The following is a 225,025-nucleotide window of genomic DNA, read 5'->3' on the forward strand; positions in this document are numbered from 1 at the left end:
CTCGAAGACTTGCGCACCTACACGCGGCACCTCATGAGCCGCATGGAAGCCGACCTGGGCACGGGCCTCGATTGGGTGGCCGTCAACCACTGGAACACCGACAACCTGCACACGCACATCGTGGTGCGCGGGCGCGACGACACCGGCAAAGACCTCATCATCGCCGGCGACTATATCGCCCACGGCTTCCGTCACCGGGCCGCCGAGCTGGCGACGGAATGGCTGGGGCCGCGCACCGAACTGGAGATCCAGCAGACCTTGGGGCGCGAGGTGGAACAAGGGCGATGGACGAGCCTCGATCGCACTCTGCAACGGGAGGCGGGCGAGGATGGCCGAGTGCAGATCGAACGCTTCAACGAACCGAAGTTGCAACGCCAGCGCCTGCTGCTGATCGGCCGCCTGCAACGCTTGCAGCGCCTGGGCTTGGCCGACGAGATGCAGCCCGGCACCTGGGCCATTCATGCCGATGCGGAGAAGACCTTGCGCGCCCTGGGCGAGCGTGGCGACATCATTCGCACCATGCAGCGGGCCATGCGCGGCGAGCCGCGCGAGCTGGCGGTGTTCGAGCCGGGCGAGGATGGCCGAATCATTCTCGGCCGCGTGGCCGCGAAGGGGCTGGCCGACGAGCTGCGCGACCGGGGCTATCTGGTCATCGACGGCGTGGACGGCAAGGCCCACTACGTTGCGCTCAATGCCCGCGACGAGCTGGCGAACTACCCGACCGGCGCCGTGGTGGAGGTGAAGGGATCGGCCGACGTGCGTGCCGCCGACAGGAACATCACTGCTCTGGCGAGCGGTGGCCTGTACCGCACCGACCATCACCTGGCCATCGCGCAGGGGCAGGCAGTGCCGGGCCGTGATCCGCAGGAAGTCGTTGCGACCCACGTCCGCCGGCTGGAAGCCCTGCGCCGCGCCGGCATCGTGGAGCGCGTGGCCGAGGGGCTATGGAAGGTGCCGGACGATCTGGCGGAGCGTGGCCGCCAGTACGACGCACAACGGCTGGGTGGTGTCGCCGTGGAGCTGAAATCGCATCTGCCGATTGAGCGGCAGGCGCGGGTGATCGGCGCGACCTGGCTGGATCAGCAGTTGATCGGCGGCGGCAAGGGGCTGGGTGACCTGGGCTTTGGCGGCGAGGCCAAGGACGCTTTGCAGCAGCGCGCCGACTTCCTGGCCGAACAGGGGCTGGCCGAGCGGCGAGGACAGCGTGTGATCCTGGCGCGCAACCTGTTAGGCACACTGCGCAATCGGGAACTGGCGCAGGCTGCAAAGGACATTGCCACCGAAACCGGATTGGAGCATCGCCCTGTCACAGACGGCCAACGCGTCGCCGGCATCTACCGGCGTTCCGTCATGCTCGCCAGCGGGCGCTACGCCATGCTCGATGACGGCATGAGGTTCAGCCTGGTGCCATGGAAGCCGGTGATCGAGCAGCGGGTGGGGCAGCAGATTGCCGCCACGGTGCGCGGCGGTGGGGTGTCATGGGAGATTGGTTGGGCACGCGGGCCGTCCATCGGATATACGAGCCCCTAAGGTCGGAGCGAGTGTTCGAGAGGGTCATGCGATTGAACGAAGGCGGCCACCGCCCGGCTTTCCCGCCGCGACCGGTGCGTGATGAAGCGAAAGTCTCGGGGCGACAACTCATAGTTCAGCCGCACAACCTGCCCTGTGGCCAGCCGCGACGTCGCAGCCAGATCGGACACTGCTGCAATCAGCCCGCCGGGGCCCCTACCGCTTCCAGCGCCGCGCCATTGGACGGCAGCACCAATCGCACAGTGAGCGCGTCCAGATTCAGTCCGTGACGCACCAAGCATCGTTTCACCAAACCGATGACAGATGAAACACAGCAGTGTCTGCATGCGCTGGTGACTCGCCGGAGGCAGCATGTGCGCTTGCAAGTCAGTGAACGTCAGCGCAAGTACACCTCTCACGGAGATGTGCAGCCGGGAATCATTGAGTTGATGAACAATCTGAAGCACCACGTTCATGACATCGATGCGAGGATCGCAGCACGTTTTTCCAAGCATCAAGCCAATCTGACGAAGCTCTTGCAGAACGTCAAAGGCGTTGGGCTGGCGACGATGGTGCGCTGATTTCCGAGCTTCCAGACCTGGGCCAGCTGAAGGCCAAGTAGATATCGCTGGTGGGTGGAGCGCCAATGAATTGGACTCGGGCCAGTCACGCGGAAAGCGCATGATTTGCGGTGGTCGGACAGCAGTGCGCAGCGCTCTCTACAAGGCGGCAATCGTGGCTATGCGGCACAACCCTGTGTCCCAAACCTGGTATGAGCGGTTGGTGGCAGTAGGCAAGCCCAAGAAGGTCGCCATCGTGGCTTGCATGCGCAAGCTGCTGAATATTCTGAATGCCATGGTGAGAACCGCCAGGCCCTGGAAAGAAGGGCCGCACCTGGGCGCACCGATGCTGAGGGTGGCCTTGTGTCACATGAGGCCGAGTGGACTCCATCCCTCATGGTGGGTAGGCAACCCAGCCCTTGAAGGTGAACGCGCAATAGAAAAGGTCGATGTCCGTGAATCCAGCCTCGCGAAGCAGATCGACATCCTGCTGCGGTGAAAGCACTGGCAGCCGCTCTTTTATCGCCGTGATGCTGCCTTCGGCCTGGACCACGGGCACACCGGAGGCTGCCGCAAACGCCGCATTGCGCGAAAGCCATCTGTCCCTGGCGGGATCTTCGCAAGGAAAGCTGTGATGCGCGACGACAAAGGGCGCACCGGGCTTGAGCCGCAGGTGCATCTCCTGCAACGTCTTCAGGCGCTCAGCTGGTGGCAGGAAGTGCAGTGTCAGCAGGCAGGTCGCGCCATCGAACAGCCCCTTAGGGGCGCTGTCGATATACCCTTCGTGCAAGCGCACGCGAGGCGCCATCGGGCCCAGGGTCGTGCGGGCGAGTTCGAGCATCTCTGCGGAGGGATCGACGCCGTCAAAGTGCCAGCCGGGCTGCATTTCGGCAAAGGCCTTCAACTCCAGCCCGCCGCCGGCGCCGAGCACCAGGATGCGCGCGTCGGTAGGCGCGCGTTCGGCCAGTAACACACCTGCCATCCGGTGCAGATCCCGAAGGCCCGGTACGATCCTTGCGGTCCTGTCTGCATAGCCTGATACAGCCGTCGGGTCGGAGAACGGCGTCATCGAGCGCGGCCTTCCGATTGCACTGGGGCAATGGTCTCGGGCCAAAGCAGAGAGCGGTGGACCTGGGCTCCTGCCATCGCGCCGTTGCCCACGGCCAGCGATACCGAATGGGGTGCCCGCGCGACGTCACCGCAGGCAAATGCGCCAGTCACCGAGGTCTTGCTCTCGGCATCGGTGCGAACCTGGATACCCATAGGCGTCTCTTCCAGCGCACAGCCCAGCGCTTCAGCCAGGGAATTCGAAGGAGAGGTGCGCGTCGCTGTGAACAGGCCAGTAAATCGAAGTAGATGCCCATCGGCCATCACCACATCGGCATGCCCTTCGATCCTGTCGATGGGCGCTTCTTCGATCGTCACGCCCCGGCGCTCCAAGGTGGACCTGGCCTCTAGACTCAGTTCCACAGCGCCGTTGACGAGCAAGGTCACGTCGCCCCAGTCGGTCAACAGTTCGGCCTGGTGAATGGACATCGGGCCGGCGCCAACGATGCCGATGTGACCCTGACGGAGTTCATAACCATGGCAGTACGGACAATGGAAGATTGCCGTGCCCCAACGCTCCCCGAGGCCCTGCACGGCAGGCAACTGGTCGGCCACGCCGGTGGCCAGCAGGATGCGGCGGCCTTGGTGCGATACGCCATCGGACGTAGTGACAGTGAATTCGTCCACCTGCCCTGTAACGGCTTCGGCCCGGCCCTCAAGCCAGGAGATCGTCGGATAGGCTTCGAGCTGGCGGCGCGCGTTCGCCGCGATCTCGCCGGGGGGAACGCCATCCTGGCCGAGAAACCCGTGTGAATGGCTGGCGAAGCGGTTGCGCCGCTCGCCCGCATCGATCACTAGCACGGATCTGCGCGCCCGCACCAGTTGCAGGGCTGCAGCCATTCCCGCATAGCTCCCACCGATGACGATGACGTCGTGGTGCATGGTCAACTCCTTTTGCGTCGCACCGCCGCATGCCGGCGCGCAAAGTCAGCGGCCAGATCGGCGAGGGTAATTTCCGAAAACCGCTTCAGCAGCAGCGCCTCGGCTTCGGCAAAGGCGCCTTCGAGCGCGGCATTCACCGCCTGCTCTACCAAGCACTCCGGTGTTTCGTTGCGGTTGCCGATAGCAAACATGGCCGGCTCGCCCAGCGCTTCGTGCAGCTGGCGGAGGGTGACGGAGCCAAGGTTGGCATGGATGCGCCATCCACCCGCGTGGCCTCGATCCGAAGTCACGATGCCAGCCTCTCGCAGATATCCCATGGTGCGCCGGACGACAACAGGGTTGGTGCCCAGGCATTGGGCCAAGGTTTCGGAGGTGATCGGCCCATCCTGCTCGGCCATGTGTAGCAGCGCATGCAGGACAGAAGACAGGCGGCTGTCACGTTTCATGTAACTAATGATGTTTCATATCAGGCCGCGTGTCAACGCGAGGCTGCAATGGAACGCCTATCGAGCCGCACGCTTGACATTCAAGTCAGTTGCTGAAGCCTCCAGCCCTGGCGAGCCTGCGCGGCGTGTCCGGCATCTACCGGCGCAACTTCATGCTTGCCAGTGATAGTTACATCGTGCTCGATGACGGCCGGGGTTCAGCCTGGTGCCGTGGAAGCCCGTGATTGAGCCGCGACTGGGGCAACAGATCTTCGCGGTGTTGCGCGGAGCAGGGTGTCCTGAAAGTTTGGCCGACAGCGCGATCCTTCGGTTGGTTAAAGAGTCCAAAGTGGGTGAGAGTGGAACTGCAGAGGAATTTTTGGTCCGCCGAAGCTCATTCGTCCGATCCCACTGAGGTCTTCGTTAGCCAATCACGAGGGGACATTCCTACCTTGGCCGAGAATGCGCGCGATAGTGCCGAGGGGTTCGCATATCCGAGTTCTTCAGCCAGGACCTTGATGGGTTGGCCTTCGCGCAGTCTGTTCTGCGCTAGCGCCATACGCCAGTCGTTCAGGTAGTCTGCCGGAGTTTGACCTACCACCTCGCGAAAGGTGTTGGAAAACGCCGTGCGCGACATGCCGGCACATTCAGACATACGCTCCACCGACCAAGGCTCACCCGGAGCATCGTGCATGGCGACCAGAGCACGTGCCAAACGCGGATCCGACAATCCGGTGATGAAGCCAGGACGCACACCCGCTTCCAGCGGATGGTCAAGCAACCAGCGAATTAGCTGGATCACAACCACCTCGAATATCCGATCGACCAGCAACCGCTGACCGCAGCGCACTCGATCAGTCTCAGCAAACAGCAATTCAAGCGCCAAATCCAGACCCGACACTCGCGCCAGTGGCAACGCGATCAAAGGGGGCAGCGCTCGTGCGAGAGGGTTGTATAAGCCACCGTCGAAGTGCAACCGCGCGCAGGTGAAATCAGAGCCCTCCACGGGGGCGTTGTGGAAGCGATGAGTGAAGGGGCGCGGATACAGCAGCAGGGTCGGCTCGTCGAAGTGCATCGACTTGGGCAAATCGCGCGCACCCGGGTGACTCACCTTCAACTGGCCACGACGTAACACGTGCAGATAACCATGTCCCTCGCAGGCGTCGAAGTGGTTGAGCCCGCACAGTGCGCCGGAATGATGCAACTGGGCCTGCACCCGGAATCGTTCGAGGATGCCGGAAAGACGGTCGATAGAAGGAGAGGCTTTCATTGAACTAAATGGTATGTTTTATGAACAAATTGATCCCAATCATACATTCAGACCACCCATACTACCTACATCAAATCACTCTCCAGAAAGGGAAGTCCATGAAATCGCTGAAATTACCCCTCCTCATCGCCTCGCTGCTGACCGGCTTCGCCGGTGGCGCAGCCGCCCACGATACGGGCCACCTTAGCGGTCTTGCCACTAAGGCTAGCAAAGCCGTCAAGGCGTCCTTTGACATCGTTCATACCAAGATTTCCACCGAAGGTAACGTCGCCATCTTCCACATTGCTGTGTCCGGCAAGGCCGGTGCCAGCCGTCCTGCCAAGTCCGGCAAACTCGCCGGCAGTTCGGTCTTCTCTTACGTCTGGCCGACCAGCTTGGACCCGTCCGTGATCGGCTTCGAGCCGAAGGCCGGCATCCTGGCGTTCGCAGTCACTTCCCACCCCGACTTCGACGACACGCCGCTGTTCGACGAAAACGGCGACGGGAAGCTGGACAACGATGGCGACCTCTGGCACTCGCACTGGGTGGTCCTGCAGCCGGACCCGGCCTGCGGGAAGGATGCCTTGAAGGTGGTGGACATCCCCGAAGGCGCCAAGCCTCGTGTGCCCAAGACTTGGCCGGGCCTTCCCATCCTGATCGACAGCCCGGGCTGGAGCCCGACGTTCAAGGGCGGGACCGTCGAAGTGCGCGTGCCGTTCGATGACATCGGCGCGGTCGAATCGGGTGCTTTCGACGGCGTGACGGCTGCGCTGCGCGTAAACGCCAGCGTGCACAGCCCGCTGCTTTGCGTTGCAAACGTCTTCAAGGTCGCATCGGGCGACCTGTCGCTACCCGGCAAGGTCAACAAGTAACACGTATCTATCCAACTTCCTCTCTTCACTTCAACCTGACATCCTTAAGGAAATCGATATGTCTCGCGTAAACATTCAAACTCAACACATCCCCGCAGCAAGCCAGCCCCTGCTGGCCCAGATCAAGCAAGCCTTCGGCACCACACCCAACATGTTCACGGCCGTGGCTAACTCGCCTGCTGCCTTGCAGAGCATGTGGGCCGCCTTTGGCGCATTGGGCAAAGGTACTCTGGGCGCCAAGCTCGGCGAGCAGATTGCCGTGGCCGTCGCTAACCGCAATCGCTGCGAATACTGCCTGGCAGCCCATACCGTGCTCGGCCAGAAGGCCGGTGCGTCTTCCGCCGAAATGTCCGCTGCCCAAGTCGGCCAATCGGGTGATACCAAGACCGCTGCGGCCTTGGTCTTCGCCCTGAAGGTGGTTGAGCAGCGCGCCCAGATCACGAATTCCGATGTCGCGACCCTGCGGGAGGCTGGCTTCGGCGACGAGCAGATCGTCGAGATCATGGCGCATGTCGCCCTGAATCTCTTTACCAACTACATCAACGTCGCCTTGGATATCCCAGTCGACTTTCCGAAGGTTGCTCTCAAGTGATCTGCAGTAAGCCTCACCCAGCAATGGGTGAGACTCGCTCGCATGCGAGGCGTTGACGTCATGCCCTAGGGACCCTCTGCACGAATCCACGCCTGATGTGCTTGCAAGGGCCTGAAGCCCAGACAATACAGACATGAAGCAAAGCAGCCTGGGCCTGAGCAACACAGTCAAACGCACCCGCAAGCGCGAATTCCTGGATGCGATGGAACTGGTCGTTCCCTGGGCTGAACTGGTAGCGCTGATACAGCCCCACGCACCCGAGGGCGGCAGGCGGGGTCAGCAGCCCTTTGCAGTGCAGACACTGCTGCGCATCCACTTCATGCAGCAGTGGTTCAAGCTCAGCGATCCGGCCATGGAAGAAGCGCTGCATGACGTGCCTGCGGCACAGCTCCTTGACCGGCAGGCCAGCCTCCGCCTCACGCAGGAACCCGATGATTTGTTCTTCGGAAAAGCGCTTCTTCACGTCCAATCTCCTTGATGGGGGGGATTGGACTCCAGATCGTTGCGCTACTCAAAACTGGGGGGACGTCGGTGGATGGTAAGCGTCCGACCGCCGCCGTCTTGCGTTTGAGTGCTCAGCGTGGCGCGTTGATCTCGTCGGCGAATTCGCCCTCGTCCCATGCTTTGCCGATGGCGGCATCCAGGCGTACCAGCAGTTGATGCAGGGTTTCGTCCTTGCGCTTGCGCAGCATGGCCAGACAGGTGTGGTCGTCGTTGGCGATGGCCACACAGCCGACCGGGCGCATGAGGCCCAGGGTGATCTGGCCTTCGGTCTGTATCAGTGCGTTGAGGTGTTCGAGTGCAGCCAGCGGGTCGCTGGCCGGGTCGGGTTTCACGCCGCTTGCCTGTGCAGGGCGCGCGCTTCGGCTTCGATGTTCCATGGCAACAGTTCCTCGATGCGATTGATCGGGTGGTCCGCAATGCGTGCGAGCACTTCGCGCAGATAGGCCTCCGGGTCCAGCCCGTTCAGTTTGGCCGAGCCGATCAGGCTGTAGATCGCGGCCGCGCGCTCACCTCCGGCATCCGACCCGGCAAACAGATAATTCTTGCGCCCCAGAGCGACGCCGCGCAGCGCGCGTTCGGCCGCGTTGTTGTCGATCTCGATGCGCCCGTCGCCGGCATAGCGCACCAGCGCCCGCCAGTGGTTGAGCGCGTACTGGATCGCCTCGCCAATGCCGGATTTGCCCGACACGCGCCGTCTCTGTGTGGTGAGCCAGTCGTGCAGCGCATCGAGCAGCGGACGAGCGCGCATCTGGCGCGCTTCGCACCTGACCGGCGGTGGCGCACCGCGCACCGCAGCTTCGACGGCATACAGGGCGCCGATGCGCACCAGCGCCTCTTCGGCGATGGGCGAGTCGTGCGCGCGCACGAGATCGAAGAACTTGCGTCGCACATGCGCCCAGCAACCGGCTTCCTGCATCCGCCCGCCGGCGTACAGCGCATCGAAGCCAGCGAAGGCGTCCGCCTGCACGATGCCGCTGAAGTCGCGCAAGTGCTCTTGCGGATGCGCACCGCGCCGGTCCGGCGAGTAGGCGAACCACACCGCGGGCGCAGCCGTGCCGGCGGCCGGCCGGTCGTCGCGCACATACACCCACAGCCGCCCGGTGCGCGTGCGTCCCCGGCCCGGAGCAAGCACCGGCAAGGGCGTATCGTCGGCGTGGATCTTCTCGCCTGCTCTCACGTAGCGCGACAGCACCTGCACCAGCGGAGCGAGCAGATCCGCCGTGGCGCTCACCCAGTCGGCCAGGGTCGAACGCTCCAGCCGCACACCCTCGCGCGCGTAAATGGCGCTTTGCCGGTACAGCGGCAGGTGGTCGCAGTACTTGGCGGTGAGCACGTGGGCGAGCAGCCCGGGGCCGGGCAGCCCGCCCATGATCGGCCGGCTGGGGGCGGGCGCCTGCACGATGGCCTCGCACCGACCGCAGGCAAACTTCGGGCGCACGTGGCGCACCACGCGGAAGCGGGCCGGGACGTACTCCAGCTCTTCGGACACGTCCTCGCCCAGGTGCTTGAGAGCGCCGCCGCATTGCGGGCAGCCGCTGCAGGTTGGCAGATGTTCCATGCGGCTGCGCGGCAGGTGATCGGGCAGCCGGTTGCGGCCGGGGTGTCGCGGGGCGGATTCGATCGGGATGACCTCGGCGAGTGCGGCGAGATCGACTGATGCGCCACGGGCCTCGCCGTCTTCTTGCTGCGCCGTACTCAACCCGAGATCAAGCTGGCCGCAGAGCGCGCCCAGCCGCTCCGAGCGGCGGCCGAACTGTGCGTGCTTGAGCTTGGCGACCTGCAGCTTGAGCCGTTCGATCTCGGCCAGACGCGCATCGAGCAGATGCTTGAGCAGCATCGGGTCGTCGGGCAGTGCGGCTACCTGCGCCGACAGTGCCCCGGAGTGGGCGTCGCGGCGGGCGTCGGTGTCGGTGAAGGGGGAAGCCGCAGGCATGCGGCGCAGTCTACGCGATCAATCGCGCTGTGAACAGGAGGCACGCGCTGGGCGAACGGGCGGGGCGTGGAGCGCCGGAAATGGCTCAGGCAGCCAGTTCGGGCGCGCTCCTGCGCGGGGTGCGCCAGTCAATCCCCTCGAGCAGCATGGACAGTTGCGCCGCACTCAGATGCACGGCGCCATCGGCCGCCTGCGGCCACACGAAGCGACCGCGCTCCAGCCGTTTGGCCAAGAGGCACATGCCGTCGCCGTCCCACCACAGGAGCTTGACCCGGTCGCCGCGCCGGCCGCGGAAGATGAACAGGTGGCCACTGAACGGGTCCGCCCCCAGGCGCTGCTGCACCAGAGAGGCCAGCCCGTCGAAGCCGCGGCGCATGTCGGTGGCACCGGCCGCCAGCCAGATGCGCGTGCCCGATGGAATCAGCATCGCGCGGACAGGCGTTCGAGCACCTGCGCCAGCGTGTCGGCATCGGGCCGGCCTTCGATGCGCAGCCGAACCGTGCCGAACTCGACCGTCAACACGCCGCCGGGCGCTGCCGTGCGGATGCGTTCGACCGGCGCGGCACAACGGTCCGTTGCCGGCGAGCGCATCGGCGCATCGATGCGTACCGGCAGCAGCGCCGGCTCATCGTCCCCGAGCAGACCGTCCCGATACAGCGTGCGCCACAGAAAGACCTGGTTGGCGTTGATGTCATGATCGCGCGCCACACGCGATACCGACGCGCCGGGCGCAAACGATGCCTCGACCACAGCGCGCTTGAACGCGACCGGATGACGCTTGTAGGGGCCGCGCTTGTACGCACGTCCAGTGCGGGGATTTGTGTCCATGATCTCCTTTGTGGACACAACATTGAGGTGCCCAGGTGCGGGCGATCATTGCGCGCAGGGTCGGGGAAGGGAAGGCGGTGGCGGTCGGACGCTTACGGTGGATGCCACGCTGATTGCGGCGCCCACCTCCACCAAGAACGAAGGCAAGGCGCGAGACCCCGAGATGCACCAGAGCAAGAAGGGCAACCAGTGGTACTTCGGCATGAAGGTCCACATTGGAGTGGATGCGGATTCGGGCCTGGTGCACACGGTGCGGGGCACCAGCGGCAACGTAAGCGACGTAGTCCAAGCCAACAGCCTGCTGCACGGGCAGGAGACGGACGCCTTTGGCGATGCAGGCTACCAAGGGGTGGACAAGCGCCCCGATGCCAGGCAAGCCGTGTGCTGGCACGTAGCCATGCGCCCAGGCCTGCGCCGAGCGCTAGACAAGCACAAGCCTCTTGATGATCTGATCGGCCAGTTGGAGCGCACCAAGGCGCGCATTCGGGCCAAGGTGGAACACCCCTTCAGGGTGCTCAAGCAGCAGTTTGGATATGTGAAGGTGCGCTACCGTGGCCTCAAGAAAAACACGGCGCAGATCGTCACCCTATTCGCGTTGAGCAACCTGTGGATGCCCAGGCACAAGCTGCAAGCCATGGCACAGGTGCGCGTGCAAGGGGCGTAATGCCCACGCAATCGGGCAATTGCTTCCCTAGGAGGCGCTTGGACAGCGTTTGGACGCCTTGCCGGGGAAGGCTTTATCTCACAGACAAGCGTAGCTCTCTTCCAAGTGATTCGTGCAGACCTTCCCTAGGAGATCGAAGCCAGCGATTGGCTGAACACGGACAAGCCACTTAGCCTGCGGCGGCACGCCCAGCCCTCGATGCACTTCCCGGTGATACACGCCGGCGATGGCGTGTCCCAACCACCGCTCGACTTCCTCCAGGGTCATCACCGCGCTCTTGGAGGGATCGAGGTCGCCCTTGGTCTGCACGTTGGAGAAGGTCGTTCCCGGCAGCAGGTGGACCTTGCCCATCATCGTGCCGATCAGCCGTTCGATGTGGCCCCCGTAATGCGGCGCCGCGGCGACCTGGCGAGTCAGTCATTCCGCGACGTCGCGCCGCTCGGCCGCGTTCCCGTTCTCGAACTCCCGGATGGACAGCGCATCACCGAATCCGCGGCCATCCTCTTCTACCTCACACGAGACACGCCTTGGTCGCCCGAGGACAGGCTGGCACAAGCCCAGGTGATGAGTTGGCTATCCTTTGAGCAGGAGGTTCACATGAAGCCGCTAGCTCTGCTGCGCCTCCATCTGGCGCTCAGGCGCGACGGCGATGCTGCCAGCGCCGAGTTCGTGAAGCTAGCCCAGGAGGCTCGCTCAGCGCTTGCGTTGCTGGAGGGGCAATTACTCCGTCAAAGAGAAAATTCCTGGGTTGCAACGTCCACACAGCCAAGCATTGCAGACGCGGCCCCCAGGGCGGGCTGTTCTCTGCTCAGTTCCCACCCGAGGTGCGATACAGCGGTATTTCGATCGCGGTTCAGGTTTCAGGTTCCATTGGCGGCGGTCTGGCTCCTCTGGTCGCGACATCGCTGCTTGCCTATGGTGGCGGCGACGCGCGCTACATCGTGTGGTACCTGACTGCTCTTGGCATCGTCGCGATCGTCAGTTCGCTGTTCAAGCACGACCCATTGCGCTTCGCCCTTCCCACAACGGGTGGCTTGAGAGGCCAAGCATGAAGCACGAGCACATCGACTACTACTTCTGGATGAACTCGGACTGGGCCTAACTTGGTGCTGATCGCCTGGAGGCTTTGGCGACACGTCAAGGTGTCAGCATCCCGTACATGCCCGTGGATTTGCCCAACGTGTATTCCCGGACCGGGGGCGTGCTGCTGGGGCAGCGGTCTCAGGATCGGCAGAACTACCGTGTGACCGAACTCCAAGGCTGGTGCCGGAAACTGGGCATGTACGTGAACCCGCGCCCCAAGTTCATGTGCCCCAATGCTGAACTAGCCTCTTGCCTCGTGATCGCGGCTGATTTGCAAGGGTTGGCGGTTCTTCCCTTGTACAAAGCCATTCTGCGAGCCGAGTGGGTCGAGGAGCGCGACATATCTGCAGAGGAAACCCTGCGCGATGTTCTGGACGATCAGGATCTGGACAGCACAACGCTGCTGAGCCGAGCGAAAGCCGCTGAAATTGTTCAACGGTATCGGAAATACACCGACCAGGCCGTGAGCGCTGGGGTGTTTGGGTCTCCCTCATATGTCTATCGTGGCGAACTGTTCTGGGGTCAGGACAGGCTGGACATGCTGGAGGAAGCGATCGCCGGCGCCTGATGACGGCGAACCGTCCAGTGACTGAGCTTCACTTGGTCACTGGGCGTTCGATTCAGCTCATTGGCTCTTGGCAGTGTAGGCCGCCACGAGCTTGTCGAGGAAGGCAAACAATTTCTGGTTCATGGCGTCATAGTCGTTGGCACGTAGGGCTGCGGGCTGCTGCACGAAGCGGTGTGCGGTCAGCGTCGCCAGTTCGCGTTCGGATGCCTCGATCAGCAGTTCGATCACCTTCGGCGTGAATTCCATGTGGCACTGGAAACCGTACACGAGATCGCTGTATTCGACGATCTGGCATGGGCATCCTTCGCTGTATGCAATAACCTTGGCACTGTCGGTCAGACCGGGCATGTCGCTGTGCCAGTGGCCGACCTCCAGGGTGTCGCCGAAGTGAGCGAACTTGCCGCTCGCTTTCCCCTCGGCCGTGAGCGTGATGGGAAACTTGCCGATTTCCTTCTCAGGGCTGCGCACACATCGACCACCCAGCGCCTCGCCGAGCAACTGTGCGCCCAAGCAGACGCCGATGACGGCCTTTCCCACAGCAACACATCGCGCGATCAGCGCTTGCTCGGCCCTGGAGTCAAAATGCGGGCATTCCTCTACTGTGGTCGAGGGTGACTGCGGCCCCCCCATGACCACCAGCAGGTCGATGTCGTCGATGGACTGAGGCAGCGGCTCATGAGCGTAGACGCGAGAATAGCTTACCTGGTGGCCGCGTTCCCGGATCCAGGTTTCGTAGGCGCCTGGCGCCTCAAACGATTCGTGTACGACAAAATGGACTTTCATGATTCACCTTTAAATGGATGGGGAACTTATCGGGCAAGCACGATCCACGTCGCTTGCAGCAAAAGCAAGGCAAGCGCAGCACCGGCATACGGCAGCAGCGTGAGGTAGACGGCGCGCTCCTGGCCCATTCCGTGAGACAGGCTTGCCGCAATCGACATCCTGACTGGAGAGAAGAACCCCATCGAGGTGCCCGCCACGTGTTGGAGGGCAGTCACCATGGGAACGCTCAGGCCGGCCTGCATCGCCAGCACGACCTGCGAAGGCATGAACAGGCTGTTCGGGGCGTTGCCGCTATTGGTGAGGATGCCGAACAGGCTGGCCAGTATCGGCGTCGCCAGCACGGCCCCTTCGTGCAGCGTGGCGAACATGCCCTCGGCAAACGCGCGCGATATGCCCGCTGCGGACAGCACTTCCGCCATCATGGCGAACAGGAAAACCGCCAGGACGGCGTGCTTGCCGGTGGCCCATGCTGCACGCGCCTCATGGCCGAGCAGGTGGCCTTGCCCGCGGATCAGGCCGGTGAGCACACCGCCGACCAGCAGCCATGCCCCCGCGTGGAAGAGGGGCATCCATGCCGGCAGATCCTCGAAAGGCGTGACCGTCCAGGCAGAGCGGAGCACGTCTCGCAGAGGAGGCAGCAAGCGAGTCGAGACCAGCCCGCCGATGAGCAGGGCATAAGGCAGCACGTTTCGCACAGTCGCTCCCAGCGAGCGTCCATCCACGGGGCCATCCACCAGGTAACGCAGGACGATGAGCGGTCCGTAGACGGTCATCAATGCGGTTTCCGGCCCCAGATGGAAGCTTGCAGGAGCGAGCAGCGCCAGCGCCGCCGCGATCCAGGCTGCTTCCCGTGCACATTCGGCGATGGGGGCGCCGAATCCCGCCCGCCGGGCGGTTCGCCAGAACAAGGGCAGCCACACCAGCATCAGCAAGGTGACCGGCACCATCGCGTACAAGCCCAGTTGCGTTGCCGGGATGCGCGCATATGCGGCCGCAAGCATGGTTCCGCTGCCCATCGCTCCCCAGGGGATCATGGTCTGGCTCAACAAGGCAAAGTTCATCAGGTGGCGAGGGGCAATGCCGAGGCAGCGTACCAGCGCGACGGTGCCGAGCATGCCGACACCGAATCCCGTTGCGGACTCGGCAAACGGGCCGACCAGGAAGCAGGCGAAGAACAGCAGGCGGCGCTGCGCGAGCTGCGTCATGCCGGCGTTCGCCCCTGAATCACCTACATCATCGCTGGGCGTGGCCGTCGTGTTGCGGGCCGCCATCTGCCAGAACAGCAATCCACCCAGGATGTACGGCGCGATCGTTGCTCCGATCCACAGCCCACGCGCCAGCGATCGCAGCAATGGCTCGGGCCCGAATGCCACGGGCCCCGTCAGCGTCGCTACGGGCACCGCGATCAGCAAGCCCATCATGGCGGCCCACGTCGTATTGAACCGGCCGCTGCCGATCGCTGCCACGACGGCCAGTGCGGGCAGCGACCATAGGAGATATGACATCCCTGTCCCCCGGAGCTGCTTTACAAGCTCACGCCATGTATCGGCACGGCGCCACCTTTGACCGGGGCCCGCTGGCCGAGGCCAGAGTTAACAGTCCTCGTCCGTTGATATCCGAATGTACGGCGCCAGCCGTTAATGCTCGCCGACGCCAAGGAGTATGGCCGCCTCATGGCGTGACTTCCGGTGCGCACGCGTCCCCGACACAGCCCCGGGTCGCGGCCGCGGGAATGGACGTAGAGGGCGCCGCACCAACGGACACTGCCTTCTCCTCGAGAACCAGCTCCGCGATTTGCGCACCCAGCTCCAGATCGCCAATCCGGCCGAAATGGTGATGCCGAAGCCGGCCCTGGCCGTCGATCAGGATCAGCGTCGGCGTGCCCTGCATGTGATAGGCGCGCATCGTGCGCGGCAGACCGCCACGACCGTCCGGCTGGTCTACGCCGACAGGGAACCCGACCCGGTACTCGTGCAGGAAAGCCTGCAGCGAAGTCGGCGTCATAGCGTCATGGTGTTCGAAGACCGTATGCAACCCGACGACAGCCACCTGAGACGGCGAGAACGCATGGGACACGCGATCAGCTTGTGGCAGGCCATGTGCCACGCAGCCCGGACACAGCATCTGGAAGGCTTCCAAGACGATCACCTTCCCTCGCAGGCTTTCTAGGGTCAGCGGTTGTTGTGTATTGAACCAGCGCTCCACTTCCCAGGAGGGCGCTCTTTGTTGAATCACCTGGCTCATGTCGTGTTCCTGTGTATCTGCAAGATGTATCCGGCAGCCGGTTGGTGTCGGATATGTGGAGCTGAAGACGCCATGCCGGATAGCCTGCCCTGAGCTTTGCGTGGCTCACAGCCAATCAAGCTGAAGCGTGCAGCCATGAGATAACTTCAGCCGCGTTTCGATCGGGAGGAAACACCGGATAAAACACCTTACGAATACGGCCTCCCTCGACGATGAGCGTAATTCGCTTGAACAACTCCAAGCGGCCGACCCTGAACGTCGGGAGCCGCAGCGCTTGTTTCAATCGCAGCGAGGCATCGCTCAAGAGCTCGAATGGAAGATGCAATCGCTCCTGAGCTTCGCACTGCTCGGAGGATGTCTGCGCGCTAAGTCCCAAAACACTGGCACCAAGGGCCAGCAGTTCCTTTTGGTGATCCCGGAAGCCACATGATTGCGGGGTGCATCCGCGCGCCCCGGGAATGCCATCCCATCCTTCTGGCGAAGGCACGTCGGGCCGGCTGGTCATGGGGTACACATAAATGACCCACATACCGATCAGTGTGCTCAAGTCGACACGAGCCCCGTCAGTGCTCTCAAGCGCGGTACTTGGCAGGTGTGAGCCTTCCAGGTGAGCCGCTGCGCCATCATCGCTGAGCCTGGGTAGATTTTCAGGAAGTCGATTGAGGTCAGAACTACTCATAGGATCGGTATGTCGTCGATGGTTTCCCGAAGTTCAGCTAAACAGCTTCGGATGCGAACAGACGACTCGAAGCGTCTTGGACAGCCGACAAGCGACTCCGGGCGTCGAAAAATGAAAACCCTCCATGGTTCTTATGGCCTGTACGAAGTGGACAGAGCACGCGCAAACGCGTCTGCTGCCTGCTCATCCATGGTGGAAACCGTAATGCGCAGCCCGTGCGCCGGTGCCTGCACGGCAAAGGCTTCGCCACCGCGCACCAGCCAGCCGCGCTGAGCCAGTGCAAGTACCGTCTGATGGCTATCGCCCGGCAGCGGTACCCACAGATTCAGGCCATCGGCAGGTGAAGTGACGGCGATGCCTTGCACACCAAGGGCGGCCGTCAGCAGGTCCCGGCGCCGCGCGTAGTCCTCGCGGGCCTGGACAAGCTGCTTGGCAACCTCCGGCGATGACAGGCAGGCGACGACGGCATCCTGCAACAGGTGGCTGACCCAGTTCGTGCCCGGCGCCAGGCGCAGGCGCAGCCGCTGAGCGGTCTGTTCATCGCTGGCGACAAAGGCAAAGCGAAGATCGGGGCCAAGCATCTTGGACACCGAGCGCACCAGCGCCCAACGCTTGGCCGACGGCGGAATCACGTCGTGGTAGCCGGTGGCCGCCAGCAGCGAGAAATGATCGTCTGCAATGACCAGCACATGGGGATAGCGCGCCAGCACTGCGCGCAGCTTGCGCGCGCGCGCCGCGCTCAGGCTGCACCCGGTTGGGTTGTGTGCGCGCGGCGTCACGATGACCGCTTGCGCACCCTGAGCCAACGCCTGCTCCAGCCCTTCGACGCTCATGCCCTGGGTATCGACGGGCACGCCTACGGCTTGCAGACCCGCGATGCGCAGCGTGTTGACGCTGCCGATGAAGCACGGATCTTCGACCGCCACCTTATCGCCCGCCACAAGGTATGCCGTCAGCAGGCGCTCAATCGCGTCCACCGCACCGCTCGTCAGGCTTACTTCGAACTGCCCCGGGCAGTCGCCGGTCAGCGACTGCCGTGCCAGGACTTCCATTTCCGGGTCAACGGTCGCCTCGCCATACAGACGCGGGCGATAGGGCTTGCGCGTCAAGGCCGCGCCAATGTCGGGCAGCCAGACCGGGTTGGGATTGCCGCTGCCCAGGTCGGCCAACGGCGAACCGAGCAGCAGTCCTTCCTGCTCGCCGGGGTCGGGCTGCTTGCGGATGAACGTGCCCAACCGCCCCTGCGTGACCGCGATCCCGGCCGCCGACAGCCGTTGGTAGGCCATCGACACCGTGTTGCGGTTGACGCCCAGCGTGGCCGCCAGATCGCGTGTCGTGGGCAGTTCCTGGCCTGGCTTGAACGAGCCAGCCTGTGTCAACGCACGGATGCTGTCGAAGATCTCTGCAGCGGTTTTCCCGACAATTTCCATGATGATCTAGGACGTGATAAAGTTTGGCATAGGACAATGATACACGGGACCGACAACGCTAGCACCCTCTTGAGCGCGACAGGTTTCCCGGGAAAGAGGCTGATCTGTGAACACTGACATCTCCTTGGAGACCTCCACCAGACATGACCAGCATGGGCGCTGGCCGCAGGCGGAATCGGTAGAGGATTTCCGCCACAACCTGGCAGCGGTTCATGCGCGCATTGCGGCCGCCTGCCAGCGCGTCGGGCGCGATCCGGCCGGTGTGCGCCTGCTGCCGGTCAGCAAGACCAAACCCGACGCGAGCTTGCGCATGGCCTACGCTGCCGGCTGCCGCGTGCTGGGCGAGAACAAGCCGCAGGAGGCTTATCGCAAATGGGAGGCCATGCAGGACTTGACCGACTTGCAGTGGTCGGTCATCGGCCACCTGCAGACCAACAAGGCCAAGCTGGTGGCGCGCTTCGCCAGCGAGTTTCAGGCGCTGGACAGCCTGCGCGTGGCCGAGGCGCTGGAGAGGCGTCTGCAAGCCGAGGGGCGCGGGCTGGACGTGTTCGTGCAGGTCAACACGTCGGGGGAAGCTAGCAAGTACGGGCTGCCACCGGACGAGGTGGCCGCGTTCCTGCGTGAGCTGCCAGCGTTCCCAGCACTGCGCGTGCGCGGCCTGATGACGCTGGCGCTGTTTTCAGCCGAAGCCGAACGGGTGCGCGAGTGCTTCGTGCTCCTGCGTGGTCTGCGCGACCGGCTGCGGCAGGAGGCCCCGGACGGGATCGGCCTGGATGAATTGTCGATGGGCATGTCCGGCGACTACGAGATCGCCATCGAAGAAGGCGCGACCGTCGTGCGCGTCGGGCAAGCCATCTTCGGTGCGAGGGCCACGCCGGATGCCTACTACTGGCCGTCGGCCGGAGACGGAGAGCCGACTTGATCCAGCCTACCGCCGCCAGCGCCGAGCCTGCGCCATCGCTCCGCCCGCTGCCTATCGACGTGGTTTCCATCCAGTCGCAGGTCGTCTATGGCCGGGTCGGCAACAACGTGGCCGTGCCCGCGCTGCAAGCGCAGGGACTGACCGTTGCCGCCGTGCCCACTGTGGTTCTCAGCAATACGCCGCACTATCCGACGATCCACGGCGGCCCTGTGCCTGCCGCTTGGTTCGAGGGCTATCTCCGTGACCTGTCCGCGCGAGGCGTGCTGCCTCCGCTTCGGGCGATCCTCACCGGTTACCTCGGCGGCCCGGAACAGGCGCAAGCGCTGGGTAGCTGGATCGGCCAGGCGATGGAAGTGCAACCCGCCTTGCGGGTCGTGGTTGATCCCGTGCTCGGCGACCATGACCACGGCGAATACGTCAGTCCAGGCATGGCCGATGCGTACCGCCGCCATCTGCTGTCCCTGGCCGATGGACTGACACCGAACGGCTTTGAGCTGGCACACCTCACCGGCATGGCGGTGAATAGAGTCGAAAGCGTGGTCGCCGCCGCACGCACCTTGTTGACGGGTCGAACCCAATGGGTCGCGGTGACAAGTGCCGCGCCGGACACCTGGGCGCATGACGAGATGCAGGTGGTGCTGGTTACGCGCACCCAAGCCGAGGTCATCCGGCATCCACGTATCGACGCCACCTCCAAGGGGACGGGCGACCTGTTCTGCGCCACCTTGACCGGGTATTGGCTCAACGGAGCCAGCGTACCGCAGGCGACCGCCCAGGCGTGCCGCCAGGTTGTACGAGCACTGCGCCATACCCAGCAAGGCCAATGCGCCGAACTGCTTTTCCCACCGATGGCGACCCGTCAAGACGATGGCCAGCCACAGGCGCACGAGCGTGATGTCCGCCAGTTTACTTACCAGATCGGAAATGGGGATCTTTCCATGCAGCCTGCGGCTTCACACCTGATGCGGGCCTACGCCCGCCAGCCAGTTTCATTCGTGCGTGGCAGCGGCGCTCGGCTTTGGGATGACCAGGGCGTGGAGTATCTAGACGCCATCGCTGGCGTTGCAGTCACCAGCCTGGGCCATGCTCACCCTGAAATCTCGGCGGCCATCGCCCAGCAGGCGGGGACGTTGCTGCACACCTCCAATGTCTTCCGCATTGACTGGCAGGAGCGGCTGGGGGAGCGGCTGTGTGCCTTAACGGGTATGCAAAGAGCTTTCTTCTGCAATTCCGGCGCCGAGGCCAATGAAACCGCGCTCAAGCTAGCGAGGCTGCACGGCCATCGCAAGCAGGTTGCGAACCCCAAGATCGTTGTGATGGAGAACGGTTTTCACGGCCGCACCATCGCCACGCTTTCCGCCACGGGGAACCTCGCAAAGCAAGGCGGCTTCGAGCCGCTACTGCCCGGCTTTCTGCACTTGTCTTACGACGATATTGAAGCGGTTCGGCAGGCAGCCGAGCAATCGCCTGACATCGTGGCGGTACTGATCGAGCCGGTACAGGGTGAAGGCGGCATTCGGGTCGCCAGGGCCGACTACTTGCGCGAACTCCGGGCATTGTGTGACCAGCATGGATGGTTGCTGATGCTGGATGAAATCCAGACCGGAATGGGCCGCACGGGCGCATGGTTCGGTTATCAACATGCGGCCATCACGCCCGACGTGATGACGGTGGCGAAGGCGTTGGGCAACGGCTTTCCCATCGGCGCCTGCCTCGCACGCGGCGCGGCGGCCGACCTGTTCTCGCCTGGTCAGCACGGCTCGACTTTCGGCGGTAATCCGCTGGCCTGCCGGGTGGGCTGCACGGTGCTGGATCTTATGACCCGCGATGAACTGCCGAGGCGCGCCGCTGTATTGGGGGCGCGCTTGCTGGACAGCCTGCAAAAGGCGCTGGGCGGTCACCCGAACGTCAACGCCATCCGCGGCCAGGGGCTGATGGTCGGCATTGAGCTGGACAGGAACTGCACAGAACTGGTTGGTCGTGCACTGGCAGAGCAACGCCTGCTCATCACGGTCACACGCGGCAGCGTCATCAGGCTGCTTCCACCGCTGATTTGCGATGAGATGCAGATCGACGACATCGTGGTTCGCGTCGCGCGCCTGTTGGCATCGAATGTAGCGAAAAACGCCATCGTGGAAGCTGCCGCACAAACAATAGTGGGCAGATGACATACAGGCCAGTCATGCCCGAAGCCCAAGTATTCCAAACCATAGGATGCACCCATGTACGACACCTCGCTCACTCTCATCGACTTCGACCCCGAACTGGCTCAAGCCGTGCAGCATGAAGAACGCCGGCAGGAGGATCACGTTGAGCTGATTGCCTCCGAGAACTACGCCAGCCCGCTGGTAATGCGCATCCAGAACTCGGTGTTCACCAACAAGTACGCCGAGGGCTACCCCGGCAAACGCTACTACAGCGGCTGCGAGTATGTGGACGTGGCCGAACGCCTCGCCATTGAGCGGATCAAGGAACTGTTCGACTGCGACTACGCCAATGTCCAGCCCCATGCCGGCGCCCAGGCCAATGCCGCGGTATTTCTGGCACTGACCAATCCTGGCGACACGGTGATGGGCATGAACCTCGCCCAAGGCGGCCACCTTACGCACGGCAACCCGTCCAATTTCTCCGGCCAACACTACAAGATCGTTCCCTACGGACTTGATCCTGAAACGGGATTGATCGACTACGACGAGATGGAGCGCATCGCGCTGGAGACTTGGCCGAAGATGCTGATCGGCGGCTTCTCTGCATATTCGCGCCACAAGGACTGGGCGCGCATGCGTGTCATCGCCGACAAGGTAGGGGCGATCTTTTGGGTGGACATGGCGCACGTTGCCGGCCTGGTAGCGGCGGGCGAGTACCCGAATCCGCTGCCCCATGCCCATGTAGTGACCAGCACCACCCACAAGACCCTGCGCGGCCCGCGTGGCGGCATCATTCTCGCCAAGGGGCAGGACGAGGACTTCTACAAGAAGCTCAATTCCGCCGTGTTTCCGGGCATACAGGGCGGCCCGCTTATGCACATCATCGCGGCCAAGGCGGTGGCCTTCAAGGAGGCGCTACGCCCGGAGTTCAAGGCCTACCAGCGCCGGGTAGTGACCAATGCCCGAGCGATGGCCGCCGTGCTCCAGCAGCGTGGCTACAAGATCGTTTCCGGCGGCACCGATAACCACCTGATGCTGATCGACCTGTCCGCCAAGCCATACACCGGCAAGGATGCGGACGCTGCGTTGGCCGATGCTTACATCACGACGAACAAGAATTCGGTGCCCAACGATCCGCGCTCGCCCTTCGTCACCTCGGGATTGCGAATCGGCACGCCCGCCGTGACCACGCGTGGCTTCGGGGTGCCCGAGTGCGAGCAGCTCGCGAGCTGGCTGTGCGACGTGCTGGATGCACAGGAGGCTGGCGGTGATGCCCCAGCGGCGGTACGCGATGCGGTGCGCGAACAGGTGGTGGATCTCTGTCGCCGCCATCCCGTGTACCGCTAAACGGACGCCCGATGCATGGAACTGCGACACCTGCGATGCTTTTTGGCTGTAGCCGAAGAACTGCACTTCGCCCGAGCAGCGGAGAAGTTGCATATTGAGCAGTCGCCGTTGTCGCGTGCCATCAAGGAACTGGAAGAAGAACTTGGCGTGGTGCTGTTTGCCCGCACAACGCGCTGCACGCGCCTAACCCGAGCCGGCAAGCTATTTCTGGAGCATGTGCCGCGAGTATTTGCCGCCTTGCAGCAGGCCCGCGACAGTGTGAAAGCTGCTGCCAATGGTTTTCACGGGCAGTTGCGCATTGCACTGTCCGATGGGATCACGCCGTCGCGCCTCCCTGCACTTCTTGCGCTATGCCGACAAGAAGAACCAGAGATCAAAATCCGCTTCTTCGAGGTGCCGCTGTCGCAGCAGATCAAGGGGCTGCATGACGACCTGTATGACGTCGGGTTCGCACAGTCAGACGAGGTTGGTGATGGCATTGCCGCTATGCCTGCATGGAGGGATGCACTCATGGTTGCGGTGCCGGCCCGGCACCCATTACTGGCCCACAAGCGCATCCCCTTGGACGAGCTGCTGCGCTATCCGCTTGTCCTGTGTGACCCACAAATCTGTGAAGGCCATGCCAAGCATGTCGAGCGAGTGTTGCGCCGTACCGAAATGGAGCCGCTGATCGCGGAACGAGTGGCATCCGCCGACCTGATGATGGCGCTGGTGGCGGCAGGCTTTGCGCTTGGACTGGCAGGTGCGGCGCACATTGCTGCCAGCCGTGAACCTGGCGTAGTGGCCCGGCCTCTGGCGGCGCGCGTACCGCCGCTGACCACTTATTTGCTGTATCCCGAAAGTGAGCCGCTGGAAGTGCTAGAACGATTTATTGGGCGCGTACAGGCGATCGAATCCCTGGAATCTCCCAGGCCTATGCGAGGCCGCTGTTCTGACATATCGGAGGAACCCGCATCATGAGGAAGATACTTCCGCTTTTACTGGCTGCCGCGTTGACTGCTTGCGGCCCGTCCGAGATGCCTCAGAAGGCCGACACCTCGGAAGCGAATATCCCAACGGTGGAAGAACTGGCGGCCAATCCTGAGCGGCTCAAAGAGCTGCGCCAGCAATGCAAGACCGACCGCCCGAAGCTGGGCGACGTGCTGTGCAACCGGGTGGCCGAGGCCACGCGCAAGCGGTTCTATGGCGGCGGCGAAACGCCGTACACACCACCGAAGGAACCGCCTAAGTTCTGATCGTTGGCGGTTCGCCGAATCGCCTTAATTTTTTGCTCGATACGCCGCAATGCGCCCGCGCTTGCGGCGTTTTTCTTTGGCTCGCCGTCGTACTCATTCTGTCCTTTTGCTCGACCTTTCTGCTGAAAACGGTCTTTGACCGGCACTGGCCCGGCACCGATCCTGACGCCTGCGGCACGCCTTTGTGCCGCTCTTTCCATGAGGAATCAGCTCAGGAGAAATCGGAGGCCAGGTCATGCAAGGGACGAACGTGCTGTTCGGTCAGATCGCCGTCGTATTCGGCATCGTGATCGCCGGCGTGTGGGGCGCCACACAATGGACAGCAGCCGCCCTTGGCTATCAAGTACGCCTTGGCTCGCCCTGGTTCGACTTCCTTGGCACGTCGATCTACCACCCCTGGAAACTGTTTGAGTGGTGGTTCTTCTTCGGGGCCTATGCACCGGAAGTATTCGACACCGGCGGCGCCATCGCCGGCGCCAGCGGCATGGTCGCCGTGGGCGTTGCCATCGCCATGTCGGTCTGGCGCTCGCGCCAAGCGCGCCTCGTCACCACCTACGGCTCTGCGCGCTGGGCTAACGGGCAAGACATTCGCAAGGCGGGCCTCACGCAACCAGCCGGCGTGTTCCTCGGCCAGCACGATCACCAATACCTGCGGCATGAAGGCCCGGAACACGTCCTGACCTTCGCGCCTACGCGCTCGGGCAAGGGCGTGGGCCTCGTGGTGCCGACGCTGCTTTCCTGGCCTGCATCCGCCGTCATCCACGACATCAAAGGCGAGAACTGGCAGATCACCGCAGGCTGGCGCTCGCGTTTCTCGCATTGCCTGCTGTTCAACCCGACCGATGCGAAGTCGGCGGCCTACAACCCACTGCTGGAGGTACGGCGCGGCGCGCATGAGGTGCGCGACGTACAGAACATCGCGGACATTCTGGTCGATCCCGAAGGCGCGCTGGAGAAGCGCAACCATTGGGAAAAGACTTCGCACGCGCTGCTGGTCGGTGCCATCCTGCATGTGCTCTACGCAGGCGAAGACAAGACGCTGCGCGGCGTCGCCAACTTCCTCTCCGACCCGGCCAGCCCGTTCGAGCTGACCTTGCACCGGATGATGACCACGCCGCACCTCGGCGATGGCCAGCATCCGGTCGTCGCATCGGCGGCGCGTGAAGTCCTCAACAAGAGCGACAACGAACGCTCGGGCGTGCTTTCCACGGCCATGTCGTTCCTCGGCCTGTACCGCGATCCCACGGTGGCCGAAGTCACCTCGCGCTGCGACTGGCGCATCGCTGACCTGATCGCGGCCGAGCATCCGGTGTCGCTATATCTGGTGGTGCCGCCTTCGGACATTTCGCGGACGAAGCCGCTCATCCGCCTGATCCTCAACCAGATCGGCCGGCGCCTCACCGAATCGCTCGATGGCTCCGACGGCATCGAGCGCCGCCACAAGCTGCTGCTGATGCTCGATGAGTTCCCGGCGCTGGGGCGTCTGGACTTCTTCGAGACGGCCTTGGCCTTCATGGCGGGCTACGGCATCCGCAGCTTCCTCATCGCGCAGTCGCTCAACCAGATCGACAAAGCCTACGGCCAGAACCATTCGATTCTGGACAACTGCCACGTTCGGGTGACGTTCGCGACGAACGATGAACGCACGGCCAAACGCATTTCCGAGACGCTGGGCACCGCGACCGAGCTGCGCGCGCAGCGCAACTACGCGGGCCACCGGCTCGCGCCGTGGCTGGGCCACCTGATGGTGTCGCGCCAGGAAACCGCGCGCCCGCTGCTGACGCCGGGCGAAGTGATGCAGCTTCCGCCTGACGAGGCCGTGGTGATGGTGTCCAGCGTGGCGCCGATCAAGGCGAAGAAGTTGCGCTACTACGCGGACGCCAATTTCAAGCGTCGCGTGCTGCCACCGCCCACGCTGGCGGACGGGCAGTACGCCGACGCGCCGCCACTGCGCCCGGACGACTGGAGCGCGCTGGCGATTCCTGCTGTACCTGTCGCACTGGCCACCTCTCCCGTGGATGACATGGGCAGCGCCGATGACGACGGCCCGCGCCGTCAGCCCGAACTCTCCGAAACCGTCGCCTACGACCCTGAGCTGGCCGCGCCACTAGCCGACCTCGGGTTGCTCGATGACGACGACGCACCGCTTCCCCTCCCGCGCCAGCTCGATCCAGCCATGCAGCGCACGGCCCGGCTGGCTTCCCTCGACCCCAACGACGGAATCGAGCTATGAGCCAATACCGCCTGAATCTCTTTATCCAGCCTGAGCACGCCAAGCGCCTGGACGAACTGGCCGCCAAGAAGGGCGTATCCAAGTCGTCCATCGTCGCGGCGGCGCTCGCATCGTGGCTGTCGCCCGATGCTGCCGACCAGCGCGAGGCGGCCATTGCCAAGCGGCTTGATCGCCTGTCGCGCCAAGCCGAGCGCATGGAGCGCGACCAGAACATCGCCATCGAAACGCTGGCGCTGTTCATCCGCTACTACCTGACCGTGAGCACGCCGGTTCCCGAGGCGCACCAAGACGCGGCACGCGCGCAGGGCAAAGCGCGCTTCGAGCAGTTCACCGAGCAGCTTGGCCGCCACCTGCTGCGGGGCCGCAGCCTGGTGCGCGACGTGGTGGAGGAACTGCATCCCGACCCGATGCGGATGGAAGACGCGGCGGCAGCCGCGCAAGCGCAGGAGCGTGCATCATGAGCGCCGTTCCGCAGTCCATGAGTGCCACGTCGCTCGACCGCCGCATCCAGATGCTGCGCACGGCGATGGGGCCGCTGATCGCCGCCGCGCTCGAAGACCCAGACGTGGTGGAGGTGATGCTGAATCCTGATCGCACCCTTTGGGTGGATCGGCTTTCCAGTGGACGCGCGCCGATGGGCGTGGAACTGCCCGAGGCGGACGGCGAGCGAATCATCCGCCTGGTCGCGGCCCACATTGGCGCAGAAGTCCATCGCGGCCAGCCGCTGCTGTCCGCCGAGTTGCCCGAAACGGGCGAACGCTTCGAGGGCATCTTGCCGCCGGCAGCGCCGGGGCCGGCCTTCGCGCTGCGCAAGCGCGCCATCGGGGTGATTCCGCTGGAGCGGTACGTCATCGACGGGATGATGACCAGCGCGCAAGCGGGCTTTCTCGTTCGCGCCGTGCGCGAGCGGCAGAACGTGCTGATCGCCGGCGCCACCAGCAGCGGCAAGACCACGCTCGCCAATGCTTTGCTCGCCGAAATCGCCGCCACCGGCGACCGCGTGCTGGTGCTCGAAGACACGGTGGAGCTGCAATGCACGGTCCGCGACCACGTTCCTCTGCGCACCCGCGCAGGCGTGGTGTCGATGACCGAGCTGGTGCGCTCGTCCATGCGCCTGCGGCCTGATCGCGTCGTCGTTGGCGAAGTGCGCGGCGCCGAGGCACTGGATCTCATCAAGGTGTGGGGCACAGGCCATCCGGGCGGCATCGCCACGATCCATGCCGGCTCCGCGCTCGGCGCTCTGCTGCGCCTGGAGCAACTGATTCTCGAAGTGGCGGTGAACCCGCCCCGTGCGCTGATCGCCGAGGCGGTCAACGTAGTGATTCACATCGCCGGGCGCGGGCGCAAACGCCGCATCGAGAACATCGCCCGCGTCGTCGGCTTCGACGGCGTGGGCTACCAACTGGCGGATGCACTGGAAACGCCGTTTCCGGAGCTGCCGCCACTTCCCGATGCCGCACCCGCTGCGGCGACTTCCCCATCCCCTGACTCACTTGGAGAACTGCCATGACGCAGATGACCATTCCTGCTTTCCGTATTTCTGCAAATCCGGCTTTGCGTCTTGCGCGGCTGCGCTGCCTGGCCCGCCCTGCGGGGCAAGGGCTGCTGCTGGCCGCGCTACTGCTGTTCCTGGCCGGAACCGCGCAGGCCGCCGGTTCCTCGATGCCGTGGGAAGGCCCGCTGCAATCCATCCTCGAATCCATCCAGGGGCCGGTGGCGCGCATCGTCGCGGTCATCATCATCATCGCCACGGGCCTCGCGCTCGCCTTCGGCGACACGTCCGGCGGCTTCCGCAAGCTGATCCAGATCGTCTTCGGTCTGTCCATCGCCTTCGCAGCTTCGAGCTTCTTCCTGTCGTTCTTCAGCTTCTCCGGCGGGGCCGTCGTATGAGTGCCCCGGACACCTTCGCGGACGGCTTCGAGGTGCCGCTGCATCGCTCGCTGACCGAGCCGATTCTGCTTGGCGGTGCGCCGCGCACCGTTGCGATCGCCAACGGCACGCTGGCCGCCGCTGTCGGCCTGGGCCTGCAACTGTGGATTCCGGGCGTGGTGCTCTGGGTTGTCGGCCATTCGCTGGCGGTATGGGGCGCGCGCGTCGATCCGCAGTTCATGCAGGTCTTCGCCCGGCACATCAAGCACCGCCCGCTGCTGGACGTGTGAGGGGAGGACGCCGCGATGCTGAACCTCGCCGAATACCGCCAGCGCCCGGCCTTGCTTGCCGACTGGCTGCCCTGGGCCGGGCTGATCGCACCGGGCGTCGTCTTGAACAAGGACGGCAGTTTCCAGCGCACGGCCCGGTTTCGCGGGCCTGACCTCGACAGCGCGACGCAAGGCGAGTTGATCGCCACGTCGGCGCGCTTGAACAACGCGCTGCGTCGCATGGGATCGGGCTGGGCGCTGTTCATCGAGGCCGAGCGCCGCGCCGCCGCCGACTATCCGCGCTCGGAGTTTCCCGAGCCGCTTTCGTGGCTGGTGGAGGAAGAACGCCGGGCCGCCTTCGAGGAATCGGGCAATCACTTCGAGAGCGGCTATCACCTGACGCTCGTGTACCTGCCACCCGAGGAATCGCACGCCCGCGCGGCGGGGATGCTGTACGAGAACCGGCCTACCGACGGCGTGGACTGGCGCGAGCGGCTGCAAGCTTTCGCCGCAGAAACGGATCGCATCTTTGACCTGCTCGACGGCGTGATGCCGGAAATCGCCTGGCTGGATGACAGCCAGACGCTGACCTACCTGCACGCCACCATTTCGACGCGGCGCTACCGCGTCGGCGTGCCCGAAGTGCCGTTCCACATCGACGCGCTGCTGACCGACTCCGCACTCGTCGGCGGCCTGGCGCCCATGCTGGGCGACCAGAACCTGCGCGTGGTGTCGGTGCGGGGCTTCCCGACCTCGACCTGGCCGGGGATTCTGGACGACCTCAACCGCCTCGACTTTGCCTACCGCTGGAGTACGCGCTTTCTCTGCCTGGACAAAGCCGAGGCGGAAAAGGAACTCGCCCGCCTGCGCCGGCAGTGGTTCGCCAAGCGCAAGAACGTCATCGCTCTGCTGCGCGAAACGATCTTCCAGCAGGAAAGCCCGCTGGTGGATACCGACGCCAACAACAAGGCGGCTGACGCCGACGCCGCCTTGCAGGAGTTGGGCAGCGACCAAGTTGCCTTCGGCTACCTGACGGCGACTGTCGCCGTCATGGACGCGGACGCCGCCGTGGCCGACGAGAAGCTGCGCATGGTGGAGCGCGTCATCCAGGGCCGGGGCTTCGTCACCATCCCCGAAACGCTCAACGCCGTGGATGCGTGGCTGTCGTCCATTCCGGGCAACGCCTACGCCAACGTGCGCCAGCCCATCGTCTCGACGCTGAACCTGGCGCACATGATGCCGGTGTCGGCGGTATGGGCCGGCCCGGAGAAGAACGACCATCTCGACGGCCCGCCGCTGATCGTCACGCGCACCGATGGCGCGACGCCGTTTCGCCTCGTGACGCATATCGGCGACGTGGGCCACACGCTGGTCGCAGGCCCGACCGGCATGGGCAAGTCGGTCTTGCTCGCCACGCTGGCGATGCAGTTCCGCCGCTATCGCGGCTCGCGCATCTACGCGTTTGACATGGGCCGCTCGATGCGGGCCACCATCCTCGGCCTGGGCGGCGAGCACTACGACCTCGGGACGGATGGCGAAATCGCCTTCCAGCCCTTGGCACGCATCGACCGCGAAGGCTACCGCACCTGGGCGGCAGAATGGATCGAAGGCCGCTTGCTGCATGAGGGCGTGGCGGTCGGCCCCGACGAGAAGGCGGCTATCTGGTCGGCGCTGGGAAGTCTCGCCGGTGCGCCGGTGGAGCAGCGCACGATGACGGGACTTTCCGTGCTGCTGCAATCGAACACGCTGCGGCAGGCGTTGTCGCCCTATGTGCTGGGTGGCGCGCACGGCAAGCTGCTAGATGCCGACCATGACCGCCTCGGCATGGCCGACGTGCAGTGCTTCGAGATGGAGGAGCTGATGCACAGCAAGGCCGCCGTCATGGCCGTGCTGCATTACCTCTTTGCGCGTTTCGATGAACGCTTCGACGGGGCGCCCACGCTGCTGATCCTCGATGAAGCGTGGCTGTTCCTCGATGACCCGGTGTTTGCCGCGCGCATCCGCCAGTGGCTCAAGACGTTGCGCAAGAAGAACGTCTCGGTGATCTTCGCCACGCAGAGCCTCGCCGACATCAAGGATTCGAGCATCGCGCCCGCGATCATCGAGAGCTGCGCAAGCCGCATCTTCCTGCCGAACCCGCAGGCCACCGAGCCGCAGATTCGCACGATCTACGAGGGCTTCGGCCTCAACAGGCGGCAGATCGAAATCGTTGCCACCGCGCAGCCCAAGCGCGACTACTACTACCAATCCCGTCTCGGAAACCGTCTGTTCGACCTCGACCTGGGGCCGACGGCGCTCGCCTTCGCAGGCGCGTCCACGCCGCAAGACCAGCGCGACATAGACCGCGTGCTGCTGGATGTCGGCGTGCCCAGCTTCGCTGGCGCCTGGCTGCGCCATCGCGGCCTCGATTGGGCGGCCGACCTGCTGCTCTCGTTCCCCGGCCTCGCGCCGGGTTTCCTCCGTACCGCTGACCACCTATTGGAGAACCAGCCATGAAGATCCGTGCGCTTTCCATTTCGCTTGCTGCCGCACTGTCGCTGACGACATTGACGCCTTCACCAGCATTGGCCTGGCGCATCGTCTTTGATCCGACCAACTATGTGCAAAACACGCTGACCGCGATCCGCACGCTGGAGCAGATCAACAACCAGATTCGTCAGCTCCAAAACGAAGCGCAGATGCTGATGAACCAGGCGCGCAACCTCGCCAGCCTGCCGTCCAGCGTGGTGAACCAGTTGCGCGCCAACCTGGCGACGACCGAGCGGCTGATCGCCCAGGCCAGAGGCTTGGCCTACGACGTGACGAATCTGGATCGGGAGTTCGCACGTCTGTATCCCGAGCAATACGCCACCACCGTCAGCGGCGACCAGATGTACCGTGACGCGCAGGAGCGTTGGCGGAACACGCTCAACGGCTTGCAGACCACGATGCAGATGCAGGCGCAGGTGTCGCAGAACCTGGGCGAAGACGAAAGCGTGCTGGCCGATCTTGTCGGAAAGAGCCAGTCAGCCCAAGGCGCGCTCCAAGCCATGCAGGCCATGAACCAGTTGCTGGCCTTGCAGGCCAAGCAGTCGATCCAAGCGCAGCGGCTTCAGATCACGCAAGACCGGGCGGCCTCGCTGGAGCTGGCGCGGCAGGCGGCGGCCACGGAGCGCGCCCGCGAGGTGCGGCGACGCTTCCTGGGTGACGGCACGCCATACACGCCGCAGTCCGTGAATTTCTACGGCAACTGACGGAGGCCGCCATGCGATGCGTCCTCGTCCTGTGTACCGCGCTGCTGGCCGCTTGCGGCGAGCAGCCGGTCGGCCACCTTGCAGATGCCCTGGCCGCCGATCCAGTGCGGCTCAAGGCGTTGCGCGAGCAATGCACGGCCCATCCACGACAGGTCATGCAGGCCACGGGCGAGGACGCTTGCCGCGCCGCCGCCGAAGCCTTCCGGCAGCGCTTCTTCTCCGGCCAGGCTCGGCCGGATGAATACCAGACGCTGGCCGACTTGCCGCCGATCCCGCCGAGCTTCGAGGAGCCGGCCGATGGCGTGGCGCCCGCAATGCCACCCGAACCGGAGGACACGCCATGAATGACGTGACCATCATCGACCAATTCCTCAACACTTTTGCCGCTTATATCGACTCGGGTTTCGGGCTGCTGCGGGGCGAAGTGGCGTTCCTCACTGCCACGCTGATCGTCATCGACATGACGATCGCCGGGCTGTATTGGGCCATGAGCCATGCCACCGGCCAGGGCGAGGACGTGATCGCCAAGCTGCTGCGCAAGGTGCTCTACGTCGGCGCCTTCGCCTACATCATCAACAACTTCAACTGGCTGGCGAGCATCGTCTTCCGCTCGTTCGCGGGATTGGGCATCACCGCCACCGGCTCGGCCATCACGATGGAGAACTTCTTGCAGCCGGGCCGGCTGGCGAAAACCGGCATTGACGCCGGTGCGCCGATCCTGGAGCAAATCGGCGAGATGGCGGGCTTTCCCGAAGTGTTCGTGAACCTCGACCCCATCGTGGTGATGTTCCTCGCGTGGCTGGTCGTGGTCTTGTGCTTCTTCGTGCTGGCGATTCAACTGTTCATCACGCTGATCGAGTTCAAGCTGACCACGCTCGCGGGCTTCGTGCTGGTGCCGTTCGCGCTCTGGAACAAGACTTCGTTCCTGGCCGAAAAGGTCTTGGGCAATGTGGTGGCCTCCGGTGTCAAGGTGCTGGTACTGGCCGTGATCGTCGGTATCGGCTCGGGCTTGTTCGCTCAGTTCCAAGTCCATCCCGCCGAGCCATCTATTGACCACGCGCTGGTCATCATGCTGGCCTCGCTCACCTTGCTGGCGCTCGGGATCTTCGGCCCCGGCATCGCCACGGGCCTCGTCTCCGGTGCGCCACAGCTCGGCGCTGGCGCAATGGCCGGTGCTGCTGTCGGCGCTGCCGGCACGGCCGTCGCCATCGGCGCCGCCGCGACGGGCGTGGGTGGCGCCGTGGCTGCTGGTGCGCGCATGGCCCCGGCTGCCGCCAAGCTGGCCGGTAGCGGTGCGCGCGCCGCCACGTCGGCGGCCAGCAGTGCGAAGTCGGCGTTCCAGGCCGGTTCCGCCGCCGCTGGCGGCGGCGCAAAGGGCGCGATGGCGGGCCTGGGCAACGTCGCCAAGACCGGCGCGCAGGCAGCCGGGCGAGGCGCTGCATCCCGCGCTTCCGCTGCCGGGCAGCGAATGGCCGCTCCCTTCCGCGCTGGCTGGAATGGCGCTGCTGCCGCTGGCGGCGCGGGTGCGGCATCCGGTCAGGGTGCCGCAGGCGAGGCCGCATCCGGCGCCGCTACGGCGCAGACACAGGAACAGCCCGCTTGGGCCAAGCGCCTGCATCGCCGCCAGCAACTCACCCATGCCGCGACCACCACCGCCCACGCACTGCGCGGTGGCGATGGCGGCGGCTCCGGCCAGGGGCCGAGCCTGCGCGATTCCGATTCATAAGGAGAACTGACCATGCGATTCAAGAAACCGCAGGTGCGCTACGCCGACACGCCGCAGCCTGCCACGCCGTACCAAGCTGCCGGCCAGGTGTGGGACGAGCGCATCGGCTCGCCGCGCGTGCAGGCGAAGAACTGGCGCCTGATGGCCTTCGGCTGCCTCACGCTCGCGCTGTTGATGGCCGGCGGCCTGGTATGGCGCTCGGCGCAGTCCTTCGTGACGCCCTACGTCGTGGAGGTGGACAACGCGGGCCAGGTGCGCGCAGTGGGCGAAGCCGCCACGCCATACCGGCCCAACGATGCGCAGACCGCGCACCACATCGCGCGCTTCGTGACGCTGGTGCGCTCGCTGTCCATCGACCCCATCGTCGTCCGCCAGAACTGGCTGGACGCCTACGACTACACGACCGACAAGGGCGCGGCCGTGCTCAACGACTACGCACGGGTCAACGACCCGTTCGCGCGCATCGGCAAGGAGTCGGTGACGGTGCAGATCACCAGCGTCGTGCGCGCCAGCGACACGTCTTTCAACGTGCGCTGGACGGAACGCCGCTACGTCAACGGCGCCGCAGCGGGCTTGGAGCGGTGGACGGCCGTGGTGTCCATCGTGCTCCAGCCGCCGCGCACCGAAGAACGCCTGCGCAAGAACCCCCTGGGCATCTACGTCAACGGCCTGTCGTGGAGCCGCGAACTGGATTCTTCCGAAGGAGCCAAGCCATGAATGATCTTTTCCGTAAATCCGCCTTGCCGGTGATCTTGCTTGCCCTGACGGGCTGCGCCACGCAGGGCAAGCCATCGCCGACCATCTCGCTCGATGAGCCGGTGCAGGCCCAGCCGCTGCCCGAGCCACCCGCGCCGGTGGAGGTGGTGGCCGTGCCCGAGGTGCTGCCGATGCCGGCGCAGTTGAAGCCATTGCCCGAAGCCGAGGACGCCAAGCCCACGCCGGAGCCAGCCGACGAGAAGGTGCGCGTCTCGCGCGCCAATGCAGAGGCCCGCGTCGCGCCCACGCGCGAGGGCTACGTCAACGCAATTCAGGTGTGGCCGTTCACCGATGGCGCGCTCTATCAGGTCTATGCAGCCGTGGGCCGCGTGACCGTGATTTCGCTCCAGCCGGGCGAGGAGCTGGTGACGGTGGCCGCCGGCGATACCGTGCGCTGGATCGTGGGCGATACATCGAGCGGCAGCGGTGCCGACCTGCGCGTCAATGTGCTGGTCAAGCCGATCCGCTCGGGCCTCAAGACCAATCTCGTCATCACCACCAACCGCAGGACGTACCTGCTGGAGTTGGCTTCGACGGAAAAGACGTGGATGGCGTCGGCTTCTTGGGAGTATCCGCGTGACCGGATGCTGGCCTTGCAGCGCCAGGCGCAGGCGGCCAGCGCCGCCGCGCCGGTGGACTCCGGCTTGTCGCTGGAAAACCTGCGCTTCCGCTACGCGGTCAGCGGTAGCAACCCGCCGTGGAAGCCGCTGCGCGCCTTCGACGACGGGCAGAAGGTCTATATCCAGTTCCCCGCCGGCATCGCGCAAGGCGAGCTGCCGCCGCTGTTCGTGATCGGGCCGGAAGGCGACGGGCAACTGGTCAACTCCCGCTTCCGCTCGCCGTACTACATCGTGGATCGGCTGTTCGGTGCCGCCGAACTGCGCCTGGGCGGGGACAAGGGCGACGTGGTGCGAATTGAGCGCACGGACGGCGTTGCGCGGAGGAACTGACCATGAGCCAAGACGACACCCCCGACCTCGCCACGCCGCAGGCAGGCAAGGTCGCGCCGGAAGCGGTGGCGCTGCGCGCCCAGCCGCGCCCGGTCACTCGCCTGAACCGGCGCACGCTGGCCATCCTCGTCGGCGGCCTGTCGGTCGCCGTCCTTGGGGCCACGATCTGGTCGCTACAACCGCAGCGACGCAGTGCGGGCGAGCAAACCGAGCTTTACAACGTCGATCGCGTCTCGAAATCCGAAGGGCTGGATGCGCTGCCGACGGACTACTCGAAGCTGCCACCAGCCTTACCGCCCGATGTGCCCGAGCTGGGGCCGCCGTTGCCCGGCGACCTTGGCCCGGCCATCGTCGCTTCGCAGCAGCCGGTGACGCCGGGCTATTCGCCGCCAGGCCATGATCCCGAAGATGCCTTGCGCAAGGAGGCGGACGCGGCGGCGGCCTCGTCGGTGTTCTTCCGCTCGGGCGGCCAAGGGCAGACCGCCGCCACGGTCGCGCAGGCAGCGCCGGGGGCTGCAAGTACGCTTGCGGCCTTCGATCCGCTCGCTGCTGGGCCTGCCTCGACGGCGGCCCAGCCCGCCGACCCGACCGCCGTGCAGAACCGGCAAGACCAGAAAGAGGCGTTCCTGAAAGCCGGTTCTACGGAAACCCGCAATTCCGGCAATCTGGCGCTGCCCGCGTCGCCGTATCAGGTGATGGCCGGAACGGTGATCGCCGGTGCGCTGGTGACAGGCATCAAGTCGGACTTGCCGGGCGACGTGATCGGCACTGTGACGGAGCCGGTCTATGACACGGCCACCGGCAAGTTCCTGCTGATACCGCAGGGATCGCGCATCCTCGGGCGTTACAACAGCCAGGTCAGCTACGGGCAGAGCCGCGTGCAGGTGGTGTGGAACCGCATCATCCTGCCGGATACGTCATCGCTGACGCTCGACAACCTCGTGGGCACCGGCCCGGCCGGCTACGCGGGCTTGGAGGATGACGTGGACTGGCACTGGAACCGCATCTTTGCCGGTGCGGTGCTGACGACGCTGCTTGGCGTCGGCGCAGAACTGGCCGCGCCGGAGAACGGCCAGGACGGCAACCGCATCGTCATCGCCGGGCGTGACAGCGCGCAGGACAGCATCAACCAGGTCGGCCAGGAGATCACCCGGCGCAACATGAATATCCAGCCGACGCTGACCGAGCGGCCGGGCCTGCCGGTGCGGATCATCGTCAACCGGGATCTGGTGCTGCGGCCGTACCAGCCCCTGTTCTTCAATCGTGGAGCTTCCCAATGAGTGCGACCAAGAAGCTGCGGCTCGGGCCGCTGCCCAAGACCGAAAGCGTCAAACTGACCTTTGCCTGCCCGGCCAGCTTGAAAGCCGACCTCGACCGCTACGCCGCGCTGCACGCGCAGGCGTATGGCGAGGCGGTCGATGCCGTGACGCTGATCCCGCACATGCTGGAGGCGTTCATGGCGGGGGATCGGGGATTCAAGCGCACACAGCCCAAGAACGGAAAAGCCGCCCCTGCGTGAACAGGGGCGGCTCTGGATTGGTGCCCGAGGCCGGAATCGAACCGGCACGCCTTTCGGCGAGGGATTTTCTTACCACTTCGACTTTCGCCGCCGCCCTGCTCAACGCAGGGCGTTCGTGGTCTGGAGCACGCCTTCACCATAGCCTTGCGGCCGTAGGTGCCCGCCGTCTGCTCTCTACACCTTCCCAAGCTGTAGCTTGGGCTTGGCTCGGCGTTGGCTCGGATGCAAAAGCATCCAGGGCGTTCGCCGACTTTGACGGGCTTCACTTCGGGCGTTTCCCCCCGAAGGCTCAAATTGTTCAAGTCCCTTGTGTCTACCGATTTCACCACTCGGGCGTAGTGCTCAACACACTAAAAACACCTACCTCCATCTACTGGCGCCTAGCTGGCCCCTGGCCGTCAAACCTAGCTGCAAAGCCACAGCTCGGATGCCCGCAAACCGTTGTCACTATTGACCTTCTGGCTCGGTAGTTCTAGCAGGAAGGACTTGACAAAACAGATTTTAAGTCCGCAGTGTCTACCAATTTCACCATCGGGGCGCCAGCCACCGAGTGCGTGTTGCCCGGCAGCGTAACCCGGACGTCGCCGCAGAGCAACGTCCCATCGAACAAGAGCAACGCAATCACTGAAGATTGGATGATTGCGTTGCACCAAGAAAAAAGGGAAGCCTGAGCTTCCCTTTGAATTTGGAGCGGGAAAAGAGTCTCGAACTCTCGACCTCAACCTTGGCAAGGTTGCGCTCTACCAACTGAGCTATTCCCGCATTTTGCATCAACACTTCAGTGCATCAGCAAGAATTAAATTATAACACAATTTTTGAATTTCTGCGAAATTTCAAAAATTTTTCCAACTCTCTGAAGTAACTCAAGTCACTTCAGCAAGTCAGCCGCATCCTGGAGGCGCGGTCCGGAGTCGAACCGGACTAACCGGATTTGCAATCCGGGGCATAACCGCTTTGCTACCGCGCCAGAAACCACTGCCTTGGCAAAAAAGGGAAGCTGATGCTTCCCTTTTTTGGAATTTGGAGCGGGAAAAGAGTCTCGAACTCTCGACCTCAACCTTGGCAAGGTTGCGCTCTACCAACTGAGCTATTCCCGCATTTATCGAAGCCTTACATTCTACAACGTTTGCTGCGATGGGATGAATTGTAGCGCATTTTTTGGAGGTTTTCGAAAAAAACTTCAGTGCTTCAAAGAATCGTTACTGACTGCCGGAGAAGTTTTGTCTGCCGTCACTGCAGTAACTGCAGCCTCCTCGTCTGACAAGGGGACAGGCTTGCGCTCCAGCGCCACCTCAAGAACCTTATCAATCCACTTCACAGGAATGATCTCGAGTCCGCTTTTCACATTCTCGGGAATCTCCTGCAGATCCTTGACGTTCTCTTCCGGGATCAACACGGTCTTGATGCCGCCACGCAAGGCCGCCAGCAATTTTTCCTTCAACCCGCCAATCGCCGTAACTTCACCGCGCAAGGTGATCTCACCCGTCATGGCAACATCTCCACGAACAGGAATGCCTGTGAGGGCGGAGACAAATGCAGTGGTCATTGCAGCACCTGCGCTCGGGCCATCCTTCGGCGTGGCGCCATCCGGCACGTGGATATGAATGTCCCGTTTTTCAAACACTTCATCCTTGATGCCCAGCAGCCGGGCACGGCTGCGCACAACCGTTCGCGCAGCCTCCACGGATTCCTTCATCACATCACCCAGTGATCCTGTGCGAGTAATGACACCCTTGCCTGGCATGGTCGCAGCTTCGATGGTGAGCAGGTCGCCACCCACCTCGGTCCAGGCCAATCCGACCACTTGGCCGATCTGGTTTTGCTGCTCAGCTCGCCCGTAGGTGTACTTGCGCACACCCAGGTAATCGGGCAGGTTGTCTTCCGTGACCACCACCTGGGGCGTGAGCTTTTTCAGCTGCAAGCCCTTCACCACCTTGCGGCAGATCTTGGACAACTCCCGCTCCAACGACCGCACACCCGCCTCACGGGTGTAGTAGCGAACCATGTCGCGCACCGCAGCTTCGGTAATCAACAACTCTTCGTCCTTGACTCCGTTGTTCTTCAGCTGCTTGGGCAACAAATAGCGCATGGCAATGTTGGTCTTCTCGTCCTCGGTGTATCCCGACAAGCGAATCACTTCCATCCGGTCCAGCAGTGCAGGAGGAATGTTCATCGAGTTGGACGTCGCCACAAACATCACGTCGCTCAGGTCGAAGTCAACCTCTACGTAATGGTCGCCAAATGTGTGGTTCTGCTCAGGGTCCAACACCTCCAGCAGTGCGCTGGATGGATCGCCTCGGAAATCAGTGCCAAGCTTGTCAATCTCATCCAAAAGGAACAGCGGATTGCGCGTTCCCACCTTGGACAAGCTTTGGAGCACCTTCCCAGGCAAAGCCCCGATGTAGGTGCGCCGGTGCCCGCGAATTTCGGCTTCGTCCCGCATACCGCCCAGCGCCATGCGTACGTACTTGCGCCCAGTGGCTTTGGCAATCGACTGTCCGAGCGAAGTCTTGCCCACCCCTGGAGGCCCCACCAGACACAGAATAGGCGCCTTGACCTTGTCGACGCGTTGCTGCACAGCAAGGTATTCAAGGATGCGGTCTTTGACTTTATCGAGACCAAAGTGGTCTTCGTTCAAGACACCTTCGGCGTTGACCAAATCATGCTTGATCTTGGTCTTTTTAGCCCAAGGCAAAGCTGTCAACACATCGATGTAATTGCGCACGACCGATGCCTCAGCAGACATGGGAGACATCAGCTTGAGCTTTTTCAATTCAGCTTCTGCCTTCTTGCGAGCCTCGGCAGGCATCTTGGCGAGCTTGATCTTCTTCTCAATCTCTTCGATGTCCGCGCCGTCGTCGCCCTCACCCAATTCTTTCTGGATGGCTTTGACCTGCTCATTCAGATAGAAGTCGCGCTGGTTCTTCTCCATCTGGCGCTTCACGCGCCCACGGATTTTCTTGTCAACGTTCAGGATGTCGACTTCACGATCAAGCTGCTCGAACAGATTCTCAAGGCGAGCCTTCACATCGGAGAGGTCCAGTACCACCTGCTTGTTCTCAAGCTTCAGAGGCAGATGGGCCGCAATGGTGTCGGCCAAACGGCCCGGATCATCGATGCTGGCGATCGACGTCAAAATCTCGGGTGGGATCTTTTTGTTCAGTTTGACGTATTGGTCAAACTGCTGCATCACTGCTCGACGCAAAGCCTCAATTTCACTCGACTTGGCTTCGTCAGCAGCAGGGGCAACTGGCGTCACCGTAGCGTTGAAATGGGTTTCTGCATCCTCTATGGAGGAGACCAAGGCACGCTGCTGGCCTTCCACCAGCACCTTGACGGTGCCGTCGGGAAGTTTGAGCATCTGCAAAATGGTCGAGACACAGCCGACATCAAACATATCAGACACCGAAGGCTCGTCTTTGGCGGCGGCCTTCTGGGCGACCAACATGATGCGCCGCTCGGCTTCCATGGCCAACTCCAACGCCTTGATGCTTTTGGGTCTTCCCACAAACAGCGGGATAACCATATGGGGAAACACCACCACATCACGCAAGGGCAACAGTGGAAGGTCAAGGGGGGTGGCTGGGAGGGGGGTATGTCCGGACATGGAAATCCTCAGTTAACTCTGTGGAATATGGTCCACATATGGGGATTTTCAACCCTTGCACGCAGCCGCACTGGCGCAAGGGTTGCTGAAAGAAAGGGCTGCTGGGTGCAAGCCCGTACCGGGCATCTCAGGCCTTCTTGGCCGCTTCGCGGTACACGAGAAGCGGCGGCTTGTTTTCTTCGATGGTTGCCTCGTCAACAACCACTTTCTCAACATTGCTGGTGTTGGGCAGGTCAAACATGGTGCCAATGAGCGATTGCTCCAGGATGGATCGCAAACCGCGCGCACCCGTCTTGCGTGCCAACGCCTTGCGCGCAATTGCCTTCAAGGCCGCTGGGCGAATCTCCAACTCCACACCTTCCATGGAGAGGAGCTTGCTGTACTGTTTGACGAGCGCGTTCTTGGGCTCTGTCAGGATCTGCACCAGCGCGTCTTCGCTCAACTCAGCCAGCGCCGTCACCACCGGCATACGGCCTACCAGCTCAGGGATGATGCCAAACTTGATCAGGTCTTCAGGTTCGATCTCCTGGAAGACATCCGTCAGCGACCGCTGCTTCTTGCTGCGCACTGCTGCACCAAAACCGATGCCAGAAGCTTCGGTACGGTTTTCGATGACCTTTTCCAAACCGGCAAAAGCGCCGCCGCAAATGAACAAGATGTTGGTCGTGTCGATCTGCAAGAAATCCTGGTTGGGATGCTTACGGCCACCCTGGGGAGGCACGCTCGCCATCGTTCCTTCAATCAGCTTGAGCAATGCCTGCTGAACGCCTTCACCAGACACGTCACGGGTGATGGACGGGTTGTCAGATTTGCGAGAAATCTTGTCGATCTCATCGATGTAAACGATGCCACGCTGGGCACGCTCCACATCGTAATTGCAGCTTTGCAGAAGCTTCTGCACGATGTTTTCTACGTCCTCGCCCACGTAGCCAGCCTCGGTCAGCGTGGTGGCATCGGCCATGACAAAAGGCACATCCAGCATGCGCGCGAGTGTCTGGGCCAGCAAAGTCTTGCCAGAGCCCGTGGGGCCAATCAGCAAGATATTGCTCTTCGAGAGCTCAACATCGTCCTTGAGCGCCTTGTCCTTGTGACGCAAACGCTTGTAATGGTTGTACACGGCCACAGCAAGCGTTCGCTTGGCTACGTCTTGGCCGATCACATAGTTGTCAAGATTGGTCTTGATCTCAGCCGGTGTCGGCAGGTCACTTCGCCCATCCTTGGACAACTCGCCCACCGGCAACTCATCACGGATGATTTCATTGCAAAGGTCAATGCACTCATCACAGATAAAGACCGAAGGACCAGCGATCAGCTTTTTGACTTCGTGCTGGCTTTTACCGCAGAAGGAGCAGTAAAGGGTTTTTTCGCTGGAGGAGCCTTTTTTCTCGGCCATGGGGCAATGCCTTGTTACGGAAAGTTGTCGGGATGATAACCAAATAAAAACGGCGTCTTCCCCAAGGGAAAACGCCGCCCAGTGTGCTACCGGGTTCAGGCGCGCTGGCTGATCACCTGATCCACCAAGCCGTAATCCTTGGCTTCATCGGCAGACAGGAAATAGTCGCGCTCAGTGTCGCGCTGGATCTTCTCCAGCGGCTGACCTGTGCGTTCGGCCAGGATTTTGTTCAGTTGCTCACGGGTCTTGAGAATTTCACGGGCGTGGATCTCAATTTCAGTGGCCTGCCCCTGCATACCACCCAGAGGCTGGTGGATCATGACCTTGGAGTTGGGCAGTGCAAAGCGTTTGCCTTTGGCACCTGCTGCCAACAAAAAGGCGCCCATGCTCGCAGCCATGCCGGTGCACAGCGTTGACACATCGGGCTTGATGAAGTTCATCGTGTCGAAAATCGCCATGCCCGCGCTGACAGAACCGCCAGGCGAGTTGATGTAGAACGAAATGTCCTTGTCAGGATTTTCGCTCTCGAGGAACAGCAACTGCGCCACCACCAGATTGGCAGTCTGGTCGTTGACAGGCCCTACCAAGAAAATCACGCGCTCCTTGAGCAGGCGCGAGTAAATGTCATACGACCGTTCACCACGGCCAGACTGCTCGATGACCATGGGGATCATGCCCAGGCCTTGTGTTTCCAATGCGCTCATGTTTTCTCCAGTCAAGCAGGTACTGTACCCAGAAATGAATTGGGGCCTGTGCGCAAAAGCACAAGCCCCTTGGTTGGCATTACCGCCAGCTCAATTCCGTAGGAAATGGCCAGCAGCAGGGCTTCAGCCCTGGCCCATCAGTTCGTCGAACGACACGGCCTTTTCAACCACCTTGGCCTTGCTCAGCACGAACTCGGTCACGTTGTTTTCGATCACCACGGCTTCCACTTCTGCCAGACGCTGGCGGTCACCGAAGTACCAGCGCACCACGTCTTCAGGCTTCTCGTAGCTGGCAGCCAGCTCGTCGATGTGGGCCTTCAGTTGCTCAGGCTTGGCTTGCAGTTCGTTAGCACGCACCAGCTCAGCAACAACCAGACCCAAGCGCACACGGCGCTCAGCCTGGGGGCGGAACACGTCTTCAGGGATTTCTGCCTTGTCGGCGTCCTTGATGCCGCGCTGCTTCAGCTCGGCACGGGCACCTTCCATCAGGCGGGCGATTTCGGCTTGCACGCTGGCGTTGGGCAGATCCAGCTCAGCTTTGGCCACCAGAGCGTCCATCACGGCTTGCTTGTTGCGAGCCAGCAGGCGGAACTTGACTTCACGCTCGAGGTTCTTTTTGATGTCTGCGCGCAGGCCTTCGACGGAGCCGTCAGCAATGCCCAGAGACTTTGCCAGGGCGTCGTTCACTTCAGGCAGGTGAGCAGCTTCAATCTTTTTGACGGTGACCAGGAAATCAGCAGTCTTGCCAGCCACTTCCTTGCCGTGGTAATCGGCCGGGAAAGCCAGCGGGAAAGTCTTGCTTTCACCGGCCTTCATGCCGCGCACAGCGTCTTCAAATTCCTTGAGCATCTGGCCTTCGCCCACCAGGAACTGAAAGCCTTCGGCCTTGCCGCCTTCAAAGGGTTCGCCATCGATCTTGCCTTCGAAGTCCACCGCCACGCGGTCACCGTCTTGGGCTGCTGCGTCCAGCGCGCGCTGGGCGAAGCTGCGGCGCTGCTTGCGCAGGATGTCGATGGTCTTGTCGATAGCGGCATCGGTCACTTCAGCCGACAGCTTTTCCACTTCGGCATCCGACAGATCGGCGATCTTGACTTCAGGGAACACTTCGAAAACGGCGTCGAAAGTAACTTGACCTTCAGGAGCGCCTTCTTTTTCCGTGATACGGGGCTGACCCGCCACGCGCAGCTTGGCTTCGTTGGCGGCCACGGCAAAAGCCTCGCCCACCTTGTCATTCAGCACTTCGTACTGAACTGAGTAGCCATAGCGCTGAGCCACCACATTCATGGGCACCTTGCCAGGACGGAAACCGTCCATCTTGACCGTGCGGGCCAGGCGCTTCAGGCGCGAGTCCACTTCAGCCTGGATCAAGGTAACGGGCACGCTCAGCGTGATCTTGCGCTCGAGCTTTTCAAGGGTTTCAACAGTAACGGCCATGGCTATTCCTCTTATGAATGTGGATCGTGCTGGCTGCAGCGCAGCAGCGCCGTGTTCCGCAAAGTCTCACATGGATGGTGCGCGGGGGGGGACTCGAACCCCCACACCATTGCTGGCGTCAGGACCTAAACCTGGTGCGTCTACCAATTTCGCCACCCGCGCGGTTCTACAAACAAACAGGCGGCAAGCACGGCTCGCCGCCTGTGTGAAATCGGTCAACCTTCTATTTTACCCTGATGTGCGGGGCGGCTGACCGAATCCTTTCTTCAAAATACTTCAGGCTCCGGGCGACGCACCCTGAACCACGCCGCGTACATCGCTGGCAAAGCCAGCAAAGTCAGCACGGTGGCAACCACCAAACCACCCATGATGGCCACGGCCATAGGGCCCCAGAAAACGCTGCGCGACAAGGGGATCATGGCCAGCACCGCCGCCGCGGCAGTGAGCACGATGGGGCGCAGACGGCGGACGGCCGACTCCACAATCGCGTCCCACGCAGGCACGCCGCGTGCACGGTCTTGCTCGATCTGGTCGATGAGGATCACCGAATTGCGCTGGATCATGCCCATGAGGGCAATCACCCCCAGCAACGCCACAAAGCCAAACGGACGGTTCAGCAGCAGCAACGCACCAGCCACCCCGGCCAGCCCCAGCGGGCCGGTCAGGAAGACGAGCATCGCGCGACTGAAGCTGTGCAGTTGCAGCATCAACAGCGTGAAGGTAATGAACAGCATGATCGGAATGCCTGCCGCAATCGACGCAGACCCCTTGGAGCTTTCCTCCACGGCACCAGCCACTTCAATGCGATAGCCGCCCTGCCCTGCCGCATGCCAGCGGGCTTCGATCTCGCGCAGGCCGGGCAGCAGAGCGGCCGTCACCGTGGCGCCCTGCATGCCTTCGGTCACATCCCCCTGCACCGTGATAGCGTAGTCGCGGTTCTCGCGCCACATCACACCGGGCTCCCAGGTGAACACAGGCTTGGCAATTTGCGTGAGCGGGATGGACTTGCCCGAGGCCGTAGGCAGATAAGCGCTACCGATATCGGTAATGGCGTTGCGCTCGTCCAGCGGCTGGCGCAGCACGATGTCGATGAGCTTGTCACCCTCGCGGAACTGCCCGATCTGCGAGCCGGCCAGCATGATCTTGGCGGCCTGGGCGATGGACTGGCTGCTGACCCCCAGCGCACGCGCCTTGTCCTGGTCCACCTCCATGCGCAGCACTTTCACGGACTCGTTCCAGTTGTCGTTCACGCCGCGCATGTCGGGGCTGGCGCGCAGTGCAGCCTTCACCTCGTCAGCACGCTCACGCAGCACCACCGGGTCGGGACCCATCACGCGGAACTGAACGGGGTAGGCCACGGGCGGGCCGTTGGGCAGCAATTTCACGCGCCCGCGCACTTCAGGAAATTCCTGTGCCAGCAGCGTGGGCAGCTTGATGCGCAGCGATTCACGCACCGCCAGGTCCTTGGGCAAGACGATGAACTGCGACACGTTGGTTTGCGGCAGCACCTGGTCCAGCGGCAGATAGAAACGCGGCACACCCGAACCCACCCAGGTGGTCACGGAATTCACGCCGGCTTCGGTCAGCAGACGCTGCTCCACCCGCTTGGTGACCTCTTCGTTGCCCGCAAACGATGTGCCTTCAGGGAACCAGACTTCCACCATGATTTCGAGACGGCTGGAATCCGGGAAAAACTGCTGCTGCACCTTGCCCATGCCCACAATACCCAGGGCAAAGGTCAGGGCCGTGAGGCCAATGGTGATCCAGCGGTGCTGCACGCACCAATCCACCAGCCGCCGGAAGGCGGTGTAGAACGGGCTGTCAAACACCTCGTGCGGGTCGTCGGTGATGCCCTTGTTGGCCTGGGCGGCCTGCACATGGGGCGGCACCTTGAGCAGCAGCGTGCCCAGGTAAGGCACGAAGTACACCGACACCACCCATGACAGCACCAGCGAAATCACCGTCACGGCAAAAATCGCGAAGGTGTATTCACCCGTCATCGACTTGGCAATGCCAATCGGCAAAAAGCCAGCCGCCGTGATCAGGGTGCCCGTCAGCATGGGCATGGCTGTCAGCTCATAGGCAAAGGTGGCGGCGCGCACCTTGTCGTAGCCCTCTTCCAGCTTCAGCACCATCATTTCGACGGCGATGATGGCGTCGTCCACCAGCAGGCCCAGCGCAATGATGAGCGAGCCCAGCGAAATCTTGTGCAGGCCAATGCCCCAGTACCACATGGCCAAAAAGGTCACGGCCAGCACCATGGGAATGGTGATGCACACCACCAGGCCGGGCCGGGGGTCGATGTACCAGCGCTTCCACAGCGGGTGGTTGCCAGGGCGCTTGTGCAGGCCCAGGCTGATGAAGCTCACGGCCAGCACGATGACCACGGCTTCGATCAGCACCTTCACAAATTCGTTGACCGATGTGGACACGGCCTTGGGCTGGTCTTGCACATTGACCAGCTTGACGCCCGCTGGCAACGAGTTGCCGATGCGCTGCGTGGCTTGTTCCAGCGCCTTGCCCAGGGCAATGATGTCGCCACCCTTGGCCATCGAGATACCCAGCGCAATCACCTCACGCCCCTGGTGGCGCACCTTCACGGTGGACGGGTCTACGTAGCCACGCTTGACCTCTGCAATATCGCCCAGGCGGAACTGCGCACCCGACGGGCCGCGAATCGGCATGGCCCGCAGGTCTTCAATGGCGTTGAACTGGCCGCCCACACGCACCTGCACCTGGTCCAGCGGGGTCTGCACAGCCCCGGCCGACTCCACGGCGTTTTGCTGGCCCAGCTGGGCCAGCACCTGGTTGAAATCCAGCCCCAGCTGCGACAGGCGCTTTTGCGAGATTTCGACAAACAGCTTTTCGTCCTGCACGCCGAACTGCTCGACCTTGGCCACATCGCGCACGCGCAGCAGTTGCTGGCGCACATCGTCGGCAAAGGTCTTCAGCTCTGCGTAGCTGAAGCCTTCGGACTCCAGCGCGTAGATCACGCCATACACATCGCCGAACTCATCGTTGAAGAACGGGCCCTGCACGCCGGTGGGCAGCGTGTAGCGCATGTCGCCCACCTTCTTGCGCACCGTGTACCAGATATTGGCCACCTCGTTCGGGCGCGATGAATCCTTGATCTGGAAGATGATCTGCGACTCGCCTGGCTTGGAGTAGCTGCGGATCTTGTCGGCGTAAGGCACTTCCTGCAGCGTGCGCTCGATCTTGTCGGTCACCTGCTCGGCCACCTGCTGCGCTGTGGCGCCAGGCCAGTAGGTGCGCACCACCATCACCCGGAAGGTGAACGGCGGGTCTTCGTCCTGCCCCAGCTGGAAATAGGCCGCGAAGCCCAGCAGCATCAGCACGACCATCAGGTAGCGCGTGAGCGCCGGGTGGTCGAGCGCCCACTTGGAGAGGTTGAACCCCTCTTTTGGTTGGTTCTGGCTCATGGTGTGCCTTACTTCGCAGCGGGCTGGGATGCACCGCTTGCTACTGAATCAGTAGCTGCTGGCGCTTGATTCACGGGCGCTACAGCCGTTTTTGGCTGATATACCGTTACCTTCTGCCCTGGTGAGAGCACATGCACCCCGGTGGCCACCACCTGCATGCCAGGCGTGAGGCCGGAGGCCACCACGGCGTCGTTGCCATCAGCAGTGGCAATCTGGATGACCTGGGACTTGACGGTGCTGGTGGCAGGGTCATACACCCACACCGCGGTGGACTGCCCTTCCTGGCGCAAGGCCGTGGTGGGCAGCTTGATGGCGGGGGTGCCGGCATGGCTCAGCGCCTTGGGGGTGACGTACACAGTGGAGCCCAAAGCCGGCGCTTCGGCGCGATCGATGGCCACCTTGACCTGGAAGGTGCGGGTGGCAGCGTCGGCACTGGCGGCCACTTCGCGCACCTTGCCCGTCAACGTCTTGCCATTGGCCCAGCCACGCACGGCCACTTCCTGGCCGGGGGCCATGGCGGCCACCTTGTCCTCGGGCACGGCAAACACCACATCACGGGCGCCGTCCTGGGCGATGCGCACCACGGGCGCACCTGCCGCCACCACCTGGCCTGGCTCAGCATCAATGCCGGTCACCACGCCAGCCGCATCGGCCACCAGCCGCGTGTAGGCGGCCTGGTTGCCTTGCGAGGCCAGTTGGGCCTGGGCCTGGTCCAGCGTGGCCTGCGCGGCCTTCAGGGCGGTGTCGCGCCGCTCCAGCTCGGCACCGCTGATGAAATTCTGGTCTTTCAGCGCTGCGTAGCGCTTGTAGTCGGCCGCCGCCAGGTCGCGCTGGGTGGTGGCTGCAGCCAGCTGCGCGCGGGCGGCCTCCGCCGCCAACTGGTAGTCCTTGGGGTCCAGCTGCGCCAGCACATCGCCAGCCTTCACGCGCTGGCCCAGTTCGGCCTGGCGCTGCACGATCTTGCCGCCCACGCGAAAGCCCAGGCGGGACTCCACCCTGGCGCGCACCTCGCCTGCATATTCGAGCTGCGACTCCAACGCACCCACGCCCACGGTCATCAACTTGACGGCACGCACGGGCTCCTGCGGCGGCGCAGGCCGCGAACAAGCGGTCATCAGCGCCACTGCGCCCAGAAGCGTGAGATACCTGTGAAACCCGTGAAATGGCCGCGAAGCGGAAGGTGTACGCATGGAAAATCCAGTGATGAAAAATGGTGCGACCGGGCGGTGCAAGTTGGACTGCCCCTTGCTCTGCGCCCAGGCCAAAGCCGATGAGCCCCTCCCCCGGCAAATCACGCGATAGGGCACGACAACACAGTCGTGCACGCCACAGCGATGGACCGGCGCGACAGGCGCAACCGGGAACCACCCCTTGTTTCGGGGCTGCAAAAGCGGTGATTTATTCAGGAGAGAGGCCTTCAACCAGCCCTGGTCAGACAGTGCCGAAACAGCTACTGACTGACCGGTTAGTAATCTATGAGAAGGCCCGGGCATTGTCAAGCGACAATCCACGCCGCCATGAATCCTGAAAACCGCTCTTCCCCTGCCCCTTCTGCGACCCCTTTGGCCGCCCCAGCGGCCCAGGCCGCAGCGGCAGTCACGCACTATGAGAATTTTCCGGTGGCGTCGCTGCTGTGCCCGCCCCGCCTGCGCCCGCCCATTCGGGCGATCTACGCTTTTGCACGCACCGCCGACGACATTGCTGACGAAGGCGACGCCCCGCCAGCGCAGCGCCTGCAAGACCTGGCAGCGTTCGAGACCGACTTGCAAGCTGTCGCCCGGGGGCACGCACCATCGGAGCGTTGGGAGACGGTGTTTCTTCCGCTGCGCGCCATGATCGAACAGCACCAGCTGCCTGTGAACCTGCTGGCCGACCTGCTCAGCGCCTTCGCCCAAGACGTGGAAAAGACGCGTGACGCCGAGGGCTACGCCGACCGGGCAGAGCTGCTGGACTACTGCCGCCGCTCTGCCAACCCGGTAGGCCGCTTGCTGCTGCACCTGTATGGCGTGAGCGATGCCCAGGCACTGCAGCAAAGCGACGCCATCTGCACAGCCTTGCAGCTGGCCAATTTCTGGCAGGACTTGAGCGTGGACATTCCGCGCGGCCGCCACTACCTGCCCCGCGCCGACTGCGCGGCCTACGGCGCCTGCCAGGCCGAGCTGCTGGCACGCCAGACCACGCCGCAGAATGCGCGGCTGATTCAAGACAGCGCCGACTGGGCACGGGCCCTGATGGTGCAAGGCGCGCCCCTGGTGCACCGCCTGCCCGGTCGCATGGGGTGGGAGCTGCGCCTGGTAGTGCAAGGCGGCCTGCGCATTCTGGACAAGGTGGACGCCCTTCAAGGCGGCAGCCTGCACACCCGCCCCCGCCTGCATGCCCCGGACTGGATCGTGATGCTGGCCCGCGCCGTGGCAATGTAAGAAAGATTTATGCCCCACAACGGGCGCTAACCCGCCGGCTTCAAGCGCCCGAAAAATTCAAGTCAAATCAGGCTCTAGCGCTTTATCCAAAAGCGCCAGCAGCTACATTTTTAATAGCATCATTGATGATTGGCAGACAACCCAGCACGCCAGCCAACCTGGCCTGCCTTGCCGCCACCGGCATGAGGGGCAGGGATTCCGCGCGTGCGGCGGCAGCACGGCGCCGCTAGCCTTGGCAGAACCACAACCCGAACCACGGCCTCGCACCACCATGTCCGTCAGCGTCTTCGACCTTTTCAAAATTGGCATCGGCCCCTCCAGCTCCCACACCGTGGGCCCCATGATTGCTGCGCGGCAGTTCTCATGCCACCTGCAAGCCACCGTGGGGCTGGCGGCAGTGCACCATGTGGTGGCCGAGCTGTTTGGATCGCTGTCCGCCACGGGTATAGGGCATGGCACCGACACCGCTGTGATGCTGGGCCTGGCAGGCCACGAGCCTGACACCATCGACCCCGACCAGATCGCGCCCACCGTGGCCCAGATTCGCAGCAGCCAACGCCTGCCGCTGCTGGGCGAACACAGCATTCCCTGGATCGAGAAGGAACACATGCTGCTGCGGCGCAAAAGCCTGCCCCGCCACCCCAACGGCCTGTGTTTTCGTGCCTTTGACGCGCAGGGCCAGGAAATCGCCGTGCGCGAGTACTACTCGATTGGCGGCGGCTTTGTAGTGGACGAGCAAGGCCAGCGCGTGACCAACCCCGGCGCAGCAGCTGCTTCCGGCAGCCAGGGCCATGGCCAGGGGCTGCCCTACCCTTACAGCACCGGGGCAGAACTTCTGGCGCAGTGCCGCGCCACGGGCTTGAGCATGGCCCAGGTCACTGCCGCCAACGAGCAGCACTGGCACAGCGCCGACGAAGTGCAACGCCAGCTGCTGCGCATCTGGCAGACCATGGCTGGGGCCGTGCAACGCGGCTGCGCGGCCACTGGCACTCTGCCCGGCCCCATGCATGTGCGCCGCCGCGCGGCCGAACTGCACCGCAACCTGAGCAGCCACCCCGAGGCCGCGCTGCGCGACCCGCTATCGATGCTGGACTGGGTGAACCTGTACGCCATGGCGGTGAACGAGGAAAACGCGGCGGGCGGCCGCGTGGTCACAGCACCCACCAACGGTGCCGCCGGGGTCATCCCCGCAGTGCTGCACTACTACGTGCGGTTCCTGCCCGGTGCGAACGATGCGGGCATTGCCACCTTTTTGCTCACTGCGGGCGCCATCGGCATCATTTACAAGGTCAACGCATCGCTTTCGGGTGCCGAGGTGGGCTGCCAGGGCGAGGTGGGCGTGGCCTGCTCCATGGCCGCGGGTGCCCTCGCCGCTGTGATGGGCGGCACGCCCGAGCAGGTGGAAAACGCCGCAGAAATCGGCATGGAGCACAACCTGGGCATGACCTGCGACCCCGTGGGTGGGCAGGTGCAAATACCCTGCATTGAGCGCAACGCCATGGGCGCCATCAAAGCAATCAACGCCGCCCGCATGGCCCTGCACGGCGATGGCCAGCATGTGGTGTCGCTCGACAAGGTCATCAAAACCATGATGCAGACCGGCGCCGACATGAAGAGCAAATACAAGGAGACCTCGCGCGGCGGGCTGGCCGTGAACGTTGTGGAATGCTGACGGTGCGCAAGCAAGTTTGCGCACGGTAGGCCCTGAGGCAATCACGGTGGGGGGATGGATGCTGCAACGCACAAAAGGCACGTCCTTTTTACCCACCTTTCCCCCTGCTCAAGCATGTCAAACCCTTCCAAACTGCGCCAGTGGGCCTTGATGGCCGCCCTCAGCCTGGCCGCCGTGCCAGCCCTTGCACAAGACACCATTTCACGTATTGCCAGTTCCAGAGAGCTGCGTCTGGGCCACCGCGAGAAATCACTGCCCTTCTCGTACAAAGACAGCGCCTCTGGCAAGGTACAGGGCTACACGGTGGACATCTGCCTGCAGATCTTTGAAGAGATCAAAAAAGAACTGAAGCGCCCCGACCTGCGCGTGAATTACCTGCTGGTGGACGGCAAGAACCGCATCACCGACGTGAAAAACAACATGGTGGATCTGGAATGCGGCGGCACAGCCAACACCGCAGCACGGCAGAAGGAAATTGCTTTCAGCCACCATATCTTTGTGGCGTCTTCGGCATTTTTGGTGCGCAAAAGCTCCAACATCAAAACGCTGGACGATCTGCAGGGCAAGAAAATCGCCGTGCAGGGCAAGACCACGAACGAAAACCTGCTGCGCGCCAATGAGCGCACCTTCAACCGCAAGTTCAACTACGTGCTGGTGGAAAGCACTCTGGACGCCGTGAACGCGTTGGCCAAGGGCGAGGCCGATGCCGCCTTTGCAGACGACGCAGGCATCTGGATCCCGCTCACCCGCCTGGGCAAGTCCATGGATGACTACCACTTCCTGGAAAAACGCCTCTCTGTGGAGCCCTACAGCATTGGCCTGCGCAAGGACGACCCCAAGTTCAAGGAGCTGGTGGACCGCGTGACCCGCCGCATGATCCAGAACGGCGAGATGGCGGCCTTGTACAAAAAGTGGTTCAGCTCCGAACAAGGCACCCTGCCGATCAGCATCTTCATGAAAGAAGCGCTGCGTCGCCCCAGCGACATCGGTGTAGAGCAGATCGCGTTCTAAACCCCGCATGCCCTCGCCAGGGGCCGGGCAAAGCCCCTGGCGCGCAGATTCTCGGGTGCGGGCCACACAGCGCGTGGGACAATCGCGCCCCATGACTCCGGAACAGTACGTCCAACAAAAAGCCGTTGCCTCAGGCAGCAGCTTCTATTACGCCTTCTTGTTCCTGCCCGCGCCCCGGCGCGCAGCGATTACCGCGTTCTATGCGTTTTGCCGCGAGGTGGATGACGTGGTGGACGAAGTGTCTGACCCCGGCGTGGCCCGCACCAAACTGGCCTGGTGGCATGCAGAAGTGGCCAAGGCCTTCGGCGGCCAGCCAACCCACCCGGTCATGCAGGCATTGATGCCGCACACCCGCGATTACGGAATTGAGCAACGCCATCTGCAGGCCGTCATCGACGGCTGCCAGATGGACCTGGAGCAAACCCGCTACCTCGACTTTGCAGGCCTCAAGGGCTATTGCCACCTGGTGGCAGGCATTGTGGGCGAGGTGGCTGCACGCATTTTTGGCCAGACCGACGAGCGCACCACCCAATACGCACACACGCTGGGGCTGGCGTTTCAGCTCACCAACATCATCCGCGACGTGGGTGAAGACGCCATGCTGGGCCGCATTTACCTGCCCGTCAGCGAGCTGCAGCAGTTTGATGTGAAGGCGCACGAAATTCTGAAGCGCACGTATTCCGACCGTTTCACCGCCCTCATGCGCTTTCAGGCCGAGCGAGCGCACCGCCTGTACGACGAGGCGCTGGCCCTATTGCCCGACGCAGACCGCCGCGCCCAAAAGCCTGGGCTCATGATGGCCAGCATCTACCGCACCCTGCTGCGCGAAATCGAACACGACAACTTCCAGGTGCTGCACCAGCGCATTCGCCTCACGCCCCTGCGCAAGTTCTGGCTGGCATGGAAGGTCCAGGCCCTGGGGCGCATGTGATGCGCGTCGCGGTGGTGGGGGCCGGCTGGGCCGGCATGGCGGCAGCGGTGGCGTTGACGCAGGCAGGCCACCACGTCACGGTGATGGAAGCCGCTCGCACCCTGGGCGGGCGGGCGCGGGCCCTGCACACCGTGGATGCAGCAGGCCAGCCCCTCGTGCTGGACAACGGGCAACACATCCTGATTGGTGCCTACACCGAAACCCTGCGCTTGATGCGCACGGTGGGCGTGGACGTGCCCAGCGCCATGCTGCGCCTCCCCCTGACCTTGACCTACGCCGACCGCAGAGGCCTGGAACTGCCCAACCTGCCGCCCCCCTGGGATGCGCTGGTGGGCGTGGCGCGGGCACGCGGCTGGAGTTGGACCGACAAAGTCGCGTTGCTGCGCACCTGCGCCAGCTGGCAGCTCAAGGGCTTCCGGTGCGATGCGCGCTGGTCGGTAGCGCAGCTGTGCGAAAGCCTGCCGCAGCGCCTGCTGCAGGAGTTCATCGAGCCCCTTTGCGTATCGGCACTCAACACCCCGGCGCACGAGGCCAGCGCGGAAGTGTTCTTGCGCGTGTTGCGCGACAGCCTGTTCAGCGGGCGCGGTGGCTCGAACCTGCTGCTGCCGCGCACCGACCTGGGTGCGCTGTTCCCCGATACCGCCGCGCAGTGGCTGCAAGCCCAGGGGGCGGCGCTGCACACGGGGCAACGCGTGGCGGGCCTGGCGCGCACCGCTGATGGCTGGGACGTGGACGGCACACGCTTTGACTCGGTGGTGCTGGCCACCCACAGCACGGAAGCCGCCCGCCTGGCGCAAGCGGCCCACGGCAGCCTTTCCCAAACCGAACAAGGCGAAGCCGCCGAGTGGATCCATGTAACCCAAGCACTGCGGTTCACATCCATCGGTACGGTGTACGCACAGGCCTCTGCCACAAGCCTCCCGAATGGGTCTGGGCACACTGAGGAAAGTCGCCATACCCTGAACCAGGCAATGCTGGCCTTGCGCCCAGGCCCCGAGCAACCCGCACAGTTTGTGTTCGACCGCGGGCACCTGGGGGGGCCTGCCGGTTTGCTGGCCTTTGTGGTCAGCGTCAGTGAGCAAGACCGTTCCACGCTTGAGGATCAGGTAGTGCGCCAGGCCCAGGAACAGCTGGGCCTCAAAACCCTGCGCCCCCTCCAAACCGTGGTGGAAAAACGCGCAACCTTTGCCTGTACCCCAAGGCTGCGCCGTCCAGGAAATCGCGTGCTCTCAGGCCTGTGGGCCGCAGGCGACTACACGGAAGGCCCCTACCCAGCCACGCTGGAAGGCGCCATCCGCAGCGGCCTGCACGCAGCGCAGCAAATCACAGGCCTGCGCCACTGAAAACGACCCGCTTGGCGGGCTAATCCTGGCGCGGTCGCAAGCAGTCCAACCGACCAGAGCGACCTTGATACGCATCAAAAATCGTCGATCTGGATACCGAACGGGGCCCTCTACGGGAAAGGGTCCGACGCTTTATCAGTAACTATCTGCTACAGAACGATAAAGTCGGTATTAATGCGTTTTTTCGCCTACCCCGCAGTCTCCTCACCCCGAACGGTACCTGCAGTTTCCCTGCCAGCTGTCTCGGCCGCACTGTGGGCCAAGCCCGCCGGGCTTGCGACAAAGCCCTGCCACAAACGAGCCTTCTTAGCCCTCATCCGTTCACGGTCAGGATGCACCCGATGAAAACGTTCTGGATGCACTGGAGGGTGACGGGCGCATTGGCCGCGGTACTCGTTGCCTGTGGCGCTTACTGGTGGCTTTTGCTCGCGCAACAGCAAGAGCAAACCACCTTTGCGGAGACACAGACCGAACTGCGTGCCACGCACATTGCGCGCACCCTTGCGGCCCAAATGGAAACATTGATGGGCGGGCTGGAATACCTGGCGCGCAGTCTGGCCGTTCTGCACGAACACGACCCGCAGCACACCTTTCAGTTGGCAGCGACCGACGCCCTTGCGTCGTTCCCGCCGGGCAGTATTTTGCAAATCGCGGTGGCAGACTCCAGTGGACGCATCGTGTATTCGTCGCTGTCGCCCGACAGCGCAACGCTGGGCACATCGATCGGAGACCGTCCCCACTTCCAGGCCCACACCTTGGAGACGGAAAAGCGCCTCTACATTAGCCGCCCCACACTGGGCCGGGTGTCAAGGCAGTGGTCGGTGCAAGTGTCTTACCCTATCAGCCAAGGCAACCGCTTTGGCGGCGTGGTGGTGCTTTCCATCAACCCGGACTACCTGTCCAATAACCTGCGCGATGTATTCACCCAGGGCAACGACGCAGCACTGCTGCTGCGTGCTGATGGGGCGTATCTCGCGCGCTCCCACGGTCAAAAGGAGGTAATGGCCCTGAACGTACCCGCAGACCGCGAATTTATGCGCTACCCAGAGCGCACCAGTGGGCGATACCAAGTTGCCGCGCCTATTGAAGATGTGCACCGGTTCTACGCCTGGCAGCGACTCGCGCACTATCCCTTGGCGTCAGCGTCGGGCTCAGCCGCGACCAGGCCATGGCGGGAACGTACCAATCCGTGCGCGACAGCCGCCTGCGCAATGCCGTGGGAACGCTGGCGTTTGTGCTGGCGGCGTGCTGGATTGCGCTGCTCTTCCAGCGTCAAAAGCAGGACCGTGAACGGCTCGAGCGCCAAAGGCAACGTTACCGACTGGCACTGGAAGGGGGTAAGCTGGGCACATGGAATTGGAGCCCGCCTGCGGGAGATTTCTTTTTTGACCGCCGCTGGGTCCGTCTGCTGGGGTTGCCAAAGGAAGCCTACCACCCCAACCCTGAGCAACTCCAAGCGTTGATCCACCCTGAGGATTGGCCAGCCTGGTGTGATGCCCTCGACGCTCACGTTCGCGGGGACTCCGAATTCTTCGAGGCAGAGCCCCGGCTGCGCCACCAGGACGGCCATTGGATCTGGATGCAGGTGCGTGGACGCATCGTGCGCCGCGCGGGTAAGCCGTCTTCGCAACGCATCACCGGCACTTATATTGACGTCACGCAGCGGCACGAGATCGACGCGGTGCGCCAGGAACTACAGCAACGCCTGGCCAAACTGCTGGTGCAGGTTCCTGGCACGGTGTACCAATTCAGGTTGCGGCCTGACGGAAGCAGTTGCTTTCCGTATGCGAGCCCTGGCATTGCCGACATCTACGGCATCACCCCAGAGCTGGCGCAGACGGATTCCCGCCAAGCATTTGCAAGTGCCCATCCTGAGGATCTTGAAGCATTGCGCTCCAGCATCCTGGAGTCAGCCCGCACGCTGGAACTGTGGAGCCACGAATGGCGCCAAGTGCTGCCCAACGGCCAAATCCGGTGGTTGGCCGGCCAGGCCAAGCCTGAGCGCGAAGCTGATGGGTCCACGTTGTGGCACGGGTACATCCACGACGTGACTGAACAACACTCCGTGATGGAAGCACTGCGTCGCAGCGAAGCGCGGCTGCGCCTGACCATGGCCGCCGCGCAGGACGACTTGTGGGAATGGGACACCCGCACCGGCATCATCGAGATGGACCAGCGTTGCCACCAGATGCTGGGCTACGAAGTGCTTCCCCAAAAGTTGAGCTTTCAGACATGGCAAGAGTATGTGCACCCTGATGACCGCCACCGGGTGCTTACCACGCTGCAACGCCAGATTGCCCTGGGCGAGCCCTTCGACATGGAAACACGCCTGCTCACCCAGCAAGGCACATGGCGGTGGATGGAAATCCGAGGGCAAGTTGCGCCCGACGACACAGAAATTGCCGGGCTGGTGATCGGCACCCAGACCGACATCACCCCCCGCAAGCAGGAAACACACCTTCGGCAAGCACTGCTCGACAATGCCGCCGCAGCCCTGCTTATCTCGACCCCCGAGCGCATCATTGCGCTGGCCAACCACAGAGCCGTGGAGACCTTCTCGCAGGACGGACTGCCCCTGCAAGGCAAAAGCCTGAGCGTCCTGCACCGGCACGAAGCAGCGTTCACGCAATTTCTACCGTACGTGGATGCCGTGCGGGAGCAAGGTGGCGTGGAGGTGGAATACCTCATGCGCACTGCCACAGGCGCCCTTCGCTGGTTTTCGATCAGAGGCACCCCCCTGGATCCGCAGCAGCCAGAGGGCGACGTGATTTGGACCCTGGTGGACACCACCGAGCGGCGCGAGACCGAAGAGGCCTTGGCAACAGCCCAGGCGCACTTGATGGAGGTGATTCGGCACTTCCCTGGAGGGGTGCTGGTACAAAACCAAGTTGGCACCGCCGTGGTGCTGAACCAGGCCCTGTGTGATCTTTTTGGCGTCAGCACGCCCTCAGAAGAGCTGGTGGGTTGTGATCGAAACAAGTTGCGTGCCATGGTTCCGTCCGAGGTTTTGGATGCGCTGCCCCCCACAGAGCAGCTGTACACCATGGGTAACAACGCGACTTACGAAGTGGCACTGGCACAAGGCACCACCGTGCGGATCGACATGGTGCAGATACGCACCGCCCGAGGCGATGACCTGGGCAGGTTGTGGCTGGCGCAAGACATCACCGAGCGCCGCCGCCGCGAGGAGCGGCTGGCCACCACCGACACCCTGACGGGCCTGACCAACCGGCGCGCTTTCATGGCCCGCCTCGAAGCCGAGATCACCCATATCGCCCACGGTGCGCCTCCCGCGGCCTTCCTGATGCTGGACCTGGACCACTTCAAGCGCGTCAATGACACCTGGGGACACGCCACGGGCGACAAGGTATTGGTTCATCTGGCCAACTTGTTGCGCGGGAATCTGCTGCGCAAGGAAGACATGGCTGGGCGACTGGGTGGCGAGGAGTTTGCGGTGCTGTTGCCCAACACCACGGTGGAGCAAGGCCACGCCATCGCCGAGCGTCTGCGCATGGCCTTGGAGCAAAGCACCATCGCAAGCGATGACGGCCAGACCATCCGAGTCACCATGAGCGTGGGCTTGTGTCCGGTCTTGCCAGACTCGGCATCGACCTTGGCCAGTTCCGACGCGGCGCTTTACCAGGCCAAGAACACCGGACGCAACCGGGTCGTGCGGGCAGGCACCCCAGATGCCTGACAGCGCGCTGTGAAGCCATGGGCTGCCGGGTAGCAAGGGCAACAAATACAAGCCTGTGTCAGTGCGACCATGCCACACTGACAGCATTCCGAAAGCTGTCACTCGGCACGATGCTTCAAGGCAACCAGGCCTATGAATCACTGACCAGAACGAGGAGACATCGCCATGTTTGAACTTCCCCCCACCTTCAACCCTGCACGCCGCCACCTGCTCAGCGCAGGTTCCGCGCTCGCTCTGGGAGGGCTTTTGCCTGCCAGCGCAGCAGCCCAAGCCGCCTGGCCCAGCAAATCAGTGCGTTTTGTGGTGCCGTTTGCACCAGGGGGCAGCTCAGAAATCGTGGCTCGATCCACGGCCGCCGAACTGTCAAAGACCCTGGGTCAAAGCGTTTTTGTGGACAACAAGCCAGGGGCTGCTGGCAACATCGCGATGTCGGAAGTGGCACGCGCCGAAGACCAGCACACCTTGATCCTGGGGCACATCGGCACGCTGGCGGTCAATCCCTTCATCTTCGACAAGCTGCCCTACGATGCCAACAAGGACTTCAAGCCGGTGAGCCTGCTGGCCAAGGTGCCCAGCCTGTATGTGGTGCACCCCGATGTGCCGGTCAAGAACCTCAAGGAATTCATCGCCTACGCCAAGAAAAGCCCCGGCAGGTTCAGCTACGGCTCTGCCGGCAATGGCAGCGCGGGGCACCTGGCGTTTGAATACCTCAAGATGACTGCCGACCTGTTCCTGTTGCACGTGCCCTACCGTGGCACCGGCCCCATGATGACCGACCTGCTCTCGGGCCGCCTTGAGGCCTCAGCCGTGGGTGCAGCCGCGATGCTGCCTTTCATCAAGTCGGGCAAGGTGCGCTGCATTGCCACCGGCTCGGCCAAGCGCCTGCCGCAATTGCCCGACGTGCCCACCGTGGCCGAGCAAGGCTTTCCTGGCTTTGAAATGACCCAGTGGTACGGCATGCTCGCCCCGGCCAACATGCCCGCAGCCAACCTCGAAAAGCTCTCGGTCGAAACCATGAAGGCCGTCAAAGCCCCCGCCTCGCTGGAACGGCTCAACGCCGACGCAGCCGAGGCCATTGGGGGTACGCCTGCGCAGTTCGCCCAGTTCATCGCCGCAGAGCAGGAACGCTGGAAGAAGGTATTGCTGCGCGCCAAGGTCAAGCCCGACTGAGCACACCACAGACTGCGCCTGCCCCTCCTCCTGGCCTGCACCGCAGGCTTGAATGGCTGTGGACGTTGCCGAGCCTACCCTCAGGCCGTCTATCCCGCATTAGCATCGCCCCATCATGCGCATCCTTTTGGCAGAAGACGAACACAGCCTGGGAACCTGGCTCAGCCGGGCGCTGGAGCACGCCGGCATCCAGGTCGAATGGGTAAGCGACGGGCTGATGGCCGATCGGGCCCTGCAACATGCCGACCACGACGCCTTGGTGCTGGACCTGGGCCTGCCGGGGCTGGACGGCCATGGCGTGTTGCAACGGCTGCGCGAACGCGACCAACGCCTTCCCGCGCTGATTCTGACGGCGCGTGATTCGCTGGACGAGCGGGTGCGCCTACTCAACGCCGGCGCAGACGACTTTCTGGCCAAACCTTTCGAGCTGGCGGAGCTGGAGGCACGCCTGCACGCCCTGGTGCGACGCGCACGGGGCAACGAACACCCCCGGCTGGCCTGCGGCTCGCTGGTTTATGACGGCCAGCGCAAGCAGTTCACACTGCAAGGCGCGCCACTGGCCTTGTCCCCGCGCGAACTGGCAGTGCTGCGGGTGCTGGTGCAACGCAGCGGCGAGCCCTTTTCCAAACAGCAAATACTGGATCGGGTGTTCTCTGACGACGAAGACGTTCACCCCGAAGCAGTGGAAGTGTTTGTGCACCGGCTGCGCAAGCGTCTGGAAGGCAGCGACGTACGCATCACCACCCTGCGCGGGTTGGGCTACGCACTGGAGTGCAATTGATGGCGCTGTGGCGCAGCACATGGCCATCCACGCTCTCCGGCCTGCGCCTGTGGCAGCGCCTGGCCATCGTGCTGCTGCCCCTGCTGGTGCTGGTAACGGCGCTGGAACTCTGGATGACACGGCACGATGCGCTGGAGGCAGCCAACGCGGCGTATGACCGCTCGCTGGTGGGGGCGCTCAAGGCCATCGACGCGGGCATCTCCACCGCATCGGGCGGGCTCACGGCCGAGCTGCCCTACAGCATGCTGGAGTTCTTTGAGCTGACAGCCAGCGGATCGGTGTACTTCCGGGTAGCTACGTCCGATGCATTGGTAGAGCTGGGCAATGCCGATCTGCCCTTACCGCCCCGCCCGCTGGAGCCAGGTGTTCCGCGTTTTTACGACGCCCGGTATTTTGGAGAGTCCTTGCGCCTGGTGGCTTACCAGCGCCCCATTTCGGCAGATGCGAGTCTGAACGGAACCAGCCCGGGGCAGTCGAATACCAGCGTCATCGTGCAAGTGGGTGAAAGCACCCAATCGCGCCGCGACTTCACCCTGCGCTTTGTGCGCCGCGCAGCCCTGCGGGATGGACTGATCCTGGTGCTGATGGTGCTAGGTGCTGCCGGAACCCTGGCGCTGGCCTTGCGCCCGCTGGCACGTTTGGCGCAAGGCGTGCAAGACCGCAGCCCGGAAGATATGACGCCTATCCCGCCACAGGATCTGCCCGCAGACATCCGCCCCCTGGTGTCCGCCGTCAACCAGCACATGGCACGCAACCAGGCGCTCATCACGCAGCAAAGAGAATTTCTGGACGACGCATCGCACCAGTTGCGCACCCACCTGACCACTTTGCAGATGCAGGTGGACTATGCACGGCGAGAGCCCAACGGCGACCTGGTGCAGCAGACACTGCAAGCCCTGGGAACCGAAATTGCCCGCGCCACCCGCAGCACGCAGCAATTGCTGGCCCTGGGGCGCAGCGACACAGCCGCCCTGGATTTCGCGCCCCTGGACTTGTCCAGCCTGCTGCGCACGGTCGCTCTGGAACTGCTACCCCAGGCACGCGCCAAGCAGATCGACTTTGGCATTCAGCCGCCCGCCCCCTCGCATGCCATGGCCGTGGCCGATGCCCACCTGATGCACGAAGCGCTGACCAATCTGGCAGCCAACGCCATTGCCTACACCCCATCAGGGGGCACCGTCACGCTGGCGGCAGCCGGGGACGAGCTGGGCTGGAGCCTGAGCGTGGAAGACAACGGACCCGGACTGACCGAGCAGGAACAGGCTACCCTGGGCCAGCGTTTCAAACGCGGGCCGCAGGCGAAGACGGCTGGCTCGGGCCTGGGGTTGTCAATTGCGCGGTCCATCGCACAACGGCATGGGGGCGCGTTACGCCTGCAAAACCGGGAAAGTGGCCAAGGCCTGTTGGCCCTGGTGTGGTGGCCCAAGCCCGCCGCCCACCAGGGTGGTACAGCCGGGCCCACATAATCGCCGACGCAGCAGCATCCGCCGCGAGCCAGCTACTGAAAACCTTGCATCCAGCACCATGCCAAGCACTTCGGAATCCGCTGTTCTGCCCCGCCGCGTTGCACTGCACGCAGCCGCGCTGGCGCTGACTCCGCACTGGGTGTGGGCGCAAGATGCCACCGCACAGGATTTATCTGGTAGCGAATGCATCGCACCCTCCAAGCCGGGTGGCGGTTTTGATCTGACCTGCACCTTGGCCTCCCAGGCCATCGCCAAGGTGCGCCCCGCCTTTGCGCCACTGCGCACCCGCTACCTGCCAGGCGGCATTGGCGCCGTGGCTTTTGACCGGGCAGCCACGGGTCGGCTGGATTCTCGCCACGCTCTGGTGGCCTTCTCCAGCGGCTCGCTGCTGAACATTGCCCAAGGCCGTTTTGGCCCGCATCCGCTGGACGCCGTGCGCTGGGTGGCCACGCTGGGCACTGACTACGGCGTGGTGGCTGTACACCCCCAAAGCCCCTTTCAAACACTTTCGCAGTTGATGCAAGCGCTGCGCGACAGCAACCAGCGGATGGTGTTTGGGGCTGGCGGCACGCTGGGCAGCCAGGATTGGATGAAAGCCGCGCTGCTGGTGCGCCATGCCGGCAAAGACCCCCGCCACATGCGCTTCGTATCTTTTGAAGGGGGCGGTGAGGCCATCAAGGCGCTGGTAGGCGGGCACATCAACGTCTTTACCGGGGACGCCGCCGAGGCCATGAAGGCACAGGCCCATGGCTCGAAATTTCGGCTGCTGGCAGTGCTCTCGCCCGCCCGACTTCCTGGCGCACTGAGCCAGGTACCCACCGCCACAGAGCAAGCCACGCCTCTGGTATGGCCCACCGTTCGGGGCGTCTACATGGCCATGGGTACGCCACCCGCGCTGGTGTCGGCCTGGACGGCAGCCTTCGCGCAGGCCCATGCAGACCCCGGCTATGCGGCACTGTGCCAAGTGCATGGATTGACTCCTCACCGGCTCACCGGAGCCGCCTTGGAGACCTACCTGCAAGCCCGTGTGGAGGAATACCGCCAGCTCGCGCGGGAGCTGGGCTTGCGGCTCTGGAAAACAGGCACGGCCTGAATTAGCTGGCCGCTTGGCAGCCAAGCCCGTGCTCAGCCGCCCGCTTCCTGCGCTTCAGCCGCTGCGTCTTCCGGGCTGGGGAGGCGGGTTGCCAACACCTTGTCGATGGTCTTGCCATCCATGTCCACCACTTCCAGCTTCCAGTTCTCCCACTGCACGGTGTCCGTAACCTTGGGCAGACGGCCGGTGAGCAGCATGACCATGCCGCTGAGGGTGTGGTAGCGACCGCGCTCTTCCTCTGGCACGGAGTCGAGGTTGAGGCGATCCTTGAGCTCGGGCACGGGAATGTGCCCATCCAGCAGCCAGCTGCCATCTTCCCGCTGCAGAGCCCAGGAGGTCTCTGGATCGCGGGGCTGGAACTCGCCGGTGATGGCCTCGATCAGGTCTTGCAGCGTGACGATGCCCTGCACTTCGCCGTACTCATCGATGACAAAGGCCATGTGCACGTCCGACAGCCGGAAGTTGTCCAGCAGCTCCATGCCCGTGATGGTCTCAGGCACATACAGTGCGGTCTGCAAGGGCTGGTCTTCCAGCGTGTGCTTGGGGTCGCGCAGCGCGCGCGACAACCATTGGCGGGCATTGAGCACGCCTTTCAGGTGATCCATGCCACCGCGCACCACCGGGAAGCGGGCGTGGTCAGATTCTTCGATGCGGCGCAGGTTCTCTTCAAAAGGCGCATCCAGGTCCAGACACACCACATCGCCACGAGGAACCATGAGGGAGCCAATCTGGCGATCGTCTAGGCGGAACACGTTGCGCACCATGGTGTGCTCGTGCGACTCGATCACCCCGGCCGTCGTGCCTTCGACCAGCATGGCGTGGATTTCTTCTTCCGTCACCGGGCTGCCGCTGGTCTCTTTCACACCCAGCAAGCGCAGCAGCGTGCGGGTGGAGCCCGACAGCAGCAGCACAAACGGCTTGGTCGCAACCGCCAGCAGATTGATGGGGCGCGCCACCAGGCGGGCGAATGTCTCGGGATGAGACTGCCCGATGCGCTTGGGCACCAACTCGCCCACCACGATGGAGAAATAGGTGATGAGCACCACCACCAAACCGGTGGAGGCATACCCAGCGTAGGGCGATGGAACCCCCACCACGGTCAGCCACTCGGCCAGAGGCGCAGCCAAAGCTGCCTCACCCACGATACCGTTCAGCACACCGATGGAGGTGATACCGATCTGGATCGTGGACAGGAATCGCGTGGGGTCTTCACCCAGCTTGACGGCGGCGGCAGCGCCGTTGTCGCCCTCATCAATCAACTTCTGCAGCCGCGCCTTGCGCGCAGTCACCAGCGCGATTTCCGACATGGCAAATACACCGTTGAGGCAGATGAGAGCGAACAGTATTGCTATTTCCATATGAAGGGCGCCGAACGCGCCCTGTGTACCAAGAAGCTGTGGATTGTAAGAAACTCTGTCAGATCACTCATGACGGGTACATGGCAATGGGCCAGAGACACCCGGTGCGGCGAATGACCGAGGGGGTGGTGGGCGCTTGTCAGCGCTCCAGCCACCACTGGATAACCACCTTGGCCAGAAAGCCCAGGAAGCCCACCCCCAGCCCCAGAAACAGCACGAAGGTGCCAAAGCGACCCGCCTTGGACTCCCACGCCAGCTGCCCAATAATGAACAGCATGTAGAGGATGAAAGCCCCCACGCCATAGGTGAGGAAGAAGCCCGAAATCTGCGCCTCGGTAAAACCAAAAATCACGACGACACCCCACTGCGTTGCCCCGTGGCCACTGCCGCATCGCGCAGCGGCAGGCTGGATGCATCCACCAGGTCACGATAGGCGTGCCAGCTGGCGTGGCCCAGCATCGGCATCACAAAAATCAGCCCCAGCAGCAAGGAGCCCAGCCCCAGCAAGGTGAAGCCCAGAATCAAAGCTGCCCAAAACGCCATGGGCAGCGGGTTGGCCACCACCACTTGCCAGCTGGTCAGCACCGCCACCCGCAGCGAAGCGCGCCGGTCCAGCAGCAGCGGCATGGCAATCACGCTCGACGCGAAGATCGGCGCCGCCAGCAGGCTGCCCAAACCCAGCCACAGCTCAAACAACCAGCCGTTGTTGGCCAGCACCACATGGCGCATGAAGTCCATAGGGGTCTCCACAGGCACCGGCGCCAGCAAGGTGATGAAGGCGGCAGAGGTAATCACCCAGCCCGTGGCCGCCAGCGCCAGCAGCGCGCCAAACTGCACCATGCACCAATAGTCGTTGCCCCACTTGTTGAAGTGGCTGTTTTGCCAGTTCAACCAGGTCTTGAGCACGACCCCCAGGTTGGCCTCCTGGCGCTGCTCCAGCGCCCGGCTGAGGGCATACAGGCTCGTGGCCAGCACGGGCGCCACCACCAAAAAGCCGGACAAAGCCCCCGCCAGCAGCCAGAAGCGGTGGTGTGCCACCGCCAGAATGGCCCCGCCAAAGGCGGTGATGGCCAGGCCGTGCGCAAAGCTGATCCAGCCCGAGCGGGCCATGTCACGCCACGCAAGCACCAACCAGGTCATGGGCTGCATGAGTCCGACGGTGCGTACCTGCGGCAGGGGAATCGGCGTTTTCGGCATGGGCGTCTCGGGCTAGGGTCAATCAATCGGCGTTCAAACAATGGACAGCGCAAGCCAGTCCTTCAGCCCAGCAGGCGGCAAAGGTGCGTGAGGCTTGCCACCGTGGCATGGGGTCGCTCGGGGTGCGGCCAGTCGTGCCCGGCGGTGTTCAGCCACACGGCCTGCATACCGGCCGCCAACGCGCCCTGGGCGTCCGCTGTGGCGTCGTCGCCCACATGCAGCACTTCGTGGGGCTGCACCTGGGCTGCCTGGGCCGCCGCGTAAAAAATTCGCACATCGGGCTTGGGCACGCCAAAATCCTTGGCGCTGATGCTGGCCTTGAAATAGTGGCCAATGCCCACGCGGTGCACATCGGCGTTGCCGTTGGACACGGCGACCACCGGGTAGCGGGCCGACAGAAACGCCAGCGTGTCGTGCGCGTCGTCAAACAGTTCCACCCGCTGGCGCTGGTCAAAAAACACATCAAATGCAGGTTCGGCCAGGGCGGGTTCATCGCCCGCTTGCTGCAACGCCAGGCGAATCGACTCCAGCCGCAGGGCGCTCAAGTCGTGCACCAGGTCGGGCCGCAAGGCCACCATCTGGTTGCGTATGGCGCGCAGCGCCTCGGTGTTGGCAAACAGCCTGGCCGTGGCCGGTGCGTGCAAGGTCAGCCAGTGCAGCAGCACTTGTTCGGCCTTGGCAATGGTGGGCAAGATGGGCCACAGGGTGTCGTCCAGGTCGATGGAGATGGCGCGAATGCAGGAAGTGTCCAAAGAAAAAGTTGGCACGGGGCATACCTGGGACGGTGAAAGCAGGGGGAAAACACCCTGCAACTTGAAGGTGAGATGACCCTGAGCATAACCGAGGCCCTTGTGCCTCATAGCGCGCTCACACGGCTGCTTCCGACCCCAGCGACGATCCGCGCACCACCAGCAACCCAGGCAGCAGGCTCTCGCGCGCCGGCCCCTGTAGACCGCTAATACGCTCAAGCAGGCACTGCGCCGCGCATTGCCCGATCGCATCGGTGGGCTGTGCCACCGCGCTCAGGCCGGGCCGGATCAGCGATGCCCATTCGGGGTCGTCAAAGCCCACAAAGCCCAGCTGCTGCCCAAACGTCCACCCCATGCGCGAGACGGCTGCAGCCACCCGCAGCGTGACCACCGAATTGCCCGCCACCACCGCGCAGCGCTCGCCGGGCCGGGCCTGCCGCAGCAGATCGGTGAGTGCCTGGTCCAGCACCTCGTCGCCCTGCTCGGCTGCCAGCTCCAGCACCGTACCGCGCACCGCCGAGCGCTTGGAGGACACCAGCGCACGGAAGGCCTCCGTGCGCTCGATGCGGGAACTCACGCCCAGCAAGGGCTGGGTAATGTAGAGCAGACGCTGCCAGCCTTGCTGCTGCAGGTGGGCACAGGCTTCGCGCATGGCGCCCTGGTTGTCCAGCGAGACGAAGTCTGCCGCCAGCCCGGCGTGGCGCCGGTCCACCAGCACAGCGGGCTTGCCGTGCAAGGTGTTCACATCCGCCTGCCCCTCGCCCTGCCCCAGCGTGTTGAGGATGAAACCATCTACCTGGTAGCTGGCCAACGCGTCGATGGCCGCACGCTCGCGCTCGCGGTCGTTGCCCAGGTTGAACAGCATGACCAGGTAGCCCGCGTCCTGGCAGGCTTTCTCGGCGCCGCGCAATACGGCCACTGAATAGGGGTTGGTGATGTCGGCCACCACCAGACCAATGAGCCGCGAACGGCCATGGCTCAGCGCCTGGGCCATGGGGCTGGGCACATAGGCCAGCTTGGCGATGGCGGCCTCGACCCGCGCCGCAATGTCGGGGCTGAGCAGTCGTTCACGGTGGTTGAAGTAGCGCGACACCGTGGCCTTGGACACACCGGCCTCGGCCGCCACATCAGCGATGGTGGGGCGGGCGCGGGGCGTGGCGGAGGATGCGGGTGTCGGCGGGCTCATGCGGGTACGGGGTTGTACACGGCGGCGGGCCGTTTGCCCGCCAGGGCCTGCAGCAGGTTGGAGGTGGCCAGCGCGGCCATGGCGTGGCGCGTGTCGTGCGTGGCCGAGCCGATGTGCGGCAGCGGGGTCACGCGCGGGTGGGTGCGCAGGGGCGACGCCAGTGGCAACGGCTCGGTGGCAAATACATCGAGCCCCGCTGCGCGCAGGGGGCCGTGGTCCAGCGCGTGCAGCAGGTCTTGCTCCACCACGGTGGCACCCCGGCCGCCGTTGATGAAGATGGCGCCAGGCTTCATGGCCGCAAACAGTTCGGCGTTGACCATGCCCCGCGTGCTGTCGGACAAGGGCAACATGGCCACCACAAAGTCAGAATGCGCCAGCAACGCGGGCAGCGGCGTGTGGATGGCCTTGCCCTGCAATTCAGGGGCTTGGGTGGCCAAGTCCACCGGGCGGCGGGCGTGGTACATCACGGGCATGCCAAACCCCAGTGCGGCGCGGCGCGCCACGGCCTGGCCAATGCGGCCAAATCCGAGCAGGCCCAGCGTCTTGCCATGCACATCGCTGCCAAACAGGTCTTCTCCAATGTTCTTGGTCCACCGGCCCTCGCGCACCAACTGCGACAGCTCCACCAGCCTGCGGCTGGTGGCCATGAGGAGGGCAAACACCGAGTCTGCCACCGTTTCGTCGAGCACCCCGGGGGTGTGGCACAGCATGATGCCGCGCGTCTGGAGCACGTCCAGCGCGTAGTTGTCCACGCCCACCGAAATGCTGGACACCACCTGCAGCCGGTGCGCACACCCCAGCACGGCGGCATCGATGGGAAAGCTGGAGCCAATGAGCCCGTGCGCCTGCGCCAGCGCGGCATCGAACCGCGCTCGCTCATCGGGCTTGCGCGGGTCGGCCACGGTCACGTCGTGCACTGCAGTCAACCGCGCGAGCTGGTCGGGTGGCAGCTCGCGAAACACCAGCACCTGCTTGCGCGCTGGGCTTGTGGTGCTGTCTGCTGAAGATGGCGCCAGGCTCACAGACCCGCCTCCTGCAGTTGCGCGCGGGTAGGCAGCCCCTCGGTGTCGCCTAGCACTTGCACGGCGCGCGCACCAATCCAGGCGCCACGGCGCACGGCGGCGGGCACGGGCAGGCCTTCCAGCAGCGCGCTGATCACGCCCACCGCAAAGCCGTCGCCCGCGCCCACGGTGTCTACCACCTGCGCCACGGGCACGCCGGGCACGCGGCCGGTGCCGGCCACATCGCTGTCGTAGTAAGCGCCCTCGGGGCCAAGCTTGACCACCACCAGCTTGGCGCCCCGCTCGCGGTAAAAGCGTGCCACACCCTCAGGGGTGGTTTCACCGGTCAAAAAAACGCCCTCTTCCATGCCCGGCAGCACCCAGTCGGCATAGGTGGCCAGGGTGTTGATCCAGTGGCGCATGGTCTCGGGCGACGACCACAGCGTGGGGCGCAGGTTGGGGTCGAACGAGATGGTGCGGCCCGCGGCGCGCATCACCTCCAGCGTGCGGATGGCCGCCTGCAGGCTGGTGTCAGAGATGGCGGCAAACACGCCCGTGGCATGCAGGTGGCGCGCGGACCGCAGCCAGGGCTCGTCCACATCGGCGGGCCCCATCTGGCTGGCGGCAGAGCCCTTGCGGTGGTATTCCACCTGCGGGTCGCGGCCATCGGTCACGCGCTCCTTGAACTGGAAGCCCGTGCGCTGTGTGGCATCGCACACCACGTGCGAGCAATCAATGCCTTCGCCCTGCATGGCAGCCAGCAGCGCGCGGCCCATCGAATCGGTGCCCAGGCGGCTGGCCCAGCCTACCTTCAGGCCCAGGCGCGCGAGGCCAATGGCCACATTGGTCTCGGCCCCGGCTGTGCGCTTGTGGAAGCCGGTGGCGTTCTCCAGCGGGCCGGGCTCGTTGGCCACCAGCAGCAGCATGGCCTCGCCAAACAATGCAACGTCAAAAGCCGGGGCGGTCATGCAGCCTCCCGTGCAGCGCGGATAAAGGCCACCTGCTCGCGCGTGACGGCCACCAGGTCGTCACCCACCAGCGGGTATTCAATGGCATGCGGCACATCGGCAGGCAAAGCGCGCAACACGGCGCGCCATGGCGCCACCGAATCGGCCAGCGGCACCGCCACCCACTTGGCGGGCAGGCGCTGCACGCCCTTGCAGTGCACATAGCGCACATAGGGTGCCAAGGCCTGCGCGGCCTGCAGCGGGCATTCGCCCTGCCAGTGCCAGTTGCCCATGTCAAAGGTCATGCCCAGGTCGAGCCCCGCCTGTGCCTGGGCCGCAAAAAAAGCCTGCATCGCGGCCAGCGTACCGGCAGTGGCGGTCTGGTCGTTCTCGATCACCAGCTCCACCTGCGGGGCGGCCTGCAGCAGGGCCTTGAGGCGATGCAGCGAGGCATGCGACGAAGAGCTAAAGCCGCCAATCGACATCTTCAGGCGCGGCGCGCGCAACACCTGCGCAGCCTGCACGCCGCGCGCCAGGGCTGCTTCGTCCAGCGCGCCCTGCGGGGTCCACAGGCCTTCGGGGCTGGAGTACACCGCCGCCCGACCCGCCAGCGCGGGCAGCTCGGTGGCCGCATCGCGCAGCAGCTCGCCACGCACCTCCACGCCATCCGCGCCCGCTTGCTGGGCCAGGTCGGTGCACCACAGCTGGCCGTGGCGGCCGGTTTCGGCCGCGCCGAAGGAGGACAGAGAAATCAATACCTTCATGTGTTTCTTTCACGCCGCGCCCCCACGGGGCGCAGGCTATCAACCGCGCACGACCTGCCAGGTCTCAATGTGCGTGGTGGGAAGTCAGGATCTGGCCCAGGAACTGCCGCGTCTTGTCGTGCTGCGGCTGGCTGAAGAACTGCTGAGGCGGAGCCTGCTCCAGGATCTTGCCGTCGGCCATGAAGATCACCCGGTCGGCCACGCTGCGAGCAAAGCCCATCTCGTGTGTCACGCACAGCATGGTCATGCCGTCTTCGGCCAAGCTGATCATGGTGTCCAGCACTTCCTTGACCATCTCGGGGTCCAGCGCCGAAGTGGGCTCGTCAAACAGCATCACCTTGGGCGCCATGCACAGCGCACGCGCAATGGCCACGCGCTGCTGCTGCCCGCCCGACAGCTGGCTGGGGTGCTTGTGCGCCTGCTCGGGGATGCGAACGCGGGTCAGGTACTTCATGGCCACTTCTTCGGCCTGCGCCTTGCTCATGCCGCGTGAACGCATGGGGGCCAGCGTGCAGTTTTCCAGAATGGTCAGGTGCGGGAACAGGTTGAACTGCTGGAACACCATGCCCACTTCGGCGCGCACGGCATCCACGTTCTTGCCGCCGGCGGTCAGGTCAATGCCATCGACCTCGATACGGCCCTTTTGCACCGTCTCCAGCCGGTTGATGCAGCGAATCAGCGTGGACTTGCCCGAGCCCGATGGCCCGCAGATCACGATGCGCTCACCGGGCCGCACCGACAGGTTGATGTCGGTGAGCACCTGGAAGCTGTCGTACCACTTGTTGACTCCTTCCACGCGGATGATCGGCGGCGTGCCGGGGGCGGTCGTGACTGCGTCGCTCATCAATGGCTCCTTATCGTTCAGGCAGGCTTACTGCAGCTTGGGCAAGTCAGCGCCAAGCCACTTTTGGTACAGCTTGTTCAGCTCGCCATTGGCGGTGTTGCGGGCCACAAAGTCGTTCACGGCCTTGGTCAGCTCGTCCTGGCCGGGGCGCAGGGCAATGCCCATGGCTTGCTGCAGCAGGTTGAACTTGTTCTCGAACGTGTTGGCGGGCACGCGCTTGGCGATCTGCGCCGCCACGGTGACCGAGCAGCCGATCGCATCGACCTGGCCCGAGATCAGTGCCTGCATGGCCGATGCGTCGTCGTCAAAGCGGCGGATTTCGGTGCCCTCGGGCGCGGCCTTGGTCACGGCCACGTCTTGGGTGCTGGCACGGGCCACGCCCACACGCGCGGTCTTGAGGTCTGCCGCACTCTTGATGTTGGCGCCCGTCTTACCGTACAGCACGATGGTCGCGGCCGCATAGGGCTGCGAGAACTGCACCTGCTTGGAGCGCTCGGGCGTGATGGCCAGCGAGGCCACCAGCACATCGACCTTGTTGGTCAGCAGAAACGGAATGCGGTTGGGGCCGGTGACGGGCACGATGTTGGCCTTCACGCCCAGGTCCTTGGCCAGCAGCTTGGCCACGTCGGCGTCATAGCCGTCGGGCTGGTTTTGCGCGTTGGTGGTGCCGTAGGGGGGAAAGTCCACCAGCATGCCGATGGTGATCTCACCCTTCTTCTTGATGTCGGCCACGGACTGTGCCGCGGCCAGCGGCGCAAACGCCGTGAGGGCGGCGCCCAGGCCCAAGGCGGCCAAAGCGGCGGTAGCGGTGCGGCGTTGCAAAGAAAAAGTCATCGCATGTCTCCTGGTGGTTGGTGTGAACGAGAACAGAAAGAAAAGAAGAAGGTTGCGGCGCATGGGTCAGCGCGCCAGAGCACGGGCGCGCTTGCGCTCCATGCGTGCGGCCAGCAGCGACAGCGGCCAGCAGATCACGAAATACAGCGCGGCCACGGTGGTGAACACATGCAGCGGCTGAAACGTGGCGTTGTTGATGATCTGCCCCGCCCGCGTGATCTCGGTGAAGCCGATGATGGCGGCCAGCGACGTGCCCTTGATGATCTGCACCATGTAGCCCACCGTGGGCGGCAGTGCAATTTTGAAAGCCTGGGGCAACACCACAAACCGCATGCGGGCCACGTACTTGAGGTTCAGCGCCTGGGCGGCCTCCCACTGGCCGCGTGGCACGGCCTCAATACACCCGCGCCAGATCTCGGCCAGAAAAGCCGCGCTGTTCAGCACCAGCGCCACGCCCGCCGCCACCCAGGGGTTGATGTCAAACCCCAGCACGGGTGCGCCAAAGAAGATGAGGAACAGCTGCAGCAGCAGCGGCGTGCCCTGGAACACCTGGATGAACACGCGCGCCGCATTGCGTGCCACAGCGTTCTCTGAGGTGCGCGACAGCGCAACCACCAGCCCCAGCAGCGCACCGCCGACGAAGGCAATAGCCGACAGCGCCAGCGTCCACTGCGCGGCCTGCACGATGAAAAGAAACTCGGAGAGTCCGAAGGTACGCATGGTCGGTCTCCTTATCGGCGGTCGGGGTAGTTAAGGACGCGCTGATAAATCAGCTTGAACAGCGCCGAGAAACTCAGCGCCAGCGCCAGGTAGATGGCCGTCACCACGATGTAGATCTCAAAGCTGCGGAAGGTCTGCGACTGTAGGTTGGCCGCCACCGAGGTCAGGTCGTCCGCCGAGATGACCGACACCACGGCCGAGCTGAGCATGAGCAGGATGAACTGGCTGGTGAGCGCCGGGTAAATGGCCTTGAGCGCAGGCTTGAGGATGGCGGATTCAAGTACGAGGTGCAACACGGTTTAACGAGGCGTGAAACACCTCGTGGGGTGTCTTGAATCCGAGCCGCTTTCGAGGTCTGTGATTCAATCTGTTTTGGATCATAGCCAGCTCTTCATCCGTCACGGTTTCCATGCGCCGCTTCTTTGGGATGTACTGGCGCAGCAGCCCATTGAAGTTCTCGTTGCTTCCGCGCTGCCAGCTGCAATACGGATCGGCAAAGTAGGTCTGGATGCCCAAGGCCTGATCGATGGCCTGGTGGTTGGCAAACTCCTTTCCGTTGTCCACCGTCAACGTCTTCACCCGCGCAGCCAAGGGCCCCAGTTTGTCCTCAATGGCTTGGCCCACCAGATCAGCGGTCTTGTTGCTGACCTTGGCCAAAACGGCATAGCCGCTCTTGCGCTCTACCAAAGTCACGATGGCCTGCTTGTGTGCTGCGCCAATGACGGTGTCGCCCTCCCAGTGGCCTACCTGCTTGCGCTCTTCAATATGGCCTGGCCGCTCGCTGATCGGGCGTCTGTTGGGGATTTGCCCGCGTCTGTCGCGGCCGTGTAGATAGCGTTTGCGCCGAGGTTTTTGACTGCGCAGGTTCTGGTGCAGCTTGCCACCAGCGGCCTTGTCCGCATAGACACGCAGGTACACGCTCTCGTGGCTGACTGCAACCTTCTGGGCAATCTGCTCAGGACTCCATTGCAGTCCAAGGTAGAACACTACATCGCCCCAGACCTGAGCACTCACGCGTCGGGCGTTGCGGCTGCGCTGCGCTCGTTGGGCTGCCTTGCGGCACGCCTGCTCAGCGCGGTACCCGCGCTGACCACGACCGCGGTTCAATTCGCGGCTGATGGTGCTGCGGCTTCGACCCAGCAGGCGGGCAATCTCGCTGATGGTGTGATTGGCTTTCAAGAGACTGTGGATTTGGTATCGTTCTTCTCGGCTGAGGTGCTTGTACATCGGGCAACTTGGACTTGGCGGTTTGAGCGGCCATGATGCCTTGGCATCCTCAGCCACCCGTCACCGGGTTCATCTTTGTTGCGCTTCGTACTTGAATCCGCCGATCACAAACCGGAAGATCTCCCACGGCTTGAGGTTGAGCGCCTTGCCCGCCTCAATCTGCCCCTTGGGGATGGACTCGATACCCGCCCGCACGATCTCGGCCGCATACGCCCCCAGGTTGACCACCATGGCGGTGAGCGCTGCGGTGTAAGGCGACCAGCGCAGGCCGATGGACGGCAGCGCAAAGAAGAAGAAAAAAAGCTGCACCAGAAACGGCGTGTTGCGGATGACCTCGATGTACGCGTTGATCAAAAACCGCAGCCAGCCCGGCCCGCCCGTCTTGCCCCAGGCGCAAAAGATGGCCACCACCAGCCCCAGCAAAGTGGCGGTGAGCGACAGCTGCACGGTGATCCAGGTGCCCTTGAGCAGCAAGGGCCACGCGGCAAACACGGCATCGAACTGGAACTGGTAATTCACGGTGAACAGTCGTTATTTCGAAGTGACGCCAGTTTATGAAACCGGTTTCACAACCACATCGGGGAATACCCGATGCGCACCCAAAACGCTGCAACGCACACCCTAAAAGCCCCGCATCGCGCCGGTCGAGCGCGTGGGCGAAAATACCGCATGCCTTTCTTCCACCCAGAACCCCCCTACACCCACGGCCAACCCGAGCGCACCGCCGTGCTGCTGTGCAACCTGGGCACGCCCGACGAAGCCACAGCGCCCGCGCTGCGGCGCTACCTTGGCCAGTTCCTGTCAGACCACCGCGTGGTCGAGATTCCCAAGCTGGTGTGGATGCTGATCCTGCACGGCATCATTTTGCGGGTGCGGCCGGCCAAATCTGCCGCCAAATACGCCAGTGTCTGGACGCCTGAAGGCTCGCCCCTGGCGGTGTGGACGGCAAAGCAGGCCACCTTGCTGCGCGGCTGGCTGGGCGAAGCCGGGCACAACGTGCTGGTGCGCCACGCCATGCGCTATGGCAACCCATCGATTGCCAGCCAGCTCGATGCGCTGAAGGCCGAGGGTGCCACACGCATCCTGATCCTGCCGCTGTACCCGCAATACTCCGGCACCACCACCGCCAGCGTGTTTGACGCCGTCTACACCTGGGCGGCCAGCACCCGCAACGTGCCCGAACTGCGCTTTGTGAACCGCTACCACGACGACGCCGGCTACATCGAAGCGCTGGCGCGCACGGTGGAGTCGCACTGGAAAGAGAACGGCCAGCCAGACCAACTGGTGATGAGCTTTCACGGCGTGCCCGAGCGCACCCTGCACCTGGGCGACCCCTACCACTGCGAAGCCCGCAAAACCGGCCGCCTGCTGGCCGAACGCCTGGGCCTGCGGGAAGACCGCTACCAGATCACCTTCCAGTCGCGCTTTGGCAAGGCCAAGTGGCTGGAGCCCTACACCCAGCCCACCATCGAAGCCCTGGCCCAAAAAGGCACGCGCCGTGTCGATGTGATCTGCCCCGGCTTTACCAGCGACTGCCTGGAAACGCTGGAAGAAATCAACATGGAAGTGCGTGAAGCCTTCCTGCACCACGGTGGCAAGGAGTTCCACTACATCCCTTGCCTGAACGACACCCACCCGTGGATTGGCGCCCTGAGCCGCATCACCCAGCAGCACCTGCAAGGCTGGCCCACCACCGTGGCCGGGGCTGACGCGCAGGAAGACGCCCGCAAGCACGCGCTGGCCGGCGGTGCACCCCAAGGGCGTTGCCCGGTGGCACACTGATTGGCAATGCGTACCAGCAGCTGCACCACGCCACGGTAGGTGTGCAACTGCGCCCAATGCCTTTTGCTACTATTTTTATAGCTTGCTGCGCTTATCCATCAAGCGCTGCAGGCACTTTTCATTGATAACAACCTGCGCCCAGCGGCAAACGCTGGAAGGTTTTTGCACCCAGCCATGCCCGCCAACGCCCTCTCTGCCTCGCAACTGCGCCTGACCATCGACCCCACCTCGCTCGGTTTTGCCAGCACCGCCGAGTTGCAAGATTTGCCCCTGCCATGGATCGGGCAAGAACGCGCGCAGGCTGCCGCACAGTTCGGGCTGCAGATGAACCAGCCCGACTACCACCTCTTTGTGCTGGGCGAAGTGGGCAGCGGGAGGACATCCCTCATGCGCCAGGCCATGCAGACGGCCGCAGCCCTGCGGCCGGTGCCGCCAGACCTGTGCTACTTGCACAACTTTGAGGCCCCCGAGCGCCCCCGCGCCCTGCGCCTGCCCGCAGGCCAGGGCCGTGTGTTGCGCCGGGCCATGGCAGAGCTGGCCAAGGCCCTGCAAACCGATATTCCGCGCCACCTGAGCAGCCCTGACTTCCGCGCCCAGGCCCGCGCCATTGAGCAAACCTACGAAGCGCAAGAAGCCAAGGCATTTGCCGTGCTGGAGGCCTTTGCCCAGGCCCGGCAGTTCCGGCTGCAGCGCTCTGACGAAGACGGCGGGCACATGGTGTTCACCCTCACAGGCGCCAGCGGCCAGCCCCTGACCGAAGCCGAAGCCCGCGCCCTGCCCCCCGAGCAACGCGCCCGCATCGACGAAGCCGAACAAGCCCTGCGCGCCGAAATCATCGCGTTTGCGCAAACCTTGCGCCCGCTGGAACGCGTGCGTGACGACGCCCTGAATGACCTGCGCAAGCGCACCGTGCGCCCCCTGGTGCAGCAAGCCCTGGCCACCGTGCGCAGCACCGTGCCCGAACAACCCGGGGTGCTGCAAACCTGGCTGCAGCAAGTGGAACGCGAACTGCTGCAGCACCTGCACTGGTTTGAACTGGCGGAGCCCCCCAAAGACAGCCCCGGTGACACCAGTACCGACAAAAGCAGCAACCCGGCCAGCACGCCCAGCGATGACGAAGACGACGGCGATGCCCATGACGCCCTGAACCGGCTGCTGCACCTGTGCCAGGTGCATGTGGCGGTAGACCACCACGGTCAAACCAGCGCGCCCGTCATCGTGGAAGACAACCCGCAGCACCGCACGCTGTTTGGCAACATCGAACCGCACAGCGACGGCGACACGCCCCACGCCGACTTCGCCGGCATTCGCGCTGGCAGCCTGTTGCGTGCGCACGGCGGCTTCTTGCTGCTGCACCTGCACGACCTGGTCAGCGAAGAAGGGCTGTGGGCGCGCCTGCGCCGCTTTTTGCGCTGCAGCCGCCTGCACATTGACGAATCCGGCAGCAGCGGCAGTGGCTCTGCCCCCGTGGCCCTGCAACCCGAAGCCGTGACGGTGGATGTGAAGATCGTGCTGATCGGCTCGGTGGACGAGTACTACGCCTTGCAGGAAACCGACCCCGACACCGCCCGGCGCTTTCGCGCCAAGGTGGACTTTGTGGAACGCTTTGCCGCCAGCCCCGCCACCCGCATTGCCAGCGCCATCTTTGTGGCCCACAGCTGCAAGCGCCGCAACCTGCCGCACTTTGGCGCACCCGCCGTGGCGCTGCTGCTGGAACAAGCCCACCGCGAGGCCGACGACCAGGGCCGCCAAAGCGCCCAGTTCGCACTGATCGAAGCCCTGCTGATGGAAGCCGCCGCGCTTTGCCAGGCCAGGGGTGGCACGCTGGTGGAGCCAGCCGATGTGCGTGCCGCGCAGCAGGCCCGCATGCTGCGCCACAACTACCCCGAAGAGCAGCTGCACGAATCCATCGTGGAGGGGGAACGCCTCATCACCCTCACCGGCAGCGTCACCGGGCAGATCAATGCCCTCACGCAGATCGATCTGGGTGACTACCGCTTTGGCTTTCCGGTGCGCATCACCGCGCGCACGTTTGCCGGGCAGGAAGGCCTGCTCAACATCGAGCGCGAAGTGGACATGTCCGGCCCCATCCATGACAAGGGCGTGCTGATATTGCACAGCTACCTCACCGCGCTGTTCAGCCATGTGGCACCGCTGGCGCTCAACGCGTCCATCGTGTTCGAGCAGGAGTACAGCGGCGTGGAAGGCGACTCGGCCTCCTGCGCCGAGCTGTACGCGCTGCTGTCCAGCCTGTCAGGCCTGCCCCTGCGCCAGGGCATTGCCGTGACGGGCGCATTGAACCAGCACGGTGAGGTGCTGCCCGTGGGCGGCATCAACGAAAAGATCGAAGGCTGGTTCCGCGCCTGCACCACGGCGGGGCTGGACGGTACCCAGGGCGTGCTCATTCCTGCACGCAACCAGCGCCACCTGATGCTGTCGAGCGAGGTTGCCGATGCGGTCGAACGCGGCCTGTTCCACGTCTACACCATGCAGCATGTGAGCGAAGGCATTGCATTGCTGACGGGCGAGGCGTCGGGCATGAGCCCGGCGGAGTTGCTGCAAGCCCAGGCGGATGAGCTGGCCGGAGGCGCGGCCACGATGGAGGACACAGTGATGCAGCGGGCAGAGATGACGCTGCGGGCGTATCGGAGGGCTTGCCAGGCGGCGGGCGCAGCGCGGAGGGGGCGCGCCGTTCGGGGACGCTAGCTCGCTCAGTGCGCCGAAGACTAAAGGCGCTGGGGTCCGGCACCCCCGATCGACCACCCTGGGCCGAGGGTATGACTACCGGCAACAGCGGTGCGATTTTCTTGAACAGCGCGGCGCTGACCTCATTGTTCTTGTTACGCCCCATGCAGCGTCAAACGCCGATCAGGTGTTTGACGGTGACATGGTTTTGTTAGCGGCTATGAACGCCAGACTGAGTCATTCGCCACGAGCAGCCTGGGCCATGCCTTGATCCCCACCGGTCAATCGAGCGGTAGCGCCGCGCAGGGCCGTGTGACGCCCATCCTGCAGCGTGACCTGATGGGGTCAAGGCCGGGTTGTCATGCAGGCAGTTTGGCTGCAAGCAGTTCGACCTTCTCGATGTTGGGCGGAGAACTGAGCAAGGTCGCGGCGTTGGCCATCAAGGCCGCGGCGATCTGGCCGTTCAGATGTGCCTGGCGACCTGCCTCATCGGCAAAGGCATCGAACACACCAAACGTCGAAGGACCAAACTTCAATGCGAACCAGGCCGTGGTGCCGGACTCGGCGTTGGCGAGCGGCAGTGCGCTGGCGAGGAAGTCGGCAAGCGCAGCCTCCTGGCCGGGTTTGGCTTCGAGGCGAACAAACAGGGCGAGCTTGGTCATGCTGTATTCCTTTGGGTAAATGGAAAAGTGGTTGAAGGGATCGACGAGACTGCAGTCTAAGTCCTCATGACAGACATCTCCAGTGGCAATAATGACAACATTGGTATCATTGTTGCCATGAAACTCCACCTCCTTGTTTGTGATGGCGTGTTTGATCTGGGGCTTGCGGCACTCACTGACACAGTGGGCTTGGCCAATGCGATGGCGGGCTCGCTGCCACAGGCTCCCGGGCACATAGAGCTCACGCTGGTGGGCGTGCGGCGTCGCATCCGAACAGCGCAAGGCTTGACGGTGCCCGTGGTCACTGCGCGTGGTGTGCCCGAACCAGACGTCGTGCTCGTGCCCGCTTTTGGCGACAAGATGCCTGACACGCTCTCGGCTCGGCTCACACGCCCCGATGTGCCCGACGCGGTCGCGGCGCTACAGCAGTGGTCCACCGCTGGCGCGCACCTTGGTGCCGCTTGCTCCGGTAGTTTCTTGCTTGCAGAGAGTGGTCTGCTTGATGGGCATCGTGCAACAACGTCATGGTGGCTGGGGCCGATGTTTCGGCAGCGCTATCCGAACGTCACGCTGGACGAGTCACGCATGATCGTGAACTCGACACGCTTCACCACCGCGGGTGCCGCTTTGGCCCACGTCGACTTGGCCTTGCGCATCATCCGAGGGCGCAGTCCGGCGCTGGCGGCCCTGGTGGCACGCTATCTGCTGGTCGAGACACGCAGTTCGCAAGCCGAGTTCGTGATTCCCGACCACCTTGCGCATGCCGACCCGATGGTGGAGCGCTTCGAGTGCTGGGCCAGACGTCGGCTCGCGCAAGGTTTCTCGCTGGCCGAGGCGGCCAGCGCCGCGGGCACAAGCGAGCGCACCTTGGCGCGGCGGCTGCAAAGCGTTTTGGGCAAGACACCACTGTCGTATTTCCAGGACCTGCGCGTGGAGCATGCCGTCCATCTCTTGCGCACCGGGAACGCCAGCGTCGACCAGGTCGCCGCACAGGTCGGGTACTCCGATGGGGTGACGCTGCGGACCCTGTTGCGCCGCAAGCTGGGCCGGGGGATCAGGGAGTTGCGACGCGGTGGATGACCAAAGGCGTTTGGCGCATGTACGGCTGGAGACCGCCGCGAAACTGTCGGTAGCAAAGCCTTCCCAACCCGTGTCCACTACATAGTGCGTTGGGTGCAAAAGCACCAGCCCTGCCAAAGCTGTCTTCAGTGACCTCTCGAATGTCGGAGTATTGGGAAACTGTTACCTTTACGACTGCTTTCTGTTCAGTAACCAGTAACCTGGATTTTCATTCGCATGCTATTCAATCCACTTCAAGTAGGTTCTCTCACCCTGCCCAACCGCATCCTTCTGGCACCACTGACACGCGCCCGTGCCGACGCCGGCCACATGCCCAACGCGCTGATGGCCGAGTACTACAGCCAGCGTGCCACCGGCGGCCTGCTGATTTCCGAATGCACCATGGTGGCGCCCGGTACATCAGCCTTCGTCAATGAGCCTGGCATCTACAACGACGCGCAGATTGCGGCCTGGAGGCAGGTGACCGATGCGGTGCACGCCAAGGGTGGACGCATCTTCATGCAGATTTGGCACGCTGGCCGCGCAGCCTACCCTGGCGCTGCCGATGGCGCCCCCATTGTCTCCAGCAGTGCCACCGCCATTGAGGGTGAGATCCACACGCCCCAAGGCAAGGTGCCGCACGCGGTGCCCCGCGCCCTGACCGTCGAAGAAATTCCCGGCATCGTGGCTGCATTTGCTCAAGGCGCACGCAACGCCATTGCCGCCGGCTTTGATGGTGTGGAAGTACACGGCGCCAACGGCTACCTGATTGACCAGTTTCTGCGCGACACGCCCAACCAGCGCACCGATGCTTACGGCGGATCGCTGGAAAACCGTGCACGTTTGCTGTTCGAGGTACTCACTGCCGTGACCCAGGCGATCGGTTCCGAACGTGTGGGCCTGCGCCTGTCGCCCCTCAACAGCTTCAACAGCATGAAGGACAGCGACCCGCTGGCCCTCATCGGCTTCCTGGCCGATAAGCTCAATGCCTTCAAGCTGGCCTACCTGCACGTGATGCGCGCCGATTTCTTCGGCTTGCAGAAGGCTGATGTCATGCCCGTAGCGCGTGAAAAGTACAAGGGTGTGTTGGTGGGCAATATGGGTTACAGCGCTGATGAGGCAGAGGCAGCCATTGCCGAAGGTAAGCTTGACGCTGTGGCCTTTGGCACCGCCTTCCTGGCTAACCCGGACCTGCCCGCACGCATCAGGGCCAAGGCACCGCTGAACGCGCCTGACTCCAACACGTTCTACACAGGTGGCGCCAAGGGCTATACAGACTATCCGACACTGCAGGTCGCATAAATCACCGCCCCAAAAGATCGAAGAAACGAGCCGCTTTATACCCAAGGCTCTGCCCTTCGATCTTGCGAAGCTGTGAATCGATGGCGTCTACCGAGTGTTGTGCGCCATCACGATCTTTAATGGATAAGTTGCCTCGGTTTGCTCCGCCGCCCGCCGTACTCGTACGACGTACATCGTTTCCGGTTCAAACAGTACCGAGGCCGCACTATCCTCCCATCCTGCGGTGACGGTTAGGCCGCGAACGGCTGCCCGCCGCTACTTACCGGCGGCTCAAGATGCAAACGTGATCTTCTGCTTTGGGCCGGGAGCAGCCAGCCATTACCCCCTGGTTACTTGCCCAAAACCTGCCTATTTCACAGGGATCGGGTACCGACTACGCCAGACCCGTATGCGCCCGCAGCCACGCCACAACATCCCCCGTCACCTCATCCCGATTCGTCTCATTCAAGATCTCATGCCGCGCGGCTGGGTACAGCTTTAACGCCACATCGGCCACACCGGCATCGCGATACCGCTGCCCCAGTTGCTCCAACAACACCCCGCTTGCGGCCAGCGGGTCTGCGTCGCCGGATGCGATGAGGATGGGCAGGTCGCTGCGGATGCGCGCGAGTTGCGCGGGGTCGGCCAGCCGCGGCGCGGGGGCGAAGAGTGAGGGGATCACGTCGGGTGGCACGTCCCACCCGCACCACGGGTCGGCCACGTAGGCATCCACCTCGGCAGCGTCGCGCGACAGCCATTCGTAGCCAGTGCGGTGCTCAAAGCCTGCGTTGAAGGCCGCGAGCCCGGCGGGGGCATCAGCAGGCGCATTGGCCATGGCGGCAGCAAATAGGTCGAGGGCTGTGGAGCCTGACAGGATGACGCCGGACCAGGTGGATGAATGGTCAATGATGGCCGCCTGCGCTGCGAACGAGCCCATGGAGTGGCCGAACAGAAAGAGTGGAAGCTGCGGCCCATGCTGCGCGCGCAGCAGTGCGCCGAACTGGGCCACGTCGGCAATGAGGCCGCTGAAGCCAGCGCTGCCAAAGTCACCCAGGTTGTCACCTGCCGTGCGCCCGTGGCCGCGATGGTCCACAGCGTGGACGATGAAGCCTGCTGCGTTGAGGGCACGGGCAAAGCGGTCGTAGCGCTCGCCATGTTCGGCAAGGCCGTGGGAGATTTGGACGACGCCCACCGGTTGGCCCGGGGTTTCGGCCCAGGTGTAGGTGGTGATACGGGTGCCGTCGGCGTTGGACTGGAATGAGGAGGTGGTAGTGCTCATCGGGTCATTCTGGCACAGTGATGGGGCCGCGCTGTCGCTTGCGCATCATCGCCGCCTGATGCGGGGGCGCTGTGCAGTAGGCCATGGCCATGGCGCTGGCCTACGTGCTGCAGCGGCGTGGCACGCGAAACCGGCCATGACAGATTTGCGGCCACTGCCACCGCAATTTTTTTGACCCTGCTACCCGTTGCCGATTACCCCGTTACCACTTGGGCAGGATGCGCTCACCAGGCAGCATGTCGTAGGGGCTGGCCCATCCGGGCAGTTGGCGCAGGCGCTGCAGCCACGCATGAATGTGGGGGTAGCTCGCGGCCACGTCGTAGCCGCTTTCTTCCAGCGGTTAGAACATGTAACCGCACAGAGAAAAGTCAGCCATGGTGGGCTGATCGCCCACCTTGAAGGCCCGGTTGACCAGGTGCTGGTTGACGATGCCAAAGGCGTTGTCCATGCGCCCCTTCAGCCAGCCCATCACCGCAAGCGGCCATCAGTGGACATTAGCCTTCAACCCAGGGGCCGCAACCACACCCACAAAGCGCTCCCCACCAACAGCCACAACGCCACCACCAGCACCGCCCCTGCCATGCTGCGGGGTTTGGCGCCCTGGGTCTGCATCCAGGCATCGGCTTGGCCACGGCACTCGGTCAGCACATCGGGCGGCAACAGCTGCAACGTCAGCCAGATCAAGCCCGGAAGCAGCAGCACATCGTCCACATAGCCCAGCACCGGGATGAAGTCAGGGATCAAGTCAATCGGGCTCAGCGCATACGCCACCACAAACAACCCGAGCGCCTTGGCATTCCAAGGCGTCTTGGGGTGCTTGCCAGCAAACCACAGGGTGACCCCATCGCGCTTGATGCGCTTGGCCCACATTCTCAATGTGTCGCTGATGCCCATGCCGATGTCTCAAGGTGCCCCTAGGCACGCAGCCAATGATGCCCAGCCCTGCCCCCCTTGCCATGCGGAGTCTGCATTGCCCCAGCAATAATAAGCAAAACATATACAATTAACATACGTTTTACATATTTCTTAGACCATGGGCATCGTCAAAATTTCCGATCAAATGCACGAGAACCTGCGCTTGGCCAGTAACGCATTGAGCCGTTCCATCAACTCCCAGGCCGAGCACTGGATGCGTGTCGGCATGCTGGCCGAGATGTACCCCGACCTGGACCACCGCGAGATTTGTCAGATGCTGGTGCGCGCCGAGCTGGCCGGTGGCCTGGATGTAGCACTGGCTGCGCGGGGCGAGCTGGACAAGGTGGCAACCACGGCCCCCGCCCGCACAGGAAAGCAGCACTGATGGCCCGCACACACCGTGGGGTGCCGATTCGCTCGGCCGATGAATTGGTGAAGGCGCGCCACGCGGCGCAGTTGGCAGCCGAAGTACTGGCCATGATCGAGCCGCATGTGGTGCCAGGCGTGACCACCGAGGCGCTGGATCAGTTGTGCCATGACCACATCGTCAACGTGCAAGGCGCGCGGCCTGCCAACGTGGGCTACCTGGGTTACCCCAAGACGGTGCTCACCTCGGTGAACCATGTCGTGTGCCACGGCATCCCGTCGCCCCAGCAGACGCTGAAAAAGGGCGACATCGTGAACATTGATGTGGCGGTGGAAAAAGACGGCTGGTACGGCGACACCAGCCGCATGTTCTGCGTGGGCACGCCCAGCACGCTGGCACAGCGGCTCGTGCGCACCACGTACGAAGCCCTGTGCGCAGGCATTCGCGAAGTGAAGCCCGGCGCCACGCTGGGCGATGTGGGCCACGCCATTGCCGCCGTAGCGCACCGCGAGAAGTTCAGCGTGGTGCGCGAATACTGCGGCCACGGCATTGGCACCGTGTACCACGACGAGCCCCAGGTGCTGCACTACGGGCGGCGCGGCCAGGGCCTGCGGCTGGAGGCAGGCATGGTCTTCACCATCGAGCCCATGCTCAACGCAGGTCAGCGCGAAACCAAAGAGCTGGCCGATGGCTGGACGGTGGTGACGCAGGACCGTTCTCTGTCTGCCCAGTGGGAACACATGGTGGCCGTGACCGACAGCGGCTACGAGGTACTCACCGCCTGGCCGGGCGGCACCGGCGTCTACCCGCCCATTTGACCGAACCCACTGGCGCGGGTATTCAAGGCAAATCGGCCGCCAGCGCTTGATGGGAGCGCGCCGGCCATATCAAAAAGATAGCAAACCGCGGCATGACTCACCACGGCAGTGGCTCGCCGCTGTAGGCGTGAAAGCTGCCGGTTTGCTCCGCTGGCAGCCCGTCGAGCACCCGCAGCATGCCCCCCGCCGCATCGGCGGCTGGTCGTCCAATTTCTGCCCCGTTGAACGGAGCCGACAGCGCCGAGTTGACGGTGCCTGGGTGCAGCGCCACCAGCACGGCCTGCGGGTGGGTGCGGGCCACTTCGATGGACGCCGTTTTGACCAGCATGTTGAGCGCGGCCTTGCTGGCGCGGTAGCTGTACCAGCCGCCCAGGCGGTTGTCGCCAATGCTGCCCACCTTGGCCGACAGCACGGCCAGCAGACCGCGCCCCTGCTTGGGCAGCAGCGGTGCGAAATGGGCCAGCACCAGCGCGGGGCCGAAGGTGTTGGTGCGGAAGGTAGCTTCCATCTGTGCGTAGTTCAACTGGCCCAGGCGCTTTTCAGGCATGCCGTGGGGGCCGTGCAGCATGCCCGCGGCGTGGATGATGCAATGCCACGGCCCCTGGGCCTTGAGTTGCTGCGCGGCGGCGGCGATGGTCGCCTCGTCGTCCAGATCGACCGCTGGTTGAGTGTGGCGGCCCAGGCCAACAGCCAGGGCGCAGCGTGGGTCGGATTGCAGGTGGGCAAGGAAGGCGCTGCCGATGGCGCCGGTGGCGCCGATGACGAGGGCGCGGTAGCCGTCGGGCAATGACTGCAAAGAGGTGAACGGGCTTGCGGCGGGTTGAGCTTGAGACATGGCGCAGTCCTGCGGTGAGGGGTCTTGAGATGGTGAGGCAAACGGGCTACAGCGCATCCAGCCGCGTACGCAGGCCGGCCGCATGCTCGCGCAGCGCATCGAGTTGCGGGCCCTGCATCTTCTGCAACTGGCGATACACCATGCCGAGGCGGAAGTTGTTGCCCAGCGTGCCTTCGTTGCGCGCAAAAAAGTCCCAGTACAGCGCGTTGTACGGGCAGGCGCGCTCACCCACCTTTTGCTTTTTGTCGTAGTGGCAGCCGCTGCAGTAGTCGCTCATGCGGTCGATGTAGGCGGCGCTGCTCACGTAGGGTTTGGTGGCCAGCAGGCCGCCGTCGGCAAACTGGCTCATGCCCAAGGTGTTGGGCACTTCCACCCATTCAAAGGCGTCGATGTACACACCCAGGTACCAGCGGTGCACGGCAGCAGGGTCGAGCCCCGCCAGCAATGCAAAGTTGCCGATGACCATGAGGCGCTGGATATGGTGGGCATACGCATGCTCCAGCGACTGGCCCACGGCGTGCTGCATGCAGCGCATCTGGGTCTTGCCCGTCCAGAACCACGCTGGCAGTGGCGTGCTGTGGCCCAGGGCGTTGCGCTCGTCGTAGCCAGGCATGTGGGCCCAATAGATGCTGCGCACGTATTCGCGCCAACCCAATATCTGGCGGATAAAGCCCTCCACCGCAGGCAGGGGCGCGGTGCCCGCGTGGTACGCAGCCTGGGCGCGCTGCACCACCTCGTGCGGGCGCAGCATTTTGGTGTTGAGCGCGAAGGACAGAAGGGAGTGAAAGAGCCGCGCGCTCTTGGTGCTCATGGCGTCTTCGTAAGCACCAAAGTCGGGCAGCGTGGTGGCGATGAAGTGTTCCAGCCACGCCAGCGCCTCGGCCCGGTTCAGCGGCCAGCGCAGTGCGTGGGCCTGCGGGTTGCCAAAGCTTTGCACGCCTGCGGCCTGGAGGGTGGCCCACAGGGCGCTGTGGTCGTGCGTGGGGCGGGCGTCGGGCGGCAGTGCGGGGGTGCCGGGCCAGGGCTTGCGGTTGTCGTGGCCGTAGTTCCACTGGCCGCCTTCGGGCTCGCCTGCCTCATCGATCAACACGCTGTGGCGCTGGCGCATGCGGCGGTAAAAGTGCTCCATGAGCCACTGCTTGCGGCCTTTGAACACCTCGGCCATTTCGGTGCGGGTGGTGTAGAAGTGCCCGCTGCTGACGGCCTGCACGGCAAAGGCTTGCTCTGCACCCCAGGTGCGCAGTTGCTCGTCCAGCCGCCATTCGTCGGGGTGCTGGTATTGCAGCGTGTGCGCGCCGTAGTGGGCCATGAGGGCGGCCAGGTTGTCAGGCATCGACTGGCGGTTGCTGGGGTCGTCAATCGCCACGTAGCGCACGCGGTGCCCGGCTTCGCGCAAGTGGCGGGCCAGGTCGCGCATGGCGGCAAAGATGGCGAGGATTTTTTGCGCGTGGTGCAGCACATAGTCCGTTTCTTGCCGCACTTCCATCAGCACGTAGACCACGCATTCGTCGTGCGTGGCGAACCATGAGTGCTCAGGGTTGAGCTGGTCGCCCAGCAGCAGGCGCAGCGTGTGGGCACGCTGTGGGGTGGAGGATTGCTGCGTGGTCATGCCGTGCCCCACAGTCGGCGGTAGCTGCCGTCGGCATCGTGGTCTTGCGCCTGCTTGATGGGGTTGAAGCGGCGGCCTCCGCGCGGGTCGGTGCCGCGCCCGGCGATGTAGAGCCAGTTGGCCTGGTTGCTGTACACGTCGTAGTCCACCAGTTGCGATTCAAACCATGCCGCGCCCGCACGCCAGTCGCCCCGTAGGTCGTAGATGAGGTAGCTGGCCACCACCTGGCGCAGGCGGTTGCTGAGGTAGCCGGTAGCGGCCAGCTCGCGCATGGCGGCATCGACCAGGGGCTGGCCGGTATCGCCCCGGCACCAGCGATCAAAACCGCGCGGGTTGTGCGGAGCAGGCGGCAGTTCTGACAGCCCCCGCGCCCGGTACAGCGCTGCGCCATATTGCAGGTGCAGCAGCCGAAAGTAGTCGCGCCACAGCAGCTCAAACCAGAGCCAGTAGGTGCCGTCGTTCGCGCCGTGGTCGCGCTCGAAATCTTTCAGCTCAGCATCAATCTGGCGCGGCGAGAGTGCCCCCGTGGCCAGCCAGGGCGAGAACTTGCTGGAGTAATCCAGCCCCGTGAGCCCGTTGCGCGTGTCCTTGTAGCTGTGGGGCAGCTTGCGGGCAAGGTACTGGGCCAGGTGGGCCAACGCGGCAGTCTCGCTGCCATCACACGCGGTCGTTCCGTAGGGGAAGGACGAGCGGCCATCGCTGCCCTGGGGCGGTGTGGGTTGCTGGATGCTGGCAGCGCCCTGCTCTGCACCCACGGCTTGCAACACAGGCGCGGGTACCTCGGGTGGCGGCAACAGCTTCGTGGGCACGGGCAATGGCGCGGCGGGGGTGATGCCTGCACGCTCCACCTTCTGGCGGAAGGTGGTGAACACGCCGGGCAGCTGGTCTACCGGCCACGGCATACTCACCGGAGGCAGCAGGCTGCTGTGCCACACCGTGCGCACTTGCAGGCCCGCAGCGCGCAGTGCGGCCACCTCGGCCTGCTCGTAGGGGGCGGCAATGTCTTCACACACCACAGTGGTGGCACCCACGGCCTGGGCCAGTTGCGGCAAGGCGGTGGCGGGCGGGGCCTGGCAGATGAGCAGCGGGTTGCCCAACGCTTTCATCTGCCCTTGCAACCCACGCAGCGCTGCGGCGGTGAAGGCCCGGCGGTGTGCGCCCACACGGGCAAAGCCCCAGGACGTGCGTTCATCGGGCGCGGGCAGGCACACCACGGGCAGCAGGTGGGTAGCACCGCTGGTGAGCGCTGCGCACAGCGCGGGTTGGTCGTGCAGGCGCAGGTCGTTGCGGAACCAGAACAGCACGGTGCTCATGCGGCTCCCTCCCCTACGGCGTTGCCAGTGCGCTTGCGTTCGCTGCGGCAGCGGTCGGAGCAGTACTTCACCTCGTCCCACACCTTTTCCCACTTCTTGCGCCACGTGAAAGGCAGGCCACAGCGCAGGCAGGTTTTCTGCGGCAGGTCTTGTTTTTTGCGCATGCGCATGGCGGGCCCTTTGGTTCAGCGGGCCTGCTGCAATTGATGCGCCAGCGATTGGCCGCTGAGCCACGCGCCTTCCACCTTGCCGCCGTTGAGCCAGTCACCGCACATGCCCACGCGCATGGTGGCGTCCCACCAGTAGCCTTGGGTGAGTGCAGGTTCGGTGTCGGCATAGCGCCAGCGATGGGCCGTGGCCTGCACGAGGTGTGCGGCCGGGCCGCCCAGCGCGGCAAACGCGGCGAGCAAGGTGGCGGTCACAGTGTCGGCGCTGTCTTCGATATGGGCTTCGCTCCACTCGGGGCTCGCATGCAGCAGCCAGGTTTCCGTGCCGGGGGGCACGGTGCGGCCCGGCTTGCTGCTGTCGCGGGCTACCCAGCGCAACGGCCCGTCGTTGATGAAGGCGCCATCCCACGGCAGCGGCACGGGCGCGGGGCAGCGCACCATCACGGCCCAGCTGCCGCGCATGCGGGCACTGGCGGCCACCGCAGCGCCCGCCGCTGCCACGGGCTGCAGCAATGGCACGGCTTGGGGGGCTGGCACGGCCAACAGCACCGCGCTGTAACGCTGGGCGTGCAAGCCATGCTCTGCCGAGGTAAGGGCCCAGCCGTCTACCTGCCGATCCAGCCACTGCACCGTGGTTTGCCACTGGGTTTGGGTACATTCGCCCGCCTGCTGCAAGCCCTGCACCAGCCAGGCGGCGGGGGATGTCATGCGGGGTGCGCCGACAAAACGTTCCAGCGGCGTCTCGGGCGTGGACCAGGTGCTGCCGTCAAAGCTGGCGAGGCGTGCGTCCCATAGCGCGGCCACGCCGGCCTGCTGCCAGCGGGCTACTTCGGCGCGAAAGGTGGCATCGCGTGCCGTGAAGTACTGCGCGCCGTGGTCGCACTGCCAGGGGCCTGCGGGGTCGTCGGCGCGGCGCGTGCTCATGCGGCCAGAGGGGCCCCGGCTTTTGTCAAACACATGCACCTGGTGCCCGGCCTGAACCAGGGCTTGGGCACATGACAAGCCCGCCAAACCCGCGCCAATGATGGCGACGGGCAACGCTTGCGCAGTGGTGGTCATGGCTGCGGGTCCGTGCGCTCGTGGGTCACCCAGATCAGCGCCTGGGTGTCGATGCCCAAGGCCTTGGCACGGGCGACGATCTGCTCACGCAGTGCGGGCGCGAGTTGCTTGGTGCGCGACAGAACCCAGAAGTAACCGCGGTCTGGCCCCACCACCAAGGCCCACTGGTAGTCCGCATCCAGCGCCGCCACGTGGTAGCCACCGTAGAACGGGCCGAAGAATGACACCTTGAGCGAAGCGGTGTTGGCGTCGCCCGTGAACAGGGCCTTGCCCACGGCCTGGCGCCATTGGTTCTTGGCCACGTCAAAACCCCGGTTCACCACCCGCACACTGCCGTCGCTCTGGCGCTGGTAGGTGGCACTCACGTCCATCATGCCGCGTTCAAACGAATGGTCTAGCCGCGCCAATTCGTACCAGCGGCCCTCGTAGCGAGCCAGGTCGAACGGCGAAACAGCCGCTATACCCTGGGGCGGCTGCATGGAAGCGCAGCCCGCCAAAACGGCTGCCGCGCCCAGGGAGGCGAGCAGCACTGCACGGCGAAGCATGGGGGTGGGTGGAGGCATAAAAACCAATCAGTCACAAAACGAACCGAATGGTATACCAAACAAAGCAGGCACCACGAAGCTGCACGCTGCGCCCCTCTGCCCGCCTGCGCAGGCCATCAGCAGCCCCGCCAGCACCTGCCCGCGCCGCCGCTTAAACTTGGCACCCATGACCCTCAAGATCACCGTTTATTCCAAGTCCGCCTGCCCCCAGTGCGAATCGGCCAAGAGCCTGCTGAAGGCGCGCTCACTGCCCTACGAAGAAATCAAGATCGACGATGAAGCCGAACGCCTGGCCTTCTACGCCAAGTGCGGCCCCGCCGTGCGGCAGATGCCGCAGGTGTTCATCAACGACCAGCGCGTGGGTGGGCTCACCGGGCTGCAGGCCGCGCTGCAGCAACTGGGCCTGTGAGGGCCCGATCTCCCTCATCTCCCTTTCAAGGGCCGGGCCAATACCTCGGCCCTTTTTACTGGCGGCTCCATTTGCAGCGGCAAACCGCCTCTTCCACTCCTGAGCACTCCACTGGTACTGCCGCAGGCGCCCTCCTTCCACGTGCGCGGGTGTCCTACACGGTGCGCGCGACGGCAGTGCTGCAATAAAGCACTGCACAAGAGCCCCCAGGGGGGCGCTGCAGCCACCAGACGCAGGCTTTGCGGCCCGCGTTGTTATCGCTGAGCTATTGAGGAGCACCATGGAACTCGGGATTCACACCATGTCCGACCTGTTTGAGCAGCTGGGCCTGCCTTCAGACGAAGAGTCGATGACCACCTTCATCGCCACCCACCGCACCACCGCGGTGAACTTCACGCTGCCAGACGTTGCGATATGGACGCCTGCGCAGGCCAAGTTTTTGCGCGAGGCGATTGCTGCCGATGCCGACTGGGCCATTCCGGCCGAACAATTGAGCCAGGCGCTGGGCTGTGGCATTGGGCCGCGCAAGGACTGAGCAACGCCCCCACTGCGCGGCGCGCGCTTCAGCCAGCGGCCAAGAAGCCATCCACCAGCGCGTAGTGCGCGGGCACATTCAGCGCCGGTGCGTGGCCGCAGCCGGGCACTTCCACCACCTGCAGCAGGCCCCGCTGGCCGGGGCCCCGGCGCTGCATCTCGGCAATCGTGGCGGGCAAGACCAGGTCGGAATCCACCCCGCGCAGGCACAGCACAGGGATGTGCAGCCGGTCATAGTGATCCCACATCAGGTAATCGTTTTCATGGTGGGTGAACTGCTGCACCATGGCCGGGTCGTAGTGCGGCGTGACCCGCCCGTCAGGCAGGCGCCGGGTGGAGGTTTCGGTAAGGTGCCGCCACTGCGCATCGCTCAGCCAGCCATAGGGCTGGTAGACCTGCCGGAAAAACGTTTCCAGTTCCAGCACGGTGTCAAACGCTGGCGGCTGGCCCGCGTACGCCCGGATGCGCTGCAGGGCGGCAGACGCCAGTTCGGGCGCATTGTCGTTGAGCAGCAGGCGGGTGATGCGGCCCTGCAGGCGCGGTTCATACGTGCCAGCCGCACACACGGTGCCAATGGCACCGCCCATGCTGGTGCCCACCCACTGGGCCGTTTCAATGTCAAGTTCGTCGAACAGGTCTGCCGCCAGGCGCGCATAAAACGCAAGGCAGTATTCCTCGGCCGGCCGGGCCGCCCACTGGCTCAGGCCCCGCCCCAGGGTGTCGGGGCAGATAACCCGGTAGCGAGGCGCCAGGTGGCGGGCCAGCTCGTCCATGTCGCGCCCGGTGCGCGCCAGGCCATGCCATGCCACGACCACGGGGGCATCCGCCGCGCCCCACTCGGTGACGTGGATTTCGTAACCCGCACAGCGGATGTAGCGTGACGATGGAGACATGGTGTGGAGCATGGGTTGGCAAAACATTGCGGGCCAGGCCCCTCAACAGAGCCCGGCACCGCGCGCTCGGATCAGTTAGGCACGCTGACGGATGTGCCCACAAAGCCGATCTGGTCACCTGCAGCAGGTGCTGCCACAAAGGGCGGCACGTTGGCTGCCGTGATGGCGGGAGCCGCGCCCGGCACGCCACCACGCGGTGTAGTACGCACCACCTGGCTGGGGGGCAGCGCGCTGCCCGACTTCAAGTGGGCGTACATCGCGTCCATCGCCTGGTTGAAGTACGGATGCAGCGGCACAAAGCGCGTATCAAACCCGCTGAAGGGCAGGAAGGTGTCGAAATGCTGGCCGTTGGTCACCTCGATGTAGCGCAGCTTGGTGGACGCACCTTCGACCACGCGGTTGTAGGCCGTGTAAGCACGCGAGTTGTTGTTCACCGGCACCAGCGCATCACTGCGGCCGCTGACGATGATGGTGGGCTTGCCACGCAGGTTGCCGTTGAGCACCACTTCGGCAATGCCGGCACGCACGGCGTCGCTCTGCGCCTTGGTGGGGGTGCTGCTGGCCGTGAGCGCAGCGCCGGTCACCGAGTCCACGCCCGTCACCAGCGCGCGCTGGCACAGGGCGTTGTCCAGGCCAAAGTCAGCCACGCCGGTGGAGGGCGACACCGCAAACTGCCACGACTTCGCGCCGCCCACCGAGTCGTTGTAGACCACCGACACCGGCGTGCCATTGGAAGTGCCGTTGGCCGTGGCAAAGCTCTGCGCCAGGGCTGCAGGGCTCGCAGCGACGGGAACCCCCGTGGCATTCACCGAAGCAAAGCTGGTGTTGCACACGTTGGCGTCCACCGCAAAGCGGCCGTAGCTCACGGGGTACATGGCCGACAGGATGGGGCCGTTGCCCAGCGCATAGTGGGCGTTGTGCATCTGGTCCGTCTCAGGCGTCCAGCCGAAGGCGCGCAGCTTGTTCAAGGCGTCTTGCGCACGGGCGGCGGTGTCGGCACCACTGACCAGGCCCTTGGCGGCCAGACTGTCGCAGCGCGCCGTGGCGCGGGCAGTCATGCCCACCAGGCCGATGTAGTTGAAGATGGAGGTTTCCGTCGACGCCGCGCCGGGCGCCAGGGCTGCGCAGGGCTGGTAGATGTTGCCGAAGGTGGTGAAGTCGGCCAGGGTCTTGCCATAGCCCGCCACGGCAGCGCCGCCAAACTGGATGCCGTAGCCGGTGGCCGTGGGCATTTCGGTCACAGGTTCGGAGGCCACCACCCCGTCGATCAGGCCGCTGGTGTCCTGCTCGGCCGCGCGCAGCGAAGCCGCGCCGCCGTTGGATGCGGAGCCCGCAATCACGATGGTGTTGTCGGTCGTGAACGGCACGCGGTTGGCGTCGGTGCCGTAGCGCTCATTGAGCACGTACATGGCATAGCGACCCGCCGCCAGCGTGTCGCTGCCCCAGTCCTTCTCGGGGTTCATTTGCGAGTGCACATGCTTGATGGCCAGGCGGTTCGGGAACAGAGCGTTGTAGGCTGCGCGTGCAGCATCGGTGATGTTGGCGGCAAAGAACGACAGCGAGCCCGCCGCCGTGCGGGTGGCGCGGGTGCCATCGACCTTGTGCACGGTGTCATCGGTCAGGTCGTGAATGCCCACGCCCTTGCCCGCATCGGTCAGTGCCACGGCGCAGCCCTTCTTCAAGCCCCACTCGCCTGCGGTGCCGATGGCGCCATACACACCGCGCGAACCGGACGAAGCGCCCAGCACCACGCACGGGTTGGCAGGGTTGAAGCTGTCGGGCACCTGCACGGCAATCACGGTGCGCTTGCGGCCCGAGCCGTCGTCGAGCACGGCCACATATTCACGGCCAGGAATCAGGCCCTCGCTGCTGGTCACGGTGCCCGTGGCCGTCACATTGGGGCCATACAGGCTGCCGTAGCCGCCAGCAGTGGTGCCGTCCAGAATGCCGCGGTAGTTGGAATACAACGCGTTGCGGCGCAGCTCGGCCGCCGTGGGGTTGGCAGGGTCGGCATAGGCGGGCGCGGTGGCCAGGCCCAGGCCGGTTTTGCCGATGCCGCCCGTCAGCAAGTCTTGCGTGGCAGCGGTGTCGCCCTTGCCTGCAGCGGTGGCGGGGTACACCGTGCTGCTGACTTGCGTGATGCCTGCGGGCAGGTCATTCGTGGGGGCGTCAGAGCCGCCACACGCGGTCAGCACCGCGCCCGCCAGTGCCGTCAGCGCCCACTGGGCGACGCGGTGTTTTTGCAGATTCGCTCTCATCATGTTGTCTCCTCATTTTTCTACTGACACAAAGGAGCGTGCTCAGCGTGCAGCACGCAGGGATCGCAGACGCCCGACGACGCCTGTGGGAAAGTAGTACACCGACAAAACAAACAAGACGCCCAGCCACAGCAGCCAGCGGTCGGGCGAGAGCAGCGCCGCCAGCCAGGGCAAGCCGCTGGCGGCCTCGCTGGCCAAGCGCAGCAAATCCTGCAGGTAGCTTTGCGCCACCAGGAAGAGCACGGCACCGATGACAGAGCCGTAGAGGGTGCCCATGCCGCCGATAACGACGATGAGCAGGCAGTCCATCATGATTTCAAAACTGAGCGAGGTGTCTGGCCCGTTGTAGCGCAGCCAGAGCGCCAGCATGCAGCCCGCCAGCGTGGCAAACAGGGCAGACAGCACGCTGGACGTGGTGCGGTACACCACCACGCGGTAGCCAATGGCTTCGGCGCGGAACTCGTTTTCGCGGATGGCCTGCAGCACGCGGCCGAAGGGCGAATTGACGATGCGCAGCAGCGCCAGCACTAGCACCACCGCCGTGACGAACAGCAGGTAATAGCAGATCAGCCGTCCATCCACCGTCACACCCAGAAACGGATCGTCAAACGGCTCGAAGCTCGGGGACAGCACCTCGGGCACCTTGAAGGTGAGGCCATCCTCACCGCCGGTGATCTCTGAAAGTTGCGAGGCCAGCGTCTGGAACGCCGCGGCCACGGCCAGCGTGATCATGGCGAAAAAGATGGCCCGCACCCGCAGTGAGAACAGCCCCACCGCCAGCGACAGGAGCAGCGACAACAGCAGCGCCCCCCCCACGCCCACCAGCAGGGCCGACCACGTCGGCCCCATGCGCGTGGTGGCCACGGCAATGCCATAGGCCCCAATGCCAAAGAACATGGTGTGCGCAAAGCTGACGATGCCGGTGTAGCCCAGCAGCAAGTCAAAGCTGGCCACCAGCACCACAAACACCAGCACCTTGGCCGCCACGTTCAACGCCTTGACGCCCGGAAACAGAAACGGTGCCAACGCCAGGCCCAGCAGCACGGCCAGCAAGATGGCCGCCAGCACCTTGCTGCGGGGGGAGTCGCCAGAGAGAAGTCGGTTCAACATGGTTGCGCTCCTCCTCAACGGTTAGTGACTGGATAGACGCCCTGCGGGCGCCACAGCAGGATGGCGACCATGAGCGCGATGTTGGAAAACAGCGCCACCTTGGGGGCCAGAAAGCCGGTGTAGTTGGCCATGAGGCCCACCAGCAGCGCGCCAATCAGCGCCCCGCCCGTGCTGCCCAGGCCGCCGATGATGATGACGATGAAGATCAGCACATTGACCTGTGCGCCCATCTGCGGCACCACGTTTTGCTGGTACAGGCCCCACATCACGCCGCCCAGCCCCGCCAGGGCCGAGCCCACCACAAACACGGCCACAAACAGGCGGCGGATGCGGTAGCCCAGGCTTTCAACCATCTCGCGGTCTTGCACACCGGCGCGGATGAGCAGGCCGACCTTGGTGCGCGAAAGCGTCCACGCCAGCACGCCAAAGACCACCAGGCCCACAGCCACGGCCACGAGGCGGTACTTTTCGATGGCGGCATCGCCCAGCAGCAGCGAGCCACGCATGCCTTCGGGCAGCGGCAGCGGGATTTGCTGCGGGCCCCAGATGACCTTGATGAGTTCTTCACCAATGATCATGCCGCCCATGGTGATGAGGATCTGCTTGAGGTGCTGACCATACACGGGCCGCACGATGAAGCGCTCAAACGCCAGGCCCAGCGCGCCTGCCACCGCCATGGCCACCAGCATGGCGGGCAGCACGGCCACCATGTTGCGCCACAGCTCGGCCGAGCCCGTCCAGTCGCCCATCGCGCCCAGCACGCTGGTGGCCACAAAGGCGCCCAGCGCAATGAACACGCCGTGGCCAAAGTTGAGCACGTCCATCAGCCCGAACACCAGCGTGAGGCCCGAGGCGATGATGAAGATGATCATGCCCATGGCCAGCCCCGCCACCGTGAGCGTGAGCCAGGTGCTGGGCGAGCCCACCAGCGGCAGCGTGACGAGCGCGAGCAGCGGCACCAGCGCCAGGGGCTTCCAGTCGAAATCGCTGGCAGTCATGCGTGGCCTCCGGTTTGGTTTTGACTCGCTATTTTTTTGATAGCTGGTTGCGCTTGATGGATAAGCGCTAGAGGTCGATTTGGTTTGATATTCATAGCGACAGCCCCAGCAGCGACTGCTGCAATGCCTCGTCCGCTGCCAGCGCGGCCATGCTGCCCGCGTGCACCACGCGGCCGTTGTCCATTACGGCGACGTTGTCGCCCAGGCGTTTGGCAAAGTGGATGTTCTGCTCGACCAGCAGAATGGTCACGCCGCTCTTCTTGAGCTGGTCGAAGGCCTCGATCATGTTGTTGATGATGGCAGGGGCCAGGCCTTTGCTGGGCTCGTCCACGATGAGCAGATCGCGCGGCTCGATGATGACGCGGGCCACGGCCACCATCTGCTTTTGACCGCCGCTGAGCTTGCCTGCGGGGTGGTTCCAGAACTTCTCCACGGCCGGGAACAGGCGGAAGATCCATTGCAGCCGCGCGGCATCCATCTGCGCTGCATTGCTGGCCTTGCGTGCGGCCAGCAGCAGGTTTTCCTTCACCGTCAGGTCGGCAAAGATGCCCATGTTTTCCGGCACGTAGGCAATGTTGAGCCCCGCAATCTGCGGTGTGTGCAGGCGTGTGATGTCGCGCCCGTTGAAGTGGATGCTGCCCTGCGAGGCCTGCCACAGGCCCATGATGGTGCGCAGCGTGGTCGTCTTGCCTGCGCCGTTGCGGCCCAGCAGCATGGTGAGCTGGCCTTTGGGGATGGCGAGGTTCACGCCGTGCAGGATGTGGTACGCGCCGATGTGCGTGTGCACGCCCTTGAGCTCCAGAAGGTTGGCGGTGCTGCTCATGCGGCCTCCTTCTCTGCGTCCTTGTCGGCATCCTTGCTGATGCCCAGGTACGCCTCCTGCACCACGGGCGATGCAATCACTTCGGCCGGTGCACCATCGGCCACCAGCGTGCCATTGGTCAGCACGATGATGCGGTCGGCCAGCTCGCGCACCACGTCCATCTTGTGCTCCACCAGCAGGATGATCTTGGTCTTGTCCTTCTTCAGTTCGCGGATCAGGTTCAGGATCACCGGGGCCTCGTCGTGGCTCATGCCCGCGGTGGGTTCGTCAAACATGTAGACCTGTGGCTCCAGCGCCATGAGCAAGGCCACTTCCAGCTTGCGCTGGTCGCCATGCGGCAGGCTAGCCACGGGCGTATCGCGCCGCTCGAACAGGGCCACGCTGCGCAGGATGGATTCGGCCCGCTCGGTGAGGTGGCGGTGGTCGCTCCAGATGCTCCACAGGTTGAGCCCCCGGCGGTGCGCCCCGCCCTGCGTGGCCTGCACGGCCAGGCGCACGTTCTCCAGCACGCTCAGGTTGGGGAACAGGTTGGTGAGTTGAAACGCCCGACCCAGCCCCGCACGGGTGCGGGCCGAGGGGCTGAGCGCCGTCAGGTCTTGCCCGCCCAGCTGCACGCTGCCCGCACTGGCCTTGAGCTGGCCCGAGATGAGGTTGAAGTACGTCGTCTTACCCGCGCCATTGGGGCCCACGATGGCGGTGAGCGTGCCCGGCGCAAAGGCACAGGTCACACCATTGACCGCCACATGGCCGCCAAAGCGGATGGTCAGGTTGTGGGTTGCAAGCATGGGGGCAGCAGGTGGTGTGGAGGCAAACGGCAGGCCAGCACAAAGATCAAGGTCAAAACAGCCTCTAGGGCTTATCCATCAAGCGCAAGCAGCTATCAAATTCGCAGCAATCGAGCACGATGACTGCACTAAGCACGGCAGATGTCAGCGGCCACCGCGCAAGGGCCTGAGCCGGCCGCACCGCCCCGCCGCGCTGGTGGCGTCCCCCTTCCCGCTTCGCGCAGCGAAACGAGAGAAGGGGGAAGCGGCAAAGCCGCTCAGGGGGATGCTCACCTCTTGTTCCGGATCGGAACGTTCATCTCTTCGGGCTTGATCTCGCGCACCAGCTCGGGCACGCCCCAGGCAAAGGCCGGGTCCACCTTGATCTTGAAGTGGTACATGCTCTGCAGGGCCTGGTGGTCTTCCTTGCGGAAGGTCATCTTGCCCTTGGGTGTGTCAAAGCTCATGCCTTCCATGGTTCGGATGAGCTTGTTGGTACTGGTCTCGCCATTGGTGGCCTTGAGGGCGGTGACCAGCGCCATGGCCGAGGTGAAGCCCCCGGCGGTGAAGAAGTCTGGCGGGGCCTTGAACTGCTTGTAGTGCATCGCCACCAGCGCTTCGTTCACGGGGTTCTTGGGAATTCCGAAGTAGTAGTACGTGGCCCCTTCCATGCCCGGGAAGGCCTTGTAGCTGGCCATGGCGGAAAGGATGTTGCCGCCCGAGGCCACGTCAATGCCGAAGCGCTTGGACAGCTCTTGTGCAGCTAGCGCGGCGTAGGGCGGCGTGCCACCAGCCCAGATCACCATCACCACCTTGCGGCCGGGCTGGTCCTTGAGCTTGTCGACCACGCGCTGGATGCCTGCGGTGAAGTCGGTGGTGTTTTGCGGCAGGTACTCTTCGTGCACCAGCTTGGCGTTCTTGATGGCTTCCTTGAAGGCTTTTACGCCGTCGCGGCCAAAGGCATAGTCTTGCGCCAGGGTGACGATGGTGGTGCCCGCCTTGTCCACCGCCACGGCGTTGCTGATGGCGTCCTGGCTGCTGTTGCGGCCGGTGCGGAAGATGTACTTGTTCCACTTGTCGCCAGTGATGGCGTCGGCCACGGCGGGCTCCACCAGCAAGATCTTTTTGTATTCCTCGGCCACGGGCAGCAGCGCCATCGCCACGCCGCTGGAGGTGGGGCCCACGGCAATGTCAGCCTTGTCGTCGGAATAGGCCGAGGCCAGCAGGCTCTTGCCCAGGTCAGGCTTGCCCTGGTCGTCTTTCTCGATCACCACCAGCTTCTTGCCCGCCACCTGCATGGTGCCGCCCGTGGCGTACTCCAGGCCCATCATCAGGCCAATCTGCGTCTGCTTGCCGTAGGCCTCCAGCGCGCCGGTTTTGCTGTAAACGTGGGCAATGCGGATTTCGCCCGACTGGGCCCACGAAGGGACCGCGATGGCGGCGAGTGCGGTGGCAGCAAAGGCGGTGGCGGTGACCAGGGTGCGGCGTTGCATGGCGAATGTCTCCTGTGGTTGTGCAAGCCACCAGTGCACAGTCCATGCCAGCAGCCCAACACACCATGCAGCCACGCTAAGTGCTTGATTTGAATCACCCCGCGCAGGCCAAAGCGCCTGCCTCGCGCTCAGAATGCCTGAATTTCAGACAATTGATCTGTCTGAAATTCAGTCAAATGGCTGATTTCCAATCAGGGTTTTCCAGACGTTCGTACAAGGTGGCGCGCGAGATACCCAGCTGCCGCGCCGTGGCCAGCTTGTTGCCGCCATGGGCCTTGAGGGCGGCGGCGATGGCTTTGCGCTCCAGCTCGGCCACCTGCTCGGCCAGGGGCCGCAGGTAACTGGCTTCGCTGTCGGCATCGGGCGCGGGGTGGTCCATCACCGGCGCGGGGGCTGCGGGCTCCACCCCGGCTTCGCGCAGCACGCGGGCCAGTTGTTCGGCGTCGATGGTGCTGGCGTCGCTGCGCATCACGGCCTGTTCCAGCACGTTGCGCAGCTCGCGGATGTTGCCGCGCCAGGGCTGGCCGGCCAACAGGGCCAGGGCGTCGGGGGCCAGTTCGGGCGGCGCGGTGCCATTGCGCAGGGCCAGGTCTTCGCCGAGGGATTCGACCAGCGCGGGGATATCGCTGCGCCGCACCCGCAGCGGCGGCACGCGCACGGGCAGCACATGCAGGCGGTAGAACAGGTCTTCGCGGAACTTGCCCTCGCGCACCAGCACACCCAGATCGCGCGAAGTGGCGGCGATGATGCGCACATCAAAAGGCACCAGCTTGTTGCTGCCCAACGGCTCGATCTCGCCCTCTTGCAGCGCCCGCAGCAGCTTGGCCTGCAGACTTTGGGGCATGTCGCCGATTTCATCGAGGAACAGCGTGCCGCCATCGGCCAGCTTGAACTTGCCATCGCGCCCCTTGCGGTCGGCACCGGTATAGGCCCCGGGGGCCACGCCGAAGAATTCGGCTTCGAGCAGCGTGTCGGGCACGGCGGCAATATTCACGCTGACAAAGGGGCCGCTGGCGCGGCTGGACGCGGAATGGATGGCATGGGCCAGCAGCTCCTTGCCCGTGCCCGTCTCGCCCAGCAGCAGCACCGGGCTTTGTGATTGTGCGGCACGCCGCGCCTGGCGCTTGACCTCGGCCGCTGCGGGGCTGGAGCCGATGAAGCTGGCAAAGGTGTATTTGGCGCGGCGCTCTCCATCCCCCGCCACGGCCAGCGTGCGGCGGCGCTGGCTGGCCAGCTCGCGCCGGGCATCGTCCAGGTCGCGCTGCAGCAGCGCAAACTTGCTGATGAGGGGTTGCAGCGTGGTCTCGGGGTGGTCAAACAGCACGATGCCGATGGCGCCAATCACGCGGTCTGCCTCATCACGCAGCGGAATGCGGCTGACCACAAAGGTGCCCGCCTTGTTAGTGAGCAAATCAATCAGCACGGGCTGGCCCGTTTCCAGCACGCGGCGCATCTGGGTGTTGGGGATGACCTCTTCCACCGTGCGGCCCAGGAACTGGTCCAGGGACGAAAAGCCCAGGTCGGGCAGGAAGCGCTGGTAGCCCTCGTTCACCCACACGATGCGGCAGGTGCGATCGACCAGGAACATGCCCTGGCTGACGCTGGAAAACAGCTGGAACATGGAGCGCGCCGCCAGCTCCAGAATGCTCTGGGCATCGAGCGGCAGTGCGGGGGTGTCGTCGGGAAGCGCGGGCATGGGTGCGATGGTAGCGTGATGCTTCCGTTGGCATGAGGCGTGCACCTGCGATGGCCGCCGCCAGCCCAAGGGTGCCCCAGCTTGCCCAAGGCTAGGTCAAACACTATCAAAAGAATAGCTGCCCGCGCTGATTGCAAAAGCGCCAGAGGCTATTTTGCCTATCAATCCTGCACTGCATGCAGCATGGCGTGGGGCAGCGCTGAACGCCCACCCCCCGCCAGGCGCAGCACCACCACGGGCTGGCCAGTGCCCTGCGCTGCACAAGGCAATGCCGCCTGGTCCACCAGAATGCAGGGCTTGCCTGTGCGGCGGCAATGGTCTTGCACGCGCCAGTAGTCGTCGTGGCTGATGCAGCCGGTCTGGCAGATCACCAGGTCGGCCGCAGCCAGGCTTTCGTCCAGTGCGTGGGGTGGCTGGTGTGCGGGTATGGGGTGCGCGGCGGGCGCAACTGCCTCATCCTGCGATAGCACGGCAGGCTCAGAAACCTCCTGCACGGTGACCTGCAGCCGCCAGCGCAGGCATTCGCGCGAGAGGCTGGCCACACGCTCTGCCAGCATGTGAATGTGGCGGGCCATCTCCTTGCGCCGTGGCAACCCAGGCGGCTGGGCCTGGCGGGCATCTTCCAGGGCAGCGCGGGCCTGCTCCAGTTGCGTATCGCGCACGATCACCGCTGCGCGCAAGCGCACCACTTCGCGCTGCAACCATTCCAGCTCGGCAGCCTGCGCGGCCACCACCTCGCTGCAGCGTGTTTGCGCCTCGCCCAACTGGCGGCACAGGGCCAGAAACTCTTGCGACAGTGTGTGCATGCGCCACCCATACAAATAAGAATTATTCTCATTCTATGGTACAATGGGCAGCTGCAAAAGCAAGTACCTGGTGGGAGGACATCGGGGGACCACCCCCTGATGTCTGCTTGCGAAGCCGGTGTGCAGGGGGTGGGTGGCACGGTTCTCCTCCCACCCCGCAGCACCCACGCTCCACCCCCATGCCGCCTGGCGCAGCGCGCGCTCCCCCTTCCTCTTTTTCCAGAACCCCAGAAAAAAAGGGTGCGCAGATCACTCTGCACACCCTTGGGGTTATCGCTTTGCCTTGTCAGCCAGCGCCGGCCTCTATCGCCCGCAGTTTCTTGGCAGCCCAGCGGCGCAGCAGGCGCGGAATGATCAGCACGCACAGCACGATCACGATCAGGGTGAGCGAGCCTGGGCGCTCCAGGAAGATCGTCCACTTGCCTTCGCCAATCGCCACGGCGTTGCGCATCTGCGCCTCGGCCAAGGGGCCCAGGATCATGCCCACCACGACCGGGGCTGCCGGGAAGTCAAAACGCCGCATGACCACGCCCAAGAGGCCAATCGCGTACAGCAGCACCAGATCGAACGCGCTTTGGCGCATGCCATACACGCCCAGCGTGGAGAACACCAGAATGCCGGCGTACAGGTACGACTTGGGAATGTTCAGCAACTTGACCCACAGGCCCACCAGCGGCAGGTTCAGGATCAGCAGCATCACGTTGCCGATGTACATCGACGCGATCAGCGCCCACACCATCGCACCGTTGGTGTCAAAGAGTTGCGGGCCAGGCTGGATGCCGTAGTTCTGGAAGGCACCCAGCAAAATGGCCGTGGTGTTCGACGTGGGAATGCCCAGCGTGAGCAGCGGAATCAGCGTGGCCGTGATGGCTGCGTTGTTGGCCGCCTCGGGGCCGGCCACGCCCTCAATGGCGCCGGTGGTGCCAAATTCTTCCTTGTGCTTGCTCAGCTTCTTTTCAGCCGCGTAGCTCAGGAAGGTCGGAATCTCGCTGCCACCCGCAGGCACCGTGCCAAACGGAAAGCCGATGAAGGTGGCGCGAATCCAGGCGGGCCAGGAGCGCTTCCACTCTTCCTTGGTCATGTGCGTGCTGGTCAGGCGGTTCTGGGTTTCGTCCACCCGGCCTTCGTACATCACGTTGTACAGCGCCTCGCCCACGGCGAACAGGCCCACCGCAATCAACACCACTTCGATGCCGTCCATCAGCTCGGGCACGCCACCGGTGTAGCGAGCCTGGCCGGTGATCTGGTCGATGCCGATCAAGCCCATCGCCAGCCCGACGAACAACGCCACCATGCCACGCAGCGTGCTCTTGCCCAGCACCGCACTCACGGTGGTGAAAGCCAGCACCATCAGCATGAAATATTCAGGGGGACCCAGGCGCACAGCATATTCAGCCACCAGCGGCGCAAAGAACGTGACCAGCACCGTCGCAATCGTGCCTGCCACAAATGAGCCAATCGCCGCTGTGGCCAGCGCAGCGCCAGCGCGCCCGCTCTTGGCCATCTTGTTGCCCTCCATGGCCGTGACCATGGAGCCCGCCTCACCGGGCGTGTTCAGCAGGATGGACGTGGTGGAGCCACCGTACATGGCGCCGTAATAAATGCCGCCAAAGAAGATCATGGAGGCCGTGGCCTCAACCTTGACGGTGATGGGCAGCAGCATGGCCACGGCCACGGCGGGGCCGATGCCCGGCAACACGCCCACAGCGGTGCCGATGATGCAGCCCACAAAGGCCCACATCAAGTTGATAGGAGTGGCAGCGGTGATGAACCCCTGCATCAGAAGATTGAGCGTATCCATGGCGTGCTGGCTTTACAGCCACCCCGTGTTGGTGAGGCCGGGCAGGTTGATGGCCAGCAGTTGCGTAAACATCCAGTACACCGGCGCCGCTACCGCGATGCCAATGGCGGAATCCTTGATCCAGGCCTGCAGGCGCAAGTCCAGTTCACCTTCGGAGCTTTTGAAACCCCGCACCGACAGCACGAAGCACAACGCGCAGCTCAGGATGAAGCCCAGGGTGGTGATGAGCATGGCGTTGAGCAGCAGCCCGGCGGACACCCAGATGAAGCCCTTCCAGTGCGCCCGCTCGTCACCCGAGCCCTCTTCCAGTTCGCGAAAACCGCCGGTCAGCGCATGGGCAACGCACAACACCCCACACACCAGCAAGGCGGCCGAAACCACCCATGGCAAGAAGTTGGGGCCAACGCCCCCGTAGCCAGCTTCCGAGCTGACCGAGCTGGCGCCCCAGGCCAAGCCCCCAGCAAGCACCACGATGCCGAGACCCAGCAGGGTCTGCAGCGGCTTGGAGCGCGATGAATGTTGTTGTGTCATGGTTGTTCCCTCGCACACACCTGCAATGCGGCACAGCGGCGCTGCGCCCGCTCTTTCGAGCAGGCGCAAGGCCGCGCACGCCGTGCTGGTTTTAGATCATTCCGGACTTGGCCATCGTGGCACGCAGGCTGGCAAATTCCGAGTCCACGAAGTTCGAGAACTCATCGCCAGCCAGCCATGCGGGCGTCCAGCCGTTCTTTTCCATCGCGTCTTGCCAAGCCTTGTGCTTGAAGGTCTTGGACAGCGCGTCAATCAGGGCCTTGCGTTGTTCGGCCGTGATGCCAGGGGCACCGTACACGCCACGCCAGTTGCCGATGTCCACGTTGATGCCCTGCTCCTTGAGCGTAGGCACGTTGACACCCTTGAGGCGTGCGGAAGACGTGACGCCCACAGCGCGCATCTTGCCGGCGGCAATGTATTCCGCAAACTCGCTGTAGCCGCTGCCGCCGATGGTGACGTTGCCACCCAGGATGGCGGCGGTGGCCTCGCCACCCCCACGGAACGCGACGTAGTTGATCTTGGCAGGGTCCACACCCACTTCGCGCGCAATCATGGCAGCGGCAATGTGCTCAGTAGAACCACGCGAACCACCACCCCACTTCACGCTGCCGGGGTCTTTCTTGAGCTGCTCGATCACGTCCTTCATGGTCTTGAAGGGGGAGTTCGCAGGCAGCACAAACACGTTGTATTCGCTGGTCAGGCGTGCCAGAGGCGTGACCTTGTCCAGGCCCACGGGTGGCTTGCCGGTGATGATGCCGCCCAGCATCACAGCGCCCATCACCATCAGTGCATTCGGGTCACCCTTGCTGGCGTTAACAAACTGCGCCAGGCCGATGGCGCCTGCGGCGCCGCCCTTGTTGTCATAAGACACCGACGAAGCGGCACCCGCATCTTGCATGGCCTTGCCCAGGGCGCGGCCCGTGGTGTCCCAGCCACCGCCAGGGTTGGCGGGAATCATCATCTTCAACGCAGCCGTCTGGGCCGACACCGGCAAGCTGCCGACGGCGGCCATGGCGGCCAAGGACTTGAGGAAAGTATCGCGACGCATCGGTGTCTCCTAGAACGGTTAGCGAATGGCTGGATGATGCGCGCCCTGCCTGTCAAAAGGCTGTCTGCGAACTCAGGGAAAACACCCATACAAAGTGGGGGCTCCGTGCAGAATGCCGTCACCGCATTTTTTGTGTACCGCCGCTGGAAAAACTCTGCAAACCGCAGCCCAGTCGGTGCTATGGTGCCGCGCATGCAATTGCTCCTAGTAGAAGACGACCCCACCATGCAGACCACCTTGCAGCGCGCGCTGACGCGGCGTGGCATGGAGGTGGCAGCGGTGGGTGATGGCAAGGCAGCTCTCAGCCAGTGGGTGGGGCGCGTGCCCGACGCCGTGGTGCTCGACCTGACCCTGCCCGGCCTGCAAGTGCTGCAGCGTGCACGCGCACTCGGCCTGCGCACACCGGTGCTGATCCTCACCGCGCGCGGCACCGTGGGCGACCGGGTGATGGGGCTGAACGCCGGGGCTGACGACTACCTGCCCAAGCCCTTTGATCTGGACGAGCTCGAAGCCCGCCTGCGCGCCTTGGTAAGGCGCAGTGCCGACCCGGGCGCCACGCCAGTGGGCAGCAATATCACGCAGATTGGCGCCATTCGTTATGACAAGGACAGTGGCGCCCTGTACCTGCACGGCGAAGTCATGGAGCTGACTCCGCGCGAGCTGGCGCTGATGCACGCGCTGCTGGCGCAGCCTGGGCACGCCGTGACCAAAGAGCGGCTGTACGAACTGGTGTTTCCAGGGCAGTTGGATGTGCAGTACGAAGCCATCGAGGTGGTGGTGTACCGGCTGCGTAAAAAACTGGTGGGCACAGGCCTGACCCTGATGACCTTGCGCGGCCTGGGGTACCTGCTACGCACCGATGCGTGACGCACACAGCCAAACCATGAGCGAACCCCAGCAAGCCACCCACTCCCTGCGGCGCAGGCTGTTGCTGGGCATTCTGGTGCCGGTGATTGCCTTCATCAGCTTCAACACCTACAGCCTGTACCACCAGACGCTGGCGTCTTTGCACACGGCGTACGACCGGACGCTGCTGGCATCGGCCAAAAGCATCAGCGAGCAACTCGATGTGGAGGGCTACGACGACGAGGCCCAGATCCGCGCGATCGTGCCGTACTCGGCGCTGGAGGCTTTCGAGGCGGACAACCAGAGCCACATGTTCTACCGCATCTCCACCCAGGGGGGTGAAGTGATCTCCGGGTTTGGCGACCTGCCCGAGTGGCGCGGCAAGATTCCGCTCAAGCCCCCGTATGCTGCCCTGGTGGATTTTTACGACGACGTCTTCCGCGACCAACCCGTGCGCGTGGCAGTGCTACTGCAGCCGGTGGCCAGTGCCGAAGGCCGCGGCATGGCCGTGATCCAGGTGGCAGAGACGCTGGAGGTGCGTGAAACCCTGGCGCTGCAAATTCTGTGGAAGACCTTGATGCGTCAGGCCCTGCTGATCGCAGTGATTGCCTTCACCGTGTTGTGGGTGGTGCAACGCGCTACACGCCCCGTGCGACACCTGAGCCTGCAACTGCAGGCCCGTGGCGAGGGCGACCTGAGCCCCATCGCCGCCCCCACCGCCCCGCGTGAGTTGCAACCGCTGATTGCTGCGACCAACCAAGTGATGCAACGACTGCGCCATCTGCTGCGCCACCAAAAACGGTTTGTGCGCGACGCATCGCACCAGTTGCGCACACCGCTGGCGGTGCTCAAAACTCAGGTGCAATCGGCGCTGCGCGGCGACATGCCTGCCGAGCAGGCACTGCATGAAATCAGCGACACGGTAGACCGTGCCACACAGCTGGCCAACCAGATGCTGGCGCTGGCCAAGGTGGAGCAATTGCGCCAGCAAAGCGAGCCCCCCATCACCCGGCTGGACGAGGTGCTGCGCACCGTGGCGCTGGAAATCTCCCCGCTCATCGCCCAGCGCGATCTGGACTTCGGCATCCACACCGAGGCCGCACCCGTGCGCGCTCATGAGTGGATGCTTCGCGAACTGACCCGCAACCTGCTGCACAACGCGGTGCGCCACGCGCCGCACGGCAGCGAACTGGCGGTGGACCTGCGCTGCGACGCCCACCATACGGCGCTCACCATCAGCGACTGCGGGCCGGGCATTGAACCCGAACTGGCAGCGCGGCTGTTTCAACCGTTTTCGGCAGGCGATGTGCGCAGCGGCAGCGGCCTGGGCCTGGCCATTTGTCAGGAAATCGTGCAAGCGCTGGGAGGAAGCATCACCCTCACCAACCGCGAACAAGGCACCCGAGTCCTGGGGCTGGACGCCGTGGTTCGCCTGCCGCTTGCGCAGCACTTTGCCAGCACCGCCCATGGCAACCCGGCACAATTGAGCGAATGAACGTGACTGAAACGATGCGGCTGGACAAGTGGCTTTGGTGTGCGCGCTTTTACAAAACGCGCAGCCTGGCCACCGAGGAAATTGCGAAGGGACGCGTCACCGTGAACGGCCAAGCCGCCAAGCCCGCCCGGGACTTGCGCTGTGGTGACACCGTGGCGCTGCGCCAGGGGCCGGTGGCCCGCACGGTGCTGGTTCGAGCCCTGAGCGGTGCACGTGGCCCTGCCCCCGTGGCACAACTGCTGTACGAAGAAACACCCGAAAGCATTGCCGCCCGCGAGCGCGCCGCCGAACAGCGGCGCCTGGCCCCAGAACCCGCCGCCGCGCTGCAAGAAGGTCGCCCCACCAAGCGCGACCGCCGCAACATCGACCGCGCCCGAGACTGGGGTAGCCGCTGGAGCGCCTCGATTGACGAATAAATGATTGCGGTAACGGCGCCTCGCACGGAGGTGCTGTGTGCGGAAGTACCTCTGCTGTACGGGTTTTTATTAAGAATAATTCGCGTTTGTTTTATCATTAGAGCATCGCAACCCCGAAAGAAGCATTTCCATGTCGAAGACCGTGAAAGCCCTGCTGACCGCCTGCGCACTGGCCGCCACTGCGGGCGCCACATTGGCCCAAGAGCAAGTCGTGAATCTGTACTCCGCCCGCCACTACTCCACCGACGAGGCGCTCTACACGGGGTTCACCAAGGCCACGGGTATCAAGATCAACCGCGTGGACGCCGACGATGCGGGCATCCTCGCTCGACTGAAGGCTGAAGGTTCTGCATCTCCGGCAGATGTCATCTTGCTGGTGGATGCGGCCCGGCTCTACAAGGGTGAAGTGGACGGGCTGTTCCAGCCCATCCAGTCCAAGGTGCTGAACGACGCCATTCCCGCCAACCTGCGCAGCGCCCCCGCAGCCGATGGCGGCATTTCGTGGTTTGGCCTGTCCACCCGCGCCCGCGTCATCGTTTACAACAAGGTCAAGGTCCAAAAAGCCGACGTGGACACGTATGAGGAGCTGGGAGACCCCAAGAACAAGGGCAAGCTCTGCATTCGCTCGGGTTCGCACCCCTACAACCTGAGCCTGTTTGGCGCAGTGACCGAGCATTTGGGTGAGCAAAAAGCCGAGGCCTGGCTCAAGGGCGTGGTGGCTAATCTGGCCCGCCCCCCCAAGGGCGGTGACACCGACCAGATCAAGGCGGTGGCCTCCGGTGAATGCGATATTGGCGTGACCAACAGCTACTACCTCGCCCGCATGATGCGCTCCAACAAACCGGAAGACGTTGCGGTGGTGAACAAGGTCGGCGTGGTGTTCCCCAACCAGGCATCGTGGGGCACGCACCTGAACATTGCGGGGGGCGCAGTCGCCAAACACGCTAAAAACAAGGAAAACGCCGTCAAGTTCCTCGAATACCTGGCAAGTCCAGAAGCCCAGAACTACTTCGCCAACGGCAACAACGAGTGGCCGGCGGTCAAGAGCGTGACGCTGGACAACCCCGCACTCAAGGCCATGACGGGCAATGCCCCCTTCAAGAGCGAAACCATTCCCATCAGCGCCGTGGGAGCCAATGTGACCAAGGTGCAGCAGATGCTGGACCGCGTCGGCTTCCAGTAACTCCGTCACAACCCACTCCCGAGAGCCCGGCACATGCCGGGCTTTTTTGTGTGCGCTCGCGCAGCGCCTTCCCGGAGGTGGTTGATAATTGACGTTTACGTCAACGTAATTCAACCAGGAGACACGCTATGGAAATCAAGGGCAAAGTATTCATCGTCACCGGCGGCGCCTCGGGGCTGGGCGAAGGCACTGCACGCATGCTGGCGTTGCGGGGCGGCACCGTCGTCATCGCGGACATGCAGGTCGAAAAAGGCGAAGCCGTCGCCAAGGAGATCGGTGGGGCTTTTGTGCGCTGCGATGTCAGCAATGAAGCCGATGCACAGGCAGTGGTTGACAAAGCAGTATCGCTGGGCAAACTGATGGGCTTGGTCAACTGCGCAGGCATTGCACCCGCTGAGAAAACCGTGGGCAAGAACGGCGCGCATTCCCTGGCCTTGTTCAGCAAAACCATCACGGTGAACCTAGTGGGCAGCTTCAACATGATCCGCTTGGCCGCTGAAGCCATGGCCAAAAACGACCCGGAAGTCACAGGCGAACGCGGTGCCATGATTTCTACGGCCAGCGTGGCTGCGTACGATGGCCAAATTGGGCAAGCCGCGTATTCCGCATCCAAGGGTGGGATCGTGGGCATGACCCTGCCCATCGCTCGTGATCTGGCCCGCAACGGTATCCGCAACATGACCATTGCCCCAGGCATCTTCGGCACTCCCATGCTGTTTGGCATGCCCCAGGAAGTGCAAGACGCACTGGCCGCCGGCGTTCCGTTCCCGAGCCGCCTGGGCACACCCGAAGACTATGCCAAACTGGCCGTGCACATTTTTGAGAACGATATGCTCAACGGTGAAGTCATTCGCCTGGACGGTGCGATTCGCCTGGCACCACGTTAATTGCTATAAATTTAATAGCTTGTAGCGCTTACCCCATAAGCACTACAAGCCAAAACACCGAGATTCTTCATTCCTAAACAGGAAACGCAAAAACAAAAACGCCGCAATGAATTTCATTGCGGCGTTTTGCTTTTTGGCGGAGTGGACGGGACACTCACTGAAAAAGTTCTAAGCCAATGATTTAAAAGGATTTTTTTCAGAAAAAATCGCAAAAGTGTTCACAAAAAGTGTGACCCCTTGTTGTGACACCAGTCATGCTACACCAAAGTCCACTCTTTTGGGCAGCAGCTCAGACTGATTTATGGGGGTACAAGCTTAGCCAAACAGAACCAAAGTGAGGCGGCAATTAATGCGAAAGGCATTTAACGTACGCGACAAAAAAGAACTCCCAAATACGGCAGAAATGACCGCATACGGCCAGAAGCTGCCATCAGCAGAACTTTGATCAACGGCCGCTCAGGGTCCAATCGCAATCCTCGGCTGCGATCAGCGTCCAGATCGTCGGCGTCCCAGGGGGCGATATTGCGGATGAAGTCGACGCGTGGCTCTTCCTCGAACCAGCAGCGTGCCTTCACAGCAGCCCATTGCCTGCGCGTGTGCAAGTATCTCCGTCCTCAATCGCCCTGCGGCTTACCGCCGAATTTCAAGACGAAGCTGCCGGCCACCACGGTCAGTGCCAACAGGCAACCGAGATAGGGCATCACGCTTTGCAGAGGGGCTCCCATTTGATTCAGGCGCAATGCAGCCTGCACTCCAGACGTTGTCGGTATCAACCACCGCAGATACTGCAACGGGAGCGGCAACGCTTCTGGCGGCCAGGAAAATCCGGCAAGAAACACCATCGGCAATGTCGAAAAAAGCAGGACTTGAAGGACCCGTTCGCGATCTCTACACCACAGGCCCACAAGTGACCCCAGCGTCACGATGGCCGACACGTACAGGACCAGGAAAACTAGGGAGCCAGCCACGTTGTTAGCGCGAGGGTAACCGTAGAGCCAAAAGACCCATCCGAAATAGAACAGGCCAGACACCAATCCCGGCAACAGGAATGCCAGCCAGCGCCCGATCCAGGCCATTGGACTGGCATGAGCCGCGCCTCGTTCGACCCAGGTCGCCACCAGCATACCCACGCCCATCAGGAGGGTCTGGTGCATGATGAACAAGGCAACGGCAGGAACAATGAAGCTGCTATAGCCTTCTGTAGGGTTGAACAGCGCCATGGCCCGGAAATCCACGGGAGTGCGGCTCTCGCCGGCTTGGCAGGGACTCTGTCCTTTGGCCTCTCGCTGCCTGATCTCAACACCTGCCGAGGCTGCGCCCACGGCCTCAGAAAAGCCGTACTGAACTGCCTTGCTGATGAGGGGATAGGCCCCGTTCGAGACCACGGTCACCATAGCGGGCATTCCCCTGGCAACATGGGCTTTCAGGTCGTCGGGCAGGACCAGATAGCCATCAATCTCACCACGGCTCATGGCGGCTTGCGCGGCTCGCTCATCCGCCCCAACTGCCTTGACCTCGATGCGAGGATTGGCAAGTGCCAGACGATGAATCGAGCGTGAAAGCGCCGAGTGATCCTGGTCGACAACCGCCACCGGGATCCGGGTCACGACCTCCGGGCCAAAGAACCAGGGGTAGAAGAAAGCATAGAACAGGGGCGCAGCCACAAAGATCATCAATGCGCCCTTGTCGCGCAAGACGTCCCTCAGCGTTGCGACGAACCCTGACCTCAGCGAAGTGGGATGGTGCGAGGTCATGTCAACGCGCTCCCCAGGTCGATGGCTTGTCGCGAGCCTGAACCAAGCCCAAGGCCGCCAGCCCGAGCAACCCGAGGGTGGCCAGCAGGAATACAGCAGGTGTGGCGGCACTCGCGCCGAAGGTTAAGCCCATCAGCAATTGCTCGGTCTGCAATCGGATGTAGTGGGTGAACGGCATTGAGGTCGCCCACATCCGAGCACTGTCAGGCATCGCACTCAGCGGGAAACTCATACCGCTGAACGCGAATGCCGGGGCGGTCAAAAGCCCCGTGACGGACAACGCAGTGCGCAAGGACTTGGTCAGAGTGGCCGCCGCTGCACCCGCGGCCAGCGATAGCGCCATCAGTAAGGTCATGGCCAAGAAGATCCAGAGAAGGCTCCCAGAGATGTCCCAGCCACGCCCGGCCGTGATGTACCAGAGCGCTGCGGCTCCCACGCTGGTCAGAGTCACCCAAGGAATCGCCAGCTTGCCCAGCAGGGCTGCTCCGACGGCCCGCGGCCCCTCGTGCTGCAGCCACTGCCCCAGCGTCCTATCCCTGAACTCACGGCCGACCGCCCATGCCCCAGCCGTCATCGCGAGGATGTGAAGGATGGCGGGGATCGCGGCGGCAGTCAGGTACTTTTCGTAGTTGCCAGACCCGTTGAACAACGCGATTGATTGGATTTGGATCGGGTTAAAGCTGACCTTGGCCTGTTGGGCCGATTCACCTCGCTTGTTTCGAGCAGACATTTCGATGCCGGCGGCCAGGGTCCCAACCACCGTGCGTACATCCCGCTGCAGCAGACTCGAATGCGTGGCGAACTGAGCGTTGTGACGCAGAATGACCTCCGCCTTTATCCCACGCTTGATGTCTCTCTCGAAGTCCCGGGGGATGTTGATCATCCCGTAGACCCGCACCTCTCTTAGGGCAAGTTGGACCGAGGACTCGCTGTCGAATTCGTCCACCACTTGCATGCCAGGCGAGGCGTTGAGCATGCGGACCAGTTGTCGCGATAGCGCGGAATGGTCTTCATCCATCACGCCAACAGGCAGATTCCTGGGGATGGCGCTTGAGAATATCCAAACGACCAACACCACGGCCAATACAGGCACCCACGTCACCATCGCCAAGTCCCAGGGACTTTGACCAAGGCGATGGACCTCCCGCCTGGTGCTGTTGAAGAAGTGGCGCATGGTCAATTCACTCGACCAGCACGGACATGCCAGGGCGAACGCCCTCAATCATTTGGGACGGGCGGGCACGCACCTCGAAGGTCTTGATGTCAAAGCCCTGATCGGACCTGGTGGCACGCCACGTGGCGAAATCAGGCAGGACTGCTGCCCGGTAGACCTTGAAGCGAACCTTACGGCCTTTCAGGGCAGGCAAGGTGGCATCGAATTCTTTGCCGACGGCGAACTTGTCGAGTTTGTCTTCGCGCACGTTGAGCACCACCCACTGATCTGCCATGTTGGCAACCGTGACCACGGGGACGCCTTGGGGCGAAATTTCACCCACGCGCCCCAGCACCTTGACGACTTCGCCGGCCACTGGGCTCTTGAGTTCCGTCTCGGCCTTGGCCGCCTGGACTTCAGCTACGACTCCAGCCAATTGACGCGCCTGTGCGGCGGCAGCTTGCTTGTCCTCGGCACGGGCCCCGGCGCGAGCCATCTCGTATTGGGCCTGTGCAGCCAGGGCTTGATCGCGGGCTGTCTTGAAATTGGCTTCGGCCTCGTCGCGCTTTTGCGCAGCGATCAAGCCGTCCCTGGCCAATCCTTCGATCCGCTTGAACGACGCCTGTGCCAGGTCCGCCGCCGCCAATGCGCGCTGCCAGTTCAGACGGGCGATTTCCACCTCCTGGGGGCGGGCGCCATTTTGTGCCTTGGCCGCGGTGGCCTGCGCAGCCTCCTGGGCCGCAGTGGCCTGCGCCAGTTTTGCGGTCACCTCAGGACTGTCCAGGCGAATCAGCGGCGAGCCGACCGTGATGACATCCCCTTCCTTGACCAAGATGTCCGCGATCCGGGCACTGACCTTGGAAGCGACGTCTACTTCCTGAACCTCCATTTGCCCCTGGAACGCCTCGGCGCCAGGCTGTTGGGCCTTCCATAGGCCCACGCTGAGAACGGTGACTGCGCCGATGATGGCCAGAGTGATGGGTAGTTTCTTGTTCATCTCATTGCACTTTCAGATCGGCACGAGCCATGTAACTGCCGAATTGATCGGACAGGCCAGACACTTCAAGGAGATCGGCGAGCGCCTTGACATAGTCGTAAGCCGCTTGCGCCTGTTCCGTTTTGGCTTTGGCCAGGTTCACTTCGGCGTCGATCAGTTCCAGCGTGGAGTTGGTACCCGCCTTCTGGCCCTTGGTCTTGAGTTGGAGGACTGCATTGGCCAACTCCAGACTCGGGGTCAGCGCAAGGAACTGGCGCCGGGTTTGGTCGACGGCCATCCAACGTTTCTCGACCAGCAAGGCAATGTCATTTCGGGCTTGCTTGTCCTGGCTGTCCGCCATCTCGATGAGCCGGTGAGAGGCTTCGCTCATTAAGGAGCGGTCCACGCCACCCCACAACCTCCAGCTGACCCCGACGCCCACAACCCAATTGGCCTGGTCCGAGGAGCGCAGTTGGCGTTGGCCAAAGGCGAACACCGCAGGCTTCTTCTGAGACTCTTCCAGCGCATGAATTTGCTCGGCTTCACGCTTCTTGGCAGCCACCTTGGCCAATCCCGGGTGACGTTCCAGGGCCGCGTCAGTGAAGTAGCCGAGTGGCTCGATCGGCGAACTGATCACGAACAGCGGGCTCATCGGTTGAATCCGCTCATTGTTGCGAAGGATTCTGGCCAACGCCGTCGAGGCTAATTCAGCGTCATCCCGGGCCTTCAGGGCGTTACGCTTGGCATCCTCCATCGCTGCGCGAGCCTGTAGTCGCTCGACCTGTGCGACAAGACCTGCTTCCAGCATTCGCTGCGTGGCGGCGTCATGCTCCGAGACGGTTCGGTAGGCCACTTCACGCAATCCGGCGACGCGTTCAGCCAGTTGGGCGCCGAAGTAGCGCTGCACGAACTCATTGAACACTTCCTGTTGTACCTGGCGGCCGTCTGCCCGGGCCTCTTCGGTTTTGGCTTGCAAGGCCTGTTTGATTGCCGTGGTGGCGCCCCCGGTGTAGATCGGCAATATGGCCGAGACTGATGAGGTATTGCCACTGCGCTGCGTGCTCAGATCGAGGCTGTTCGGAAGTGGCGGCAGGCGTGTCAGACCGGCCGCCAGCGGCGCCGGCAACGCTGCAATCGACGAACCGATCGTGTGCGTCAGGGGGGTCAGATCAATGCCCTGTACGGCGCCCTGGAAGCGGAAAGCCGCAGCTCCTGCGGTCACCACGGGACCACCCAGATGCCGAGTGGCCTGCTCTTTTAATTGTGCGCTCTCAACAGAAAAGCGAGTCATTGCCAGGCGATCTGAATTGGCTTGCAGTCGATGGGCGGCTTCTTCGAAGTTGAGAGCTTCGGCATGTGTCAGCGTGGGAAGGCAAGCTGCCACCCCCATCAAGGCACTGAGTGTCAGCCTGGCAAGCAATCGATTTTGTTGATTCAACATGGCATTCTCTAGTTCGGTACCAATCGGTACCACAATCAAAATTCTACGCCGATTTTCGGTACTGTCAAGTACCGAGCATGAGATACTCGAACCATGAGCCGACCACAGATCCCTGACGATGAACACCGCACCCGGTTGCTGGAGGGAATGGCACGCGCGGTCACTGCTCACGGGTACGCGCAACTCACGACTTCAGACATCGTTCGCGAGGCGAATGTGTCCAAGAGGACCTTCTACCAATACTTCAAGGACAAGACCGACTGCCTGATCGCGCTGTTCAACCACTCTGCGCAAAAGATCGAGGCCACGCTGCGTGCCAGCATCGATCCCAAGCGAGATTGGAGTTCGCAGATTGATCTGACCATCAGGCTCTATCTGGAGACCTTGGCCGCCAATCCCTTGCTACTGCGCGCGTTGTTTGTGGAGATCCTTGCGCTTGGACCTGCTGGGCTGGTCGCCAGGCGCTTGGCAATGGAAAGACTAGCGGGGGTACTTCTGGCGGCCGCCGCCAACCATCGCTCAACTCCGATCCCGCAATGGCTGGCCACTGGGCTGATTGGTGGAATCAACGAAATGGTGCTGCAGCACATCGAGCAAGACCAGATTGCCCATTTGCCCCGATTGAGCAACCAAGCCGCCGCATTCATGAAAAACGCACTCCAAACCCGTGTGATGGAACCGACCTAGCGCGTCGATGGTCAGTCTGCAGGCGTCCATCGACACGCTTTCTCCATTTGAAGGCATCTGAAAATTTCAGGCTGAACCGCGGCCCGCGTGCGTCGGTGGCTCAACCAACGGAATCCGCTTTCGTTGAAGTGAATGCCTTCAAGGCCTTGTCGGTCTGAAGCTTTGTTTGCTCGATCAGATACTCCAGAAAAACCCGTGTCCGGTCGGGAATGAACTTACGGCTCGGCAATGCCGCATACAAGGCCAGCCGCCCTGTGATCCAGGGAGAGAGCACCCGAACCAAAGTGCCTTGTGAGAGGTAAGGTGCCGCGATATCCAAGGGCAAAGACATGATGCCGGCGCCATCAAGCGCAGCGCGCAACAGCGTGTCCATGTGGTTGGACAACAAAACAGGCTGAACCTCCACCTCCTGCCATTGTTCTTCTCGTTGAGGACTCCACAAACGCCAAATGCGTGGTCGGGTTTGGGGCGATTTCGATCTCAGGCAATCATGGTGCGCCAGCTCCTCTGGCCTGCGTGGCTCCCCCCGGCGCTGCAGATAAGCCGGCGAAGCGACCAGGAAAGCTTCTGACTCGATGACCTTGCGCGCCACGATGTCAGCGTCGAAGTTGTCATCGGTGCCGAGCAAGGTGATGTCGAAGTCCTCAATGGCTGGCTCGGCCACGGGCGACACATGCAGCTCGATCCGCACCGCAGGGTGCTGGCTGCGAAAGCGGCCCAGCAAAGGCGCGACAACATAGGTGGCCAGCAGGGGCGGCGCTTGGATTCGCAGCACGCCGGCCATCTCGGTGGTGTGCGAACTCGCCATCGCATCGGCTTCATCGATGTCCTGCAGGATGTGGCGTATGCGGCTGAGGTATTGCTGGCCAGCCTCGGTGAGTGAGAGGCGCCGAGTGGAGCGCTGCAACAGCCTCGTGCCCAAGTGTTCTTCCAGGTCGGCCACGAGCCGGGTGACCACGGGGGCCGACATGTCCAGCGCCCGCGCTGCAGCGGCAAAGCCGCCCTCGTCCACCACGCTCTCAAAAACACGCATCGACTGCAGTCGGTCCATCCAGCGCTCCTTACAGGCTCTTCAAGAGCTTGCATTATTTCTCTTTTGGAAATGACCCAATGTTTTATTAGCTATTTTTCCTTCGAAAAAGAAATTTTAAAGTTCATCCCATCGATGCAGCGCTTTCCACACGAAGGTCCATCGACCCGGCCAGAAGCTCCGTCATGTTGACAGACCGGCCGTTTCTTGAAACCGAAAGGAAACCAATCATGAACCGCTATACCCTCTCCGCCCTGACCCTTGCCGTGGTGGCAGCCCTGTCCGCTGGCCATGCCCTGGCCTTTGATGCCTCGGCCCCCAAAACCCGCGAACAGGTCAAGGCTGAATTGGCCGAAGCCATCCGCACCGGCGACATCGTGGTCAATGGTGAAACTGGCCAAAAAGCCAATGAACTTTTCCCTGGCCGCTACCCGGCCAAACCGGTCGTCGAAGGTAAGACCCGCGAGCAAGTCAAAGCCGAGCTGGCCGAAGCCATCCGCACCGGCGACATCGTGGTCGACCAAGAGAGCGGCAAGAAAGCCAACGAACTTTTCCCTGGCCGCTACCCGGCCAAACCGGTCGTCGAAGGTAAGACCCGCGAGCAAGTCAAAGCCGAGCTGGCCGAAGCCATCCGCACCGGCGACATCGTGGTCGACCAAGAGAGCGGCAAGAAAGCCAACGAACTTTTCCCCGGCCGCTACCCGGCTAAACCGGTGGCCCAGGGCAAGACCCGCGAGCAGGTCAAGACCGAACTGGCCGAGGCGGTTCGCACGGGCCAGATGCCGCTGGTCAGCACTTACTGAACGGACCCGTTTGATTGGACCGCATGACTTCGGTGTGAATGCATGCAGTCCACGCCGGGGTCATTGAAATCAGTGAATTCGGCGCTCAGCGCCGCGTTCACTGGAGCCGGGCAAGCCGCATAGATGGTTCGGGATGATGCTAGATCGCTGAGATGATCGACATAGAGTTTGCGTGCCCGCCGGATGAGCAGCGCCGCCAGATCGGCCCAAATGCGCCAGTCGCGCGACTCGTTGGCATCGGCCAGCGTAGAGCGCTTGACGGTCGAACGAAAACCCATCGCATACAGCTTGGTGGCGTTGGCTGAGAGGCTGACTTCGATGTCGCGCAGGCTCTCGCGCCAGGTCAGTTGCGCGAACGCCATGGCACGAAACTGCTCGGCGCACGACAGCGTGCGAACCCCGGCATTGCCTTGGTAGCGATGGACGATGCGGGAAAAACTCGTCCAGGGCATGAACTCCATGACCTGGGCGAACAGGGTCTTGCCAACATACATGCGCACTCCTCGGGAAAGCCAATCCCGGGAAAGTACGCGGTTTTAGTCCAGCGAAGTTCAAGTCGGCACCAAACAAAATCGGCCTGCAAGCCGCGCCAATGCTTGATATTCGGCTCGGCGCATATGATTTAACCGGACAGCAGTGAAACACACTGATGTCTCAAGTGGCTTGGAGCGAAACGTGCTTCAGGCGCGTGGAGGACAGTGGAGTGATTCACATGGCTGGAGTCATCCGAAAGATGGCCAAGGACTTGGAGATGCTTCAGATCAATCACAACAAGCTGTCCCACTTCGTCAGGACCCATATCAAAACGGATCAGGACGAGGGGGGCAATGGAGGGGGGGACGACCAATCACCGCTTTCAACCCACTTGCAGAAATCGCTGAGCAAATTAGGTCGCTGAGCATTCAGCTCAACGACTGTGAAGTTGGCTCTCTGGAGGCAAAAGCCATATCGGACCAGTTGAACGTCCTTCAGGGCATCAGGCAGTCTCAGTCTGGCGCATCTCCCCCGGCAATTTCTCGCCTGAGAGCTTCATCACTTGGGAAGGTACTCAGATCATTCAGATTGATGTTTTTCGGCTGGTAATCCTTGCTCACTTTTGATCCCTTTAACTCTGCTGAAATATACAGTGCCTTGAGCTTGGCCTGATGTGGTTCACGGGTTCCCAAAGAGAACCGTCTCTCGTGAACTCCTGACTCATTTCGCACAGTCAATCGGAAGTAGAAGATCCCATGTCTGGACTTGACCAGATAGGAAGGCAGTTTCATTGTGGTTTTCCCATGAAATGGGACACCTAAATGTGACACTGCTTGCGAGACCAAAAAGAAAAAAGCCGTTGAAAATCAACGGCTTTTTCTATGATGGCGGAGTGGACGGGACTCGAACCCGCGACCCCCGGCGTGACAGGCCGGTATTCTAACCAACTGAACTACCACTCCTGGTAGATAGCTTTCGCTTGCATCTCAGACACAAGCCAAGCGCTACAACTTGGCGACCCTACGGGGATTCGAACCCCGGTACTCACCGTGAAAGGGTGATGTCCTAGGCCTCTAGACGATAGGGTCAAAACCTTGGAACTTACTAACCTATGGTGGAGGTAAACGGGATCGAACCGATGACCTCTTGCATGCCATGCAAGCGCTCTCCCAGCTGAGCTATACCCCCACTGAACTCTGAATTTCTTCAGAGCAAGAGCGTGCGGCGAACCACAAGCTTCTTGACTTGGCGGAGTGGACGGGACTCGAACCCGCGACCCCCGGCGTGACAGGCCGGTATTCTAACCAACTGAACTACCACTCCTGGTAGATAGCTTTCGCTTGCATCTCAGACACAAGCCAAGCGCTACAACTTGGCGACCCTACGGGGATTCGAACCCCGGTACTCACCGTGAAAGGGTGATGTCCTAGGCCTCTAGACGATAGGGTCAAAACCTTGGAACTTACTAACCTGTGGTGGAGGTAAACGGGATCGAACCGATGACCTCTTGCATGCCATGCAAGCGCTCTCCCAGCTGAGCTATACCCCCAGTTTTAACAACAACTATATTTCATGTCGTCGTCATCACAGCCTTGAATTATATACAGATTTTTAGCGGTTCTGCAAACGCGAGAGAACTTTTTCGCGTCCTACCAGTTCCAGCACCGCATCCACTGATGGCGTATGGGCAGTGCCCACCGTCAACACGCGCACAGGCATGGCCAACTGAGGCATCTTGAGACCGTGCGCAGCCAAGACGGTTTTAAAAGCAGCACTGATGGACGCCTTGTCCCAGGCACAAGAAGCCAAAGCTTCGCCCAGCGCGTCAAGCGCCGGAGCCACGGCGGGCGTCACATGCTGGGCCAGTTCGGCAGCCTGGGGCTGCACGTCGCCGTAGAAGACATACGCCCAATCCGCCAACGCCACCGTGGTGTCGCATCGATCTTTGAATAAACCGCAAATGCGCGTGAGTCGACCGTCCTCCAGAGCTGCACGCTGCACACCGCGCTGCACCAGTTGCTCTGCCACCAAAGCAGCCAAGGCGTCATCCGCCATCAACTTGATGTGCTGCGCATTCACCCACCGCAGTTTGGCCTCGTCAAACTGCGCTGCACTACGGCCAAGATGATCCAGGTTGAACCACTGCAAGAACTGCTCGCGGCTGAAGATCTCGTCATCACCATGGCTCCAGCCCAAACGGGCCAAGTAATTGATCATGGCCTCAGGCAAATAGCCTTCGTCGCGATACTGCGTCACAGGCTTGGCGCCGTTGCGCTTGCTCATCTTCTCGCCCTGTTCGTTCAGAACTGTCGGCAAGTGTGCGTATACGGGAGGCTCTACGCCCAGCGCACGGAAGATGTTGATCTGCCGAGGCGTGTTGTTGACGTGATCGTCCCCACGAATGACATGGGTGATGGCCATGTCGATATCGTCCACCACCACGCAGAAGTTGTACGTGGGTGTCCCATCCGGGCGGGCAATCACCAGATCATCGAGTTCATCGTTGCGGATTTCAATGCGGCCCTTGACCTTGTCATCCCATGCCACCACGCCGTCTTTGGGGTTGCGGAAACGCAGGACTGGCTGAACACCTTCAGGCACGGGTGGCAAGGTTTTGCCCTCTTCTGGTCGCCAGGTGCCGTCATAACGGGGCTTTTCCTTGGCAGCCATCTGACGCTCCCGCAGGGCATCGAGTTCTGCAACGCTCATGTAGCAAGGGTACACCTGACCCTTTTCCTGCATCTGCGCCAGCACAGCCTTGTAACGATCCATGCGCTGCATTTGGTAGAACGGCCCCTCGTCCGGCTGCATGCCCAACCACTGCATGCCTTCCAGGATCACATCCACCGCAGCTTGGCTGGAACGCTCCACATCCGTGTCTTCGATGCGCAAGATGAAATCCCCGCCCGTAGCTCGCGCAAATGCCCAGGGATACAGTGCAGAGCGAATGTTTCCGAGATGGATGAAGCCGGTAGGTGAAGGGGCAAAGCGCGTGCGAACGCGTGCAGAGGTGTTATCGGTCATAGCAAGTGGGATGCACAACGCCGCACTTCACGGCGCTGCTGGTTCATTGGTTTTACGGGATCAAAGCGAAGTGGTGCCTGATCGGCCAGTCAGCAGTCAGGCCTCCTGGGCGTTTGGAAGCGCAAGGCGAGACGTATCTTCTTCGTTCTCCTCGGTTCCCACACGGCCTTCATTCAGTCGAGCAATACCTTCTGCGGTAATGTCTCCTGTCACGTAAACACCGTCAAAGCAGGAAGCATCAAACCCGGAGATCGCACTGTTGAGCGAGCCTACAGCCCGCTTCATGGCTTCCACGTCTTGGTAAATCAGTGCGTCACATCCAATCGCTTCACGCACTTCTTCAACGGTACGGCCATGGGCTACCAGCTCTTTGCTGGTAGGCATGTCGATACCGTAGACGTTCGGGTAGCGCACCGGCGGTGCTGCACTGGCAAGATACACCTTGCGAGCACCTGCATCACGAGCCATCTGCACGATTTCGCGGGAAGTGGTGCCTCGAACGATGGAATCATCCACCAGCAATACATTTCGGCCCTTGAATTCGCTGGCAATCACATTGAGCTTCTGACGAACCGACTTTTTGCGCACGCCCTGCCCTGGCATGATGAACGTGCGGCCCACGTAGCGGTTTTTCACAAAACCTTCGCGGTAAGGAATACCCAACAAATGCGCCAACTGAGTGGCGCTGGGACGGCTGGATTCGGGGATCGGAATGATCACGTCGATTTCGTTGGGTGGCACCGTAGACACCACGCGTTTGGCAAGGGCCTCACCCAAGTTCAAGCGTGCTTGATAGACCGAAATACCGTCCAGCACAGAGTCGGGACGTGCCAGATACACAAACTCGAAAATGCATGGGTTGAGTTGAGGCGCCTCCGCGCATTGGCGGGAATGCACGGTGCCGTCCAGCGTGATGAACACCGCCTCTCCGGGCTGAATATCGCGTTCGAATGCGTGGGACGTTCCCTCCAGTGCGACGGATTCACTGCCCACCATCACGGTGCCGTCTTGGCTGCGGCCCATCGCCAACGGGCGAATCCCGTGCGGATCGCGAAATGCCAGCAAACCGTGGCCGGCAATCAATGCGATCACGGCATAGGAACCCTTGATCCGCCGGTGCACGGCACGCACCGCCGTGAAGACATCATCAGGCTGCAGCGGTACACCACGCGTCGCACGCTCCAATTCGTGTGCGAAAACGTTGAGCAAAACCTCCGAATCGCTCTCAGTGTTGGTGTGCCGGTGATCTGTTTGGAACAACTCCGCACGCAAAGAATGCGCGTTGGTCAGGTTCCCGTTGTGCACCATCACGATACCGAATGGGGCATTGACGTAAAAAGGCTGCGCTTCTTCTTCGCTGTACGCATTGCCCGCTGTGGGGTAACGCACCTGGCCCAGCCCCACATTGCCCGGCAGCGCCCGCATATTGCGGGTGCGAAACACATCACGCACCATTCCTTTAGCCTTGTGCATGAAGAACTTGCGGCCTTGCTGGGTAACGATACCTGCGGCATCCTGGCCACGATGCTGCAACAACAGCAACGCGTCATAAATCAGCTGATTGACTGGCGCAGCACTGACAACACCAACGATTCCACACATAGTTTGTTCCCATCCAATTGCAGTAACTTCTGCACTAAGCCAATTTCACAAGCGACCGCAAAGGGCAGTCGCTTATTCCCACGAAGGAAGAAGACTTCCGAATTCTTGTGGCAGCGTGGGCCTCAAAGACTCCAGCACCTGGGTCAACACATAAGCACCCAGGGACTCTTTCCACCACGCGTTATCGCGCAGCGGCGTGAGTCCCACGATCACAGCAACCACCAACAACAATACGCCACCGCGGACCAGCCCAAACAGCGCCCCCATACTGCGATCAGCAGGGCGCAGGCCGATTGCTTCGATCATTTTCTTGGCAAGCCAAGCCACCAAGCCAAAAACAAAAACTGCGATCACGAATACCACCGCAAATCCTGCGGCATAACTGAGCGCCCCTTCGCCCCCTGCAACGGGCAGGCGCTGACCGACGTCAGCGGCAAACCACTGGGCGGCAAAAAATGCAGCAACCCACCCGGCAAGAGAAAACAACTCAAAGATCAACCCGCGCCATGCGCCGATCAGCAAGGAGGCTCCCAAAACCACCAAGAAGATCCAGTCAAGTGCGTGCATGAATCACTCAAGGCAGCGCTTGAATCAAAGCGTCAAAATGGATGCCGACAAATCCAGCCCCTTGATGCGTGCGGCCGCCTTGTCAGCTTCAGCTCGGCTGCTGTAGGGGCCTACGCGCACCCGCGTCCTTTTTCCATCTTTGGAATCCACCACCTGGGTGTAAGTTTTCAGTCCTGCGCGCTCCAGCTTGACACGCACCTCTCTGGCCTTGTCTGCATCGGCGAAAGCTCCAACTTGAACGATGAATCGCTCATCATCGAAGCGCTCGGGCACTGCAGGCTTTCGTACATCCGCCGGGTGCTGTTTTGTGGCTGCGTCCTCAGTCCGCGCTACCGCCTTGGGCGCGTTGGCTGAAGGGCTTTTTGTCTCGGGCGCCTTGGTGCCGGCACTGGCAGCAGCCCCGGCAGTCGAGCCAGGATTCGGCTTGACCGCCGCTCGGTTACTGCCACTGGAGCTGGAGGACACCAACTCCTCGCCATCCGCCAAAGTGGAACTAGCAGTCAAACGCTCAGTACCGGTGCGGCTCTGCTGCCCCGAACGATCAGAACTAGCAACGACGGACTTGGTCGCATCTGCATCGCCAGCATTTGCAGGCACCATCAGTGGTGCAGCCTTGTTGCGATCAGGAATTTCGATAGGCACGTCCACGGGGATGGGGCGCGGTTGAGTGTCGAACAACATGGGGAACCCCACCACGCCCAACAAAACCAGTACGGCAGCCCCCATCAGGCGATGCCGTGCGCGGCGCCGCATGACCTCGATGCTTTCCGCTTGCGGAGAGCGGGAGCGTTTCGCCGGTTTTTCGGCAGAAGCGCCCTGACCGGGCCACCGAAACTTGAAAAATGCCATGGAGAGTACGACTCGTGTGGACCTTAAGCGCCCAGATGTTTGGCATTCAGGCGAGGGATTCCATTCACAAGAACCCCGCCCACCGTGTAAAACGAGCCAAAGACCACGATTCTATCAGCCGGGTCTGCAGCCTCTACTGCGGCCTTTAGCGCGACCAAGGGATCCGGATAAACGCTGGAACTCACATCCTTTCGGCCTCCCGCGACCATGTGCACGGCATTCCATTTCTGCTGAAGCTCGGCCCCCGACAACGCCCTGGGGGCAGGCAAACTGGTGAAATACCAGCGATCCACCAAGGGGCCAATCTTCCCAAGCATAGGCCCCAAGTCTTTATCAGCCATCGCGCCAAACACCGCGTGGGTGACCGGGTAGTAGCCCATGGCGTCCAAATTGGCCGTGAGCGCAGCCACAGAGTGCGGGTTGTGGGCAACATCCAGCACCAAGGTTGGCTGGCCGGGCACGATTTGGAAACGCCCGGGCAAATCGACCATGGCCATACCGTTTCGCACGGCCTGTGCGGTTACGGGCAATTTGTCTCGCAACGCTTCAAATGCCGCCAAGACACCCGCTGCATTGACCAACTGATTGGCACCGCGCAGCGCCGGGTACGCCAAACCAGCATAGCGACGGCCTCTTCCAGCCCAGTTCCATTGCTGCTTGTCGCCACCAACATTGAAATCATGACCTACGCGCCACAGGTCTGCCCCAATTTCACGGGCGTGGTCGACAACGCTTTGGGGCGCCATCGGATCACTCACGATCGCGGGACGCCCCGTGCGCATGATGCCGGCCTTCTCACGGCCAATAGACTCACGGTCCGGCCCAAGAAACTCCACATGGTCAATGTCGATGCTGGTGATGATGGCGCAATCCGCATCGATGACATTGGTGGCGTCCAGCCGCCCCCCCAAACCTACTTCAAGAATAGCAACATCGAGCAACGAATGGCTCATCAACCGCAGGATTGCCAAGGTCGTGAATTCGAAATAGGTCAGAGAGACTTCGTCCCCCCCTTGGGTGCGCGCTTTCTCCACAGCCTCGAAGTGAGGAAGAAGGTCCGCAGGACTGACAATCTCGCCATGAACCCTGCAACGCTCTTGGAAGTGCACAAGATGGGGCGATGTGTACACGCCGGTGCGATACCCCGCCTGTAGCGCAACCGCTTCCAGCATTGCGCAGGTTGACCCTTTTCCATTGGTTCCAGCCACAGTGATGACTGGACAGTTGAACTTCAACGCCATTCGGTGCGCAACCTCTCGGACACGCTCCAAGCCCATATCGATGCCGACCGGGTGAATCTGCTCGCAATGACGGAGCCAGCCTTCCAATGTGTGGGGTGTGGTGTGCATAGACCTCCGATTGTCGCCGAGGCAGCAGATCAGGCATCATTTCGCCCATGAAACAACCCCAAATTACCCTGTACGGGATTCCCAATTGCGACACTGTCAAAAAAGCCAGGGCCTGGCTTTCCGAGAGGTCTTTGGAATACGCGTTCCACGACTTCAAAAAGCAAGGCATCTCGCTACAGCAATTGCGAGTCTGGTGTGAAACGCTGGGTGTGGACCAGGTACTCAATCGAAAAGGAACTACCTGGCGCGCATTGACTCCTACTCAGCAAGAAACCGCAAGCAACTTCGAAAGTGCGCTCCGACTGATGCAAGAGCACACCAGCCTGATCAAGCGACCCGTCGTGGCGTGGAGTTCTGGGGAAGCATCCACGTTGACGGTTGGTTTTTCCCCCGTGACCTGGATGCAGCACTGCGACTCATAGAGCACAGCCCTAGCTCATACAGGATGTGCTTCGAAAAGTGCGGATTTGGGCTTGATTTACCCAACTTCACACTTCTTTTCTGAAAACTGCGGCAAAACGCTCAACGTCTTTCTGATGTCGCGCGTTGTAAAGCCGTCAAGACAGGAGTTTTCCCATGAGAAAGACAGTCATCCTCACCGCAGTAGCGCTTTGCTCCACTGCCGTATGGGCTCAGGAACAAGGACGCGTACTCTCCGCCACCCCTATCGTTCAGCAGGTGGGCGTTCCCCAGCAAGTGTGCGGCAACGAGACGGTTTACAGCGGTTCGCGTAATTCGGGCGCAGGAGCGGTCATGGGAGCCATTGCAGGCGGCGCAGCCGGCAACGCCATTGGCAAGGGAAATGGGAGAGTTGCAGCTACCGCATTGGGCGTGATTGGCGGAGCAGTCCTAGGCAACCAGATTGAAGGAAGCGGCCGCCCCCAGTACGAAACCGTGCAGCGCTGCACGACCGAAACGTATTTTGAAAATCGTACGGTGGGCTACAACGTGGTGTATGAATACGCAGGTCGCCAATACACCACTCGCACCCAGTACGACCCAGGCCAATGGATTCCTGTCACCGTCCAGCCACAGGTAGGGCAAAGTTATTCAACGCAGCCAAGCAACTATGGCGTCTATGGATCAGGAAACACCTACGCGCAACCTGGCGTGGTCACATCGACCTACCCGGCTCCTGCGGCCTACATTACCCCGCCCGTGACAGTGATTGAATACAACTACACGGATGGCCGCCGCCCCTACCATCACCACGGCAACCCCTACTGGCGTTGAGTAGCCCATAGCCGTCAACATAGAAGAGCCCCCTTTGTGCAATGCCAGTCAGTTAAGCCCGCAGGCGGCTTGATCCAGTAAAAAGGGAGCGTGTTCAACACGTTCCCTTTTTTGCTTGATGAGCCTGCTTGCAAACGCCTTGCGCCAGACCCTGCCCCGAGTACCTGATCGCCTCGAGCAGCTCAGCGCGTTGATAGACCCCACCTGGATCGCACAGGCGCTGGGGACCAGCGGCAAGGCCTCCATCCGCCGGCGCAAGCTGCCTGCCGAACATGCCGTGTGGCTTGTGATCGGACTGGCGCTGTTTCGCGACCGGCCACTGTGGCAGGTGGTGCAGCAGCTGGATTTGAGCCTGGATGGACAAGCGTTGCCCGCGCCGAGCGTCAGCGTGCAAGCCCGCCAGCGCCTGGGCGAGGAGCCTTTAGCCGAGCTGTTCGGCCTGTTGACCCAAGCCTGGAGCCGTCCTGCGGTGAATGTGCGCCAGCCACTGCGCGTGCTGGCTGTGGATGGTGTGGTCTGGTCGGCCCCGGACACCCCTGAGAATCGAGTCGAACTGGGCAGCTGCAGCAACCAGCATGGCCTCTCGCCCTGGCCGCAGATCCGCGCCACTTGCCTGATGGACACACACAGCCACGAAATGCTTGATGCCAAGCTCGGCGCCATGGACTGCGGCGAATTGAGCCTGGCAGCGCAGTTGCGCGGCGAGGATCACTCCGTGACCCTGTTTGACCGAGCGTACTTCTCGGCAGCGTTCTTGTTGGACTGGCAGGCTGCGGGTACGCAGCGCCACTGGTTGATGCGCGCGCGGGACAATCTGCGCCATGAGATCGTCCAGCAACTGGCGTGCGGCGATGCGCTGATCCGCATGCCGGTGTCCCCACAAGCGCGCAAGGCACACCCGCATCTGCCCAGCCACTGGCAGGCACGCCTGATCGAGGTGAGCGTGGGTGGACGGCTGCGCCGCTTCATCACATCCTTGCTGTGTCCCCGCACGCATCCGGCGCAGGAGCTGGCCGAGCTCTACCACCAGCGCTGGGAGATCGAGTTGGGGTTCCGGGAGATCAAGCAGACCCTGCAAGAGGGTGAGCCGGTGCTGCGCAGCAAGCAGCCCGCGCTGGTGCGCCAGGAGCTGTGGGGTGTGCTGATCGCCTACACGCTGCTGCGCCGCTGGATGCGCGAGATGGCAGTGCACGTCCAGGTCGAGCCCCAGCGCATCAGCTTCCACACAGCCAGCTACGCCATCGTGAACTTACTGGCGGTCCCCAGCCTGGACTCTGCCGGCACCTTGCCCAAGCAGTTGGCAGCCCTGTTGGCGCAATCGCGACACTTCGTGCTGCCGCCACGCCGCACTGGGCGCAGCTTCCCAAGGGTCGTCAAAAAACGCGCTTCCAAATTCCCAACGAAAAAATGCCAGTCAGCTCTTAACTGACTGGCATTGCCCCTTTGTGGGGCTTTTCTCATTCGGCAGACACCTTTCACACCTCAGCGTCGCATCAACCGTCGTTACATGGATTGACTGCCCTAAAATCGAAAGTTGTCCTCACTTGCTCACGACCATGACCACCCAAACTCTCGACGGTGTGACCGTCAACACCCAAGCCAATGTGTACTTTGACGGTAAATGCGTGAGCCACGGCATTACGCTGGCAGATGGCACGAAGAAGTCCGTGGGCGTAATCTTGCCTTCGACCCTGACTTTCAATACAGGCGCACCAGAAATCATGGAATGTGTTGCGGGCTCGTGCGAATACAAGCTGGATGGCACGGATAACTGGGTGAAATCCACTCCCGGCGAAAAATTCAGCATTCCTGGCAACTCGAAATTCGACATTCGGGTGACCGAGTCGTATCACTACATTTGCCACTTCGCCTAACCCCTCTCATCGAACCTGATTCCTTACATGGCAACCATTCTTCAACACCTTCCGATTGGTCAAAAAGTCGGTATCGCATTCTCTGGCGGGCTGGACACCAGTGCAGCCCTGCACTGGATGAAGCTCAAAGGCGCAGTACCTTACGCCTATACAGCCAACCTGGGGCAGCCCGACGAGCCCGATTACGAAGCCATTCCCCGCAAAGCCATGGAGTACGGCGCCGAGCAGGCACGCCTGATCGATTGCCGCTTGCAATTGGCCCATGAAGGCATTGCGGCTCTGCAAGCAGGCGCCTTCCATATCTCTACCGGCGGACTCACCTACTTCAACACGACCCCACTGGGTCGTGCGGTGACAGGCACCATGCTGGTGGCGGCCATGAAGGAAGATGATGTCAACATCTGGGGCGACGGCTCCACCTTCAAGGGCAACGACATTGAGCGTTTCTACCGCTACGGCCTCTTGACCAACCCATCGCTGCGTATTTACAAGCCCTGGCTGGATCAGTTGTTCATCGATGAACTCGGCGGCCGTGCTGAAATGTCTGCATTCATGACCAAGGCAGGCTTTGGTTACAAGATGAGCGCCGAAAAAGCCTACAGCACCGACAGCAACATGCTGGGGGCCACGCATGAAGCCAAGGATCTGGAATTCCTCAATAGCGGCATTCGCATTGTGAACCCCATCATGGGTGTCGCTTTCTGGAAGGACGAGGTTGAAGTCAAGCGCGAGGAAGTTTCCGTGCGTTTTGAAGAAGGTCAGCCCGTCGCACTGAACGGCGTCGAGTTCTCTGATCCCGTAGAACTGATCCTCGAAGCCAACCGCATCGGCGGCCGCCACGGACTGGGCATGAGCGATCAGATCGAGAACCGCATCATTGAAGCCAAGAGCCGTGGAATTTACGAAGCTCCAGGCTTGGCCTTGTTGCACATCGCCTACGAACGCCTGGTCACGGGCATCCACAACGAGGACACGATCGAGCAGTACCGCATGAACGGCCTGAAACTGGGGCGCCTGCTCTACCAAGGCCGCTGGTTCGACCCCCAAGCCATCATGCTGCGCGAAACAGCCCAGCGCTGGGTTGCACGAGCAATCACGGGTACGGTCACGCTCGAACTGCGCAGAGGTAACGATTACTCACTGCTCAACACCGAGAGCCCCAACCTGACCTACGCGCCAGAACGCCTGTCGATGGAGAAGGTGGAAGATGCTCCGTTTTCTCCGTTGGACCGCATCGGTCAACTGACGATGCGTAATCTGGACATTTCCGACACCCGCGGCAAGCTCGGGGTTTACTCACGTGCCGGCTTGCTGCTGCCAGGATCGCAAAACGATTTGCTCACCCTGACCGCCAGCAAAGATTAAAAGGTAACCATCCCCCGGCAAAGCCGGGGGCATTCGGGATGTGAGCCGCTCAAAGCGGCTGTAAGGGGTCGCTAACGCGGCCCCTCATTCTTGGGGCCACCTATCGGTGGCTACTCACCTCCATAGACCGAGTTGGTCCAACCTCTCGTCTTCCTTCTCCTGGTTTCGGATGTACTCCCGTATCACCGCTTCGTCGCGTCCCACCGTCGAGACGAAGTACCCTCGCGCCCAGAAGTGCTGACCCACGAAGTTGCGCTTTCGCTCTCCGTACACCCGCGCAAGGTGGATTGCGCTCTTGCCTTTGATAAAGCCCACCACCTGCGACACCGAGTACTTCGGTGGGATCGACAGCATCATGTGCACGTGATCGGGCATCAGATGCCCCTCTTCAACCCTGCATTCCTTTTGCGCGGCCAACTTTCTGAATACCTCACCCAGGTGTTCGCGTAGCTGCTTGTACAGCGTTCGCCTTCGACACTTGGGGATGAAGACCACGTGATATTTGCAATCCCAGGCCGTGTGACTCAAACTTTCATACTTGTCCATCGTGTTTCTTCCTTTCGTTTGCTTGGCGGCTCACGATTGAAAGTCTCTACGGTGGACAACCTCCTGAAAAGTCAAACTTCTACTGCCTCCCCGGCAGAGCCGGGGGGCCTCCTTTTGGTAGCTAGGCCTTATTGCTGCCTAAAGCCGTCCTCAGGGGCTTTTTTTAGGCTCTGTCACCTATTCGTGTTGATGAAATTCTGTCGACGAGCCGCGAGCCAAGCGCTGGCGTGGGTTTCAGGCGAAGACGCCGAATCTCATCTGGCAGAGGACACCAACACGTTCAGGTGACAGAGCCTTTTTTAACCAAAACAATCATTTAAATCATTTTTAACATAGAATTCACCATCACTTTTCCTCTCATGAGAGGTCATCTATGCACATCATCTCTTTTCTATCCCGCTGGATCGCCCGGATCACAGCCCTTACCTTGGTCACCGCCCCCGCATGGGCCTTGCAACCCCCTGCAGGCGAAGTCATCCTGACGATATCGGGAAAAATTGGTGAAACCAACCGGGACAACGTCGCGGTTTTTGACTTGGAGATGCTGCAAAAGCTTCCCCAACAAACTTTTGTCACGAAAACCCCGTGGGACAAAAAGCCAACCAAGTTCACCGGCCCACTGCTGCGTGACGTTCTGGCGGCAGTGAAGTCCAGCGGAAAAACACTGACAGCATTGGCACTGAATGACTATAAAACGACCATTCCTGCCGAAGATGCGAACCTGTTCGACGTCATCGTGGCTCACAAGATCGACGATATGGCGATTTCAGTGCGCACCAAGGGCCCGCTTTTCATCATCTATCCTTTCGATTCCAAGCCTGAACTGAAGGCGTCGAAATACTATGGCCGCTCCGCCTGGCAGCTCAAGTCCATCAAAGTCGAATAAAAGTTTCATGCCTGCCCGTCGCAACAACCGGCGCTACCTCTTATGGCTGGCGCTAGGCACCACATTCATGGCGGCGGCCATGGCGGTGCTTTTGGCGCTGCAGGTAACGCAACAGCGATCAATTCGCAAAAGCAGTGATCTGCGAAGTGACTCCATCACTGCGCTCGCATTCCAGCTAGAACGGGAGTTTTTACGTCTTAGGCAGGCCCTGGAACTTCATGCACAAAGCGAAGTGCCTAAGCCCTTGAACGAGCTTCGCTTGCGCAGCGATATCTTCGCTAGCCGTTTTCAGGTGATGCATGACACGCCCAGCACCACGGCCCTCCATGAGCAACGCGCGTACATGGAGACCATGCCGCGGCTCGAAGCGCTGGTGACTCGGATAGATCAGTTGCTGGGCAGTGACAAGGCACCCAGCCAAAAAGAATTTCAGCAACTGGTCGAAGAGTTCAACGGACTCGGCCCTGACGTGCAGGAGTTAACCATGGCCGCCAATCGCCATGTGTCTACCTTGCTGGAGGAGCAGGAGTCAACCATGTTGACGCAAAGCGGTCACATCATGGCGTTGATCGTGGCGCAATTGGTCATCCTGCTGCTGGCTGCGGCAGCATTGGCATGGCGCCAATACCGGCAGGAAAAAGAACGCCAGGCTCTGCAACAACTGACCGAAAGCCTGCAGGCAGCCAATGCAGCAGCAGAGGAGGCGAACAGGGGCAAGAGCCAGTTTTTGGCAAACATGAGTCATGAGTTGCGCACGCCCTTCAACGGAGTTCTGGGCATGCTCACTTTGCTGGAGAGAACTCGCCTGGACTCCAGCCAGAGAGAATACGTTTACACGGCCCGCCATTCGGCAGATCACCTGCTGTCGCTTCTCAACGATATTTTGGACGTTTCGGCGATGGAGGCGGGAAAGATGAGCATTCATCCCGTTCCGGTTCAATTGCCACCCCTGCTGGAAGGCATTGAGAAGCTCATGCGACCGCTCGCCCAGCAAAAAGGCTTGGGGTTCGCCATGGAATTAACGAACGACCTGCCCTCGTGGGTGGAAGCAGATGGAACGCGGCTCCGGCAGATATTTTTGAATCTGGTCACCAACGCGATCAAGTTCAGCGATGCAGGCACCGTCGCCGTCAGGGTAGGCAGGGATGAAAAAGCCGGGCCAGACCAACCTAACATCTACCCTCTGCGCCTGGACGTGGTGGATGAGGGAATTGGTATGGATCACGCAACCCTGACAAAGCTTTTTGAACGTTTTGCCCAGGGGGATGCAAGTACATCCCGGCGCTTTGGGGGTACAGGGCTCGGGTTGGAAATATCGCGCAACCTCGCGCGAAGAATGGGTGGAGACATCAAAGCGCACAGCGTTTTGGGTCAAGGCAGCACCTTCACGGTGACGCTACCTCTGACATTGGCAGCGCCTCCGAAACTGCCCGTTTCACTCGGCCAGCCCCACACTCCGGCGGCGTCCTCAGCTGAGCTGGCTGGGCTGGATATCTTGGTGGCGGATGATCAAATGGTCAATCGCAAATACATGGGTGCACTGCTATCCAGCATGGGGCATGTGCCCCGATTCGCAGAAAACGGCGAACAAGCCGTTGCTGAGGTTCAGAAAAAGCTACCTCAGTTGGTGTTCATGGATTTGCACATGCCCGTCATGGATGGGTTTGAGGCGACCCGAACACTGCGTCAATGGCCTCAATACAAGGCCTTGCCCATCGTGGCATTGACCGCCGATGTCTTTGCACAAACCCGTGAGAAGGCCACTGAAGCAGGCATGACGACGTTCATCGCTAAGCCGGTGAGCGTAGACACCATTCAATCGCTGCTGTCAGAAATGTTTGCTGCACCAGCAACAGATAGCACCGTCCCAGCCTCTTCAGCGCCCACCATCAAAGAAACAACGAGCAGCACGGCGCCTCTGACATCGCAGCAGCAGGCAACCGCCCCGCCACAAGCCAAACGCACTGCGCGCAGGCGCTTCAAATCCGGGGATGTCACTTCGCACATTGACATGGCGATGGTGGGTGAAGTTTGCGTGGGAGTGACGGTGCAAGGCTACCGCTCACTGCTGCAGGGCTACTTCAGCGACGAGTCCGGTAGTCTGGATGCCTTGCTACAAGCAATGGCAGAAGGCCCTCAGGAGACATTGCAAGCAGCAGCCCACGGGTTCAAGGGCGCATCATCCAACCTTGGGTTTTCAAAGTTGGCGGCGCTGGCGTTTCACCTGGAAAAAGGGGAATACCCACCGGAAGGCAGCACACATGAGCAACTGCTAGATGCATGGGAGATGACCCATGCACTGTGCTTGCGAATGGGACTGACCGACGTAGAGGCCGTGCAGGAAAGGCACCGCAAGCTTCCCAAAGATGCCAGCACAAACGCAGGCTAGACCACGACGGGCTCAGGCTCCAAACGAATGCCGAAACGCTCGTACACGCTGGTCTGGATGGCCTTCGCCAGCGTCATGACTTCGCCCCCCGTCACGCTGTCTTGAGCTGTACCTCGGTTGACGAGCACCAGCGCCTGTTTTTCATAGACACCTGCCTTGCCGATGGTCTTGCCGCGCCAGCCGCAGGCATCGATCAGCCACCCTGCCGCCAGTTTGACCGAGCCATCGGGCATGGGGTAGTGAACAATTCGAGGCTCTCGGGCAATGATGTCAGAGCATTGCTCAGGGGTCACCGTGGGGTTCTTGAAGAAACTCCCGGCGTTTCCCAACACCGCAGGGTCAGGCAGTTTCGCACGGCGGATTTCACACACCCAATCGAAAATTTGTTGTGCCGTGGGGGACTCGATACCAGCCTCGGCACGTCGACGTTCCAGGTCCAGATATCCCAACTCCGGCTTCCACGGCCGAGGCAAACGAAAGCGCACATGGGTGATGACCGCTCGGCCCGCCAAGCCCAAGGGCTGCACGCCTTCCCGCTCAATGGGCGTGACAGGCGCGCCATGCTTGAAGACTGAGTCACGGTATCCAAAAGCGCATTGCTCTGCAGTGAGGGTGAACACCTGGCCGGTGGCCATATCTACCGCATCCAGCGACTCGAATCGGTCTTGCAGCTCCACGCCATAGGCGCCGATGTTTTGCACTGGCGATGCGCCCACCGTTCCGGGAATCAGCGCCATGTTTTCCAGACCTGGGTAACCCTGGCGCAGCGTCCAAGCCACGCAGTCGTGCCAGGCCTCTCCGGCCCCAGCCTCGACAATCCAGGCTTTGGAGGTTTCCTCGACCAGACGAAAACCCTTGATCTCCATCTTGAGCACGGTGGGTTTGACATCCCCCGTCAGCACAATGTTGCTGCCGCCTCCCAACACAAAAAATGGAGCTTGGCTCAGCGCTGGATCGCTACGCGCCTGCAACAGATCTGCCACCTCGCGAATGCGAACCAGATTCAACGCACGGGCTGCGATACCGAAGGTGTTCCAAGGCTGTAAAGGGACGTTTTTCTCGACTACCATTGCCACGATTGTCGCATTGGGCCCTGCCCTGGCGATCCTCCCCTATTGCTTAGCCCGTGAGAGCCCGTTATGCCATCCTTTGACACCGTTTGTGAAGCCAACCTCGTAGAAGTAAAAAACGCCGTGGAAAACACCGTCAAGGAAATCTCCACACGCTTTGACTTCAAAGGCACCGCTGCCAGCATTGAGATCAAGGACAAGGAAATCACCCTGATCGGTGATGCCGAGTTCCAGCTCACACAAATAGAAGACGTGCTGCGCAACAAGCTCACCAAGCGCAACGTGGACGTGCGCTTCCTTGACAAGGGCGACGTCCAGAAGATGGGTGGCGACAAGGTCAAGCAGGTCATCAAGGTGCGCAACGGCATCGAGAGCGAATTGGCCAAAAAGATTCAGAAGCTGCTCAAAGAGAGCAAACTCAAGGTTCAAGGCGCCATTCAAGAGGACAAGGTGCGCGTGACCGGGGCCAAACGCGACGACTTGCAAGCCGCCATGGCATTGATTCGCAAAGACGTTGCGGACGTTCCGCTGTCTTTCGACAACTTCCGCGATTGATTCGCCGTTCTGGGCGTGCTGGCAGAACCTCACTGTCTGGAGATCGAAACGTGCTGTACCACGCCCGCCTGTACGCCTTAGCGCTGCTGCTGACCGCACTGAGTACCGGGCTGGTTCATGCACAGACGGCCGTGGCATTGGCGGGCATTCTTGGAAGCAAGGCACTGTTGGTGGTCAATGGCAGTGCACCGCGTGGTATTGCCGTGGGCGAAACCCACCAGGGCGTGCGAGTGATCTCTGTCGAGAAAGAGCAGGCCCTAGTCGAAGTAGACGGGGCTCGACGCTCCTTACGGCTGGGTGAGGCCCCAGTGAGCGTGGGTAGCCGGACTGGAGGTCGGCGGGTTGTCTTGATGGCGGACGCGCGCGGCCATTTCATCAACACCGGCATGATCAACGGCACGCGCATGCAATACATGGTGGACACCGGGGCTTCCACCGTCGCCATTGGCAAGCCCGATGCCGACCGCATGGGACTGCAGTACACCAAAGGCCAACCGGTGCAGATGAACACCGCCAATGGCGTAGCCCAGGGCTGGCTGATTCGGCTGGATTCGGTCAGGATCGGTGACGTAGAGGTGTACGGGGTGGAGGCAGTGGTCACCCCTCAGGGCATGCCCTACGTCCTGCTTGGCAATAGCTTGCTGGGCGCCTTCCAAATGACCCGCACCAATGACCAGCTGGTGCTGGAAAAGCGCAACTGACCCCCCATGGCCATCCCTCTGCCCGCGGCAAAGCAGCACGAAGGCGAGTACGAAGACTTGCTCAGCCTGTGGTCTGACCTGGAAACGGCGCTGTCGCTGCTGCTCTCCAAACCCTTGCTGATCCACGACTTCCCGGGAAAGCTTCGCCAGCTGGATGTGTGGTTGCAGGATCTGGTTGCCCACGACAACGACGCGGCGCTGTACCTGATGTTTCAGCTGGCGGCCACGTCAACAGCCAGCTACAGCGCCTCACACGCTCTGGTATGTGCAACGCTGTGCCACATCCTGGCCCAGGAGCTGAAGCTTCCAGCTGCCGAGCGAGACAGCCTGGTGCGCGCTGCGTTGACCATGAACATCGGCATGACCGCGTTGCAAGACCAGCTCGCACAGCAGCGGGAAAAGCCCACGCCGCAGCAGCAGGAAGCCATTCAAAATCACCCCCTGCAAAGCCAGGCGCTGCTGGCGCGGCTGTTCATCACAGACCCTTTGTGGCTGGACGTGGTGGGGCAGCACCACACACACATTTCAGACCGGATACCGCTGGAATCGCAGACACCCCCTGATCGACTGACACGCATTCTCGGAACCATCGACCGGTATGCCGCAATGATCAGCCCCCGCAAGTCCCGAGCCGGGCGCAGCGCCACCGATTCGGTACGTGCCATTGTGGGACAGGAGGTGGAGCAGAACGACGAGGTGAGCTACGCACTGGTGCGGGCCATCGGCTTGTGCCCACCAGGCACTTTCGTAAAGCTCGACAACGGCGACACAGCAATTGTTTTGCGCCGTAGCGAAAAGGCCAATCACCCTCTGGTGGCCAGCCTGCTGGACCGGGCTGGCAACCACCAGGCCAAGCCCCTGCTGCACCCTACAGCCCAAGGCAAACCACGCATACAGTCTGCGCTGGCCCGCTCGGCGGTGACTGTGGAACTCAACCACCGTACCATGGTGCGGCTCGGGTTGTATGCCGCCCAGCACAACGTCGGTATGCACAGCCTGGTCACCACCCCCGCCACGCTGGGACTGCACTGAGGCGTGCCAGCCGCACTGACGCCCGCGTGCTCGGACCTTCCGACTACTTCTTTGACTTGCCCAGCTTGGACTCCTTGCCTTCCAGCAAACGCTTGATGTTTTCGCGGTGGCGCCACACCAGCAACATGGCCATCACGGCAACGGCTGCGGCAATGCTTTGCTCTGCATTCCAGACAGCCCCATCCACCAGCAGATAGAACACCGGTGCAAACACCGCAGCCACCAGTGACGCCAGCGAGGAATAGCGAAAGAACACGGCGATCAGCAGCCAGGTCACGGCGGTAGCCAACCCCAGCCAGGCATTGATACCCACCAGAACCCCCAAGGCGGTCGCAACGCCCTTGCCACCCTGAAAGCGGAAAAACACGGGCCACAAATGTCCCAGGAATGCGGCCAAACCCACCAGAGCGATGGTTCCCTCTTCCAGACCATAGGGCTTGCCAAACCAGTGCACCAGCGCCACGGGCAACCAGCCCTTCACGGCGTCCAGCAGCAGAGTCACCACAGCAGCGACCTTGCTGCCCGAGCGCAGCACATTGGTTGCCCCCGGGTTCTTGCTGCCGTAAGTACGTGGGTCACTGAGCCCCATCACCCGGGTGACGATGACAGCGAACGACAGCGAGCCCAGCAAGTAGGCAGCCACGGTGGCTAAAAGGGGATACACGGCGGTCAAAACAACTCCTTGGATAGATTCGGTACGGGCACGCCCGCATGCGGCGGCTATTCTGCCAGTGCGCACTGCACGGGCCGTGCACCCAGCAGTTCGACGCACACGCGCGGGTCGATCTGCACCAGAAAGCCTCGGCGACCGCCGTTGATGGCGATGCGCGGCAAGCCCAGAATGCTCTCTTCGATGTAAACCGGCATGTCACGTCGGGTGCCGAACGGAGACGTGCCCCCCACCAAATATCCGCTGTGGCGGTTCGCCACCTCGGGGGCACAAGGCTCCACCGACTTGGCACCGATCTGCCGGGCCAGGTTTTTGGTGGACACCTTGCGGTTGCCGTGCATCAGCACCACCAGCGGCTTGGCATCCTGGTCCTGCATGATCAGTGTTTTGACCACCATGAACGGGTCGAGCCCCAGCACCGCAGCGCTGTGCTGGGCGCCGCCATGCTCCAGGTACTCGTAAGGATGCTCGGTGTAGGCCACCTTGTGGGCCTTGAGCAACTGAGTGGCGGGGGTTTCGGAAACGTGTTCTCTCTTGGCCATGGTGCAAAACAGGGTGACTCCCGATGGTAACCATCCCCAGCCTGAACCGCGAGGCGCATTTACCGTCGGCCACCGCATGAATCTTCTTGGCTAGCGCCATCAAAAAGGGCAACGCCAGGGTTGCCCTTTTGCGTTGATGGAGCCTCATCGGCACCCTATTCACAGCGCTGGGTCGCGCACCTCCCAGCGGATCGCATCAATCGCCTGCAGCACCTCGGGCGACAGCGTGGTACCCCAGGCGTTCAGGTCTTCGTCCAGCTGCGCCAGCGATGTCACACCGATGATGGTGCTGGCCACCTGCCACTTGGTGTAGCAGAACGCCAGCGCCATCTGCGTGGGCGTGAGGCCGTTGTCGCGCGCGAGCTGGTTGTAGCGGCGGGCGGCGGCCAACGACTCGGGGCGGCCCCAGCGCTGCTTGCGCACCGATTCATAGCGGGAAATGCGTGCGCCCTGGGGGGCCCCTGCGTCGGTGGGGGCGTGCTCGTCGTACTTGCCTGTCAGCAAACCAAAGCCCAGGGGCGAATAGGCCAGCAGCGACACATTCAGGCGATGGCAGGTTTCGTCGAGTGCGTTTTCCCAGGTGCGGTTGATGAGGCAATAGGGGTTCTGCACCGTGACCACGCGCGGCAGGCCGTGCTGCTCGGCCAGGCGCACGAATTCATGCACGCCATAGGGGGTTTCGTTCGAGAGGCCGATGGTGCGCACCTTGCCCGCCTTCACCAGCTTGGCCAGCGTCTCCAGTTGCTCGTGGATGGGCGTTTGCGAGGTTTCTTTGGCCGGGTCGTAATACAGCGTGCCAAAGGCGGGCACATGGCGCTCAGGCCAGTGGATCTGGTAGAGGTCGATCACATCGGTCTGCAGGCGGCGCAGGCTGCCTTCGCACGAGGCAATGATGTCCGCCGATGTCATGCCCTTGCCTTCGCGCACCCAGGGCATGCCACGCGAAGGGCCAGCCACCTTGGTGGCCAGCACCAGCTTTTGGCGGGCACCGGGGTTCTTGGCAAACCAGTTGCCGATGATGGTTTCCGTCGCGCCAAAAGTCTCGGCCCGTGCGGGCACCGAATACATCTCGGCCGTGTCGATGAAGTTGACGCCGCGCGCCAGCGAGTGGCTGAGGATGGCGTGGGAATCTGCCTCGTTGACCTGCTCGCCAAACGTCATGGTGCCCAGGCAGATGGGGGTCACGCGCAGATCGCTCTGACCCAGTGTGATGTGTTGCATGCAGTACAAACTCCGAAGGCAGGCGCCACTTGCGGTGCAGGCAACGCCCAGGGGAAGAAGAAACACCGGGGCAAGAGCCCACCCGCGGCGGCAGACATCGTACAAGCGATTGCGCCGGGCTGCAGGCGATGGGCCTTGTCAGCGCCTCTACAATAGTTTGAATAAAAATTGGCTCCAGCGCTTATAAAACAAGCGCCACCAGCTATATATTTAATAGCAAATCAACTACAGCACCCCGCGCCTCACACCGCCAAATAGCGCTCCCACAGGCGGCGGTCGGCGTTGAGCGCGGCAGAGTCCCCTTCCCACACCAGCCGCCCCCGCTCCAGGATGAGATGGCGGTCGGCCAAGTCCATGAGCCGGTGCACGTACTTGTCCACCACCAAGATGGTCTGGCCTGCGGCTTTCAGGGCGGCCAGGCAGCGCCAGATTTCCTCACGGATCACGGGGGCCAGCCCCTCGGTGGCCTCGTCGAGGATGAGCAGCCGCGGGTTGGTAGACAGCGCGCGGCCAATGGCCAGCATCTGCTGCTCACCGCCCGAGAGCTGGCTGCCCAGGTGGTGCTGCCGCTCTTTGAGGCGGGGGAACACGCCGTAGATGCGCTCCAGGTCCCACACATCGCTCAGGCCGTTGCGCCGGTCGGCAAAGGCCACCAGATGTTCACGTACGGTGAGGTTGGGAAACACATGGCGCCCCTCGGGCACGATCGCCAGGCCCATGCGGGCTATTGCATCGCACGGCAAGCGCGCCGTGGGCTGGCCGGCAAAGTGGATGCTGCCTGCCGTGGGCCGCAGCGCCCCCACCAGCGCTTTGATGGTGGTGCTTTTGCCCATGCCGTTGCGGCCCAGCAGCGACACCACCTCGCCCGCAGCAATCTGCAGGTGAATGCCGAACAGCACCTGGCTGGCGCCGTACCCGGCCTCCAGGCCCTGGCAACTCAACAAGGGCGGTGGCGCGCTCATTCAGCAGTCTCCAGCGTTTCGGTGCCCAGATACACGGCCTGCACCTCGGCGTTGTTGCGAATGGCGTCGGGGGTGCCGCTGGTCAGCACGCGGCCATACACCAACACAGAAATGCGGTCGGCCAGGCGGAACACGGCGTCCATGTCGTGCTCGATCAACAGCACGGCCATGTCGCGCCGCAGGGTGTCGATCAGCTCCACCATCTGCAGCGATTCATCGGGCCCCATGCCGGCCATGGGCTCGTCCAGCAACAACAGCTTGGGCTTGGCTGCCAGCGCCAGGGCGACGTCGAGCGTGCGCTGGGCACCATGCGGCAGTGCTCCCGCCAGTCCGTGCAGCTGGTGCTGCAGGCCCACCCGCTCGGCCAGTTGCTCGGCGCGTTCGTACAAGCCATGCGAACTGGAGCGGGGCTGCAAGAACCGAAAGCTGGAACCGCTGTGCGCCTGCACAGCCAGCACCAGGTTGTCGCGCACGCTTTGGTTCGGAAAAATGCGCGTGACCTGGAAGCAGCGCGACAGGCCCAGCGCCACCCGCCGATGCATGGGCAGGTGGGTCAGGTCTTGACCGCCCAGCACGATGCGCCCGGCGTCTGGCGCCAGCAGGCCCGATATTTGGTTCACCAGCGTGGTCTTGCCCGCCCCGTTGGGGCCGATGAGCGCGTGGATTTCGCCCGGCTCTACCGTCAGGCTCACATGGTCCGTGGCCAGCAGGCCGCCAAACCGCTTGACCAGCCCTTGCACCTGAAAAAGGCTCATGGCTTGCTCCTGGCCCACAGATCACTCAGCGCCGCCAGCCCCTTGGGGGCATAGAGGGCGGTAGCAATCAACAGCAGGCCGAGCGGCATGTGCCAGTGGCTGGTGTGCAGCTTGAGCGCCTCTTCCAGCGCCAGCCACACGGCCGCGCCCACCGGCCCGCCCCAGCGGCGGCCCAGGCCGCCAATGATCACCATGACGATGAGCGTGGCCGACTGCGTCCAGTGCATCATCGACGGGCTGACAAAGCTGTTCCCCGTGGCCAGCAGTGCACCTGCCAGCCCGGCAATGGCCCCGGCCACCACAAAGGCCGTGAGCTGCAGCAGGTACACCGGGTAGCCCAGTGCCCGCATGCGGATTTCATTGTCGCGAATGCCGACCAGCGCGGTGCCAAAGCGCGAACCCGCGGCCCGGTCCAGCCACCACAGCAGCGCGGCAACGATGGCCAGCACCACCCAGTACAGCGTAGCCTCATCAGCCATCTCCAGCCCCATGCCCAGCGCGGGCCGCGCCATCAGCGTGTAGCCATCATCGCCCCCATAGCTGCGCAGCGACACAAAGACGAAGTACAGCATCTGCGCAAACGCCAGCGTGATCATGATGAAGTACACGCCCTTGGTGCGCAGTGAAATCGAGCCAATGACCAGCGCCGCAAACGCCGCGAGCAGCGCTGCCGCAGGCCACATGACCCAGGCCGAGACGAACCCGGCATCGCTGAGCAGCACCACCGCATAGGCTCCCACGCCCATGAAGCCCGCGTGGCCCAGCGCCACCATGCCGCCAAAGCCCATGATGAAGTTCAGGCTGGCCGCAGCCAGCGCCACCACCAGCACACGGCGCACAAAGCCGATGTAGAAATCAAGCCCCAGCGCCGCAGCTACTGGGGGAAACAAGGCCAGCGCGAGCAGGATGGCCAGGGGCCAGGCGGCGGCTTTCCAGCGCGAGGGGGAAGTCGAGGAAGACAAGGTCGCCTGCATAAAAACGGCTCAGGCTTTCGCAGAAAACAGCCCCGCAGGGCGAAAAGCCAGCACGGCGGCCATCAGGGCGTACATGGACACCTCGGCAAACAGCGGCCCCAGGTCGGCCGCCAGGGCTGGGGGCAGCGTGGCGCGCAGCAGCAGGGGCAAAAAGGCGCGGCCAATCGTGTCCACCAGCCCCACCAGCATCGCCGCCACAAAGGCCCCGCGCACCGAGCCAATGCCGCCAATGACAATGACCACCAGCGCCGGAATCAGGATCGATTCACCCATGCCCACCTGCACGGCCACCAGTGGCCCCATGAGCGCGCCCGCCAGCGCGGCCAGGGCCGCACCCAGCACAAAAATGCCGCTGAAGATGCGCGTGACGCGCACCCCCATCAGCTCGGCCATCCAGCGGTTGGATGCGCCCGCGCGCACCAGCATGCCCACGCGGCTGTGGTTGACCAGCAGGTACAGCAGCAGCGCCACCAGCACCCCGGCGCCCAGCACCAGCAGTCGGTACGAGGGGTATGGCAGACCCACAAACAGCTCCACCGGCCCAGCCAGTGCGGCCGGGGCCGAAGCCATCACCGGCGAGGGGCCCCAGATCATCTTGACTGCGTCGTCCGCCACCAGGATGACGCCAAACGTGGCCAGCACCTGCGCCAGGTGGTCGCGCCCGTACAGGCGGCGCATGAGCGTGACTTCCAGCAGCGCCGCCACTGCGGCCGTCACCACCACCGCCACCCCCACCGCCAACGCAAACGAGCCTGACTGCACATGCACCTGCGCAGCCACATACGCCCCCACCATGAACAGTGAGCCGTGCGACAGGTTCAGCACGTCCATCACGCCGAAGACCAGGGTCAGGCCGGCGGCAATCAGGAACAGCATGAGCCCGTAGCCCGCACCGTTGAGCAGTTGCTCAAAAACAAGAATGGCGTTCATGGCAAGGCGGCGGTGCGCGAAAAGGAAGGCACGTCCATGCAAAGGTCGCGGCGCTGGGTCATAGAGAAAGGCGGGGCGGGCGAGACAGGCTTACTTGATTCAGGGCCAAGCTCACTTCAGCTTGCACTGCGCGGCGTACGCGTCGCCGTAGTTCTCCAGCACGGTACGGATGGTCTTGTTGGTCACGCGGCCTTCGGCGTTTTTGCCGATGCTGCGCAGGTAAAAGTTCTGCACCGGAAAGTGGTTGTTGGCGTAGCGGAAATTGCCGCGCACCGACGGGAACTGCGCCTTGGCAATGGCCTTGGTCAGCGCTTCCTTGTCGCTGACCTTGCCGCCTGTGGCTTTCACGGCAGCGTCCATGGCCATGATCACGTCATAGGCCTGGGCTGCGTACAGCGAGGGGTAGCGGCCACCGTATTCCTTGCGGAAGGCGGCCACGAAGGCCTTGTTGGCAGCGTTGTCCAGGTCGTGCGCCCAGTGGGTGGTGTTGAACAGGCCCAGCATGGGCTCGCCCACGGCACCAATCACGTCTTCATCCGACGAAAAACCGCTGGTAACCAGCGTGATGTCCTTGGACAGGCCCGCTCCCACAAACTGCTTGATGAAGTTGATGCCCATGGCGCCGGGCAGGAAGAAATACACAGCATCGGGCTTGGCGGCGCGCAGCTGGGCCAGCTCGGTCGCGTAGTCGATCTGCCCCACCTTGGTGTAGATCTCGTCGGCCACCTGGCCCTTGAACTTGCGCTTGAAGCCAGTGAGCGAATCCTTGCCTGCGGGGTAATTGGGGGCGATCAGCACCATGCGGCCAAATTTCTGGTCGGCCGCAAACTGGCCGGCGGCTTCGTGAAACTGGTCGTTCTGGTAAGCCGTGCCGAAAAAGTAGGGGTTGCACTGCGCCCCTGCCAGCTGGCTGGGGCCTGCGTTGTTCGACAGGTAGGGCACCTTGGCGGCAAACAGCGTGGGTGCCACGGCCAGGGCCACATTGCTGGCGATGGGGCCGGTGAACAGGTCGATCTTTTCGCGCTGCACAAAGCGGTCTACCAGCTGCTTGGCCTGGTCGGGGCTGCCCGCCATGTCGGTCTGCACAAATTCTGCAGGCTGGCCGCCCAGCTTGCTGCCCAGTTGCTTGATGGCCAGCGCAAACCCGTCGCGTGCCTCGGCGCCGGGGCCGGCGAACGGGCCCGACACATCCAGCGCCACCCCCACCTTGATCGGCGAGCCCTGGGCATGGGCGGGGGCGCTGGCGAATGCAGCCAGCGTGGCCCAGGCCGTCAGGTGCGCCGTGCGGCGCAGCGTTGCAACGCAGAGAGAGCGGAAAAGGGGTGCCATCTTCAGGTCCTATCGGGAGAATGTGAAACGTGAGCGAGACGCGAATGCTACAGCCCTCCAAGAACCTGACTGGGCGCAGCAACCTGCCGAAATGCGTGGGGCGGTGGCATGGGGCGAGAAGCCAGGCCGGGCGGCACGCCGCCAGACTCCAAGGTGACAGCCGCCCCGCCCGGCCTTGCGGCGGTGCGCCGTAACATTGGGCCAACCCATCACGCCCGCGCCAAGCGGCCCTGCCCCGAGTTTTCCGCCCCATGTACCAGCCCATCCACCCTCTGCGCAGCAGCACCTTGCCCCTGCGCCGCCTCACCTACCACGTGAACCACTGGGGCCCCGAGCAAAGCCCCCTGCCCCCGCTGGTGCTGCTGCATGGCTGGATGGACGTGGGCGCCTCGTACCAGTTCACGGTGGATGCGCTGCGCCAGCAGCGGCGCATTCTGGCGCCCGACTGGCGCGGCTTTGGGCAGACCAGCACGCCGCAGGCCGACCACTACGTGTTTGCCGACTACCTGGCAGACCTGGACATGCTGCTCGACCATTACGCCCCCGGCCAGGCCGTGAACCTGGTGGGCCACAGCATGGGCGGCAACGTGGCCATGATGTACGCTGGTGTGCGGCCCGAGCGCATTCGCCGTCTGGTCAACCTGGAGGGCTTTGGCATGCCCGCCACCCGCCCGGCGCAGGCGCCCACGCGGTACGCCCAGTGGATCGATGAGATCAAGCAACTGCACCAGGGCGAAAAAACCCTGAACACTTACGACGACGCCAGCGGGGTGGCCCGCCGCCTGATGAAGACCAACCCCCGCCTCCCGCAAGACAAGGCCGAGTGGCTTGCGCAGCACTGGGCGCGGCCCAATGCCCAGGGCCGGTGGGAAATCCTGGGCGACCCGGCCCACAAGGTGACCAGCGCCCAACTGTTTCGCGTGGACGAGACGCTGGCCCTGTACGCCCGCATCACCGCCCCGGTGCTGGCGGTGGAGGCCAGCGACGACAGCCTGGGCCAGTGGTGGAAAGAGCGCTACAGCCTGGACGAATACCACGAGCGCCTTACCCATGTGCCCAACTGCCGCGTGGCCGTGGTGCAGGACGCGGGCCACATGCTGCACCACGACCAGCCCGAGGCCGTGGCACGGCTGATAGAAGATTTTCTAGACTGATGCGTTTCTGCCATATTGAGGGAAAAATGCCTCCAAGCCAATTGGCAAAAGCGCAAGCAGCTATTAAATAAATAGCAAATTCTTGAATCCCCAGGGCAATCAGGTGTGCCGTGGGTGGGCCGTCTGAGCCAGTCCGGCAGGCGGGTTGCAGCACCGCCCCGCAAGCCCACGGCCTTGGCTATCCCCGTGTTCTTCGAGGAGATCAGCCCTTGGGGCGTCCCGTGAGAAAATCGCCGGTTATTTCACAGAACACACAGGATACGCACCATGGACGCAGAACGCATCAACCTCATCGGCACCACCCTGGCGGACCTGGCCACCCGCACGCAAGAGTTACGGAGGTATCTTTGACTTCGATGCCAAATTCGAACGTCTGAGAACCGTCAACGCGTCGCTCGAAGACCCCTCGGTCTGGAACGATCCCAAGAAGGCCCAGGAGCTGGGCAAAGAACAAAAGTCGCTCTCCAGTGTGGTTGTCACGCTGGACAAGCTGACTCGCGAGCTGGCCGACAACGCCGAGCTGTACGAGATGAGCAAGGAAGAAGGCGATGAAGCCGGCCTGCTCACCATCGAAGCCGAAGCCGACAAGCTGCGCCCGCTGATCGAAGAGCTGGAATTCCGCCGCATGTTCAGCAACGAGGCCGATCCGCTGAACTGCTTTGTGGACATCCAGGCCGGCGCCGGTGGCACCGAAGCGTGCGACTGGGCCAGCATGTTGCTGCGCCAATACCTCAAGTACGCCGAGCGCAAGGGCTTCAAGGCCACGGTGGAGGAAGAAACTGCGGGCGACGTGGCCGGCATCAAGAGCGCCACGATCAAGATCGAAGGCGAATACGCCTATGGCCTGCTGCGCACCGAAACCGGCGTGCACCGCCTGGTGCGCAAGAGCCCGTTCGACAGCTCGGGCGGCCGCCACACCTCGTTTGCCTCGCTGTTCGTCTACCCCGAGATTGATGACTCGATCGAGATCAACATCAACCCGGCCGACGTGCGCACCGACACCTACCGTGCCTCCGGCGCCGGCGGCCAGCACATCAACAAGACCGACTCGGCCGTGCGCCTGACGCACATCCCCACCGGCATCGTCGTGCAGTGCCAGGACGGCCGCAGCCAGCACAGCAACCGCGACGTGGCCTGGCAGCGCCTGCGCAGCCGCCTGTACGACTACGAAATGCGCAAGCGCCAGGAAGAGCAGCAGAAGCTGGAAGACACCAAGACCGATGTGGGCTGGGGCCACCAGATCCGCTCGTACGTGCTGGACAACAGCCGTATCAAGGACTTGCGCACCAACGTGGAAGTCTCGGCCACGCAAAAGGTGCTGGACGGCGACCTCGATGTGTTCATCGAGGCCTCGCTCAAGCAGGGCGTGTGATGCGCCCCCTGCCGCAGCCGCTGGGCCCCGCCGCCCTGCCCCTGGGTGGGTGCCCGGCATGAGCCGCATCCCCACCCAGGCCATCATCTTCGACATGGATGGCACGATGATCGACTCCATGCCCTGGCACGCTCAGGCATGGGTCGAATTTGTGCGCCGCCGCCGCATGAACGTGGACGTGCCCGACCTGATGGCTCGCACCACCGGGCGCAACGGCACCGAGTGCATCCGCGAACTGCTGGGCCGCGAGGTGCAGCAGGACGAAGCCGACGCCCTGACGCGCGAGAAGGAAGACATCTACCGCGAGCTCTTCGGCCCCCGTTTTGCCGAAGTGGCAGGGTTTCGCCAATTTGCGCGGCAGGTGGCAGACTGCGGCTTGAAGGTGGCAGTGGGCACGGCAGGCGACATCCACAACGTGCACTTTGCCCTGTCGCACCTGCAGATGGATGTGCAGCCCCTGGCCATTGTGCGTGGCGATGAAGGCCTGCCGGGCAAGCCCGAGCCCGCCATCTTCCTAGAAGCCGCCCGCCGGATAGACGTGCTGCCGCAGCACTGCATCGTTTTTGAAGACGCCCCTTTTGGCATTGAAGCCGCCCGCCGCGCAGGCATGCGCGCCGTGGCGGTGTGCAGCACGCACAGCCCCACGCAATTGGCAGGCCCCCATGTGCTGGCTGCCGTGCGCGACTACACCGAACTCATGAACACCGACTTTCTGGAGAGCATCCATGTTGCAACTGTCTAAAGAAGATGGACAGGCCGCGCCTGTAGCCATCCGCCGCGAAGACTACACCGCCCCCGCCTACTGGATCGACAGCGTTGAGCTCACGTTCGACCTGGACCCCGCCAAGACCCGCGTGCTCAACCGCATGGTGCTGCGCCGCAACGCCGATGTGCCCGCGCAGCCGCTGCGCCTGGACGGCGAAGACCTGAACCTGGCGCGCGTGCTGGTCAACGGCCAGGGCACCTCGTTCAAGATGGACGGCGGCCAGCTGGTGCTGGAAAACCTGCCCGAAGGCACTGACGCCTTCGCGCTTGAAATCTTCACCACCTGCGCGCCCGCCAAGAACACCAAGCTCATGGGCCTGTACGTGAGCAACGATTCGTTCTTCACCCAGTGCGAGGCCGAAGGTTTCCGCCGCATCACCTACTTCCTGGACCGCCCCGATGTGATGGCCAGCTACAGCGTGACGCTGCGGGCCGACAAGACGCAATACCCCGTGCTGCTGAGCAACGGCAACCTGGTGGACAGCGGCGACCTGGAAGACGGCCGCCACTTTGCCAAGTGGGTGGATCCGCACAAGAAGCCCTGCTACCTGTTTGCCCTGGTGGCGGGCAAGCTGGTGGCACGGGAGCAAAAGATCCGCACCCGCGCGGGCACAGATCACCTGCTGCAGGTGTATGTGCGCCCCGGCGACCTGGGCAAGACCGAGCACGCCATGAATTCGCTGATGGCCAGCATTGCCTGGGACGAAGCCCGCTTTGGCCTGCCGCTGGACCTGGAGCGCTTCATGATCGTCGCCACCAGCGACTTCAACATGGGCGCCATGGAAAACAAGGGCCTGAACATCTTCAACACGAAGTACGTTCTGGCCAGCGAAGCCACCGCCACCGACACCGACTTTGCCAACATCGAGAGCGTGGTCGGTCACGAGTACTTCCACAACTGGACTGGCAACCGCGTGACCTGCCGCGACTGGTTCCAGCTGAGTCTGAAGGAAGGCCTCACGGTCTTCCGTGACCAGGAATTCAGCATGGACCTGGCGGGCAGCCCGTCGGCCCGCGCCGTCAAACGCATCGAAGACGTGCGCGTGCTGCGCACCGCACAGTTCCCCGAAGACGCAGGCCCCATGGCCCACCCGGTGCGGCCTGACAGCTACGTCGAGATCAACAACTTCTACACCGTCACCATCTACGAAAAAGGCTCCGAGGTCGTGCGCATGCAGCACAACCTGGTGGGCCGCGACGGTTTTGCCAAGGGCATAAAGCTGTACTTCGAGCGCCACGACGGCCAGGCCGTGACCTGTGACGACTTCGTACAAGCCATTGCCGATGCCAACCCGGCAAGCCCCTTGGCGCAGCATCTGCCCCAGTTCAAGCGCTGGTACAGCCAGGCCGGCACACCCCGCGTGCGCGCTACGGGCGTGTATGACGCCGCCACGCGCAGCTACGCGCTCACGCTGTCGCAAAGCTGCCCCGCCACGCCTGGCCAGTCGAGCAAAGAGCCGTTTGTGATTCCGGTAGAGCTGGGGCTGCTCAGCGCATCGGGCGCCCCCTTGGCCCTGCAACTGGAGGGCGAAGGCGCCAGTGGCGCAACGTCTCAAGTGCTGGTGCTGACCGAAGCGTCGCAAACCTTCACCTTCACCAACCTGGATGCAGCCCCGGTGCCATCGCTGCTGCGCAACTTCAGCGCGCCCGTGGTGCTGGACATCGACTACACCGATGCCGAACTGCTGACCCTGCTGGCGCACGACACCGATGCCTTCAACCGCTGGGAAGCAGGCCAGCGCCTGGCACTGCGCATTGCTATCAATCACATAGCTGGCAGCGCTGATCTGGCGGGCGCTACAGGCACTTTTGAGCCTAAACTTCTGGGCACTGCTTTTGTGGAGGCCATGCGCGCCGTGCTGCGCCATCCCGCCCTGGACGCAGCCTTCAAGGAACTGGTGCTCACCCTGCCTTCAGAGACCTACATCGCCGAGCAACTGGACGTGGTGGACCCGCAGCGTATCCACGCCGTGCGCGAAGCCATGCGCACCGAACTGGCGCTGGCCTTGCAGGCCGATTGGGAATGGGCCTGGGAACAACACCAGAACACCGGTGGCTACCGACCCGACAGCGTGTCTGCCGGCCGCCGCGCACTCAGCGGCATGGCCTTGCACATGCTGTGCATCGCCGCCAAGACAACGGGCGATGCCGTCTGGCCCGGCAAGGCCTACCAGCGTTTCAAGGACGCCGGCAACATGACCGACCGCTTCAACGCGCTCACAGCCCTGGTCGCCAGCGGCCATGAGCTGGCCGCCCCTGCCCTGGCCCGCTTCCACGCTCTGTTCAAGGACGAACCCTTGGTCATCGACAAGTGGTTTGCCCTGCAGGCGGGCGCCCCGGACCGGGGCGGTAACATCCTGCCCATCGTGCGCCAGCTGATGCAGCACCCGGACTTCAGCCTCAAGAACCCCAACCGTGCGCGGAGCGTCATCTTCAGCTACTGCAACGCCAACCCCGGCGCCTTCCACCGCCAGGACGCAGGTGGCTATGTGTTCTGGAGCGAGCGCGTGATTGAGCTCGACGCCATCAATCCGCAAGTGGCTGCCCGCCTGGCCCGCGCACTGGACCGCTGGAAGAAGCTGGCTGACCCCTGGCGCACGGCGGCCCGCGAAGCCATCGCCCGCGTGGCCGCCCGCGAGGGACTGAGCAACGACGTGCGCGAAGTCGTCAACCGCGCGCTGTCTGAATAATCAAGGAGAACCCCATGGCAAAACCCATCAGCCTCACCCGTTACCTCGTCGAGCAGCAACGCGTTGACGGCCACATCCCCGGCGACCTGCGCCTGCTGCTGGAGGTGGTTGCCCGCGCCTGCAAACGCATCAGCCAGGCCGTGAACAAAGGCGCGCTCGGCGGCGTGCTGGGCAGCGCCGACAGCGAGAACGTGCAAGGCGAAGTGCAGAAGAAGCTGGACATCATTGCCAACGAAGTGCTGATCGAAGCCAACGAGTGGGGCGGTCACCTGGCAGCCATGGCTTCAGAAGAGATGGACAGCATCTACCTGGTGCCCAACCGTTACCCACAAGGCGAATACCTGCTGCTGTTCGACCCCCTCGACGGCTCCAGCAACATCGATGTGAACGTGAGCATCGGCACCATCTTCAGCGTGCTCAAGAAGCCCGAAGGCTCGCCTGGCGTGACCGAGCAGGACTTCCTGCAAGCCGGCGCCCAACAGGTCGCAGCCGGCTATTGCGTCTATGGCCCGCAAACCACCCTGGTGCTCACGGTGGGCGATGGCGTGGCCATGTTCACCCTGGACCGCGAACAAGGCTCCTTCGTGCTCACGCAAGAAAACGTGCGCATCCCTGAAGACACCAAGGAATTCGCGATCAACATGAGCAACATGCGCCACTGGGACGAGCCCGTGAAGCGTTACATCGACGAATGCCTGCAAGGCAAGGAAGGCCCGCGCGGCAAGGATTTCAACATGCGCTGGATCGCCTCCATGGTGGCCGACGTGCACCGCATCCTGACCCGCGGCGGCGTTTTCATGTACCCCTGGGACAAGCGTGAGCCCAACAAGCCAGGCAAGCTACGCCTCATGTACGAAGCCAACCCCATGAGCTGGCTGGTCGAACAAGCTGGCGGCGCAGCCACCAACGGCAAGCAACGTATTCTGGACATCCAGCCCCAGCAACTGCACGAACGCGTGAGCGTCATCCTCGGCTCCAAGAACGAAGTGGAGCGGGTCACCAGCTACCATTCGACGCTATAATTTGAGTCTAAAGCCGGTGTAGCTCAGTCGGTAGAGCAGCTCATTCGTAATGAGAAGGTCGGGTGTTCGATTCATCTCTCCGGCACCAAATAAAAGGCCCTGATTCGCAAGAGTCAGGGCTTTTTTATTGGCGATGGGCGGGAGAGGAGATGCAATCGAATAGCTTCAGCTCTCGGGACCTGAGCCGAGCAGATGCCGACTTTGATGATCGGCACCAGTCACTCGAACGCGCCTCGAACTCAAACACATAGCAACTCACGCTAAGTGCATTCAGTACGACGCCCTGCTCGTCACAGTTAACACCACACCTTCCAAGACACACCGTGCAAAAATTTGCTTGCGAATTTCTGCGGGGCATGGAAACTTCAGGGCTAGCGCACTGCGCAAAGATGCAGCGCAAGTCGAGCCATCAACAGATGATCTTGCCAACACCACTGCAGGGAGGCATAAAGGCCGTGCAACCCAAGCAACCAATGGATCGCCGCAGCGGACGAGACCGCAGGCAAACGGTGGGCCAACCCCCGCTGAATCATGAAAGAAGAGTAACGGTTGAGCCTCGCCAACCCGAGGTGATTGAGATTGAAGTCACCCCGGAAGAGTTGGATGCCATGGGGTTCGCTACCCGGCAGGGCACACCGCCATCTTCCTAGCACTTGTCACAATTCCAAGCCCAGCTGTGGCGCAAGCCAGACGTGGTGATCACAGCACCTCAGTCGAAATGCTGGGCGTCTCCCATGCGCAAGATGCGGTGCGCAACCATGTCCAGAGCAGGCTTGCTGATCCCTTGTTTGTCCGTCCACACCTTGGGAGTCAGCGCACCGGTCACCGAGATGGCATCCCCTTCGTGGGTGCGCAAAAGGCTGTCACACACATCGGAATCAAAAGCGATCAGATTGACCAGCACACCTTCAGAGTCAGCACCCAGAACCCTGAGCTTGGCAACGCAATAAGGCCTGCCGGCCTTGTCCACCCGGCGCTCGGCCGAACTCCACACTCGGCCTGCCACCAAACCTTCAATCATGTTGTCCCCGATCCCATGTTTTGCATTGCACAAAGCAAAAAAGCCCGGCTCCTTTCAGAACCGGGCTTTTGCAATCAATGGTCGGCGTGGCGGGATTCGAACTCGCGACCCCTTGCACCCCATGCAAGTGCGCTACCAGGCTGCGCTACACGCCGACAAGACTTAGATTATATACACAAAATCGACCTTCTCACGAAAGAAGCGCCTTTATCTCCAACAATTCTCGACGCACCGCGATCAAGTCCAGAACGACGCCGCCGTCCACTGCAGATGCTGCAAGGGTGCCGTGTTCAGCATCACCCTCTGCACCATCAGTCGCGTCGTTAACGTCAAGCATGGGCGCTGCATTTTCACGCTCTACATGGGACAGCTCTTGCAGACGGTTGCGTGCACCGCTGATCGTGAAGCCTTGGTCGTAGAGCAGATCCCGAATCCGGCGGATCATCAGCACCTCATGGTGCTGGTAATAACGGCGATTGCCTCGACGCTTCATGGGACGCAGCTGCGTGAATTCCTGCTCCCAATAACGCAGCACATGCGGCTTGACGCCGCAGAGTTCAGCGACCTCACCGATGGTGAAGTAGCGTTTGGCCGGAATGACAGGAAGCGTTACGCCCATGATGGGAGACCGACGAAGACGTTAAACCGCCTAGCGTACTGCAGAGGCGGCTGCGTCACCACTGTCGTTGCGCAGATTTCTCGGAGATCCGATAAATGGTTCACGCCGCGCTGTCAGCGGCGCTGCCTTGTATCTGCTCCTTGAGTTTGCTGCTGGCGTGAAAGGTAACCACGCGCCGAGCCTCGATCGGGATCTCTTCCCCGGTACGGGGGTTGCGTCCAGGCCGTGGAGCCTTGGTCCGGATCTGGAAGTTGCCAAATCCGGACAGCTTCACGTCCTTGCCGTCAATCAAGCTCTGCACGATGAGATCAAAGAAGGCATCGACCATGTCCTTGGACTCGCGCTTGTTCAAGCCGATCTGGTCAAACAACAGGTCTGCCAGCTGGGCTTTCGTCAGCGCGTTGGTCTCAAGGCTGTCAACTGCGAATTCAATCACTTGGGGCATCTTCCAGCATCAAACGCGCAGGCGGCCACCCGTGCGGGCAACCAGCTGCGTGACCACGGCCTGCACGGCCGCTTCGATTTCAGCCTCGGTGAGCGAGGCTTCGTCGCGCCCCAAGGTCAAGCGCACCGCCAGACTCTTTTCTCCGGCAGCCACAGCGCCACCTGCGGCGTGCTCTTCCCCAGGCCGGACCGCCTTGGGACGGTACACGTCAAACAGCACAGCGGAACGCAGCAGTGACGCAGGCACAGCCGACTCCACCGCAGCCATGACTTCGCTGTGGGTCACACGCTCTGCCACAACAATTGCCAGATCGCGTTCCACCGCCTGGTGTTTGGCCACAGCCTTGAACTGAGGCACGGTGCGTTGCAGCACGGCATCCAGCTCCAGTTCGAACAGCACAGGCGCTTGAGGCAACTCCCATGACTGGCGCCATTGCGGATGCAACTCACCCACGTGGCCAATCAGCTTGCCGTTCATCAGCACACGGGCGCAGCGGCCAGGGTGCATCGCCGGATGGGTACCAGGCTCGAAGGTGGCACGCAGCGGTGCCAGCATCGCTTCAACATCGCCCTTGACGTCGAAGAAGTCAATGCCCTGCTCTTTGCGCCCCCACTGGAGCACATCGTTGGCACCATAGGCCACACCCGCCACCCGCATGGGCTGGTGAAAGCCTTCCACGGTGGTGTCGGTGTTGGCCACAGAAGCATCGCGCAAGAACACGCGGCCCAGCTCGAACACGCGCACGCGCTGGGCCTTGCGGTCCAGGTTGAACTTGAGCACCTGCAGCAACGAGCCCAGCAGCGTGGAACGCATCACGCTCATCTGACTGGCAATCGGGTTGAGCAACTTGATCGGGTTGGGATTGCCAGCCAGCTCATGTTCCCAGCGCTCTTCCACGAAGCTGAAGTTGATCGTCTCTTGGTAACCCAGCCCGGCCAGTAGGCGGCGCACGGCAAAGGGGCTGCGCGTTGCTTCGGCCGGCAGCTTGGGCGTGATGGGCGCCAAGGGCGGGGTGGTCGGCAGGTTGTTGTAACCCACCATGCGTGCCACCTCTTCGATCAGGTCTTCTTCGATCGCAATATCAAAACGGTAGCTCGGAGGAGTCACCGTGATCACACCGTCGGCCTCAGACACGGGCAAGCCCAGGCGCTTCAAGGCGTCCACACATTGCGCTTGCGTGAGCGGCATGCCAATGACCTTGGCAGCGCGGGCCACGCGCAGCGCCACAGGCTGAGACGCCGGCAGATGCACCACTTGGTCGTCCACCGGGCCGCAAACTGTCTCGGGCGTGCCGCAGATGTCGATCACCAGTTGGGTAATGCGCTCGATGTGCTCTACCGTCAGGCTCGGGTCCACACCGCGTTCAAAGCGGTGGCCTGCATCGGTAGAGAAATTGAAGCGGCGCGAACGCCCCGCCACTGCTTTGGGCCACCAGAACGCAGCTTCGATGTAGATGTTTTTTGTGTCGTCGGAAACGGCAGTGGCATCACCGCCCATGATCCCGGCGAGCGACTCCACCTGGCTGTCGTCGGCAATCACACCGACTTTTTCATCCACCGTGACGGTATTGCCGTTGAGCAGCTTGAGTTGCTCGCCCGCCTTGCCCCAGCGCACGTCAAGGCCGCCGTGGATCTTGTCGAGGTCAAAAATGTGCGATGGACGGCCCAGCTCGAACATCACGTAGTTGGAAATATCCACCAAGGGCGACACGCCCCGCTGGCCGCAACGGGCCAGGCGATCCAGCATCCACTGCGGCGTGGCGGCGCGGGTGTTCACATTGCGCACGATGCGGCCCGAGAAACGACCGCACAAATCAGGCGCACTGACCTTCACCGGCAACTTGTCGGCCAGCTGGGTTTGCACTGCAGGGAACGCGGGCTGCAGCAGCGGAGCCCCCGTCAGCGCTGACACCTCGCGGGCAATACCGTAAACGCTCAGGCAATGCGCGAGATTGGGCGTGAGCTTGAGGGTGAACAGCGTGTCGTCCAGATTCAGGTAGGCACGAATGTCCTGCCCCACGGGCGCTGCAGCATCCAGCTCCAGCAAGCCACCATGGTCTTCCGACAGTTTGAGCTCACGGGCCGAGCACAACATGCCCTGGCTCTCCACACCGCGCAACTTGCCCACCTTGATGAGGAAGGGCTTGCCATCGTCACCGGGTGGCAACTCGGCACCCACCAAGGCGCAAGGCACCTTGATGCCCACACGGGCGTTGGGCGCGCCGCAAACGATGTTCAGCAGGGCGCCCTGCCCCACATCGACCTGGCACACGCGCAGGCGATCGGCGTCAGGATGCTGCACAGCTTCCTTGATCTCGCCCACGACGATTTTGGTGAAGGGAGGCGCCACGGGACGCAGTTCTTCGACCTCCAGCCCTGCCATGGTCAGGGTGTCGGCCAGCTCTTGCGTCGTCAGCGGTGGATTGCAGAATTCGCGCAACCAGGACTCAGGAAATTGCATAGTGGGATTCTTTGGCGTTGCTCTTAAAAAAGTAGCAGCTAGCGCTTTTTGCGAAAGGGTTTCAGCAACCAAACATGGTGAAACCCAATGAATACAAGCGCAGCCAGCTCACTTTTTTGCGTTATTGGAACTGCGACAGGAAACGGATGTCACCGTCGAAGAACAGGCGCAAATCGTTGACGCCATAGCGCAGCATGGTCAGGCGGTCAGGCCCCATGCCGAAGGCGAAGCCGATGTACTTTTCAGGATCGAGCCCCATGTTGCGCACCACGTTGGGGTGCACCTGACCGGAACCCGCCACCTCCAGCCAACGACCGGCCAATGGGCCTGTCTGGAACTGGATGTCGATTTCGGCACTGGGCTCTGTGAACGGGAAGAAGCTGGGGCGGAACCGCAGCACCAAGTCGTCGCTCTCGAAGAAGGTGCGGCAGAAGTCCGTGAAGATGACCTTCAAATCCTTGAAGCTCACGTTCTCGCCAATCCACAAGCCTTCGCATTGGTGGAACATGGGCGAATGCGTGGCATCGCTGTCCACGCGGTAGGTGCGGCCCGGGGCGATCACGCGAATCTCGGGCATGGCCTGGCCTGCGTCGAGCAGCGCACGGTGCTTTTTCACATGCTGCACGGCATGGCGAATCTGCATCGGGCTGGTGTGGGTGCGCAGCAGGTTGGGGGCGGTGGCAGTGCCGCCCTCCACGTAAAACGTATCGTGCATGGAACGCGCAGGATGGTCTTCCGGCGTGTTCAGTGCAGTGAAGTTGAACCAGTCGGTCTCGATCTCGGGGCCTTGAGCCACATCGAAACCCATGGAGCCGAAAATGCCCTCGATGCGCTCCAGCGTGAGCGACACAGGGTGCAAACCGCCCTGCCCGCGCTGGCGGCCTGGCAGGCTCACATCCAAGGCCTCGGCCTTGAGTTGGGCTTGCAGCTCGGCATCTGCCAGTGCCTGACGACGGGCGGTCAGTGCGGCTTCGATCGCCTGCTTGGTCAGGTTGATGGCAGCGCCACGGGACTTCTTCTCTTCGACGGACAGCTGCGCCATCCCCTTCATGAGCTCCGTCACACGGCCCGATTTGCCCAAAAACTGCGCCTTGGCATTTTCCAGCTCAGCAGGGGTAGCGCTTTGTGCAAACAGTTGCTTCGCGCTTTCGACCAGAGAATCCAACTCGTTCATATCGACTCTTGAAAATAAACAAGGGCTAGTGCCTTTTCAAGCTCTAGCCCTTGCTGTTATTGCGCAAGAAGCTATCAAAACGATAGCCCCTTATCGTGATCTCAAGCAGCCAGCTTGGCCTTGACTTGGTTCACGATGCTGCCGAAGGCAGCCTTGTCGTGCACTGCGAGGTCGGCCAGCATCTTGCGGTCGATCTCGATGGAAGCCTTCTTAAGGCCGTTGGCGAACTGGCTGTATGTCAGGCCCAGTTCACGTGCAGCGGCGTTGATACGGGCAATCCACAACTGGCGGAACACGCGCTTCTTGTTGCGGCGGTCACGGTAGGCATATTGCCCAGCCTTCATTACCGCCTGTTTGGCGATACGGAAGACATTACCGCGGCGACCACGGAAACCCTTGGCAAGGGCGAGAACTTTCTTGTGACGGGCACGGGCCGTTACACCACGTTTGACGCGAGGCATGTATGTACTCCTTGTTCGTCAGTTATTACAGGCCAGCGCTAGGCAGCATTTGTGCGATCGAGCCCATGTTGGTCTCATGCACATTCACTGCACCACGCAGATGGCGCTTGTTCTTGGTGGTCTTCTTGGTCAAGATGTGACGCTTGAAGGCCTGACCGCGCTTGACGGTACCACCTGGACGAACGCGGAAACGTTTTTTCGCGCTGCTCTTGGTCTTCATTTTGGGCATTTGAATGCTCCTTTTCGTTGTGCTCGTGAGGCGTTTGCAAACCGATCTGCAAACTTGTTGGCCCCGAGCCACTTTTACCCAGGATGTGACTCCTGGGGGCTGGCAGTGCGAACACTGCCTTTGACCGGCATGCGTTTACACGCAAGCCGACAAACTTATCAAACCTCGCTAAGACGGCTCTGCTCACTCAGGCAGCGGTGCCACCTGCTGCGTTGTCTGCAGCAGGCTTGGCCGCAGCAGGCTTCTTCTTGCCTGGTGCGATCATCATGATCATCTGGCGCCCTTCCAACTTGGGAAACTGCTCGACGATGATCGAATCGGCCAACTCATCACGAATACGGTTGAGCAGTGCCAAGCCGAGTTCCTGATGGGTAATTTCACGCCCGCGAAAACGCAGGGTGATCTTGCATTTGTCCCCATCCGCCAAAAAGCGGCGGATGTTACGCATTTTGATGTTGTAGTCGCCGTCGTCCGTACCGGGACGGAACTTGACTTCCTTGATCTCGATGACCGTCTGCTTCGCCTTGGCTTCTGCAGCGCGTTTTTGCTCCTGGTACTTGAACTTTCCGTAGTCCATCAGGCGGCAAACCGGGGGGTTGGCCGTTGCAGCAATTTCCACCAGATCCACATCCAGCTCGCCAGCCATGCGAAGGGCTTCCATCAAACTCACAACGCCCAAAGGCTCGTTGTCAGGCCCAGAAAGACGAACTTCTGGGGCCATGATTTCACGGTTCAGGCGGTGCTTGCGCTCTTCGCGCTGGCGACGATCACGAAATTCAGTAGCGATGGCTATCTTCCTTGAATCAAAATGCTACGAAAATTGTAGCTACACCCGCGCAACTGGCGTGCCCCAGAGCTAGATTTATTCAAAATCAGGCTTTGTCAGCGATGTCTTTGGCGATGAGTTCAATGAACGCATCTACCGACATCACACCGAGGTCACGATTGCCTCGGGCGCGCACTGCGACGGCTCCTGCCGCCTTCTCTTTGTCGCCCGCGACAAGGATGTAAGGCAGCTTTTGCAACGAATGCTCACGTATTTTATACGTAATCTTCTCGTTACGCAGATCCAGGGCCACCCTAAGGTCTTGATTGGGCAGTGCTTTTTGCAGTTTTGCTGCAATTTCACGACAGTAATCGGCTTGCGAATCAGTGATGTTGAGCACCGAAACCTGCACTGGAGCCAACCATGTGGGCAGTGCGCCCGAATGCTGCTCGATCAAAATTCCGATGAAACGCTCCAGGCTGCCCACGATGGCACGGTGCAGCATGATGGGGCGGTGGCGCGCACCGTCTTCCCCCACAAATTCTGCATCCAGGCGCTCTGGCAGATTGGGGTCCACCTGGATCGTGCCGCACTGCCACTGGCGCCCCAAAGCATCCTTGAGCGTGTATTCGATCTTGGGGCCGTAGAAAGCGCCTTCGCCCGGCAGGTACTCAAACTCACAACCGGAGGCGCGCAGGCCTTCGGCCAGTGCGCTTTCCGCACGGTCCCAACTTTCCGCTGTACCGATGCGCTTTTCTGGACGAGTCGAGAGCTTGTAGATGATGTCGGTGAAACCAAAGTCCTTGTAGACCTTCTGCAGCAGCTTGGTGAAAGCCACCACTTCCGACTGGATCTGGTCTTCGGTGCAGAAGATGTGGCCATCGTCTTGCGTAAAGGCACGCACCCGCATGATGCCGTGCAAGCCGCCGGTCGGCTCGTTGCGGTGACACTGTCCGAACTCACCAAACCGCAGCGGCAGATCGCGGTAGCTCTTGATGCCTTGCTTGAAGATGATGATGTGACCAGGGCAGTTCATCGGCTTGAGCGCATAGTCGCGCTTTTCCGACTCGGTCACGAACATGTTCTCGCGGTACTTGTCCCAGTGCCCGGTCTTTTCCCAAAGGCTCTGGTCCAGGATCTGCGGGCCCTTGACCTCCTGGTAGCCGTTGTCGCGGTACACGCGGCGCATGTATTGCTCCACCTCTTGCCACACAGTCCAGCCCTTGGGGTGCCAGAACACGGTACCGGGCGAGTGCTCGTCGATATGGAACAGATCCAGCTCACGGCCGAGCTTGCGGTGGTCGCGCTTCTCGGCCTCCTCCAGCATCGTGAGGTACTGCTGCAACTCATCCTTGCTCGCCCAAGCCGTGCCATACACGCGCTGCAGCATTTCGTTGCGGTGGTCACCGCGCCAGTACGCGCCCGCCACCTTCATCAGCTTGAAGAACTTCAGCTTGCCAGTGCTGGGCACGTGCGGTCCGCGGCAGAGGTCTTCAAAATCACCTTCGCGGTACAGACTCACATCTTCATTGCTGGGAATGCTGGCAATGATTTCAGCCTTGTAGTGTTCCCCCAGGCCCTTGAAATAAGCCACGGCTTCATCGCGCGGCAGCACCCGGCGCACCACCGGCTCGTCCTTCGCAGCCAACTCAGCCATCTTCTTCTCGATGGCTGCCAGATCTTCAGGTGTAAAGGGGCGCTTGTACGCAAAGTCGTAATAAAACCCGTTTTCGATCACTGGCCCGATGGTGACCTGCGCATCAGGGAACAGCTGCTTGACGGCGTAAGCCAGCAAGTGGGCTGTGGAGTGGCGAATCACTTCAAGACCATCCGCATCCTTGGCTGTAATGATCGACAGCGGGCTGTCTGCAGTGATCTGGTAGCTGGTATCGACCACCTTGTCACCGATCTTGCCGGCCAATGCGGCCTTGGCCAGACCTGCGCCAATCGACGCAGCGACTTCAGCCACGGTGACCGGTCCTGGAAATTCGCGCTGCGAGCCATCAGGAAGCGTAATGTGAATCATGGGATGTCCGTAAGAAAGGAGGCAGACGCACCAGCATCCGCAGAAAGTTCAAAACAAAAAAGCGCGGAACCGGCCGCGCTTTTTGGAGGGAGTGCATCTCGTGCAGGCGCGAACGGCCAGCCACTAGCGGCCGGTGAGGATCTCCGTCGTAGTTCGCGGTGTCATAACCAAGATGCCTTTCTCGCTCTTGTAGGTGGTAACTGGCGACATTTTAACCACCCACGAGGAATGGACAGCAAAAAGCCCGGGCAAGCCCGGGCTCTGAATCACTACCTGCCAGCGCAGATCAGTGGAACTGCTCTTCTTCGGTAGAGCCAGTGAGGGCCTTCACGGAGGACGAACCGCCCTGGATCACGGTGGTCACGTCGTCGAAGTAGCCTGCGCCGACTTCCTGCTGGTGCGACACGAAGGTGTAGCCCTTGTCGCGTGCTGCGAACTCAGGCTCTTGCACCATTTCAACGTAGTGCTTCATGCCTTCGCCGCGAGCGTAGGCGTGGGCGAACTGGAAGGTGTTGTACCAGTTGATATGGATGCCCGCCAGCGTGATGAACTGGTACTTGTAGCCCAGTGCGGACAGCTCTTCCTGGAAGGAAGCGATCTGGCTGTCGTTGAGGTTCTTCTTCCAGTTAAACGATGGCGAGCAGTTGTACGACAGCAGCTTGCCGGGGCAGGCAGCGTGCACAGCTTGCGCGAATTCACGGGCGAAGCCGATGTCTGGCACGCCAGTTTCGCACCACACCAAGTCGGCGTAGGGGGCGTAGGCCACGCCACGGCTGATGGCTTGTTCCAGACCGTTCTTCACGCGGTAGAAGCCTTCTTGTGTGCGCTCGCCAGTCAGGAAAGGCTTGTCGTTGGCGTCATGGTCAGAGGTGATCAGGTTGGCGGCTTCAGCGTCAGTACGCGCCAGCACGATGGTGGGAACACCCATCACGTCGGCAGCGAAGCGGGCAGCGATCAGCTTTTCGCAGGCTTCCTGCGTGGGCACCAGCACCTTGCCACCCATGTGACCGCACTTCTTCACCGCAGCCAGCTGGTCTTCAAAGTGCACGCCGGCTGCGCCTGCGGCAATCATGTTCTTCATCAGTTCGAAGGCGTTGAGCACACCGCCGAAACCGGCTTCCGCGTCGGCCACGATGGGCAGGAAGTAGTCAATGAACTCCTTGTCGCCAGGGTTCACGCCACGGCCCCACTGGATTTCGTCAGCGCGCTTGAAGGTGTTGTTGATGCGGCGAACCATGGTGGGTACCGAGTCGTAGGCGTACAGCGACTGGTCGGGGTACATGGTTTCAGACGTGTTGCCGTCAGCGGCCACTTGCCAGCCCGACAGGTACACGGCTTCCAGTCCTGCCTTGGCTTGTTGCATGGCTTGGCCAGCGGAGATGGCGCCGAACGCGTTGACGTAGCCCTTCTTGGCGCCACCGTTGATCTTGTCCCACAGCTTTTCAGCACCGCGCTTGGCCAGGGTGTACTCGATGGGCAGCGAACCACGCAGGCGCACCACATCAGCGGCGGAATAACCGCGCTTCACACCCTTCCAGCGGGGGTTTTGCGCCCAGTCTTTTTCCAGGGCAGCAATTTGCTGTTCGCGGCTCAGTTGTTCGTTGAGGGATTGAGGCATGTGGACACTCCTGAGGTTGGTTGAAAACACCGGGCAATTTGCTCTGCCCATGGACACAACTTTAAGTCTTGTATAAGACACAAGCAAGCTCTTATGTCTTATACAAGAGATAAATTTTTTTATTTAAAAACAATGACTTAAATACATGATTCCTCAATGCGGTAGTTTGTTATCGCAATAAGAAATTTTTAGAGAAGTCGAAACGTCTTTTTATTTCACAATGCAAAAATGAATTTTTACGATAAGAAATTTCTACCAAGCCGAAAACGCTGAAGCTGGCTGGAGCCGCAACGAGCAGGAGTCCATAGGCCGTGCAGCCCCTACCCTCCTCACCCCAGGCTTTTGCGACCCATCACGCCAAGAGGCTCTCGATGCGCGTTCACAACCCAGCAAGCGCCAACCGTCGGTCAACCAACTCCCTGTCTTGCGATGGCACACCAAGGTAGCCATGCCGGGTTGCATTACGAAGACAAAGCCCGCCGAAGGCACTGGCAGGCAGTGCGGCCATCGCAGTTGAGGGGCTTGCACGCGGGGAGCCTCACACCCACGCATGAGTCTGTGACACGCCAACAAGGTGGGTTCCGTCGTGCATGATGCTGGGTTGTTTGCACTATTTGACGTTCGTTATGCACCACCCCAGCCGACCCTTGGCCTACGTTTGTCTGGCACTCAGCATGTTCTTGGTGGGCAGTTATGTTGCCCTGTCCAAACCGCTGGCAGGGGTCATTCCGGTGTTCTTGCTGGCGTGGCTGCGTTTTGGGATTGGCGGTGTTGCCATGCTGGGCTGGCTGCGCAAGCCTGCAGACGAGCCCCCCATGAGCGCACAGACCAAGCGATTGCTATTCCTGGAGTCGTTCCTGGGCAATTTCCTGTTCACCATGTGCATGCTCTATGGCGTCAGCCTGACGAGTGCCGTGTCGGCAGGCGTCACGATGGCTGCCATTCCGGCAGCGGTGGCCGTGATGAGCTGGGCGTTTTTGCGTGAACGGGTGCCGCCCCGGACGTGGGCGGCCGTAGCGCTCGCCGTGCTGGGTATTGCACTGCTATCGCTATCAAAATCAGAGCATTCAACGCACGGCGGAGTTGCGCAAGCGGGCGATAGCACTGCCAATCTCACTTGGCTGGGGCAACTGCTGCTGATCGGCGCTGTGCTATGCGAAGCCGCGTATTCGGTCATTGGCAAGAAGCTCACCGGCTCGCTGGGCCCCAAGCGCATCACCTCACTGATCAACGTCTGGGGGTTTGTGCTGGCCACGCCCTTGGGCCTGTATACCGCTTACACGTTTGACTTTGCAGCCGTGAGCACGGGCATGTGGCTGCTGCTGGTTTTCTACGCGCTGGCTGCCAGCGTGTGGACGGTGTGGCTGTGGATGACGGGGCTGAAGTCCATCCCCGCCGCGCAAGGCGGCGTGTTCACCGTGATGCTCCCCGTGAGTGCGGCGCTGGTCGGGGTGTGCGTGCTCGGCGAAACACTCACCGGCATCCAGACCCTGGCCTTGGGCATTGCCTTGGCCAGCGTGCTGCTGGCCACTCTGCCGCCCCGCAAAACGGCCAGCCCAGCCTCAGCCCAGCAGTGATGTGGCACTGACCACGATGCCGTCCTCGTCTGCATAAAGCCAATCGCCGGGGCGCACCCACACGCCCTGGATCAGCACGGCCACGTTGCTCTGGCCTTCATTGCGTTTTTCGGTCGGCAGCGGCATGAGCCCCAAGGCGCAGATGCCCACGGCAGCGGCCCGCAACTCCGCAGCGTCCCGCACGCAGCCGTTGACGACCACCCCCGCCCAGCCATTGCGGGCCCCAGCGGCTGCCAGGTTGCCGCCGACCAGTGCGCGGCGCAGCGATGCACCGCCATCCACCACCAGCACACGGCCTTGCCCAGGCGTATCGAGCGCGGACTTGACCAGCGTGTTGTCCTCAAAGCACTTTACCGTTGCAACCGGGCCACAAAACGCCCCCTTGCCACCGTAGTGAAGAAAGCCTGGGGGCAACACCCGGAATGCACCGCTGTCATCGGCTTTGTGAACGTCGCACAAATCACAGGTGCTGAATGCAGCCGTTGGATGGTCAACCATGGAGAAACCTTTTGTCAGAGAGGAGGAAAGCGGCCCCAGCGGACTCAAGCCGCCAGTTCCAACGCTCACATTGTCACCAGACATTGCAGGCGAGTCATGCCACACAGCCAGCCTACGTTTGTTAATCATTCATTGCCGTGCCACGCAGCCAAGGTAAGGGCCGCTACAAATCGAGGCAAAAAAAGCCTTTTCTCCCTTGGAAACCCGTTTTTTTCAAAGTAGCATCGGCTGGCCAGTGGGAAAGCCGCTTTTCTCTGGTGAAGATTGATGTCCAAAAAGGAAAAACCCAACATGGCAACTGCAAAAAAAGCTCCGGCAAAGACCGCTGCGGACAAGGCCGCAGCACCGGCAAAGAAGCGCACTCCCAACGCAGCCTTCATGAAGGCCCTCACACCCAGCCCCGCACTGGCTGCCGTGGTGGGTTCTGCGCCACTGCCACGCACGGAGATCATCAGCAAGCTGTGGGTCTACATCAAGGCCAACAACCTGCAAGACGCCGCCAACAAGCGCAACATCAACGCCGATGCCAAGCTCAAGGAACTGTTCGGCAAACCTCAGGTTTCCATGTTCGAACTCGCTGGCCTGATTGGCAAGCACGTCAGCTGAGCCCCTCGCCCAGTCACGCAAAAGCCGGCTCTGCCGGCTTTTTGCTTTTTGGGGCCCCGCTGACCGTGGCGTCTCGGTCCGTTGATCACGCTGTTGTTTACAAACACCAATACAAATGAGAATGACCCTCATTTGATACAATACATAACAGCTGACAAACGCATAGCCATGCACACCGCGCCCCGCTGCGTGAATCTAGCCATTGCCTCTGGTCTGCTCTTGGTACATCCCTCGCCCATGCTGCGCGGCCACCGCTGGTGCGCGCTGACGAGCGATGCCACACCACCTGCACCATCCATTTTCGGAGGCCACCTTGGCAAAAACCTGCGCACCGCGCGGCAGCAGCATGCTGCAATCGACTCCCTCTTCCGCCCCCCCAGTCCGACAAAGTCTTGCTGCCCCTGGGCGCCATGATGCTGGCCGCCTCGGTTGGCAGCTGGGCGCAGACCGGCACCACACCCGAAGCCACGCTGCCCGCCGTGACGGTGAAGGAGCAGGCCGCCCCACAGGGCAAAGACACCCTGCTGATCAAGCAGACTACCGTGGGCAAGGGCAAGCAAGAGATCAAGGACATTCCGCAGTCGGTCACGGTGTTCACTGAAAAGCTGATGAACGACCGCAACCAGGACGACTTCCGCGAAGTGCTGCGCACCACCGCCGGCGTGACCTTTCTGGCAGGCGAAACGGGTGAGGAAGACGTGCGTCTGCGCGGCTTCTCGCTGGGCCAGGCCGGTGATATCTACAACGACGGCATGAAGGACGCCCCGCTGCTGGAGCGCGACACCTTCAACAACGACCGCGTTGAAGTGCTCAAGGGCTCGGCCTCGATGCTGTTCGGCAAAGGCTCGACTGGCGGCGTGGTCAACCAGGTGAGCAAGTCTCCTCTGCTGATCGACCAGCACGAAGCCTCGTACACCTACGGCACCGGCAACACCCACCGCGCCACCGCCGACCTCAACTTCATCACCGGCGAAAACGCGGCATTCCGCCTGAACGCCATGGTGCAGGAGTCCGACAACTTCGGTGCCAAGCAAGACAAGCGCGGCATTGCACCCAGCTTTGCCTGGGGCATCGGCACGCGCGATGAGTTCTCCATCGGCGCTTACTACCTGACCACCGAAGGCCGCCCGATCTACAACCACCCCTGGCGCCTGTCGGCCGACGGCAAGATCAACACCACCCTGCCCGCCCGCAACTTCTACGGGCTGCAAAGCGACTACAACAACACCGAATCCAAGTACGTCACGCTGGGCCATATCCACCGCTTTGACGACAACGGCGAGCTGAACACCCGCCTGCGCTGGGGCAACTACAAGCGCGACATGCTGGCCAGCACCATTGGCTTCCAGAACAGCGGCATCACCCTGGGTCAGATCAACGAAAGCACCGTGCTGACCCGTGGTTCCAAGGGTCGCATCGGCGAAAGCGATGTGCTGCAAGCACAAAGCGACTACAGCAACACCTTCAACTGGGGCGGCAAGAAGCACGCCGTGCTGGCGGGTGTGGACTATTACGACGACGACGCCAAGCGCAACCAAAGCTACGCCAACACCACAGCACGCCCCACCACCATCGTGGGCGCGCCCAACAACGGCGCCTCGGTGGTGGATGGCCGCGCTCCCGTACAGTGGAACACCTTCACGTCGCGCAACCTGGGTCTGTATGCGCAAGACACCGTCTCGCTCACCAACACCCTCAAGCTGGTGGGCGGCCTGCGCTATGACGACTTCAGCGCGTCTTACCGCAACCCCGCCGGCACGATCAGCAACAAGATCTCGGACAGCCTGGTCAGCCCCCGCGTCGGCCTGATCTTCCAGCCCGACGAGCTGACTTCGTACTACGTGTCTTACGGCACTTCGTACAACACCTCGGGCGATACGTACCAGTACGACATCAGCCTGAGCAACAGCACCAACCGTGCAGCGGCCACACCGCCCGAAAAGAGCCGCAACATCGAAATTGGCAGCAAGTTCGAGCTGTTCGAACGCCGCGCACTGCTGGGCGTGGCCATGTTCTACAGCGAGAAATACAACGAGCGCAACACCGACCCCGACACGGCTGCCGCGCAAGAGCTGCTGTCCGGCAAGCGCCACGCCACCGGCATGGAATTCAACCTCGCTGGCCGCATTTCGCCCCAATGGGAAGTGTTCTGGAATCACACCTGGATTCCTGACGCCAAGATCGACCGCAGCAACGTGGTGCTCGCTGCCAACGGTGGCGGTGCGCAGGTGCAGGGCGACCGCCCAGGCCTCACCCCCAAGCACAGCGGCAGCGTGTGGAGCACCTACGCCATCACGTCCAAGATCCGTGCAGGCGCTGGTATTACTTACCGCGGCAAGCAAAACCCCGAGGGCTCGCGCGCCGTGTATGCCAGCGGTTTCGGTGTGGTGGATGCGATGGTCGAGTACGCCATCGACGACAAAACCTCCGTCAAGCTCAACGTGAACAACCTGTTTGACAAGGTCTACGCTGACGGCCTGTACCGCGGCTTCTACATCCCTGGCGCGGCGCGCTCTGTCCAGCTGACCCTGAAGACCCGCTTCTGATCCCCTGCGCCACGGCCCCTTGCCCTCCTGCACACCATGTTCCTGCACATCCAGAACGTTCTGACCGCTGAGGAAATCGCTTTCTTCCAGCAATCCCTTGGCCCGGACGCCCCCTGGGTGGACGGAGTACGCAGCGCAGGGGGCCAGGCGCAGCACCAGAAAAACAACCTGCAGCTGTCGCAAGCCAGCGAGCTGTCTGCCCTGCTGCAGGCCAAGGTGAAGGCTGCGGTGCACCGCAGCGCCCTGTTTTTTTCAGCGGCCCTGCCACGGCGCATCTTCAACCCGCTGTTCAATAACTATGGCGACAGCGCCAACTACTACGGCAACCATGTAGACAGCGCCGTCATGCACTCCAAGGCCGATGGCTGCTGGGTGCGCAGCGACTTGTCTTGCACCCTGTTTTTGACCGCGCCCGAAGACTACGACGGTGGCGAGCTGGTCATCGCCCAGGCCCTGGGCGAAAAGCGCATCAAGCTGCCCGCAGGCGACCTCATCCTCTACCCCAGCAGCACCGTGCACCAGGTCTCGCCCGTCACACGCGGGCACCGCATCTGCAGCTTCTTCTGGGTGGAGAGCATGGTGCGTGGGCTGGAGCAGCGCCAGCTGCTGTTTGACATGGACATGGCCTTGCTCAAGCTGCGCCAAAGCGTGGGCGAAACTGATCCTGCGGTGATTGCCCTGTCGGGCACGTACCATAACCTGCTGCGCATGTGGGCCGATGTGTGAGAACCTGTTCAAGATCTTTTTGGGGTCGCACAAGTGCCTTGCCGGGATGGGATGCAAGGCGCGGTGTGCAGCCAATAGCTCGGCTATTGGCAAACGCCGCAACGCCGCAGACCGCCCGGCAAGACATTTGCCCGAAGGGTTGGAGTGAAATCGGGCCGATGAACTTGGAGCTTTGGCGCCCCGGCTGCTTGCATGGGCACGAGCCCATGCAAGCAGCCGGGGCATCCACTCATCCCGATTGCACTCCAATGCGATCCCCCAAAAAGACCTTGAACAGGTTCTGAGTGCCATGGCACCATCGCCCCCATGGCTTGCCCCGAAACACTCTCTTTTTGATAGCACATTGCGCTTACTAGACAAGCGCCAGGTGCTTTTTTCATTGCAATGACCCATTCCCCCGCCCTGCAAAAGGTTCCCCCCACGGTGGTGAGCCTGGCCGACCACGAACAGCACGCGCGCCAGCAACTGGACGACAACGCCTGGGCCTACTTCAGTGGCGGGGCTGCCGATGAAATCACCCTGCGCGCCAACCGCAGCGCGTGGGACGCCCTGCCCCTGTGGCCGCGCGTGCTGCGCCCCCTGGCGGGCGGGCACACCCGCGTCAGCCTGCTGGGCCGCACGCTGGCCCACCCCATCTTGCTGGCCCCCATTGCCTTTCAGCGCATGGCCCACCCTGACGGCGAACTGGCCACTGCCTATGCTGCTGCGGCGCTGGGCGCAGGGCTGGTGCTCAGCACCCAGGCCAGTTTGCCGCTGGAGCCCATCGCCCAGGCGGTGCTCAGCGACCCAGGGCGCGGGCCGCTGTGGTTTCAGCTGTACCTACAGCACGACCGGGGCTTTACCCAGGCCCTGGTGCAGCGCGCGGAAGCCGCAGGTTACGAGGCCCTGGTGCTGACCGTGGACGCCCCCACCAGCGGCATCCGCGACCGGGAGCGCCGTGCGCAGTTTCGCCTGCCGCCAGGCATCGGCCCGGTGAACCTGGCCGGCCTGCAGCCCGCGCCCGCGCCGCAACTGCAACCTGGGCAAAGCGCACTGTTCGATGGCCTGCTGCACCAGGCCCCCACCTGGGACGACATCGCCTGGCTCCGGTCCATCACCCGCCTGCCCGTGCTGCTCAAGGGCGTGCTGCACCCGGCTGACGCCACGCAGGCCGTGGCGGCAGGGGCGGCAGGGGTCATCGTGTCCAACCACGGTGGGCGCACGCTCGACACCGCCCCACCCACCGCCGTGGCCCTGCCCCGTGTGGCGCAGGCCGTGGCGGGCGCCGTGCCCGTGCTGGTGGATGGCGGCATCCGCCGGGGCACCGATGTGCTCAAGGCCATGGCGCTGGGCGCCAGCGCGGTGCTGGTGGGCAGACCTGCCGTGCACGGACTGGCCCACGCGGGCGCGGCGGGCGTGGCCCATGTGCTGCGCCTGCTGCGTGACGAACTGGAGGTGGCCATGGCCCTGACCGGCTGCAAAACCCTGGCAGACGCGCCCGCAGCCCTGTCCGCTGACTGATCGAGCAATGGGGCCCCGCCCCGGCGCGCGGGCCCTCCACATGGCTTGTGCCCTATCAACCCCACCAAAACAAGGAATTGCATTGCAAATGCGATGGATTCGCATTTATAATTCGCTCATTATCAACAGCCAGCTACTTAGCTTGCCGCCATGATCGTCTGTGTATGCCGCCGAGTTTCGGACCGAGAAATTGCCCGCCACGCCCGGGCGGGTCTGAGCTTTGACGAAATCCAGTTCGAACTGGGCGTTGCCACCCAATGCGGCCGCTGCGAGAGCTGCGCCCGCGATGTCGTGGCGCAATGCAGTGCGTCTCATCCGGTTGCTGCGGTGCACAATGACACCGCGCCACGGGCGATCCAGCTTGCCAGCTCCATCACGGAAAGCAAGGCATGGACCTCCTCTCTACACTCGCAGGCAGCTTGATCCTGGTGGCGGGCTCCGCCTGGTGGATCTTTCGCAAATAAACAAGGTCTTTTTGGCCTCTAGCGCTTATGCAGTAAGCGCTGGCAGCTATCATTTTTATGTCGCAGCCTGATCGTTTTGCCCCTGCTGGGGGCCTGAGTCGCAACACCGTCATCGTGGGCAGCGTGGTGCTGTTTCACGTTGCGGCCATCTGGGCCCTGCAGTCGGGCCTGGTGCGCAAAGCAGCCGAAGTGATTGTTCCCGCCGAGTTGCTCAGCGAGTTCATTGCCCCGCCCGCCCCCAAGGTAGCCCCCCCGCCGCCCAAGCCACCCGCGCCCACACCGCCTAAGCCAGCACCGAAGGTGCAAGCGCCCAAGCCCACCCCGGCGCCCATGCCCCTGGCCATCAACGACCCCACGCCCGCGCCCAACGCGCCCACCGGGGTGACCACGCCGCAGCCGCCAGCGCCGCCCATCACCGAGCCCGTGGCCGCCGCCCCCGCGCCTGCTGCGCCGCCCGCGCCCCCGGCACCGCCCAAGATCGAGCTGCCCTCCAGCGACGCCGCCTACCTCAACAACCCCAAGCCCAGCTACCCCGCCATCAGCAAGCGCATGGGTGAGCAAGGCAAGGTGGTGCTGCGCGTGCTGATCGGCACCGATGGCGCCCCGCAGAAGGTGGAAATCAATAAGTCCAGCGGCTACGAGCGCCTGGACCGCCAGGCCCAGGAGGCCGTGATGCGCTGGCGCTTTGTGCCCGGCAAGCGCAACGGTGTTCCAGAAACCATGTGGAACCTGGTCCCCGTCAACTTTGTTCTCGAATAAACCAATCAACGCTTAGGGAGTTTTCATGGAATCGCAATTCGGTATCGCCAATGTCTGGATTCAAGGCGACTTTGTTACCCGGGCCGTGGCCGTGCTGCTGCTGGGTATGTCGCTGGCCTCGTGGATCGTCATCCTGATCAAGGCGCTGGACATCATCAAGTTCAAGAAGCACGCCCGCGCCGCGCAAGACTTCTGGCACAGCGAAGACTTTGCCGCCGGCATGACCAAGCTGGGTGCCGACCCCACCAACCCCTTCCGCCACCTGGCCCTGGAAGGCCGCGAAGCCACCGCCCACCACCGCAACACCAAGGCGCACCTGCACGACGCACTGGACGTGAGCGACTGGGTGACACGCTGCCTGCGCAACTGCATTGATGAATTCACCGCCCGCCTGCAATCGGGCCTGGCCGTCCTGGCCTCGGTGGGCTCCACCGCGCCGTTCATCGGCCTGTTCGGCACTGTGTGGGGCATCTACCACGCGCTGCTGGCCATCGGCACCTCGGGCCAATCCACCATCGACAAGGTGGCCGGCCCTATTGGCGAGGCACTCATCATGACCGCCCTGGGCCTGGCCGTTGCCATCCCTGCGGTGCTGGGCTACAACGCCCTGGTGCGCGGCAACAAGTCCATCCTAGGCAGCCTCAACAGCTTTGCGCACGACCTGCACGCCTACTTTGTGACGGGTGCCCGTGTGAACGCGGGCGGCGAACAAGGCAAGGTGCTGCCCATGAAGAAAGGCAGCTAAGCCATGTCGTTCGGAACCCAGGACAGCTCCGATGAGGTGATGAACGAGATCAACATGACGCCCCTGGTGGACGTGATGCTGGTTCTGCTGATCATCTTCATCATCACCGTGCCGGTGATGAAACACTCGGTCAACGTGGACCTGCCCAGGGCCACCAACCAGCCCGAGGACGTGAAGCCCGAAACCGTGCGCCTGAGCGTGTCGGCCGATGGCAAGTACTACTGGAACGAATCGGAAGTGACGGAGGAAGAACTCTTCCCCCGCCTGCAAGCCGAAGCCGCCAAGGAACCGCAGCCCGACCTGCACATCCGCGGCGACAAGGCCGTGCGCTATGAAAAGGTGGCCACCGCCATGGCAGCCGCCCAACGTGCCGGTGTGCGCAAGATCGGGTTTGTGACGGACCCGCAGCAATAAGCAAGGCATCGTGGTGGTCACGCCCGCCCTCTGGCACGGCACCGTGCCCCTCCGAAAGCCCCGAGCCCCGCGCGCGGGGCTTTTTGCGTTGTGAGCCGCGGTGCAGCGATCGCAGTGGCACCCCTCAGTGCTTTGTGCGCACCAGCCGCACCTGCCCACTGTGGCACGCCCCTCTCAGGCCACCACAGCCACGCACTCCATCCCCCAAGGGGTCCACAGCCCCACCCTCAGGAGACCTTGCATGAAGATTCGCCTCGCCGCCCACCTCACCTGCGCCGCCGTCTGCCTGGGGCTGCTGTTCGCTGACCAGGGAAGACTGGCAAGCGTCTTGTACTTCCTGTACCTGGGGGTCGAGGTTTTTATCTCCGCAGTCACGGGCAAGCAGCGCAACGATGGCGAGCGGTGAAGGCGTCAGCCCTGGTGGACGAGCACCCTACTGCCTTCCGCACCATGCTCACCGCCTGAATCCCGGATCTCAACCCGAACAGGGAAATATTTTTCAGAAACCGCTTGCAAAGTAATTGCGAATCGTTATCATTAGCACATCGACAGCATTACACCGCTTCAGGAACACAGACATGCAAGCCACCCTGACCACCGCCGCGTTCTTGCGTTCTTCCGTGGCCTCCGCCAACACGGGTTCTGCCCCCTCTCCCACCGCTGATGGCCCCGTGCTGGCGGTGGACAGCAGCACCCTCCTGCAAGGCCAAAAGGCCGTGGCCATCAGCCACAACGGTTCGCTGTACCGCTTGCAAGCCACCAAGCTGGGCAAGCTGATCCTGACCAAATGAGTTTCATCGTGGGGCGACTCCCGGGCTCATCAGCAGTCCGCAAGGGTCGTTTTTGCCAGCCAACGGTTGATCCCGCGTAGCCAGGCTTTTTTTTCCCCTGCGATCTTCGTTTCCCCAACAAAAAACCGGCCCAGCGGCCGGTTTTTTGTTGGCGCGTGCCACTGGCACGGCTTGGGCTTTTACAGGCCGATGGCGGCAATGCCCGCACGGGCAATCTGCGCGTCTTCGGAAGACTTCACGCCACTGACCCCCACCGCACCCAGGCACTGGCCGTCCTTCAGGATAGGCACACCGCCTTCGAGCATGCCCGCCACGGCAGGTGCGCTCAGGAACGAGGTGCGGCCGCCGTTGATGACGTCTTCATACACCTTGCTCTCACGCCGGCCCAGGGCGGCAGTGTGGGCCTTGGCTGGCGCAATGTGCGAGGAAATGGCGGGAGCCCCATCCAGGCGCTGCAACCACAGCAGGTGGCCGCCGTCGTCCACGATGGCAATGGTCACGGCCCATTGGTTCTTGAGCGCTTCGGCTTCTGCAGCGGCGGCGATGCGCTTGACATCGGCGAGTTCGAGTTCAAATTTGGTTTTCATGGAATGTCCTTTGAGGCGGGCCACGGGATCAATCCGGTGCCAACGCTCCCGGAGCATAGCGCCCACGGCGGCGTTGGCGATGACCAGCTGGGGTGAAAGAGTTCATCCCTGCAGTGAGGGAATCCCTCGCACCCTTAACGCAGCGCCCCTGCGAAATAACGGTACGCCGCGGCCACGGCACTCAACGACTATGTTGACTGCGGCGCAGGGTACTCTCAAGGTTTGGGCCCAGCGTGCCGATAATGAGACAAGATGTTTCCATACCTCCGCGTCCACCCTTCGCGTTTGCTTGTTGCCGCCATGGCGGTGGTGGTGCTGACTGGCTGTGAAATCCCAGGCATCTGGCCTGACCCCCGCATTGCGCAGCGGGAAGAAGAATCCAAAGCCATCGGCGGCGCCTGCCGCCATGCCCTGCGCGGGCTGGAAGACTGCTACACCCTGAATCCCAAGGCTTCGAAGGCAGCAGTGTTTGCGGGCTGGAAGGAGATGGACGCCTACATGCGCGAGAACAAGCTCGAAGGCGCCCCCTCGGTCATTGACCGCAATGAAAAACCCGAGAAGAAGAGCACGCCAGCCTCTGGCGCCCGCGACCCGGGCTGATCCTCCAAAGCCGCCTCACAGCGGCGCAGCCGGCCTGGGGCCGGCCGCTGCGCCTACCGGGCCTGCTCAGGCCCGCTCAAACACCGCCATGCTTTCAACGTGCGCGGTGTGCGGGAACATGTTGACCATGCCCGCCGCCACGCAGCGGTAGCCCGCCAAATGCACCAGCAGGCCCGCATCGCGCGCCAGCGTGGCGGGGTTGCAGCTCACGTACACAATGCGCTTGGGCGGCGTCCAACCTTCGGCCCCTGCGGGCAACGGGCCAGCTCCCTCAGCGCCAATGCGGGCCTGTTCGATGTCTGCCAGGGCCTTGGCCAGGGCAAAGGCGCCTTCGCGCGGTGGGTCTACCAGCCACTTGTCGGCGGTGCCGTCGGCAATCAGCATCTCTGGCGTCATCTCAAACAGGTTGCGCGCTACAAAATCAGTAGCTGCCAGCGCTTTTCCATCCTGCCTTTGAGCCTGATTTGACTTGTAATTTTCACGCGAGCGGGCCACCAGAGCCTCACTGCCCTCAATGCCCAGCACCTCGCGCGCCTGGGTGGCCAGGGGCAGCGTGAAGTTGCCCAGGCCACAGAACCAGTCAATCACCCGTTCGTGCTTTTGCACGTCCAGCAAGCGCAGGGCGCGCGACACCAGCACGCGGTTGATGTGCGGGTTCACCTGCGTGAAATCGGTGGGCTTGAACGGCATGGTGATGCCGAAGTCGGGCAGCGCATACGACAGTGTCTCGCCGCCTTCGTCCAGCAACTTGACGGTGTCGGGCCCCTTGGGCTGCAGCCACCACTGCACCTGGTGCTGGGCGGCAAAGGCGCGCAGGCGGGCAATGTCTTCGGCCGACAAGGGCTCCAGGTGGCGCAGCACCAGGGCCGTGACGTGGTCACCGCAGGCCAGCTCAATTTGCGGGCAGGTGTCGCGCGCATCCATGTCGGCCACCAGCTTGCGCAGCGGCATCAGCATGGCGCTGACGTGGGGCGGCAGCACGGGGCAGACTTCCATGTCGGCCACGTAGCGGCTCTTGCGCTCGTGAAAGCCCACCAGCACCGCGCCCTTTTTGATGACATGGCGCACGGCCAGGCGAGCGCGGTAGCGGTAGCCCCAGGCGGGGCCCTCGATCGGGCGCAGGATGGTTTCGGCCTTCACCTTGCCCAGGTGCCAGAGGTTGTCCTCCAGCGCCCGCTGCTTGACGGCCACCTGGGCGCGCGTGTCCAGGTGCTGCATCTTGCAGCCGCCGCAGGCGCCACCGTGCAGGCCAAAGTGCGGGCAGCCGGGGCGCACGCGCTGGGAGGACTCGCGGTGGATGTGCGTCAGGCTGGCCTGTTCCCAGTTGTTCTTTTTGCGGTGGGTGTTGGCGCTGACCCACTCGAACGGCAGGGCACCATCAATGAAGACCACCTTACCGTCGGGCTTGCGGGCCACGCCCTGGGCATCCAGGTCCATGGACTGGACGGCAAGCCAGCCCTCGGGAAGATCGGGCTGGTCTGCGGTGTCTTGAAGGGGTGGGGAGAGTGGTTCGGTCTGTTCGCTCATCCCCCGATTGTCTCAGGCTCGCGACCTGGTTCAGCCGCGGTCGGCGCGGCGGTCTTGGACTGGCAGGGGAACGGACGCAGGCTTGCCCGCACGCACGGACAGCTTGTTGATGGTGAGTTCACAGCCGTGCAAGTCGAGCGAGAAGATCAACTTGCCACCAGGGGCAACCTTGGGCAGCGTCTGGTGCAGGGGGTACGACATGTCTACCGGTGGCTCGGTGGAGCGGTAGATCAATTCACCATCGGGCGCATAGATTTGGTAGCAGGCAGCAGACGCCACGGGGCTGAACAGGGCGGCGGCCAGAGCGGCAACGGCTGCGACATGGGGCAATGCGGGCATATTCCTCTCCTCGGGTATCAGTTCAAAATTTGTGGCTGCATTATGCGGCGGCGTCCTCGGCGGCTCCACCCCCATGGGACAGCTGCCAGCCTCACACATGCAGATGCAGATGGTTGCTGTGCTTGACCTCTTCCATCACCGCATAGGTGCGGGTTTCACGCACGCCGGGCAGTTGCCACAGCACGTTGCCTGCAAACACCCGGTAGGCGTTCATGTCGGCGGCACGGGTCTTGAGCAGGTAGTCAAAGCCACCCGCCACCAGGTGGCATTCCATGATCTCGGGGTGTACCTGCACGGCCGCCTTGAACTGGTCGAACACATTGAGCGTGGTGCGGTCCAGCAGCACCTCTACAAACACCAGCATGCCCGCGCCCAGCTTCATGGGATTGAGGCGCGCTTCGTAACCCAGGATGTAGCCTTCGCGCGTGAGGCGCTGCACCCGTGCCAGCACGGCGGTGGGCGATAAGGCCACGGCCTCGGCCAGCTTCAGATTGGCGATGCGCCCGTCTTCTTGCAGGATTGACAAGATTTTTCGGTCGATGCGGTCTAGATTATTTTCCATAGACCCTATTTTTAGTGAATTATTCAAACGATAGCGCATTCTTTGAATATTCATTCGGCTCAAGTCCGGGGATCATCGCTTTCATTGCGCCAAACCCTGTTTGGCACCCACCTTCCACCCAAGGCCTCGCCATGACGCAACCCACAGCTCCGTTCGCCCAGTTCGCGCCCCGCACCCCGCTCACCAACCCGCTGCGCGCCCCCATCACCGCCGCCTACCGCCGCCCCGAGCCCGAGGCCCTGGCACCGCTGCTGGCACAGGCCCGCCTGCCGCAAGAGCTGGCCACGGCATCACAGCAACTGGCGCTGCGCATTGCCAAGTCGCTGCGCGAGCGCAAGGCCAGCGCAGGCCGGGCTGGCCTGGTGCAGGGCTTGCTGCAAGAGTTTTCACTGTCATCCCAAGAAGGCGTGGCGCTGATGTGCCTGGCCGAGGCGCTGCTGCGCATTCCCGACAAGGCCACGCGCGACGCGCTCATTCGCGACAAGATCAGCAACGGCCAATGGGATTCGCACCTGGGCAAGAGCCCCTCGCTGTTCGTCAACGCCGCCACCTGGGGGCTGCTCATCACCGGCAAGCTGGTGGCCACGCACAGCGAAAGCAGCCTGGGGAGCTCGCTCAGCCGCCTGATCGGCAAGGGCGGCGAGCCCCTGATCCGCAAGGGCGTGGACATGGCCATGCGCATGATGGGCGAGCAGTTTGTGACCGGCGAAACCATCGACGAAGCCCTGCGCAACGCCCGCACGATGGAGGCCGAGGGCTTTCGCTATTCGTACGACATGCTGGGCGAGGCTGCGCTGACCAGCGAAGACGCCAAGCGCTACTACGCCTCGTACGAGCAAGCCATCCACGCGATTGGCAAGGCATCCGCCGGGCGCGGCATTTACGAAGGGCCGGGCATCTCCATCAAGCTCTCGGCCCTGCACCCCCGCTACAGCCGCGCACAGTTCGACCGCGTGATGGAAGAGCTGTACCCGCTGGTGTTGCGCCTCACGGCGCTGGCCAAACAGTACGACATTGGCCTGAACATCGACGCCGAAGAAACCGACCGCCTGGAACTGTCGCTGGACCTGCTGGAGCGCCTGTGCCACGAGCCCACGCTGGCAGGCTGGAACGGCATTGGCTTCGTCATCCAGGCCTACCAAAAGCGCTGCCCCTTCGTCATCGACTACGTGGTGGATTTGGCCCGCCGCACCCAGCGCCGCCTGATGGTGCGCCTGGTGAAGGGCGCGTACTGGGACAGCGAAATCAAGCGCGCCCAGGTCGATGGCCTGGAGGACTACCCCGTCTACACCCGCAAGGTGCACACCGACATTTCGTACATCGCCTGCGCCAAGAAGCTGCTGGCCGCACCCGAAGCCGTGTACCCCCAGTTCGCCACGCACAACGCTGAAACACTGGCCACCATCTACCATCTGGCGGGCAGCAACTACTACGCCGGGCAGTACGAGTTCCAGTGCCTGCACGGCATGGGCGAGCCACTGTATGAGCAGGTGGTGGGCGCCATCACGGCTGGCAAGCTGGGCCGAGACACAGGAAAGGGCGGCCTGGGCCGCCCGTGCCGCATCTACGCCCCCGTGGGCACGCACGAAACGCTGCTGGCCTACCTGGTGCGCCGCCTGCTGGAGAACGGCGCCAACACCTCGTTCGTGAACCGTATTGCCGACGAAACCATTGCGCTGGACGAGCTGGTGAAGAGCCCCGTGCAGGTGGTGGATGAGCAGGCAGCCAAGGAAGGCACCGCAGGTCTGCCCCACCCGCGCATTCCTCTGCCAGCGGCGCTGTACGGCGCCCACCGTAGCAACTCACGCGGGCTGGATTTGTCGAATGAAAACACGCTGACCGAGCTGGCTGCCACCCTGCAAGCCACGACAAGCCACGCCTGGACGGCAGCACCCCTGCTCGCCACTGACGCGCCCGCAGGCACCACCCAGCCCGTGCGCAACCCCGCTGACCACAACGACGTGGTGGGCCAAGTGCAAGAAGCCACCACCGCCGACGTAGACCAGGCCCTGGCCCACGCCCAGGCCGCCGCAGCCCCCTGGGCCGCCACACCGCCGGCTGAGCGCGCCGCCGCCCTGCTGCGCACCGCCGACCTGCTGGAAGAGCGCATGCAGCCCCTGCTGGGCCTGCTGATGCGCGAAGCGGGCAAAAGCGCCAGCAACGCCGTGGCCGAAGTTCGCGAAGCCGTGGACTTTTTGCGCTACTACGCAGCGCAGGTGCAAAGCACCTTCGACAACGCCACCCACATCCCGCTCGGCCCCGTGGCCTGCATCAGCCCCTGGAACTTCCCGCTCGCCATCTTCATGGGCCAGGTGGCCGCAGCATTAGCCGCAGGCAACCCCGTGCTGGCCAAGCCGGCAGAGCAAACCCCGCTGATCGCCGCCGAGGCCGTGCGCCTGCTGTGGCAGGCCGGTGTGCCCCGCGCCGCAGTGCAACTGCTGCCCGGCCAGGGTGAGACGGTGGGCGCGCGCCTGATTGGCGATGAGCGCGTGATGGGCGTGATGTTCACCGGCTCCACCGAAGTCGCCCGCATCCTGCAGCGCACCGTGGCCGGGCGCCTGGACGCCGCAGGCCGCCCCATCCCGCTGATCGCCGAAACGGGTGGGCAGAACGCGATGATTGTGGACTCGTCCGCCCTGGCCGAACAGGTGGTGGGCGATGCCGTGTCGTCGGCCTTTGACAGCGCGGGCCAACGCTGCTCGGCCCTGCGCGTGCTGTGCGTGCAGGAAGAAGCCGCCGACCGCGTGGTCGAGATGCTGCAAGGCGCCATGGGCGAACTGCGCGTGGGCAACACCGCCGAACTGCGCGTGGACGTGGGCCCGGTGATCGACGCCGAAGCGCAAACCGGCATCATCCAGCACATCGAAAAGTTCAAAGCCCAAGGCCACCGCGTGTACCAGCACCCCAGCCACCTGGCGGCCCGCAGCGCAACCGGCACCTTTGTGCCGCCCACGCTGATCGAGCTGAACCACATCGGCGAGCTGCAACGCGAAGTCTTCGGCCCCGTGCTGCACCTGGTGCGCTACGCCCGCAAGAATCTGGACCAGTTGCTCGACCAGATCAACGCCACCGGTTACGGCCTGACCCAGGGCGTGCACACCCGCATCGACGAAACCATTGCCCGCGTGGTGGACCGCGCCCATGCCGGTAACGTGTACGTGAACCGCAACATGGTCGGCGCCGTGGTGGGCGTGCAGCCGTTTGGTGGCGAAGGCCTGTCGGGCACGGGCCCCAAGGCCGGCGGGCCGCTGTACCTGCTGCGCTTGCTGTCGCAACGCCCCGCCGATGCGCTGGCACGCACCTTTGCCGACGCTGACCGCGCCACGCCGCCCGAGGCCGCGGCCCGCAACCGCCAGTTGCCCGCCTTGTCGGCCCTGCAGCAGTGGGCGCAAAGCCAGGGCAACGCGGCACTGGCCAGCACCTGCCAGCGCTTTGCACAGGAAACGCAAAGCGGCACCTCCCGCACCCTGCCCGGCCCCACGGGCGAGCGCAATGTGTACACCCTGGCCCCGCGCGCCCATGTGCTGTGCATGGCAACGTCCGTCAGCGACCTGCTGGTGCAAACAGCCGCTGTGCTGGCCAGTGGCGGCAAGGCGCTGTGGCCCACCGCACAGGCCAGCCTGCGCAACCAGCTGCCCGCTGCCGCGCAAGCCCAGGTGGTGCTGCAAGACAACGCCCTCACCGATGCCAGCGTGGCGCTGGACGCGGTGCTGCACCATGGCGATGGCAAGGCCTTGCAGGCCGTGTGCACAGCCCTGGCCCAGCGCCCCGGCCCCATCGTGGGCGTGACGGCCATGCAGCCCGGCGCGGTGGACATTCCGCTGGAGCGCCTGGTGATCGAACGCGCCTTGAGCGTGAACACCGCCGCTGCGGGCGGTAACGCCAGCCTGATGACGCTGGGCTGAGCACCCGCCGCACTGCTACGCATGCGCTGCGGCGGTTTTTAATCAAAATGGCCGCTAGCGCTTATTAGAAAAGCGCTGGCAGCTATTGATTCAATAGCAATTCAGGACACGGTAGCCAACGGCAAGTTCAGCAGCAGGTTCTGCGGCTTGATGCGCACCAGCCCTTCGGCGTTAGTCGCCAACCCCAGGTACACCGGCTTGCCCGCCACATCGGCGCGCATCTCGGCGGGGTTGGCAAAAGTCAGCGTGAACAGGCTGACCAGCCTTGCCATGCGTTCTGCCTCCACCGGCCGGTCCTGGTACAGGTCGTTCAGGATGGCGGTGGACTCCACGTCCAGCCCCACATGCCAGCGCCAGGCGCTGTCATTGATCTGGTGCACCGGCTCGATCTGTACCTGCACGCCCAGCATATGCAGCACCCAGCGTTCCAGCACCCGCGCCAGGGCCTTCAGGCCCGAGCGGGCGCGGGTCAGCTTGAGGGTGAGGCCATGGCTCAGGTCCTGCGTCAGCTCGTGGGTCAGGTCCAGCAGAAAGTGGTGGCGCTCGCTCTCGGCCCAATAGACCACGGCGTTGTCGGGCGTGAGCACCTGCACCTGCACCTGCGCGGTCGGTTGCAGCACACCGCCTTGGCGCAGCAGGCGCCCTACTTCACCGAGGCCTGCGGTTTCGTGCAGCAGGTCGAGGGCATCGCGGTCACCCGCCAGCATCTGGCCCTCTTGCAAGGTGATGCGCTGCGGGCGAAACAGCATCTCGGCCGCACGGGCTTCCAGCGCGTCGTTGCTGGCGTCCAGCACATTGCGCAGCAGGGCCTGCACCACCGCGTCGATGAACACCGCAGGCACATCCACCGCGCCGCTGCGCATCAGCCGCAGGTAGTAAGCCTCCAGCGTGCCCGCAGCCAGAAGGCCATCGCGAAAGCGCAGAAACACCGTGTAGTTCTCACGCGCATCGTCATCCTGCACTGCCGCCAATTGCTCGCGCTGCACAGGTGCCAGGGGTGCGGCCACCAGCCCCTCGTGCAAGGCGATTTCTGCAGCGCAGGACTCCGGCACCAGCGCCAGTTCAGGCCGTGCCAGCAGGGTGCGCACGTACGCCTCGGTAGGCACCAGCCAGCCCCGCGCATCGCGTTGCAAGAGCGAAAAGTGGCTGCCTGGCCAAAAATCGTTGTGTGGCGTCACGAAAGCGATCCCCGAAAATCAAAACCTCCGAGGCTACAACACCCACCCCGCGGCACCCGAGCTTTCCCTCAAAGCCATGCGCAATTGCAAGGCCAACGGCACAATCACCGCACCATGAACGCGCCGCCCCCCACGCTGCCCATCCGCACCGAATGCCCGCCCGGCGCCTGCGTATGCGACCGCGACGCCCTGCTGCAAGACCCCCAGGCCGATGCCCGGGTGCTGCTGCTCACCCGCGAAGAAGAAAAGCGCCTGCTGCAGCGCCTGGAGCAGATCACCAGCCTGGCCGACCTGCGCCGCCTGCAAGACCGCATGGAGCAGCAACTCGGCATCCGCCTGACCATCGCCCCCGGGCCCAATGAAGTGCGCACGCTGCGCGGCATCACCATCCTGGTCCACGAACAACGCGGCCTGTGCCGCAAAACCCGCCAGTCCATCCCCGCCGCCATCCGCCAAGCGCTGGAGCGACGGCCCGAGATCAGCTACGAATTGCTGGACGAAGGCGGGCTGTTTGGCGGACAGTAGCCGCCGGCGGCCCTGTAGCCGCACCCTAGAGCGAAGTCCCTGAAACAAAAAGGCCTTGAATGACTTCAAGGCCTTTTTGCTTGTGCATCGAAGCTCAGTCGGTGGATCTGAGCTGCGTGTCGATCATTCCCACTCGATCGTCGCTGGCGGCTTGCTGCTCACGTCATACGTCACGCGGTTGATGCCGCGCACTTCGTTGATGATGCGGCCAGACACCTTCTTGAGCAAGGCGTAGGGCAGCTCGGCCCAGTCGGCGGTCATGAAATCGCTGGTCTGCACAGCGCGCAGGGCGACCACGTAATCGTAGGTGCGGCCATCGCCCATCACCCCCACGCTCTTGACGGGCAGAAACACGGTGAAGGCCTGGCTAGTCAGGTCATACCAGGTCTTGCCTGTCGCTTCGTCCTTGAAGTTGCGCAGCTCTTCAATGAAGATCGCGTCGGCACGGCGCAGCAGGTCGGCGTATTCTTTTTTCACCTCGCCCAAGATACGCACACCCAGGCCAGGGCCAGGGAACGGGTGGCGATAGACCATCTCGTGCGGCAGGCCCAGGGCTACGCCCAACTCGCGCACTTCGTCCTTGAACAGGTCGCGCAGAGGTTCGAGCAACTTCAGGCCCAACTGCTCAGGCAGGCCACCCACGTTGTGGTGGCTCTTGATGGTGACGGCCTTCTTGCTCTTGGCACCGCCGCTTTCAATCACGTCGGGGTAGATGGTGCCCTGGGCCAGGAAGGTAGCGCCTTTGTGGCCGCCAGTGCCCGCCTTGAGCTTGGCAGCCTCAGCCTTGAACACATCGACGAACAGGCCGCCGATGATCTTGCGCTTTTGCTCGGGCTCGCTGACACCTGCCAGCTTGCCGAGGAACAAATCGCTGGCGTCCACGCGGATCACCTTGGCGTGCAGCTTGCCTTCGAACATGTCCATGACCATGTCGCCTTCGTTCAGGCGCAGCAAGCCGTGATCGACAAATACGCAGGTGAGCTGGTCGCCAATGGCGCAGTGGATCAACGCGGCAGCCACTGAAGAATCCACACCACCGGACAGGCCGAGAATCACCTCCTCGTCACCCACCTGCTCGCGAATCTTTTGCACCGCTTCTTCGATGTGGTCGCGCATGATCCAGTCGGCGCGTGTGCCGCAGATGCCCAGCACAAAGCGCTCCAGCAAGGCACGGCCTTGCACGGTGTGCGTCACTTCAGGGTGGAACTGCACGGCGTAATAGTGGCGGCTTTCATCGGCCATGCCTGCGATGGGGCACGACGGCGTGGAACACATCACCTTGAAGCCTGGGGGTAGCTCGGTGACCTTGTCGCCGTGGCTCATCCACACCTTGAGCATGCCGTGGCCTTCGGGCGTGGCAAAGTCTTCAATGCCTTTGAGCAGTTCGGTATGGCCATGCGCACGCACTTCGGCGTAGCCGAATTCGCGGGTGTTGGAGCCTTCGACCTTGCCGCCCAGTTGATTGGCCATGGTCTGCATGCCGTAGCAAATACCCAGCACAGGGATACCCAGCTCAAACACTGCGGCAGGCGCCTTGTCGTCCACTTCATACACGCTGGCGTGGCTGCCCGAGAGGATCACGCCCTTGAGCTGACCGTCCTTCGCGTATTCGCGAATCCACTCGTCGGTCACATCGCAAGGGTGCACTTCGCAGTAGACATGGGCCTCGCGCACACGGCGGGCGATGAGCTGGGTGACTTGCGAGCCGAAATCAAGGATGAGGATTTTCTGGTGTTGCATGGCGGGCGACAGAAAGGTGCGTGAGGGCTTGAGAAAAGACAAAGGCCCGAACACCTGGGAGATGGGTTCGGGCCTGTGGTTGCGGAAGGATCAATCCGCGCGGTAGTTAGGTGCTTCCTTGGTGATCTGCACGTCATGGACGTGGCTTTCGCGGATACCAGCGGTGGTGATCTCGACGAACTCTGCCTTGTTGTTCATCTCTTCGATCGTGGCGCAACCGCAGTAGCCCATGGCTGCACGAACGCCGCCAGCCATCTGGAACACGATGGAAACCATCGAGCCCTTGTACGGCACACGGCCTTCAATGCCTTCAGGCACCAGCTTGTCGGCGTTGGGGTTGCCGGTGCTCGACTCCTGGAAATAGCGGTCGGCACTGCCTTGCTGCATGGCGCCGATCGAGCCCATGCCGCGGTAGCTCTTGTAGCTGCGGCCCTGGAACAGGATCACTTCGCCGGGAGCCTCTTCAGTACCCGCGAACATGCCGCCCATCATGATGGTGCTGGCGCCAGCCGCCAAAGCCTTGGCAATGTCGCCGCTGTAGCGAATACCGCCGTCTGCAATCAGTGGCACGCCGGTGCCCTTGAGGGCAGTGGCCACGTTGTCGATAGCCATGATCTGGGGCACACCCACACCGGCCACGATACGTGTGGTGCAGATCGAGCCAGGGCCAATGCCCACCTTCACGGCGTCGGCACCGGCTTCCACCAAGGCCAGCGCAGCCGCGCCAGTGGCGATGTTGCCGCCGATCACATCCACTTGCGGGTAGTTTTGCTTGACCCAGCGCACACGCTCGATCACGCCCTTGCTGTGGCCGTGGGCTGTGTCCACCACGATGGCATCCACACCGGCGCGCACCAGAGCTTCTACACGCTCTTCAGTGCCCTCGCCCACGCCCACCGCAGCGCCCACGCGCAAACGGCCAGACGCGTCACGCGCTGCATTGGGGAAGCTGGTTTGCTTAGTGATGTCCTTCACCGTGATCAAGCCCTTGAGCTCGAACGCATCGTTGATGACCAGGATGCGCTCCAGCTTGTGCTTGTTGAGCAGCGCCTTGGCTTGTTCGGGCGTGGTGCCGTCTTTTTCGTTGACGGTGATGAGCTTCTCGCGCGGCGTCATGATCTGGTGGACCTTGACGTCGTAGCGTGTCTCAAAACGCAGGTCACGGCCAGTGACAATGCCAACCACCTTGCCGCCGTCGCATACGGGGAATCCCGAGATGCCCAGTTGCTCAGACAACTGAAGCACTTGCAAAACCGTGTGCTCTGGCGTGATCACCACGGGATCGCGCAGCACGCCGGATTCATAGCGCTTGACCTTGGCCACGTGCGCTGCTTGCTCCTGCGGTGTGAGGTTTTTGTGCACGATGCCGATGCCGCCCTCTTGGGCGATGGCGATGGCCAGGCGTGCTTCCGTCACAGTGTCCATGGCGGCGGACACGAGCGGCAGGTTCAACTGGATGTTGCGGGAGAGTTTCGTCGCGAGGGACGTGTCCTTGGGCAGGACCTGGGAGTACGCTGGCACCAGCAACACATCGTCGAAGGTGAGCGCTTTTCCAAGAAGGCGCATGAGAAAGCTCCAAAAAAAGGATTGTACCCGCACTGCCCCCCGCGCTGTTGGCGGCGATACAACCGGCTAGGGAGCCCAACTCTCCGCCCATCTGTAACCAAGTGCGAATGCTGTGACAGCTCACCGCCCTCACCGCTAAACTTGCCCGCATGAAAATGCACAAGCTTCTCCTGCTGGCCGTGGCCTGCACATGGGCCCTGGGCGCTGCTGCTCAGTGGCAGTGGATCGACAAGGACGGCCGCAAGGTGTTCAGCGACCGCCCCCCGCCAGCCGAAGTCCCCGCCAAAAGCATCCTGAAGCAGCCCGGCGGTGCGCCGGTGGCTCGCCCTGCTGCCACGCCAGAAGCCAGCAGCGCCGAGAACGCGACGCCCGCGGCGGCCGCATCCAAACCGGCCGCCAAACCTGTAGCGGCGGGCAAAGACAAGGAACTGGAAGAGAAAAAGGCCGCCGCTGAAGCAGCTGAAGCCGCCAAGAAAAAGGCGGAAGAAGAAAAGATAGCGCGAGCCAAAGCCGAGAACTGCACGCGGGCGCGCCAGGCCAAGGCAACGCTGGAATCCGGCGTTTTGATGAAGCAAACCAATGCACAGGGCGAGCGAGTCATCATGGACGAAGCCAGCCGCAACGCAGAAATCAAGCGCACCAACGACATCATCGCCTCAGACTGCACACGCTGAGGCCAAGGCAGCCAGGGCTCAGTAACCGGCCTTGGCTCCTGGGCGCTTGCTGGCAAACAGCCCGGTGGTGCGCGCGCCCTGTTTGGCAAAACGTTCACGCCGGGCCACTTTGGGGTCTACCTTCAGGGCGCGGTACACCTCCACCCGGTCCTGGTGTTGCAACACCGTGGTTTTTTCCACCACACGCCCCCAGATCCCACACAGAGCCGTTCCCTTGCTCACTTGGCGCCAGGCGGAGCCGCTGGGGCCAGCCTGCAGCGCGTCTGCCACGGTAGACCCTGGCGGTAACTGCAGCTCCCACTGCTGGGTTTGCCGCGGGGCCAGGCACACCACCACGATCACGGTCAAAGGGGCCTGCAAGGCGTGATCCTCTGTCACATCGTGGCCAGCAGCTTCCACCCTCTGCTCAGCCATACACCTGCTCTGCGCGCTTGACGAAAGCATCCACCATGGTGGCCGCAATGCGGTCAAACACCGGGCCCACCAGGGCTGCCAGTGCGGCGCTGCTAAAGCCGTAGTTCAATTGCAATTCCACCTTGCACGCCCGCTGGGTGCCGTCGCCCACTGGCAAAAAGCGCCAGTCGCCCTCCAGCTTGGAAAACGGACCTTTGACGAGGTGCATTTGCACCCGCTCACCGAGTTCGTGAACATTGCGGGTGACGAAGGTCTGGCGAATGCCGCCCAGCGCAATCCCCACTTCCGCAGTCATCCCCGCTTCGCTGCGCTCCAGTACCTGGGCACGGTCGCACCAGGGGAGAAATTCGGGATAACGCTCCACGGCCGTGACCAAATCAAACATTTCTTTGGGCGAGTACCAGATGAGGACAGACTTTTGAACGGTTTTCATGCAGACGGGGCCCGGCACCCCGTGGCAGGGAGGGCTGATGTGGGGGCCAGAGAAATTAGAATCGCGGGTGCGAGACAGCGACAATTGTAGGGAGGCCTTTTATCTTCCGGTTTGCGTCTTATCTAATTCCTCATGGCCAAAAAACCCGATCCCTCGTCCCGCATTGCTGACAACAAGAAAGCGGCTTTCAATTATTTCTTCGAAGAACGCCACGAGGCAGGCATGGTGCTGCACGGCTGGGAGGTCAAGGCGCTGCGGGAAGGCAAGGTACAACTGACCGATGGCTATGTGCTGATCCGCGATGGCGAGTTGTACCTGCTGGGCTGCCTGATCCACCCGCTCAAAACCGCTTCCACCCACGTCAACCCCGAGTCAGCACGCACCAAGAAACTGCTACTCAAGAAAGACGAGATCAAGCGGCTGATTGGCAAGGTGGAGCAAAAGGGCTACACCCTGGTGCCCCTGAATCTGCACTGGAAAAATGGCTTTGTGAAATGCGAAATTGCACTGGCCAAGGGCAAGGCAGAGCACGACAAGCGCGACACCATCAAGGACCGCGAAGGCAAGCGCGAGGTGGAGCGCGCCATGAAGAGCCGTAACCGCTGACCATCACGGCACCAGCAGCAACTGCCACCCCGCAAAAAAGCCGCTTCATCGTATCCGTCCGGTGAACCCCACCTTGAAACTCCCCTTTCCCTGAAGGATGCTTGTGTCCGCTTATCTACGCGCGGACACATGAACACCAACATCGCCCACCCCCCAGCCGGACGCCAGCGCCGGCGCCATTCCCCCGAGTTCCGAGCCTCTGTCATCCAGGCCTGCCTGCAACCCGGCGTATCGATTGCCGCCGTGGCCCTGGCCAACGGCCTCAACGCCAACATGGTGCGCAAGTGGATCATCGAGGAGCGCAAGCGATCTGTGCCGGCACAGGCTCACCCGTCCCGACCTGTCTCTGTTCCCGATCATGGCTCGCCGCCCGCACCGGCTTTCGTACCGCTGGCGTTGCCGGCTCCGCCTGCCACATCAGGGGCCATTCAAATCGAGCTACGCCGTGGTGAGGCGACTGTCAGCGTGAGCTGGCCCTTGTCCGCCGCTGCCGAGTGCGCCCAGTTGCTGCGGGAGCTACTGCGATGATCCGCATCGATTGCGCCTGGCTGGCCACCGCCCCACTGGATATGCGCGCTGGCATCGACACCGCCCTGGCCCGGGTGATCGCCACCTTCGGCGCCGCCCAGCCGCACCACGCCTACGTCTTCGCCAACCAACGCGCCAACCGCCTGAAGGTCTTGGTGCATGACGGCATCGGTATCTGGCTGGCCGCCCGGCGCCTGCACCAGGGCAAGTTCATCTGGCCGCAGGCAGGCAGTGCCAACGTGGCGCTCGAACACGCCCAGCTCAACGCCCTGGTGCTGGGCCTGCCCTGGCAGCGCGTGGGCCAGGCAGGCGTGATCACCGTGGTCTGAATCGTCATGGCGGCACGCCTTGGTGGCAATCGGCAGATGCACCAATGGCCATCTCCCCTGTCCGTTGGCACACTGCAGGCCATGGTGATTGACGAGCAAACCCTGCACGAACTGGACGCGCCGCAGCTGCGTGAGCTCACCCAGCGGCTGCTCGGCGAGCTGCGCCACCAAAGGGCACTCAACGAGAAGTTGAGCTACGAATGTGCCTTGCTCAAACGCCTGAAGTTCGCCGCCAAATCCGAGCGCCACAGCGCCGAGCAAAGGAGCCTGCTCGAAGAAGAACTCGATGCGGATCTGGCCGCTGTGATCCAGCAGATCGAACAGCTGGCACCCACTGGCCAGGCCCACAGCCACAAACGGCAACCCAAACGGTCCCCGCTTCCCGCCCACCTGCCACGGCGTGAGATTGTCCATGAGCCCGCCTCGACGCTCTGTCAGAGACCGGGCTGTGGCTACCAGATGAAACGCATCGGTGAGGATGTGGCCGAGAAGCTCGATTACGTGCCGGGTGTCTTCACCGTCGAGCGCCATGTCCGGGGCAAGTGGGCTTGCGCCAAGTGCGAGACCATCACCCAGGCGCCCGTGCCCGCCCAGGTCATCGACAAAGGCATTCCCACGGCCGGCCTGCTGGCCCAGGTGCTGGTGGCCAAGTACCAGGACCACTTACCGCTGTATCGCCAGGAGGCGATCTTTGGACGTGCCGGCCTGCACATCCCCAGATCCACCCTGGCGCAGTGGGTGGGCATCTGCGGGGTGAGGTTGCAGCCCCTGGTCGATGCCCTCAAGGCCGAGATACTCACGCGCCGCGTGCTGCACGCCGACGAAACGCCGGTGCAGATGCTAAAACCTGGCAAGGGCACCACCCACCGCGCCTACCTCTGGGCCTACGCGCCAGGTGCCTTCGAAGACATGAAGGCAGTTGTCTATGACTTTTGCGAATCGCGTGCCGGTGAGCATGTTCGCGCATTCCTGGGCGATTGGGCGGGCAGCCTGGTCTGTGACGACTATGCGGGTTACAAGGCCAGCTTTGGGCAGCAGGTGACGGAGGTGGGGTGTCTGGCCCATGCCCGTCGTAAATTCTTCGATCTGCATGTGGCCAACAAAAGCCAGATTGCGGCGTTTGCGCTGCAGCAGTTTGCCCGGCTCTATGAGATAGAGCGTGAGGTCAAGGAGCTGAGCGCCGATCAGCGCCTGGAAATTCGTCAGCGCCAGAGCAGGCCCGTGCTGGATGCCTTGCACGAGTGGATGGTGCTGCAACGCCAGCAGGTGGCGGGCAACTCGGCCACCGCCAAGGCGCTGGACTACAGCCTCAAGCGCTGGGTGGCGTTGACACGTTTTGTCAATGATGCGCAACTTCCCGTGGACAACAACTGGATCGAGAACCAGATCCGGCCGATTGCCCTTGGCAGAAACAACTGGCTGTTTGCGGGCAGTTTGCGTGCGGGCCAGCGGGCGGCGGCGGTGATGAGTCTGATTCAGTCGGCGCGCATGAATGGTCTCGATCCCTATGCCTATCTCAGGGATGTGCTCACGCGGCTACCCACGCACAAGGCTAGCCAGATCGAAGAACTGCTGCCGCACCGCTGGAAGCCAGCCACACCCTGAAGATCCGGCGCGGACTCAGGCGGTTACCTGCTTGCGCAGCAAGGCGGAGGAGACCTTCCAGTGCTGGCCGTCGTCGGTGAGCAAGCTGGCGGTCTTCTTGTTCAGGCGCACCACCGTAGCTTGCTTGACGGCACCGTCGTTGGTGGTGAAGTGCACACGGTCACCCTCGGCAAACTGTGCCAGTTGCACCGTGCTGCGGGCCTGAGCCAGCAGGTTCAGGCGCTCGACGACCATGCGATTGAGGAACAGCAAATCCTCTTCACCCATGTGGCGCAGGGCTTGAACGAACATCTCTCGGTCTACAACGGTTTGCCTCGTGCTCATGCCCGGCAGTTTATGCCGCTGGCAACCACACCGCTTCGTCGTGGTTCAAGAGGGGATGACCGGACGGATACGCTTCATCAGCGGCTTTTTTGTCTCATGTGCTCACCTATGTGCTACGGGCTTACTTCAACGCGGCCAATGGATGGGCGTGCGCAGGCCAGGGGCTAGCGAAGAAAGGCGTGACCATCTCGGGCGTCACATCCTCGATGCGGCCGGGGTTCCATTTCGGGGCATGGTCTTTGTCGACCGCCAGGGCGCGGATGCCTTCCACCGTCTCACTCTGGCCGGGGCGCAGGAAGAAGCAGTGGCGCACCATGTCGCGCTCCATGCGCAAGTCATCGGCCAGGCCCATGTGGCGCGCACGGCGGATCTGCTCCAGCACCACGTGCAACATGAGGGGCGAGCGCTTGCGCAGCGTGGCCGCTGTGGCACGCGCCCAGTCGGTGTCAGCGGACTCCAGGGCGCGCACAATATCGCCCACTGTGGGCAGCGAAAAATATTGGTCAATATCGGCTCTAGCGCTTGTGTGGTGAGCGCTGGCAGCTACAAATTTTGTAGCAACAAAGGCGCGAATGGCTTGCCCATCTGCAAAGTGCTGGCTGCCCAGGGCATCCCACACAGCGGCTTGCTGGTCTGAAGGCAGGCAGCCGTCGGCCAACTGGTTCTCGATGGCATCGCCCGCGCCAATGGTGTCGCCCGTCAGGGCCAGCCACTCACCCACGCTGCCAGGGCAACGGCTCAGGAAGTAGCCGCCACCCACATCGGGGAACAGGCCAATGGCGGTTTCGGGCATGGCCATCTTGGTGCGCTCTGTCACCACGCGCAGGGCTGCCCCCTGGCTGATGCCCATGCCGCCCCCCATCACGATGCCGTCCATGAAGGCAATGTAGGGCTTGGTGTAGTTGTGGATCAGGTGGTTGAGGGCGTACTCTTCCGTGAAGAAGTCTTCGATCAGAGGGTTGCCCTGGCTGCCCGCCTGGTGCAGAAAGCGAATGTCGCCGCCCGCGCAAAACGCGCCAAAGGGGCCTTCCTTGTTGCTGCCGCGAATGGCCACGGCCAGCACCCGGTCATCGGCCTGCCAGGCAAGCAAGGTGGCCATCAGGTCACGCACCATGCCCAAAGAAAGCGCATTCAGCGCCCGGGGCCGGTTCAGGGTGATGAAACCCACCTGACCACGCACTTCACTCAACACCTCAGCAGCCACCACTGTCTCCGTCATTTTTGTTCCTTCCAACCCAACATTTCATTGAAAACCAGGGCACCGATCACCAGTGCCCCACCGGCCAGTACGGCAGAGGCTGGGCGCTCTCCGGCGCCAAACCATGCCAAGAGAATGCCAAAGATCACCTCCAGCAAGCCCAGCAGTGCCATCTCGGGAGCCTTGAGCACGCGCCCGCAGCGCACGGCCAAAACGCAAGGAATGGCCAACTGGAACACCCCCAGCAAAGCCAGCAAGAATAAATCATGTGCGGTGGCTTGCAGCGGCAAGGCCAGTGGCAATGTCACTATCACCGACACCACAGCCCCCACCAGCACCGCAGGGACCAGATCCACCGCATGGCCATGGCGCTGAGCGTGCTGCACCACCGTCCAGTTGGCGGCAGCAGCCACGGGCACGCACAGGGCCACCAAGGTGCCAGACAGTGGCAGACCCGCCATTTGCGAGCCGTACATCCAGCCAATACCCAGCCCGGCCAGCCCAATCGCCACCCAGGTGCGCAGCGCAATGCGGTGGCCGATGAAGATCCGAGCAAAAAGTGCCGTCAGCAGCGGCCCCACGGCCATGGTGACCAGCACGTTGGCCACGGGCATCAACGTCAGGGCCACCATGAAGGCGGTGAACATCGTCGCCCAACACAGGCCTGACAGCCACAGCGCGGCGCCACCGCGACGAATGGTGCCAAACACCCCTCGCCCCTGGATGGCGGGCAGCATGACCAGCAGGCTCAGCAAGGTGAAGAAACTGCGCCAGAAAGTGACTTCAAAACTGCGAGCCTGCTCCAGGTGGCGCGTGACCAACCCTGCAATCGACCAGAGCAAGGTCACCATCACCATCAGGAACACCGCGCGGGTGTGTGTGAGTTTGAGCATGGAACGGCTGTGTCAGAACTACCAACGGACGAAAAAAAGGGCCTCAGCACAGCTGGGCCCTTTCATCGATCAACCTGCGCGCCGGGCTGGTGGGCTCGGCACGAAGTCAGCGCGCTTCAGATCAAGAGCGGCTGGCGCGCTTGCGCTCATTTTCGGTCAAATAGCGCTTGCGCAGACGCACGGACTTGGGCGTGATTTCGACCAGCTCGTCGTCTTCGATGAACTCGACACCGTACTCCAGCGTGAGGTCGATCGGGGGCGTGATCTTGATCGCGTCTTCCTTGCCGCTAACGCGGAAGTTGGTGAGCTGCTTGGTACGCGTGGCGTTCACCACCAGGTCGTTGTCGCGGTTGTGCACGCCGACGATCATGCCTTCGTACACGGGGTCGCCTGCCTTCACGAACATGCGGCCACGGTCGTCGAGCTTGCCCAGGGCGTAGGTGAAGATTTCGCCATCGTCCATGGAGATCAGCACGCCGTTCTTGCGGCCACCAATGTCACCCTTGTGCGGCTCGTAGCCGTCGAAGATGTTGGAGATCAGACCGGAACCGCGCGTCAGGTTCAGAAACTCGTTGGTGAAACCGATCAGGCCACGGGCAGGAATGCGGTACTCCAGGCGTACACGGCCACGGCCGTCGGACTCCATGTTCACCAGCTCGCCCTTGCGCTCGCCCAGGGCTTGCATCACGCCGCCTTGGTGGCCTTCTTCGATGTCAGCCGTCACCAGCTCGATGGGCTCGTGCTTGACGCCGTCGATGTCCTTGAACACCACGCGGGGCTTGGACACTGCCAGCTCGTAACCTTCACGGCGCATGTTTTCCAAGAGGATGGTCAGGTGCAATTCACCACGGCCCATCACTTCAAACACACCTTCTTCGTCCGTTTCGTTCACGCGCAGGGCCACGTTGTGCTGCAGTTCCTTTTGCAGGCGGTCCCAGATCTGGCGGCTGGTCACGAACTTGCCTTCGCGGCCGGCCAGAGGCGACGTGTTCACGCAGAAGTTCATGGTCAGCGTGGGCTCGTCCACCTTCAGCATGGGCAGCGGCGCAGGGTTGGCCGGGTCGGTCACGGTCACGCCGATGCCGATGTCTTCAATGCCGTTGATCAGCACGATGTCGCCAGGGCCAGCCAGGGGGGTCTGCATGCGATCCAGGCCCTGGAAGGTCAGCACCTGGTTCACGCGGCCCTTGACGGTCTTGCCACCGGGGCCTTCCATGACGACCACGTCCTGCATGGGCTTCAAAGTGCCCTGGCTGATGCGGCCCACACCGATGCGGCCCACGAAAGTGGAGAAGTCCAGCGCCGAGATCTGCAGTTGCAGGGGAGCGTCAGGGTTGCCAGTGTTCGGCGGCACGTGCTTGAGGATGGTGTCGAACAGGGCCGACATGTCGGGACCCCACTGCTCACCAGGAGCGCCTTCTTCGAGCGACGACCAGCCGTTGATGCCCGAGGCGTACACCACGGGGAAGTCCAGCTGTTCGTCGGTGGCACCCAGCTTGTCGAACAGGTCGAACGCAGCGTTCACGACCTTGTCGGGGTTAGCGCCGGGCTTGTCCACCTTGTTCACCACCAGGATGGGGCGCAGGCCCAGGGCCAGGGCCTTCTTGGTCACGAAACGCGTCTGGGGCATGGGGCCTTCTTGCGCGTCAATCAGCAGCACCACGCTATCCACCATGGACAGGGCACGTTCCACTTCGCCGCCGAAGTCCGCGTGACCGGGGGTATCCACGATGTTGATGTGCGTGCCCTTCCAGCTCACGGCACAGTTTTTGGCCAGGATGGTGATGCCACGCTCTTTTTCAATCGCGTTGTTGTCCATCACGGTGTCGACGACCTTTTCGTGGTCGGCGAAGGTGCCGGACTGGCGCAGCAGCTGGTCCACCATGGTGGTTTTGCCATGGTCAACGTGGGCAATGATCGCGATATTGCGGATTTGTTTCGTCATAGTTTTTCCAATGTGCCGCTGTGCGCCATGGACGCGGAATGCGGCGTGCCTTCCAAAATTTGTTGAATTTCCAGCGGACTCAGGAGCCTGCCCGGCACCAGCTCCCCGCCAACGATGTGGCCCACCCCCAGCAACGCTGCAGGTTGATCGCCAAAGACCGCCACGGCACTGGCGTCAGGCCAGGGTCCACGGCGACGCACACCCGACAGAAACCGGGCTGCATTGTCGCCGTCCAACGTGACACGGGTGTGCCCCACCAGCAGCGACTCGGGAGGCAGAACGCAAGCCAGGCGCTGCGCCTCGTCCATGGCTTCGAGCTGCGCCAAAGTGACGCAACGCTCGACCCCCAGGCCTCCCGTATCGATGCGGCGCAAAAAGGTCAGGTGAGCCCCCACCCCCAGCGCTGCACCAATGTCTTCTCCCAAGGTACGGATGTACGTACCTTTGCTGCAAGTCACTATCATTTTGATAGCTGCTTGCGCTTTCTCTGTCTGGATCAGCTCCAGTTTCAATGCATGAATGACGACCTGGCGCGCCTCACGTTCCACGGCAATGCCAGCGCGGGCGTACTCGTACAGCGCCTTGCCATCTTTTTTGAGCGCGCTGTGCATGGGGGGCACCTGGCTGATGGGGCCGGTGAACTGCTGCTGCACGGCGGCCAGGCGCTCTGGCGTCAGGTGTTCGGGCAGCACCTCGCGGCGCTCCAGCACGTCGCCCTCGGCATCGCCGGTGGCGGTGGTCACGCCCAGCAACGCCACGGCTTCGTAGGTCTTGGGGGCGTCAAGTTGCAGTTGGCTGAATTTGGTAGCCGCACCAAAGCACAGAGGCAGCACGCCGGATGCCAAGGGATCCAGCGTACCGGTATGGCCCGCTTTTTCGGCGCGCAGCAACCACTTCACCTTTTGCAAGGCGTCGTTGCTCGAAAGGCCGAGCGGTTTGTCGAGCAGCAGCACTCCGTGCACCGGGCGCCGCTGCACCCGGATGCGGGGAGCGCGCTCGGTCATGCTTCCTCGTCGTCTTTCGCGCGTGAAGAGACAGCCTTGGCGATCAAGGCATTCATGTCGGCCGCGCGCTCGGAAGTGCGGTCGAACACGAAGTGCAACGTAGGCACGGTGTGGATGTGCAAGCGCTTGAACAGGCCATTGCGCAGGAAACCCGCAGCCTGGTTGAGCGCCGCCTGGGTTTCCACGGGGTCACCCACCAGCAGGCTGAAAAACACCTTGGCATGGGCATAGTCGGGAGTGACCTCCACGCCTTGCAGCGTCACCATGCCCACGCGTGGGTCTTTCAACTCGCGCGCGATGAGCTCGGTCAGATCGCGCTGGATCTGATCGGCCACCTTGAAGGCACGGTTAGGGGTAGCAGATTTCTTCGCAGCCATGTTGTCGCTTGTACCTCGTTCGCCTTACAGCGTCCGTGCGATTTCCTTGATCTCGAAGAACTCCAGCTGATCGCCTTCCTTGATGTCGTTGTAGTTGCGCAGCTTGATACCGCACTCGAAGCCTTCCTTGACTTCCTTGACATCGTCCTTGAGGCGGCGCACAGACTCGACTTCGCCGGTGTAGATGACCACGTTGTCGCGCAGCAGGCGGAACTTGCAGTTGCGCGTGACCTGGCCGGAGGTGATGTACGAACCCGCCACCGTACCGATCTTGGAAGCTACGAACACCGTGCGGATCTCGGCCGTACCAATGGCTTCTTCGCGCTGCTCGGGGGCTAGCATGCCAGACATGGCGGCCTTCAACTCATCCACGGCGTCGTAAATGATGTTGTAGTAATGCAGGCTCACATCGCTCGACTCGGCCAGCTTGCGCGCACCGGCATCGGCTCGCACGTTGAAGCCGATCACGATGGCCTTAGAGGCAATCGCCAGGTTGACGTCGGATTCGCTGATACCGCCCACGCCGGCATACACCAGCTGCACGCGGATCTCGTCTGTGGACAGCTTGAGCAGCGAGGCTGCCAGCGCTTCCTGCGAGCCCTGCACGTCGGCCTTGATGATGATGGGCAGCGTCTGCACCTCGCCCGCCGTCATCTCGTTGAAGACGTTTTCCAGCTTGGCAGCCTGTTGCTTGGCCAGCTTGGTGTTGCGGAACTTGCCAGCGCGGTAGGTCGCGATCTCGCGAGCACGGCGCTCATCGCTGAGCACCATGAACTCGTCACCAGCCTGCGGCACATCGGACAGACCCTGGATTTCCACCGGAATCGACGGGCCAGCCGTCTTGGCAGGCTTGCCGTTTTCGTCCAGCATGGCGCGCACGCGGCCCGAGGTTTGACCCGCCAGCACCACATCGCCCACCTTCAGCGTACCGGACTGCACCAGCACAGTGGCCACAGGGCCGCGGCCCTTGTCCAGCTGCGCTTCGATGACCAAACCCTTGGCCATGGCGTCAACAGGCGCCTTGAGCTCCAGCACTTCAGCTTGCAGCAGCACTTGCTCCAGCAACTCGTCGATGCCCATACCGGTCTTGGAGGACACCGGCACGAAGGGCGAATCACCGCCGTACTCTTCAGGCACCACTTCCTCGACCACCAGTTCCTGCTTGACGCGGTCGGGGTTGGCATCAGGCTTGTCAGCCTTGGTGATGGCCACCACGATCGGCACATTGGCAGCCTTGGCGTGCTTGATGGCTTCCTTGGTCTGGGGCATGACACCGTCGTCGGCCGCCACCACCAGAATCACAATGTCGGTGGCCTGCGCACCACGGGCACGCATGGCCGTGAAGGCCTCGTGACCAGGGGTATCGAGGAACGACACCATGCCGCGTGGGGTTTCAACGTGGTAAGCACCAATGTGCTGCGTGATACCACCAGCTTCGCCAGACGCCACCTTGGCGCGGCGAATGTAGTCCAGCAGCGAGGTCTTGCCGTGGTCCACGTGGCCCATGACGGTGACCACTGGAGCGCGTGGCAGCAGCTCGGCGTCTTTTTGACCCGCATCTTCGTCGGTGAAGGCTTCTGGATCGTCCAGCGCCGCCACCACTGCCTTGTGGCCCATTTCTTCCACCACGATCATGGCGGTGTCCTGGTCCAGAGGCTGGTTGATGGTGACCATCTGGCCCATTTTCATCAGGGCCTTGATCACTTCAGAGGCCTTGATCGACATCTTGTGTGCCAGCTCTGCCACCGTGATGGTTTCAGGCACATGCACTTCGATGATCCGGGCTTCCACCGGTGCGGAGTTCTGGTGATCGTCACGTTGATCGCGGTTTTCACCACGGCGGCCACGGGGGCCACCACGCCAGTTGTTGCGGCCCACGCCACCACTGCTGTCGCCGCGGGTCTTGATTTCTTTCTTCTTGGCCGTGTCGTTCGCCCAGCTGGAGGACAACTTGGCCGACTTGACCTCCTTGCCCGAACCACCGCCGGGGGCGACTGGTGCGGCAGCACCCGCATTGCGTGGGCCTGTGCCGGTACCAACGGCAGGCTTGTGCAGGGTGCCCTTCTTCGCGTCACCCACGGCGGCAGGCTTGGCTGCTGGCTTGGGTTCCTCAGGCTTCTTGGCCACCATGACGGACTTCTTGGGCGCCGCCATCATCGCGCGAATGGCCTCGGCTTCCGCCAGGGCCTTGCGACGACGCTCTTCCAGATCGCGGGCTCGCGCAGCTTCTTCTTCGGCACGGGCCTTGGCTTCTGCGGCGGCCTTTTCACGGGCTTCATTCTGGGCTGCGGCACGGGCAGCCGCTTCGGCCTGCTGCTCGCGTGTAGCTTCCTGCTGCTGCGCAGAGGCTTGCGCCTTCTTGGCGGCTTCCTGGGCAGCGTAGGCTGCAGCGCGCTCTTCCGCTTCACGTTCGCGGCGCTCGCGCTCTTCACGCTCAGCACGTTTGGTAGCCAGTTCAGCTTCCTGGCGACGAATCAGCTCAGCCTGGCGACGAGCTTCTTCCTCGCGGCGAACCAGTTCCTGGTCCTCGCGCGACACGGCGGATTCTTCCACCGCAGCTTCACGCGCCTGGGCGGCCGGCGCAGACGCCTCAGCGCCTTCATCGCGCTGGATGAAGGTGCGCTTCTTGCGTACTTCCACCTGGATCGTGCGGGCCTTGCCGGTGGCATCGGCCTGCTTGATCTCGCTGGTGGACTTCTTCACCATGGTGATCTTTTTGCGATCCGCCGAAGCGGTGCCATGGCTGGCCTGCAGGTAAGCCAGCAGTTTTTGCTTGTCAGACTCGGTCAGGGGGTCTGAAGCGGCAGTCTTGCCCACACCAGCAGCCTTGAGCTGATCCAGCAGGGTTTCAGGCGATTTCTTGAGTTCGTTAGCGAACTCGGCGACAGTATTACTCGACATATTTGGTTCGTGCCTCCCTGACCTTACTCTTGCCCTGCCACGAACCAATGTTCGCGGGCCTTCATGATCAAGGCCTTGGCTTCTTCAGCAGACTGTCCGGTCAGGTCGGTCAGCTCATCAATGGCCAGATCGGCCAAGTCGTCACGTGTATGCACACCGCCTTCGGCCAGCTTGGCAATCAGGTCGGGAGTCATGCCTTCGAGGTCGCGCAGGTCTTGAGAGACCTCTTCCACGCTTTCCTCACGGGCGATTTCCATGGTGAGCAGCGCATCCTTGGCGCGGGCGCGCAGCTCGTTCACGGTGTCTTCGTCAAACGATTCGATCTCCAGCATTTCCTGCAGCGGCACATAGGCCACTTCTTCCAGGGTGGCAAAGCCTTCGGAGATCAGGATGTCGGCGATTTCCTCGTCTACATCCAGCTTTTCCATGAACAGGCGGCGCGAGGCGTCGGACTCGTTGGCCTGCTTTTGGGCAGACTCGGCAGCGTCCATGATGTTGATCTTCCAGCCCGTCAGGTCGGAAGCCAGGCGCACGTTCTGACCACCACGGCCGATGGCGATGGCCAGGTTTTCCTCGTCCACCACCACATCCATGGCGTGTTTTTCTTCGTCCACCACGATGGAGGACACGTTCGCGGGTGCCAGCGCACCAATCACGAACTGCGCGGGATCTTCCGACCACAGCACGATATCCACACGCTCACCAGCCAGTTCATTGGTCACAGCATTGACGCGGGTGCCACGCACGCCGACGCAGGTGCCGATGGGGTCCACGCGCTTGTCGTGCGACAGAACGGCAATCTTGGCGCGCGAACCGGGGTCACGGGCGCAGGACTTGATCTCCAGCAGGCCTTGCTCGATCTCGGGCACTTCCTGGCGGAACAGCTCCACCATGAATTCGGGGGCCGAACGCGACAGGATGATCGGTGCGCCGCGCAGCGTCAGATCCACTTCCATGATCATGGCGCGTACACGGTCGCCACTGCGCAGGTTTTCCTTCGGAATCATTTCCGAGCGACGCAGGCGGCCTTCCACGCGGCCGGATTCGACAATGATGTCGCCCTTGTCCATGCGCTTGACGGTGCCGGTGAAGATCTTTTCGCCCCGCGACATGAAGTCGTTGAGCAACATTTCACGCTCTGCATCGCGGATCTTTTGCAGGATGACCTGCTTGGCCGCCATGGCGCCGATACGACCGATGGGCACGGATTCGACACCTTCTTCGATGTACTCGCCCACCTCGATGTCAGCCACGCGCTCGCGGGCATCCATCAGCAGCTCTTCAGCATCTGGGTTTTGCAGGCCGGCATCATCAGGCACCACCAGCCAGCGGCGGAAAGTCTCGTAGTTGCCGCTGTCACGGTCGATGGACACGCGGATATCCACTTCGCCTTGGTACAGCTTCTTGGTAGCCTGGGCCAGGGCCGATTCCACGGCACCCAAGACCACATCACGCTCCACGTTCTTCTCGCGCGAAATGGCCTCAACCAACATCAACAATTCGCGATTCATGCGACGACTCTCCTATTTCAATCACTGAAGATTGCTGGCCACCGTGGGGCAACCCGCCATCCTGTATTTTTAATCTGCGGCTCAGGCAGCGCCCTGCCCCGCCTTGCCAGCACGGCCCTTGAAATCAACAATGGGCGCCAGGCGCGCATCACGCAATTCATCCAAGGTGAAACCCAGTGCCTGCAAAGGCGCTGGAACGCGTTTCTTGCTGACTTTTTGACCAGGCTTGACTGCAGGCTCGTCTCTCCAGACGATCTGCCAGCCACCAGACTCTGCACGCTCCAGCGTGCCGCGAAATTTCTTGCGATTGGCGCTGACCTGACCGGCCGCTGCCGCACCCATGGGCGCCTTCAGGGTGATGTCGATGACCGAACCCTCGAAACGCACGAAATCCTGTTCGTGGCGCAGGGGGCGGTCAATGCCTGGGGATGACACTTCCAGGCGCTTGTATTCCACACCGTCCACCTCCAGCGCAAACTGCAGCTGGCGGGTGACTTTTTCGCAATCTTCCACGGTGACAAACTGGTCCAACAGCGGGGCGGGTGCATCGGTGGCCGGAGCCACCCAGGGCAAATCAATGGTGATGCGCAAGAGGCCTCCGGCAGAGCGTTCAATCTCCACCAGGTCATAGCCCAAACCAGTCACAACTTGTTCAACGATTTGCTGCAGTGCCACGTGTTCAGTTCAATCCCGGGAAAAACGAAAAACCCGATAACCCCCAGAAGACCCCCTTCTGACAGCTTCGAGCTCCAAAACCAATCGACCAAAAAAAACGGGCGGTTGGTACCCGCCCGTTTGGTCGTGAGAACTGGATTGTACTCTTTAAAGCATTGATTTGCAACGACAGTGCACACCTAGCAACAGCGATTCAGTCTGCTCCCAAGGGCTGCAACAGCTGCTGAAGGTCGCTCTCGGTGAACAGCGGTTCGCGGCGGGCCGCTTCGCCCCCGTAGATGGACTGGGCCAGCTGTGCCTTGCGCTCCTGCAAGGCCAAAATGCGCTCCTCAATCGTACCCTGGGCCACCATTTTCACCACCCACAGGTTTTGCGTCTGGCCGATGCGGTGGGCGCGGTCGGTGGCCTGCGCTTCGGCAGCGGGGTTCCACCAGGGGTCGTAGTGGATGACGGTATCGGCCTGGGGCAGGTTCAGCCCCACACCGCCCGCCTTCAGGCTGATGAGGAACAGCGGCACCTCGCCGCTGGTGAATCGCTGGATGATCTCATCGCGCTTTTGGCTTTGGCCGGTGAGCTTGACCCAGGGCAAGCCCCGGGCCTTGAGCTCCGCCTCGATCAAGCCGAGCATGCTGGTGAACTGCGAAAACAGCAGCACCCGCCGCCCCTCGGCCAGCATTTCGGGCAAAAGCTCCATCAACTGCGCCATCTTGGCCGATTCGCGCACCTGGCGGGCGGACTCCAGCGGCACCAGGTGCGGGTCACAGCAGACCTGGCGCAGCTTGAGCAGCGCATCCAGGATCGTGATCTGCGACTTGGCCAAGCCTTTGGAATGCAGGGCTTCGCGCACGGTTTTTTCCATGCCCAAGCGGATGGTTTCGTACAGATCGGCCTGGGCGCCCGTCAGCTCCACCCGCATCACGGTTTCCACCTTGGGGGGCAGCTCGGCCGCCACCAAGGCCTTAGTGCGGCGCAGCATGAACGGCGCTACGCGGGCACGCAATTGGGCCAGCCGTCCGGTGTCACCCTGTTTTTCTACGGGGTTGCGAAACAGCTCGCGAAACCGCTGCTGGCTGCCCAAAAAGCCGGGCATCAGGAAGTGGAACAGACTCCAGATTTCGCCCAGGTGGTTTTCCATGGGCGTGCCCGACAGGCACAGCCGGTGGCGCGCCTGCAGTGCCGACACCACCTGGGCCGCGTTGGTGCTGGCGTTCTTGATGTTTTGCGCCTCGTCCAGCACCACCAGGTGCCACTGCAGTTGCAGCCAGCGCTCACGGTCGCGCTGAAGCAATGAATAAGGGGCGATGACCAGATCGTGCTCGGCCACGGAATCCGCCATTTCATGGCGGCCTGCGCCGTGCAGCACCAGGGTGCGCAGACCGGGGCAAAACCGCGCGGCTTCGCTGTGCCAGTTGCCCATCAGGCTCACCGGGGCGATCACCAGCGCGGGGGCCGTGAGGCGGCCTGCGTCTTTTTCGACCTGGATGTGGGCCAGGGTTTGCAGCGTTTTGCCCAGGCCCATGTCGTCGGCCAGGATGCCGCCTAGGCCCTGGGCGCGCAGAAACTGCAGCCAGTTCAGCCCCTGCTGCTGGTACGGGCGCAGGCTGGCGTGCACGCTGGCAGGCACGGGCACCTCGGCGATGGGGCTCGCGCCCTGTAGCTGCTGCACCAGGGCCTGCAACGATGCAGCACCCTGCCACACAGCGCCTTCGCCCAGGGTGGCACTGGCTCGCAAGGCTTCCAGGCGCGACAAGCGCAGGCTGGGTTGGGCAAAATCCGAGCCCCGCTCGCCCACCAGTTCCAGCAAGGCGGCCAGCCAGGGGCGCAGCGGCTCGGTGGGCAGGCGCACAAAGCCGCCTTGGGCATCGCCACGCGGCACGTAGACAAACGGCGGCAGTTGGGGCTGCCCGGTGGCGGCATCTGGCGGGTGCTGCGCGGCCTGGGCGATCAGGTCGGGCAGCCAGGGCAGCACGTTGTGGCGCTGGCCGTCCAGTTCCACGCCCAGTGAGAGCGAGAACCAGGGCGAGGTGTCTTGCATCTCATCCGGCATCACTTCTGACTCGCCATCGCGCCCCTGCTTCTGTCCAAAGGCGCTGAGTGGTTCCGGTTCTTCGACCGGATCTTCTTGCCCAGGCCTGGCAGCGCGAGCCACCGGCTGCGGCGCGAGCGCCACCGTCAGGTTTTGCGCATGGCTTACCCAGCCCTGCAGCGCCGGGTCCTGGGTCACGTCAAACCCTGCTTCGATAAACACCGCAAAGCCCGCATCGGCCCACGGCAGCCAGGCCTGCTGCGAGCGCTCGCCGGGCAGGCCAAACACGCCGTCGTCGGTGGCCAGCAGGCCCAGCGCCATCAGTTTTTGGATGGCTTCCAGCTCGGCCTGGGGGTGGCGCTGCAGCAGCACCTTGGGGCCATCGCCCCCATTCAGCGGCGGCAACATCACCTGCGCGCCCTGCCCTGGCCACCAGCCACGGTGGCCGGCATAGTCAAAGGTGAGCCGCGCCATCACCAGGCCCAGCGTGGGCCGGTCGGCCAGCGGCGTGGGGGCCAGGTGCAGGCAAGGCCGGGGCACCACACCCTGCAACCGCTGCACGCTTTGCACCACCGGGGGCAGGGGCAGATGGTGCAGGCTGCGAGCCATTTCATCCTGGTATTTTTCGATGGCCGACTCGCGCAGCGCGGGGGCCTTGAGCAGCACCTCCAGCTGTGCGGGTGATACAGAGCCCAGCTCTACCGGCCCGCATTCGCCCCGCTCGGCATCTATGAACAAGGGCGGGCTGTTGTGGCACAGCACACCGCTGCCACCGGCAAGAGCAGCGCGCAGTTGCCAAGCGGGCTCGGCCGACAAAGCCCCGGGCTGGGCGGGCAGCTCGTGCCAACACCACTGCAAGGGGCGTGAGGGGCCCCATCGCAGGGCGTTGCCCACGGTAGATCCACCCGCATCGGCAAACAGCCGCCCGGTGCTGGCGGCCTGTTGCAGCGCCAGCAAACCCACCTGCCCTTCCAGCACCGCGCAGGGCGCGCCGCTGTAGGCCGAGTAATACACCTGACTGCGCGGCATAGCGCGCAGCAGTTGCAACACCTGGCGATCGGTCTCGCTGGCCTGGTCGTACACCGCCTGGCCCTTGGCGGGCTGGGTACGCACCTGCTTGGGCTTGGCCCAGCCACCGGTCACCTTGGGGTAAGACACCACGGCTTCAAGCTGCAACTGGGTGGGCTGGCGCATGCCGCCCACCACCGACAGCAAATAGAGATATTGCTCCGGCCGCGCACTGCGGCCATTGGGGCTGAGTACCACATCGCCCCCGGCGGCGCGGTCCAGCGCGGCCAGCCAGTTCACCAGCTGGGCCTGGGCCTCGGCCTGCTGCACGGCGGCCATGCGTTCGCGGGCCGACAAGGACGCCGCCGCCGCGCTCACATCCTTGCGCGGGGCTGCGGCAGCGCGGGCTTCATCGCTCAGCGGCAGACGGGCCGCCTTCAGCATCAACGCCACCGCATGCTTGCACTGGCGGCCCACGGGGCAGTCGCACACGCTACGCCAGTAGTCCACCTGGCCATCGGGCATCACCGCCAGGGTGACGGCCACTTCATACGGCAGGTGCTGCGTGCCCTGCACCAGGGCCTGTATGCGCCAGCCTTCGTCCAACGGCTCAATGTCTGGCTCGCTCACCACGCCCTGTGCCAGCAGGGCCTTGCCACGCATCCAGGGGCCGTCCTCGCACAGAGCGCGCAAGGAGTCGGGGTCAAACCAGAAGGTGTCAGGCATTACAGGTCAAATTGGCCTCTAGCGCTTGATGAATAAGCGCCAGCAGCTATCTATTTAATAGCATCAAGTGCCTGCCACAGTGCGGTCTGCACGCACGCGGTCAAACACCTCTTGCGCCATGGGGTCGGTGGCGGCACCAGAAGGGGCACCGCTGCGCAGGGTGGTCAGCAGCCGTTCCAACACCGCAGCCTGGGGCAGCAAGGGGCCCAGAAAATGCGCCTTGCGGCCATCGGCAATCAGCAGCGTGGGGAAGGTCTCTACATCCAGGTCGCCCGCCAGTTCCGATTCGTCTTCAATATCCACCCACTCAAAGCGCACCTCGGGGTGGGCCTGGGCCAGGGCGTCAAACAGCGCCCGGTAGTCGCGGCAGGTGCCGCACCAGCCGGCACACAGGCACACGGCCCACCAGCCGCCGGGCTGGGCGGCGGGGGCAGTGGAATCAACGGGCAAGGCGGTGTGGCTGGGCATGAATACAACTCCTCCAGCCCGCCAATCAGGCGGGCCAGGGCAACAACGGTGTCAGGGGCTGCGCCGCTCGCGGGCGCGGTAAACCTCGATGGTACCCACACCCGCTGCCTGGTGGCCCCAGCTATTCCTCACAAAAGTGGCCACGGCTGCCACGTCTTCATCGCCCAGCAGGTGCTGGAAGGGCGGCATGCCATGCGGGCGCGGGTTGCCTGCGGTGGCTGGCAAATAGCCACCCTGCAGCACCACGCGCACCAGGTTGGTCGGGTCAGCCAGCACTACGGCGCGGTTGCCCGCCAGCGGCGGGAAGGCGGGTTGCCCGGCCTCGTCCTTGGCGCCCTGCCCTTGCGCGCCGTGGCACTGGGCGCATTGCGCCTCGTACACCTTGGCGCCGCGCTCCATGACCGACGCGGGGGCCACGGCCTGCTTGGCGGGGGTGGCTGCATGCTGGGGCAGCGCCTGCAAATAGACGGCCATGGCGCGGGCGTCGGCGTCGCTCAGGTACTGCGTGCTGCGGAACACCACCTCGGCCATGGGGCCGATGACGGAAGCCTGCGGGGCCACGCCTGTCTTGAGCAAGGCCACCACATCGGCCTGCGGCCAGCGCTGCACGCCGGCCTGGCCAGCGTCGGTCAGCGCCGGGGCCAGCCAGTTCTGCACGGGGATCAGCCCGCCCGCCAAGGCCTGCCCTTGCTGCTCGGCCCCCAAGCTGTTGCGGGGGGTGTGGCAAGCGGCACAGTGGCCCAGCCCGTTCACCAAGGAGGCGCCGCGCTGGTAGTCAGGCACCTGCGCTGCGGCCAGTGCCTGCGGTGGCAGCGCGGCTGGCTGGGCCGCGTCTGCCGGGGTGAAGAACAAGGCCCGCCACACACCCAGCGCCGCCTGGGTGCTGTATGGAAAGCGCAGCGCATGCGCCTTGTTGGCCTGCGCCACCGGCGGCAAGCTTTGCAGGTAGGCGAAGATGGCGTCGGAGTCTTCGCGCGTGACGTGGGTGTAGCTGGTGTACGGAAAGGCGGGGTACAGCAGCCGCCCTTCCTTGCCACGGCCGTTGTGCATGGCGCGCCAGAACTCAGCCGACGTCCACGCGCCCAGGCCGGTGGCTTTGTCGGGTGTGAGGTTGGAGCTGTAGACCACGCCAAATGGCGTTTCAATGCCGCGCCCGCCCGCAAACGGCGCGCCGCCCTGCACCGTGTGGCAGGCCATGCAGTTGCCCACGCGGGTCAGGTATTCGCCCTGCGCCACCAGAGCGGGGGTGGGCTTCAAGGTTTCGGCGCTGGGCAAGGGGTCCTCGCCGCGCAGGTTCAGGGCCACGATGGCGGCGGCGCTGATGCCCAGGGCGGCCATCGCGCCCGATACCAGCCGCACAAAGCGTTGCGGGTTCATGGGCGGCCTCCTTCAGGCACGCCGCCGCAGCGTGCGGGCATGGGGCCCGGCAGGCTGGCCACCGGCTTGCCGTTGCCAGGCACAGGCTGCGCGGCCAGCCAGGCAGACACGGCGCTCACATCTTCGGGCGTGAGCTGGCGGGCCACGTCGGCCATGCAGTCGGGCGCGTGGGCCTTGCGCTGGCCGGTCTTCCAGGCGCCGAGCTGGCTGTTGAGGTAATCACGCGGCAGGCCCAGCAGACCGGGAATGGACGGCGCCACCCCCGTCATGGCTGCGCCGTGGCATTGCACGCATGCCGGAATCTTGCGCGCAGCATCGCCCTGCTGCACCAAGGCGCGGCCCTGCTCCAGTTGCGCGGGGGTGCCCTGCGGGGCGGGCGGAGGCGGGTAAGGCAGGTCGAGCGCGGCGAAGTGCACGGCCATTTCGCGCAGGTAGTCATCCGTCAGGTGCTCGATGAGGTAACCCATTTGCGGGTAGCTGCGCCGCCCATCCCGAAAGTTGAGCAACTGGTTGTGCAGGTAACCCGCAGGCTTGCCCGCAATGCGGGGGAAGTAACCCTCGGCCGTGGCGCGGCCTTCCTTGCCGTGGCAGGTGGTGCAGGCCAGCACGCGCGATGCCATGCCAGCGGGCACGGTGGCGGCAGGGGCCGCAGGGGCTGCAGAGGTGGCAGGAACAGGATCAGCGGGACTGGGCGCCGCGGCTGCAGCACTACAAGCCAGGGCGGCGCCCCACAGCGCCAGGGGGCGCAGCCGGGTGCGTAAAGAATCGATCATGGGTCTTGGTGTGGGGATCAAAAACGCGGCGCAAGGCCTGCAACACCCCGCACTTTAAGCCCGCAGCGCGCTGCATGCCGGGTGCGGGGCTTACACCAAAGGGTATGGCAGGGGTGCTCAGCCGCGCAGGGCCTGGCGTCATGCGTCAGGGCTGCGGCTTGACTCCAGGCACTAGCACTATCAAATCAATAGCTGCTAGCGCTTATGCAGCAAGCGCCAGTGCCGTTTTTATCCATGTTCCCGCCCTAGCAATAGGCCCACGGGCATCCCTCTCACGGCCCCGCACCAGCGCGCTGGTGCGCGTTCTCTTGCGCGGCCATGCGCACGGCGGCATTCACGGCGCCATAGCCGTCGTAGCCGCCCTCGCGCTGCACCACTTCAAAGAAGAAGCGGTCGGCAAAGGGCTCGGTGTAGGCGTGCAAAAAGCGCCCGCCGCCGGGCGACACATCGGCCACGATGTTCAGCGCCTGCATGCGGCGCACCAGGCCTTCATCCAGATCCAGGCGGGCCAGCAGGTCTTCGTAATAGTTGGGGCTGATGGGCAGCCACTTCACGCCCCGGGCCTGCAAGGTCTGCACCGTGGCAAAAATATCCTGCGTGGCCAGCGCGATGTGGTGCACGCCGCCGCCCGATCGGCCAGTGGCCCGCACCTGCTGCGCCGTGCGCGTGCGCTGGCTTTTGGAGACATTGAGCACCATGCGCAGGCTGCGCTGCGCGTTGCTCAGCGCACAGCTGCGCACCAGCCCAAACGGGTCGGCCAGCTCCAGACTCTCGCCCGCGCTCAGGCCCAGGATGGACTGGGCAAACAGCGTCCAGGTGTCGAGCTGGTCGTGCGCCAGCGCCAGCGCCATGTGGTCCACATGCGTGAGGCCGCCTGCCTGCGGCACCGGCGCGCGCGGCACGGGCGCCACAAAGTCAGCATCCAGCGTGGAGCCCGCGTGCACAAAGTGCACCACCGCGCCGCCGGGCGAGATGATGGCGGGCAGCTGCAGCTCGTTCGGCCCCAGCGGGCTGGTGTGCCGGGCCGACAGCAGGGCTGCTGCGCGGTTGGCGGCCTGCACCGGGTCGGGCGCGACCAGGCCCATGGCACACACCGAGGGGCCCAGCTCGTCAAAGCGCTGGCGAGCCTCCGACCCCGGCTGGGTGTTGATGACGAACTGGATGTCGCCCTGGCAATACAAATCCACCGCCTTGCTGCGGTGGCGGCCCGTGTGCGCAAAGCCCAGGGCGGTGAAGGTGCTGGCCAGGGCCTGGCCCGTGGCCTCGTCCACACCAAATTCGATGAAGCTGAAGCCACCCAGCGGCTGCGCAGCGGGCGGCGCGGCCAAGTCCAGCCGCTGCAAGGCGCGGGTGGCGGCAGGGGCGCGGGCCTCGGCAGATGCGGCCTGCGTGCGGGCCGTCAGCCGGTTCTTGCATTCGCTCTCCAGAAACAGCAGCGAGCGCATGGCGTCCAGCGCCGTGCGGCGGTTGGGCGTTTCGCGGAACACGTCGTTGAAGATTTCGAGCGACAGGTTGCCGGTGTAGCCCGCCAGCAGCGCCTGCTCAAAAAACGTCACCACATCCAGCTGCCCCTGGCCGGGAAAGTTGCGGTGGTGACGCGCCCACTGGATCACGTCCATGGCCAGCAGCGGCGCATCGGCCATCTGCACAAAGAAGATGCGGTCGCCGGGAATGTCGGCAATGCCCGTCGGGTCGTCGCGCAGCGACAGGGTGTGAAAGCTGTCCAGAATCAGCCCCAGGTGCGGGTGGTCGGCCTTCTCGACAATGTTCCACGCCTGCTTGTAGAGGTTGACCCACTTGCCCCAGGCCAGGGCCTCGTAGCCAATGCGCAGGTTGCGGCGGCTGGCGCGCTCGGCCAGCTCGTGCAGCTGCGCCGCCGCCCGCTCGGCATCGCCCAGCGATGCGGGCGAGGTGTTGGAGCACACCAGCATCAGCGGGCAGCCCAGCTCCTGCATCACATCGAACTTGCGTTCGGCGCGGTACAGGCTGCGGCGAAACAGCTCGTCGGGCATGCCTTCAAAGTCGCGAAACGGCTGGTACAGGTCAATGCCCAGGCCCAGGTCAGCGGCTTGCTGGCGCAGCTCGCGGGCGCTGCCGGTGAAGCTGATGAAGTCGGGCTCAAACAGCTCAATGCCATCGAAGCGCGCAGCGGCAATGGCTTCGAGCTTCTGGCGCAGGGTTCCGCTCAAAGAGACGGTGGCAATGGATCGGCGCATGGGTACACCTCGTGTCTCAGCAATCAATGGTTCAGAAAAGCCAAGGGCCGGGCAGCGCGCCCGCCCTGCGGGCGGCAGCGTCAGTACTTGATTTGCGCCACAGCGCGCAGCTCATCGGCCGTGGCGGTGCCGTAGCCAAAGAATTCCAGGTAAGCCGGAATCATCTCGAACAGCATGTCGGTACCCACCTGCACGCCGCAGCCCTTGGCCAGCGCGGCTTGCAGCAGGGGCGTGTATTCGGTCTTCATCACCACCTCGCCCACCATGGCACCAGCGTCGATGCGCGCCACATCAAAGGGCAGCGGGTCGCCCTCTTTCATGCCCAGCGGCGTGGCGTTCACCACCACGTCAAAACCGGCAGGGTCGTTGGAGCCCGTCTGCACCACCAGCTGCGGGTAGTGGGCGCGCAGGCGCTCGGCCAGGCCTTCGGCGCTGGCCGTGTTGGTATCAAACAGGCTAATGTGGGCCACGCCCTCTGCGGCCAGCGATGCCGCAATGGCCGAGCCCACGCCGCCCGCACCCGACACGATCACCCGCGCCCCACGCAACGTGCGCCCCTTGCGCAGCAGGCCGCGCACAAAGCCGGCGCCATCAAACTGGTCGCCCAGCCAGGTGCCATCGGGCCGCAGCAGCAGCGCGTTGCAGGCCCCGGCAATGCGGGCGGTGGGCGTGATTTCATCGGCCAGCGACAAGGTGGTGACCTTGTGCGGCATGGTCACCAAGGCGCCCCTGAGGTTGGTCACACGCGCAAGCGCCGCCAGCGTGCCAGCGTAGTCACCGGGCTTCACGCCCATGGGCACCACCACCGCGTCGATCCCCCGCTTTTCAAACCAGGGGTTGTAGATCATCGGTGCCTTGAACGACTCCGTGGGGTAGCCGAGATGGGCAATCAGTTGCGTGGTTCCCGAGATCATGCGGTGTGCACTCCGCGCAGTACCCATGCCAGTGCAGCAGCCAGCGCCACTGCGCAGCCCCACCCCGCCGCCAGCCCGGCGGGCCCATGCGGCTTAGCGGGAGTGGCAGCGGCTGGCGCCAGCCGCTGCGGCTGGCCTGGAAGATTGGAAGTCATGCACATCCGGCTCAGATAAATGCCTTGGTTGATGGGAAGTGCATGAAATGTACGAACTAGTACGTTATTCAATGATTAGGGCAAACCCTGAACTGCTGTGGAACATGGGTAACGCGGTGTGCAGCGCGACTTGAGCGGGTCAGGGGCCAGAACCGCCAACCTACAGCGTTCAGGGATAGAGCCGCTTCGCAGCGCCCGGAGTCAGTTGCCGGTTTCGCTGATACTCGCGCTGAATGCAGCGAAGCGGCTGTTGGGCGCTTCGACTTTCCCCGGCCCGAGTGGCGGTTGGAGAAGTTGCTGCTGCCAGATCGTTCCGCAACCCAACTGCTACCCCGCAGCGACCACTACTCAGTAAATTAGACTGACGGTTTCGACTCGTAGCGCTCGGTGGTGCCCAAGGAAAAGCAGTCGCTCCATGTTGACTGCAGTCATTCACCTTCGACGGGCTGAGCAAGTGCTTCGATCGTGACCAACCAATCGAGTAACGACTCGTCAGTGGGGTATGGCACGAACCCACCCCAAACCCCTGCCACACTTGATCTGGAGCGGGTGGTTTTCCTATCCGTTGGCTTCACCTGACTTCCCCTTTTGCGACCGCCCTGCATGCTTACCACTTCCCCGCCGTCCGCAAAACTGCTGCAACTGCTGCCCGAGGCGGTGGTGCAGACCGATGCGCTGTGGGAGATCACTTATCTGAATCCCGCGTGGTACAAGCTCACCGGCCATCCGGTGGCGGCGGCGCTCGGCAGGTCTTTGCTGGAGTTCGTACACCCCGATGACATCGGCACCCTGCGTTCAGGCATGCCAGTGTTCCGCTTGCGCTTTGCCGACGCGGACTATCGCTGGGTGCGCCTGCAACCCCACCCTGAGACAGACGCAGCGTAGCGGGTGATCAGCCGCCAGGGTGTCCTGATCGAGATCACCGAGGTCACCGAGCAGGTGCTGGTGGAGGTGCGCCAGCGCTTTTTGCGCTTGCTGGAAACCATTGACGGCGTGGTATGGGAAGCTGAAATCGGCGTGGGCAACACCTTTCTGAGCCCACAGGTCGAACGCTTGTTCGGCTACTCCGTCGAGGAGTGGCGGGCCGACCCGGGCTTCTGGCGGGCGCATGTGCATCCCGATGATCTGGAGGAGGCCCTGCGCATCGACGATGCGGCCTATAACGCCACGCACAGCCATGCCTACGAGATGAGCTACCGGCTCATTGCCAAGTCGGGCAAGGTCGTGTGGGTGCGCGATCTGTGCCGCGCGGTGGTCGAGCCGGGGCGGCCGAACCGCATGATCGGCCTGATGATCGACGTGACCCAGCAGAAGAACACCGAGCTGGAGTTGTTGCGCTCCGAAAACCGCTATTCGCTGGCCACGCGTGGGTCCAACGACGGCATCTGGTACTGGGACTTGCGCACGGACGCCCTGCATGTGTCAGGGCGTTTTTACCAGATCGTCGGGCTGGGCAGCTTCGATCTGGTGCATAGCGGTGGCTGGCGCTTTCTGGAGCAGTTCATCGATCCCGAGGATCGTGCTCGCGTGCAGGCGGCCTACCGCAGACACCTGGCGGGGAACAGCCCGAATTTTTCGGTGGATTTCCGGGCGTTCCACGGAGATGGGCGGCTGGTGTGGGTCAACTGGCGCGGGCTCGCCGAGTTTGAAAACGGCGTTGCGGTGCGCATGGCGGGGTCGCTCAGCGATCTGGCCGAGCGTGGCAGTTCCTACGATGCGCTGACCAACTTGCCGGGACGGCCGTTGTTCCGCGATCGCCTTGCGCAACTCATCGCGCTACAGCAAAACGAGGCGGTGAACGATGATGGTAGGCCGACACGCGGCGAAACCACGATGTTCGCCGTGCTGCTGCTGGACCTCAATGGGTTCAAGGCCGTCAATGACACCTACGGGCACCATGTGGGCGACCAGCTTTTGCAACAGGTGGCGCGGCGGCTCGAATCCTGCGTGCGGTCGGTGGATCTGGTCGCCCGCATGAGCGGCGACGAGTTCAATGTGCTGCTGGAGTCCATTGACCCCGCGGAAGCCAGCCAACGCGCAGAGCAGATTGCCGCCGCCCTCGCAGCGCCTTATGTGGTCGGCGAACACACCGTGATCAGTGGCGCGAGTATTGGATTGGTCAGCAGTGCATCCAGGCTGGCGACGGTGGACGACTACCTGCGCGCTGCAGACGCCGCCATGTACCGGGCCAAAAGTCAGTCATCGGGCGTGTGCGTGTTTCAATAAAAGATGTCCGAGGCGACTTTCTGCGCGGCTGTCGCATGGCTCGTTGCACTCGGCCCTCGTGGTCTGGACAGATCATGAACCTGCCCCCCGTTTGATGCCAAAGTTCACTGCTGCGGAGACTGACTGAATGACCGCAAACGGGCTTCGCAACGATTGGACGCAGCCATCACCGGATACCTCCGTTCAGCCTGAAGCTGCCTGCCTGACAAACATGCTCGCCGGTTGCTCATAGCCGAAAACAGTCTTTCCTCCCGAACACCCGTACGCCACCTCCCCCCGAAACGCAAACCCCACATACAACATCCGCACATCGTTGAGCCTCGCCTGGAACAGCACAGCCTCATCCAGCGTCAGCACCACCAAATACGATGCGGCCTTGTCTCGCGCCCAGCACGCATACTCCGGCACTGCGCCGCATGCCACCCGAAGCCGGGCATAGCGCGACAGCCACAAATCCCGTTCCCCCACCATGCCAAGCCGCTCCTCCGTTTCTCAGTTCTTCGCCATCAGAGCCCGGTGGCTGGTGTGGCTGTGCGCATTGGGTGGGCTGACAGCGCCCTTGTCGCGCACGCTGCCCACAAACCATGTGCCTTGGCTGCAGTGGCTGGTGGAGCTGGCAGCGCATTGGCAGTGGGTCTATGCCACGTTGGGCGCTGTGGCGATGGGCCTGGCGGCGTGGATGTTGCGGCGCAGTGCATGGCGGCTGGCTGTGCCCGCGCTGGTGGTGGCGGGGTCATTCGTTTGGCAGCCCGCTACCCTGCCCCCAGCAGCCGAGCCTGACATCTCCAACGCGAAGGTGCTGAAGGTAGGCACCGCCAACTTGAATCTGGACACCACCGACTTCACGCCGCTGCGGCAATGGCTGGCATCTGCCGATGCGCCGGATGTGGTGTTTTTGCAGGAATTCACCGAACTGGCCCAGCGTGCACTGGACGATGACACAGCCATTGCGGCGCGCTACCCACACCGGCTGGCTGTGCCCCAGCCCGACCCCTTTGGCTTGGCAATTCTTTCGCGCCACCCGCTGGCTGATGCGCGGGCGCTGCAGCCCCGCACCGATTACGACACCTTGCGCCTGCACGCTACGCTGCTGTGGCAAGGCCAGCCAGTGCACCTGAGCGCGCTGCACCCCATGCCGCCGCTGAGCAGCGCATATGCCCAGGCGCGTGACCACGCGTTGCGGGACGAGGCGCTGCGCCTGTCCCAATCAGGCGGGCTGGGTGTGATGGCAGGCGACCTCAACACCACGCCCTGGGCACGCGGCCTTTGGGGGGCCGAGCAAGCTCAGATGCGCCGCGCAGGCCCTGGGGTGCCCACCTGGCCCAATGCCTGGGGCTGGCTGTCGGTGCTGCCGGTAACCATCCCCCGGCAAAGCCGGGGGCATTCGGGATGTGAGCCGCTCAAAGCGGCTGTAAGGGGTCGCTAACGCGGCCCCTCATTCTTGGGGCCACCTATCGGTGGCTACTCACCTCCATAGACCGAGTTGGTCCAACCTCTCGTCTTCCTTCTCCTGGTTTCGGATGTACTCCCGTATCACCGCTTCGTCGCGTCCCACCGTCGAGACGAAGTACCCTCGCGCCCAGAAGTGCTGACCCACGAAGTTGCGCTTTCGCTCTCCGTACACCCGCGCAAGGTGGATTGCGCTCTTGCCTTTGATAAAGCCCACCACCTGCGACACCGAGTACTTCGGTGGGATCGACAGCATCATGTGCACGTGATCGGGCATCAGATGCCCCTCTTCAACCCTGCATTCCTTTTGCGCGGCCAACTTTCTGAATACCTCACCCAGGTGTTCGCGTAGCTGCTTGTACAGCGTTCGCCTTCGACACTTGGGGATGAAGACCACGTGATATTTGCAATCCCAGGCCGTGTGACTCAAACTTTCATACTTGTCCATCGTGTTTCTTCCTTTCGTTTGCTTGGCGGCTCACGATTGAAAGTCTCTACGGTGGACAACCTCCTGAAAAGTCAAACTTCTACTGCCTCCCCGGCAGAGCCGGGGGGCCTCCTTTTGGTAGCTAGACCATGTGCTGGCCTCGCCGGGGTGGCAACTGGTGGAGGCACACACGGGGCCGGACCTGGGCTCGGACCACCGGCCGATGGTGGTGCGGCTGGTGGCGCGGTAGACCAAGCCAGCGCCTGCGCGCTCAGCTGCACTCACCCCCGATGGCCGCCGCAAGGCACCTGCTCGACGGTGTTCGCGGCACATGCACGCTCTAATGACTCCACACCGGGCCGCGCTGCACAAGGCAAGGCGCGCCCTCGTTCTTCTCGAAAGGCATGCATGACCACCACCGCCACCATACCCACCACTGCATTGCAACTGCGCTCCCTCGTCCAGCCTGATGCAGCGTGACGCTGACCGATGCGGGCGAGCTGGCCCTGCGCCGCTGCCAGCAGATGCTGGCACTGACCACAGACCTGGAAGAAGAAACCGCCACCACCGCCGAGGGCGAGCTGCGCGGCCAGCTGCGGCTGACGTGCAGCGTGTCGTTTGCCTATGCCCAGCTGGGCGCAGCGATTGCGGACTTTCTGGCCCGGCACCCGCAGCTCAAGATCGACCTGGACGCGAGCGAAGGCTCATTGAACCTGGTGGAGCGGCGCATTGACCTGGCCATCCGCATCAGCGCCGATCCGGACCCGATGCTGATTGGCCGCCCGCTGGCGCAGTGCGATTCGGTGCTGGTCGCATCGCCCGCCTACTTAGCCGCCCATGGCACCCCGCAGCAGCCCGCCGACCTGGCCCGGCACCGCTGCCTGAGCTACGCCAACTTTGGCAAAAGCGTGTGGCAGCTTTCACGGGGCGATGTGGTGGAGCGCGTGAGCGTAACGAGCCCCTTCAGCGCCAACGAGGCCACGACGCTGATGCGCGCGGCCCTGGCGGGTGGCGGCATTGCGCTGCAGCCCACCTACCTCGTGAACCCGTACCTGCGCAGTGGCGAGTTGCAGGCGGTGCTGCCTGGCTGGGATCTGCCGGTGATGACGATCTATGCGCTGTACCCCTCGCGCAGGCACCTGTCACCAGCGGTGCGGGCGCTGCTGGACTTTTTGGTGCAGCGGTTTGAAGGAGTGGCGTGGTAGCCGCCTGCTGAAAAAATCTGAATTGCTGCAGTTTTGATAGCTGCCTGCGCTTGAATATCAAGCGCAGGAGCCACTTTTTACTCATATCCACAACATCCAGACCGAGGACCGCACAGCCCCCGCCTGAATGCATGCCCTCGCACGAAATGTTCAGGGCAAAACAGCCGTCGCCTTCGCCCGCGCAATCTGCGCATCAGCATCACGCTGCAGCAGCAGGCGCTGGGCGACCAGCTCTTGTGCGGCCTGGGTCACGGCAGCCACATAGCCTTCCTGCGTGCCATACAGCTCCTCCAGCGATGGCCGTGCATCGCCCGCCGCCAGCCGCGCGGCACGCGTCTTGTGGAAGGGAATGAAGCTGCCCGTGAGGTTGGCCAGATCGGTAATGCCAGGCGTGGCCACATAGTTGAACTCGATGCTGGTGCCCAGTGGTGCACGCGCCTCCACGCTGCGGATACCAGAGCGGGTGAGGCCTGTGCTGGCATCGACCTGCGGCACCAGGATGGCGTAGTCGCGGCCCAGGTTGCGCGGGGGCAGCACGGTGGCGATGCCTGCTTCGTCCTGCGGGATGTACTGCGGGCCAAAGTCGAACAGCGGGAAGTTGTTGTACAGGCCCCGGTAGCTGAAGTCCGGGATCGCCGTCTGCACGCCGCCCACCGCCCAGGTCAGCCCCTTCATGGCCGGGAAGGCCAGCGCCTCGGGCCGCACCAGCGTTCCGTCCGCCAGCTTGGGCACCTGGCTGGCGGGCGGCAGCGTGCCGCGCACCACCCAGTCTTCCAGGTTCAGGAACAGTGCGCGGAAGGTATCGTTGAAGTGCACCACCGTGCCCGTGGGGTACGTGGAGCGCGTGGGCGCATAGGCAATGCTGGCGGTGCCTCCTGCCCCGCCGTGCTGGGTGCTGGCGTAGTAGTAGATGCGGGCGTTGTCGGGCTGGGCCAGGTCCTTGGTGCCGTTAGCGTCCGTCAGCACCGGTGAGCCTTGCAGCTGCCAGAACTCGGTGCCCGACAGGCCCAGAAAGAACTTGGGGCAGGTGTTGGTGGTGGCGCAGCGCTTCATCACGCCGCCCTGGCGGCCGCTGATGTCGTCCATGTAGTCCTTATCCAGCCCGCGCGGTGCCGTCTGGCCGAAGGCGGTGTGGTCGGTGCGCAGGCCACCGCCGCCACCGGGCACTGCAAAGCGGGTGTTGATGTTGGTCTGGCGCGCCGCCACGTGGGCGTACATGCCGTCAAACACCTTGCCACCATCCAGTGCCTGGTTGAAGCCCAGGTGCAGGAAGGTCTTCATCGCGTTGCCCGACTGCGAGGTGCCCTGCCCCAGCGTGTGGGTGATACGACCAGCCACGGGGTTCGGCGTGCCATTCGAATCGGCCGCCTTGCTCCGGAAGAAGCTCACCGTGTCGCGCAGCGCAGCCAGGCCCACGCCCATCACCTTGGGGTCTTTGGCGACGTAGACCAGCTCATACAGATACGCCGGGTCGAACCCGCCCTTCAGGCACACGCTGGTGGCGCTGGGCGTACCGGGGAAGGCGTTGGTGCCGGTGTCGCAGGTGGCGAACTTCCAGTCGCTGGCAGGCACGGGCACGCGCGCATCGGTCTCGTTGGCGCGGCGGGTGAGTGAGTAGCCGGGCTGGGTGTTGTCCAGGCTCGCAGGCTCGTAGGGAATCATCGTGCCGTTAAAAACGCCGCCGGGCAGCGTCATGGCAGGGCTGGCGGCCGTGGGCACCAGCTCGGCGCGGTAGGGGCCGGTGATGCTGCTGCCATCCTTGTTCTTGGCCACGGGCACGGTCACCGTGAGGCGCGCGGCGGTGCTCTTGGGCACATCGCCCTGCCAGGCCGAATACAGCATCACGTAGCCCCGCTCCAGGTACACCGCATCGCTGGGTGTGGCCGTGGGGTTGAGCATGGTGAGGATGTTGCCGCGATTGGGAGCGTCGTAGCGCAGCACACCGCTGGCCTTGGCCATGTTCTTGGGCTTGAGCATGACGAAGTCGGCCTTGTACTCGACCATGCCGTTGGCATTGGTGGGTGCAAGCGCCAGGTCCTGGATGACGGCGTTCTTGGGGTCCTTGGGGTCCACCTCGCCGCTGACCGTGCCGGTCAGCCGCTCGTACTCGCCCACGTCGCCGTAGGTGCCGGGGAAGGCTTCGGTGGCGGTGATGCTGAGCCGGAGCTGTGGTGTTGCGGCAGGGGGATTGCTGGTGTCACTGCCGCCGCAGGCGGCGAGCAAGGTGGCGGCCACCAGGGCCGCGGGTGTCCAGAGGGTCTTCATGGCTTGTCTCCTGTTGGTGCGGTCATTGGCAGATGAAGCTGGCAGCCTCGTCGGTGCTGCCTGCACCTTTGTAGACGGCGGTCTGCGGGTGCGGACACAGCGGCCGCGTGCGAACGACGTTGCCCGCACTCACGCGCGACGCCACGATGTGCGTGGGCGCTTGCCCCTGCTCCACCCACCGGTCCAGCGCCATCAGCAAGTCGTTGTCAGCGTTGGGGTTGGGGGCCTGGCCGCCGCTGTTGCCAAAGGTCGTGGCACCCGCCCCGCCGCTGCAATGGCCCATGCCAGGGACCAGGAACAGGCGGTAGAACTTGTCGCGCTCGGCCTGGCTGCCCTGTGCGGCGGCCACGCGCTCGGCGTAGGCGATGGTGTCAACCGGGTTGACCACTGCGTCCTGCCAGCCCTGGAACACGATGGCCTTGGCACCAGCCGCCTTGAAAGCCGACAGGTCGGCGCTGTTATGGTCCACGAGCGGGCTGATCTTGGCATCTGCGAACATCAGGTCGCGGTCGAAGTCGAAGGTCCACCAGTCCCACCGCGGGTTTTCGAACACCCACAGCCGCCAGTAGTCGGCGCGCACGGGCTCGGCACCACCCCAGTAGCCGGGCCAGCCAGACTCACTGCCCACCGGGTAGCCGGGGTAGATCTGCGCACCGGTGCGTGGATTTCTCGGGCCGGCATAAATCTTTTGGGCCACGGCGACTTGGTCGGCTGTCAGGCAGTCGGCGGCATCGGCGCCTGTGCACTGCAGGCTCGCCACGTTGAACTTGTCGCTGGTGCAGTCCAGGGGGTTCTCCAGGACGCCGTCAGTCACGCCATCGAGAGCGTCGCAGGCAGTCACGGCGCGCTGGGTGATGAGGTTGGCCTTGGCGGATGTCAGGATCACCGGGCCGCTGGTGCTCTGCACGCGGTTGGACAGGTAGCGGTGCAGGAACTCCACGTTCAGCCGGGTGCGGTTGTTGCCCGGCGCGCCAGCAATCACTCCGTCAAAGTCCTGCGGAAAGCGCTGCATCTGGACATAGGCCTGGTGGCCACCAGTCGAACAGCCATAGTAGTAAGAGCGGCTGGGCGGCTGGGCCTTGAGGCCCTCGACCAGTGCACGCGAGGGCGCCGTGATGGCGTGGATGGAGCGCGATCCCCAGTCCCGAATTTTCTCGGGATGTCCCACCCCCCAGAACATCTCGTTGGGGTCTGTGGATTGGTGGCCGGTGTCGCCCCCCACCACCGCGTAGCCCTGACGCATCGCGTAGGCCATGTCGCCGGTGCTGAGCGCCGGGCTGTAGCCTCCGTTGCCAGTGACCACCATCTTTCCATTCCAGGCTGCGCCTTCGGGCACCCAAACCTCGAAATTGACGAGCGAGTCGCTGCTGGGGGTGGCCTGGCCGGTGATGCGGCAGAACGCCGGCAGGTTGGTAATGGCCGTCCTGCTGCCCGTCGGGGTGTAGCTGCCAGCAGCCACCGCACTGGCGCCGGTGACGGTGGCGCCGGTCAGCTGCACTGGAGCCAGCGCCGCTGGCTCACAGCTCTTGGGGGTGGCCACCGGTGTGGTCGGGGCGTCGCCGCCGGAGCCACCGCAGCCGCCGAGCACGGCCAGGGTGGCGCAACCGATCAGGCCGCGGGTGAAAAGTGATCGCATTGTTGTCTCCTGTCGTTGTTGGTCTGGGCATAGCTGCGCCCTGCACTGCGCAACCGTGCAACTTTTTTTGCTGGATGTGGGGGCTGTTGTGCCCCGTCGATGGCAGACCGGTACGGCCTTGCGTTTATTCGGGCTCGATGCCCGCAGCCTTGATCACCTTGCCCCACTTCACCGTTTCAGCGGCCTGGAACTTGGCCAGCTCGTCCGGGCTGGTGCGCCATGCTTCAGAGCCTGCGTTGTCAAAGAAGGTCTTTGCACCAGCACTTTGGGTGGCTGCGCCAAGCAGTTCGTTCAGGCGTGCAACCACGGGTGCGGGTGTGCCTGCGGGGGCATATGCGGCAAACCAGTAGCCCATGTCGTAGCCCTTCACCCCGGCTTCGTCGATGGTGGGCACGTCAGGCAGCTGGGTGCTGCGTTTTTGCGTGGAGTAGCCCAGAGCACGCAGCTTGCCAGCCTTGACCTGGGGTACGCCGGTGGAGGTGTCGGTGATCATCAAGTCAATCTGCCCGGCCAGCAAGTCGGTGATGGCAAACGGGTTGCTCTTGTACGGCACATGAAGGATGTCCACGCCCGCAAGCTGCTTGAACATCTCGCCCGCCACGCGGCTGGAGGCACTGCCGCTGCCAAAGGTCAGCTTGCCGGGGTTCTTCTTGGCAAAGACCACCAGGTCGCCCACGCTCTTGTGCGGCGATGCGGGGTTGACCACCAGCACCTGTCCGCCCTTGCCCAGGCCGGTGATGGGGGCAAAGTCCTTCACCGGGTCATACGAGAGCTTTTTGTACAGGTGCTCGTTGGCGGCGTGCGTGGTGTTGGTGGTGATAAGAATGGTGTAACCATCGGGCGCGGCCTTGGCCACGGCGGCGGCGGCAATCATGCCGCTGGCACCGGCCTTGTTGTCCACCACCACGGCCTGCTTGGTGTCGTTGGTGATGGACTGGCCGATGGCACGGGCCAGCTGGTCGGTGGCGCTGCCTGCGGCAAACGGCACCACAAAGGTGATGGGCTTGGCCGGAAAGGTTTGTGCAGCGGCGGGCGCGGTGATGGACAAGGCCATCAGGGCACCGGCGGCGGCAGTCAGTGCGTGGCGTCGGGTCAAGGCAAAGCGGTTAGCGGGCATGTTGTCTCCTTCTGTTCTATGGGTCATGTCAAACGAAAACGGGGGCGATCATGGAGTTGGTCCAGCCAGATAGTCGGCCAGCGCGGCAGGCACCTGCACGGGCAGGGACAGCAGCCAGTAGCTCAGCGTCTTGCCGTGGCTGTCGAGGTTGAGGGCGTCGTTCACGCCGCCGTCCAGCACGTCGTCCAGCACCAGGTTCATGGCGTGCAGCTGGGGCAGCAGGTAGCGGGCGACACGGCTAGGCTGGCGGGCAGCAAAGTGGCGGGCCACGACCTCTTCGGTCACTTGCTGCACCAGCACATCCCACAGCGCGGGGTGCCAGGCGATGACGCTGAGGTTGGAGCGGTTGCCCTTGTCACCCGTGCGGCTGTGGGCCAATCGGTAAAGAGGAACGGTGAGCATGGGGGCAGCCTCGGCATTGCGCGTGTCGGTCATTGCATGCCTCCTTCGTTCCACATTTGATAGCCGGTGACCACGGCACTGCGCGGCACCAGGCACGACACGGTGCCCAGGCGCGGGCGCATGGCGGTGCGCACGCCACCGCCGCCTGCGGGGCCGCAGGTGTAGAGCGCCGTCACCTCGCGCACCAGGCGCTGGGCGCTGGCGTGGTCACGGTGCTGCAGGGCCACGCGCAGGCGCACATCGCGGGCTTCGTCCAGGCCCGCAGCAGGCGCATCCAGCCAGGTGCTGGCGTCGTCGCCCAGCACGCTGGTCACGCCAATCAAATCCACGCGCACGGGGCCCAGGCCCTGCAGCCGCTCGCGCAGCACCTGGCCTGCCAGGCGGGCGCGGGCCTCGGCGCGGGGGCCTGCGTAAGAGATTTCGCCTTCGGCAAACCAGCCAGATTCAAAGCACACATTCACCTTGAGCGTGGGCGGCTGCGGATGGCCGCGCACGCCTTCCAGCCGCACCGCATCGGGCCCCACGGGCAGCACCTGGGCGGTGGTGATGTCGGCCACCACATCAGGGGTCAGGTAGGCAGCGGGGTCGTGCAGCTCGTACAGCAGCTGCTCTTTCACCGTGCGCTCGTTGATGCAGCCGCCGGTGCCTGCGGGCTTGGTGATGGTGCAGTGGCCGTCGGGGTCGATCTCGGCAATGGGGTAGCCCAGCGTGGCCAGGCCGGGCACATCTTTGTAGCCGGGGTCGGCAAAGTAGCCGCCGGTGACTTGCGCGCCGCATTCGAGCAAATGGCCCGCCATGGTGGCGCGGGCCAGGCGGTTCCAGTCGTCGGCCGCCCAGCCGTAGTGCGCCATGGCCGGGCCCAGCACCAGCGATGGGTCGGCCACGCGGCCGCAGACCACGATGTCGGCCCCGGCGCGCAGCGCATCGGCAATGGCCTGCGCGCCGATGTAGGCGTTGGCGCTGACGATGGGCTCGGTGGGCATGGCGGGGCCCAGGGCACGCTCCAGCAGCGCCCGGTGATGGGGGCCGCTCAGGTCGTCGCCCTGCACCACCGCTATGCGCGGGGCGCGCAGGCCCAGCGCAGCCGCCAGTTGGTGAATGCGCCTTGACGCGTCCGCAGGGTTGGCCGCGCCAAAGTTGCTGACGATGCGCACGCCATGCGCCAGGCAGTCGGCCAGCACGGGCTGCAGCAAATCCACCAGCAGCGGCTCATAGCCTGCATCGGGCTGGGTGCGGCGGGCCAGTTGGGCCAGCGCCAGGGTGCGCTCGGCCAGGGTTTCAAAAATCAGCACGGCAGGCTGGCCGCTGGCAATCAGGGCCTGCACCACGGGCGCAGCGGCATCGGTGCGGTCGCCCGAAAAGCCTGCCGCGCAGCCAATGCGCAGGTGGGGAATGTGTTGTGACATCAGTCGCTGTCTCCTGCGGCGCAATGTACGCAGGCTGCGCTATTCTGTGAAATCGATTGTTGCAATCAATCCATCTGCGATTCAAATGAATGAAAACCCCGCCCTTTCCACCCGCCAGCTCGATGCGTTTGTGGCGCTGGCCGAGCACCGCAGCTTTACGCGCGCGGCCATGCAGTGCCATTTGTCGCAGCCCGCGTTCAGCGCGCTGATCAAGGCGCTGGAAGACGCGCTGGGCGCGCGCCTGTTTGACCGGAGCACGCGGCATGTGGATTTGACGCCCGAGGGGGTGAACTTTCTCGAATCGGCCCACCGCATTCGTGCCGAGATGCGCGCCGCCGTGCCGGCCCTGCGCGATGCCGTGACGCTGCAGCGCGGCCGCGTGGGCGTGGCGCTGCTGCCATCGCTGGCAGCGGGCTGGCTGCCGCAGGTGCTGGCCAGCTACCAGCAAGCCCACCCCGGCATTGCGGTGGACATTGCCGATGTGCTGTCGGAGCCCTGCATTGACCGCGTGGCCAGCGGCGCGGCCGACTTTGCCCTGGCCGCCATCCGCGCCGACACACCCGCACTGCAGGCCGAGCCGTTTTGCAGCGATGGCTTTCACCTGGTGTGCCCCGACGCCCACCCGCTGGCGCGGCGCAGAAAGCCGCTGGCGGTGGCCGACTTGGCGGGCTACCCGTTCATCCACCTGGCACGCCACAGCAGCGTGCGCCAGTACCTGGAGGCGGCCTTTCGCCCGCAGGCCATGCGCACGCTGATGGAGGTGGAGCAACTGGCCACGGTGACCGGCATGGTGCGCGCGGGCCTGGGCATCAGCGTGGTGCCAGCGCTCACGCTGTTCCACTTCCAGCAGCCGGGGGTGGTCACCCGCCCGCTGCAGTTGCCAGGTTTGCAAAGGCAGATTTATCTGGTGCGGCGTCGCGACCAGAGCCTGTCGATCGCGGCGCAATCGCTGTATGAATGGATGGTGGCGCGGCGGCCTCGGCTAGGCTAGGCAGTGCCTGCGCTGCTTGCTACAAAATAAATAGCTTCCAGCGCTTTAACAGGCCGTTGAAAAAGTGGGCATCGAACGCATCAGGGACGCTGTTTTCGAAGAAACGAGTGGCCCAGACGCGTCTGCGCAGCGATTGCACCGGCCAATCTGGCCTGTTTGCAGGCCATCTCGCCCATTTCGGGCGCACGTATCCCCGGGCTCACGCATGATGCGCGTCCCACCAGCCGCCGATGCTGCCCATGCGCACCAGGTTGTAGGTGGCAAAGCACAGCAGCGCCTGACCCGTGAGCTTGGCCTGACCGATGAGCTTGGTCTTGGCCAGACCACCCACGGTCTTGATCCAGCCAAAGGCCTCCTCAATGCGCTTGCGCACCTTCTGACTGGTCTTGTAGCCCTCGTGTCGGGTGATCCGGGCATCCACCGCCGAGTGCTTGTCCTTGGCCGCCACGTGCGGCGTGACCTTGAGCTTTCGGCAGCCCTTGATGAAGGCCTTGCTGTCGTAGCCCTTGTCGGCCCCGACCGTAGCCCGCTTGTTCTTGTTGTCCCGGCGCCCAAGCATCGCGAGCGCCGCCTCGCGCTCGGCGGTGCCGCTGGCATGGGTGATCTCCACGTCCACGATCAGACCGTTGCGGTTTTCCATGAGGATGTGCGCCATGTGGCACAGGCGAGCCTTGTCGCCCGCGCTCTTCTTGAACAGCCGGGCATCGGGGTCCGTGGTACTGGCGTGGGTGTCGTTGCAGCGCTGCTGTCCTTTGAAGTCCACCTCGGGATTGCGCCCCTCAGTCGGGGTTTGGTCGTCGTCCCGGCGCTTGAAACTTTTGTGCGAGGCCCAGGCCTCGATCAGCGTGCCGTCCACGCTGAAGTGTTCGTCGCTGGTCAACTTCGCCCAATCGGCGGTGTGCTTGACCCGCTCGAAGAAGGCGCGGGCCAAGTCTTCGTTGAAGAGCCGCTCGCGGTTGGCGCTGAAGGTGGAGTGGTCCCAGACCTTGTCCTCGATGTTCAGGCCCACGAACCAGCGGTACAGCAGGTTGTAGTTGACCGCTTCGACCAACTGGCGCTCGCTGCGGATGGAGAACAGGATCTGCAGCAGCAGGGCCTTGAGCAGCATCTCCGGCGGCACCGAGGGGCGGCCCCGGCGGGCGTACACCGCGTCGAACTCGCGGTTCATCGTCGCCAGCAGCGCATCGACTGCGGCGCGCAGTTTGCGCAGCGGGTGTGTCTGCGGCACGCGCTCTTCAAGGCTGATGTAGCTGAACATCGCCCCCTGGAAGTCTTGGTTGCCTCTCATCGTCCTCGTCTGGGTTGTTCGCCGATGGCTTCAGATCGTACTGGCCGACGCCAGCGTCGGCGGGGGATTTTTCAACGGCCTGCTAATGGCGGGCGCTACAGGGCATTTTGATAAAAAACATCGCTCACACCCAAGCACACTCGCCCCGGGCCAGCAGCCCCAAGGGCCCAACGGGTGGGTAAATCCGCGAGAATCTCGGCCCTTAGCATTTCTTCTGCCCCAGGCTCTCATGACCGACGCAACCTCTGCACCCGCCCTGCCCGACCACCTCTCGTCCGACCCGCGCAGCCCGCACCACAACGCCGCCGTGTTCGAGCACGACATTGGCATCCGCTTCAA

At 63.1% G+C, this 225,025-nt stretch carries 208 protein-coding genes, 12 tRNA genes and 11 pseudogenes (2 of these 231 only partly in view); 97 read left to right on the forward strand and 134 right to left on the reverse strand.

The window, feature by feature from the left end; genetic code table 11:
* From BDD18_RS01970 to BDD18_RS22880, 3 genes are all read left to right on the forward strand, one after another.
* Positions 1-1,530 carry the 3' portion of a relaxase/mobilization nuclease domain-containing protein gene (locus tag BDD18_RS01970; RefSeq protein WP_142081074.1) on the forward strand. Its footprint begins 468 nt before the window's first position, so 1,530 of the gene's 1,998 nt are visible here — the last part of the coding sequence; its start codon lies beyond the left edge, outside the window; the stop codon is at positions 1,528-1,530.
* Between the two features lie 296 nt (positions 1,531-1,826).
* Positions 1,827-2,090 carry a hypothetical protein gene (locus BDD18_RS22245; RefSeq protein WP_211360651.1) on the forward strand — a complete coding sequence of 88 codons (264 nt, stop codon included), beginning with the start codon at positions 1,827-1,829 and terminating at the stop codon, positions 2,088-2,090.
* 70 nt (positions 2,091-2,160) lie between these two features.
* Positions 2,161-2,568: a transposase gene (locus tag BDD18_RS22880; protein ID WP_476723696.1), complete on the forward strand. Its 408-nt coding sequence runs from the start codon at positions 2,161-2,163 to the stop codon at positions 2,566-2,568.
* On the opposite strand, the gene BDD18_RS01985 is transcribed toward BDD18_RS22880, so the two are convergent.
* From BDD18_RS01985 to BDD18_RS01995, 3 genes are read right to left on the reverse strand one after another with little or no spacing between them, the layout of a single operon-like run.
* Positions 2,464-3,138, reverse strand: a complete 675-nt coding sequence (locus BDD18_RS01985; RefSeq protein ID WP_142081076.1) for a class I SAM-dependent methyltransferase — start codon at positions 3,136-3,138, stop codon at positions 2,464-2,466. The genes BDD18_RS22880 and BDD18_RS01985 overlap by 105 nt on opposite strands.
* Complete coding sequence (locus BDD18_RS01990) at positions 3,135-4,058, reverse strand: NAD(P)/FAD-dependent oxidoreductase (RefSeq protein WP_142081078.1); 924 nt, start codon at positions 4,056-4,058, stop codon at positions 3,135-3,137. Before BDD18_RS01990 ends, BDD18_RS01985 begins: the two co-directional genes overlap by 4 nt.
* A 2-nt stretch (positions 4,059-4,060) precedes the next feature.
* Positions 4,061-4,504, reverse strand: a complete 444-nt coding sequence (locus BDD18_RS01995) for an Rrf2 family transcriptional regulator (RefSeq protein WP_142081080.1) — start codon at positions 4,502-4,504, stop codon at positions 4,061-4,063.
* Positions 4,505-4,629: 125 nt separating this feature from the next.
* Between BDD18_RS01995 and BDD18_RS22885 the strand changes: the two are divergent.
* Positions 4,630-4,822: pseudogene (locus tag BDD18_RS22885) on the forward strand (DUF3363 domain-containing protein); the annotation flags it as partial.
* A 55-nt stretch (positions 4,823-4,877) separates the two neighbouring features.
* On the opposite strand, the gene BDD18_RS02005 reads toward BDD18_RS22885, so the two are convergent.
* Entirely contained in the window at positions 4,878-5,753 is an 876-nt protein-coding gene (locus BDD18_RS02005; RefSeq protein WP_142081082.1) for an AraC family transcriptional regulator, read from the reverse strand.
* 98 nt (positions 5,754-5,851) lie between these two features.
* Between BDD18_RS02005 and BDD18_RS02010 the strand changes: the two genes are divergently transcribed.
* The 3 genes and pseudogenes from BDD18_RS02010 to BDD18_RS02020 all read left to right on the forward strand — a co-directional run.
* Positions 5,852-6,604 (forward strand): hypothetical protein, encoded by a 753-nt coding sequence (locus BDD18_RS02010; RefSeq protein WP_142081084.1) that lies wholly within the window; start codon positions 5,852-5,854, stop codon positions 6,602-6,604.
* 58 nt (positions 6,605-6,662) lie between these two features.
* Positions 6,663-7,196: a carboxymuconolactone decarboxylase family protein gene (locus tag BDD18_RS02015; protein ID WP_142081086.1), complete on the forward strand. Its 534-nt coding sequence runs from the start codon at positions 6,663-6,665 to the stop codon at positions 7,194-7,196.
* Between the two features lie 133 nt (positions 7,197-7,329).
* Positions 7,330-7,575 (forward strand): annotated as a pseudogene (locus BDD18_RS02020) (transposase); the annotation flags it as partial.
* Here BDD18_RS02020 and BDD18_RS02025 read toward each other — a convergent pair.
* The 5 genes and pseudogenes from BDD18_RS02025 to tnpA (BDD18_RS22700) all read right to left on the reverse strand — a co-directional run.
* Positions 7,570-7,659, reverse strand: a pseudogene (locus BDD18_RS02025) (transposase); the annotation flags it as partial. The pseudogenes BDD18_RS02020 and BDD18_RS02025 sit on opposite strands and share 6 nt — an antisense overlap.
* Before the next feature lie 112 nt (positions 7,660-7,771).
* On the reverse strand, positions 7,772-8,032 hold the full coding sequence (locus BDD18_RS02030) for a hypothetical protein (RefSeq protein WP_211360654.1): 261 nt from the start codon (positions 8,030-8,032) through the stop codon (positions 7,772-7,774).
* Complete coding sequence (gene tnpC, locus BDD18_RS02035; RefSeq protein ID WP_420837305.1) at positions 8,029-9,573, reverse strand: IS66 family transposase; 1,545 nt, start codon at positions 9,571-9,573, stop codon at positions 8,029-8,031. Before tnpC (BDD18_RS02035) ends, BDD18_RS02030 begins: the two co-directional genes overlap by 4 nt.
* 145 nt (positions 9,574-9,718) lie before the next feature.
* The gene (gene tnpB / locus BDD18_RS02040; protein WP_142081090.1) at positions 9,719-10,060 is read right to left on the reverse strand and encodes an IS66 family insertion sequence element accessory protein TnpB; all 342 of its coding nucleotides are present in this window, start codon (positions 10,058-10,060) and stop codon (positions 9,719-9,721) included.
* Positions 10,054-10,461: an IS66-like element accessory protein TnpA gene (gene tnpA, locus BDD18_RS22700; protein ID WP_142081092.1), complete on the reverse strand. Its 408-nt coding sequence runs from the start codon at positions 10,459-10,461 to the stop codon at positions 10,054-10,056. The genes tnpB (BDD18_RS02040) and tnpA (BDD18_RS22700) overlap by 7 nt, the downstream gene beginning before the upstream one ends.
* Positions 10,462-10,558: 97 nt before the next feature.
* Between tnpA (BDD18_RS22700) and BDD18_RS02050 the strand changes: the two are divergent.
* Positions 10,559-11,125, forward strand: a pseudogene (locus BDD18_RS02050) (IS5 family transposase); the annotation flags it as partial.
* 78 nt (positions 11,126-11,203) lie between these two features.
* On the opposite strand, the gene BDD18_RS22000 reads toward BDD18_RS02050, so the two are convergent.
* Entirely contained in the window at positions 11,204-11,479 is a 276-nt protein-coding gene (locus tag BDD18_RS22000; protein WP_170207364.1) for a hypothetical protein, read from the reverse strand.
* A 33-nt stretch (positions 11,480-11,512) separates the two neighbouring features.
* Here BDD18_RS22000 and BDD18_RS22890 point away from each other — a divergent pair.
* The 3 pseudogenes from BDD18_RS22890 to BDD18_RS02065 form a co-directional block, all read left to right on the forward strand.
* Positions 11,513-11,587, forward strand: a pseudogene (locus BDD18_RS22890) (hypothetical protein); the annotation flags it as partial.
* Positions 11,588-11,898: 311 nt separating this feature from the next.
* A pseudogene (locus tag BDD18_RS02060) lies at positions 11,899-12,177 on the forward strand (MFS transporter); the annotation flags it as partial.
* A pseudogene (locus BDD18_RS02065) lies at positions 12,174-12,776 on the forward strand (DsbA family protein). The pseudogenes BDD18_RS02060 and BDD18_RS02065, both read left to right, overlap by 4 nt.
* 57 nt (positions 12,777-12,833) lie before the next feature.
* Here the strand turns inward: BDD18_RS02065 and BDD18_RS02070 are convergent.
* From BDD18_RS02070 to ptsJ, 5 genes are all read right to left on the reverse strand, one after another.
* On the reverse strand, positions 12,834-13,559 hold the full coding sequence (locus BDD18_RS02070; protein WP_142081095.1) for a type 1 glutamine amidotransferase: 726 nt from the start codon (positions 13,557-13,559) through the stop codon (positions 12,834-12,836).
* A 26-nt stretch (positions 13,560-13,585) separates the two neighbouring features.
* Positions 13,586-15,064 carry an L-lactate permease gene (locus BDD18_RS02075; protein WP_142081096.1) on the reverse strand — a complete coding sequence of 493 codons (1,479 nt, stop codon included), beginning with the start codon at positions 15,062-15,064 and terminating at the stop codon, positions 13,586-13,588.
* Between the two features lie 166 nt (positions 15,065-15,230).
* Positions 15,231-15,803 carry a redoxin domain-containing protein gene (locus BDD18_RS02080; protein ID WP_142081098.1) on the reverse strand — a complete coding sequence of 191 codons (573 nt, stop codon included), beginning with the start codon at positions 15,801-15,803 and terminating at the stop codon, positions 15,231-15,233.
* A 115-nt stretch (positions 15,804-15,918) separates the two neighbouring features.
* A complete protein-coding gene (locus BDD18_RS02085; protein WP_142081099.1) occupies positions 15,919-16,482 on the reverse strand; it encodes a peroxiredoxin in 564 nt (187 codons plus the stop codon).
* A gap of 131 nt (positions 16,483-16,613) precedes the next feature.
* Positions 16,614-17,912, reverse strand: coding sequence for a MocR-like B6 salvage transcription factor PtsJ (gene ptsJ, locus BDD18_RS02090; RefSeq protein WP_142081104.1), 1,299 nt, complete (start codon positions 17,910-17,912; stop codon positions 16,614-16,616).
* A 106-nt stretch (positions 17,913-18,018) separates the two neighbouring features.
* Here ptsJ and BDD18_RS02095 point away from each other — a divergent pair, with 106 nt between their 5' ends.
* From BDD18_RS02095 to BDD18_RS02180, 19 genes and pseudogenes are all read left to right on the forward strand, one after another.
* Positions 18,019-18,834: a YggS family pyridoxal phosphate-dependent enzyme gene (locus BDD18_RS02095; protein ID WP_142081107.1), complete on the forward strand. Its 816-nt coding sequence runs from the start codon at positions 18,019-18,021 to the stop codon at positions 18,832-18,834.
* Positions 18,831-19,676, forward strand: a pseudogene (gene pdxK / locus BDD18_RS22005) (pyridoxine/pyridoxal/pyridoxamine kinase); the annotation flags it as partial. The gene BDD18_RS02095 and the pseudogene pdxK, both read left to right, overlap by 4 nt.
* 96 nt (positions 19,677-19,772) lie before the next feature.
* Positions 19,773-21,002, forward strand: a complete 1,230-nt coding sequence (locus BDD18_RS22010) for an aspartate aminotransferase family protein (RefSeq protein WP_170207382.1) — start codon at positions 19,773-19,775, stop codon at positions 21,000-21,002.
* A gap of 54 nt (positions 21,003-21,056) precedes the next feature.
* Entirely contained in the window at positions 21,057-22,328 is a 1,272-nt protein-coding gene (gene glyA, locus BDD18_RS02105) for a serine hydroxymethyltransferase (protein ID WP_142081111.1), read from the forward strand.
* Positions 22,329-22,343: 15 nt separating this feature from the next.
* Positions 22,344-23,288, forward strand: a complete 945-nt coding sequence (locus BDD18_RS02110) for a LysR family transcriptional regulator (RefSeq protein ID WP_142081113.1) — start codon at positions 22,344-22,346, stop codon at positions 23,286-23,288.
* Positions 23,285-23,563, forward strand: coding sequence for an EexN family lipoprotein (locus tag BDD18_RS02115; RefSeq protein WP_142081115.1), 279 nt, complete (start codon positions 23,285-23,287; stop codon positions 23,561-23,563). The genes BDD18_RS02110 and BDD18_RS02115 overlap by 4 nt, the downstream gene beginning before the upstream one ends.
* A 235-nt stretch (positions 23,564-23,798) precedes the next feature.
* Complete coding sequence (locus BDD18_RS02120; protein ID WP_142081117.1) at positions 23,799-25,796, forward strand: conjugal transfer protein TraG; 1,998 nt, start codon at positions 23,799-23,801, stop codon at positions 25,794-25,796.
* Positions 25,793-26,257: a ribbon-helix-helix protein, CopG family gene (locus BDD18_RS02125; RefSeq protein WP_142081119.1), complete on the forward strand. Its 465-nt coding sequence runs from the start codon at positions 25,793-25,795 to the stop codon at positions 26,255-26,257. The genes BDD18_RS02120 and BDD18_RS02125 overlap by 4 nt, the downstream gene beginning before the upstream one ends.
* Positions 26,254-27,306, forward strand: coding sequence for a P-type conjugative transfer ATPase TrbB (trbB, locus tag BDD18_RS02130; protein ID WP_142081121.1), 1,053 nt, complete (start codon positions 26,254-26,256; stop codon positions 27,304-27,306). Before BDD18_RS02125 ends, trbB begins: the two co-directional genes overlap by 4 nt.
* Positions 27,303-27,686, forward strand: coding sequence for a TrbC/VirB2 family type IV secretion system protein (locus BDD18_RS02135; protein ID WP_023114194.1), 384 nt, complete (start codon positions 27,303-27,305; stop codon positions 27,684-27,686). The genes trbB and BDD18_RS02135 overlap by 4 nt, the downstream gene beginning before the upstream one ends.
* A complete protein-coding gene (locus BDD18_RS02140) occupies positions 27,683-27,955 on the forward strand; it encodes a VirB3 family type IV secretion system protein (protein ID WP_023114195.1) in 273 nt (90 codons plus the stop codon). The genes BDD18_RS02135 and BDD18_RS02140 overlap by 4 nt, the downstream gene beginning before the upstream one ends.
* A gap of 15 nt (positions 27,956-27,970) precedes the next feature.
* On the forward strand, positions 27,971-30,430 hold the full coding sequence (gene trbE, locus BDD18_RS02145; protein ID WP_142081123.1) for a conjugal transfer protein TrbE: 2,460 nt from the start codon (positions 27,971-27,973) through the stop codon (positions 30,428-30,430).
* On the forward strand, positions 30,427-31,167 hold the full coding sequence (gene trbJ, locus BDD18_RS02150; protein ID WP_142081125.1) for a P-type conjugative transfer protein TrbJ: 741 nt from the start codon (positions 30,427-30,429) through the stop codon (positions 31,165-31,167). The genes trbE and trbJ overlap by 4 nt, the downstream gene beginning before the upstream one ends.
* A gap of 11 nt (positions 31,168-31,178) precedes the next feature.
* A complete protein-coding gene (locus BDD18_RS02155) occupies positions 31,179-31,511 on the forward strand; it encodes an EexN family lipoprotein (RefSeq protein ID WP_142081127.1) in 333 nt (110 codons plus the stop codon).
* Positions 31,508-32,893 (forward strand): P-type conjugative transfer protein TrbL, encoded by a 1,386-nt coding sequence (gene trbL, locus BDD18_RS02160; protein ID WP_142081129.1) that lies wholly within the window; start codon positions 31,508-31,510, stop codon positions 32,891-32,893. The genes BDD18_RS02155 and trbL overlap by 4 nt, the downstream gene beginning before the upstream one ends.
* 12 nt (positions 32,894-32,905) lie before the next feature.
* A complete protein-coding gene (trbF, locus tag BDD18_RS02165; RefSeq protein ID WP_031656899.1) occupies positions 32,906-33,610 on the forward strand; it encodes a conjugal transfer protein TrbF in 705 nt (234 codons plus the stop codon).
* Positions 33,607-34,599 carry a P-type conjugative transfer protein TrbG gene (gene trbG / locus BDD18_RS02170; protein WP_142081131.1) on the forward strand — a complete coding sequence of 331 codons (993 nt, stop codon included), beginning with the start codon at positions 33,607-33,609 and terminating at the stop codon, positions 34,597-34,599. Before trbF ends, trbG begins: the two co-directional genes overlap by 4 nt.
* 2 nt (positions 34,600-34,601) lie before the next feature.
* Complete coding sequence (locus tag BDD18_RS02175; RefSeq protein ID WP_142081134.1) at positions 34,602-35,879, forward strand: TraB/TrbI/VirB10 family type IV secretion system protein; 1,278 nt, start codon at positions 34,602-34,604, stop codon at positions 35,877-35,879.
* On the forward strand, positions 35,876-36,118 hold the full coding sequence (locus BDD18_RS02180) for a DUF2274 domain-containing protein (RefSeq protein ID WP_142081136.1): 243 nt from the start codon (positions 35,876-35,878) through the stop codon (positions 36,116-36,118). Before BDD18_RS02175 ends, BDD18_RS02180 begins: the two co-directional genes overlap by 4 nt.
* Positions 36,119-36,804: 686 nt before the next feature.
* On the opposite strand, the gene BDD18_RS02185 is transcribed toward BDD18_RS02180, so the two are convergent.
* From BDD18_RS02185 to BDD18_RS02230, 10 genes are all read right to left on the reverse strand, one after another.
* Positions 36,805-36,880 (reverse strand) — tRNA-Gly (locus tag BDD18_RS02185).
* Positions 36,881-37,011: 131 nt separating this feature from the next.
* A tRNA-Cys gene (locus tag BDD18_RS02190) sits at positions 37,012-37,085 on the reverse strand.
* Between the two features lie 54 nt (positions 37,086-37,139).
* Positions 37,140-37,215 (reverse strand) — tRNA-Gly (locus BDD18_RS02195).
* An 83-nt stretch (positions 37,216-37,298) separates the two neighbouring features.
* Positions 37,299-39,725, reverse strand: a complete 2,427-nt coding sequence (gene lon, locus BDD18_RS02200) for an endopeptidase La (RefSeq protein WP_044402539.1) — start codon at positions 39,723-39,725, stop codon at positions 37,299-37,301.
* 127 nt (positions 39,726-39,852) lie between these two features.
* Positions 39,853-41,118 carry an ATP-dependent Clp protease ATP-binding subunit ClpX gene (gene clpX, locus BDD18_RS02205; protein ID WP_142081138.1) on the reverse strand — a complete coding sequence of 422 codons (1,266 nt, stop codon included), beginning with the start codon at positions 41,116-41,118 and terminating at the stop codon, positions 39,853-39,855.
* Between the two features lie 95 nt (positions 41,119-41,213).
* Positions 41,214-41,822: an ATP-dependent Clp endopeptidase proteolytic subunit ClpP gene (clpP, locus tag BDD18_RS02210; RefSeq protein ID WP_044402533.1), complete on the reverse strand. Its 609-nt coding sequence runs from the start codon at positions 41,820-41,822 to the stop codon at positions 41,214-41,216.
* 123 nt (positions 41,823-41,945) lie between these two features.
* Positions 41,946-43,256: a trigger factor gene (gene tig / locus BDD18_RS02215; protein ID WP_044402530.1), complete on the reverse strand. Its 1,311-nt coding sequence runs from the start codon at positions 43,254-43,256 to the stop codon at positions 41,946-41,948.
* 75 nt (positions 43,257-43,331) lie between these two features.
* A tRNA-Leu gene (locus BDD18_RS02220) sits at positions 43,332-43,418 on the reverse strand.
* A 104-nt stretch (positions 43,419-43,522) separates the two neighbouring features.
* Positions 43,523-46,696: an efflux RND transporter permease subunit gene (locus BDD18_RS02225; RefSeq protein WP_142081140.1), complete on the reverse strand. Its 3,174-nt coding sequence runs from the start codon at positions 46,694-46,696 to the stop codon at positions 43,523-43,525.
* 8 nt (positions 46,697-46,704) lie between these two features.
* A complete protein-coding gene (locus tag BDD18_RS02230; RefSeq protein ID WP_142081142.1) occupies positions 46,705-47,886 on the reverse strand; it encodes an efflux RND transporter periplasmic adaptor subunit in 1,182 nt (393 codons plus the stop codon).
* A 327-nt stretch (positions 47,887-48,213) separates the two neighbouring features.
* Here BDD18_RS02230 and hpnC point away from each other — a divergent pair, with 327 nt between their 5' ends.
* From hpnC to BDD18_RS02280, 11 genes are all read left to right on the forward strand, one after another.
* Complete coding sequence (gene hpnC, locus BDD18_RS02235) at positions 48,214-49,116, forward strand: squalene synthase HpnC (protein WP_142081144.1); 903 nt, start codon at positions 48,214-48,216, stop codon at positions 49,114-49,116.
* A 271-nt stretch (positions 49,117-49,387) separates the two neighbouring features.
* Entirely contained in the window at positions 49,388-50,788 is a 1,401-nt protein-coding gene (locus BDD18_RS02240; RefSeq protein WP_142081146.1) for an L-serine ammonia-lyase, read from the forward strand.
* 114 nt (positions 50,789-50,902) lie between these two features.
* The gene (locus tag BDD18_RS02245; protein ID WP_142081150.1) at positions 50,903-51,799 is read left to right on the forward strand and encodes an amino acid ABC transporter substrate-binding protein; all 897 of its coding nucleotides are present in this window, start codon (positions 50,903-50,905) and stop codon (positions 51,797-51,799) included.
* Positions 51,800-51,890: 91 nt separating this feature from the next.
* A complete protein-coding gene (gene hpnD / locus BDD18_RS02250; RefSeq protein ID WP_142081152.1) occupies positions 51,891-52,730 on the forward strand; it encodes a presqualene diphosphate synthase HpnD in 840 nt (279 codons plus the stop codon).
* A complete protein-coding gene (hpnE, locus tag BDD18_RS02255; protein WP_142082488.1) occupies positions 52,730-54,073 on the forward strand; it encodes a hydroxysqualene dehydroxylase HpnE in 1,344 nt (447 codons plus the stop codon). The genes hpnD and hpnE overlap by 1 nt, the downstream gene beginning before the upstream one ends.
* 341 nt (positions 54,074-54,414) lie before the next feature.
* The gene (locus BDD18_RS22015) at positions 54,415-55,536 is read left to right on the forward strand and encodes a PDC sensor domain-containing protein (RefSeq protein ID WP_170207365.1); all 1,122 of its coding nucleotides are present in this window, start codon (positions 54,415-54,417) and stop codon (positions 55,534-55,536) included.
* Positions 55,488-57,770 (forward strand): PAS domain-containing protein, encoded by a 2,283-nt coding sequence (locus BDD18_RS02260; RefSeq protein WP_170207366.1) that lies wholly within the window; start codon positions 55,488-55,490, stop codon positions 57,768-57,770. The genes BDD18_RS22015 and BDD18_RS02260 overlap by 49 nt, the downstream gene beginning before the upstream one ends.
* Positions 57,771-57,935: 165 nt before the next feature.
* On the forward strand, positions 57,936-58,940 hold the full coding sequence (locus BDD18_RS02265; RefSeq protein ID WP_142081157.1) for a Bug family tripartite tricarboxylate transporter substrate binding protein: 1,005 nt from the start codon (positions 57,936-57,938) through the stop codon (positions 58,938-58,940).
* Positions 58,941-59,055: 115 nt separating this feature from the next.
* The gene (locus tag BDD18_RS02270; protein ID WP_066690211.1) at positions 59,056-59,721 is read left to right on the forward strand and encodes a response regulator; all 666 of its coding nucleotides are present in this window, start codon (positions 59,056-59,058) and stop codon (positions 59,719-59,721) included.
* Positions 59,721-61,187, forward strand: coding sequence for a sensor histidine kinase (locus BDD18_RS02275; protein ID WP_142081159.1), 1,467 nt, complete (start codon positions 59,721-59,723; stop codon positions 61,185-61,187). The genes BDD18_RS02270 and BDD18_RS02275 overlap by 1 nt, the downstream gene beginning before the upstream one ends.
* Before the next feature lie 58 nt (positions 61,188-61,245).
* Positions 61,246-62,280 carry a tripartite tricarboxylate transporter substrate binding protein gene (locus BDD18_RS02280; RefSeq protein ID WP_066690214.1) on the forward strand — a complete coding sequence of 345 codons (1,035 nt, stop codon included), beginning with the start codon at positions 61,246-61,248 and terminating at the stop codon, positions 62,278-62,280.
* A gap of 32 nt (positions 62,281-62,312) precedes the next feature.
* Here the strand turns inward: BDD18_RS02280 and BDD18_RS02285 are convergent, their stop codons facing one another.
* The 14 genes and pseudogenes from BDD18_RS02285 to BDD18_RS02350 all read right to left on the reverse strand — a co-directional run.
* Positions 62,313-63,638, reverse strand: coding sequence for a hemolysin family protein (locus BDD18_RS02285; RefSeq protein ID WP_066690217.1), 1,326 nt, complete (start codon positions 63,636-63,638; stop codon positions 62,313-62,315).
* A gap of 139 nt (positions 63,639-63,777) precedes the next feature.
* The gene (locus tag BDD18_RS02290) at positions 63,778-63,990 is read right to left on the reverse strand and encodes a DUF2788 domain-containing protein (protein ID WP_044402495.1); all 213 of its coding nucleotides are present in this window, start codon (positions 63,988-63,990) and stop codon (positions 63,778-63,780) included.
* Positions 63,987-64,835, reverse strand: coding sequence for a DUF2189 domain-containing protein (locus BDD18_RS02295; protein WP_066690219.1), 849 nt, complete (start codon positions 64,833-64,835; stop codon positions 63,987-63,989). Before BDD18_RS02295 ends, BDD18_RS02290 begins: the two co-directional genes overlap by 4 nt.
* Positions 64,836-64,897: 62 nt before the next feature.
* A complete protein-coding gene (locus BDD18_RS02300; RefSeq protein ID WP_244938964.1) occupies positions 64,898-65,587 on the reverse strand; it encodes an HAD-IA family hydrolase in 690 nt (229 codons plus the stop codon).
* A gap of 115 nt (positions 65,588-65,702) precedes the next feature.
* Positions 65,703-66,770, reverse strand: coding sequence for a LacI family DNA-binding transcriptional regulator (locus BDD18_RS02305; protein WP_142081161.1), 1,068 nt, complete (start codon positions 66,768-66,770; stop codon positions 65,703-65,705).
* Entirely contained in the window at positions 66,767-67,792 is a 1,026-nt protein-coding gene (locus BDD18_RS02310) for a 2-hydroxyacid dehydrogenase (RefSeq protein ID WP_066696157.1), read from the reverse strand. The genes BDD18_RS02305 and BDD18_RS02310 overlap by 4 nt, the downstream gene beginning before the upstream one ends.
* Positions 67,789-68,739 (reverse strand): sugar kinase, encoded by a 951-nt coding sequence (locus BDD18_RS02315; RefSeq protein WP_142081163.1) that lies wholly within the window; start codon positions 68,737-68,739, stop codon positions 67,789-67,791. Before BDD18_RS02315 ends, BDD18_RS02310 begins: the two co-directional genes overlap by 4 nt.
* A complete protein-coding gene (locus BDD18_RS02320) occupies positions 68,736-69,482 on the reverse strand; it encodes a sugar phosphate isomerase/epimerase family protein (protein ID WP_066784162.1) in 747 nt (248 codons plus the stop codon). Before BDD18_RS02320 ends, BDD18_RS02315 begins: the two co-directional genes overlap by 4 nt.
* Positions 69,483-69,546: 64 nt before the next feature.
* Entirely contained in the window at positions 69,547-70,326 is a 780-nt protein-coding gene (locus BDD18_RS02325) for an amino acid ABC transporter ATP-binding protein (RefSeq protein ID WP_142081165.1), read from the reverse strand.
* A gap of 27 nt (positions 70,327-70,353) precedes the next feature.
* Positions 70,354-71,160, reverse strand: a complete 807-nt coding sequence (locus tag BDD18_RS02330; protein WP_142081167.1) for a transporter substrate-binding domain-containing protein — start codon at positions 71,158-71,160, stop codon at positions 70,354-70,356.
* 66 nt (positions 71,161-71,226) lie between these two features.
* Positions 71,227-71,880: an amino acid ABC transporter permease gene (locus BDD18_RS02335; protein WP_066693511.1), complete on the reverse strand. Its 654-nt coding sequence runs from the start codon at positions 71,878-71,880 to the stop codon at positions 71,227-71,229.
* Positions 71,881-71,891: 11 nt separating this feature from the next.
* Positions 71,892-72,149, reverse strand: a pseudogene (locus BDD18_RS02340) (amino acid ABC transporter permease); the annotation flags it as partial.
* A 7-nt stretch (positions 72,150-72,156) separates the two neighbouring features.
* Complete coding sequence (locus BDD18_RS02345) at positions 72,157-73,107, reverse strand: IS30 family transposase (protein ID WP_031635932.1); 951 nt, start codon at positions 73,105-73,107, stop codon at positions 72,157-72,159.
* Positions 73,108-73,209: 102 nt separating this feature from the next.
* Positions 73,210-73,626 (reverse strand): annotated as a pseudogene (locus BDD18_RS02350) (amino acid ABC transporter permease); the annotation flags it as partial.
* A 150-nt stretch (positions 73,627-73,776) separates the two neighbouring features.
* Here BDD18_RS02350 and hemH point away from each other — a divergent pair.
* On the forward strand, positions 73,777-74,889 hold the full coding sequence (hemH, locus tag BDD18_RS02355; RefSeq protein WP_142081169.1) for a ferrochelatase: 1,113 nt from the start codon (positions 73,777-73,779) through the stop codon (positions 74,887-74,889).
* A 174-nt stretch (positions 74,890-75,063) separates the two neighbouring features.
* A complete protein-coding gene (locus BDD18_RS02360) occupies positions 75,064-77,595 on the forward strand; it encodes a Lon protease family protein (protein ID WP_142081171.1) in 2,532 nt (843 codons plus the stop codon).
* A gap of 338 nt (positions 77,596-77,933) precedes the next feature.
* Here BDD18_RS02360 and BDD18_RS02370 read toward each other — a convergent pair whose 3' ends face one another.
* Positions 77,934-78,236, reverse strand: a complete 303-nt coding sequence (locus tag BDD18_RS02370; protein ID WP_007182542.1) for a putative quinol monooxygenase — start codon at positions 78,234-78,236, stop codon at positions 77,934-77,936.
* Between the two features lie 66 nt (positions 78,237-78,302).
* Between BDD18_RS02370 and BDD18_RS02375 the strand changes: the two genes are divergently transcribed.
* A complete protein-coding gene (locus BDD18_RS02375; protein WP_420837297.1) occupies positions 78,303-79,316 on the forward strand; it encodes a GlxA family transcriptional regulator in 1,014 nt (337 codons plus the stop codon).
* 216 nt (positions 79,317-79,532) lie between these two features.
* A complete protein-coding gene (locus BDD18_RS02380; protein WP_067513022.1) occupies positions 79,533-80,597 on the forward strand; it encodes an alkene reductase in 1,065 nt (354 codons plus the stop codon).
* A 373-nt stretch (positions 80,598-80,970) separates the two neighbouring features.
* On the opposite strand, the gene BDD18_RS02385 is transcribed toward BDD18_RS02380, so the two are convergent.
* Together BDD18_RS02385 and BDD18_RS02390 are read right to left on the reverse strand one after the other, a co-directional pair.
* Positions 80,971-81,855: an alpha/beta hydrolase gene (locus BDD18_RS02385; protein WP_142081175.1), complete on the reverse strand. Its 885-nt coding sequence runs from the start codon at positions 81,853-81,855 to the stop codon at positions 80,971-80,973.
* 501 nt (positions 81,856-82,356) lie between these two features.
* On the reverse strand, positions 82,357-82,749 hold the full coding sequence (locus BDD18_RS02390; RefSeq protein ID WP_142081177.1) for a YkvA family protein: 393 nt from the start codon (positions 82,747-82,749) through the stop codon (positions 82,357-82,359).
* Positions 82,750-82,888: 139 nt separating this feature from the next.
* Between BDD18_RS02390 and BDD18_RS02395 the strand changes: the two genes are divergently transcribed.
* Both BDD18_RS02395 and map read left to right on the forward strand, forming a co-directional pair.
* Positions 82,889-83,155 (forward strand): ParD-like family protein, encoded by a 267-nt coding sequence (locus BDD18_RS02395; protein ID WP_044401257.1) that lies wholly within the window; start codon positions 82,889-82,891, stop codon positions 83,153-83,155.
* Complete coding sequence (gene map, locus BDD18_RS02400) at positions 83,155-83,955, forward strand: type I methionyl aminopeptidase (RefSeq protein ID WP_142081180.1); 801 nt, start codon at positions 83,155-83,157, stop codon at positions 83,953-83,955. The genes BDD18_RS02395 and map overlap by 1 nt, the downstream gene beginning before the upstream one ends.
* Positions 83,956-84,052: 97 nt before the next feature.
* Here map and BDD18_RS02405 read toward each other — a convergent pair whose 3' ends face one another.
* Genes BDD18_RS02405 through BDD18_RS02430 form a run of 6 tightly spaced genes read right to left on the reverse strand, consistent with a single transcriptional unit; the run spans position 84,053 to position 89,501 of the window.
* Positions 84,053-84,790 carry an SDR family NAD(P)-dependent oxidoreductase gene (locus BDD18_RS02405; RefSeq protein ID WP_142081182.1) on the reverse strand — a complete coding sequence of 246 codons (738 nt, stop codon included), beginning with the start codon at positions 84,788-84,790 and terminating at the stop codon, positions 84,053-84,055.
* 46 nt (positions 84,791-84,836) lie between these two features.
* The gene (locus BDD18_RS02410; protein ID WP_142081184.1) at positions 84,837-86,399 is read right to left on the reverse strand and encodes a cryptochrome/photolyase family protein; all 1,563 of its coding nucleotides are present in this window, start codon (positions 86,397-86,399) and stop codon (positions 84,837-84,839) included.
* The gene (locus BDD18_RS02415; protein WP_142081187.1) at positions 86,396-87,712 is read right to left on the reverse strand and encodes a DASH family cryptochrome; all 1,317 of its coding nucleotides are present in this window, start codon (positions 87,710-87,712) and stop codon (positions 86,396-86,398) included. Before BDD18_RS02415 ends, BDD18_RS02410 begins: the two co-directional genes overlap by 4 nt.
* A complete protein-coding gene (locus BDD18_RS22895) occupies positions 87,709-87,882 on the reverse strand; it encodes a DUF2256 domain-containing protein (RefSeq protein ID WP_142081189.1) in 174 nt (57 codons plus the stop codon). The genes BDD18_RS02415 and BDD18_RS22895 overlap by 4 nt, the downstream gene beginning before the upstream one ends.
* Before the next feature lie 15 nt (positions 87,883-87,897).
* The gene (locus BDD18_RS02425; protein WP_142081191.1) at positions 87,898-88,938 is read right to left on the reverse strand and encodes an NAD(P)/FAD-dependent oxidoreductase; all 1,041 of its coding nucleotides are present in this window, start codon (positions 88,936-88,938) and stop codon (positions 87,898-87,900) included.
* The gene (locus tag BDD18_RS02430; protein ID WP_142081193.1) at positions 88,935-89,501 is read right to left on the reverse strand and encodes a lipocalin family protein; all 567 of its coding nucleotides are present in this window, start codon (positions 89,499-89,501) and stop codon (positions 88,935-88,937) included. Before BDD18_RS02430 ends, BDD18_RS02425 begins: the two co-directional genes overlap by 4 nt.
* Positions 89,502-89,649: 148 nt before the next feature.
* On the opposite strand from BDD18_RS02430, the gene BDD18_RS02435 reads away from it, so the two are divergent.
* Together BDD18_RS02435 and BDD18_RS02440 are read left to right on the forward strand one after the other, a co-directional pair.
* A complete protein-coding gene (locus BDD18_RS02435) occupies positions 89,650-89,892 on the forward strand; it encodes a glutaredoxin family protein (protein WP_066699259.1) in 243 nt (80 codons plus the stop codon).
* A gap of 280 nt (positions 89,893-90,172) precedes the next feature.
* Positions 90,173-90,427 (forward strand): DUF2789 family protein, encoded by a 255-nt coding sequence (locus BDD18_RS02440; protein WP_142081195.1) that lies wholly within the window; start codon positions 90,173-90,175, stop codon positions 90,425-90,427.
* A 28-nt stretch (positions 90,428-90,455) separates the two neighbouring features.
* Here the strand turns inward: BDD18_RS02440 and BDD18_RS02445 are convergent, their stop codons facing one another.
* The 12 genes from BDD18_RS02445 to BDD18_RS02500 all read right to left on the reverse strand — a co-directional run bounded on the left by BDD18_RS02445 (position 90,456) and on the right by BDD18_RS02500 (position 104,647).
* The gene (locus BDD18_RS02445) at positions 90,456-91,319 is read right to left on the reverse strand and encodes an alpha/beta fold hydrolase (RefSeq protein WP_142081197.1); all 864 of its coding nucleotides are present in this window, start codon (positions 91,317-91,319) and stop codon (positions 90,456-90,458) included.
* A 71-nt stretch (positions 91,320-91,390) separates the two neighbouring features.
* Positions 91,391-93,577, reverse strand: coding sequence for a 3-hydroxybutyrate oligomer hydrolase family protein (locus BDD18_RS02450; protein ID WP_142081199.1), 2,187 nt, complete (start codon positions 93,575-93,577; stop codon positions 91,391-91,393).
* Positions 93,578-93,619: 42 nt separating this feature from the next.
* Positions 93,620-94,687: a branched-chain amino acid ABC transporter permease gene (locus tag BDD18_RS02455; RefSeq protein ID WP_142081201.1), complete on the reverse strand. Its 1,068-nt coding sequence runs from the start codon at positions 94,685-94,687 to the stop codon at positions 93,620-93,622.
* Between the two features lie 14 nt (positions 94,688-94,701).
* On the reverse strand, positions 94,702-95,685 hold the full coding sequence (locus BDD18_RS02460) for a branched-chain amino acid ABC transporter permease (RefSeq protein ID WP_066788205.1): 984 nt from the start codon (positions 95,683-95,685) through the stop codon (positions 94,702-94,704).
* A gap of 91 nt (positions 95,686-95,776) precedes the next feature.
* Positions 95,777-96,508 carry an ABC transporter ATP-binding protein gene (locus BDD18_RS02465; RefSeq protein ID WP_142081204.1) on the reverse strand — a complete coding sequence of 244 codons (732 nt, stop codon included), beginning with the start codon at positions 96,506-96,508 and terminating at the stop codon, positions 95,777-95,779.
* A complete protein-coding gene (locus BDD18_RS02470) occupies positions 96,505-97,293 on the reverse strand; it encodes an ABC transporter ATP-binding protein (RefSeq protein WP_142081206.1) in 789 nt (262 codons plus the stop codon). Before BDD18_RS02470 ends, BDD18_RS02465 begins: the two co-directional genes overlap by 4 nt.
* 269 nt (positions 97,294-97,562) lie before the next feature.
* Complete coding sequence (locus BDD18_RS02475; protein WP_142081208.1) at positions 97,563-98,765, reverse strand: substrate-binding domain-containing protein; 1,203 nt, start codon at positions 98,763-98,765, stop codon at positions 97,563-97,565.
* Positions 98,766-98,937: 172 nt separating this feature from the next.
* Positions 98,938-100,461 carry a sigma-54 interaction domain-containing protein gene (locus tag BDD18_RS02480; protein WP_142081210.1) on the reverse strand — a complete coding sequence of 508 codons (1,524 nt, stop codon included), beginning with the start codon at positions 100,459-100,461 and terminating at the stop codon, positions 98,938-98,940.
* Between the two features lie 161 nt (positions 100,462-100,622).
* A complete protein-coding gene (locus BDD18_RS02485; protein ID WP_142081212.1) occupies positions 100,623-101,267 on the reverse strand; it encodes a DUF2325 domain-containing protein in 645 nt (214 codons plus the stop codon).
* Positions 101,268-101,553: 286 nt separating this feature from the next.
* Positions 101,554-103,068 carry a tripartite tricarboxylate transporter permease gene (locus BDD18_RS02490; protein WP_142081214.1) on the reverse strand — a complete coding sequence of 505 codons (1,515 nt, stop codon included), beginning with the start codon at positions 103,066-103,068 and terminating at the stop codon, positions 101,554-101,556.
* Between the two features lie 12 nt (positions 103,069-103,080).
* Entirely contained in the window at positions 103,081-103,599 is a 519-nt protein-coding gene (locus BDD18_RS02495) for a tripartite tricarboxylate transporter TctB family protein (protein WP_066787517.1), read from the reverse strand.
* A gap of 91 nt (positions 103,600-103,690) precedes the next feature.
* Positions 103,691-104,647 (reverse strand): Bug family tripartite tricarboxylate transporter substrate binding protein, encoded by a 957-nt coding sequence (locus tag BDD18_RS02500; protein ID WP_044401225.1) that lies wholly within the window; start codon positions 104,645-104,647, stop codon positions 103,691-103,693.
* A 192-nt stretch (positions 104,648-104,839) separates the two neighbouring features.
* Here BDD18_RS02500 and BDD18_RS02505 point away from each other — a divergent pair, with 192 nt between their 5' ends.
* The 5 genes from BDD18_RS02505 to BDD18_RS02525 all read left to right on the forward strand — a co-directional run bounded on the left by BDD18_RS02505 (position 104,840) and on the right by BDD18_RS02525 (position 109,474).
* Positions 104,840-105,514: a response regulator transcription factor gene (locus tag BDD18_RS02505; RefSeq protein WP_142081216.1), complete on the forward strand. Its 675-nt coding sequence runs from the start codon at positions 104,840-104,842 to the stop codon at positions 105,512-105,514.
* Positions 105,515-105,530: 16 nt separating this feature from the next.
* Positions 105,531-106,988, forward strand: coding sequence for a sensor histidine kinase (locus BDD18_RS02510; RefSeq protein WP_142081219.1), 1,458 nt, complete (start codon positions 105,531-105,533; stop codon positions 106,986-106,988).
* Positions 106,985-107,404, forward strand: a complete 420-nt coding sequence (locus tag BDD18_RS02515; protein ID WP_044401223.1) for an RNA-binding S4 domain-containing protein — start codon at positions 106,985-106,987, stop codon at positions 107,402-107,404. The genes BDD18_RS02510 and BDD18_RS02515 overlap by 4 nt, the downstream gene beginning before the upstream one ends.
* 130 nt (positions 107,405-107,534) lie before the next feature.
* Positions 107,535-108,587, forward strand: a complete 1,053-nt coding sequence (locus BDD18_RS02520) for an extracellular solute-binding protein (RefSeq protein WP_066692036.1) — start codon at positions 107,535-107,537, stop codon at positions 108,585-108,587.
* Positions 108,588-108,715: 128 nt separating this feature from the next.
* Entirely contained in the window at positions 108,716-109,474 is a 759-nt protein-coding gene (locus BDD18_RS02525) for a 3-hydroxyacyl-CoA dehydrogenase (RefSeq protein WP_066692017.1), read from the forward strand.
* 614 nt (positions 109,475-110,088) lie between these two features.
* On the opposite strand, the gene BDD18_RS02530 is transcribed toward BDD18_RS02525, so the two are convergent.
* From BDD18_RS02530 to BDD18_RS02545, 4 genes are read right to left on the reverse strand one after another with little or no spacing between them, the layout of a single operon-like run.
* Positions 110,089-111,228 (reverse strand): ABC transporter permease, encoded by a 1,140-nt coding sequence (locus BDD18_RS02530; protein ID WP_142081221.1) that lies wholly within the window; start codon positions 111,226-111,228, stop codon positions 110,089-110,091.
* A gap of 1 nt (position 111,229) precedes the next feature.
* Positions 111,230-112,402, reverse strand: a complete 1,173-nt coding sequence (locus tag BDD18_RS02535) for an ABC transporter permease (protein WP_066692050.1) — start codon at positions 112,400-112,402, stop codon at positions 111,230-111,232.
* Between the two features lie 7 nt (positions 112,403-112,409).
* Complete coding sequence (locus BDD18_RS02540; RefSeq protein WP_104801856.1) at positions 112,410-113,378, reverse strand: HlyD family secretion protein; 969 nt, start codon at positions 113,376-113,378, stop codon at positions 112,410-112,412.
* A gap of 1 nt (position 113,379) precedes the next feature.
* Positions 113,380-114,798 (reverse strand): TolC family protein, encoded by a 1,419-nt coding sequence (locus tag BDD18_RS02545; RefSeq protein ID WP_244938967.1) that lies wholly within the window; start codon positions 114,796-114,798, stop codon positions 113,380-113,382.
* Between the two features lie 93 nt (positions 114,799-114,891).
* Here BDD18_RS02545 and BDD18_RS02550 point away from each other — a divergent pair, with 93 nt between their 5' ends.
* Positions 114,892-115,485, forward strand: a complete 594-nt coding sequence (locus BDD18_RS02550) for a TetR/AcrR family transcriptional regulator (protein ID WP_066692010.1) — start codon at positions 114,892-114,894, stop codon at positions 115,483-115,485.
* Positions 115,486-115,585: 100 nt separating this feature from the next.
* On the opposite strand, the gene BDD18_RS02555 is transcribed toward BDD18_RS02550, so the two are convergent.
* A complete protein-coding gene (locus tag BDD18_RS02555; RefSeq protein ID WP_066692008.1) occupies positions 115,586-116,536 on the reverse strand; it encodes a LysR family transcriptional regulator in 951 nt (316 codons plus the stop codon).
* A 209-nt stretch (positions 116,537-116,745) separates the two neighbouring features.
* Here BDD18_RS02555 and BDD18_RS02560 point away from each other — a divergent pair, with 209 nt between their 5' ends.
* Entirely contained in the window at positions 116,746-117,318 is a 573-nt protein-coding gene (locus tag BDD18_RS02560) for a DUF4148 domain-containing protein (RefSeq protein WP_142081223.1), read from the forward strand.
* 157 nt (positions 117,319-117,475) lie between these two features.
* On the opposite strand, the pseudogene BDD18_RS02565 reads toward BDD18_RS02560, so the two are convergent.
* From BDD18_RS02565 to folC, 13 genes and pseudogenes are all read right to left on the reverse strand, one after another.
* A pseudogene (locus tag BDD18_RS02565) lies at positions 117,476-117,812 on the reverse strand (DUF4372 domain-containing protein); the annotation flags it as partial.
* A 492-nt stretch (positions 117,813-118,304) separates the two neighbouring features.
* Positions 118,305-118,583 (reverse strand): hypothetical protein, encoded by a 279-nt coding sequence (locus tag BDD18_RS02575; RefSeq protein WP_142081227.1) that lies wholly within the window; start codon positions 118,581-118,583, stop codon positions 118,305-118,307.
* A gap of 94 nt (positions 118,584-118,677) precedes the next feature.
* Positions 118,678-118,754 (reverse strand) — tRNA-Asp (locus BDD18_RS02580).
* 50 nt (positions 118,755-118,804) lie between these two features.
* Positions 118,805-118,880, reverse strand: a tRNA-Glu gene (locus BDD18_RS02585).
* 24 nt (positions 118,881-118,904) lie between these two features.
* A tRNA-Ala gene (locus tag BDD18_RS02590) sits at positions 118,905-118,980 on the reverse strand.
* 58 nt (positions 118,981-119,038) lie between these two features.
* Positions 119,039-119,115, reverse strand: a tRNA-Asp gene (locus tag BDD18_RS02595).
* Positions 119,116-119,165: 50 nt separating this feature from the next.
* Positions 119,166-119,241 (reverse strand) — tRNA-Glu (locus BDD18_RS02600).
* 24 nt (positions 119,242-119,265) lie between these two features.
* Positions 119,266-119,341 (reverse strand) — tRNA-Ala (locus BDD18_RS02605).
* Positions 119,342-119,403: 62 nt separating this feature from the next.
* Positions 119,404-120,816: a glutamate--tRNA ligase gene (gene gltX / locus BDD18_RS02610; RefSeq protein ID WP_066691927.1), complete on the reverse strand. Its 1,413-nt coding sequence runs from the start codon at positions 120,814-120,816 to the stop codon at positions 119,404-119,406.
* Between the two features lie 96 nt (positions 120,817-120,912).
* On the reverse strand, positions 120,913-122,418 hold the full coding sequence (purF, locus tag BDD18_RS02615; protein WP_067512848.1) for an amidophosphoribosyltransferase: 1,506 nt from the start codon (positions 122,416-122,418) through the stop codon (positions 120,913-120,915).
* Positions 122,419-122,490: 72 nt separating this feature from the next.
* The gene (locus tag BDD18_RS02620; protein WP_066691931.1) at positions 122,491-122,985 is read right to left on the reverse strand and encodes a CvpA family protein; all 495 of its coding nucleotides are present in this window, start codon (positions 122,983-122,985) and stop codon (positions 122,491-122,493) included.
* Positions 122,986-123,009: 24 nt separating this feature from the next.
* Positions 123,010-123,834 carry an SPOR domain-containing protein gene (locus BDD18_RS02625; protein ID WP_066691933.1) on the reverse strand — a complete coding sequence of 275 codons (825 nt, stop codon included), beginning with the start codon at positions 123,832-123,834 and terminating at the stop codon, positions 123,010-123,012.
* A gap of 23 nt (positions 123,835-123,857) precedes the next feature.
* Positions 123,858-125,183: a bifunctional tetrahydrofolate synthase/dihydrofolate synthase gene (folC, locus tag BDD18_RS02630; protein WP_066691935.1), complete on the reverse strand. Its 1,326-nt coding sequence runs from the start codon at positions 125,181-125,183 to the stop codon at positions 123,858-123,860.
* 47 nt (positions 125,184-125,230) lie between these two features.
* Between folC and BDD18_RS02635 the strand changes: the two genes are divergently transcribed.
* From BDD18_RS02635 to argG, 5 genes are all read left to right on the forward strand, one after another.
* Positions 125,231-125,605, forward strand: a complete 375-nt coding sequence (locus BDD18_RS02635; RefSeq protein ID WP_142081229.1) for an arsenate reductase — start codon at positions 125,231-125,233, stop codon at positions 125,603-125,605.
* 154 nt (positions 125,606-125,759) lie between these two features.
* Positions 125,760-126,416, forward strand: coding sequence for a glycine zipper 2TM domain-containing protein (locus BDD18_RS02640; RefSeq protein ID WP_066693128.1), 657 nt, complete (start codon positions 125,760-125,762; stop codon positions 126,414-126,416).
* A 118-nt stretch (positions 126,417-126,534) separates the two neighbouring features.
* Complete coding sequence (locus BDD18_RS02645; RefSeq protein WP_142081231.1) at positions 126,535-127,845, forward strand: IS4 family transposase; 1,311 nt, start codon at positions 126,535-126,537, stop codon at positions 127,843-127,845.
* A gap of 127 nt (positions 127,846-127,972) precedes the next feature.
* The gene (gene ppnP, locus BDD18_RS02650; protein ID WP_066692272.1) at positions 127,973-128,290 is read left to right on the forward strand and encodes a pyrimidine/purine nucleoside phosphorylase; all 318 of its coding nucleotides are present in this window, start codon (positions 127,973-127,975) and stop codon (positions 128,288-128,290) included.
* A gap of 27 nt (positions 128,291-128,317) precedes the next feature.
* Entirely contained in the window at positions 128,318-129,655 is a 1,338-nt protein-coding gene (argG, locus tag BDD18_RS02655; RefSeq protein ID WP_066692268.1) for an argininosuccinate synthase, read from the forward strand.
* Between the two features lie 114 nt (positions 129,656-129,769).
* On the opposite strand, the gene tnpA (BDD18_RS02660) is transcribed toward argG, so the two are convergent.
* Positions 129,770-130,201: an IS200/IS605 family transposase gene (gene tnpA / locus BDD18_RS02660; RefSeq protein WP_026437438.1), complete on the reverse strand. Its 432-nt coding sequence runs from the start codon at positions 130,199-130,201 to the stop codon at positions 129,770-129,772.
* Between the two features lie 373 nt (positions 130,202-130,574).
* On the opposite strand from tnpA (BDD18_RS02660), the gene BDD18_RS02665 reads away from it, so the two are divergent.
* Together BDD18_RS02665 and BDD18_RS02670 are read left to right on the forward strand one after the other, a co-directional pair.
* Complete coding sequence (locus BDD18_RS02665) at positions 130,575-131,087, forward strand: putative pterin-binding protein (RefSeq protein ID WP_066695622.1); 513 nt, start codon at positions 130,575-130,577, stop codon at positions 131,085-131,087.
* 7 nt (positions 131,088-131,094) lie between these two features.
* Positions 131,095-133,476, forward strand: a complete 2,382-nt coding sequence (locus BDD18_RS02670; protein ID WP_170207367.1) for an ATP-binding protein — start codon at positions 131,095-131,097, stop codon at positions 133,474-133,476.
* On the opposite strand, the gene murB is transcribed toward BDD18_RS02670, so the two are convergent.
* On the reverse strand, positions 133,473-134,546 hold the full coding sequence (gene murB / locus BDD18_RS02675; protein ID WP_142082494.1) for a UDP-N-acetylmuramate dehydrogenase: 1,074 nt from the start codon (positions 134,544-134,546) through the stop codon (positions 133,473-133,475). The two genes, BDD18_RS02670 and murB, sit on opposite strands and share 4 nt — an antisense overlap.
* A gap of 69 nt (positions 134,547-134,615) precedes the next feature.
* Between murB and BDD18_RS02680 the strand changes: the two genes are divergently transcribed.
* Genes BDD18_RS02680 through BDD18_RS02690 form a run of 3 tightly spaced genes read left to right on the forward strand, consistent with a single transcriptional unit; the run spans position 134,616 to position 136,834 of the window.
* Positions 134,616-135,101, forward strand: a complete 486-nt coding sequence (locus BDD18_RS02680; protein ID WP_044395451.1) for a YajQ family cyclic di-GMP-binding protein — start codon at positions 134,616-134,618, stop codon at positions 135,099-135,101.
* Positions 135,102-135,154: 53 nt separating this feature from the next.
* On the forward strand, positions 135,155-135,802 hold the full coding sequence (locus BDD18_RS02685; RefSeq protein ID WP_420837306.1) for a retropepsin-like aspartic protease family protein: 648 nt from the start codon (positions 135,155-135,157) through the stop codon (positions 135,800-135,802).
* Between the two features lie 6 nt (positions 135,803-135,808).
* Complete coding sequence (locus BDD18_RS02690) at positions 135,809-136,834, forward strand: HD-GYP domain-containing protein (RefSeq protein WP_142081237.1); 1,026 nt, start codon at positions 135,809-135,811, stop codon at positions 136,832-136,834.
* A gap of 43 nt (positions 136,835-136,877) precedes the next feature.
* On the opposite strand, the gene plsY is transcribed toward BDD18_RS02690, so the two are convergent.
* The 8 genes from plsY to BDD18_RS02730 form a co-directional block, all read right to left on the reverse strand.
* The gene (plsY, locus tag BDD18_RS02695) at positions 136,878-137,507 is read right to left on the reverse strand and encodes a glycerol-3-phosphate 1-O-acyltransferase PlsY (protein ID WP_142081239.1); all 630 of its coding nucleotides are present in this window, start codon (positions 137,505-137,507) and stop codon (positions 136,878-136,880) included.
* 47 nt (positions 137,508-137,554) lie between these two features.
* Positions 137,555-138,046, reverse strand: a complete 492-nt coding sequence (locus BDD18_RS02700) for an aminoacyl-tRNA deacylase (RefSeq protein ID WP_044395447.1) — start codon at positions 138,044-138,046, stop codon at positions 137,555-137,557.
* A 159-nt stretch (positions 138,047-138,205) separates the two neighbouring features.
* A complete protein-coding gene (locus BDD18_RS02705) occupies positions 138,206-139,267 on the reverse strand; it encodes an aldo/keto reductase (RefSeq protein WP_142081241.1) in 1,062 nt (353 codons plus the stop codon).
* Positions 139,268-139,509: 242 nt separating this feature from the next.
* A complete protein-coding gene (locus tag BDD18_RS02710) occupies positions 139,510-140,229 on the reverse strand; it encodes an ABC transporter ATP-binding protein (protein WP_142081243.1) in 720 nt (239 codons plus the stop codon).
* Positions 140,226-140,984, reverse strand: coding sequence for an ABC transporter ATP-binding protein (locus BDD18_RS02715; RefSeq protein ID WP_142081245.1), 759 nt, complete (start codon positions 140,982-140,984; stop codon positions 140,226-140,228). The genes BDD18_RS02710 and BDD18_RS02715 overlap by 4 nt, the downstream gene beginning before the upstream one ends.
* Positions 140,981-141,946 (reverse strand): branched-chain amino acid ABC transporter permease, encoded by a 966-nt coding sequence (locus BDD18_RS02720; RefSeq protein ID WP_244938968.1) that lies wholly within the window; start codon positions 141,944-141,946, stop codon positions 140,981-140,983. The genes BDD18_RS02715 and BDD18_RS02720 overlap by 4 nt, the downstream gene beginning before the upstream one ends.
* 21 nt (positions 141,947-141,967) lie before the next feature.
* Positions 141,968-142,888 (reverse strand): branched-chain amino acid ABC transporter permease, encoded by a 921-nt coding sequence (locus BDD18_RS02725; RefSeq protein ID WP_142081248.1) that lies wholly within the window; start codon positions 142,886-142,888, stop codon positions 141,968-141,970.
* A 111-nt stretch (positions 142,889-142,999) separates the two neighbouring features.
* Positions 143,000-144,217 carry an ABC transporter substrate-binding protein gene (locus BDD18_RS02730; protein ID WP_082758734.1) on the reverse strand — a complete coding sequence of 406 codons (1,218 nt, stop codon included), beginning with the start codon at positions 144,215-144,217 and terminating at the stop codon, positions 143,000-143,002.
* 251 nt (positions 144,218-144,468) lie between these two features.
* On the opposite strand from BDD18_RS02730, the gene BDD18_RS02735 reads away from it, so the two are divergent.
* The 6 genes from BDD18_RS02735 to BDD18_RS02760 all read left to right on the forward strand — a co-directional run bounded on the left by BDD18_RS02735 (position 144,469) and on the right by BDD18_RS02760 (position 151,308).
* A complete protein-coding gene (locus tag BDD18_RS02735) occupies positions 144,469-145,371 on the forward strand; it encodes an alpha/beta fold hydrolase (protein ID WP_142081250.1) in 903 nt (300 codons plus the stop codon).
* 267 nt (positions 145,372-145,638) lie between these two features.
* Positions 145,639-146,743 (forward strand): peptide chain release factor 2 gene (gene prfB, locus BDD18_RS02740; RefSeq protein ID WP_142081252.1). Its coding sequence is split into 2 segments (ribosomal slippage): positions 145,639-145,719 and positions 145,721-146,743, totalling 1,104 coding nucleotides; the frame shifts between segments, so codons are not numbered across the junction.
* A gap of 58 nt (positions 146,744-146,801) precedes the next feature.
* Positions 146,802-147,485 carry an HAD family hydrolase gene (locus tag BDD18_RS02745; RefSeq protein ID WP_142081254.1) on the forward strand — a complete coding sequence of 228 codons (684 nt, stop codon included), beginning with the start codon at positions 146,802-146,804 and terminating at the stop codon, positions 147,483-147,485.
* Entirely contained in the window at positions 147,469-150,198 is a 2,730-nt protein-coding gene (pepN, locus tag BDD18_RS02750; protein WP_142081256.1) for an aminopeptidase N, read from the forward strand. The genes BDD18_RS02745 and pepN overlap by 17 nt, the downstream gene beginning before the upstream one ends.
* Before the next feature lie 14 nt (positions 150,199-150,212).
* Positions 150,213-151,220, forward strand: coding sequence for a class 1 fructose-bisphosphatase (locus BDD18_RS02755; RefSeq protein ID WP_066694949.1), 1,008 nt, complete (start codon positions 150,213-150,215; stop codon positions 151,218-151,220).
* 12 nt (positions 151,221-151,232) lie between these two features.
* Positions 151,233-151,308: transfer RNA gene (locus BDD18_RS02760), tRNA-Thr, on the forward strand.
* Positions 151,309-151,929: 621 nt separating this feature from the next.
* Here BDD18_RS02760 and BDD18_RS02770 read toward each other — a convergent pair.
* The 11 genes from BDD18_RS02770 to aceA all read right to left on the reverse strand — a co-directional run bounded on the left by BDD18_RS02770 (position 151,930) and on the right by aceA (position 162,039).
* The gene (locus BDD18_RS02770) at positions 151,930-152,241 is read right to left on the reverse strand and encodes a single stranded DNA-binding domain-containing protein (RefSeq protein WP_066696873.1); all 312 of its coding nucleotides are present in this window, start codon (positions 152,239-152,241) and stop codon (positions 151,930-151,932) included.
* A gap of 78 nt (positions 152,242-152,319) precedes the next feature.
* Positions 152,320-152,396, reverse strand: a tRNA-Pro gene (locus BDD18_RS02775).
* A gap of 35 nt (positions 152,397-152,431) precedes the next feature.
* Entirely contained in the window at positions 152,432-152,860 is a 429-nt protein-coding gene (locus BDD18_RS02780) for a MerR family transcriptional regulator (RefSeq protein WP_044399152.1), read from the reverse strand.
* 100 nt (positions 152,861-152,960) lie between these two features.
* Positions 152,961-153,305: an integration host factor subunit alpha gene (locus BDD18_RS02785; protein WP_044399154.1), complete on the reverse strand. Its 345-nt coding sequence runs from the start codon at positions 153,303-153,305 to the stop codon at positions 152,961-152,963.
* A gap of 9 nt (positions 153,306-153,314) precedes the next feature.
* Positions 153,315-155,765, reverse strand: a complete 2,451-nt coding sequence (pheT, locus tag BDD18_RS02790) for a phenylalanine--tRNA ligase subunit beta (protein WP_142081260.1) — start codon at positions 155,763-155,765, stop codon at positions 153,315-153,317.
* Between the two features lie 121 nt (positions 155,766-155,886).
* On the reverse strand, positions 155,887-156,939 hold the full coding sequence (gene pheS, locus BDD18_RS02795) for a phenylalanine--tRNA ligase subunit alpha (RefSeq protein ID WP_044399158.1): 1,053 nt from the start codon (positions 156,937-156,939) through the stop codon (positions 155,887-155,889).
* Between the two features lie 101 nt (positions 156,940-157,040).
* Positions 157,041-157,400, reverse strand: a complete 360-nt coding sequence (gene rplT, locus BDD18_RS02800) for a 50S ribosomal protein L20 (protein ID WP_044399160.1) — start codon at positions 157,398-157,400, stop codon at positions 157,041-157,043.
* Between the two features lie 25 nt (positions 157,401-157,425).
* Positions 157,426-157,629 carry a 50S ribosomal protein L35 gene (gene rpmI / locus BDD18_RS02805; protein ID WP_005795135.1) on the reverse strand — a complete coding sequence of 68 codons (204 nt, stop codon included), beginning with the start codon at positions 157,627-157,629 and terminating at the stop codon, positions 157,426-157,428.
* Between the two features lie 187 nt (positions 157,630-157,816).
* Positions 157,817-158,422: a translation initiation factor IF-3 gene (gene infC / locus BDD18_RS02810; RefSeq protein ID WP_142081262.1), complete on the reverse strand. Its 606-nt coding sequence runs from the start codon at positions 158,420-158,422 to the stop codon at positions 157,817-157,819.
* 79 nt (positions 158,423-158,501) lie between these two features.
* Positions 158,502-160,421 (reverse strand): threonine--tRNA ligase, encoded by a 1,920-nt coding sequence (thrS, locus tag BDD18_RS02815; RefSeq protein ID WP_142081264.1) that lies wholly within the window; start codon positions 160,419-160,421, stop codon positions 158,502-158,504.
* A gap of 286 nt (positions 160,422-160,707) precedes the next feature.
* Complete coding sequence (aceA, locus tag BDD18_RS02820) at positions 160,708-162,039, reverse strand: isocitrate lyase (RefSeq protein WP_142081265.1); 1,332 nt, start codon at positions 162,037-162,039, stop codon at positions 160,708-160,710.
* 626 nt (positions 162,040-162,665) lie between these two features.
* On the opposite strand from aceA, the gene BDD18_RS02825 reads away from it, so the two are divergent.
* Positions 162,666-163,616 carry a DMT family transporter gene (locus BDD18_RS02825; protein ID WP_142081267.1) on the forward strand — a complete coding sequence of 317 codons (951 nt, stop codon included), beginning with the start codon at positions 162,666-162,668 and terminating at the stop codon, positions 163,614-163,616.
* Here the strand turns inward: BDD18_RS02825 and rraA are convergent.
* Both rraA and BDD18_RS22020 read right to left on the reverse strand, forming a co-directional pair.
* The gene (gene rraA, locus BDD18_RS02830; RefSeq protein ID WP_066696891.1) at positions 163,602-164,114 is read right to left on the reverse strand and encodes a ribonuclease E activity regulator RraA; all 513 of its coding nucleotides are present in this window, start codon (positions 164,112-164,114) and stop codon (positions 163,602-163,604) included. The genes BDD18_RS02825 and rraA overlap by 15 nt on opposite strands.
* Before the next feature lie 125 nt (positions 164,115-164,239).
* Entirely contained in the window at positions 164,240-164,494 is a 255-nt protein-coding gene (locus BDD18_RS22020; protein WP_170207357.1) for a hypothetical protein, read from the reverse strand.
* Between BDD18_RS22020 and BDD18_RS02835 the strand changes: the two genes are divergently transcribed.
* The 10 genes from BDD18_RS02835 (at position 164,406) to hemP (ending at position 172,665) form a co-directional block, all read left to right on the forward strand.
* Positions 164,406-164,720, forward strand: a complete 315-nt coding sequence (locus BDD18_RS02835; RefSeq protein WP_044399212.1) for an SWIB/MDM2 domain-containing protein — start codon at positions 164,406-164,408, stop codon at positions 164,718-164,720. The two genes, BDD18_RS22020 and BDD18_RS02835, sit on opposite strands and share 89 nt — an antisense overlap.
* A 410-nt stretch (positions 164,721-165,130) precedes the next feature.
* The gene (locus BDD18_RS02840; protein ID WP_142081269.1) at positions 165,131-167,266 is read left to right on the forward strand and encodes a TonB-dependent receptor; all 2,136 of its coding nucleotides are present in this window, start codon (positions 165,131-165,133) and stop codon (positions 167,264-167,266) included.
* A gap of 36 nt (positions 167,267-167,302) precedes the next feature.
* Positions 167,303-167,992 (forward strand): Fe2+-dependent dioxygenase, encoded by a 690-nt coding sequence (locus tag BDD18_RS02845; protein ID WP_142081271.1) that lies wholly within the window; start codon positions 167,303-167,305, stop codon positions 167,990-167,992.
* A 384-nt stretch (positions 167,993-168,376) separates the two neighbouring features.
* The gene (locus tag BDD18_RS02850) at positions 168,377-169,492 is read left to right on the forward strand and encodes an alpha-hydroxy acid oxidase (RefSeq protein WP_142081273.1); all 1,116 of its coding nucleotides are present in this window, start codon (positions 168,377-168,379) and stop codon (positions 169,490-169,492) included.
* Positions 169,493-169,642: 150 nt separating this feature from the next.
* The gene (locus BDD18_RS02855; protein ID WP_082758652.1) at positions 169,643-169,915 is read left to right on the forward strand and encodes a (2Fe-2S)-binding protein; all 273 of its coding nucleotides are present in this window, start codon (positions 169,643-169,645) and stop codon (positions 169,913-169,915) included.
* Between the two features lie 98 nt (positions 169,916-170,013).
* Positions 170,014-170,715, forward strand: coding sequence for an energy transducer TonB (locus BDD18_RS02860; protein WP_142081274.1), 702 nt, complete (start codon positions 170,014-170,016; stop codon positions 170,713-170,715).
* A gap of 25 nt (positions 170,716-170,740) precedes the next feature.
* Positions 170,741-171,460: a MotA/TolQ/ExbB proton channel family protein gene (locus tag BDD18_RS02865; protein ID WP_142081276.1), complete on the forward strand. Its 720-nt coding sequence runs from the start codon at positions 170,741-170,743 to the stop codon at positions 171,458-171,460.
* A gap of 3 nt (positions 171,461-171,463) precedes the next feature.
* Complete coding sequence (locus BDD18_RS02870; RefSeq protein WP_044403076.1) at positions 171,464-171,874, forward strand: ExbD/TolR family protein; 411 nt, start codon at positions 171,464-171,466, stop codon at positions 171,872-171,874.
* 241 nt (positions 171,875-172,115) lie between these two features.
* Positions 172,116-172,280, forward strand: coding sequence for a hypothetical protein (locus BDD18_RS22025; RefSeq protein WP_156445240.1), 165 nt, complete (start codon positions 172,116-172,118; stop codon positions 172,278-172,280).
* Between the two features lie 172 nt (positions 172,281-172,452).
* A complete protein-coding gene (hemP, locus tag BDD18_RS02875; protein WP_142081278.1) occupies positions 172,453-172,665 on the forward strand; it encodes a hemin uptake protein HemP in 213 nt (70 codons plus the stop codon).
* 179 nt (positions 172,666-172,844) lie between these two features.
* On the opposite strand, the gene BDD18_RS02880 is transcribed toward hemP, so the two are convergent.
* The gene (locus BDD18_RS02880; RefSeq protein WP_044400933.1) at positions 172,845-173,252 is read right to left on the reverse strand and encodes a GlcG/HbpS family heme-binding protein; all 408 of its coding nucleotides are present in this window, start codon (positions 173,250-173,252) and stop codon (positions 172,845-172,847) included.
* 252 nt (positions 173,253-173,504) lie between these two features.
* Between BDD18_RS02880 and BDD18_RS02885 the strand changes: the two genes are divergently transcribed.
* Positions 173,505-173,852, forward strand: coding sequence for a hypothetical protein (locus tag BDD18_RS02885; RefSeq protein ID WP_044400929.1), 348 nt, complete (start codon positions 173,505-173,507; stop codon positions 173,850-173,852).
* Positions 173,853-173,918: 66 nt separating this feature from the next.
* On the opposite strand, the gene rlmD is transcribed toward BDD18_RS02885, so the two are convergent.
* The 3 genes from rlmD to BDD18_RS02900 all read right to left on the reverse strand — a co-directional run bounded on the left by rlmD (position 173,919) and on the right by BDD18_RS02900 (position 176,280).
* Positions 173,919-175,379 carry a 23S rRNA (uracil(1939)-C(5))-methyltransferase RlmD gene (gene rlmD / locus BDD18_RS02890; RefSeq protein ID WP_142081281.1) on the reverse strand — a complete coding sequence of 487 codons (1,461 nt, stop codon included), beginning with the start codon at positions 175,377-175,379 and terminating at the stop codon, positions 173,919-173,921.
* A gap of 30 nt (positions 175,380-175,409) precedes the next feature.
* Positions 175,410-175,718, reverse strand: coding sequence for a hypothetical protein (locus BDD18_RS02895; protein ID WP_066698486.1), 309 nt, complete (start codon positions 175,716-175,718; stop codon positions 175,410-175,412).
* Between the two features lie 91 nt (positions 175,719-175,809).
* Entirely contained in the window at positions 175,810-176,280 is a 471-nt protein-coding gene (locus BDD18_RS02900; protein ID WP_066698484.1) for an Lrp/AsnC ligand binding domain-containing protein, read from the reverse strand.
* Positions 176,281-176,411: 131 nt separating this feature from the next.
* Between BDD18_RS02900 and putA the strand changes: the two genes are divergently transcribed.
* Positions 176,412-180,185, forward strand: coding sequence for a trifunctional transcriptional regulator/proline dehydrogenase/L-glutamate gamma-semialdehyde dehydrogenase (gene putA, locus BDD18_RS02905; RefSeq protein WP_142081283.1), 3,774 nt, complete (start codon positions 176,412-176,414; stop codon positions 180,183-180,185).
* A 101-nt stretch (positions 180,186-180,286) separates the two neighbouring features.
* Here the strand turns inward: putA and BDD18_RS02910 are convergent, their stop codons facing one another.
* Complete coding sequence (locus BDD18_RS02910; RefSeq protein ID WP_142081285.1) at positions 180,287-181,363, reverse strand: DUF6352 family protein; 1,077 nt, start codon at positions 181,361-181,363, stop codon at positions 180,287-180,289.
* 114 nt (positions 181,364-181,477) lie between these two features.
* Between BDD18_RS02910 and BDD18_RS02915 the strand changes: the two genes are divergently transcribed.
* Positions 181,478-181,888 (forward strand): hypothetical protein, encoded by a 411-nt coding sequence (locus BDD18_RS02915; RefSeq protein WP_142081288.1) that lies wholly within the window; start codon positions 181,478-181,480, stop codon positions 181,886-181,888.
* Between the two features lie 123 nt (positions 181,889-182,011).
* Here BDD18_RS02915 and guaA read toward each other — a convergent pair whose 3' ends face one another.
* Positions 182,012-183,628, reverse strand: a complete 1,617-nt coding sequence (gene guaA, locus BDD18_RS02920; protein WP_142081290.1) for a glutamine-hydrolyzing GMP synthase — start codon at positions 183,626-183,628, stop codon at positions 182,012-182,014.
* 90 nt (positions 183,629-183,718) lie between these two features.
* Positions 183,719-185,194: an IMP dehydrogenase gene (guaB, locus tag BDD18_RS02925; RefSeq protein ID WP_044400896.1), complete on the reverse strand. Its 1,476-nt coding sequence runs from the start codon at positions 185,192-185,194 to the stop codon at positions 183,719-183,721.
* A 149-nt stretch (positions 185,195-185,343) separates the two neighbouring features.
* On the opposite strand from guaB, the gene BDD18_RS02930 reads away from it, so the two are divergent.
* Complete coding sequence (locus BDD18_RS02930) at positions 185,344-185,868, forward strand: DUF4124 domain-containing protein (protein WP_066695254.1); 525 nt, start codon at positions 185,344-185,346, stop codon at positions 185,866-185,868.
* Between the two features lie 18 nt (positions 185,869-185,886).
* On the opposite strand, the gene BDD18_RS02935 is transcribed toward BDD18_RS02930, so the two are convergent.
* Both BDD18_RS02935 and BDD18_RS02940 read right to left on the reverse strand, forming a co-directional pair.
* The gene (locus BDD18_RS02935; protein WP_420837298.1) at positions 185,887-186,228 is read right to left on the reverse strand and encodes an RnfH family protein; all 342 of its coding nucleotides are present in this window, start codon (positions 186,226-186,228) and stop codon (positions 185,887-185,889) included.
* Between the two features lie 46 nt (positions 186,229-186,274).
* Positions 186,275-186,715: a type II toxin-antitoxin system RatA family toxin gene (locus BDD18_RS02940; protein WP_142081292.1), complete on the reverse strand. Its 441-nt coding sequence runs from the start codon at positions 186,713-186,715 to the stop codon at positions 186,275-186,277.
* A 132-nt stretch (positions 186,716-186,847) separates the two neighbouring features.
* Between BDD18_RS02940 and smpB the strand changes: the two genes are divergently transcribed.
* The 4 genes from smpB to tnpC (BDD18_RS02960) all read left to right on the forward strand — a co-directional run bounded on the left by smpB (position 186,848) and on the right by tnpC (BDD18_RS02960) (position 189,783).
* Positions 186,848-187,321, forward strand: coding sequence for an SsrA-binding protein SmpB (gene smpB / locus BDD18_RS02945; RefSeq protein WP_044400887.1), 474 nt, complete (start codon positions 186,848-186,850; stop codon positions 187,319-187,321).
* Positions 187,322-187,450: 129 nt separating this feature from the next.
* A complete protein-coding gene (gene tnpA / locus BDD18_RS02950; RefSeq protein ID WP_066692878.1) occupies positions 187,451-187,849 on the forward strand; it encodes an IS66-like element accessory protein TnpA in 399 nt (132 codons plus the stop codon).
* Positions 187,846-188,178, forward strand: coding sequence for an IS66 family insertion sequence element accessory protein TnpB (tnpB, locus tag BDD18_RS02955; RefSeq protein ID WP_066692875.1), 333 nt, complete (start codon positions 187,846-187,848; stop codon positions 188,176-188,178). Before tnpA (BDD18_RS02950) ends, tnpB (BDD18_RS02955) begins: the two co-directional genes overlap by 4 nt.
* Positions 188,179-188,262: 84 nt before the next feature.
* Positions 188,263-189,783 carry an IS66 family transposase gene (gene tnpC, locus BDD18_RS02960; RefSeq protein ID WP_420837307.1) on the forward strand — a complete coding sequence of 507 codons (1,521 nt, stop codon included), beginning with the start codon at positions 188,263-188,265 and terminating at the stop codon, positions 189,781-189,783.
* A 15-nt stretch (positions 189,784-189,798) separates the two neighbouring features.
* Here tnpC (BDD18_RS02960) and BDD18_RS02965 read toward each other — a convergent pair whose 3' ends face one another.
* The 16 genes from BDD18_RS02965 to BDD18_RS22030 all read right to left on the reverse strand — a co-directional run bounded on the left by BDD18_RS02965 (position 189,799) and on the right by BDD18_RS22030 (position 210,274).
* Positions 189,799-190,107, reverse strand: a complete 309-nt coding sequence (locus BDD18_RS02965) for a hypothetical protein (protein ID WP_066692873.1) — start codon at positions 190,105-190,107, stop codon at positions 189,799-189,801.
* 121 nt (positions 190,108-190,228) lie between these two features.
* Positions 190,229-191,326, reverse strand: a complete 1,098-nt coding sequence (locus tag BDD18_RS02970; protein WP_142081294.1) for an enoyl-CoA hydratase/isomerase family protein — start codon at positions 191,324-191,326, stop codon at positions 190,229-190,231.
* Entirely contained in the window at positions 191,323-192,198 is an 876-nt protein-coding gene (locus BDD18_RS02975; protein WP_142081296.1) for a DMT family transporter, read from the reverse strand. Before BDD18_RS02975 ends, BDD18_RS02970 begins: the two co-directional genes overlap by 4 nt.
* Positions 192,199-192,319: 121 nt before the next feature.
* Entirely contained in the window at positions 192,320-194,143 is a 1,824-nt protein-coding gene (typA, locus tag BDD18_RS02980) for a translational GTPase TypA (protein ID WP_066695262.1), read from the reverse strand.
* Positions 194,140-195,147 (reverse strand): tRNA pseudouridine(55) synthase TruB, encoded by a 1,008-nt coding sequence (gene truB, locus BDD18_RS02985; protein WP_142081298.1) that lies wholly within the window; start codon positions 195,145-195,147, stop codon positions 194,140-194,142. The genes typA and truB overlap by 4 nt, the downstream gene beginning before the upstream one ends.
* Positions 195,144-195,524 carry a 30S ribosome-binding factor RbfA gene (gene rbfA, locus BDD18_RS02990; protein WP_066695266.1) on the reverse strand — a complete coding sequence of 127 codons (381 nt, stop codon included), beginning with the start codon at positions 195,522-195,524 and terminating at the stop codon, positions 195,144-195,146. The genes truB and rbfA overlap by 4 nt, the downstream gene beginning before the upstream one ends.
* A gap of 24 nt (positions 195,525-195,548) precedes the next feature.
* Positions 195,549-198,425, reverse strand: coding sequence for a translation initiation factor IF-2 (gene infB, locus BDD18_RS02995; protein ID WP_142081300.1), 2,877 nt, complete (start codon positions 198,423-198,425; stop codon positions 195,549-195,551).
* 23 nt (positions 198,426-198,448) lie between these two features.
* The gene (gene nusA / locus BDD18_RS03000) at positions 198,449-199,936 is read right to left on the reverse strand and encodes a transcription termination factor NusA (protein ID WP_142081302.1); all 1,488 of its coding nucleotides are present in this window, start codon (positions 199,934-199,936) and stop codon (positions 198,449-198,451) included.
* A gap of 81 nt (positions 199,937-200,017) precedes the next feature.
* A complete protein-coding gene (gene rimP / locus BDD18_RS03005) occupies positions 200,018-200,611 on the reverse strand; it encodes a ribosome maturation factor RimP (protein WP_066695270.1) in 594 nt (197 codons plus the stop codon).
* Positions 200,612-200,804: 193 nt separating this feature from the next.
* The gene (locus BDD18_RS03010; protein ID WP_142081304.1) at positions 200,805-204,371 is read right to left on the reverse strand and encodes a DEAD/DEAH box helicase; all 3,567 of its coding nucleotides are present in this window, start codon (positions 204,369-204,371) and stop codon (positions 200,805-200,807) included.
* A gap of 63 nt (positions 204,372-204,434) precedes the next feature.
* Positions 204,435-204,839, reverse strand: a complete 405-nt coding sequence (locus BDD18_RS03015; protein ID WP_044400859.1) for a thioredoxin family protein — start codon at positions 204,837-204,839, stop codon at positions 204,435-204,437.
* 51 nt (positions 204,840-204,890) lie between these two features.
* The gene (locus BDD18_RS03020; RefSeq protein ID WP_142081308.1) at positions 204,891-206,216 is read right to left on the reverse strand and encodes a c-type cytochrome; all 1,326 of its coding nucleotides are present in this window, start codon (positions 206,214-206,216) and stop codon (positions 204,891-204,893) included.
* Positions 206,213-206,989: a c-type cytochrome gene (locus tag BDD18_RS03025; protein WP_142081310.1), complete on the reverse strand. Its 777-nt coding sequence runs from the start codon at positions 206,987-206,989 to the stop codon at positions 206,213-206,215. Before BDD18_RS03025 ends, BDD18_RS03020 begins: the two co-directional genes overlap by 4 nt.
* Positions 206,990-207,261: 272 nt before the next feature.
* Positions 207,262-209,205 (reverse strand): bifunctional sugar phosphate isomerase/epimerase/4-hydroxyphenylpyruvate dioxygenase family protein, encoded by a 1,944-nt coding sequence (locus BDD18_RS03030; protein WP_142081312.1) that lies wholly within the window; start codon positions 209,203-209,205, stop codon positions 207,262-207,264.
* An 80-nt stretch (positions 209,206-209,285) separates the two neighbouring features.
* Positions 209,286-210,119, reverse strand: coding sequence for a shikimate dehydrogenase family protein (locus BDD18_RS03035; protein WP_142081314.1), 834 nt, complete (start codon positions 210,117-210,119; stop codon positions 209,286-209,288).
* A complete protein-coding gene (locus BDD18_RS22030) occupies positions 210,116-210,274 on the reverse strand; it encodes a hypothetical protein (protein WP_170207369.1) in 159 nt (52 codons plus the stop codon). The genes BDD18_RS03035 and BDD18_RS22030 overlap by 4 nt, the downstream gene beginning before the upstream one ends.
* 603 nt (positions 210,275-210,877) lie before the next feature.
* Between BDD18_RS22030 and BDD18_RS22380 the strand changes: the two genes are divergently transcribed.
* Together BDD18_RS22380 and BDD18_RS03040 are read left to right on the forward strand one after the other, a co-directional pair.
* Complete coding sequence (locus BDD18_RS22380; protein WP_242638369.1) at positions 210,878-211,159, forward strand: PAS domain-containing protein; 282 nt, start codon at positions 210,878-210,880, stop codon at positions 211,157-211,159.
* Between the two features lie 3 nt (positions 211,160-211,162).
* Positions 211,163-212,500 (forward strand): sensor domain-containing diguanylate cyclase, encoded by a 1,338-nt coding sequence (locus BDD18_RS03040; protein WP_244938970.1) that lies wholly within the window; start codon positions 211,163-211,165, stop codon positions 212,498-212,500.
* Between the two features lie 183 nt (positions 212,501-212,683).
* On the opposite strand, the gene BDD18_RS03045 is transcribed toward BDD18_RS03040, so the two are convergent.
* A complete protein-coding gene (locus tag BDD18_RS03045) occupies positions 212,684-212,971 on the reverse strand; it encodes a hypothetical protein (RefSeq protein ID WP_142081316.1) in 288 nt (95 codons plus the stop codon).
* Between BDD18_RS03045 and BDD18_RS03050 the strand changes: the two genes are divergently transcribed.
* On the forward strand, positions 212,970-213,926 hold the full coding sequence (locus tag BDD18_RS03050; protein ID WP_142081318.1) for an endonuclease/exonuclease/phosphatase family protein: 957 nt from the start codon (positions 212,970-212,972) through the stop codon (positions 213,924-213,926). The genes BDD18_RS03045 and BDD18_RS03050 overlap by 2 nt on opposite strands.
* A 39-nt stretch (positions 213,927-213,965) precedes the next feature.
* Here the strand turns inward: BDD18_RS03050 and tnpA (BDD18_RS03055) are convergent, their stop codons facing one another.
* On the reverse strand, positions 213,966-214,397 hold the full coding sequence (tnpA, locus tag BDD18_RS03055) for an IS200/IS605 family transposase (protein WP_026437438.1): 432 nt from the start codon (positions 214,395-214,397) through the stop codon (positions 213,966-213,968).
* Positions 214,398-214,852: 455 nt separating this feature from the next.
* Here tnpA (BDD18_RS03055) and BDD18_RS03065 point away from each other — a divergent pair, with 455 nt between their 5' ends.
* Complete coding sequence (locus tag BDD18_RS03065) at positions 214,853-215,581, forward strand: substrate binding domain-containing protein (protein WP_142081320.1); 729 nt, start codon at positions 214,853-214,855, stop codon at positions 215,579-215,581.
* Positions 215,582-215,731: 150 nt separating this feature from the next.
* On the opposite strand, the gene BDD18_RS03070 is transcribed toward BDD18_RS03065, so the two are convergent.
* From BDD18_RS03070 to BDD18_RS03090, 5 genes are all read right to left on the reverse strand, one after another.
* On the reverse strand, positions 215,732-217,846 hold the full coding sequence (locus tag BDD18_RS03070; RefSeq protein WP_066698230.1) for an alpha/beta hydrolase domain-containing protein: 2,115 nt from the start codon (positions 217,844-217,846) through the stop codon (positions 215,732-215,734).
* 22 nt (positions 217,847-217,868) lie between these two features.
* Positions 217,869-219,482, reverse strand: a complete 1,614-nt coding sequence (locus BDD18_RS03075; protein WP_066698241.1) for a tannase/feruloyl esterase family alpha/beta hydrolase — start codon at positions 219,480-219,482, stop codon at positions 217,869-217,871.
* 124 nt (positions 219,483-219,606) lie between these two features.
* Positions 219,607-220,599 (reverse strand): Bug family tripartite tricarboxylate transporter substrate binding protein, encoded by a 993-nt coding sequence (locus tag BDD18_RS03080; RefSeq protein WP_066698244.1) that lies wholly within the window; start codon positions 220,597-220,599, stop codon positions 219,607-219,609.
* Between the two features lie 48 nt (positions 220,600-220,647).
* On the reverse strand, positions 220,648-221,034 hold the full coding sequence (locus tag BDD18_RS03085; protein WP_066698252.1) for an AtuA-related protein: 387 nt from the start codon (positions 221,032-221,034) through the stop codon (positions 220,648-220,650).
* Positions 221,031-222,407 (reverse strand): acyclic terpene utilization AtuA family protein, encoded by a 1,377-nt coding sequence (locus BDD18_RS03090; protein ID WP_142081322.1) that lies wholly within the window; start codon positions 222,405-222,407, stop codon positions 221,031-221,033. Before BDD18_RS03090 ends, BDD18_RS03085 begins: the two co-directional genes overlap by 4 nt.
* Before the next feature lie 85 nt (positions 222,408-222,492).
* Between BDD18_RS03090 and BDD18_RS03095 the strand changes: the two genes are divergently transcribed.
* Positions 222,493-223,398: a LysR family transcriptional regulator gene (locus BDD18_RS03095; RefSeq protein WP_142081324.1), complete on the forward strand. Its 906-nt coding sequence runs from the start codon at positions 222,493-222,495 to the stop codon at positions 223,396-223,398.
* A gap of 199 nt (positions 223,399-223,597) precedes the next feature.
* On the opposite strand, the gene BDD18_RS03105 is transcribed toward BDD18_RS03095, so the two are convergent.
* Positions 223,598-224,686: an IS5 family transposase gene (locus BDD18_RS03105; RefSeq protein ID WP_142081327.1), complete on the reverse strand. Its 1,089-nt coding sequence runs from the start codon at positions 224,684-224,686 to the stop codon at positions 223,598-223,600.
* 229 nt (positions 224,687-224,915) lie between these two features.
* On the opposite strand from BDD18_RS03105, the gene BDD18_RS03110 reads away from it, so the two are divergent.
* Positions 224,916-225,025, forward strand: partial view of a DUF3297 family protein gene (locus BDD18_RS03110; RefSeq protein ID WP_066698259.1) — the 5' end (the start) only. It continues 139 nt past the right edge of the window; 110 of the gene's 249 nt are visible here — the first part of the coding sequence; the start codon lies at positions 224,916-224,918; the stop codon falls past the right edge of the window.

Source organism: Acidovorax temperans (assembly GCF_006716905.1).
GTDB classification, from domain to species: Bacteria; Pseudomonadota; Gammaproteobacteria; order Burkholderiales; family Burkholderiaceae_C; genus Acidovorax; species Acidovorax temperans.

What these genes read in the sequence shown, in the direction of transcription:
- BDD18_RS22245 (WP_211360651.1), top strand. Translation starts at nt 1,827, where the DNA reads ATGACAGATGAAACACAGCAGTGTCTGCATGCGCTGGTGACTCGCCGG.
- BDD18_RS01985 (WP_142081076.1), bottom strand. Translation starts at nt 3,138, where the DNA reads ATGACGCCGTTCTCCGACCCGACGGCTGTATCAGGCTATGCAGACAGG.
- BDD18_RS01990 (WP_142081078.1), bottom strand. Translation starts at nt 4,058, where the DNA reads ATGCACCACGACGTCATCGTCATCGGTGGGAGCTATGCGGGAATGGCT.
- BDD18_RS01995 (WP_142081080.1), bottom strand. Translation starts at nt 4,504, where the DNA reads ATGAAACGTGACAGCCGCCTGTCTTCTGTCCTGCATGCGCTGCTACAC.
- BDD18_RS02005 (WP_142081082.1), bottom strand. Translation starts at nt 5,753, where the DNA reads ATGAAAGCCTCTCCTTCTATCGACCGTCTTTCCGGCATCCTCGAACGA.
- BDD18_RS02010 (WP_142081084.1), top strand. Translation starts at nt 5,852, where the DNA reads ATGAAATCGCTGAAATTACCCCTCCTCATCGCCTCGCTGCTGACCGGC.
- BDD18_RS02015 (WP_142081086.1), top strand. Translation starts at nt 6,663, where the DNA reads ATGTCTCGCGTAAACATTCAAACTCAACACATCCCCGCAGCAAGCCAG.
- tnpB (WP_142081090.1), bottom strand. Translation starts at nt 10,060, where the DNA reads ATGCTGATTCCATCGGGCACGCGCATCTGGCTGGCGGCCGGTGCCACC.
- tnpA (WP_142081092.1), bottom strand. Translation starts at nt 10,461, where the DNA reads ATGGACACAAATCCCCGCACTGGACGTGCGTACAAGCGCGGCCCCTAC.
- BDD18_RS22000 (WP_170207364.1), bottom strand. Translation starts at nt 11,479, where the DNA reads ATGATGGGCAAGGTCCACCTGCTGCCGGGAACGACCTTCTCCAACGTG.
- BDD18_RS02070 (WP_142081095.1), bottom strand. Translation starts at nt 13,559, where the DNA reads ATGAAAGTCCATTTTGTCGTACACGAATCGTTTGAGGCGCCAGGCGCC.
- BDD18_RS02075 (WP_142081096.1), bottom strand. Translation starts at nt 15,064, where the DNA reads ATGTCATATCTCCTATGGTCGCTGCCCGCACTGGCCGTCGTGGCAGCG.
- BDD18_RS02080 (WP_142081098.1), bottom strand. Translation starts at nt 15,803, where the DNA reads ATGAGCCAGGTGATTCAACAAAGAGCGCCCTCCTGGGAAGTGGAGCGC.
- BDD18_RS02085 (WP_142081099.1), bottom strand. Translation starts at nt 16,482, where the DNA reads ATGAGTAGTTCTGACCTCAATCGACTTCCTGAAAATCTACCCAGGCTC.
- ptsJ (WP_142081104.1), bottom strand. Translation starts at nt 17,912, where the DNA reads ATGGAAATTGTCGGGAAAACCGCTGCAGAGATCTTCGACAGCATCCGT.
- BDD18_RS22010 (WP_170207382.1), top strand. Translation starts at nt 19,773, where the DNA reads ATGCAGCCTGCGGCTTCACACCTGATGCGGGCCTACGCCCGCCAGCCA.
- glyA (WP_142081111.1), top strand. Translation starts at nt 21,057, where the DNA reads ATGTACGACACCTCGCTCACTCTCATCGACTTCGACCCCGAACTGGCT.
- BDD18_RS02110 (WP_142081113.1), top strand. Translation starts at nt 22,344, where the DNA reads ATGGAACTGCGACACCTGCGATGCTTTTTGGCTGTAGCCGAAGAACTG.
- BDD18_RS02115 (WP_142081115.1), top strand. Translation starts at nt 23,285, where the DNA reads ATGAGGAAGATACTTCCGCTTTTACTGGCTGCCGCGTTGACTGCTTGC.
- BDD18_RS02120 (WP_142081117.1), top strand. Translation starts at nt 23,799, where the DNA reads ATGCAAGGGACGAACGTGCTGTTCGGTCAGATCGCCGTCGTATTCGGC.
- BDD18_RS02125 (WP_142081119.1), top strand. Translation starts at nt 25,793, where the DNA reads ATGAGCCAATACCGCCTGAATCTCTTTATCCAGCCTGAGCACGCCAAG.
- trbB (WP_142081121.1), top strand. Translation starts at nt 26,254, where the DNA reads ATGAGCGCCGTTCCGCAGTCCATGAGTGCCACGTCGCTCGACCGCCGC.
- BDD18_RS02135 (WP_023114194.1), top strand. Translation starts at nt 27,303, where the DNA reads ATGACGCAGATGACCATTCCTGCTTTCCGTATTTCTGCAAATCCGGCT.
- BDD18_RS02140 (WP_023114195.1), top strand. Translation starts at nt 27,683, where the DNA reads ATGAGTGCCCCGGACACCTTCGCGGACGGCTTCGAGGTGCCGCTGCAT.
- trbE (WP_142081123.1), top strand. Translation starts at nt 27,971, where the DNA reads ATGCTGAACCTCGCCGAATACCGCCAGCGCCCGGCCTTGCTTGCCGAC.
- trbJ (WP_142081125.1), top strand. Translation starts at nt 30,427, where the DNA reads ATGAAGATCCGTGCGCTTTCCATTTCGCTTGCTGCCGCACTGTCGCTG.
- BDD18_RS02155 (WP_142081127.1), top strand. Translation starts at nt 31,179, where the DNA reads ATGCGATGCGTCCTCGTCCTGTGTACCGCGCTGCTGGCCGCTTGCGGC.
- trbL (WP_142081129.1), top strand. Translation starts at nt 31,508, where the DNA reads ATGAATGACGTGACCATCATCGACCAATTCCTCAACACTTTTGCCGCT.
- trbF (WP_031656899.1), top strand. Translation starts at nt 32,906, where the DNA reads ATGCGATTCAAGAAACCGCAGGTGCGCTACGCCGACACGCCGCAGCCT.
- trbG (WP_142081131.1), top strand. Translation starts at nt 33,607, where the DNA reads ATGAATGATCTTTTCCGTAAATCCGCCTTGCCGGTGATCTTGCTTGCC.
- BDD18_RS02175 (WP_142081134.1), top strand. Translation starts at nt 34,602, where the DNA reads ATGAGCCAAGACGACACCCCCGACCTCGCCACGCCGCAGGCAGGCAAG.
- BDD18_RS02180 (WP_142081136.1), top strand. Translation starts at nt 35,876, where the DNA reads ATGAGTGCGACCAAGAAGCTGCGGCTCGGGCCGCTGCCCAAGACCGAA.
- lon (WP_044402539.1), bottom strand. Translation starts at nt 39,725, where the DNA reads ATGTCCGGACATACCCCCCTCCCAGCCACCCCCCTTGACCTTCCACTG.
- clpX (WP_142081138.1), bottom strand. Translation starts at nt 41,118, where the DNA reads ATGGCCGAGAAAAAAGGCTCCTCCAGCGAAAAAACCCTTTACTGCTCC.
- clpP (WP_044402533.1), bottom strand. Translation starts at nt 41,822, where the DNA reads ATGAGCGCATTGGAAACACAAGGCCTGGGCATGATCCCCATGGTCATC.
- tig (WP_044402530.1), bottom strand. Translation starts at nt 43,256, where the DNA reads ATGGCCGTTACTGTTGAAACCCTTGAAAAGCTCGAGCGCAAGATCACG.
- BDD18_RS02225 (WP_142081140.1), bottom strand. Translation starts at nt 46,696, where the DNA reads ATGAGCCAGAACCAACCAAAAGAGGGGTTCAACCTCTCCAAGTGGGCG.
- BDD18_RS02230 (WP_142081142.1), bottom strand. Translation starts at nt 47,886, where the DNA reads ATGCGTACACCTTCCGCTTCGCGGCCATTTCACGGGTTTCACAGGTAT.
- hpnC (WP_142081144.1), top strand. Translation starts at nt 48,214, where the DNA reads ATGAATCCTGAAAACCGCTCTTCCCCTGCCCCTTCTGCGACCCCTTTG.
- BDD18_RS02240 (WP_142081146.1), top strand. Translation starts at nt 49,388, where the DNA reads ATGTCCGTCAGCGTCTTCGACCTTTTCAAAATTGGCATCGGCCCCTCC.
- BDD18_RS02245 (WP_142081150.1), top strand. Translation starts at nt 50,903, where the DNA reads ATGTCAAACCCTTCCAAACTGCGCCAGTGGGCCTTGATGGCCGCCCTC.
- hpnD (WP_142081152.1), top strand. Translation starts at nt 51,891, where the DNA reads ATGACTCCGGAACAGTACGTCCAACAAAAAGCCGTTGCCTCAGGCAGC.
- hpnE (WP_142082488.1), top strand. Translation starts at nt 52,730, where the DNA reads ATGCGCGTCGCGGTGGTGGGGGCCGGCTGGGCCGGCATGGCGGCAGCG.
- BDD18_RS22015 (WP_170207365.1), top strand. Translation starts at nt 54,415, where the DNA reads ATGAAAACGTTCTGGATGCACTGGAGGGTGACGGGCGCATTGGCCGCG.
- BDD18_RS02265 (WP_142081157.1), top strand. Translation starts at nt 57,936, where the DNA reads ATGTTTGAACTTCCCCCCACCTTCAACCCTGCACGCCGCCACCTGCTC.
- BDD18_RS02270 (WP_066690211.1), top strand. Translation starts at nt 59,056, where the DNA reads ATGCGCATCCTTTTGGCAGAAGACGAACACAGCCTGGGAACCTGGCTC.
- BDD18_RS02275 (WP_142081159.1), top strand. Translation starts at nt 59,721, where the DNA reads ATGGCGCTGTGGCGCAGCACATGGCCATCCACGCTCTCCGGCCTGCGC.
- BDD18_RS02280 (WP_066690214.1), top strand. Translation starts at nt 61,246, where the DNA reads ATGCCAAGCACTTCGGAATCCGCTGTTCTGCCCCGCCGCGTTGCACTG.
- BDD18_RS02285 (WP_066690217.1), bottom strand. Translation starts at nt 63,638, where the DNA reads ATGGAAATAGCAATACTGTTCGCTCTCATCTGCCTCAACGGTGTATTT.
- BDD18_RS02295 (WP_066690219.1), bottom strand. Translation starts at nt 64,835, where the DNA reads ATGCCGAAAACGCCGATTCCCCTGCCGCAGGTACGCACCGTCGGACTC.
- BDD18_RS02305 (WP_142081161.1), bottom strand. Translation starts at nt 66,770, where the DNA reads ATGAGCCCGCCGACACCCGCATCCTCCGCCACGCCCCGCGCCCGCCCC.
- BDD18_RS02315 (WP_142081163.1), bottom strand. Translation starts at nt 68,739, where the DNA reads ATGACCGCCCCGGCTTTTGACGTTGCATTGTTTGGCGAGGCCATGCTG.
- BDD18_RS02320 (WP_066784162.1), bottom strand. Translation starts at nt 69,482, where the DNA reads ATGAAGGTATTGATTTCTCTGTCCTCCTTCGGCGCGGCCGAAACCGGC.
- BDD18_RS02325 (WP_142081165.1), bottom strand. Translation starts at nt 70,326, where the DNA reads ATGAGCGACGCAGTCACGACCGCCCCCGGCACGCCGCCGATCATCCGC.
- BDD18_RS02330 (WP_142081167.1), bottom strand. Translation starts at nt 71,160, where the DNA reads ATGACTTTTTCTTTGCAACGCCGCACCGCTACCGCCGCTTTGGCCGCC.
- BDD18_RS02335 (WP_066693511.1), bottom strand. Translation starts at nt 71,880, where the DNA reads ATGCGTACCTTCGGACTCTCCGAGTTTCTTTTCATCGTGCAGGCCGCG.
- BDD18_RS02345 (WP_031635932.1), bottom strand. Translation starts at nt 73,107, where the DNA reads ATGTACAAGCACCTCAGCCGAGAAGAACGATACCAAATCCACAGTCTC.
- hemH (WP_142081169.1), top strand. Translation starts at nt 73,777, where the DNA reads ATGCCTTTCTTCCACCCAGAACCCCCCTACACCCACGGCCAACCCGAG.
- BDD18_RS02360 (WP_142081171.1), top strand. Translation starts at nt 75,064, where the DNA reads ATGCCCGCCAACGCCCTCTCTGCCTCGCAACTGCGCCTGACCATCGAC.
- BDD18_RS02370 (WP_007182542.1), bottom strand. Translation starts at nt 78,236, where the DNA reads ATGACCAAGCTCGCCCTGTTTGTTCGCCTCGAAGCCAAACCCGGCCAG.
- BDD18_RS02375 (WP_420837297.1), top strand. Translation starts at nt 78,303, where the DNA reads ATGACAGACATCTCCAGTGGCAATAATGACAACATTGGTATCATTGTT.
- BDD18_RS02380 (WP_067513022.1), top strand. Translation starts at nt 79,533, where the DNA reads ATGCTATTCAATCCACTTCAAGTAGGTTCTCTCACCCTGCCCAACCGC.
- BDD18_RS02385 (WP_142081175.1), bottom strand. Translation starts at nt 81,855, where the DNA reads ATGAGCACTACCACCTCCTCATTCCAGTCCAACGCCGACGGCACCCGT.
- BDD18_RS02390 (WP_142081177.1), bottom strand. Translation starts at nt 82,749, where the DNA reads ATGGGCATCAGCGACACATTGAGAATGTGGGCCAAGCGCATCAAGCGC.
- BDD18_RS02395 (WP_044401257.1), top strand. Translation starts at nt 82,889, where the DNA reads ATGGGCATCGTCAAAATTTCCGATCAAATGCACGAGAACCTGCGCTTG.
- map (WP_142081180.1), top strand. Translation starts at nt 83,155, where the DNA reads ATGGCCCGCACACACCGTGGGGTGCCGATTCGCTCGGCCGATGAATTG.
- BDD18_RS02405 (WP_142081182.1), bottom strand. Translation starts at nt 84,790, where the DNA reads ATGTCTCAAGCTCAACCCGCCGCAAGCCCGTTCACCTCTTTGCAGTCA.
- BDD18_RS02410 (WP_142081184.1), bottom strand. Translation starts at nt 86,399, where the DNA reads ATGACCACGCAGCAATCCTCCACCCCACAGCGTGCCCACACGCTGCGC.
- BDD18_RS02415 (WP_142081187.1), bottom strand. Translation starts at nt 87,712, where the DNA reads ATGAGCACCGTGCTGTTCTGGTTCCGCAACGACCTGCGCCTGCACGAC.
- BDD18_RS22895 (WP_142081189.1), bottom strand. Translation starts at nt 87,882, where the DNA reads ATGCGCATGCGCAAAAAACAAGACCTGCCGCAGAAAACCTGCCTGCGC.
- BDD18_RS02425 (WP_142081191.1), bottom strand. Translation starts at nt 88,938, where the DNA reads ATGACCACCACTGCGCAAGCGTTGCCCGTCGCCATCATTGGCGCGGGT.
- BDD18_RS02430 (WP_142081193.1), bottom strand. Translation starts at nt 89,501, where the DNA reads ATGCCTCCACCCACCCCCATGCTTCGCCGTGCAGTGCTGCTCGCCTCC.
- BDD18_RS02435 (WP_066699259.1), top strand. Translation starts at nt 89,650, where the DNA reads ATGACCCTCAAGATCACCGTTTATTCCAAGTCCGCCTGCCCCCAGTGC.
- BDD18_RS02440 (WP_142081195.1), top strand. Translation starts at nt 90,173, where the DNA reads ATGGAACTCGGGATTCACACCATGTCCGACCTGTTTGAGCAGCTGGGC.
- BDD18_RS02445 (WP_142081197.1), bottom strand. Translation starts at nt 91,319, where the DNA reads ATGTCTCCATCGTCACGCTACATCCGCTGTGCGGGTTACGAAATCCAC.
- BDD18_RS02450 (WP_142081199.1), bottom strand. Translation starts at nt 93,577, where the DNA reads ATGAGAGCGAATCTGCAAAAACACCGCGTCGCCCAGTGGGCGCTGACG.
- BDD18_RS02455 (WP_142081201.1), bottom strand. Translation starts at nt 94,687, where the DNA reads ATGTTGAACCGACTTCTCTCTGGCGACTCCCCCCGCAGCAAGGTGCTG.
- BDD18_RS02460 (WP_066788205.1), bottom strand. Translation starts at nt 95,685, where the DNA reads ATGACTGCCAGCGATTTCGACTGGAAGCCCCTGGCGCTGGTGCCGCTG.
- BDD18_RS02465 (WP_142081204.1), bottom strand. Translation starts at nt 96,508, where the DNA reads ATGAGCAGCACCGCCAACCTTCTGGAGCTCAAGGGCGTGCACACGCAC.
- BDD18_RS02470 (WP_142081206.1), bottom strand. Translation starts at nt 97,293, where the DNA reads ATGCTTGCAACCCACAACCTGACCATCCGCTTTGGCGGCCATGTGGCG.
- BDD18_RS02475 (WP_142081208.1), bottom strand. Translation starts at nt 98,765, where the DNA reads ATGCAACGCCGCACCCTGGTCACCGCCACCGCCTTTGCTGCCACCGCA.
- BDD18_RS02480 (WP_142081210.1), bottom strand. Translation starts at nt 100,461, where the DNA reads ATGCCCGCGCTTCCCGACGACACCCCCGCACTGCCGCTCGATGCCCAG.
- BDD18_RS02485 (WP_142081212.1), bottom strand. Translation starts at nt 101,267, where the DNA reads ATGCACACACTGTCGCAAGAGTTTCTGGCCCTGTGCCGCCAGTTGGGC.
- BDD18_RS02490 (WP_142081214.1), bottom strand. Translation starts at nt 103,068, where the DNA reads ATGGATACGCTCAATCTTCTGATGCAGGGGTTCATCACCGCTGCCACT.
- BDD18_RS02495 (WP_066787517.1), bottom strand. Translation starts at nt 103,599, where the DNA reads ATGACACAACAACATTCATCGCGCTCCAAGCCGCTGCAGACCCTGCTG.
- BDD18_RS02500 (WP_044401225.1), bottom strand. Translation starts at nt 104,647, where the DNA reads ATGCGTCGCGATACTTTCCTCAAGTCCTTGGCCGCCATGGCCGCCGTC.
- BDD18_RS02505 (WP_142081216.1), top strand. Translation starts at nt 104,840, where the DNA reads ATGCAATTGCTCCTAGTAGAAGACGACCCCACCATGCAGACCACCTTG.
- BDD18_RS02510 (WP_142081219.1), top strand. Translation starts at nt 105,531, where the DNA reads ATGAGCGAACCCCAGCAAGCCACCCACTCCCTGCGGCGCAGGCTGTTG.
- BDD18_RS02515 (WP_044401223.1), top strand. Translation starts at nt 106,985, where the DNA reads ATGAACGTGACTGAAACGATGCGGCTGGACAAGTGGCTTTGGTGTGCG.
- BDD18_RS02520 (WP_066692036.1), top strand. Translation starts at nt 107,535, where the DNA reads ATGTCGAAGACCGTGAAAGCCCTGCTGACCGCCTGCGCACTGGCCGCC.
- BDD18_RS02525 (WP_066692017.1), top strand. Translation starts at nt 108,716, where the DNA reads ATGGAAATCAAGGGCAAAGTATTCATCGTCACCGGCGGCGCCTCGGGG.
- BDD18_RS02530 (WP_142081221.1), bottom strand. Translation starts at nt 111,228, where the DNA reads ATGACCTCGCACCATCCCACTTCGCTGAGGTCAGGGTTCGTCGCAACG.
- BDD18_RS02535 (WP_066692050.1), bottom strand. Translation starts at nt 112,402, where the DNA reads ATGCGCCACTTCTTCAACAGCACCAGGCGGGAGGTCCATCGCCTTGGT.
- BDD18_RS02540 (WP_104801856.1), bottom strand. Translation starts at nt 113,378, where the DNA reads ATGAACAAGAAACTACCCATCACTCTGGCCATCATCGGCGCAGTCACC.
- BDD18_RS02545 (WP_244938967.1), bottom strand. Translation starts at nt 114,798, where the DNA reads ATGTTGAATCAACAAAATCGATTGCTTGCCAGGCTGACACTCAGTGCC.
- BDD18_RS02550 (WP_066692010.1), top strand. Translation starts at nt 114,892, where the DNA reads ATGAGCCGACCACAGATCCCTGACGATGAACACCGCACCCGGTTGCTG.
- BDD18_RS02555 (WP_066692008.1), bottom strand. Translation starts at nt 116,536, where the DNA reads ATGGACCGACTGCAGTCGATGCGTGTTTTTGAGAGCGTGGTGGACGAG.
- BDD18_RS02560 (WP_142081223.1), top strand. Translation starts at nt 116,746, where the DNA reads ATGAACCGCTATACCCTCTCCGCCCTGACCCTTGCCGTGGTGGCAGCC.
- BDD18_RS02575 (WP_142081227.1), bottom strand. Translation starts at nt 118,583, where the DNA reads ATGAAACTGCCTTCCTATCTGGTCAAGTCCAGACATGGGATCTTCTAC.
- gltX (WP_066691927.1), bottom strand. Translation starts at nt 120,816, where the DNA reads ATGACCGATAACACCTCTGCACGCGTTCGCACGCGCTTTGCCCCTTCA.
- purF (WP_067512848.1), bottom strand. Translation starts at nt 122,418, where the DNA reads ATGTGTGGAATCGTTGGTGTTGTCAGTGCTGCGCCAGTCAATCAGCTG.
- BDD18_RS02620 (WP_066691931.1), bottom strand. Translation starts at nt 122,985, where the DNA reads ATGCACGCACTTGACTGGATCTTCTTGGTGGTTTTGGGAGCCTCCTTG.
- BDD18_RS02625 (WP_066691933.1), bottom strand. Translation starts at nt 123,834, where the DNA reads ATGGCATTTTTCAAGTTTCGGTGGCCCGGTCAGGGCGCTTCTGCCGAA.
- folC (WP_066691935.1), bottom strand. Translation starts at nt 125,183, where the DNA reads ATGCACACCACACCCCACACATTGGAAGGCTGGCTCCGTCATTGCGAG.
- BDD18_RS02635 (WP_142081229.1), top strand. Translation starts at nt 125,231, where the DNA reads ATGAAACAACCCCAAATTACCCTGTACGGGATTCCCAATTGCGACACT.
- BDD18_RS02640 (WP_066693128.1), top strand. Translation starts at nt 125,760, where the DNA reads ATGAGAAAGACAGTCATCCTCACCGCAGTAGCGCTTTGCTCCACTGCC.
- BDD18_RS02645 (WP_142081231.1), top strand. Translation starts at nt 126,535, where the DNA reads ATGAGCCTGCTTGCAAACGCCTTGCGCCAGACCCTGCCCCGAGTACCT.
- ppnP (WP_066692272.1), top strand. Translation starts at nt 127,973, where the DNA reads ATGACCACCCAAACTCTCGACGGTGTGACCGTCAACACCCAAGCCAAT.
- argG (WP_066692268.1), top strand. Translation starts at nt 128,318, where the DNA reads ATGGCAACCATTCTTCAACACCTTCCGATTGGTCAAAAAGTCGGTATC.
- tnpA (WP_026437438.1), bottom strand. Translation starts at nt 130,201, where the DNA reads ATGGACAAGTATGAAAGTTTGAGTCACACGGCCTGGGATTGCAAATAT.
- BDD18_RS02665 (WP_066695622.1), top strand. Translation starts at nt 130,575, where the DNA reads ATGCACATCATCTCTTTTCTATCCCGCTGGATCGCCCGGATCACAGCC.
- BDD18_RS02670 (WP_170207367.1), top strand. Translation starts at nt 131,095, where the DNA reads ATGCCTGCCCGTCGCAACAACCGGCGCTACCTCTTATGGCTGGCGCTA.
- murB (WP_142082494.1), bottom strand. Translation starts at nt 134,546, where the DNA reads ATGGTAGTCGAGAAAAACGTCCCTTTACAGCCTTGGAACACCTTCGGT.
- BDD18_RS02680 (WP_044395451.1), top strand. Translation starts at nt 134,616, where the DNA reads ATGCCATCCTTTGACACCGTTTGTGAAGCCAACCTCGTAGAAGTAAAA.
- BDD18_RS02690 (WP_142081237.1), top strand. Translation starts at nt 135,809, where the DNA reads ATGGCCATCCCTCTGCCCGCGGCAAAGCAGCACGAAGGCGAGTACGAA.
- BDD18_RS02700 (WP_044395447.1), bottom strand. Translation starts at nt 138,046, where the DNA reads ATGGCCAAGAGAGAACACGTTTCCGAAACCCCCGCCACTCAGTTGCTC.
- BDD18_RS02705 (WP_142081241.1), bottom strand. Translation starts at nt 139,267, where the DNA reads ATGCAACACATCACACTGGGTCAGAGCGATCTGCGCGTGACCCCCATC.
- BDD18_RS02710 (WP_142081243.1), bottom strand. Translation starts at nt 140,229, where the DNA reads ATGAGCGCGCCACCGCCCTTGTTGAGTTGCCAGGGCCTGGAGGCCGGG.
- BDD18_RS02715 (WP_142081245.1), bottom strand. Translation starts at nt 140,984, where the DNA reads ATGAGCCTTTTTCAGGTGCAAGGGCTGGTCAAGCGGTTTGGCGGCCTG.
- BDD18_RS02725 (WP_142081248.1), bottom strand. Translation starts at nt 142,888, where the DNA reads ATGAACGCCATTCTTGTTTTTGAGCAACTGCTCAACGGTGCGGGCTAC.
- BDD18_RS02730 (WP_082758734.1), bottom strand. Translation starts at nt 144,217, where the DNA reads ATGGCACCCCTTTTCCGCTCTCTCTGCGTTGCAACGCTGCGCCGCACG.
- BDD18_RS02735 (WP_142081250.1), top strand. Translation starts at nt 144,469, where the DNA reads ATGTACCAGCCCATCCACCCTCTGCGCAGCAGCACCTTGCCCCTGCGC.
- BDD18_RS02745 (WP_142081254.1), top strand. Translation starts at nt 146,802, where the DNA reads ATGAGCCGCATCCCCACCCAGGCCATCATCTTCGACATGGATGGCACG.
- pepN (WP_142081256.1), top strand. Translation starts at nt 147,469, where the DNA reads ATGTTGCAACTGTCTAAAGAAGATGGACAGGCCGCGCCTGTAGCCATC.
- BDD18_RS02755 (WP_066694949.1), top strand. Translation starts at nt 150,213, where the DNA reads ATGGCAAAACCCATCAGCCTCACCCGTTACCTCGTCGAGCAGCAACGC.
- BDD18_RS02770 (WP_066696873.1), bottom strand. Translation starts at nt 152,241, where the DNA reads ATGATTGAAGGTTTGGTGGCAGGCCGAGTGTGGAGTTCGGCCGAGCGC.
- BDD18_RS02780 (WP_044399152.1), bottom strand. Translation starts at nt 152,860, where the DNA reads ATGGGCGTAACGCTTCCTGTCATTCCGGCCAAACGCTACTTCACCATC.
- BDD18_RS02785 (WP_044399154.1), bottom strand. Translation starts at nt 153,305, where the DNA reads ATGCCCCAAGTGATTGAATTCGCAGTTGACAGCCTTGAGACCAACGCG.
- pheT (WP_142081260.1), bottom strand. Translation starts at nt 155,765, where the DNA reads ATGCAATTTCCTGAGTCCTGGTTGCGCGAATTCTGCAATCCACCGCTG.
- pheS (WP_044399158.1), bottom strand. Translation starts at nt 156,939, where the DNA reads ATGAACGAGTTGGATTCTCTGGTCGAAAGCGCGAAGCAACTGTTTGCA.
- rplT (WP_044399160.1), bottom strand. Translation starts at nt 157,400, where the DNA reads ATGCCTCGCGTCAAACGTGGTGTAACGGCCCGTGCCCGTCACAAGAAA.
- rpmI (WP_005795135.1), bottom strand. Translation starts at nt 157,629, where the DNA reads ATGCCCAAAATGAAGACCAAGAGCAGCGCGAAAAAACGTTTCCGCGTT.
- thrS (WP_142081264.1), bottom strand. Translation starts at nt 160,421, where the DNA reads ATGATTCACATTACGCTTCCTGATGGCTCGCAGCGCGAATTTCCAGGA.
- aceA (WP_142081265.1), bottom strand. Translation starts at nt 162,039, where the DNA reads ATGCCTCAATCCCTCAACGAACAACTGAGCCGCGAACAGCAAATTGCT.
- BDD18_RS02825 (WP_142081267.1), top strand. Translation starts at nt 162,666, where the DNA reads ATGCACCACCCCAGCCGACCCTTGGCCTACGTTTGTCTGGCACTCAGC.
- rraA (WP_066696891.1), bottom strand. Translation starts at nt 164,114, where the DNA reads ATGGTTGACCATCCAACGGCTGCATTCAGCACCTGTGATTTGTGCGAC.
- BDD18_RS02835 (WP_044399212.1), top strand. Translation starts at nt 164,406, where the DNA reads ATGGCAACTGCAAAAAAAGCTCCGGCAAAGACCGCTGCGGACAAGGCC.
- BDD18_RS22020 (WP_170207357.1), bottom strand. Translation starts at nt 164,494, where the DNA reads ATGAAGGCTGCGTTGGGAGTGCGCTTCTTTGCCGGTGCTGCGGCCTTG.
- BDD18_RS02840 (WP_142081269.1), top strand. Translation starts at nt 165,131, where the DNA reads ATGATGCTGGCCGCCTCGGTTGGCAGCTGGGCGCAGACCGGCACCACA.
- BDD18_RS02845 (WP_142081271.1), top strand. Translation starts at nt 167,303, where the DNA reads ATGTTCCTGCACATCCAGAACGTTCTGACCGCTGAGGAAATCGCTTTC.
- BDD18_RS02850 (WP_142081273.1), top strand. Translation starts at nt 168,377, where the DNA reads ATGACCCATTCCCCCGCCCTGCAAAAGGTTCCCCCCACGGTGGTGAGC.
- BDD18_RS02855 (WP_082758652.1), top strand. Translation starts at nt 169,643, where the DNA reads ATGATCGTCTGTGTATGCCGCCGAGTTTCGGACCGAGAAATTGCCCGC.
- BDD18_RS02860 (WP_142081274.1), top strand. Translation starts at nt 170,014, where the DNA reads ATGTCGCAGCCTGATCGTTTTGCCCCTGCTGGGGGCCTGAGTCGCAAC.
- BDD18_RS02865 (WP_142081276.1), top strand. Translation starts at nt 170,741, where the DNA reads ATGGAATCGCAATTCGGTATCGCCAATGTCTGGATTCAAGGCGACTTT.
- BDD18_RS02870 (WP_044403076.1), top strand. Translation starts at nt 171,464, where the DNA reads ATGTCGTTCGGAACCCAGGACAGCTCCGATGAGGTGATGAACGAGATC.
- BDD18_RS22025 (WP_156445240.1), top strand. Translation starts at nt 172,116, where the DNA reads ATGAAGATTCGCCTCGCCGCCCACCTCACCTGCGCCGCCGTCTGCCTG.
- hemP (WP_142081278.1), top strand. Translation starts at nt 172,453, where the DNA reads ATGCAAGCCACCCTGACCACCGCCGCGTTCTTGCGTTCTTCCGTGGCC.
- BDD18_RS02880 (WP_044400933.1), bottom strand. Translation starts at nt 173,252, where the DNA reads ATGAAAACCAAATTTGAACTCGAACTCGCCGATGTCAAGCGCATCGCC.
- BDD18_RS02885 (WP_044400929.1), top strand. Translation starts at nt 173,505, where the DNA reads ATGTTTCCATACCTCCGCGTCCACCCTTCGCGTTTGCTTGTTGCCGCC.
- rlmD (WP_142081281.1), bottom strand. Translation starts at nt 175,379, where the DNA reads ATGAGCGAACAGACCGAACCACTCTCCCCACCCCTTCAAGACACCGCA.
- BDD18_RS02895 (WP_066698486.1), bottom strand. Translation starts at nt 175,718, where the DNA reads ATGCCCGCATTGCCCCATGTCGCAGCCGTTGCCGCTCTGGCCGCCGCC.
- BDD18_RS02900 (WP_066698484.1), bottom strand. Translation starts at nt 176,280, where the DNA reads ATGGAAAATAATCTAGACCGCATCGACCGAAAAATCTTGTCAATCCTG.
- putA (WP_142081283.1), top strand. Translation starts at nt 176,412, where the DNA reads ATGACGCAACCCACAGCTCCGTTCGCCCAGTTCGCGCCCCGCACCCCG.
- BDD18_RS02915 (WP_142081288.1), top strand. Translation starts at nt 181,478, where the DNA reads ATGAACGCGCCGCCCCCCACGCTGCCCATCCGCACCGAATGCCCGCCC.
- guaA (WP_142081290.1), bottom strand. Translation starts at nt 183,628, where the DNA reads ATGCAACACCAGAAAATCCTCATCCTTGATTTCGGCTCGCAAGTCACC.
- guaB (WP_044400896.1), bottom strand. Translation starts at nt 185,194, where the DNA reads ATGCGCCTTCTTGGAAAAGCGCTCACCTTCGACGATGTGTTGCTGGTG.
- BDD18_RS02930 (WP_066695254.1), top strand. Translation starts at nt 185,344, where the DNA reads ATGAAAATGCACAAGCTTCTCCTGCTGGCCGTGGCCTGCACATGGGCC.
- BDD18_RS02940 (WP_142081292.1), bottom strand. Translation starts at nt 186,715, where the DNA reads ATGAAAACCGTTCAAAAGTCTGTCCTCATCTGGTACTCGCCCAAAGAA.
- smpB (WP_044400887.1), top strand. Translation starts at nt 186,848, where the DNA reads ATGGCCAAAAAACCCGATCCCTCGTCCCGCATTGCTGACAACAAGAAA.
- tnpA (WP_066692878.1), top strand. Translation starts at nt 187,451, where the DNA reads ATGAACACCAACATCGCCCACCCCCCAGCCGGACGCCAGCGCCGGCGC.
- tnpB (WP_066692875.1), top strand. Translation starts at nt 187,846, where the DNA reads ATGATCCGCATCGATTGCGCCTGGCTGGCCACCGCCCCACTGGATATG.
- BDD18_RS02965 (WP_066692873.1), bottom strand. Translation starts at nt 190,107, where the DNA reads ATGAGCACGAGGCAAACCGTTGTAGACCGAGAGATGTTCGTTCAAGCC.
- BDD18_RS02970 (WP_142081294.1), bottom strand. Translation starts at nt 191,326, where the DNA reads ATGACGGAGACAGTGGTGGCTGCTGAGGTGTTGAGTGAAGTGCGTGGT.
- BDD18_RS02975 (WP_142081296.1), bottom strand. Translation starts at nt 192,198, where the DNA reads ATGCTCAAACTCACACACACCCGCGCGGTGTTCCTGATGGTGATGGTG.
- typA (WP_066695262.1), bottom strand. Translation starts at nt 194,143, where the DNA reads ATGACGAAACAAATCCGCAATATCGCGATCATTGCCCACGTTGACCAT.
- truB (WP_142081298.1), bottom strand. Translation starts at nt 195,147, where the DNA reads ATGACCGAGCGCGCTCCCCGCATCCGGGTGCAGCGGCGCCCGGTGCAC.
- rbfA (WP_066695266.1), bottom strand. Translation starts at nt 195,524, where the DNA reads ATGGCTGCGAAGAAATCTGCTACCCCTAACCGTGCCTTCAAGGTGGCC.
- infB (WP_142081300.1), bottom strand. Translation starts at nt 198,425, where the DNA reads ATGTCGAGTAATACTGTCGCCGAGTTCGCTAACGAACTCAAGAAATCG.
- nusA (WP_142081302.1), bottom strand. Translation starts at nt 199,936, where the DNA reads ATGAATCGCGAATTGTTGATGTTGGTTGAGGCCATTTCGCGCGAGAAG.
- BDD18_RS03010 (WP_142081304.1), bottom strand. Translation starts at nt 204,371, where the DNA reads ATGCCTGACACCTTCTGGTTTGACCCCGACTCCTTGCGCGCTCTGTGC.
- BDD18_RS03015 (WP_044400859.1), bottom strand. Translation starts at nt 204,839, where the DNA reads ATGCCCAGCCACACCGCCTTGCCCGTTGATTCCACTGCCCCCGCCGCC.
- BDD18_RS03020 (WP_142081308.1), bottom strand. Translation starts at nt 206,216, where the DNA reads ATGAACCCGCAACGCTTTGTGCGGCTGGTATCGGGCGCGATGGCCGCC.
- BDD18_RS03025 (WP_142081310.1), bottom strand. Translation starts at nt 206,989, where the DNA reads ATGATCGATTCTTTACGCACCCGGCTGCGCCCCCTGGCGCTGTGGGGC.
- BDD18_RS03030 (WP_142081312.1), bottom strand. Translation starts at nt 209,205, where the DNA reads ATGCGCCGATCCATTGCCACCGTCTCTTTGAGCGGAACCCTGCGCCAG.
- BDD18_RS03035 (WP_142081314.1), bottom strand. Translation starts at nt 210,119, where the DNA reads ATGATCTCGGGAACCACGCAACTGATTGCCCATCTCGGCTACCCCACG.
- BDD18_RS22030 (WP_170207369.1), bottom strand. Translation starts at nt 210,274, where the DNA reads ATGACTTCCAATCTTCCAGGCCAGCCGCAGCGGCTGGCGCCAGCCGCT.
- BDD18_RS22380 (WP_242638369.1), top strand. Translation starts at nt 210,878, where the DNA reads ATGCTTACCACTTCCCCGCCGTCCGCAAAACTGCTGCAACTGCTGCCC.
- BDD18_RS03050 (WP_142081318.1), top strand. Translation starts at nt 212,970, where the DNA reads ATGCCAAGCCGCTCCTCCGTTTCTCAGTTCTTCGCCATCAGAGCCCGG.
- BDD18_RS03045 (WP_142081316.1), bottom strand. Translation starts at nt 212,971, where the DNA reads ATGGTGGGGGAACGGGATTTGTGGCTGTCGCGCTATGCCCGGCTTCGG.
- tnpA (WP_026437438.1), bottom strand. Translation starts at nt 214,397, where the DNA reads ATGGACAAGTATGAAAGTTTGAGTCACACGGCCTGGGATTGCAAATAT.
- BDD18_RS03070 (WP_066698230.1), bottom strand. Translation starts at nt 217,846, where the DNA reads ATGAAGACCCTCTGGACACCCGCGGCCCTGGTGGCCGCCACCTTGCTC.
- BDD18_RS03075 (WP_066698241.1), bottom strand. Translation starts at nt 219,482, where the DNA reads ATGCGATCACTTTTCACCCGCGGCCTGATCGGTTGCGCCACCCTGGCC.
- BDD18_RS03080 (WP_066698244.1), bottom strand. Translation starts at nt 220,599, where the DNA reads ATGCCCGCTAACCGCTTTGCCTTGACCCGACGCCACGCACTGACTGCC.
- BDD18_RS03085 (WP_066698252.1), bottom strand. Translation starts at nt 221,034, where the DNA reads ATGACCGACACGCGCAATGCCGAGGCTGCCCCCATGCTCACCGTTCCT.
- BDD18_RS03090 (WP_142081322.1), bottom strand. Translation starts at nt 222,407, where the DNA reads ATGTCACAACACATTCCCCACCTGCGCATTGGCTGCGCGGCAGGCTTT.
- BDD18_RS03095 (WP_142081324.1), top strand. Translation starts at nt 222,493, where the DNA reads ATGAATGAAAACCCCGCCCTTTCCACCCGCCAGCTCGATGCGTTTGTG.
- BDD18_RS03105 (WP_142081327.1), bottom strand. Translation starts at nt 224,686, where the DNA reads ATGAGAGGCAACCAAGACTTCCAGGGGGCGATGTTCAGCTACATCAGC.